Genomic DNA, 229,609 nt, shown 5'->3' on the forward strand with positions numbered 1-229,609 from the left:
CGGAGCGCAAGGTCTGCTCGAGCTGCGGACCCGGCACCACGACGAGGTTGGCGGCATTCTGCGGCAGGTTGGCCTGGTGCAGCGCCTCGCGCACGGTGTAGTCGAGATGAGCGCCTAGCGTGTTGACGGCGATCGACTTGCCGGCGATGTCGGCGACCGATTTGATCGGGCTTTCCTCGAGCACATAAAAGACGCTCTGAACCTTGTCGTTGATGCCGTTGCTGGGGTAGGCGGCGACGAAGTCGTTGCCGCCGGCGATCGAATTGACGACCGCCGAGGTCGCGGCCGAGCCGAGGTCGACGCTGCCGGCTGCCAGCGCAAACAGCGAGGCGGGGCCGCCCTGGGCGTAGCCGACATTCTCGAACTCGATGCCAAGCCCGTTGAAATAGCCGAGCTCGTTGGCCAGCTCGTGCGGCGAGATGCTGCCCTGGCTGGAGAGGTAGCGGATCTTCACCGTTTCGGGCGACTGGGCGAAAGCGGTGCCGGCGAGGCCGGCGGCGAAGAGGCTGCCGGCGACCAGCGTGCTGATGCTGAGGGAACGGAATCTGAATGTCATTGTCGGGATCCTTGATTGGGGGCGAAAGGAAATGCTTTAGGCGGCGGCATTGCTCCACCGGCAAATCCGGCGCTGCAGCAGGACAAGCGCGTAGTTGGAGAGAAGGCCGAGGCCGGCGAGCAGGACGATCGCCGCGAACATCAGCGGGATCTGGAAGTTGTACTGGGCGTTCATCACCTGGAAGCCGACGCCCTTGTTGGCGCCGATCATCTCGGAGGCGATGAGCAGCAAGAGTGCCGTCGTGGCCGACAGCCTGAGGCCGACGAAGATCGATGGTACGGCACCCGGCAGTACGACGCGGCGGAATACGGTCAGGCGGCTCGCGCCATAGACGCGCGCCATCTCGATCAGCTTGGGATCGACTTCCTTGACGCCGCCGATGGTGTTGAGCAGCAGCGGAAACAGCGTCGCCCAGAAGATAACGAAGATCTTGGAAGCCTCGCCGAGGCCAAGCAGCAGGATGAACACCGGGTAGAGCGCCAGCGCCGATGTCTGGCGGAAGACCTGCAGGATCGGGTCGAGCGCGCGTTCGACCGCCCGGACCTGGCCCATGAACAGGCCCAGTGGGATCGCGACAAACACGGCGGCGACGAAGGCCGTGCCCGAGCGCTGCAGCGAAATGGCGATGTCATCGAGAAGCGCGCCGCCTGTGATGCCGTTCCAGAGGGCGGCGATGATGGCGTCGGGCGGCGGGATAACCGCCGGATTGACCCAGCCGTTGGTGCTGGACAGCTGCCACAAGGCAACGAAGCCGGCGAGCACGCCGTAACGTGACAGGAAGCGTACTGCCGCCTGGCTGGTGCGCTGGACAAGCTCGTGGCCGTAGCTGTTGTCGCCAATGCCGGCGCCCAAAACGCTGGGCTGTTCTATGTGCTGCAAACTCATCGTCGTGTCCTTCGCGCTTGAGGATTATTCGGCGGCCTGCAGCGATGTGCGGCTTGAGGTCCAGGGGTTCACTGGGCGAGGCAGGCCAAGGTTTTCGCGCAGCGTGCGGCCCTCATAAGCGGTGCGGAACAGGCCGCGGCGCTGCAACTCGGGCACCACGAGATCGACGAAATCGTCGAGTGCGCCGGGCAGCCATGGCGGCAGGATGTTGAAGCCGTCGGCGGCCTCGTTGTGGAACCACTCTTCCAGCTGGTCGGCGACCTGGGCGGCGCTGCCGACGACGGTGTAGTGGCCGCGGGCGGTCGCCACCCACTGGTAGAGCTCGCGGATGGTGAAGTTGTGCTCGTCGGCGATCTGGCGGATCAGCGCCTGGCGGCTTTTCATGCCTTCGGTCTCGGCACTTCTGGGCAGCGGTCCGTCGAGCGGGTAGCCCCTGAGGTCGAGTGTGCCGCCGGCGAGCCCGTTGAGCAGGGCAACGCCGTCCTCGGGCAGGATCAGCTCGTTGAGCCTGTCATATTTGGCGCGCGCTTCGGCCTCCGTGCGGCCGACGAAGGGCGCGACACCGGGCATGATCAGCACATGGTCGGGCACCCGGCCCTCGGCCAGCACGCGCGCCTTGATGTCGCGATAGAACTCCTGCGCCGAAGCGAGGTTCTGGTGCGCGGTGAAGATGACCTCGGCGGACAGCGCCGCAAGCCTGCGCCCGTCCTCGGACTGGCCGGCCTGGACGACGACAGGATGACCCTGGACGGGGCGGGGCACGTTGAGCGGACCCTTGACGGCGAAATGCGCGCCCTTGTGGTCGATGTCATGGACCTTGGCGGGATCGTAGAAACGCCCCGTCTGCTTGTCGCGGATGAAGGCATCGTCTTCCCAGCTGTCCCACAGCGCCTTGACGGTGTCGACATGCTCCCTGGCGCGGGCGTAGCGGTCGGCATGGTCGGGCTGTTTGTCGCGATTGAAATTGCGCGCGGTGTCGTCGCCGGCCGACGTCACGACATTCCAGCCGGCGCGGCCGTTGGACAGATGATCGAGCGAGGCGAATTTGCGCGCCAGCGTGTAGGGCTCCTCGTAGGTGGTCGAGGCGGTGGCGATGAAGCCGAGATGCGTGGTCAGCGGAGCGAGCGCCGCAAACAGCGTGACCGGCTCGAAGCCGGCGATCTTGGCGTTGCCGCCTTCACGACCGCCGAGGCCGACCGACAGATTGTCGGCGAGGAAGTAGGCATCGAACAGGCCGCGTTCGGCTGTCTTGGCGAGCTCGGTGTGGAAGGCGAAATTTGTGGCGCCGTCGGCGGGCGAGCCGGGGTGGCGCCAGGCGGCGATGTGTTGTCCGCCGCCGGGTAGGAAGGCGCCAAGTTTGATCTGTCGGGTCATGATGATCTCCTTGAGAAGACGATAAAGTTCTATCCGGCGGCGCGAGCCGCAGGCCCGGCATGTCGGGGAATGGAAGGTAAGGCTTGAGGTCAGGCGGCCAGGTCGACGCTGTCGCGCGTCTGGGCAACACGACACGCTTCGGCGACCGCCTGCTGCGCGCGGGCGCGAATGGCCTCGGACACCAGCGCGCCGTCGGCGAAATCCCTGTCGGAGGCGTAGATCGCGGTCGGGATTGTCAGCGCCTCGAAGAAGCCGAACAGCGGCCGAAGCTGGTGCTCGACAACAAGCGAATGGCGCTCGCCGCCGCCGGTGGCAGCGAGGATCACCGGCTTGCCTTTCAGCGAATTGGGGTCGAGCAGATCGAAGAAATGCTTGAACAGCCCGGTGTAGCTGCCCTTGAAGGTGGGCGAGCCGACGACAAGTATGGCCGCATTCGACAACTGCTCGACGATGGTCCGGGCAGGCGGGGCGAGATCGCTGACGCGCCGAGCCTGGGCGAAAGACGGGCCGAGGTCCTCGATGTCGTAGGTGGCCGAGGCGGCACCCGTGCTTCTCGCGACCTCGCCTGCGATGTGCTCGATGAACAGCCTGGTCTTCGACGGACGGGTCAGGTTGCCCGAAATTCCCACCACGAGTTGTCTTGGCATGTGCGGATCCTCATCAGCGGTCGATACCCATTAACTCTACGGAATTTGTAGATATTGAAGAGCGAGAGGATTTCAAAAGCAACGCGGCGAGGGGATTGAGTTTGCGGCAGATCGCCCCCGGCTGGTTCATTTGACGCGGCGGCAACAGTTGGGCGGTTTGGCATGACGTCGGGCAAGAGCCGGTATTTTGGCGCTCGACGGGCCTCGACAAGGGGCGGCGATGGCATCCCGGGGTTGCCTGGGACTTATGCTTGCCGAGGTGCGGTCAGGCGGCTGCGCGCCGAAAACAGCCCGGTCAATGTCAACAGCGTGAATGCGGCGCCGGCAAGGAACGTGCCTTGCGGCCCGGCAGTGTCCCACAGTGCACCGGCGATGACGCTGGCCAGAAGCAGTGCCGCGCCTGTCACCAGGTTGAACATGCCGAATGCGGTGCCGCGCAGTTCCGCCGGCGCGGTTTCGGCGATCAGGGTCGCCAGCAGCCCCTGGGTGAAGCCCATGTGCAGGCCCCAAAGTGCGACGCCGATGCCGAGGCCAGCCAGACCGCTCGCAAAGGCGAGGACGAGATCGGCAACGAGCAACAGGGCAAGGCCGATGACGAGCAGCATCACCTTGTTGACCCGGTCGGACAGCACGCCGACCGGGTAGGCCGACAGCGAATAGGCAAGGCTCATGATGACCAGGACGAGCGGGACGAGCATCAGCGGCAGGCCTATCGACTGGGCGCGCAGGATCAGGAAGGCTTCGCTGAAACGCGCAAGGGTGAAGACGGCGGCAATCGCCACCACCCACCAGTAGCGCGCGCCGAGCCTGGCGAGTTCGCTGCGGCGCAGCGGCATGCGGACGCGGCGCAACTCGCCGGGACGTTTGGGTTCCTTGACCGCAACGACGATCAGCCCGAGCGACAGGAAGGCTGGAATGACGGCGATCCAGAACACGGTCTGGAAGTTGTCTGCCGTCAGCCACATCAAGACGATGGCGAGCAGCGGGCCGAGAAACGCGCCGATGGTGTCGAGCGACTGGCGCAGGCCAAAGCTCGCGCCGCGCAGATGCGCTGGGGCGATGTCGGCGACAAGGGCGTCGCGCGGCGCACCCCTGATGCCCTTGCCGATGCGATCGACGAAACGTGCAGCGACCAGCCAGCCAACCGTTGGCGCGAGCGGAAAGATCGGCTTGGTGAATGCGGCCAGGCCGTAGCCGAGTGCGGCCAGGAACTTGCGCTTGCCGAGCCAGTCGCTCAAGGCCCCTGAGAAGACCTTGGTGATCGAGGCCGTCGCTTCGGCGATGCCCTCGATGATGCCGACGGTGAGCGCCGAGGTGCCGAGGATCGTCACCATGTAGACCGGAAGCAAGGCGTGGATCATCTCAGACGAGATGTCCATCAGCATGGAGACGAACCCCAGGACCCAGATGCCGGCGGGAATGGCGCTTCGCGTCGCTGTCGGGGCAGTCATGTCGGTGGGCGTCCTGATCTTCGCGTCTCACTCACAGACTGCTTGGCTGTGCGCTGTCAAAATTCGTGACTGTGCATTTGCCATGCCGGACAGCCATTCGCATCAGCCAAAAGAAAAGAGGCCCCGTTTGGCGGGGCCTCTTTGCATTGTCGACTGCCGATTGGCTCAGCGCTCGGCCAGCGCCGGCTCACCCTGGCGCTCGCGGATCAGGTTGACGAAGCGGCGGAACAGGTAGTGCGAATCCTGCGGGCCGGGCGAGGCCTCGGGATGGTGCTGGACCGAAAACACGGGTCGGCCGGTGAGTGCGATGCCGCAGTTGGAACCGTCGAACAGCGAGACGTGCGTTTCTTCGACGCCTTCGGGCAGCGATTCGGAATCGACAGCGAAGCCGTGGTTCATCGACACGATCTCGACCTTGCCGGTGGTGTGGTCCTTGACCGGGTGGTTGGCGCCGTGATGGCCCTGATGCATCTTCGCCGTTTTGCCGCCGAGGGCGAGTGCCAGCATCTGGTGGCCGAGGCAGATGCCGAACACCGGCAACTCGGTCTTGAGCAGGTCCTTGATGACCGGCACTGAATATTCGCCGGTTGCCGCCGGATCGCCGGGGCCGTTGGACAGGAAGATGCCGTCCGGCTTCATCGCCAAAATGTCTTCGGCCGAGGTCTTGGCCGGAACGACAGTCACCTTGGCGCCGAGGCCAGCGAGCAGGCGCAGGATGTTGCGCTTGACGCCGTAGTCGACGGCAACGACGTGCATCGTCGCTTGGTTGCGCTCGCCATAGCCCTCGTTCCAGACCCAGGGTGTCTCGGTCCACGACGACGACTGGCCCGACGTGACCTCCTTGGCGAGATCGAGGCCGACAAGGCCTGACCAGGCGCGAGCCTTGGCCTTGAGGTCGTCGAGGTCGAACTTGCCGTCAGGTGCGTGCGCGATGACGGCGTTGGGCATGCCCTTTTCGCGGATCAGGGCTGTCAGTGCGCGGGTGTCGACGCCGGACATGGCGACGATGCCGCGACGCTTCAGCCACTGGTCGAGATGGCCGGCGGCACGATAGCTCGACGGGTTGGTGACGTCGGCCTTGAACACCGCGCCGACCGCGCCGAAGCGGGCCGCTGGGTTCAGGTCCTCGATGTCTTCATCGTTGGTGCCGATGTTGCCGATGTGCGGGAAGGTGAAGGTGACGATCTGGCTGGCATAGGAAGGATCTGTGAGGACCTCCTGGTAGCCGGTCAGTGCCGTGTTGAAGCAGACTTCGGCGACGGCACTGCCGCTGGCGCCGAGGCCTCGGCCGGTGATGACCGTGCCGTCGGCCAGAACCAGAACGGCGGTCGGCACTTCGGTTGCCCAGGGGGCGGTCTCTGAGGCCATGGCGATGCTCCTGCGTAACGGGCGCCGCGACTTGAAAAATGGCTCGCAAGGGGCCATATCGCGCAGCGAAAAGCACGGACGACCGCCGTCAGGCGAGCCCCGTGCACAAAACAAACAAGTCCTTGCAAGGCGCGGACAATAGGCGAAGGCCGGCAGATGGTCAATGACCGTGCCGGAATTCGAGGCTAATTATTTTTCCTAACAAAAACAGGAAGTTGGCCATTGTCATTCGGTTTGCCACTGTGGCAGGTCGGCGCTATTGTTTGCGACACGTTCAGGAGTAATGGCCATGCGCGAGACACTCGCCGAGGCACTGAAGACTGCATTGAAGGCTGGCGACAAGCGCCGCACATCGACGCTCCGGCTGATCCAGGCGGCGATCCAGGACCGCGACATTGCGCATCGCGGTGCCGGCAAGGACCCTGTCACCGACGAGGAAATCCTGCAGATCCTGACCAAGATGGTCAAGCAGCGCCAGGAATCGGCCAAGGCCTTCGAGGAAGGCTCGCGGCTGGAACTCGCCGCCCAGGAGCGCGACGAGATCGCCATCATCTCCGACTTCCTGCCCAGGCAGATGGAGGAGGGCGCAGTGCGCAGCGCGGCCCAGCAGGTGATTTCGGAAGTCGGTGCCGACGGCTTGCGCGACATGGGCCGCTGCATGAACGCGCTCAAGGAGCGCTATCCCGGCCAGATGGACTTCGGCAAGGCCAGCGGCATCGTCAAGGAACTGCTGCAGTAGATTCCGTCTGCTCGGGCCATGTGAACAAGAACGCCCCGACTGCGATGCGGCCGGGGCGTTTTCTTTTGGGGCGATGACGCCGCCGCGCTTCTCCCTTGTGAGAAGGTGGATCGGCGCGCGCACCCAGAGAAGGGAGGTCGTCTCAGGCGGCGCGGCGGAGTTTGGTCGACGCCTTGTCGCGCAGGCCCCAGATGTGGCCGAACGGGTCGAACACCGTGGCACCACGGCGGCCGTCGGTCGCTACACCAAGCTCTCCCCTAAGCGTTGCTCCGGCACCGATCGCCCGCTGCAGGGCGGTCTCGGCGTTGGCGACATCGAGGATGAAGACGGTGCTGACGGCGCCACAGGCCTTGGGAAAGAATGGCCCGCCGCGCTGCGGCTCCAGTTCGCGGCGCGGATTGGCGCCGCCCACCTGCAAGGCAACATTGCCGATCCGCAGGTCGATCGAGATCGGAGCGCCCTCGAACAGATAGACCCCGCCGCGGATGGCGCCGAAGGCGCGCTGGTAGAAGCTGGCCGCTTCTTCCTCGCGGCCGTGTTCGACGATGATCGAGATGGCAAGCTCGGCCTTGGCGTCGGAGGTGGCCTTGAGGGTGTTCCAGTTGTCATGGCCGAGTTGGCGGGCGACGATCTCTAGACAGGCGCTGTGGGCGAGGTGGATGTCTTGTACGGCCAGGCTGGCGCGCAGTTCCTTGGCCATGGATTTCACGCGATCAAGCGATGGCATGGGATGATCCCTTGAAGAGGGTGACCTACAGCGTCAGTGCTCGCATTGCCGACGGTCACCCAAGGGTCAAACCACATTTTCCGGTGCATTCGCCAATCCCTAGGGAGCGAGCGGCAGGCTGCACAGCCTGGGTCGAGTGTCGCCAATGAATGCGATTCGGGCAAGGTCACCTGGGGCAGCGATGGCGGCGGCGTTTCCTTAGGAAAGGTCACGATGCCGGCAAGCGCCGGCGGGCGATCGCGGCGTGGAAGCGGGCGCCATGGATCAGCGCCTCGTCATTGAAATCGAAGGACGCATTGTGCAGCGGCGCCGAGGCCTCGCCATTGCCGATATAGGCGAAGCAGCCGGGCACGTGATCGAGGAAGCGGGCGAAATCTTCCGATGCGGTGACGATCTCGCCATTGCCGTTGACCGCGCCGGCGGCAAACACCGAGGCTGCCGCCTCAAGCGCAGAAGCAGTGGCGCCGGCGTCGTTGACCAGCGGTACGAACTCCCTGCTGTAGGTCACCTCCGCGGTGCAGTTGTAGGTCAGCGCCGTGCCCTCGGCGATGACGCGCATCTGCCGTTCGATCTCGGCGCTGACATCGGGCCGAAAGCTGCGCGCGTCGCCAAGGATGCGGGCGAAGCCGGGCAGGGCGTTGCGGGTGCCGTCGGTCAAAAGTTCTGTCACCGAAACGACCGATATGTCTGCCGGGCTCAGCCGGCGCGAAACAATCGTCTGCAGGTTCGTCACGACGGCGCAGGCGGCAACCAACACTTCGCGGCCAAGATGCGGCCGGGCGGCGTGGCCGCCAAGGCCACGCAGCACGATCTCGAAATTGTCCTCTGCCGACATGATAGGTCCGGGGCGGGTCTCGAAATAGCCGACCGGGAGGCCCGGCATGTTGTGCAGGCCATAGATCTCGTCGAAGGGAAAGCGCGTCATCAGGCCGTCGTCGAGCATGGCGAGCGCGCCCTTGCCCCATTCCTCCGCCGGCTGGAAGATGAAGCGAACGGTGCCGTCGAAGCCGCCCTCGCTGGCGAGCAGGTTTGCCGCTCCCAGCAGCATCGTTGTGTGACCGTCATGGCCGCAGGCATGCATGATGCCGGGATTTTGCGAGGGGTAGTCGTGGCTCGCCTGCTCGGCGATGCGCAAGGCGTCCATATCGGCCCTGAGCGCAATGGCGCGATTGCCAGAACCACGGCGCAGCGTGCCGACGACGCCGGTCCCGCCGACACCTTCGACAACCTCGTCGAGGCCGAAGGCCCTGAGTTGTGCCGCCACGAACGCGCTGGTGCGCTTTTCCTCGAAGCCGAATTCGGGATGGGCGTGCAGGTCGCGCCGCCAGGCGGTCATCTCGGCGATGAGAGCTTCGTGGTCGAGCGCGGCCATGTGCTGATCCCCAAGGGTTGGAGATGCAGCCTCGCCCGGATTGACGGGGGCAGGCAAGGCTTGTCGGTGGGGCCAGGGAAGAGGCTTGCCTTCTCCCCGTCGGGGAGAAGGGGAAGGGCAGCTCAGCTCGCCTTGAGGCGCGAGCCGCGCAGCAGGCCCTGTTCCTCAAGCACCGGATAGGCCATCGAGGCAAGCATCGAGTTGATCTGCTTGAGGTCGCGGATGGTATCGAGGTGGATCGAGGAGGTCTCGACGCTCTTGATGGTGCCGTCGCGCAAGCGCAGAAAATGGCTCTGGCTGGTCTGCTTTTCGACGTCGCGCAGCCGGTCCTTCTCCAGTACGAGCTGGCGGGCGGTGTTGGCGTCGCGCGACACCAGCACATTGAAGGCAAGGCGCGCATTGGCCATGACCGATGCGTGGAAGCTCGCCAGTTCGCGCCAGCCCTCGGGCGTGAATTCGAGGCCGCGGTCGAGCTTCTTCTGCACATGGGCGAGCATGTTGCGCACGATGATGTCGCCGACCTGCTCGAGCTTGACGCAGGCGCCGAGCAGTTCCTGGCAACGCAGCGCCTCGTCCTCGGTCATCGGCCGGATGGTGGCCTTGGCGAGGTAGAGCTTGATCGCCGCATGCTTGCGGTCGACCCGGTCGTCGAGCGAAGCGAGAGCCGCGATCTTGTCGGCGTCGGGTTTTTCGTAAAGCTCGATGATGCGCTGGAGCATGATCTCGACGGTCTCGCAGACGCGCACCGTTTCGCGTGTCGCATTGGCCAGTGCCTGGGAAGGGGTGTCGAGGGCGGCTTCGTTGAGGGCGCTCAGTTCGGCAACCGCCATCTCCTTGGCCGGATCGCTCTTGGTGCCAAGGGCGACGATCTTTTCCGAGGCGCTGTAGACGAGCTTGGCGAGCGGAATGCCGGCGACCAGGATGATGCAGTTGAACAGGATGTGGGCGTTGATGATCTGGTCGGGCACCGTCGAACCGAGGAAGGCGACAGACGGCTTGGTCCACAAGAAGGCGACCAGCATGACCAGCGAGCCGGCACCGCGCATCAGAAGGTTGCCGATGGGTACGACACGCACGCCCGGCTCGGCGTTGCGGGTGAGCAAGGGCGCGATGATCGAGCTGCCGAGATTGACGCCGAGCACCAAAACGATGCCAAGCTCGGGCGGAACGAAGCCGCGGCCGGCGAGCGTGACGATCAAAAGCACGGCGGCGATCGAGGAATGGAACAGCCAGGTGACGACGGCGGCAAGCAAATAGGCGGTGATGGGATCGCCGGCGAAATAGTCGACGATGACAGGCAGAAGCTTGCTTTCGCGCAGCGGCTCGGAGGCCTGGCCGACCATTTCAAGCGACAGCACCAGAAGCCCGATGCCAACGAGGATGCGGCCGGTCTGCTGCCAGCTGCGACGGTCGGTGGCCAGAAACATGGTGGTGCCGGCGGCAAGGCAAATCGGCACCAGAAGCGACAGGTCGAAGGTCAGGATCTTGATGACAAGTGCCGATCCGATTTCAGCACCACGCACGGCGAGCTGGCCTGCGATGCCGCTGACGATGCCAGCCCCGGCAAAGGAGCCGACAAGCAATGTGACGGCGGTGGAACTCTGGAAGGCGATGGCAAGGGCGGTGCCCGCCAACACGGCGAGGATCGGGTTGCGCATGGTGTTGCGCAGCTTGTGGCGCAAAACGTCGCCATAGGCGCGTTCGACGCCGGTGCGCACCATGCGCGTGGCGAACAGCAAAAGCGCGACTGCGCCGGCGAGATGAAGCAGGACGACCGAGCCGCTCATCGGGCGCACCTATGGGGGCTGCACCTAGGGGCGTTGGAGGGGGCAACCGCGACGGTTTGGGCGCTTATGCGAATCACTGTCATGAACATGCCGATTAGATTAGCCGGATAATATTTTTCGTCCATATTGCACACGTGTGCACCGCATCGCAAGATGCGCGATCGATGATATATAGGGATACATCCGGGCGAGCTTCCGGTTCCACAACGACCGCCGGACGGCGCAATCGGGATGTTTGCCAAGCGGCTGGCCTGTGAACAGCGGGCATGGCGCCGAATAGGAGTCGTGTCGGAGCAGGCGAGCGCCTATATCAGGTTGAAACAAGCAGGACCCGATGCGCTTTTCCGACGGATTTTTGAGCGAAATACGCGACCGCGTGCCGATTTCGGCCGTGGTCGGCCTGCGCGTGACCTGGGACCGCAAGAAGACCAACGCGCCGCGCGGCGATTTCTGGGCGTGCTGCCCGTTCCATGGCGAAAAATCGCCGTCGTTCCACTGCGAGGACCGCAAGGGCCGCTATCACTGCTTCGGCTGCGGTGTTTCGGGCGACCATTTCCGCTTCTTCACCGAACTCGACGGCATGACCTTCCCCGAGGCGGTGGAGCGTGTCGCCGAGATGGCCGGCGTGCCGATGCCGGCGCGTGATGCGCAAGAAGAGCGCCGCGAGCGCGAACGCGCCTCGCTGCACGACGTGATGGAACTGGCGACCAGGTTCTTCGAGGACCGGCTGCAATCGTCCGATGGGGCAAGGGGACGTGCCTATCTGCGCGACCGCGGGCTTGCGCCGGCGACGCAGCAGCAGTTCCGGCTCGGCTTCGCACCCGACAGCCGCAATGCGCTGAAAGAGTTCCTGGCGTCCAAGGGCATCGAGAAGGCGCAGATGGAGGCCTGCGGGCTGACCGTCTTTGAGGACGTGCCTGTTTCCTACGACCGCTTCCGCGACCGCATCATGTTTCCGATCCCCGACTCACGTGGGCGCATCATCGCCTTTGGCGGACGTGCCATGTCGGCGGAGGTTTCGGCCAAGTACCTCAACTCGCCGGAGACCGAGCTCTTCCACAAGGGCAACGTGCTCTACAATTTCGCCCGCGCCCGCAAGGCGCTGCAGAAGGGCGGGGCGGTGATCGCCGTCGAAGGCTACATGGACGTGATCGCACTGGCCCAAGCCGGTTTCGACAACGTCGTGGCGCCGCTCGGCACCGCACTTACCGAAAACCAGCTCGAGCTGTTGTGGCGCATGTCGGGCGAGCCGGTTCTATGCTTCGACGGCGACAAGGCCGGCCTCAAGGCGGCTTATCGCGCCGCCGACATGGTGCTGCCGCTGGTCGCACCCGGACATACCGCGCGCTTTGCGCTTTTGCCCGAGGGCAAGGACCCCGACGATCTGGTCAGGGCCGAGGGGCCGGAAGCGTTTCGCACGGTGCTTACCGCCGCGCGGCCATTGTCCGAACTGGTCTGGATGCGTGAGACCTCGAATGGCATTTTTGAAACGCCTGAACGGCGGGCGGAACTCGAAAAAACGCTGCGCGAACTGACCGGCAGGATCAAGGACGAGAGCGTTCGCTACCACTACCAGCAGGAAATGCGCGAACGGGTGCTGAACTTCTTCGGCAACCAGCGTGGCCGGCAGCAGGGTCAGGGCGATCGCGGCAAGGGTTCGTTCAGTAAAGGCAGCAAGGGCGGTGAGCGCGGCCAGTGGAACAAGGGTGGCGCAGGCGTTCAGTCCGGCCGCTTTGCCGTGTCGGAAAGCCTGGCGCGATCGGCGATGGTCAAGCGCGCCGGCGGCATCATGCCGCTGCGCGAGGCGGCCCTTGTGGTGGCACTGGTCAACCACCCTTCGCTGATCGACGAGAATTTCGAGCATGTCGAGCGTCTCGATCTGAGCCACGGCGAACTCAAGCAACTGCATTCGGTGCTGATCGACGCGATGGCGCATGGCGAAGCCAACACGCGCGAGGCGGTGGTGGCGGCGATCGAACGCGCTGCCTGCGCCGAGATGTGGGAGCGTGCCGTGGCGCTGGCGCGGCGTGCCCGGCAATGGACGGCGTTCGAGGATGCGGCGATCGAGGATGCCCGCGACGCCTTCGCGCAGACGTTGCACTTGCACCGCAGCGCCCGCACCTTACATAAGGAGCTGAAACAGGCCGAAGTTGCGCTGGCTACCGATCCTACCGACGAAAACTACCGACATCTGGTGGAAGTTCAGGCGCAGTTTCACGACGTGCAGGCCACCGAAGCGCTCATCGAAGGCTTCGGGGTGTCTTCGGGTCGCAGTGGTCGTAACTGACGCAGCGGACCGATTATCCCGCAATTGATTCGCTTTTTTGACGCGAATCATGCGAGAGGCGCTTGACCTTCCGCCGGAATGACGGAATCAGGTCGATTCGAAAAAGTTAACCGGCGGCCAGGTCGCCAGTCGTGTCGATGGCCTGAAAATGCGGATTGGGGCACTTGTCACTGGACAGGAAGATATTCCGCCACAGATATCACGGTTAATCTGGACTTAACACAGGTGCAGCTACTGGCAGTCAGGCGCAGGTTCGATGAGCGCATCTGATTTGCACTGTCCAAGAGTTTAAGCGGCTGACGGGCCGCCTGGAGAAAGCGAAGAATGGCGACAAAAGAAAAGGAAGAGGTCGAGACCGAACGCGAAGGCGCCCCAGACGGACCTTTGCTCGACCTTTCCGATGACGCTGTCAAGAAGATGATCAAAGTCGCGAAGAAGCGCGGCTATGTCACCATGGACGAGCTCAACGCGGTGCTGCCGTCGGAGGAAGTGACCTCCGAACAGATCGAAGACACCATGGCGATGCTCTCCGATATGGGCATCAACGTGGTCGAGGACGACGAGCAGGGTGAGGAAGCCGAGGCCGCCGAAGGCGATGCCGAGGAAGATGCCAACGAGCTTGCCGAGCAGACCGGCACGGCCGTTGCCGCCACCACGACCAAGAAAGAGCCGACCGACCGTACCGACGACCCCGTGCGCATGTATCTGCGCGAAATGGGTTCGGTGGAGCTTCTGTCGCGTGAAGGCGAAATCGCCATCGCCAAGCGCATCGAGGCCGGCCGCGAGACGATGATCGCCGGCCTGTGCGAGAGCCCGCTGACCTTCCAGGCCATCATCATCTGGCGTGACGAGCTCAACGAAGCCAAGATCCTGCTGCGCGAGATCATCGATCTCGAAGCGACCTATGCCGGCCCCGAGGCCAAGCAGGCGCCGATCGTCGAGCGTGTCGATGAAGACGCCAAGGCCAAGACCGACGAAAAGCCGCGCCGCGGCGGCCGCGATGAAGAAGACGACATCACCAATGTGGGTGGCGACACCCGCGGCGAGGACGACGAGGAAGAAGACGACGAGGCGAGCCTGTCGCTGGCTGCCATGGAAGCGGAACTGCGTCCGCAGGTCATGGAAACCCTCGATGTCATCGCCGACACCTACAAGAAGCTGCGCAAGCTGCAGGACCAGCAGGTCGAGAACCGTCTCGCTGCTGCCGGCACGCTGTCGCCGAGCCAGGACCGTCGCCTCAAGGAGCTGAAGGACCAGCTCGTCAAGGCGGTGAAGTCGCTGTCGCTCAACAACGCCCGCATCGAGGCACTTGTTGAGCAGCTCTACGACATCAACAAGCGGCTGGTGCAGAACGAAGGCAAGCTGCTGCGCCTCGCCGAAAGCTACGGTGTGCGCCGCGAGGAATTCCTGCGCGAATACCAGGGCTCGGAACTTGATCCGAACTGGACGCGCTCGATCGCCAACCTGTCCAGCCGTGGCTGGAAGGAGTTCACCAAGAACGAGAAGGATACGATCCGCGACCTGCGCGCCGAGATCCAGAACCTCGCCACCGAAACGGCGATCTCGATCCTGGAATTCCGCAAGATCGTCAATCAGGTGCAGAAGGGCGAACGCGAGGCAGCGATCGCCAAGAAGGAGATGGTGGAAGCCAACCTTCGTCTCGTCATCTCGATCGCCAAGAAGTACACCAACCGCGGCCTGCAGTTCCTCGATCTGATCCAGGAAGGCAACATCGGACTGATGAAGGCGGTCGACAAGTTCGAGTACCGCCGCGGCTACAAGTTCTCGACCTATGCGACATGGTGGATCAGGCAGGCGATCACGCGTTCGATCGCCGACCAAGCCCGTACCATCCGCATTCCGGTGCACATGATCGAAACGATCAACAAGATCGTCCGTACCTCGCGCCAGATGCTGCACGAGATCGGCCGCGAGCCGACGCCGGAAGAACTGGCCGAAAAGCTCGCCATGCCGCTCGAAAAAGTGCGCAAGGTGCTGAAGATCGCCAAGGAACCGATCTCGCTTGAAACGCCTGTCGGTGACGAGGAGGATTCGCACCTCGGCGATTTCATCGAAGACAAGATGGCGATCCTGCCGATCGACGCGGCGATCCAGGCGAACCTGCGTGAGACCACCACGCGCGTGCTCGCCTCGCTCACCCCGCGCGAGGAACGCGTGCTGCGCATGCGCTTCGGCATCGGCATGAACACCGACCACACCCTCGAAGAGGTCGGCCAGCAGTTCTCGGTCACCCGTGAACGTATCCGCCAGATCGAAGCCAAGGCGCTGCGCAAGCTCAAGCATCCGAGCCGCTCCAGGAAGCTGAGAAGCTTCCTGGACAGCTAAGCAAACCGCAAGCTGCGTTCGTTCCTCGACAGCTGAGGCAACGACAAGATCACAAAGCCCCGCACCGAAAGGTCGCGGGGCTTTTTTGCGCGCGGCGCGGAATTGGACCGTGGTGGCGAAGGCCAGAACCGTCGCGGCCTAGGCGCTTTTCGTCGGGTCGCCGACCTCGGCATTCAAGCGCACCGCTTCCCGGACGAGCTTTTCCGCAAGCGCTGTATCCACCGTGTCGCCCTCATGGAACGTCATGGTGGCCAGTTCATATTTGCCACCTGTTTTCAGCTTCGGCTCGATGTCGCGCAGCCGCTTGCCGCGCCAGAAGCCGAAGAGAACGCGGGCTTCTTCCGCACGGATGAGCAGGACCGGGCCGTTGGAAAAGCAGACGATGTGGCCCCATTTGATGCGCGCCTCGGGATCGCCGGCGGCGCGGGTGGCAGCACGCAAGGCCTCGACGATGTCACGGCGCCAGCCGCTCAAGGCCGCGACATAGGCCTCGGGGCTCTCCGCCGGAACTTCCTTGCGCATCATCTGGCTGTTCTCCCCCTGCCCGCGAGGCTATCCCGATCGCGCCGGCTGCGCCATACGGTGTGCAACGTTCAGTGCCTAGCTGCCGCCTCGCCCCAGTGCTGGTCCGACATAGCGGGCGCGCGGGCGGATCAACACGCCTGAGGTCAGTTGCTCGATGGCATGGGCGACCCAGCCGACGGAGCGGGCGATGGCGAAGAACGCCGTCTCATGGCCGATCGGCAGCCCGAACATGCGCACCATCACCGCCAGCGCATAATCGATGTTGGGATGCAGGCCGGTGGCTTCGGTGATCAGTGTCGGCGCCTCGACGGCGAGGCGCCTGTCGGCACCAGCTTCGGCCAGGGCGGCCAGCAGGCTGTCGGCGCGCGGATCGCCGTCGCGGTAGACGGTGTGGCCGAAGCCGGGGATGCGGTCGCCGATGGCGACGCGCTCGCGGATGTTAGCGGCGACGTCGGTGGCGGCGAAATCGGCCACCATATGCGCAGCCAGTGGTCCGGCCCCGCCATGCTTGGGGCCTTTCAGCGCGACCAGGCCTGATATCAGCGCGTCGTAGAGGTTGATCCCGGTGGAGGCGGCGCAACGCACCGTCCAGGTCGAAGGGTTGAGCTCGTGGTCGGCAAGCAGCACCAGCGCGCGGCGGAAAATCGCCTGGGCATGCGGATTGCCCGGCGCCCAGGCGTTCGCCACCTGCAGATGGATCGGTGCGGGCGATGGCGTGGTGCCGAGGATGCCTGAGGTGAGCAGACGAACGGCACGGGCGCCGACCTCGACGCGGCCCTGGCGCGAGCGGTTGAAGGCACGTGAATCGTTGCCGCCGGCCAGCGCCAGCATGGCGATGGCGCGGGGAATAGGGGCTTCGCCCGTGGTGACCGAGGCCACCGCGCGCATGGTGTCGCTGACGACAGGCATGTTGGTGGCGGCGAAGGGGTCGGCGTCGTTCATGTCCCACAAGAGCGTTGCCGCCTGTTCCAGCGTCGCGTGTTCGGCGAGCGCCACCGCCTGGACGCCGCGATAGACCGAGCCTTCGCTGGTGATGGTGGAGATCGCCGAATCCAGAACCGGCGCCTCGGTTTCGCCGGCGCTTGCCAGGCCAGCCGGGGCACGCCGCGCCAGAAGCGCGCGCACGTCGTCGGCGCGGTAGCGCCGGGCGCGGGCATCGTCCGACGGTTCAGAACGGATCATGCCGCGGCTGACATAGGCGTATAGCGTCGCCGGCGAGACGGCGAGCTCGCCTGCGGCCTCGCGGGCGGAGAGATAGAGCGGTTCGGACGCTTTTTCATATTGATCAAGCTAATCAAGATTGATCAATATGAAAAGAGCCGCATCTTTCTGCAGTGCAGCAAGGAGCAAGCCCCATGACACTTCATCAGACCACCGCCGGACTGGACGGCGTGACCGCAGCCATGACCGCACTTTCCCATGTCGACGGCGAGGGTGGCGAACTGATCATCGCCGGCAGCCGCGTGGCGCAGCTGGCCGCCGAGACCGATTTCGAAGGTGCCGCCGCCCGTCTGCTTTCGGCAGCCGGCAAGGAAACGGCCGCTGATGAATTGAGGGCGAAGCTTGGCGAAGCACGTGCCTGCGCCTTTGCGCGGCTCGACAAGATTCTGCCCGCAACCGAAGGCCTGGCGCTCGGCGCCGGCTTCCGCGCCGCGATCGCTGCGATCGACAAGGAAGAGGGGCTCGACGACGAGGTGGCGCTTCTCGGCGCGATGCCAGTTCTGGCGGCCGCTCTTGCGCGCAGCGCTGAAGGCCTCGTGCCCGTGGCGCCCGACGCCAGCCTCGGCCAGGCCGCCGACATGCTGCGGATGATGCGCGGCAAGGCGGCGAGCGATGCGGAGGCGGCGGCGCTCGACGCTTATCTCGTCACTGTCAGTGACCACGGCATGAACGCTTCCACCTTTGCCGCGCGTGTCGTCGCCTCGACCCAGGCCGATCTCTTCATGGCGGTCACTGCAGGCTATTGTGCGCTTTCGGGCCCGCTGCATGGCGGCGCGCCGGCGCCGGTGCTCGACATGCTGGAAGCGATCGGCAAAGCCGACAACATCGCCCCCTGGATCGACGCGGCACTGGCGCGCGGCGAGCGCCTGATGGGGTTTGGCCATCGCATCTACAAGGTGCGCGACCCGCGCGCCGACGTGCTGAAGCGGTCGGTGGGCACGCTGGGTTCCGAGGGCATGGATCTCGGTCTTGCCGCCGAGGTCGAAGGTTATGCACGCGAGGCATTGGCCCGCGCCAAGCCGGGTCGGCGTCTCGACACCAATGTCGAGTTTTACACCGCCATCCTGCTCGGTGCGCTCGACATTCCGCGCGAGGCCTTTACGCCGGTCTTCGCGGTCGGCCGCACGGCTGGCTGGGTTGCACATGCGCTGGAACAGCAGCGCACCGGGCGCCTGCTGCGCCCGGCCTCGGTCTATACCGGGACGATGCCCGCCTGAGGCTACAGTCGCGCCACAACTTACGCAAAGCCCGGGCAGGATCCCGGGCTTTTTCATTTGGCAATTGCCTTTGGCTGGCGCAACTCTAGTTGCTGCGATTGGACAGGAAGCTTGAAGGGAGGGTGCGATGCGGCGGCTTGTGGCGAGCTCGGTGGGACTGGCGGCCTTTTCGCTTGTTATGATGGGGGCGGCGGCGGCACCGGCGCAAAAGCCCATCGGCATGGCAAATCCAGCGTCGGTGCATTGCGGCAACATCGGCGGCAAGCTCGAGATCCGCAAGGATTCAGCCGGCAACGAGACCGGCTACTGCCGCATGCCCGACGGCAGCATCTGCGAGGAGTGGGCGCTGTTCCGCGACCAGAAATGCGTCGCGCCGAAGGAATAGGTCTCAATACAGGCCCGGCACGAGCCGCCAGGTGCGGCTGGCGTAGTCGTCGTATTCCGCGCCGAAGTGGCCGCGCAGGAGCCGCTCCTCGGACAGGATGCGGGCGACCAGCGGCACCAGAGTGAGGCCGACCAGGACGACACCCACGCCCGAGCGGAAGACAAGCGCCCAGCCGAGCGCATTGACCATCAGGCCGAGATAGCTGGGATGGCGGATGAGCGCGTAGATGCCCGAGGTAACCAGCCTGTGCCCGGGCTGGATGGCGACCAGCCCGCTGAAACGGCTGCCGAGCACGAAAAACGGCCATAGCCTGAGCACGCCGCCGGCAGCAAACAAGAGCACGCCGATCCAGCGGACCGTTTCGCCGCCGATGGTCCAGAAGCCGATACGGTCGGTGTAGGCTGGCAGGAAGGCATTGAGCAGGCCGATGATGCCCAGGGCCGGCAGCACCCAGCGATTGGCGCGGTGCTCCTGCTCGCCTGAGCTGAGATTGGCGCCGCTGATCAGCGCGGCCGCCATCAGGACGACGGTGAGGACAGCAGCAGCGGTGCGGGCCGGGTTGGAGAAGAATGCCGCGAACCCGCCCGCGCCGAGGATCGCGAGCCCAAGGCTGACAAGCGTGCCGGCCACGCCAAGGATGAGCATTTTGAGAGAGGGCATTGTTTTCCGTGTCCCCGCTGCAGGTATCTCCACCTTAGCGGGAAAGTACGTGCCAAAGGCAAGGGCGGCAGTGTACTATGCCGCTTCTTGCTTGCTGAACAATACTGAGAGAAGCTGTCATCATCTCTACAGGAGAACGCATTTGTTCGTTCAGGCTTTGGGCGTCATAACGTCGTGTTTGACGTTCTGGCGACGGCTATCTGCGACCACGATCCTGGCGGCAATTGTCATCCTGGCGGGATGCGACGACGATAGGGAGGCATCCACAAGGGTTGGGATTGCTGTTGGGAATCCGTCCGTCAGCTATCCGATTGTGGCGACAATCGTGAAAGGTCCGTCGTCGATCTCGGAACTGTTCCTGCTAAATCTGGAAGACGGTTCTGTGCGTCGACGAAGGCCGGCCCAGCTTAATCCCAACTCGATAACGGACTTGGTGGAGAAAAAGGGCGCGTTCCTGCTGACCGCAGTCCGCGTCTCTGGTTCAAGTTACGCGACTATCAAATACGACTTCTTCGCGGATCGAGAGCAAGTCCTTTGGGAAAGTGGTCAGCCGATCAGGCTGCCGTTTCAGTTGGGCGGCCGTGTCTGTGCGTGGCAACCATCGAAATACACGCCCAAGGGGCAGGCGATGGCATTGAGCCCAATCTGCGGAAGCAAACTGTATCCCTCAGCGGTGGTTCCAAGCGCAGATCAGCTCATCATGGCGAAGGAAAAGGCAATCGTCTTGCAGGACTTCGGCGACAGCTCTTCGGTCTTCGAAGTGACGTCTGACGGGAATGATTTTCAGATACGAGAAACGAGAATTCCCATCGAGACGTTCCCATATGGATTTCTTCACGGGGCCAGTTTCTACGTTTCCGGCAGCAATTCCGACAAGCGAGTATTTGAGCTTATTAATGGCGGCGTGTCTGAAAATACGTCGAAAATATCGGATCGATTGGCTCGCTCGTATCAGGGTAAAGTGGACCAAGTGCTGTTCATGGATGACAAGGTGACTGCACTGATATCGGCCGACTACTCGAATTATTCGGTTACCTTCTCCCTCGTTGACGTGGCCGGAAACAAGATCAGGCGGCATGTGCTTGACTTGCGCACTGGGCATTAAGCGAGACCCGCGCGACTGATGCCGCGCGGTCGAATGGCTCACCTGCAGGCGGTCTTCAGCCTGCTCGCTTCGAGAGCCGTGCCGTTGAGCTTCAGCACCGAGCCATCCGCCTGGGTCAGCGAGGTGCCTGACCACGCGCCCTGGTCGGCCAGGCAGTTGAGCGGCGTGCCGACGACGGTGACGTCGCCGCGGATGTTCTCGGCCGGCCCGGAGACATAGAGCCCGGCCTTGGTGGCACGCTCGACACGCATATTGCCGAAGTCGATGTTCTTCACCGGGCCACCGAGGAAATCCCACTCGCTGCCGTAGATGTAGGCGCCATAGCTGCCGGCATTGCTGATGGTGACATCCTTGAAGCTGATGCCGGAGACCGGGTTCAGGAAGATGCCGGCATTGCGGGTGCCGTCGATGGTGAGCCCACGAACATTGACGTTGGTCGTCAGCGCATTCTCAGGCAGGGTCGAGGCGGTAACGAGCATCAGGCCGTTGATGCCGCCCTTCAAGGTCATGTCGGTGATGGAGACATCAGACGTGCCCTGAAGCACCACCAGGTCCATGTCCAGGCCCTGTTCGGAATTGTCGATGGTGACCTTGTTCATCGTCACGTCGTTGGCGGCGACGAGCAGGATGCCTTCGCGGCGTGACTTGCTGATCTTGACGTTGTCGATGACGATGTCGGTCGCAGCATGGGTGATCACCTCGGGCCAGTCGCTCTGGTCGATACGGCTGCCGGCGAAGATGCCATAGGTGACACTGTCGATCACCGTATCGCGGACCGTCAGCCCACTGGTGCCGAGCGCGGCGATGGCGGCGTGCGGTGCGCGGTTCGGTCTGCCAACGGCGAACTCGCAATTGGTGTTGTTGCTGCAGATGTAGAGGTCGTGGATGTTGGCGCCTGATATCGTGGCGCCGGTCACGTTGTCGAGGCGGATGCCGTCGCCCGCGGTACCGGAGATGTCGACGCCGCTGATTACGATGTTCGAAGCGCCGGAGGAAGCTATGCCGGCGAGGCCGCCGGTGATCGCAACGCCTGCGACTTCGCTGCCGGTGCCCATGGTGACGACGTTGGCGGCGGCGTCAGTGCCTGTCAGCCTGGCTGCCTCGCCGTCGGCGCGGAACGCCGCCTGGATGCGGCTGTTGGCGCCGCGCACGGTGATCGATCCGCCGCCGCCGAGCAAATGCTGGCCTGCGCCGAGCTGCAGCGTCTGGCCAAGCGAGATGCCGCCATTGGCCAGCACCAGCGCGTTGGTGCCGGCGGTGGTGAGTGCCGCGTTGATGGCAGCCGCATTGCCCGTTGCCGATGAAATCGAGACAACCTTGCCAACGGTCTGGCCGCCATGGACGAACTCGGCTGCCTCGATCACGCCGTCGCTATCGGCATAAGTGCGGACGAAGTTCGAGCGTTCGACGCGCTGGAACATCGGATCGAAGGCGGCCTTGCCGGTGCGGCTCGATCCGCCGAGCGGCACGCGCAGCCGCGCGGTGAGGCCGAATTCGGTGCGGTCCTCATTGTCGTAGGAAACTGACGCGCCGAGCGCCAGCGTCGAGCCGGCGACACCGGGCAGGCCAGAGAAGCTGACCTCGGTGCGTGCCTTGACGCCAAGGGTGCCGTCGAGGCCGCGTGCGCCGTCATACCAGTAGGCGCCGCCAAAAACCTTCATCTCGGCGTTCATGCCTTCGGGGAAGACGGGCAGGCGCATGCCGACTTCCGTATCGGCGCCGGTGCGGGCGAATTCGCGGCCGGCCTGGAACTTGAGCTCGCTGCCGGAAACGAAGGCGTGGCTCAGGCCTGCTGCGAACTTGTCGTCGCCGAGCGGCAGATAGACGTTGGCGCGTCCCTCATAGATCGGGCCGAGTGCTTCGACGCCGAAAGACAGCTGGTTGAAGGTGTTGCCGTGTTCGCTGTTGAAGACGTCGAGATAGCCATAACCACCAAGCAGCCAACCGCTTTCGATGCGGTGGCGGTAGCCCATGCCGAACGAGGCCTGCCGCGCCGAGCCTTCGACGAAGTGGCCGCTGGCATCGAAGAAGACGCCGTTGCCGCTGTCGAGCAGGAACGGCATGAAGATGCCGAGCCCGCCGGTTCCCTGGCCGTAGGCGAGATTGCCTTCGAATTCGAGAATGGGCTGCTGCGCTTGCGCAAAGGCGCAGGAAGAGAGGGCGGTGCCGGAGGCCAGCGCCGCAACAAACAGGCTTGGGAATTTCATGGCAGGTACTTCAAATTTCCGATTGAACGTCGGTGAGCTATAATACTTGAATAAAATAGTCCAGATTAATCCGTGGATTGCGCGGCGCTGCCTGTGGACGACATTTCGCCTTTTGTTTCAGTGCGTTGAGTCTAAATTAGACCTTCCAGGTTGGAGCATTTGTTTGAAACGGCTGCGGACGCTGGGGCAGTTGTCGACCGTGGCAAAGGACCGAGCCAGTCGCCGCCGCCTGCTGCGGCAAGTTGGCTTTCCATTGGTCCAGACAGGCGCACCCGGCAGCAGGTCATGCTGCCGGGTGCGGTTCACGGCTAGCGGGCCGGCGGTATCGCAACGACAAGCGCCACGATGCGCCTGACCAGCGGTAGGACCAGCAGCAGCGTCGGGAACGCCACCAGCCAGGACAGCGCCCAGGCGGCGGACCAGGTCGACAGGAAGGCAGGCGTCGGCCCGGGGCTTTTCAGCGTCGAGATGGCCGAGACGACCGACGACATCAGCACCGACAGGACCAGCGGCATGATGATGGCAGCGTATCGCGCGGGCAGTTTGCCGCGCGCGCGGGGGTGCGAACGTAAGCTCATAAGATCACTCTTTGGAAGCGGTCGGTCACGAGAGTGCAAGTCACGGCATTCCTCCCGGTCGCGACCGGTTGAATGCGTTGCTTGACGTGAGACGCTTACGGCGTGCACGAAGGCAGCGCGGCCTGGATAGCTTCGACTGCATCAGAATGCAACGGTGTCAGCTATAGCTTTTCGGGTGGCTTTTGCCTGATGTCGTCTTGCACTATGGTCGCCTCACCTTGAGGGAGGACGCCAGTGTCGATCGAATTCCTGCTGACCACGTTGATCATCGTCGCATCGCCCGGCACGGGCGTCGTGTACACGCTGGCGGCGGGGCTGTCGCGCGGCGGCAAGGCGAGCGTGCTTGCGGCCTTCGCCTGCACGCTCGGCATCGTGCCGCACCTGATCGCGGCACTGACCGGCCTTGCTGCGCTGCTGCACACCAGCGCGCTGCTTTTCGAGATCGTCAAATATGCCGGTGTCGCCTATCTGCTCTACATGGCTTGGCAGAGCCTGCGCGAGCACGGCGCGCTCAAGGTCGAAGCCAATGCCGATCCGCGCAGCGCCTGGCAGGTACTTGTCGACGGCATCCTGATCAACGTGCTCAACCCGAAGCTGTCGATCTTCTTCGTCGCCTTCCTGCCGCAGTTCATCGCGCCGAACGAGGCGAACGTGCTCGGGCGCATGCTGGAACTGTCTGGTGTGTTCATGCTGGCGACCTTCGTCATCTTTGCCATCTATGGGCTGTGCGCCGCCGCCGTACGCGACAAAGTGACGGGCAGCCCACGCGTTATGACCTGGATGCGGCGCACCTTTGCCGCGGCCTTTGTCATGCTCGGCGCCAAGCTGGCCCTGACGGAACGCTGACATTGGCCCTGTCGGCCGGGTTGCCCGGCCGCTGCGGCTGCGCTTTAGTCGGGCTCGATGAGATTTTGCACCGAGCCCGACGATATGCAGTTCCACCTTGCCCTGGAAGATCCCGCCACGCCTGATGTGATTGCGCTTTTGGAAGCGGGCGATGCCTATGGTGCGTCGCTATACCCGGCGGAAAGCAACCACTTCCTGCCGCTCGATGCATTACGCGCACCCAATGTCCGCTTCGTCGTCGCCCGCGACGGCCAGGGCACGGCAGTGGCCACCGGAGCCATCGCGCTGGCGGACGGCTTTGCCGAGCTGAAGCGCATGTGGGTGGTGCCCGAAGCCAGGGGCAAAGGGATTTCAAAGGCCGTTCTCGCCGACCTCGAGGCAAGGGCCTTCGATGCCGGCCATGCGCTGCTGCGTCTGGAAACCGGCATCGACAACCACGAGGCCCTGGCACTCTACGAACGCAAGGGCTTCATCCGCCGCGGGCCCTTCGGCTGTTATCGCGAGGACCCGCTCAGCGTGTTCATGGAAAAGCAGCTTGGCGCGGCCGCCGAGACTGCCTGACGGGGGCTCCGGAAGCGAAGCTCCCGGCGTTCCTGCCTAGTTCGCGCTGGCCGGGAAGGCCGGCAACTTGGCGATGTCCTTGGCATCATGCTGGACAACGAGTGTCGCGTTCAGCGCCTTCGCCATGTCCTGAAGGCGGCTCATCGACGCCAGCGATTGCGCCCGGTCGGCGTTGAACGGCGGCACGCCGCTGTTGGCGAACTGCTCTTCGAAATGCACGGTGTCGCCGCTCAATAGCACAGGCCCGTTGCCGGCGAGCCGGACCAGCAGCGAATGGCTGCCATGGGTGTGGCCGGGCGTCGACAGCATGACTACGGAGCCATCGCCGAACACGTCCTTATCGCCTTCGACGGCTTCGACCACAGCCTTGCCGTCGAGCCATGGCGTGACCAGGGAAGGGTCGACGGCGAAGGCCGGCGGCTCGGCCCGGAAGCCATCCAGGTCGGCCTTGCCGATCAGCAGCCTGGCTTGCGGGAAATCGGCGGCCTGGCCGATATGGTCGAAATGGTTGTGGCTGATGCCGACGGTTTCGATCTTCTCCGGAGCCACGCCGATCTCGGACAGCTGGTCCTTGATCGTCGTGGCCAGGCTCGGCTTCATGCCGCCGCCGTCCTGCGATGCGCCGAGGAGCGCTGCCGGCAGACCGGTGTCCCACAGCATGTAGGATGTGTCGTGGCGGATCAGGTAGCAGCTGTCGGTCAGGGTCCGCTCTTCGCCCTGATACCGCAGCGTGTCGGAGAAGGCGGACAGATCGCTGATCTTGATCGATCCGCAATCAAGGCGCCAGAGTTCGACGTCGGCGGCCTGTGCGGCACCAAATGCCGGCAGCGCCAGCATGGCGGCGAGCAGATATTGTCTTGGGTTCATTTCGGATCTCCTTGAAAGCGGCGACGGCGTCGTTTGCCGGCGCGGCGTCAAAATGGTCCGCTGATGTCAGGGAGGCGTGCCTGAAATTGGCGCCATATGTGCCCGAAACGCTCAAAGTGAAGTCGACAGTGTTCTGGCAGGCGCTACAGTGCCGGCATGCTCAAACCTGTCGAACACGCCCAAAGCACATTGTCGCGACGCCTGCTGCAACTGCTGCGGCCGCTGGCGATGTCGAGCCGCACGGCGCGCGGCCCCGGCCTGCACACATTTGCCCGCCAGCTGTTCAGCTATTGCTGCATCGAGCGCGAGCGGCTGGCCAGCGTCGTTTCAGAAATGCCGAGGATCGGCATCGTGCTCAGCGGCGAAAAGGAGTTCTGGCTCGGCGATGCCGGCCAGCGTTTCGTCGCCGGCGATGTGTTTGTGCTGCCGGCCGGCACGGCGTTTGACGCGGTGAACATTCCCTCGGAGACGAGCGGCCTCTACGAGTCGCTGCTGGTCGAGGTCACCCAGGTGCCGAAATGGGTGCAGGAGATGCCGGGTGCCCGTCCGGTCGCCGGCTTTGACCTGCGCGTGCCGCTGACATCAGAGCTCGTTGATGCGCTGGGCCATGCCGCAATCTCGCTTGGCGGATCCGATCACGCGGCGGCACTGGCCGAACATCGCCTCGCCGAGGTGCTGATCCTGCTCCGGAAGATACCGGTGGCGCAGCCGCTGTTCGCGCAGTCGCTGGCCGAGCGCGCGGCATGGCTGGTGGCGCGGGCGCCTGCGAAGCGCTGGACGGCCGAGGAGATCGGGCGCGAACTCGGTGTCGGCGCCTCGACGTTGCGTCGCAAGCTTGTCGAGGCGGGCACGTCGCTGCGTGGCGTTCAGGCGTCGGCGCGGATGCAGCTGGCGCATGAGATGCTGGTCCGCGGCGCAGGCAACATCACCGATGCCGCCGATGCTGCCGGTTATGCTTCCAGATCGCATTTCGCCCGCCGCTTCCAGGCGGTCTATGGCGCTTCTCCCGCAGAAGTTCGGCTGCGCCAGCCATCGTAGCCGAGCTGATTGCGGTCAGCCTTGCCGGAAGGCCGGTGGGGAGGATAATTCTCTGCGTGGATGCATTTGAGGGCGATGACCCGGATGCCCGCCCCCGGCTGATTGCCGTGCTCCGTGGCGCCGGAGGGAGGTGTGCCGTGACGACATACATCATGCTGATCAACTGGACCGACCAGGGCGTACGCGACGTGCGTTCATCGCCCAAACGGCTCGATGCGGCCAAGAAGCTGCTCGGCGACATGGGTGGCTCATTCAAGCAGTTCTACCTGACCATGGGCGAATACGACATGGTGGCGGTGGCCGAGGCGCCCGACGACGCGGTGGTGGCACGCTTCGCCCTGATCCTGGGACAGGCCGGCAATATCAGGACACGCACGCTGAAAGCCTTCCCCGAACTTGCCTATCGCGAAATCATCGCATCGATGGGTTAAGCGCATGCCACGACGCGGGCACGCCGCTTGCGCCGTGGCTACGCCCCGATCGAAACGCCTCGACTGAATCAAGATGACCGTCTAAGCTTCGGAAAAACAACGGGAAGAACCAACATGTCGTTTCTGAAGAGGCTGTTTGGCGGTGGCGGCGGCGCAGCTGAGACCTCAGCGCCAGCGGTCGCCAAGGAGATCGAATACAAGGGCTTTGCCATCAAGGCGATGCCCTACAAGGAAGGCGGCCAGTTCCAGACCTGCGGCGTGGTTTCCAAGGACGTCGGCGGCGTGGTCAAGGAACACAAGTTCATCCGCGCCGACCGTTTTGCTGCGCTCGATGACGCGGTCGAGGTGTCGCTGACCAAGGGGCGCCAACTCGTCGACGAGCAGGGCGAGCGTATGTTCGGCTGAGGCTGGTGGTCTCGACCAGGCGTCGTTCGTCGCGATGCCATTCCATCATGTTGCCCTAATGCAACTTGCTGTCGCAATGCACGCCAAGTTATTGCGATCCTGCCTTGCGCGTCATTTTCATGACACCCTAGGGTGTTCGCATCCGATTCTGGGGACGCTCATGAAATCCGTTCTTCTCGCATCGACCATTCTCCTCGCCGCAACCAGCGCTGGTATGGCGGCTGACGCTGTGGCCTCCGACCCGGTGGTTGCGCCCTACAGCTGGACAGGCTTTTACGCCGGCGTTCATGGCGGCTATTCTTGGGGCAGTGGTGATGGTGCTTATCCGGAACCTGGTGTCGGGCAGTATGAGACGGCCTATCCCGAGGCCCAGGGCGGACTCCTGGGGGCGCAGGTCGGCTACAACCATCAGTGGGGGTCGTTGGTCCTCGGTATCGAGGGCGATCTGTCTTATTCCTGGGCTGACGGAAGCTCCAGAATTAATACGTTCCCCGGTGGGGTGGACGCCGATGGCCGGACCGACAGTGAGTACACCTACCTGGCAAGCATCACCGGTCGGGCCGGTTATGCGTTCGACCGTACCTTGCTCTATGCCAAGGGCGGCATAGGTTTCACCCGCCTCGAAATCACCGATTATGACGACCCGGAGACTTTCAACGCACGCGGATCCGAAACGCTGACGGGCTGGACGGTCGGTGGCGGCGTCGAGCATGCCCTGAACGACAAATGGTCTGTGAAGGGTGAGTATCAGTTCTATCGCTTCTCGGGCGACGTTGCCGTGAACGATCCCGTGGCCTTCCGCACTTACGAGGGCGATTTCGACGTGCACGCCATCAAGATCGGCCTGAACTACAAGTTCTGAGGTGTCATTGCTTCGCCATCAACCCCGGCCGCGCGCCGGGGTTTCTTGTTTTTGGGCTGCCGCCAAGCCTATCCAAGCGACCTGACATAGCCGATGTAGCCGCGCACGTCGTTGGCGGGTTCGGCGTAAGCATCGCCCAGCGATTTCTCCATGGCCGCGACATAGTCCTTTGCCCAGCTCGGCAGCGGATATTCGATGACGGCGAGGAACTCCAAGGTCGCGGCAAGCCTGATGTCGGCGATGGACGGCCTATCGCCGCCAATGAAGGGCTTGTCCTTGATGTAGAAGGAGCGGAACACGTCGAGCGGCTCGGCGAGTGCCTCGACAGCCGCCTGGCGCGCCTTTTCCTTGGTCGCGGCATCGGCGTCGCTGTGGCCGACTTCACCAGGATATTGCGGGAAGTTGAGTGCCGGGTAGGTGGCGCGCGCCAGATACGGATAGAAGGTGCCGATGAGATAGAACATGGCGCTGTCGATCATCGCGCGCCGCTCGGGATCGCTGGGGTAGAGGTTTTCCAGCCCGTGCTTGTTGGAGAGATACTGCATGATGGCGCAACTCTCCCACAAAACGCCGTTGGGCAATTCGGAGGTTTCGATCATCGGCGTGAGGTGGGCCGGGCATGCCGCGAGATATTCGGGCGACCTTGTCTGGCCGTAGACGTCCTTTTCGGTGAAGTCGAGACCCGAGGCGCGCAGGAACACGCGCGCGCTCATGTTGTTGACGCTTGGCTTGATGACGTTGAGCTTGATGTCGGCCATATCAGCTTCTCCAGCCTCAGTTGCGATAAGGGTCCTTGGGCTCGCGCCCGGCCGACAAAGTTGCCCGGCTGCGCTCGGTGAGCGCCTCGATGGCGTCCGCCAGATGGACTTCGGCAATGTTGTAGTCGCCGCGGGCGACCCTGACCTTGTGAGCTTCCATCAGCACGTCGGCATGGGTGTGGCCCGCGGGCGGCTCGAACCGGTAAGAGGCGAGCTCGATCAGCAGGCCGAGCGGGTCTTCGAAATAGATCGAATCCATGAAGCCGCGATCCTTGACGCCGCTGTGCTTGATGGCGCGCTCGTCCAGGCGCGCCACGGCCTGCAGGAATGTCACCCGCGAGACGGCGAAGGCGATGTGGTGGACGCAGCCGATGTCGGTCGGTGTCCGCTTCGGATCGGCCTTACGGTTCTCGTCGGTGAAGATGGTGATGAGGCGGCCGTCGCCGGGATCGAAATAGAGATGGCTTTCGCTGGCCTTGTCGAGATTGGGCTGCTCGAAGATGAACGGCATGCCGAGCAGGCCTTCCCAGAAGTCGATCGACGTAGTCCGGTCAGCGCCGACAAGGGTGATATGATGTACGCCTTGGGCCTGGAGCTTTCGCATGGCCATCCTCCGTTGGCATCAGTGCCGGACGAACTTCGTTACAAGCAAGGGATCAAGGACATGGCGCTGGCCTGGCATCGACGCCGGTCAGCAGTTAGTAGAAACTTCAGGTGGAGAGCGAGCCGGCCGCAACCGCAGTCTCCGCGGCCCATGGCTGTGCCGCGCGGCCCGGCGATGCAGGTCGCGGTGAAAGCCGCACCTTGATTGGCGCTGTGCATTCGTCACCTTTGGCCGTGCCCGTCGTTGCCGGACGTTGATCGTCGGCGACGCGGCAGCACTGGCCTCGCAAACATTAGTTCAATTTCGAGGCGCGTGCCAGAAAACAGCTGAGCCTCTGCTGCAGGCGCTGCACGGCGGCAAATACGGACAATCGGGTGCCTTGACGTTCGAGCTGCGTCAGCTGCGGAGGCCGGGCGCTTCCTGGCCGGTGCGCTCGACATATTCGGTGTAGCCGCCGCCATAGGTGTGGATGCCGTCGGGGGTCAGTTCGAGCACGCGGTTGGAAAGGGCCGCGAGGAAATGGCGGTCGTGTGAAACGAACAGCATCGTGCCCTCATATTGCGACAGCGCCGTGATGAGCATTTCCTTGGTGGTGATATCCAGATGGTTGGTCGGCTCGTCGAGAACCAAAAGGTTGGGCGGATCAAACAGCATGATCGCCATGACGAGGCGAGCCTTTTCGCCGCCTGACAGGACGCGGCACTTCTTCTCGATCTCGTCGCCGGAGAAGCCGAAGCAGCCGGCGAGCGCGCGCAGCGGCGCCTGGCCGGCTTGCGGGAAGGTGTCTTCCAACTGCTGGAACACGGTGCGGTCGCCGTCGAGCAGGTCCATGGCATGCTGGGCAAAGTAGCCCATCTTGACGCTTGGGCCGCGGGCGACGGTGCCATTGTCGGGATTGGAGGCGCCGGCAACCAGCTTCAGCAGCGTCGACTTGCCGGCGCCGTTGATGCCCATGATGCACCAGCGTTCCTTACGGCGGACCTGGAAGTCGAGGCCTTCATAGATGGTCTTGCTGCCATAGCTTTTGTGCACGTTCTTGAGCGTGACCACGTCTTCGCCCGAGCGCGGGGCCGGCTGGAATTCGAACGATACTGTCTGGCGGCGCTTGGGCGGCTCGACCTTGTCGATCTTGTCGAGCTTCTTGACCCGGCTCTGCACCTGGGCGGCATGCGAGGCGCGCGCCTTGAAGCGTTCGATGAAGGCGATTTCCTTGGCCAGCATTGCCTGCTGGCGTTCGAACTGGGCTTGCTGCTGCTTGTCGGCGAGCGCGCGCTGCTGCTGGTAGAATTCGTAGTCACCAGAGTAGGCGGTCAGCGAACCACCATCGATTTCGACGACCTTGTTGACGATTCGGTTCATGAACTCGCGATCGTGCGAGGTCATCAAAAGCGCGCCGTCATAGTTCTTGAGGAAGGCCTCGAGCCAGATCAGGCTTTCGAGATCGAGATGGTTGCTCGGCTCATCGAGCAAGAGCGCATCGGGGCGCATGAGCAAGATCTTGGCGAGCGCCACGCGCATCTTCCAGCCGCCGGACAGTGCACCGACGTCGCCGTCCATCATCTCTTGTGAGAAGCCGAGGCCGTCGAGGACTTCGCGGGCGCGGCCGTCGAGTGAATAGCCGTCGAGTTCCTCGAAGCGGCCCTGCACCTCGCCGTAGCGCTCGATGACCTGGTCCATCTCGTCGGCGCGCTCGGGGTCGACCATCGCCGCTTCCAGCTCGCGCATCTCGACGATCATCTCGCTGATCGGGCCGGCACCGTCCATCACCTCGGTGACAGGGCTGCGTCCCGACATGTCGCCGACATCCTGGCTGAAATAGCCGATGGTGACGCCGCGATCGACCGAGACCTGACCCTCGTCGGGCTCTTCCTGGCCGGTGATCATGCGGAACAAGGTCGTCTTGCCAGCACCATTGGGGCCGACGAGGCCGACCTTCTCGCCCTTCTGGAGCGCTGCCGAGGCCTCGATAAACACGAGCTGCTTGCCGTTCTGCTTGCCGATGTTTTCGAGACGAATCATGTTTGTAGGACCCAGAGGATGTGTCGGGTCACCACGCCATCGGTTGCGCCCGTAAAAGAGATCGCCCGTAAAGCATCCCGCACCTTGGCGCGCAAGGGCCGCCGATGTCACAGGCACCGGCGGCGCAAAGATAGAAGTGTCGTCCTAGCCGATGAGATGGCGCAGCACGCCCGCCGACGCGATGGCGATGATGACCGTCGGCAGCATCGACAGCCGCGTTGCTGCAAGGACGGTGATCGCGAGCGCCAGAAGGTCGGCCGGATTGTCGGAGACGAAATCAGGTGCGATGACCGAGATCAGCACGCAGCCGGGGGCGGCCTCCATGACGGCGGTGGCGCGCGGGCTCAGCGCGCGGTTGCGCAATATGACGTAGCCACCGATGCGCGTGAGGTAGGTGACGGAAGCCATCAGGACGATGGCGACAAGGTTGATGGGGTCGATCATGCATCACCTGCCAGCAGATAGGCCGAGACAAGGCCGGACAGAGCACCGGCAGCGACATACCAGGCGCCGGGGACCAGGAGATGGACGAGTGCGGCAACGACCAGACTGACCAGCCATGGCCTTGCCGCGGCGACGCCTTTCCACATGCCGGCGAGCAGCACCAGGAACACGGCCGGGAACGCCATGTCGAAGCCATAGGCCTCGACGTCGCCGAGGACGGGGCCGAGTGCGCCGCCAAGACCGGTGAAAATGACCCAGGCGAGATAGAAGGGGATCGAGGCGCCCGCATAGTATGGCAGGCTGAAGGCCGGGCCGATGCCTGCCGCGGCCCGCTTCCTGGCGTCGGCGAGGCCGAGCGCCCAGCTCTCGTCGCACATCAGGAACAGTGCCGGAAACGCTTTGCGCTTGGGCAGATGGCGCAGGAACGGCGCCAGGGCCGCGCCCATCAAAAGGTGGCGGCTGTTGACCAACAAGGTGATGGCGGCAATGAGCAGCACATGCGGCGGCGAGGTCCAAAGCTGGATCGCAGCGAATTCCGAGCCGCCGGCGAAGTTCAGCCCGGTCATCAACGGCACCTCGATCGGGCTCAGCCCCTTCTGCGCCGCCTGGGCGCCGAGCACCAGCGCGTAGGGCACGATGCCGAGCAGCACCGGTGTGCATGAGCGCATGCCGCGCCAGAACTCGGAACCGATGCCGCCTTCTGTCCGGTCGGACAATGTGGCTTGCGAAATGCTCATGAAATCATCCTCGCGTGCCCTGCGGCTCGCGCTTTCCAAGTGGCTTGAACTGATGTTGTCGAAGCGCAACTTAGTCCAACATCGACGCAATTTGCTTGCGAAGATCGTTGAATTTGACGCCGTTCTGGCATCTGATGCGACAGGTGAGTGAAAAATTGGATTCCTCAGCCAATGAAGCTTGATGACATCGACAAGCGCATTCTGCGCGCGTTGCAGCGTGACGGCCGGATGGCGAACAACGATCTGGCGCGCGAGGTCGGGCTGTCGCCGTCGCCCTGCCTGCGGCGTGTCAAGCTCCTGGAGGAGGCCGGCGTCATCGACCGCTACGTCGCCATGCTAAATCCGGCCAAGATCGGCCGAGGACAGACATTTTTCACGCGCATCTGGCTGAAGGCGCAGGATGAGGACACGATCGAGCATTTCGCGGCCGAGGTGTCGAAGCTGCCGGAGGTGCTGGAGTGCTACCTGATGCTCGGCGACTGCGACGCGATGGTGCGGGTCGTTGCGGCCAACATCGATGCCTATCGGCGCTTCCAGTCCGAACATCTCAGCCGGATCAAGGGCGTGCAGAACGTCAAGACCGACGTGCCGAGCCAGACGATCAAGCAGACATCGGAAATGCCGCTCTAGCCGAAATGCCGGCTGTGGAGAAAAGGCCCCGGTTGTCGCCGGGGCCTTTTGCTTGGGTCAGGCCGGCTGGACCAGATTGGCGAGCAGGCGGAAGGCGCCCGGCACCAGCTTGTCGAGCTGGTGGTGCAGCACCAGCGAGGTGTGGGTGTGGCGGCCCTTGCCGATCTCGGCCGACAAAAGCGAGCCTTGCAGCTTGTCTTCGCCCTTGTCGCTCATTGCCAGCAGCGGCTTGTAGGCCTTGTCCCAATCGGAGGCGAAGTAGAGGCCGCGCTCCTTGTCCCAGTTGGCCCAGTCGTCCGGCCCGATCTTGTTGGGCTTGTTGAGCAGCGGGTGTTGCGGCTCGAGGATATCGACCTCCGAAGCGGCGTCGGTGACGCGGTAGCGGATCGAGGGCGAGCCGATCTTGAGGAACAGCGGCGGCACCTTCTCGGCATCCCAGCCGTCGCTCGGGCGGTGGTAGAGCGTGACCAGATGGCCGCCATCCTGCACCCATTTGTGCAATTCGGGCACGGCCTTGGCGAGATCCTTGCGCTTGCCGAAGGCGAAGATGCCGACAACGATGGTCTTGAGGTCGCGATAGCTACCCTGTTCGACATCGGCGGGGCTGAGCTCGACGACGTCGATGCCGAGCCGCTTCATCCACAGCCCGACCTTGTCGTTGCCGCCGCTGATGTAGCCGACCTTCAGACCGGTCAGCTCGGCGCCGACCGTCTGCACCGGAACCGAGATCCTGGTCGGCACGACGGAACGGCCGATATGCGGGTAGGTGAAGGTGTTGATGGCATAGGCGTCCTTGCCGAGCAGCTGCGGCTCGATGGCAAAGCGTGTTTCGCCGGGCTTTGCCGGTGGCTGCAGGTCGAACGTGCCTGACATATCCGACGCTTCGCCCGACGGGTTCAGCGCCCAGCCCTCGGGCAGGTCGATCTTGAGGTCGCCGACCTTGGCGTTGGTGACGGTCGCGGTCATGGCGACAGGTGCGAGGTCAGCCGCGGTGTTAAACACCACCGCGTCCGGCTTCAGCTCGAGCGACGCCGCAGGCACGACCCTAAGCGCGTCTTCGAGATCGACGTCGAGCACCGCCGAATGGCCGCCGATCGTCGCGGTCAGGCGCACGAAGGCATCGCCATTGCCGCCGAGCGGGTCGAACTGCTCGGTCAGCGGGTTGGTGAGCTCTGCGTCGGCTGCCACCGAGAGCTGGTCGTTGCTCGCCGTCAGGCCCTTGCGGGCGATGATCTCGGCCGATTCAACGACAACGTTTTCAGGCGCTTCGACCAAGGTCTTGATGGTGATGCTATCGCCTGGCTTGAGATCTTCGCCTGAGGTGAAGGCCCTGACATGCATGCCGGCGGCGGTTGCCAGAACGAGGTCGATTTCGCGCGCCTTGCGTTCGAGGCGGTGGGCGACCTGGGTACGCAGCTCCTGCGGCAGCTGCTTGCGGGCCTCGGCGATGGCCTTGGCGATTTCGACGGCCTTGGAGACCACTACGACCGGATCGCCATAGTCGGCGATGGCCTCATCGATCAAACCCTGCGCGTTGCGCAGCGCATCGGCCGAAGACGCCGGCATGCCATCGAGCTTGGCGATGTCGCCGACGGTGGCGATCAGGCCCTCGCGGATGTCGCTTTCGCTCTTGGCCGGCTCGCCCTGGGCGACACGCGCCAGATGCAGCTGCCACTCGGTCTGTGGCTCTTCGCGCCACTTGCCCATGCCCTGGGTCAGGTGGCAGGAGCGCGACCACTCGCCCATCTGCGGGAAGGTGGCGCCAGAAATCTTGTCGCGCTCGGGCGCGGTGACGGTCAGCGTCGTCGGGGGTGGGGGTGTTTCGTCATCATAGACGCCGCCACCGCCGCCATAGGCCGGCGAATAGATCTTGGGCACGTTCCACGGGTCGAGGCCTGAGGCGATCTGGTCCGGATATTCCTTGGCGTCGCCCGAGATGTCCGCGGTCACGAAGGTGGCAACCACGGCGGCGCGGTGCTGGCCGTGCTGGCCCGGCACGTCGAGGAAGCAGTTCATGACGATGTCGGGCTTGTACTGGCGGAAGGCCCAGGTCATGCGCTCGACGACACGGTCGCGGCCCCAGCGATCGATGGTGGCGTTGGGGTCCTTGGAGAAGCCGAAATCATGCACCGAATCGGAATGGCCGCGGCCACCGAAGGCGAGCGAGGCGTCGAGCGAGCGCGAAGCTTCCTGCATTTCGCGGGTGCGCAGCACGCCGAGCACCGAGCCGCGCTCGGCGCCGATGCTGTTCTGGCCGCCTTCGCCGCGGGTGATGCAATAGAGCACCGGGCGGATGCCGTAGACGTGGCGCAGGGCGGCAAGCAGGCCGCTCGGCTCGTCGTCGGGGTGCGCCCCGGTGGTCATGAAGGTGAGCGTCGAGGTCAGCCGCTCCAGGCGGCGATGCAAGGTCACGATTGCCGGCTCCAGCTTCTGCCGGGCGATCATCTCGAGGTCGGTGGCGGGGGCGGCCTGCGCGGCAGTGCGCATGGCCAGAAGGGCAGGCGGCAACGAGGCGATGAACAATCGCCGGGTCATCGTGGACATGGAAATCTCCTCTCGTAATCAGGCGGCGCCTCGAGGTGGCAGCTCCCCTCCCGTGGGCGCCTCCGCTGACCAATGGGGCCAGCCATGCAGACTATGGCCAGCAAGATAAAATAACTCAAGTAAGTTTATGTAAGTGAGGAGGTGCTTACCTAAGGTGAGAAGCTGTCGGGTAGAGCGAGGGCATGTCATGTCATCTGGGCCTGCAGCGGCGATGTTTTCGCCTGCTGCGGCTTGCTTCGTGCAGTGTCCTCGACATTGAAGACGGATGCTGGTCCGGCATCGAAAGACAACTGGATCAAAGGGAGCAAGTGGATATGGCGCCGTCATCCATCCGAGAATCAATCGGGGGACGTCTGGCGACGTCCCCCCGATGGCGATCGTGGCGGCGCTATGCGGCAATGGCCGTCTGAATGGAAGCTGCAACCAGCGCGTCGACCTTGGCCGTTGCCTTGGTGAGTGCCGCTGTGACCGCGTCCGGGCCCATGCCGACGCCCTCGATGCGGATAACCTCGACATCGGTCATGCCGATGAAGCCGAGCACGCTGCGCAGATAGGGGATGGCATGGTCCATCTGGACTGCTGCACCTTCCGAATAGATGCCGCCCGAGGCGAGCACGATGTAAACCTTCTTGCCCGTGACAAGGCCCTTGGGGCCATTTTCGCCATAGGCGAAGGTCTTGCCAGAGCGGGCGACGTGATCGACCCAGGACTTCAGCGTCGACGAGATGTTGAAGTTGATGAAGCCGGTGGCGAGGATGACGGTGTCGGCGGCGAAAAGCTCGTCGAGCGCGGCGTCGGAAACCCCGACCACCTCGGCCTGGCGCTGGGTCCGGTCTTCGGCAGGCGTGTAGATGCCGGTGGCATAGTCGCTATCAATATGAGGCAGCGGGTTGGCGACGAGGTCGCGGACGACCAGATTGGCTCTGGGATCGGCGGCCACCAACTTCTGGGCGAATTCGGTGGCGATGCGGGTCGAATGCGAGGCGGCAACGCGGGGGCTGGACGTGACAAGCAGGACGGACATGGCGGTTTCTCTTGGGTTGGGTTGTTCGGTGCAATGAATATGGTCCGACCAACCCAATTGAAAAACTGGCATATTATCTATATGATCCATCTAAAATCTGGATGGATCGATGCAGCCCAATCCCACTCTCGACCAACTCCAGGTCTTTGTTGCCGTGGCTGAAACCGGAAGTTTTTCCGCCGCCGGCCGCAAGCTCAACCGTGCGCAGTCGGTCATCAGCTATGCCATCGCCAATCTCGAGGCGCAGTTGGGCCTCAAGCTGTTCGAGCGCGAAGGCACCCGCGAGCCGCAGCTGACCGACGTCGGCAAGACGATGCTGGAAGATGCCCGGCGCATGATCGGCGTGCTGCAGCGGATACGCTCGCGGGCCAGCGGCCACCAGCAGGGGCTTGAGGCGGAAGTCGCGATGTCGGTTGAAGTTGCCTTGCCGTCGCCGGTGCTGGTCCCGGTGCTGAAGGCATTCGAGGAGCGGTTTCCGACCGTAGCGCTGCGCCTGCATGTCGGTTCGCTCGGGCTGATCGTCGATCAGGTCATGACCGGGCAGGCCGATCTCGGGGTGGGCGGCATAACGGGCGAGGCCGAGGTGCAGCTTGTTCGCCTTGGCTTCATGTCCATGGTGCCGGCAGCGGCTCCCGATCATCCGCTGGCACGGTTTTCCGGTCCGGTGCCGCTGGAGGAGATGCGCGAGCACATCCAGCTCGTTGTGTCAGACCAGTCGGAGCGGACGCGCGGACGCGATTTCGGCGTTTTCGCCTATCGCACCTGGCGGCTGACCGACATGCGCACCAAACACGCCCTGATGCGTGAGGGGCTCGGCTGGGGCGGTCTGCCCCGCTGGCTGATCGCCGACGATCTGGCAAAGGGCCGCCTGGTGGAGCTCAACCTCGAGCCCTACAGCGAGCAGCGCTCGCCGCTGTTTGCCATGCACCGCGCCGACCGCACGCCAAAGCCGGCCGCGGCCTGGCTGATCGAGCAGTTCAAGCGCGAGCTTGGCTGTTTCAACGAGTTCGAGCCGCATCGCCAGACAACGACCGGCATGGCGTGAGCGTCAGGCTGATAGGTCAGGCGTCATCAGCCCGTCGATCAGTGCCGAGATGACGGCGACCTGGTCGGCAAACGGCGCACCAGCATCGATTGCCAGTGCGGCGCGGTCGAAGGTGGCGGCGAGCAGGCTGGTGAGGGCTGCGAGCGGCAGCTTGCGCATGGCGCCGGCGCGCATCGTCGCTGCGAGGCCTTCGCGCAGCGTGCGGTTGCCGTGGCGGTCGTCGATGGCGTCCATGCCGGGGCGGCCGAGCACCGCCGGGCCGTCGAGCAGCAAAAGTCGTGTCCGTCCCGGCACCTGCATCGCCCGGAGATAGGCTTCGGTGCCGACAAGAAGTGCTTCGCGGGCGCCAAGGGTGGTGGGTGCCGCGCGTTCGACCTCTTCGGCAACCGCGTTGGCCTCCTGCTCGGCCACCGCGGCGAACAGCGCCTGCTTGTCGCTGAAGTGGTGATAGAGCGCGCCGCGCGTGACGCCGGCCGCAGCCACGATCTCCGGCGTGCCTGTCTCGGCATAGGATTTTTCGGTGAACAGCCTGCGCGCGGCGGCGATCAGGTCGCCACGGGTTGCCTCGGTGCGGTCGCGGTTGGAGCGGCGTTCGCTTTTCACTTGCATACATGCAGCCTGTATGTTAATTCACATTTACATGCAGACTGTATGTTGATTGAGGAGAGAAGGAAAGCCATGAAAACGACCAGCTACTACCCCGTTCTGATGACCGGCGACGTCGCCGGCACCGCCGCTTTCTACGTCAAGCATTTCCGCTTCGCGTCGCAGTTCGACGCCGGCTGGTATGTCCACCTGCGGTCGGCGGAAGACAGGGACGTCAATCTCGCCATCGTCCAGGGCGACCACGAGACGATTCCCGAGGAGGGGCGTGGGCGGGCCGCCGGCCTGCTGATCAATTTCGAGGTCAAGGATGTCGATGCCGTGCACGCGCGGCTCGTCGCGGAAGGGCTGCCGATCCTGCGCTCGCTGCGCGACGAAGACTTCGGGCAGCGCCACTTCATTACCAGGGATCCCAATGGCGTGCTGATCGACGTCATCACGCCGATCCCGCCGAGCCCCGAGTTCCTGGCGCTGTATGTGCCGGATACGGTTGACGCCTGAGGCAAACGAAAACGGAGGCGCCGCGAGGCGCCTCCGTCATTTTACCGATACCGGCTTCAAACCTGGCCGGCCTAGTCCTGGATGTAGCAGCGCTTGCGGACGCCGGGCGCCGGATCGCCGAAGGTCTCGTTGTCGCAGTCGACGCCGTCGCGGAAGACACCTTCCTCGAATTGGCTCATCGTGCCGTAGCGCACCCGCTTGCGGCCGTAGAAGTCGCAATACTCGTTCTCGTTGGCGCAGGCGACCCAGCGCTTGCGGCGCGGTTCGCCGTAGCCGCCGTCGCCATAGTCGCCGCCGCGGCGGCCACGCTCGACGATGTAGCATTCCTTGCGCATGCCGGGCGCCGGGTCGCCGAAGCTGCGGTTCGAGCAGCGGACAGCGGGGCCATCGATGAAGCGCGAGGTGGTCCTGCCTTGCGCGCCATAGACGACCTCGGCCGGATAAGGCAGGCGGCAGGTGCCGCCTTCCGATGCGCAGCGGATCAGCCGTTGAGCCTCTGCGGGGGTGGGGGTGAAGGCAGACACGGCTGCCGCCAGTCCGGCGACGCAGATCGATGCGAAGGCCGTCCGCATCGTAAGGGTTTGGGCGATTGACACGATAGATGTCCTCGAATCGTTGGAGGCCTAGACCTTAGCGGGCATGGCTTGAACGCAAGATGAATGCGGCGTTTTGAAGAAAGGTTTTGCGCCTGACCAGGCACGGTGCCCACATGGTAGGCAAATGGTGTCGAGGGCGGGCGCCGGCGATTGTCCGGTGCCCACCAGCGAACTGTCGCCGAACTGCGCGTCGGCCTGCCGTGGTCGATCGGGCCTAAGCGTTGGCTGGGCGCTCCTGTACCGGATAGATGCGGTCGTAGGCCAAGTTGAAGACGAATGCGTAGGCCATGTAGAACAGCGCAAACGACGCATCCATCAGCAGCGCCTGGACAAGGCTTATGCCGAGATACCAGGCGATGAACGGCATCAGAACGGCGAGAAGCCCGACCTCGAAAAGGACGGCGTGAGCGACACGCACCTTAAGCGATTTCTTGACGCTGCCTGTTATCGCCAGAAGCAGGTGGTCGAAGCCGAGATTGAACAGGTAGTTCCAGATTGTGGCGATCGTCGCGCTGACGATGGCGACCGCGCCGATGTCGCCCATGGGCATATGAAGGCCCAGGCGCCGAGCGGCGTTACGAGCGCCAGCCCGATCAGCTCGAAGCTTATGGCGTGGCGAACACGATCAAGAGTGGTGCGCATCCAACCCCCGTGGGATTTCGGCCCGTTCCGAAAAAGCGTCCCAGATGGGGGAGATGGTCCTCGCTTCGCAGTCAAGATTATTGAAGCCGGGCTAGCTGTTCAATACTGCCATGACCAGCCGTTCGACGGTGCCAGGAGCCACGGACAACGCTGCGTGTTGGCCCGGCTATTTGCTGCGATTGAAAAAGATCGTGCCGGCGCCGGCGAGTGCCAATATGGTGCCGGCAACGAAAGGCGGGATGAATACGGCCAGCGCCTCTGTGTCTTCCCAGCGCAGACGGAAATCGTTGCAGCCGGTGCCGCAGCCATAAGCGTTCAACCAGACCCAGCCGCCAAAGGTCGTCGCGCAGACTGCGATACCCAGCGCGAGCAGTGCACATCCGATCCAACGCAAGGCAGCCTCCGCACAAATGGAAACGGAGGTGCTGTGCAGCACCTCCGTCCGTTCTGTCAATCGGCGGTTCGCCCGCCGAAGCTCAGTCAATCCAGTAAGTTGGCCGGCGCGGCTGAGAAAATGAATCCGGTCAATGATCCGTTCAGATGCTCGGGCCGTCCTCGACGCCGGCCTTCTTGTCGCTTTTGCTCAGGCCGGTAAGGCGGTCGATGTAGGCCAGCAGCAGCGCTGACAGCACAAAGGTCAAGTGGATGAGTGTCAGCCACATCAACTGTTCGGAGGTGTATTGCTGGTGGTTGAGGAAGACCTGCAGCAGATGGATCGACGAGATCGCGACGATGGTCGAGGCGACCTTGATCTTGAGCGAGCTGATGTCGATGGTGCCGAGCCAGTGGACTTCGCCATCATGGTTGTCGAAGCGGCTGACAAAATTCTCGTAGCCGGAAATGATGACCATCACCACAAGGGAAGCGACAAGTGCCGCATCGATCAGCCCCAGCACCTTCAGGATGGTGTCGGTGTCATCGAGAATCATCACCTTCATGACGAATTCGTAGAGCTTCTTGACGAAGGACAGCGCGTAGATGCCGAGCGCTACGGCGAGGCCGAGGTAAAACACCACGAGCAGCCAGCGCGAGGCAAGAATGATGGATTCGACAGCGTGTTCGAGGCGTTTCATGAGACGTCCGAAATTTTACGATTGCAGATTGAGGCGGTGCCGACGAATGCAACAGCTTTGGGGATAAAACAAGGCCCGGCCGCTGGAGGGGGAATTCGGCCGGGCCTGATCTCCTGAAACGCCGGAGATGGACGGGGCAGGGAACCACGTCACCCACAAAGTGGCATCAAAATCCAGCGATTCAATGACCAAAGCCGGGTGATCGCGTGATTGTTACCGGTCGATACTGTGTCCGAGCAGGATCCTGAAATGGTTCCGGCGATGACCCCCGACGCGCAAAACCCGACCCGCCCACAGGGCGGATCGGGTCTGTTTGCTGCCGCCTGGCGCTAGTTGGCGCTGGCGATCGGCGCCACCAGCGGCGTGATGCGGCGGATGGCGACGCGGCGGTTTTCGCGCTCTGGTTTCTGCGACTTCACCTTGAGGTAACGCTCGCCGTACCCTTGGGTCGATAGGTTCTCCGGCGCGATGCCGAAGACGTTGGTCAGCGCATCGGCCACGGCCTCGGCGCGGCGATCCGACAGCGCCAGATTGGCGACATCGGAACCGACGGCGTCGGTGTGGCCCTCGATGAGGAAGGTTTCGGCCGGGTTCTTCTTGAGCAGCTTCTCCATCGCATTGGCGACGCCTTCAAGCTTGGCGATCTCGGCCTCGGGGATCGAGGCTGAACCGAATTCGAAGCTCAGCGTATCGAGATCGACGCGTCGTGCGATGTCACGCACGCGGGCCGAACGCTTGACCTCGTCGACCGAATAGAGCCGCTTGACGCGCTCCACCGGCGGACGCTCGAGGAAGTCGTAATAGGCATCGTCATCTTCGACATATTGCGCGTCGAGAATGTACTCGTTGCGCGGGATATGCAGCTGCAGCGGCGGCAGGTCGAGACCCGGATCGCGCCACTCGTCCATGCCCTCGTAATACTGGTCGTCGACATAGCTCAGCACATATTCGCGCCCGTCCGGCGTGATGCGCGAACGCTGCACGACGTCGCCATAGCGGTTGCGGATGGTGATGATCTGGTTGCCGTTGTCGCGCACGATCACCTCGCGGGTGCGACCGCGCGGCAGCTCCTCATAATAGACCTCTTGCGCGTCGCGGGTCAGGCGCGGGCGGTCGTTGCTCTCGACGATGATCTGATTGTTGATCTGGATGATGATGCGGTCGCCGATCTCGCGCACGACCTCAGTGCCCTCGGGGCGCGGCCTGCGGCGCAAGTCGACCTCGGGCATCTGCTCGATGCGGGTGCCCTTCTCGGCGGTGACGGCCTGGATCTCGACAGGCTGGGCTGCCTCGGTGGCCGTCTTGTCGTCGACCGGCGGCGGGCCGGGATCGACCGGCACCGGCACAGGCTGAGCCGTCTGTTCGCCGGCCTGCCCTTCGGGCGCTGGCTGAACGGGCTGGCCTTCGGCAGCCGGCTGCTGGCCACCTTCCTGGGCGGGCGGCGTTTCCTTCTGGCTGTCGAGGAGCGGTGCCTCGTTGGGGTTCACCGGCGGCTGGTTCGCTGGCGCTTCGCCTTGCTGTGCAGGCTGTTGCGGCTGTTCACCCGTTGCTGGCTGTTCGCCGGTCGCCGGCTGTTCACCGGTAGCTGGTTGCTCGCCCGTTGCGGGCTGCTGAGGCTGCTCTGCCGCAGGTTGTTCGCCCTGGGCCGGAGCTTCGCCCTGAGGTGCGGGCGTTTCCGGCGTGGGAGTCGGCGCAGGGGGCTGCTCCGGTGTCGGCTCGGCAGGCTTCTTCGCCGGCTGTTCGGCCTGTGGTTGCTGCTCGGGCTGTGCTTCCGGCTGGGGAGCGACCTCAGGTGTCTGGGCTGGTTCCTCTGCGGCCGGGGCCTGTTCCTTCGGCTTGGGCGCGGGCTCCTCGGCCTGCGGTTCGGGCTGCGGCGCTGCCTCCGGCTCGGCGGCGGGCTGTTCCTGCGGCTGCTGTTCGGCGGCAGGCTCGCGCTTCTTGCGCTTGGGGGCGGGTTCTTCTGCCTGCGGCTGCGGCTCGGGCTCTGCCTGCGGTGTGACCTCCTGCTGAGGTGCGGGTTCCTCCGCCGGTGCCTCGCGCTTCTTGCGGCGGGGCTCTGGTGCCGGCTCTTCGGCCTGCGGTGCTGGCTGTTCTGCCTGCGGCTGCGGCGCGGGTTCGGCCTGCGGCTGAGGTTCGGGTTGGGGCTCAGGCTGCGGCGCCGGCTCCGGCTGGGGGGCTGGTTCAGGCTGCGGCTCGGGGGCAGGGGCCTGCTGGCCGCCGCCCTGGCGCGCGGCGCAGGCTTCCGCCGATTCGCCTTCCTGGCAGTCCGACTGGACGCGGATCAGCGGCAGCGATGTCCCTGTGTCGGCCAGCGGGCCGTTCGGCAGCGACATGGCGCCCAACGGCGCGGATGCCATGAACAGGCCGATTGCCGTGCCTGCGAGAATCCGTGGTTGGCGTTTCATCGTTGGAAATCTCCTCGAAGTGAACTTTGGTCCCGTCCCGGCCCAAACAGATGGAACCGTTAATGGTTCCGCTTGGTGTGGCAGTCGCATCGCATCGGGGCGATTGCCCGACATCAACATGGCAATATCGTGGTTTCGCTGAACTGGCGATGAATGCGAGCTGCCGGCTTGACGTATCTTTGCATCGGGGCCAAATGCCTGACATGGACGATGCCTATTGGAAAACGACGCCGCTGGAGGCGATGAGCCCGACCCAGTGGGAGCAGCTTTGCGACGGCTGCGGCAAATGCTGCCTGTCCAAGCTCGAGGACGAAGACACCGGCGAGATCTACTGGACCAGCGTCGGCTGCCGGCTGTTCGACGGATCGACCTGCCGCTGCGCCGACTACACCAATCGCCTCGCGCGGGTGCCGGACTGTGTCGGGTTGACGCCTGCAAACGTGCGCACGATTTCCTGGCTGCCCAGCACCTGTGCTTATCGCCTGGTCGGCGAAGGCCACGACCTCTACTGGTGGCACCACCTCGTTTCCGGCAGCCCTGACACCGTGCATGAGGCCGGCATCTCGGTGCGCGGCAAGCTGACGGCGTCCGAGGACGACCTGGCCGAGCCGGAAGACTATTTCGACCACATGCTCGACGAAGAGCCGTAAGCGCTGCAAATCCCGCGAAGTGCCAAATTGCTGACGTATTCGGCTGGCCATTGTCGCTGCCGCGCGGCTGGGAACGATTGCGCTAGATCAAATATTACAAAGCAGAATCAATATGTTACCAGATGAACCGAAAATGAATGGCCGGTTCGAAAACGGTTCAGCTTGGGCAGTGCATTGTCAGCCCATCGCTCAGGCACAGACGGCCTGACGCCACGGAGTTCAAGGAGAAGACCATGTTCGACAAGATCAAGACCGCCGCCCTTTCGGCCCTTATCGGCTTCAGCACGCTGGCCGCCATTCCTGCCACGGCACAGGCGGAAGGCCTCTATCTCAACCTCGGCCAGGGTCAGCCCAATGTCGGCGTCTACATCCAGGACCGTGACAACAACCGCTGGGATAACCGCAATGACGGTTGGGACAATCGCAACGATGGTCGTTGGGACAACCGCAATGACGGCCGCTGGGGCGGCCGCCCGGGTGGCCGCTGGGACCGCGCCTGCTCGCCTGACAGGGCGGTCAACAAGGCAGAACGCATGGGCCTGCGCCGCGCCCGCATCGTCGACGTCAACCGCCGCTCGATCACGGTGAGCGGGCGCAAGTACGGCGAGCGCGTCGCGATCACCTTCGCCCGGGCCCCGAATTGCCCCGTCGTGCGTTGGTAACAAGTAGATCGGGCGTTGTCCGATCACAGTAGCGGGAGCCCCTTTCCCCTCGGGGAAGGGTGTGTGGCTCCAAACAAAACCCCGGAGGCCTGGCCTCCGGGGTTTTTCATGTTCGCGAGCACTTGCAAAAATCCTGCCGCGCGGTTGAACGCGCGGCAGGGCCGATACGCTAGCCAGTTCTCAGGTTTGCCTGTCAGTTCTTCAATTCGAAAGTGACGTTGACCTGGACGCGGTAGGCGTTCTCGCCTGCCTCGACAGGCGCGGCACCTGCGGCGCGGTCGAACGACTTGGCCTGCATCGGCATCGGCGGCGGCGCGTAGGACTGGTCGGCGATCTCAAGCACCTTGCCGAGATTGACCCCGGCGGCCTCGGCCAGCACCTTGGCCTTGGCGATGGCGTCGGCGACCGCAAGCTTGCGCGCCTCGGTGATGACGCCTTCGGGCTTCTCGTTGGTGAAGGTGATGCCGCCGCCCTGGTTGACGCCGAGCGACACGGCCTTGTCGAGGATCTCGCCGGTCTTGGCGATATCGCGCACGCGCACCGACAAGGTGTTGATGACCTGATAGGCGACGAGCTCGGCGTCCTGCGAGCCATCGGGCTTGTTGGTGTAGTTGTAGCGCGGCTGGATCTGGATGCCGGCGGTCTGCAGGTCGCGCTCGGCGACGCCCGCGGTCTTCATCGCGGCGATCACGGCGGCCATGGCGTCGTTGTTGGCGTCGAGCGCCTCGCGGGCGGTCTTGGCCTCACGCATCACCGACAGCGACAGCAGCGCCAGATCGGGCGCGACCGAGGCTTCGCCTTCGCCGGTGACAATGATGCGCGGCGATGGCTGGTTGTCGGCGCGGGCGGCAGCCGCGGGAACTGCGAGTACCGCTGCAAGTGCAAGCGCCATGTATTTGCGATTCATAATATAATCTCCGTTGTCCTGAGCCCTTCAACAGTGTCGAATAGGGGCGGATTATGGGTGGAATGCGGCAGCGCGCAATAGTTGCACAAAGATGGCTTGTGCCAGCGGGCAAAACTTACTATCCAGCCGGCGTGGGGCCTGTAGCTCAATGGTTAGAGCCGGCGGCTCATAACCGCTTGGTTGGGGGTTCGAGTCCCTCCGGGCCCACCAAATATATAATAAAATCAAATGCTTATATGGCGGATAGCCAATGTGCTTGGCCAGGCGGTTAGCCAAAGCCTATTTCTTGCGCACCATGCGGGCGACTCTATCCATGCCCTGAACTGCCAGCCGAACCTGCGAAGCTTCGCGCGAATGGAGTTCGGCGTGCTCGTCGTGCGTCGTACTCCGCTATCCAGCTAAGCAATCGACAGAATCTCGAGTTCGCGTTGCCCTAGCAGGACAACGTCGCCCACGGTTTTGCCAATCAGTGCGAGCGCAACCGGCGAGCCATGCGATATGGAAGCTTGAGACGGGTTGGCCTCATCCTCACCGACGATGCGGAAGGTCTGAGTGCGGCCATCATCGCGCTCGAAAGTGACGGTATGGCCGAAGGCGACCATTTTGTTAGAGGTGGGCACCGGCATAGGCCGGGCCGTACGGACGCGCTCGGCATAATAGTGCACGTCTCGAACCGGAACTGCCGACTGCCGTCGCCGCTCGTTGACATCTTCCAACATGTTGGCGGCCGCGAGAGCCTGCTGGGCGCGGGCCAATTCATCGTGCAGCATCTTAAAACCAGCCTCCGTGACCAGGTTTATCCGGTCGGAGATGGGACGAGCCGGCAGGATGGTTTCCGATGCGGCCTCCGCGCTTTCCTCTTTGGCAAATGCTACGCTCAATTGGTCGGAACTCCCTGTCGAACACCCTTAGCAATCGGATAACCTAAGCCGCCAACAAATCTAGCGCAATTCAACGGCTGGCCTCGGCCCACAGTGGAGCAGCCAAGAGAGGTGATGCCTGGTGGATATCGAACTGCAGCGGCTGGTTTTCTGGATCGGAATGCGACCAGCGACCGCTCGGATCTGATGCTGATGTGGCTGACCAAATCGGCCAATGCCGGCCTAATTCGGCAGGGCGCCAAGGGGTGGAAATGATGACAAAGCACCGAATGTATACGACCGCCTTCGCAAACGTTTATCCTCTTTACGTCGCGAAAGCAGAGAAAAAGGGACGTACAAAAGCAGAGGTTGATCAGGTCATCTCATGGCTGACAGGCTATGATCCGAAAGCTCTGGAAGCTCAGCTGCAAAAACAAACTGACTTTGAAACATTCTTTGCAAAGGCCCCAAAGATCAATCCGTCGCGCGCCTTGATCAAGGGCATGGTTTGCGGTGTCCGCGTTGAGGACATCGAGGAACCAACCATGCGAGAAATTCGCTACCTGGATAAACTCATTGATGAACTGGCGCGGGGAAAAACGATGGATAAAATTCTGCGAGAGACTTGATCCGGAGCCTCAATCTCCATCCACTTGCGATTGGCTCTGGTGTTTTGGCCATCGCACAGCGGATGCGATTGGCCTGCCAATGCAGCACGCAGCAGTTCGAGATCGGAATGAACCGCGCTGTAGAATGTCCGCAACGCGGTCGTCAACCGAACGGCTGCTTTCTGTTGAGTTCGCTCCGAAAACGGATCGTCTAATTCCGGCCCGAAGCCGGGTGTCCGTCGACGAAACGCGCGACGACCAAGATTGGTGGACTCCCGAGCTTCAAGCCGACACGCAGGAGCTATGCGTCAAACAGAAGATCGTACGCTGTCAGTCATCAGCTTAACGCCCAGCGCTCCAACCACCATTCCCGCAGCACGATCGATCCAGATTTTGGATCGCAAATAGGCAGCCTTCGGTCCGCGCGACGAGAAACCCAGTGCCACGATGGCGTACCATGCGAATTCATTGAGGAAGAGCATCGGTGGCAGAGCAAACAACATCCAGGATGGCGTCGGCGAGGGCAACAGCGCGGCGAACATCGAAGCATAGAAGATCGCTGTCTTTGGGTTGGATAGTTGCACAAAGAGACCACGCAGCAGGGACTTCCAAAGCGTGCTTGGTCGTCCGGTCGTCGTCTCGGCAACCTCAATCGGTTCGGGCGCGGCGCGCCAGATGTTAATTCCGAGCCACACAAGATAGGCGCCGCCGGCCAGCCGTAGCACAAGGTTAAGCCATTCAACCTGCAACAGGATCGCCGTCAGTCCCGCGACCGCGATGCAGGCGAAAACGAAGCCGCCGATGCCCATGCCAAGCGCCGCCATTACGCCGTCTGCGCGCGACCCGGAAATAGCGATGCGCGAAACCACGACAAAGCTCGGGCCTGGGCTGATAGCGCCGAGAAGGAAGACCCCGAGAATGGAGAACAGGATCGCGACTTCATGCACGGTGCTTCCTCCTCAAATCCAATGCCCTGCGCACTTGACCAGTTCACCGGGGGACCGACCGAGCTGCCTCAATTAGTGGATCAACTCGCAATTGTCTGCAATGGGGTCGCGACCGGACGGCAGCTATTCCGCCTCCTTATCCCAAGGGCGCCAGGATCAGGGTGAATGAATGCGGCTGGCGCGTGCTGCCGGAGAATTCGTGCACGGCGGAGAAACTGCGGGCGCATGCCGACACGCGAGAAGGCAGACGTGGTCCCGCCATTCGCGTCTGGCAGCGAACTTTGCGACTGAATGTCAGGCAGCCTTCTCGAACCAGCCGGCAAGGTGCTCGAAAAGTCGCGCCACGGCTTCGGCGCCAGGGTCGACGTGTCCGGCAAGCTGCTTGGCATTGAGGTAGGCCGCGCGTCCGGCATTGGCTTTGGTCATGCTGGCGGTGCGATCGGCGCCCTCCCTCGCGGCCCTGGCCGCAGCGGCAGGCCCATCGTTCAAAGCGTCAAGCGCCGGCGCCAGCGCATCGACCATCGTGCGATCGCCCAGGCGAGCGCCGCCGATTTCCTGCATGCGCCGCAAGCCGGCCTTGAGTGCCTCATGCATTGGTAATCCGCTTGAAGCAGCATCTCCCGTGGCGGCAAAAAAGATCGCCAGCAACACGCCCGACGAGCCGCCCATGGTCTGGCTGAGCTCGAGGCCGATGGCACGATAAAGCTGGGTATGATCCGCCAGGGGAAGCCGGTTCATGGCGCCAATCAGCGCGCGGGCCGCCCCGGCCAAGGTGCTGCCGGTATCGCCATCGCCGGATTTGGCGTCCAGCGCATTGAGGTCATTTTCCGCGGCGATCAGGATTTCGCAACATCTGGTCAAGAATTCCTGGGTTTGCTTGTGCACCGAGGGCATGGGCGTAACGGGCGTCAGGCCATCGGGCAGCGCCTGCACCGCAACTTGCCCCAGCCATGAGATTCTGGGCCACGCCGCCAGTGGCGTATGCTGCTTGAGCAGCGCGATCTCTGCTTCGTCCGCAGGGTAGATGGAGATCGAAAAGCCCTGCATGTCCAGCGACGTCATCATGGCTGCCGGTCCGACAACATGATTGATCCGTTCGCCAATCGCCGACAGGCGAATCTCGTTCAGAATGATCGACATTTCGAGAACTGACGTGCCGCCGAGATTGTTGATGAGGGCAACATGCGGCCTGGCTTCCATGTCAACTGCGAGACGCCCGATCATGGCGGCAACGGCAGCCTGGGCGCCGTTGAATTCGACCTGTTCGACACCGGCTTCGCCGTGGATGCCCAATCCCAGCTCGGCCATGCCCGCGGGGATGCGATCTTCCTTGGGGGACCCTGGAATGGTGCAGGTGCTGAGTGACATGCCGATGCTCTTGGTCCTGGAGACCACCTGACGCGCCGCGGCCGCCACGGTCTTGAGGTCGGCGCCGTTCTCGGCAAGAGCGCCAGCTATCTTGTGAACGAAAAGCGTGCCGGCCACGCCGCGGGCTTGCGGCAATTCGGGCAAGGCGACATCGTCATCGACGATGACCATCTCCACATTCAAACCAAACTGGCGTGCACGCTCCGCGGCCAGGCCGAAGTTCAGCCGGTCGCCGGTATAGTTCTTGACGATGAGCAGGCAGCCAGACGGGCCAGTCACGGCAAGGATGCCGGCCAAAACCGCATCAACGGTCGGAGAGGCGAATATGTCTCCGCACACAGCGGCAGTCAGCATGCCTTCCCCGACAAATCCCGCATGCGCCGGTTCATGACCTGAGCCACCGCCCGAAAGCAGGGCGACCTTGGACTTGTCCCAGTCGTTGCGAACCACGACGCGGATATGCGGATATCCATCCAGTCTGGCCAGTTTTCCGCCCGAGGCGGCGACGAGACCATCAACGGCTTCAGTGACGATGTTTTCTTTGGTGTTGATGAATTGGGCCACGATGTTCTCCCTTACTTTAGCCTTTGGCCGTCTGCGTCGAAGAAGAACGGCTTCAGAGGCTCGATCTTGATGGTGTTGCCGCTTTTGAGCTCGGTGTGGGTGTTCGTGACGGTGACGATGTTGTGGTTCCTGAACGACAAATGCAGGCGTGTCTGGTCGCCCAGATGCTCCACGCGGGTCACCAGGCAGTCGGCGCCGGCGCCTTGCCTGATCTGTTCGGGCCTCAGGCCGATCGACATGGCGTTCGCCGGTGCCGTGCCAAACAGGTCCGCCGGCAGAATGTTGATCCTCGGCTGCCCAAGCCGGCTGGCGGCATAGATGCTTATCGGGTCTTCGTAGATCTCGCGGGGCGATCCGAACTGCACCAGCCTGCCATGATCAAGCACACCCACATGCGTTGCCATGGTCATGGCCTCGATCTGGTCGTGCGTCACATAAAGCAGGGTGGCGCCGGAATCGGCTTGAATGCTCTTGAGCTCGATGCGCAAATCGGCGCGCAATTTGGCATCGAGCGAGCTGAGTGGCTCATCCATCAAATAGATGGCCGGGTTGCGAACCAGTGCACGTCCAATCGACACGCGCTGCATTTCACCGCCGGAAAGTGCCGTCGCCTTGTTGTCCAGCTTGTGGGCGATCTGGAGCACCTCGGCAACGGACCGGACCTTCTTGTCGATTTCCGACCGTGGGGTCTGCAGCAGCGGCGACTTAAGCGGAAATTCCAGGTTCTGCCGCACCGTCAAATGCGGATAGAGCGAATATTGCTGGAAGACCATCGCCACATCGCGCTCGGCGGGTGTCAGGCCGCGCATGGACCGGCCGCCAATCAACACCTCGCCGGAGCCGGGTTTTTCCAGGCCCGAAACCATGCGCAGGATCGTCGTTTTTCCTGCACCCGTCGGGCCGAGCAAAACCACGAACGAACCATCGGCGATGGTCATGGAAACGTTGTCGAGTGCGACCGTGTCGCCAAACGCCTTGGTAATGCGATCGATAACCACCTCAGCCATGAGCCAGCACCCTCTGGTTTGCCTCTGAGAACAGGGCGCGACCTTTCGCAGGCTCGAATACGGTCAAATTGCGCGCGTCGAATTCGAGGCCGACGGTCTCGCCGGGCCTGACGGCATCCGCAGACGAGATACGCGCCTTGGCCTCGCCGTTCGCCGTGGCCAAGGTGATGATCTGTGTCGTTCCAAGATATTCGGCCGCAATGACTTCAGCCCGATAGGCCGAGCTGTCGGAGAGCCGGATGTGTTCGGGCCTTACGCCGAGGGTCAGCTTGCCGGTCGCGCCCTGCAGGCTTTTGGGGATGGCCACGTCGTGACCCGCGAGCACGACATTGCTGCTTCCGATGGCGATCATGCCTTCGAAGTCGAGGAAATTCATCGGTGGGGAGCCGATAAACTTGGCAACGAACTTGGTTGCCGGCCAATCGTAAATATCTTGCGGCACGCCGAACTGCTCGACCACGCCGTGATTCATGACGACAATCTTGTCGCCCATCTGCATGGCTTCGAGCTGGTCATGGGTGACGTACACGGTGGTCGCGCCCATGCGATCGTGCAGCGCCCGAAGTTCCTCGGCCATGTGTTCGCGGAATTCGGCGTCAAGCGCACCGAGAGGCTCGTCCATGAAGAACGCCTTGGGCTGCCGCACGATGGCGCGGCCCAGCGCCACGCGCTGGCGATCGCCGCCCGACAATCCGCTGACCGGCCGGTCCAGGATGCTCTCGATGCCCAAAACCCCGGCAACCTCAGAGACGCGACGGCGGGTCTCTTGCTTGCCCATCCCTTGGCTGATCAGGGGATAGGAGATGTTCTTGCGCACGTTCATGTGCGGATAGAGAGCGAACATCTGGAAGACAAAGGCGATGTCGCGTTGCGAGGCCGGCTTCATGCCGACCTCTTCGCCATCGATGTAGACATGTCCGCTCGTCGGCAGTTCCAGGCCCGCCATCATGCGCAACGTCGTCGTTTTGCCACAGCCGGATGGGCCGAGAAGCATGAAGAATTCGCCATCCTCGATGGTGAAGGAAGACGACTGGACGGCCGTGAAGGCTCCAAATTCCTTGCGCAGATTTTCAATGCGTATCTGGGCCATCGCGTTACTCCGGGAAGTGGCTCGTCACGATGAACATCACCGTGCCGATCAGGGTTACAATGAAGGAGTAGGTGTACAGCCACAGCGCGAATGGCTGCATGAGCATGGCCACGCCCAGTGCGATCAGCACCGATGCCAACAACTCCCAGGCGCCACGTCGAAAGTGCAGAAGCCCCCTGACAAACTGGGTCATTTGCGCACCGCACCGAAGGTAATGCCGCGAAGAAGGTGTTTGCGCAGCAGAATGGTGAACACCATTACGGGCAACAGGAACAAGGTTGCGCCAGCGGCAACGGCAGGCCAGTCCTGACCGCCGACACCGATGATTGTTGGGATGAAGGGCGGTGCCGTCTGCGCCGTGCCGGACGTCAGCAGCACGGCGAAAGCATATTCGTTCCAGGCAAAAATCAGGCAGAAGATTGCGGTGGATGCAATGCCCGTCGCGGCCTGCGGCAGCACGACTTTATAGAAAGCCTGAAACCGCGAATAGCCGTCGATCAGAGCTGCCTCTTCGTACTCGATCGGGATTTCGTCGATGAAGCCCTTCAGCAGCCAGACCGAAAGGGACAGGTTGACGGCCGTATAGAGCAGGATCATTCCCAGATGCGTGTCGCTCAGTCCGAGCTGCCGGTACATAAGAAAAACCGGAATGGCGACCGCGATCGGCGGCATCATGCGGGTGGACAGGATGAAGAACATAAGATCGTCCTTCAGCGGCACCTTGAAGCGCGAGAAGGCGTAGGCGGCTGCCGTCCCCAGGACCATGCACAACAGGGTCGAGCCGAAGCCGATGATGATGGAATTGAGGAACCGCTCGCCATAGCGGGAGGGGCCGGCGATCAGCATGCCGTTGTCGCGCACGATCTGCTCATACCAGCTAGCCGGTGGGGGAGCCTTTGCCAGCGTTTCGGCATTGGCGCGCGTCTGGGTCGTGAACAGGTTTACGTAGCCCTCAAGGCTAGGCTGGAACACGACTTTGGGCGGGTAGGCGATCGCATCCGACGGTGTCTTGAAGCCCGTGGCGATAATCCACAGCAGCGGGCACAACGTCACGAGTGTGTAGAGTACCACCAGCGTGCCGGCGAACCACTTCTGCCTTGCCGATGGTTCGGTGACTGAGTAGCTCATCGTTCTTTGACCTTGTTCAAGGCTTTGACGTAGATGGAGGCGAGCCCGAAAACCGTAACGAACAAGATCACGGCATAGGCGGAGGCGTAGCCTGTCCGCCATCTCTCAAAGGCTTCGCGTTTCAGGTTGATCGATGTCAGCTCGGTGGTGGAGCCGGGGCCGCCGCCGGTAAGCTGCACGACAAGGTCGAACATCTTGAAATTTTCGATGCCGCGAAACAGCACGGCGAGCATCAGGAACGGCAGGATCATCGGAATGGTAATGGTCCAGAATTGCCGCCACTTGCTTGCCCGGTCGCATTCGGCAGCCTCATATATGCTGTCGGGGATCGACCGCAGACCGGCAAGGCAGATCAGCATGACGAACGGCGTCCACATCCAGGTGTCGACGATCACGATGGCCCAGGGCGCCAGGCGCACGTCGGCGATCATGGAAAAACCTGCCGGATCCTGGCCCGTGAGGAAGCCGACGACATAGTTGAAGAGGCCGATTTGCGGCTGATACAGAAACGTCCAGAAATTGCCGACCACGGCGGGCGACAACATCATCGGCAGCACGATCAGCGTCGTCCACAAATCGTTGCCGCGGAATTTCTTGTTGATCAGATATGCCAGCGAAAAGCCGATCAGGACCTGCAATACGATGGTCCAGAACAAGAAGTGAGCTGTCGCCTGCATCGTGTTCCAGATGTCGTCGTCAGTCAGAATGCGCCGATAATTGTCGAGCCCGATGAAGTCGACGGGACTGTTTGGCCGGTTCACGCGGAAATTTGTAAAGCTCAGCCTGATCGTCCAGATCAGCGGAAATATGTTGATGGCCAGCAGGAGAACGATCGTCGGGCCGATGAATATCCAGGCAATGGCTCTATCGGAGAGGCTTTTGATGTTCCGGCGAATATTCGGCGGCGTCGCCTGCGCAACGCCCTGAAGGGTTGGTTCAGACATGCGGTTCACTTCTCGCTAGGCGGAGGTTGTGCGGAGCCGGACAATGCCGGCTCCGCACGCGTCCTTGGGAGGACGGTCAGGGAGAAACCCGAGGCTAATTTTTGCCTTCTTCTTCGAAGACCTCGTCCCAATCCTTGACGAGGCCGTCGAGCGCTTCCTTGGCGGTGCCATTGCCGGCGACGACATAGTTGTGGACGCGGCTCTGCATGGCCAGCAGCAGGGATGCATAGGAGGGCTCGGCCCAGAAATCCTTCACGATCGCCATCGAATCCAGGAAGGTCTGCGCATAGGGCTGGCTGGACGCAAAGCCTGGATCCTCGACCACCGAGCGCATGGCGGAATAGCCGCCCACGGACCACCACTTCTTCTGGACCTCGGGTTGTGCAAACCACTTGATGTAGTCGAGAGCGGCGTCCTTGTGCTCGGTGTTGGCCACGACCGAGATGCCCTGGCCGCCCAGTTGTGCAAAATGACCGTTAGGGCCGGCCGGGTTCGGGAAGTAGCCGGATTTGCCGCCGCCCACATTGGGATCAGCCTCCACGCCCGGCCAGATGAACGCGAAGTTCATCTGCAGCGCGACCTGGCCCGATTTGTAGGCATCGATATCTTCGGACATGTACCAGTTGGATGCGCCGGGCGGCGTGCAGCAATTGTAAAGCTCCTTGTAGAACTCGAGCCCCTTGACCGCGCTGTCTGAGTTGACGAAGCCTTCGAGATTGTAGGGCTTTTGAGGATCCTGGTACTCAAAGCCGTAGTTGTAGAGGACGTTGGTCACGCCCATGGTGATGCCTTCGGATCCGCGCTCGGTATAGATCGCCGCACCGTAGACGGTTTTGCCGTCGATCTGCCTGCCCTGGAAGAATGTGGCGATGTCCTTGAGTTCGTCGAGCGATTTGGGGGCGGCGAGGTCGCGGCCATGTTTCTGCTTGAACTCGGCCTGCAGGTCGGGCCGCTCAAACCAGTCCTTGCGGTAGGTCCAGCCGACAACGTCGCCAAAGGCGGGCAGTGCCCAGTAGTTCGGCGTGTTCTTCGGCCATTGCGCGTAACCGGTCACGGTCGCCGGGATGAAATCGTCCATCTTGATGCCATTGGCATCGAAAAAGTCGTTGAGCTTCAGATACTGGCCGTTCTCGGCGGCGCCGCCAATCCACTGGCTGTCGCCGATCAGCAGGTCGCACAACTTGCCGCCTGAATTGAGTTCGTTGAGCATGCGGTCGGCGAAATTTGGCCACGGCACGAACTCGAATTTCATCTTGTTGCCGGACTGCGCCTCGAAGTCCTTCGAGAGTTCGACCAGGGCATTGGCGGGGTCCCAGGCGGCCCAACAAAGCGTCAAGTCATCGGCCTTGGCGGATGATGTTGTGGCGGCGCTGATGGCTGTCACCATGCCGGCCATGGCGACGGAATTCAAAAGCAGAGATTTCACGGTTGTAACCTCCCAAAAGAAGCTCGCGCAGGAGACGGAGCTATTTCGAATTCAATTTCGGAAGAGGTTGCCAGAATTGAGGCTCGCACCTCAGTGCGTTCCGGCACGGCTCCTCCCTGCGACGCAAACCCTGCAAAAGTTTCCTCCCAATGCAGGGTGCATCTGAAAATTTATATAAATGAGGTGCGCACGTCAGTGCAAGCGGTTTTTGAGGTGCGCACCCCAAAATCGTCTTGCCGTCGACGCCGATGAAACTTAGATATGGTCGGGAACTGGGTAGGCGGAAGCGATGAGACCGACAGCAAGGGATTTGGCTATAGCGGCGGGCGTGAGCCTTGCCACGGTCGACCGCGTCCTGAACGATCGTCCCAATGTCAGCAAGAAGGCCGAGCGACAGGTCAATGAAGCGATCGAGCGCATCGGCTTTGTGCGCAACCTGGCGGCCGTCAATCTCGCCCGTAACACCACCTACAGGTTTCGCTTCCTGCTGCCGCAGGCCGGCGACCAGTACCTGAAGGAGATCATGCGCGAGATCGCGGCCGTCAATGACGCCCTGAGGTCGGAGATGGTCACCGCCGAGATCGTTCAGATCCCGATCGAGGACCCCCATCTGGTCGCCAACAGCCTCGCTTCACTCGACAGGGCCAAGGTCCAGGGCGTTGCGATCATGGCGCCCGAGTCCCCGCAGGTGCGCGACGCCTTGCACCGCCTGAGCGAGCGCGACATACATGTCGTGCGGCTGCTGTGGGGCAAGGAACAGACCGCAGAAACGGATTTTGTCGGCATCAACAACTATGCGGCGGGAGCGACGGCCGCGCGCATTGTCGGGCGTTTCTCTCACAACAAGAATGGGAGCGTCATGGTCATTGCCGAAACCATGCGCGCACAGGACAGTATCGAACGTCGCCTGGGATTTGACACCATCATCAACGAGGCGTTTCCCAATCTGAAAGTCTTGCCGTCACTCGAAACACATGCTGACAATGAGCGTACGCGTCGCATCGTGTCCCTGACCCTGGAGCACAACAGCGATGTCGTTGCGATCTATGTGATGAGCGCCGAGGCGCGGGGGCCAATCACCTGCATCTCCGAACTGGTGAACCTCGATGAAATGGTGGTTGTCGCTCATGAGCGTACGCCATTCAGCGTCGCGGCGTTGAAGGCGGGCCAGATCGACGCGGTGATTGCCCAAAATCCCGGACATGCAGTGCGCAGCGCAGTTCGCCTGTTACGCGCACGCGCTGATAACAGGGAACCGGTGAGATCCCAGGATCAACTGCGCATCGAGATCTTACTCAAGGACAACCTTTGACGGCCTGTGTCTGCGATCCCCGAAGCCTTCGCGAACGTCGAGTGTGTCAGGTTGAGCCGGGAGCTATGAGGCCTTGGCAGCGACGCCGCCTCGGAAGGCGGATAGTCGGTGTCTTTGTTGCTGCTTTTTTGCAGCAGCATTGCCGCGCAGCCGAGTTGCGTGGCGTAACATTGGCCGTTCGCGCAGAAGCTCCGGCCGCGTAGCCGGCTCGGCCGGAGATGCTCAATCCGGGCCAGCATTCTTGGCCCGACTGCGCCGTCACGGCATCGCGCCAAACCCAGGCATTGTTCAGTGGCTGCCGACCAAACCTCGGGCTCAAACTCCGTCCTCGATCAGGCCGCTCGTGCGTTCTCCGGCGTTCGATGGCCCATAACCTTCCTGGGCGCGCAGCTGCGTCGGCGACATGCCGAAATGCTGCCTGATCTGACGTGAGAAATGGTAAGGGTTCTTGTAGCCGCACCGCTCGGCGATTTCCATGATCGGCAGATCGCTATGCAGGAGCAGTTGGCGCCCGCGGGACGCCCGCAACTGCCAGAGATAACGAACCGGTGTAATTCCGATATGCTTGCGGAACGACGAGATCAGATGCTGGGGTGTCAGCGCGACCAGATCCGCCAGCCGGGCGATGGTCAGTTCCTTTTCGAAGTTCTCCTCGAGATAGCGCCGTGCCCGATGAATTGAGCGGGGAATGTGCCGTTCCCGCTCCGATATCTGCGCCTCATGGAAATAGGCAGTGAACAGCGACAGCCCTAATGCGTCGCGAAGAACGCTGGTGTCTGCGCCGTTGCCCAGTCCCAGGCCGAGCCTCTGGATCGTCGCCAGCCGTTCGGAAATCGGCAGCCGACCCGGCACGTTGCGCAAGCTCAACGCGACTGCCTCCGGCAGATTGTCGGGATATGCGTCGCACCAGCTGACCTTGTCGCGCTTGCCCTTCTCATACTCGAACAAGGACAACTGCTCGCCCAGGAACAGGCCGCATTCACCGGCTTCAATGATGGTGATTTCGCCGTCGCATATCGCCTTGGCGGTGCCCTCGTGCACCATCAGCAAGGCCGCATAGCGGCCTGTGAGCGGTCCGTAGACTCCCCCGACGGAATAGACAGCCTCGCCAAAAGAGAAGCCGTCTTCCGGATCGACGACGATATGCATCCGCTCGTCCCAATGGTCGCTGGACTGTCCGTGATCGCGTTGCATTCCACAACAGTAGCCCGTCGGAATCTTAGTTCAAGACATGCTTCGGAGCGTCGGCGATATTTCGTTTGATGTCTTGATGCAGGACACTTCAGCCATTGCGACGAGACGACCAGACGCAGCCGGCGATAAGGGCCAACGACTGTTGTTGACCGGCTGGAAGGATGGCCCGGCCAACCGTCCCATGTCCGCGCAATGCAAATTTGGAAAATTGGTTGGCAGGGAGAAGATCGGTGAATCTACGAGAGTTCATAAGGAAAGTTCCAAAGACGGAACTTCATCTCCATCTGGAGGGAAGCATTCACCCGCAGACCGCGCTGGACCTGGCCAGGAAGAATGGCGTGCATTTGCCACCAGTCGACGATGCCAAGGATCTGTATCGCTTCAAGAGCCTTGAGGATTTCCTCGTCATCTATTCCGCGGTGTCGGCAAGCGTGGTCGACGTCGACGACTTCAGGCGCATCACATATGAGATGCTCGAGCGCTGTGCCCGCAGCGGCGCGCGCTATGTCGAGTTCTTCTTCAGCCCGCATGCGCATCTGGATTGCGGTGTCAGCTACGAAACGCAACTGAAGGGCATCCTGACCGCCATGCAGGACGCCGAAAAGGACCTTCGCATTGTCAGCCGCATCGTCCCTGGCATCAATCGCGAGCGTGGGCCGGTGGCTGGACAAGAGATGGTCGAGCTGATCCTCGCCCATCGAACCGACGAAGTCATTGGTATCGGCCTGGACTTCAACGAAGCGCCATTTCCGCCCGAGCCTTTTGCCGATGTCTTTGCTTATGCGCGCAAGTCGGGGCTGCATGTGACCGCGCATGCCGGCGAAACGGGGCCGGCCGCCTACATCAAGGGCTCGCTCGATGCATTGAAGGTCGAGCGCATCGACCATGGCTACAATGTCGTCAATGACCTGCAACTGATGCAGCGCTGCAAGGACGAAGGGGTGCTCTTCACCGTATGTCCTTCAACCGCTGCGGTGACATCGGCGTGGCACGATCTGTCGGCGCCTGATCACGCCATCCGCCAGATGCTCGACTCCGGCCTGACGCTTTCGATCCACAGCGACGATCCGCCGATGTTTTTCACCGACCTCGAAAACGAATACGTCAAGGCCGTGGAACAGCTGAAGTTCACGCCACGCGACATCCGGGACGCCATCCTGGCGGGCATCGAAGGCTCCTGGCTCGATGCATCCACCAAGAGGCAGTGGCTGCAGGATTGGTCGGAAGAGATCGACGGCCTGATGGCAGAGTTGTCGCCCAACTAAGTCCGGCTTTCCGCGCCGCCAGCAAAGGGCGACCGCAGGTGACCGGGCAGCCCTATCACCAGACATCAGCTGGGCTTGCCCCGTCGCGGGCCCAGCTGGCAATGCCAGGGAAAATTCGACGCGGCTCAGTATGCGATGTCGATCGTGTCCTCTGCAACTTCGCTTGGCTTGTGGTAGCCCATGTTCGTGCGCACTTCTGTTGGCGACATGCCAAAGTGCTGCTTGATCTGGCGCGAGAAATGATACGGGTTCTTGTAGCCGCACTGATAGGCGATTTCCGCTACGGTGAGACCGCTGTGCAAGAGCAGGTGATGCCCGCGTTTTGCACGCACCTGCCAGAGATAGCGGGCCGGCGTCATGCCGATATGTTTGCGAAACGATGAAATGAGATGCTGTGGCGTGCGCGCCACCAGCTCCGCCACGGCGTCGATGGTGACGTCTTTTTCCGAATTTTCCTCGATATAATTTCTGGCGCGGTGGACGGGGCGGGGGATATGCCGATCGCGCTCCGATATCTGCGCTTCGTGAAAATAGGCCGCGTAGAGCGACTGTCCCAGCGCGTTGCGCAACATGTTGAGATTGGCCGCGGATCCTGAGCCCAATTCGACGCCGAGGCGCTGGAGCGCCTCAAGCCGATCGGAGATCGGAATCTTGGCAGGTACGTCGCGCAAACGCAGCGCAATCGTATCCGTCAGAATTCCTGGATAACCTTCGCACCAGCTCACCCTGCCGCGCTTGCTGTCGCCATACTCGAACAAAACATAACGTTCGTTGCGAAAGACGCCGCATTCGCCACTCTCCACCAAGGTCACTTCGTCGTCGCAGGTCACCTTGGCTGTTCCTTCGTGGACCAGCAGCAGCGTGACGTAGCGATTGCGAAGCGGGCCATAGACCCCTCCCGCGCTGTACATCGCCTCACCGAAAGTGAAGCCATGTTCGGGGTCGACGATTGTCTGCATTGGTTGGCTCCCGGCCATGGTGGCGCCGGCTGGTTACCCCGGCGCCCTCCAGGCGTCAAACATTAGCCTGCTGCGATCTTCATTGAAGATATCCATTATATCGGCCAGGACATTCCGCAAGGACCTCTCTTCGTCGACTATCCAACTAAGAAAAATCAGCCCGACCCGACAAGGCCAGAGATGGCAAAAATAGGGTTGCGCTCCAGGGAGCAGAAGCATGTTCTTGCCCGTCGACAACTCGAAAACCAAGAGCGAGCTGCCGCCCGGATGCACATTCGCGGAGAGCGACTGGCATATCCTCTCATCGTTCTGGCATCCCGTGGAATATGCTCACGAAGTTGGCGAAAAGCCGGTGCGGGCCCGCCTCCTGGATGTCGACCTTGTCCTCTATAGAACCTCCCAAGGGATAGCCGTCGCCCGCGATATCTGCCCCCACCGCGGCACCCGCATCAGCTCCGGCTGGATGGCCGACGACCAGATCGTCTGCCCGATGCATGGCCTGCATTTCGACCATGGCGGGCAGTGCACCAAGATCCCGTCGATGACCGATCCAACCGCAAAGATTCCGCCGAAACTCAGGTTGCTGACTGTGCTGTCGGAGGAGCGCTACGGCATAATCTGGGTATGCCTCAAGGGTGAGCCGATCTGGCCGATCCCTGAATGGCCTGGTCTTTCCAACGCGGCCTGGAAGACGGTCTATCTGCCCAAGGACACCTGGAATGCGGCAGCCAGCCGCCATGTCGAGAACTTCAACGATGTCGCCCATTTCCCGTGGGTCCATGCCGAAAGCTTTGGCTCGGCGACAGCGGTTCCGATTCCGCAATATACTGTCGATCACGCGGAATTCGGGCTGCGCTTCTCTTATCCATACCCGAACGGCGCAAACTACTATCCCGATGGCGTCGAGGGCACCGAGCGCAACGTCGTCTACAGCTATGAGCTGACCTATCCGTTCTCGACAATCATCATCATCGATCCGGAAGGGTCGGACTACGTGCAATATCTGGCGGACACGGTGTGTCCGGTTTCCGCCCGCGAAACCCGCATTTTCCAGTTGCTCACCGATACGACCGGCAATCCGGACGGCGAGTACTGGAAGAAATTCCAGATGCTGATCAACGATGAAGACAAGTCGATGGTCGAGGAACAGCGACCGGAAGATCTGCCGCTCGATCTGACCGAAGAAATCCACGTTCCGTGCGATCGCCTGTCGCTTGAGTACCGGCGTGCGCTTGCCAAGAAATTCGGACTCGGCGCGCCGATCGCGAGTTGAACGAGCTTAAGCCAGTCCAGTGGAAATCGGAACTGCCGCGATGTTCGAACCGAGGTGCCTGGTTCCGACCACAAGGTTCCGCGATTTGCCTGCAGCAAGGAGCCGAGCATGAACATCGCGCTGTCTGCCCATGGAAATGCTATGATCCACCAGGTCAACCGTTCCGCGCGCCTGCAGGTGCTGATCGCCGCCAAGACCGGCGAGGCCCAGGATATTGCCGGCTTCGAACTGGTCGATCGCAGTGGCGAGGAGCTGCCGGCGTTCACCGCGGGGTCGCATGTCGATGTCTTCATGCCCAACGGGCTTGTTCGCCAGTATTCACTTCGCAACGATCCGCAGGAGCGTCACCGCTATTGTCTGGGCGTGCTGCGTGATCAGCAGGGCGCTGGCGGTTCGATCTTCATGCACGATATGCTGAGCTCAGGCGACGTGATCGAGATCAGCCACCCACGCAACGCCTTTCCGCTCAACGAACAAGCGCCGTCATCATTGCTGCTGGCCGGGGGCATCGGGATCACGCCGATCCTCGCCATGGCCCACAGGCTGTCGGCTTTGGGACAGGATTTCGCGCTGCACTATTGTGCCCGAAGCGCTGCCCGGATGGCTTTTCGCGCCGAGATTGACGCGGCTCCATTTGAGAAGCAGGTTCTTTTTCATCTCGACGATGGGCCGCCCGAGCACAAATTGAACATCGCGGCATTGCTACAGTCGAAGCCAAAGGGCACGCACCTCTATGTTTGCGGCCCCCGCGGTTTCATGGATGCCGTCATCGGCGAAGCCGAACGGTCGTGGCCGAAGGAAACCATCCACCGCGAATATTTCGGCAAGATCGCTGATGTCGCGGCATCCGATGAAAGACCGTTTGCCGTCAAGATTGCCAGCACCGGTCAGGTCTTTGCCGTTCCGGCAGGCGAAAGCGTGGTCTCGGTCCTCGGCGCCAACGGCATCGAGATTCCGGTATCCTGCGAGCAGGGCATCTGTGGAACCTGCGTCACCCGCGTGCTTGCCGGGCTGCCCGATCACCGCGACCTCTACCTGACCGATGCCGAACATGCCGCCAATGACCAGATGACGCCATGCTGTTCGCGGGCGCTGTCGGAAATCGTCGTGCTCGATCTGTGAACGAGGGAAATATGCACCGGTGGACATACACCGGGCAAAGCAGGGCCGGAACGAACCAGGCCAGACAACCAATGGGAGTTGGAAATCATGATTGGACGATTGACCGGCAGGCTGGTTGCCTCCTTGGCAATGGCTGTGCTCGCGCTGTTTGCGCTGTCGTCGGTGTCGCGCGCTGAAAATCCGGACAAGCTCCGTATCGCCGTCATCCTGGCTTCCGGTGTGGAAAGTGGCTGGGACGGAACGCTGATTGAATCGCTGGAGCGAGTGAAGGCGGCGAAGCCGCACGGGCTTGAACTGAGCTGGAAATACACCGACCCGCTATGGGGCGACGATGCCGGTGACGCCATGCGGCTGTTCGCCGAAAGTGGCCAGTATGACGTCATCTGGGCGCACAGCACCTATTCCGACCAGGTCAAGAAGCTGAAGGACGAGTTCCCCGACATACTCTTCGTCGTCACCGGTTCGGGGAATGAAGGTTTGGGCGGCAACCAGTATATGCTCTACAAGCGTGTCCACGAACCTGCCTACCTGCTCGGCGTCATCGCCGGCCGGATGACCAAGTCCAACGTGCTTGGCACTGTGGGGACATTTCCGGCCGACGACGTCAACGACTCGATCAACGCCTTCTTTGCTGGCGCCAGATCGGTAAATCCGTCGATCAAGGAAAAGGTCGTTTTCATCGAGTCCTGGTATGACCCGGCCAAATCAGCCGAATACACCCATGCGCAGATCGCCACTGGCGCCGACGTCATCTTCCAGCAGACCGACAACTTCAAGGAATGCGAGGCTGCGAAGATCATCTGCTTCGGCAGCAATCAGGATCAGTCCAGCTTCTCGCCCACCACCATCGTCAGCAGCACGGTGATCCGTTGGGATCCGGACATCATGCACGTCGTCGAGGCCTGGTGGCAGCACAAGGTCGAGGGCAAGCCGCTTGCCGGCAGCACCGAGCGGATATGGCGCGGCATGAAGGATGGCGGCGCCGAGATGGCTCCCTATCACGGCTTCGAGGCGACGCTGCCGCAAGAGGTTAAGGCCGAGGTCGAGGCGCTGAAGGCAAAGATCATCTCAGGCGAATTCAAGGTGCCGCTCGATGTATCAGCCCCCAAGCCCAATTGAGACAACGCTCCTGCCGGCCCGGGAGGTCGGTTCCGGCAGGAGGCGGTGCCCAGTCGCCAGTCAAAAGACCATGTTCACTGCGTTTTCGGCAACACGACTTGGTTTGCGGTAGTCCATATTGGCCCGCAGTTCCGTAGGCGACATGCCGAAATGCAGCTTGATCTGGCGCGAGAAATGAAAGGGGTTCTTGTAGCCGCATTGATACGCGATTTCTGCGATCGTCAGGCCGGTATGCAAGAGGCGCTGCTTGCCACGGTTCGCCCGTACCTGCCAGAGATAGCGGACAGGCGTTACTCCGATGTGTTTTCGGAACGATGAGATCAGATGCTGGGGTGTGACGGCCACCACATCCGCCACGTGGCCGACAGTCATCTCCTTTTCGAAATTGTCCTCCAAATAACGCCGGGCCTGATGAATCGAACGGGGGATGTGCCTCTCCAGCTCCGAGACCTGTGCTTCATGGAAATAGGCGGTAAACAGCGACTGCCCCAAGTTGTTCCGGAGCATGTTGACGTAGGCGCCGGTCCCTGAGCCCAGTTCCAGACCCAGGCGCACAAGTGTTGCCAGCCGGTCGGTGACAGGAATTTGAGACGGCACGTCGCGCAGGCGCAAGGCAACGGACTCCGGCAGGCTGGCCGGAAATCCCTCGCACCAACTCACCCTGTCGCGCTGGCCTTTCTCATATTCGAATAGCGAAACGCCTTCGCACAGGATGAAGCCACATTGCCCGGGTTCGACGATGGTGACTTCCCCATCGCATGTCACCTTGGCGCTGCCTTCGTGCATCATCAGCAACGTAGCATAGCGTCTGGTCAGTGGTCCGTAGACCCCTCCGATTGAGTAGTCGGCTTCGCCAAACGAGAAGCCATGTTCGGGATCTACCACGCTGTCCACTGGCTCGCTCCACCCAGCTATTCGCCCATGGGCAGCTCGCGCCACTCTCCGGGCATTCCAAACATTAGCCCAGCGTAATCTTAATTCAAGACATGCTTCGGATCGGCGGCGATATTCCGCTTGGCGCCGCGATGCACGACAATCCGGTCATAGCGAAGAGACAGCTCGGCCCGATCGATGATGGAAATCCATCCGTGATTGTCGACAAAAATGACTATCGCACGGCATCCGTACTCACTCGTGCGACGTTGACGCGATAGAGGTCTTGAGCTGCCATTAGGATGGAGAAGATCAATGGGTCTGGAAGAATTCATAAGAAATATCCCGAAAACAGAAATCCACCTACACTTGGAAGGTGCGATAAATCCAGAGACATTTCTTAAATTATCCAAAAAAAATAAACTGGAAGTTCCGGATCATAGAGCTTTATCTGATATTTATAAATACGATAATCTTCTGGATTTCCTAAAGGTTTACAGTATGGCCTCCAGGTCGGTGATAGATGCCGACGATTTCCATCTCATCACCTACGAGATGTTACAAAGCTGCGCTAACAGCGGCGCTCGCTACGTCGAGTTCTTCTTCAGTCCGCATGTGCATCTGGAATGCGGCGTGGCCTATCAGACCATGCTTGCCGGCATATTCCGCGCGATGGACGATATCGAGACGGATTTCGGGCTGATTTCGAAGCTGATACCCGCCCACAATCGCGAACATGGGCTTGAGCGTGGTTTCGAATTTCTGGACATGGTGCTTGCCCACCGAACCGACAAGGTGATCGGTATCGGTCTCGATTTTGACGAAACACCTTTCCCGCCAGCACAATTCAAGCCGCTTTTCGATCGGGCGCGTCAGGCGGGACTTCATCGCACTGCTCATGCCGGAGAGGGCGGTCCGGCGTCCAACGTGCGGGACTCGCTGGATTTGCTGAAGGTCGAGCGTATCGACCACGGTTATCGTGTGATGGAGGATCTCGATCTGGTTGCCCGCTGTCGTGCAGACCGGACCGTCTTCACCATCTGCCCGAGTTCAACCGTTGGGGTGACGATCTGGCGCGATCTCGCCGCGAAGGACCACCCCATTCGACAAATGATCGAAGCCGGGCTGATGATCGTTGTCGCGGCGGATGATCCGCCAATGTTCGAGACCGATCTGGCCAACGAATATCAGCTGCTTGCCACGCACATGAATCTCGATGCCGCCGCATTGAAGGCGTTTGCGCTCAATTCGCTCGAGGCGTCGTGGCTCGACGAGTCCGTCAAGCGGGATTGGCGCGCATCATGGTCGCGCGAGATCGATGAGCAAATTGCTCTTCTGGATGCGGAAAACAGTGATGCAGTCACGTCTGCATAAGGCCGCGACGGCGTAATAAAAAACAGAGGCGCCGTCTGAAAATCAATGGGAGCAATGGAATGTTAGGTCAATTATCAAGACGATTACTAGCCATCTGGGCGCTGACTTTGTTCGCCGTTTTCGGACATACGAACGGCACGTACGCGGCGTCACCCGACAAACTCCGCATCGCCGTCATCTTGTCGGCTGGTCTGGACCATGGCTTCGATGCGACGCTGATCAAGTCGCTCGAGCGCGTCAGACAAGCAAAGCCACATGGCCTCGACATCGAGTGGAAGTCGACTGAACCGCTGTGGGGCGACGACGCCGGCGATGCGATGCGCCTGTTCGCCGAAAGCGGTGACTACGACATCATCTGGGCACACAGCAGCTATTCCGACCAGGTCAAGAAGCTGAAGGACGAGTTCCCGGAAATCCTCTTCGTCGTCGTCGGTGCCGGCAATGAGGGCCTCGGTGGCAATCAATACTGGGTCTACAAGCGCCTCCACGAACCTGCCTATCTGCTTGGCGTTTTGGCCGGACGGATGACCAAATCCGATGTGCTTGGCGTCGTCGCGCCCTTTTCCATCGAGGACATCAATGACTCGATCAACGCATTTTTTTCCGGTGCGCGGGCAGTCAATCCGGCGATCGCCCGGAAAGTAGCGTTCGTCGGATCCTGGTATGATCCCGCCAAGGCGGCTGAATATGCCGGCGCCCAGATAGCTGCCGGTGCCGATGTGATTTTCCAGCTGTCGGGAAATTTCAAGCCATGCGAGGCCGCGAAAATCCTGTGCTTCGGCAGTTTCCAGGATGAAAGCCACTTTTCGCCGGCCACGATCGTCAGCAGCACCGTAGCCGTCTGGGACCCTGATTTGATGTGGATCATCGAAAACTGGTGGAGCCACAAGGCGGAAGGCAAGCCTTACGGCGGCAATGTGAAGGAGAATTGGTTCGGCATGAAGGATGGCGGAGCCGCGTTTGCTCCCTACCATGATCTGGAAGCGAGCCTGCCAGTGGACGTGCGGACGGAAGTTGAGACGTTAAAGGCAAAGATCGCCGCAGGTGAACTCAAAATTCCAGTCGACCTATCGGAACCGAAGTCAGATTAGCCGCTGCGCCACCTCCACGGCTGCTTGTGCAGTTTTTTCGAGTGAACTTGATCAAGGAACCACCATGTCGCTCTTACCGAGCATCAAAGATCCGACGCCGGCGAATGCCAGAAAGGCGGGCACTGGGGAAGCGCTTCTGGCGCTGCACGTTGAAGGTCTGACCAAGCGCTTTGCCGGCGTGACGGCCAATGACGGCGTCGACTTCGACCTGGAGGTCGGCGAGATCCATTGCCTGTTCGGCGAAAATGGCGCAGGCAAGTCGACCTTGTCGGCCTGTATCTTCGGTTTCTGCACGCCGGATGCCGGGCAGATCGTCGTGCGCGGCCAGCCTGTCGAGATGCACTCGCCACGGGACGCAATCAAGCTCGGCATTGGCATGGTGCATCAGCATTTCGTGCTGGTGCCCGAGTTCACCGTGCTGGAGAACATCATTGTCGGCACCCAGAAATCCGGCTGGCGGCTGGACGACAGGGCGGCCAGGCAAAAGCTGAACAGCCTGTGCGACGCCTATGGCATCGAAATCGATCTCGACGCCTATGTCTGGCAACTGGCGGTCGGGCGTCAGCAATGGGTCGAGATCCTCAAGGCGCTTTACCTCGACGTCCAGATCCTCATCCTCGATGAACCGACGGCGGTGCTGACACCTGATGAGTCCGCGCGCCTGTTCGCGATCATGCGCAAGATGTGCGCCAATGGGATGTCGATCATCCTGATCACCCACAAGGTCGCCGAAGTGATGCAGTCGAACCGCGTCACCGTTCTGCGCAAGGGCAAGACAGTCGCCACCGTCCAGACTAGGGACACGTCGCCTGAGGAACTGGCGAGGCTGATGGTTGGCCGCGAGGTGTCGTTTTCGGTCAACAAATCGACAATTGCGCCCGGCGATACGGTGCTCGAAGTCAGCGGTCTCGGCGCCAGGGGCTACTGGAACGAGGCGGTGCTGAACCAGGTGTCGCTGTCGATCGCGCGGCACGAAATCCTCGGCATTGCCGGCGTTGCAGGCAATGGCCAAAAGGAGCTTTTCGAGGTGCTTTCGGGCGTGCGCTGGGCGCGCGAAGGCACGATCAGGCTGAACGGCGAAGACGTCAGCCGGCTTACACCGCGCGCGATGATGGACAGGGGCGTGGGACACATTCCCGACGACCGTTTTCGCGAGGGCCTGGTCGGACCGTTCAGCATTGCCGAAAATCTCATCCTCGGCTGGCAGCGGACCGCCAAGTACCGCAACGGCCTGTTTCTGGACCGCGGCAAGATCGCAGCGCTGTCGAAGACAATGATGGCCCAGTACCAGATCGCCGCGCGCGACGACGAAGTGCCGGTCGAAAACCTCTCCGGCGGCAACGCCCAAAAGGTCATCCTGGCACGCGAGTTCCTGCATGCGTCGGGGCTGCTGCTCGCCAACCAGCCGACACGCGGCCTCGACATCGGCGTCATCGAATATGTCTACGCCCAATTGCTGCAGAAGCGCGAAGAGGGCTTTGCGATCCTGCTCGCCTCCGAAGAGCTCAGCGATCTGTTCAATCTCGCCGACCGCATCGCGGTGATGTTCAAGGGCGAGATCGTCGGCGTCGTCGATCCCAAGACAACGACAGTGGAAGAGGTCGGCATGCTGATGGCCGGACGCAGGATGGAGGCTGGACGATGATCCGGATCGAACGGCGCATTGAAGCCAATCCATGGTGGACCGCCGGCACGCTGGTGGCCGCACTCGCCGCGGGAATGCTGGCCTCCGCACTCATTGTGGCGACGGCCGGGGCCGATCCGCTCGAGGCGTTCAGGACTTTGTTTTTCGGTGCCTTTGGTTCGCAAAAGGCGGTGATGACGACCCTCATCAAGTCGACGCCGCTGATCCTGACGGGCCTGGCGACCGTCATCGCTTTCCGGGGCCAGATATGGAGTATCGGCCAGGAAGGCCAGGTCTTCGCCGGCGCGATGGCCGGTTATCTCGGCAGCCAGGTCCTGGCTGGCCTGCCGCCACTGCTGTTCTTTCCCGGGGTCATCCTGTTTGGCGTCGCCGGCGGGCTTCTGCTGGGCGGGGCATGCGCGATCCTCAAGACGCGCTTTGGCGTCAACGAGATCGTTTCGACCGTGATGACCAACTACCTTGCCATCTACCTGTTGTCCTACCTGCTGGCGGGCGGCCCCTGGGCCGAAATCGGCGACGGCGCGTCCTATCAGCAGTCGGTGCCGCTTCCAGTGGCGGAACATCTGCCGCTGCTGTTTGGAACGAAGCTGCATTTCGGCGTGCTGTTGCCGTTCATTGCAGCAATCTGCTGTGCCGTCATGCTCGACCGCACGGCACTGGGCTACGAGATCAAGGCGCTGGGGACCAATCCCGTCGCGCTCGGCCACAAGGGCACCAATATCGCCAAGACCATCATCGCGGTGATGTGCATCAGCGGCGGTCTCGCAGCCCTTGCCGGCGTCATCGAACTCTACGGCGTCGGCCACCGGCTGAAGGCCGACAACCTGATCGGACTTGGCTATGCGGGCATCATCGTCGGCATGATCGGCGGCTTGCGACCGCTGGGTACTGTGCTTGCGGGGCTGCTGTTTGGCGGGCTGGCAAGCGGCGCCGTGTCGATGCGGGTGGTCAGCGACATACCAGCGTCTCTCGTGCCTGCCATGCAGGGCATCATCCTGCTTTTCGTCCTCTGTGCCAGCGTGATGGCGCGTTACAAGATCGTCAGGGGTACCGCGTCATGAGCGGATTGTTTCAGGAAGCCATCCTCATCAGCATCTTCGCCGCAACCCTGCGAACGATGACGCCACTGCTGTTTTCGGCGATGGGCGAACTCGTGACCCAGCGCGCCGGGATCTGGAACATGGGCGTCGAAGGCACCATGCTGATGGGGTCGTTCGTTGCCTATTTCGTGGCGACGTCGACCGGCTCATTGTGGCTGGCGGTGCTGGCGGCGATCCTGGCTGGAGCTGTCATGGGCCTTATCATCGCCTTCATGACGGCGACGATGCGCGTCGATCATTTCGTCACCGGCCTCGGGCTCAACCTGTTTGCCGGGGGCATCACGCTGTACTGGTTTCAAAGCTACGTTCGCGGTGGCCCGCAACCGTCCTTCGCCGGTTTCGAAGACGTGCCGCTGCCCTTCCTGTCGGATATCCCCTTCATCGGTCCCGTGCTGTTTTCGCAGCGTCTCTTGACCTATGCCGCGTTCTTCATCGTACCAGCGATCTGGTTCCTGCTTTACCGCACGCGCTATGGCCTGGAGCTGAGGTGTCTCGGCGAGAACCCGAAGGCGCTCGACGTCAAGGGGCTGAGCGTGCCTGTTCGCCAATATGGTGCGGTGATGTTCGGCAGCGCCATGACCGGGCTCGGTGGCGGCTTCCTGATGCTTGCCTTTTCTGATCGCTTCATCGCCGATTTTTCTGCCGGACGCGGCTGGATCGTGGTCGTCGCGCTGATCGCTGGAAACTGGAAGCCCAAGGGCGTGCTGATGGCGGTGGCGGCATTTGCTTTCCTGGAGGCTGTCGCCACCCACGCCCAGGTTGTCGGCGTCGGTGTGCCGCGCCAGCTGTTGCTCGCTTTGCCCTATATCGCCTCGATCATCCTTTTGATGGGGGTTCGCTTCCGAACCGGCCAGCCGGCAATGCTCGGGTTCCCGTATTCGCGCGAGTGACACGCAAGCCGAGCCAGGGGCTTCTCAGAAGCCTGTTCCAGCAACCCTGCGCGGAAGGTCAACGAAGGTGGAAGAAACACATCCTGCCTTTTTGGGACACGCTTGCGATCGTCAGATCGAGCTTGCCGAACAGGCCGCAAGCTATTCCCTTTGCCAGAACCCGCATTCGACACGCGACGGCGGCGAGAGCCGGCTGCAGATCGCGATCGGCCGCGAGGTGCGTGCTTGTCGCAAGCGTCATGGCATGACCCTTGCGGAATTGGCGGACGCCGCAAGTGTGTGGCTCGGCATGATGTCCAAGATCGAAAATGGCCACATATCGCCATCATTGGCCACGTTGCAGGCGCTTGCCCGGGCTTTGGCGGTGCCACTATCGTCGTTGCTCAGGCAGTTCGAGCAAGAGCGCAGCGCCGTCTTCGTGAAGGCCGGGACGGGTGTCGAGGTCGGACGGCGCGGCACACGCGCTGGTCACCAGTACAGGCTGTTGGGCTATGTCGGCTCCAACGCCGGCGGAATCTCGGTTGAGCCCTACCTCATCACGCTGACCAAAGACACGGACACGTTTCCGCTGTTTCAGCATGCCGGAATGGAGCTGCTGTATATGCTAGAGGGCGAGGTCGGCTACCGCCACGGCGCGTCAAGCTACCGACTGACACCGGGTGACAGCCTGTTTTTCGACGCCGACGCCCCGCATGGCCCCGATGAACTGATCAAGCTGCCTATCAGCTTCCTCTCGATCATTTCATACGGCGTCGGCGGTGGAGAGGACTGATCTCCTTTGCGGCGACTTCCCGGCTTGGCATGGTCGACTACAGTTGATGATTAGCCGCCACTCGAAATTAAAGGGAACTATCTCTTCGCTGGCAGGCGAGAAAGCAGCTTGCACGGGCAGCACGAACGACGGTGGCGCGCAACGTGCTGGACACACTGTTCGGCAACAGCAACTCCGACCCTGAAAGCCGCCGCCTCGAGGCAGCGCTTCGGCGCCTCAGGATGAAGGCACGCGCCGCAGGCACGGGTTGCCCTTGCTGTCGTGCATGCGGTGGGCGTGCGCATCGTTGGCGCGCTGCACGTGTCTGATACAGCTTCGTGGCGATCGGCGTTGAGCGGCGGCTTGCTCGATGATGTCATCTGGTGGCGGCTTGGACACGGTTCGGACGTAGCGAACCATGTCTGCCGTCAGACGAGATGCGCGAGTTGGGCGCCCGCCTCGTACCAGGTTTCGCGGATCCGGCGAAACGACGCGGCCGAGATGTCCGATACAGGGAGCGGCAGGTCGGCATAGCTCTTCTCGCCCGTAATCAGCAGCGCGAGCTCGCGGCCGAACACCGTGCCGGGCGCGATGCCACGCCCGTTGTAGCCGGAGAAGCCGATGGCGTTCGGGCCGAAGCGATGGAATCTCGGTATTGCATCGCCGGTCATGCCGATCTGCCCATACCACTCGTGCTCGAAAGCGATGTCGCCGAGCTGCGGGTACAGCTTGGACAGGGCACGACGGGCCCAGGCCTTGTGGATGACGGTGCCGGAATTGCGCAGTGCGCCGACGCTTCCGAACACCAGCCGGCCGGCCTGGTCCAGCCTGAACGAGGAGAGGATGGTTTTCGTGTCCCACACGCCCTCACGCCCGGGCAGGATCTGTCGCAACAGGTCGGGCCCGAGCGGTTGCGTCGCCAGATTGAAGTAGGGTAGGTGAACCTGTTCGGTACGCACCATTTGCCAGGGGCCGGTGCTGTAGGCGTCGGTCGCGACGACGACCCAATCGGCGTGGACGGTGCCGCCAGGGGTACGCAGGTGCCAGCGGTCGCCCTTCCGCTCGGCGGCGATGACGGGGCTCGAGGTATGGAGCGTTGCGCCCGCATTGATCGCAGCCCTGGCGAGGCCACGCGCATAAGCCAGCGGCTGCAGCGTTCCGGCTCGTTGGTCGAGCAATGATCCCTGATAGGCCGACGTACCGAGCCTGCTTGCCGTTTCGCTGGCATCAAGGACCCGGACCGGTGCGCCGCGTTTCTGCCACTGCGCTTCGCGCTCCCTGATTTCGGCCAGGCCCGCCTTGCCGACCGCGCAATGAAGCGTGCCGTTGCGTTGCAGTTGGCAATCGATGCCGTGCCTGTCGATGAGCGCCATCACCTCGGCCGGCCCTTGGCCGAGCACCTTAAGCAGCCGCTCGCCATGATCGGGCCCGAGTGCCGCCGTCACATCATCCGGTGCCAGCCAGAGGCCGGCATTGATCAGGCCGACATTGCGGCCGGCTCCGCCAAAACCGATCTCCTTGCCTTCGAGGAGAACGACCTGCCGGCCCGCCTCGGCAAGATGCAGTGCGCAGGACATGCCGGTGTAGCCGCCGCCGACAATGACGATCTCGGCCGAAACATGCCCGTCGAGATCAGTCGTTGCCGGTGCCGCCGGTGCCGTGGCTTCCCAGAGGCCATGTGAACGCGAATCGTTGAGCATAGGCAGGCTTTCGTGGCTTCTGGTTGCGAAGAAATTCGGCGTGACTGGAATTCGGGGCGGGCACCTGCTCCAATCCGATGGCGCCGCCCGCTTTCGCGGACGGCGCTTGAGATGTGTCAGGCTGCTTTGCAGCCGCCTCACTCGATGTCGAAGGACACGCCTTGGGCGAGGGGTAGTGCCCTGGAGTAGTTCACCGTGTTGGTGGCGCGGCGCATGTAGGCGCGCCAGGCGTCGGAACCCGATTCACGGCCGCCGCCGGTTTCCTTCTCGCCGCCAAAGGCACCGCCGATCTCGGCGCCCGAGGTGCCGATGTTGACATTGGCGATGCCGCAGTCCGAGCCTTCGACCGACAGGAAACGCTCGGCCTCCTGCAGGTCGAGGGTGAAGATCGACGACGACAGGCCAGCGCCGACAGCATTGTGTTGTTCCAGCACCTGGTCGAAGTCGGAATACTTCATGACATAGAGGATCGGCGCAAAGGTCTCTTCGAGCACCGGGCCTGTCTGGCCCGGCATCTCGACAAGTGCCGGCTTGACGTAATAGGCGCCGTCATGGCCCTGGTCGACGCGGGCGCCGCCGGTGATGGTGCCGCCGCTTTCGGCCGCATGCTTCAGCGCTGTCTGCATGCCGTCGAAGGCCGCCTTGTCGATCAGCGGGCCGACGAGCGACGCCGTTTCCAAGGGGCTGCCGACCGACACGCTGTCATAGGCCTTCTTCAGCCGGGGCACGAGCTGGTCATAGACGCTGTCATGGACGAACAGGCGGCGCATGGTGGTGCAGCGCTGGCCGGCGGTGCCCATCGCGCCGAAGGCAATCGCCCTGAGCGCCATGTCGAGATTGGCCGAGGGGCAGACGATGCCGGCATTGTTGCCGCCGAGCTCGAGAATGGCACGGGCAAAACGCTTGGCTAGGCGCGGGCCGACATCGCGGCCCATGCGGGTCGAGCCGGTGGCCGAGACCAGCGGCACCTTGGGATGGTCGACAAGCACCTCGCCGATGGCGCGGTCGCCGATCAGCAGCTGCGACAGGCCTTCGGGCGCATCCGCACCGAAGCGCTTGGCCGCGCGCTCGAAGATCGCCTGACAGGCAAGGGCGGTCAGCGGGGTCTTTTCCGACGGCTTCCACACCACCGAGTTGCCGCAGACAAAGGCAAGTGCGGCATTCCACGACCACACCGCGACGGGGAAGTTGAAGGCCGAGATGACACCGACGACGCCGAGCGGATGCCAGGTTTCCATCATGCGGTGGCCGGGACGCTCGGTGGCGATGGTCAAACCGTAGAGCTGGCGCGACAGGCCGACGGCGAAATCGCAGATGTCGATCATCTCCTGGACCTCACCGAGACCCTCGGACGGGATCTTGCCGACCTCGATCGACACCAGGCGGCCGAGATCGGCCTTGGCGGCACGCAACTCCTCGCCAAGCAGGCGCACCAGCTCGCCGCGCTTTGGCGCCGGCACGTTGCGCCAGGCCTTGAACGCCGCATCGGCGCGCCCAATGACAGCACCGGCTTCATCGGTTGAGATCGACCTCAGCGCACCGATCTGCTCGCCCGTCACCGGGCTGCGCACGATCAGCTCGCCGCCGCTGAAAGCCGCCGCCGTAACACCGAGCTTGCCGAGCAGTTCTGCTGTTTCCTTCGCTATCGTCACCGTCTTTTTCCTTTCGGTTATCGTGTTCGTTCAGGCGCGCCTTGCGCCGTTGATCAGCCCAGCCGTGTCGACCCGAGTGGCCCTGGGGCTGTCGCCTGCTTGAGCTGGGCGGCCATCGATTTCAGCTTCGGCGCCGTGTAACGGTCGTAGAAATGCTGGTTGCGGCGGCCAAGGCCGTGTTCGGCGCTGAAGCTTGCGCCATGCTGCGCGACTGACATCGAGATCACCCGATCGCGCAACGCATCGACCCGTGCGGCATCCACCGAGCCGTCCGCTTCGCGCGCAACGACGAGATTGAAGTGCACGCCACCGTCGCCGATATGGCCAAAATCGCAGATCGTGACGGTGGGGAATTCGCTGGCCAGGATTTTAATTATGCCGGCGCGGAACGGCATCACGCCGCCACGCCGGAAGGAGAGGTCGAGGCCGACGACATAGCCTGCCGATTTCACGCCTTCCGACAAGGCATGCCGCAGCGCCCACATCTCCTGCGGCGGGCCCATGAACGCATCCTGCAGGGGCTCGCCCGTCATGTTCCAGGCCTCGGCAAGAACCTCCTCGAGCAGGGTCTCCAAAGGCTGCTCGCTCTCGCGGCGCGGCCAGGAGCGCGATACTTCGGCGAGGATGACATAGTCGGGAACGGCGCCACCCGGGAACGGATTGCGCAGTGCCTCGACATGGGCGAGCGTGCGGGTGATTGCAGCCCCCGACATGCCTTCAAAGGCGCTGAGATAGGTGCCGAGCTGCTCTTCCATCGCGTTGAGCAGGACAGTCACGTGCTCAGGCGAGCGCGGCACCAGATAGGCGGTCGCGCTCTGCTGCGGCAACCTTTCGAGGTTGAAGGTGCATTCGGTGACGATGCCGAAAGCACCTGATGTGCCGATGAAGAGCTGCTTCCAGTCGACGCCGGCGTTGTCCTTGCGCAATCCGGCGCCGCATTCGACGACGGTGCCCGTCTCGTCGCCGAGCACCACCTTGAGCCCGAGCGTGTTGCGCCGCACGTCGCCGAAGCGCAGGAAGCGCGCCCCGCCAGTGTTGGTCGCGACCATGCCGCCGGCCATCGGGTCGGCGCCGAGGTCGATCGGAAAGAACAGGCCGTGCGGCTCGAGCCGCGTGTTGATCTCGGACAGGCGGAAGCCGGCGTCGAGGCGCAAGGTACGGTTGTCGAGGTCGAGCTCGAAGGTGGAACGCAGCCGCTCGAGGCTCAGCACGCCTTGCGTGCCGCTCTCGTCAGGGGTCGAGCCGGCGACAAGTCCGGTGTTGCCGGATTGTGGCACCAGGGCGATCGAATGGCGCGTGCAATAGGCGACAACAGTCGAGACGGCCTCTGTGGACGCCGGCCGTGCGACGAAGGCGGCCCGCCCGGCATCGTAGCGGGCGCCGTTTTCGTAGCGGGACATTTCCGCCCGGCCGGTCAACAGCCCACCCTCTCCGAGAAGGTCAGCGAGATTGGCGATGTGTTCGGCAGCCACCATCTCGGTTCAGGCCGCGTCCGAAAACGCCTTGAGCGTGGCCAGGCAACGCTCGATCGATGCCCGCTCGATGCCGGCATAGTGCTCGAACTCGTTGAGAACGGCAGCACCCAGCGCCTTTTCGAACAGGCGCTGGTTGGGGCTGGCGGCGAATGCCTGCACGGCGTCGTCGCCGAGGTTGGACTGGAAGATACCGGCCGCCGAGATAGGCAGGAAGTCCTCGTAGACGATGGGGTCGAAACGTACGGCACCGGCTGCGATCAGGGCCTCGATGTCATCGCCACGTGCGCCGGAGGCTGCCGCGTCCTGATCGACCGTATACAGGAAATAGCCGAGCCCGGCTTTGCGCATGGCATTCCAGTCGTCGGGGAACGCGGCGAAGCTCTGGGCGAGCGCAGCGCGGTAGGCGTCCGCATTCGAACCGTCCGGGGCAGGGCGCACCGTGGCGCGAGCCTGGTTCAGCAGCTTGTCGTAGAGCGCGCGCCCCTTCGGCGTCAGGGCGATGCCGCGCTGCTCGATCTCGCCGAACCGCGCCGTATGCGAGCCGGTCTGGAGGTTGCCGTTTTCGTCAGGAAACGAAACGCGCTCCTCGACCGCCTTGAACGATGTCTGGCGCAGCAGGATCGGGCAGTCGCGGCTGGGCGGGCCTTCGACGACCGCCTTCGGCACGATGCCGCGCGCCGGCATCTGTGCCTGCACGGCGTCGATGTCGAGCGTGCGCGGCGTCAGGTGGTTGATGTGCGGCCCCTTGAACGAGACGACGTCGGCGATGAGGCGGTGAGCCTCATGCAGCCTGGCATAAACCGTCTGGTCGACGCTTGCCTGGCTGTGCCAGCGGAACGTGTCGAGCACCTCGGTGACGAACAGACCGGCATCCTCGTGCGACAGTCCGCCGTCGTGTTCGGCCTTGCCGACGAGTGCTACTGCCGCGTCAGAAAAGATCTGCCGGCGACCCAAGGTCTTCTCGGCAGTTGCGCGCAGACCGGCGTCGGCGATCAGGTCGAGCCGCAACAAAGAAGTGAACACCCGGAACGGGTTGAAGTTGAGCGCGGCTTCGCCGACCGGTCGGAAGGCAGTCGAATGCACCGGCACGCCAGCCTCGCTGAGATCGTAATAGCCGACCGGGAGCATGCCCATCACGGCGAATACGCGCCGCATCATCGCCAGCTCGGCTTCGGTGCCGAGGCGGATGGCGCCGTGCCGCTCCTCGCCGATGCGGTCGAGAGTTCTCGGTCGCCTCCAGGCTGGCGCGCAGCGCCGGCTGATCATCGAGGGTCGCTTCGTTGACGTCGGCGACCAGGGCCATCAGCGTGCCGTAGGCGGGTACTTCATCGCGATACATGGCCGACATGGCCGCGGAGAACGCAGCGCGGATGGCATCGGGCGACATGAAAGGAGACGGAGACATTCGAACCCTCTGTTTTCGCAATCGGCATGGGCGACTTCATGCTTCGACAGTGCTATATCCGGTTCCATCGGCGCTGAATTGCGCTGAATTCATCTAAGTTGATGCGAAAACCGAATGACCGCTGCGCGCACGCTCCTTCCCGATCTGGGCAAGCTGCAGGCCTTCGAGGCCGCCGCCCGCCATGGCAACATCACGCTGGCCGGCCGCGAGCTCAATCTCTCGCAAAGTGCTGTCAGCCGACAGATCCGCGACCTCGAGGCGCAACTCGGCCTGCTGTTGTTCGAGCGCGTGCGCCAGCGCGTGGTGCTGTCGGCCGCCGGCCAGAAATTCCTGCCCGACGCGCGCAAGCTGCTCGAACAGGGCGAGGCGGCGATGCTGCGGGCGATGGCAAGTTCAGGTGTGTCGCTGCTCAGCCTCGCCACCTTGCCGACGTTCGGCAGCCGTTGGCTGGTGCCGCGACTGCCGGGCTTCCTTGAGACCCATCCCGGCATCGCACTCAACGTCGTGTCGCGCTCGGAACAGTTCGATCTCGAGGAACAAGGCTTCGACGCCGCCATCCACTATGGCCAGCCGGTATGGGCAAATGCGGTGTGCCGCTACATCTGTCGTGAGGTCATCGTACCCGCTGCCAGCCCGGCTTTTCTTGCAGCCCACAAGGTCGACACGCCCGAGGCGCTGGCGCAGGCGCCGCTGCTGAACATGGCGACGCGCCCCAAGGCGTGGGCGAACTGGTTCCAGGCTGCCGGTGTCGATGCGCAAGGTGCGTATCAGGGACACCGCTTCGACCAATTCACCATGCTGATCGAGGCCGCCGTGGCCGGCATGGGCGTGGCGCTGCTGCCGCGCTACCTGGTCGAAAGCGAATTGCGCGACGACAAACTCCAGGTCGTGCTTGATATGCCGCTCCAGACCGAAAAGAGCTACTACTTCGTCATCCCGGAGCGAAAGGCGGCGGGGCTTTTGACCAACCAGCTGTTCGACTGGATCGTCGGGCAGGTGACGCCGCAGGCCTGAAACCGCGTCGCGCAGGGTCGTCCCGGGCAGTGCCGTCCGTTCACGGATTTTCGGCCCAGTCGGAGATGAGCCCTTTCAGCTAGTCGCCGACGTAGCCGGTGATCTTGCCGTGGAGTTCCGAGACCTTGTTCATGCGGCCTTCGATCGTGACGCCGAGCTCGTTGAAGATGCCGTTGATGAGCAGATTGCCGAGGCTGGCCATCTGCGCCGTCGATTCCCAGAACATGCCGAATTCGGTCGGGACGACGAACATCTCGTCGGCCAGGTCGCGGCCCCAGTCGCAGAAGGCGTCGGTGACCAGCGTGATTGGAATCTTCGCCCTCTTGGCCTCTTGCGCCAGAAGCAGGTTCAGGCGCGAGTAGCGGCGGGCCTCGAAAATCACCAGGCAGGTGGATTTGGGCGGGTTCAGCAGGATCTCGCTGAAGTTGCCGCCGGCGATGTCGGCCAGCTGAACGCCCGCGCGAAGGTACTGGAGCTGGTTGGCGAAGTACTGGGCGATGCCGCGCTCCGTCTGGAAGCCGGCGACGAACAGCTGAGGCGTGTTCGCCAGGCGCTTGACGGCGCGCTGCCACTCCTTGGTGTTGGCGATCTCGTAGATCCTGAGCAGTGCCGCGATCTCCAGTTCCAGGCTGCGCGCCAGCGCATCGCCGTTCTGGCTGCGGTCGCGAAACTCCTTCAGGCGATCGCCGGCCAGCCAGGGCTGTGTGCCGATATTGTCCCTGAGATCCTCCTTGAGATCCTTGAAGCGCGCATAACCCAGCGTCCGGCAGAATCGCCCGACCGTCGGTTCGCTGACGCCGACCTTGGCAGCCAAGGTTGCCGACGTCTCGAACGGCACGCCGTTCAGATTTGCCAACATGTAGTTGGCCAGCGCCTTTTCGGCGTTGGTGGCGGTGGCGAGGCTTTCAACAAGCCGCCGGCGAACCGATTCCGTCATTTTGCTCTCCGTGGCTGGGGCGGGATCTCTTGTAAGAATTCTATCACATAATCGATTGACGTTTGTTTTTTTTCAAAATAGTTTGACCACACCTCGTTGAGGAGCGAGGAAGCAAAACATTGCTGAGTTGCTGGCTGGAGCCAGTACCACACAGCAACCGGGAGAAAACGACGCAAAGCTGCGATGGGTCTTCTGACCGCGTCAGCTCGCGAATTCTTGTCTGTTGTCGAAAAAATGCTGCTTCCGCGGCACAGCGGGCTGTTGCCAATTTTTCAAGGGGAGGTTGAACATGAATCGACGTGAGTTTTTTGCTTCGGTATCGGTGGTCACGCTGGCCGCAGGCCTCGGCCTGGCCGCAGCGCATTCAGCGCGAGCATCAGAACCTGAGGCGGTCTTTGTTCTCGCCAGTTCGGAAATCGGCGCGCCCCATCAGGATCCAATTCGGGCCACCTTGCTGAGCACCGTCGCGGTCCTGATCTACGACCGGCTGATCGAGCAGGACGTCGACCAGTCCTATCATCCCCATCTCGCCGAATCCTGGGAGAACAGCGCGGACGGTATGAACTGGACCTTCAAGTTGCGGCAAGGCGTTCGCTTTCATGATGGTGAACCGTTCAATTCCGCGACCATAGCGTGGTGGATCCCCAAGTTCAAAGGCAGCGTCAACGAGTACCTTGTCGATGCCGTCGATCGTGTCGAGGCTGTCGACGAACATACGGTTCGCTTTGTCATGAAACGGGCGGATCCGAACCTGATCTACAATCTGGCATCCGCCTTCATGGGAAATCCCGTCACCGAAGGCCTACGAAGCGGCCGGTGACAATTTCGGCGTGACCGAGGCCGTCGGAACCGGGCCCTACAAGTTCGAAAGCTTTGCCGTCGGCCAGGAGGCCGTGCTGGTCGCCAATGAAGATTACAGCTGGGGCAGCGACCTCTCGGAGAATAAGGCGGCACCTCACATCAAGCGGCTGACCATTCGCGAGATCCCTGACGCATCGACTGCCTTCCTTGAACTGAAAACAGGCGGCGTCGGTTTGCTGCTCGGGGTACCAGACCAATTCCTGCCACAACTTCAAGCAGATGAGAGTGCTGGCTTCCGGAGCTTGCCTGGCTTTGGGGTCACCTATCTCGCGTTCAACACGCTGGCAGAGCCTTTCGGCGACGTTGCCGTACGTCAGGCAACCGCATTGGCGGTCGACCAGAGCGCCATCCACAAGAGTGTCTTCAATGGCGTCGGCCTCGAAGCGCACCAGTTCCTGATCAGCTCGCTGGCGGAATCGAAGATCGATCCGAAGTTGGAAATCCGCCACGACCTCGGCAAGGCCAATGAACTGCTCGATGCCGCGGGGTGGGTGCGCGGCGACGATGGTTTCCGAAGCAAGGATGGCAAGCCGCTGAAGGTCAAATTGACGGCCCAGTCGGAGACGGCGTTCAAACGTACGGCTGAAATCGTCCAGGTGCAGCTCAAGGCTATCGGCATGGATGTCGAGATCGTCATCTTCGACAGCACCACGATCACCGATCAGCTCAAGAAGGGCCAGCACCAGCTGGCAGTGCGGCACTACGGCTGGAACAATGCCGACATTCTCGACTGGTTCTTCAGCGCCAAGAACATCCCATATCCAAATTCGTCGGGATGGAAGGACGAAAAATCACAGGAACTTCACGACATAGCCATGCAGCAATCGAAGACGCTCGACGAGCGCGTGGCCAATTTCAGGAAGTATCAGGAGAACCTGATCAGCAATTTCCTGTTCGTTCCGATCCATGAGCCGGTTCTGAACTACGCGTTCAACAAGACCTTGCTCGAAGTGCCGGAAAAGCTGCGCGGTACACAGCTGGGGCAGGCAACGATCGTCGACATCAAGGTCGTTGGCTAAGCGGTCGGCGGGACGATAATGATCGGCTTCACGTTGAGGCGGCTTGTTTTGCTGCTGCCCGTTTTCTTTGTCGTCTCCCTGGTGGTGTTCTTCATCATCCACCTGGTGCCGGGCGACCCCATCGACAATCTCTTGCGCGCCGGCTCGTCTCCGGAGCAGCGACTGCAGATCGCGGCGAAGTATGGTCTCGACCGTAGTCTCGTCGAGCAATATTTCACCTGGATGGGGCGGCTTTTGAGCGGCGATCTTGGTACCTCCATCATACAGGGGCGCCCGGTAAGCGCATTGATCGCCCGGAACCTGCCCTACAGCCTTGAGCTGGGTATTGCCGCTCTGCTGTTTTCGACGCTGACCGGCATTGCCGCCGGCGTCATCGCGGCGAGCTACCAGGGCACCCGTATCGACGACGCGATCACCGGCTTCATCCTGCTCGGCTCCACGGTGCCAAGCTTCTGGCTCGGCTTGCTGCTGATCCTGGTTTTTGCGGTCTGGCTCGGCTGGGTGCCGGTGTCAGGAGCGCGTGGCTGGAGTTCGCTCATCCTGCCAACGATTGCTGCCGGCCTTGGCGGCATCGCGCTGGTGGCGCGGGTGACACGGATCGCGATGATCGAGACGGCTCGACAGGATTTCGTGACGCTGCTGCACGCCAAGGGGCTGCCGCCCTTCATCATCCAGCTGCGTCACGTGCTGCGCCATGCCATGGTTCCGGTTGTCACCATCCTCAGCCTGCGCATCGGCTGGGTGCTCGGTGGCGCGGTGACGATCGAATATGTCTTCGCTCGTCCCGGTCTGGGCTCGCTGCTGATCCGGGCGCTCAACCAGCGCGACTATCCCCTGGTGCAAGGCTGCCTGCTCATGCTGGCCATGGCCGTCATCATCGGCGCCCTGATCGGGGACATCGTCCAGGCGGCCATGGATCCACGCCAGCGCGAGGCGCGGTCATGATCGGACATCGTGCATTGGCTTTGCTCAAGGCGGTCTCGACCTTCAAGGGCGGTATCTCGGGGGCGTTTCTGCTGCTGCTGGTCATCGGCGCGCTGTTTGCGCCGTGGCTGTCGCCATACCCCTACGACCAGCAGGATCTGGGCATCATGAACCAGGCGCCGTCGCTGACGCATCTGTTCGGGACCGACGAGTTCGGACGCGATGTGCTGTCGCGAATGATCACGGGCGCCCGCACATCGCTCTCGGTCAGCGTCACGGCGATCGGTATTTCCGTTCTGCTCGGCCTGGTCCTGGGCGCCACCTGCGGCTACTTCGGCGGAATGTTCGACCGCGTCGTCATGACGGTCATTGATCTGACCTGGTCGTTCCCCGAGATCCTGATCGCGCTGATGCTGGTCGCCATCATCGGGCCGGGGCTCGAAGGCGTCGTGATCGCCATCGCCATCGCCTATCTGGCGCAGTTCACCCGGCTCACGCGCACCCAGATCATGTCGCTCAAGAGCGAAACCTATGTCGAGGCGACTGTCAGTCTCGGCGCCGGCCACACGCACATCCTGTTTTCGCATCTGCTGCCGAATGCGCTCGCGCCGGTGCTGGTGGCGGCGATGCTGGCGACAGGCGACGCCATCATTCTTGAGGCGACGCTCGGCTTCTTCGGGCTGGGTGCGCAGCCGCCGACGCCGAGCTGGGGCGCGATGATGAGTTCCGGCACGGCCCAGCTCTTCATCGCACCGTGGGTGATCCTGCTCCCGGGTCTCGCGGTGGCACTGACAGTGGTCTTCCTCAATCTGTTCGGCGACGCGGTGATCGCAGCGCTCGATGTCCGCGCCAAGTTCAGGGAGGCGTAAAGATGCTGCTGGATTTGGAAATGCTGCGGATCAGGTTCGGCGCGTTCTCGCCGGTCGACGAGGTCACGCTGAGCGTCGATCGTGGTGAAATTCTCGGCATCGTCGGCGAATCCGGTTCGGGCAAGTCATTGACCGCAACGGCGATCATGGGATTGCTGCCGCGCATCGGTGGTCAAATCGCGGCAGGAAGCATCCGCTTCGATGGTACCGACCTGGTTGGAATGCCGGAGCGGCAGCTGCGCCGGTTGCGCGGCGGGCGCATCGCGCTGATCACGCAAAACCCGATGACCTCGCTCGATTCCATGATGCGGATCGGGCCGCAGATCGATCAGGCCGCGCGCCTGCATCTCGGTCTTGGTCGAAGTGCGGCGCGCGCAAGAAGCCTGGAACTGATGGCCGACTTGCGTATCCCCGATCCTGCTTCGGTCTACGACCTGTTCCCGCACCAACTCTCAGGCGGCATGAAGCAGCGCATCGTCATTGCCATGGCGCTTGCCGGTGACCCCGAACTGCTGATTGCCGACGAGCCGACCACCGCGCTCGACGTCACGGTCCAGGCACAGATCGTGCAGATCCTTGTCGACCTTGTGCGGCAGCGCGGGCTGGGTTTGATCCTGATCACCCACGACATGGGCGTCGTTGCCCAGGCCTGCGACCGCGTCGCGGTGATGTATTGCGGCCGGGTGGTCGAGCTGGCGCAGGTCGATGCGCTCTTCGAGCAGCCTCGCCACCCTTATACGCAGGCGCTGATCCGCTGCATTCCGCGCCATGACATGACGCGCGGGACGATGAGCGCCATTCCCGGTGTCGTTCCGAGCGCCATGGCGCAGCCGCCAGGCTGCAGGTTCAACCCGCGCTGCGCCCGTGTCGCAGAGCGCTGCCGCCTGGAAATACCCGAACTTCGCGTCGGCGCCGGCGGAAACGGCGTTGCTTGCCACCTGGCGGAGGCAGCATGAGCGACCTTCTCACCGTCAATGGTCTCAGCCGCCGTTTCAGCGATGGCGGGCTTTTTCGCAAGCGCAAGGTGTTCCACGCTGTCAGCGATGTCTCCTTCACCTTGAAGCGTGGCCAGATTCTCGGCGTCGTTGGCGAATCCGGATGCGGCAAGTCCACCCTGGCGCGGCTGGTGCTGCGCCTTATCAACCCGAGCGAGGGGCAGGTGACGTTCGACGGGGTGGACATGGCTGCACTGTCGCGCGGAGACATGCGCCGTCTGCGCCAGCGCATGCAGCTGGTCTTCCAGGATCCGTATTCGGCGATCGATCCACGCTACGCGGTCAGGGATGCGCTGCTCGAGCCATTCCGTGTGCAAGGAGTAAAGCCGAAGGCCCCCGACGAGACGGTCGCATCGCTGCTCGACATGGTTGGCTTGAACACCTCGCTCGCGCGAAGCTATCCGCACCAGTTGTCGGGCGGCCAGAAACAGCGTGTCGGCATCGCCCGTGCCCTGGCGCTCAATCCGTCGCTGGTGGTGCTCGACGAGCCGACGGCCTCGCTCGACGTTTCGGTGCAGGCTCAGATCGTTTCGCTGCTGGAACGGCTGCGGCAGGACCTTGGGCTGACATATCTGTTCATCTCGCACGACCTCGGACTGGTACGCTATTTCTGCGACCAGATCGTTGTCATGTATCTCGGCCGTATCGTCGAGGTGATGCCGAGCAACGCAGCGCCCGCGCACCCCTATACCCGCGCACTGCTCGACAGCACCTTCGAGCCCGATCCGAAACGACGCCGTTCGATCACGCGGCTCGCCGGCGAAATCCCGAGCGGCTACGACCTGCCGCCCGGCTGCGCCTTCGCCAACCGGTGCCCGCGCGTGTCCGATCTCTGCCGCCGGGTCCTGCCGACGCTCACGTCGCAAGGCAACGGGCATCAGGCGGCCTGTCATCATCCGCTCGCCGCTATGCCCGAAGTGGCCGACGATCAGAGGTCGGTCGCATGAGTGCATCCACAGACACTAGCGCACGTGCCTTGCGGCCTCGTCACGGCTTTGAAGACCAGGAAATCAGCATGAACTTCACCGAAAAACTCGACCGCTATCTGCAGGCGGAAGTAGACAACAGCCAGGTTCCCGGCCTTGGCGTCGCCATTGTCCATGATGGCGAGATCGTTCACCTCAGGGGCTATGGCCTTGCCAACGTCGAAAACCTGACACCGGTTACGCCGGATACGGTTTTCCACTCCGGTTCGACCGGCAAGATGTTCACGTCGGCATGCGTGATGTTCCTGCTGCAGGACGGCCGCATCAAGCTCGATGACCCGTTGAGCCGCTACATTTCCGAGGGGCCCGAGAGCTGGGCTGGCATCACCATACGCAACCTGCTGTCGATGATGGCCGGGTTCGGCAATTTCGACATCGTCTTCGCACCGACGGATAGCGGGGAGGGCGCGATACCGCTCAACCTTTGGCAGGACCACAGCGATGACCAATTGATCGACCTCGCGCGCCGCTCGCCATTCATGTACCAGCCAGGCGAAGGTTATCAGTACAGCAACACCGGCTATATCCTGGCCGGGCTCGTTGTCGCCCGCATCTCGGGCAAGCCTTACTACGAGCTGTTGCGCGAACGGCTGTTCGAGCCGGTCGGCATGGCGACGGCGCGCGAGGCTTCCTGGTACGACATCGTGCCGAACCGTGCGGCCGGCCATTGCATCCGCGAAGGGCGTCTCGAAAACCGCTACTGGGCGGCGCCCACCTTGCAGCGCACCGGTGACGGTGGGCTCTACTACTCGCCCCGCGACATTGCCCATTGGTTGCTCGAGCTGGACAACCCGACGGTGCTGCGCCCCGAAACCATCGCGCTGATGTCCGAACCGGTGCTGATGCAAAACGGCCAGCCTTCGTTCAACAGCTATGCCCTGGGCTGGCAGAATTCCGAACTCCGCGGCCATCGCAAGATCAGGCATGGCGGCACCTGGGATGGTTTTCGCGCCGAGATCGCGCGCTTTCCCGCACGCAAGCTGTCGGTCTGCGTCCTGGCCAACATGGATGAAGCCCAGGTTGCCCGGATCGGCCAGAAGATCGCTGGGATCGTTGATCCGGCACTGGCGCCGTACGAGCCGATTGCCGAGGTCGATGCCGATCTGACGCAACGTGACAACGAGCTTCTGCAAGCCATCGTCGATCGCCGCGCGCCGCGCGGTTCTTTCACCGATGAAGCCTGGCGACAGTGGAACAATGGCTGGTTCGAGCAGGTCGCGTCCAGCGGAGTAACCATTGCCGGTGCGCCACTCGAGCTTACCCATCATGAAGGCGACGGCGGCGCCTACCTGCGGCGCTACCGGCTGGAGATGGGCGGTTACTTCTTGCACTGGACGATCAGGCGCGACGCTGGGGGCCGGGTGAGCGAAATGCGCTTCCACATGGAGTAGCCGAAGCTGGAACTTGGACGCCGCTACCTGGCAAGCGCGGCCACCGGTCCAAACAAGCAAAACCAACTGCCTTCCCCCGATCAGGCACGCGTGTCGCTCTGCCGGGACGCTCGGCTACGTGCGCCCGATCGATCCGAAACACCCAAGAGACCATCTGGAGACCATGACCATGAGCTTTCGTGTTCTAACCGCAGAATTCTCGCATGAGACCAATACGTTCAGCGTGCGCAAGACCGGCTATGATGCGTTCACTGTGGAGGGCGTGCTGTTTGGCGACGACGCCATTCGCGCCCGAGGCGAGGCCAACACCGAGATCGCCGGGTTTCTCGACATCGGGCGCAAATACGACTGGACCATCCAGCACGTGTTGAGCACCGGGGCCGAACCGGCGGGACCGGTGACGCGCGATGCGTTCGACCGGATCGGCGGCGCCATCGTCCAGGCTGCGGCGGAACGCAAGGGCGAACTCGATGGTATCCTGCTTGGCCTGCACGGGGCGATGGTCACCGACTTCTCGCCCGATGGCGAAGGCGAGTTGCTGGAGCGGCTGCGCGCCGTCGTCGGGCCGGACCTGCCGATCGCGGTTACGCTCGATCCGCACGCCAACGTCACGGCCAGGATGTGCGAGCACGCCGACATCCTGATCTCGTTCAAGACCTATCCGCATATCGACATGCGCGACATCGCCCGCCACGCCGGTGAGCTGCTGCACAAGACGATGGCCGGCGAGATCCGACCCAAGACGCTTCTGGCGCGCCGGCCGATGCTGGAGGAGGCCAATGCCGGGCGCACCGACATCGGACCGATGGTCGAGTGGATCGCCAGGGCGCGCGCCTATGAAGAGACGCCTGGCGCGCTCGCGGTCAGCATCAACGGCGCTTTCCCCAATGCCGACATTCCCGAGGTCGGCCCGACGGTGCTCGTCACCTATGACGGCGATCCGGCGCGGCATCAGGCCTTCGCCGAAAGCATCGCCGACGAGATCTGGGACAACCGCTTCAACGTACTGAACACCTTCTACACGGTGATGCAGGCCGCCGAGATCGCGCACGACTACCGCGGCGATCGCCCGTTGATCATCGCCGACTATGCCGACAATCCCGGTGCCGGCGGTTATGGCGACGCGACCGCCTTGCTTGGCGCCATGCTCGAACTGGGTATCAGCGATGCCTGCTTCGGCCCGATCGTCGATCCGGAGACGGCCAAACAGCTTCACAGCGCCACCGTCGGTGACACCGTCCGGCTCAGGCTGGGCGGCAAGACCGATCCGCGCTTCGGCGGCGATCCGCTCAAGGTGACCGGCAAGCTGCTCGTCATCAGCGATGGCAAGCTCATCGGCGATGGCGAGCAGCTCGGCGGGCTGGAGTTCAGCTTTGGTCCGACAGCCGTCGTGCAGGTTGACGGCATCGCGGTGCTCGTCGTCACCGAGCCGTCGCAGATGCGCGACCTCCAGCAGTTCCGGGCCTTCGGCATCGATCCGGCGCGGCATCGCGTGGTCGGGCTCAAGTCGATGCAGCATTTCCGCGCCGCCTTCGAACCCATCGCCGGCAAGGTGATCGTCTGCGACAGCGGCGCGCTGTGCACCATGGACTATTCCAGGATGCCGTATCGCAACGTCTCTCGCCCGATCTTCCCGCTCGACCGCGACATGACACTCTAAGCGCATGGTTATGACATCAAGCAAGCCGGTGACGAAGCCACATATCCAACGAACCGACGTTATCGTGCTCGGTGCAGGAATCATCGGCGTTTCGGTCGCGCTGCAGCTGCAGCGGCGCGGCCGGTCGGTCATCCTTGTCGACCGCCGGGGTGCAGGTGAGGAAACGAGCTACGGCAATGCCGGACTGATCGAACGCTCGAGCGTGGTTCCTTATGGGGCGCCGCGCGAGTTTGCCAAGCTGTTGCGCTATGCGCTGAACCGGTCGGCGGACGTGCATTTCGACTGGCTCCACATGCCGCGGATCGCGCCGTGGCTGTGGCGCTTCTGGCGCGAAGTCGGCGCCCAAGCCGCTGGCGCGCGCGGCGGCCGACATGCAGCCGCTGATCGAGCGTTCGGTAAGCGAGCATGAGGCGCTGATGTCTGAGGCCGGCGTGCTGCCGCAGCTGCGCCGGGCAGGCTGGCTCGAGGCCTATCGAAGCGAAAAGACGTTCGGGCACGCGAGCGATGCCGCCACAGCCCTTCACCAATTCGGGCTGAACTACGAAGTGCTCGACCGAAAGGCGCTGCAACAGCGCGAACCCCATCTCTCCGACGCTCTCGTCGGCGCGGTGCATTGGCTCGACCCGGCCACTGTCGCCGATCCGGGTGCGCTGGTGAAAGCCTATGCCAAGCATTTTGTCGATCGCGGCGGGCTGTTCCTGCAAGGCGATGCCCAGCAGCTGCGGCAGGGGGAAGCGGGCTGGAGCATCGTCACCGACAGCGGACGCGTCGAGGCGGCGGAAGCAGTCGTCGCGCTAGGGCCCTGGACGGACACGATCTCCCGTTCGCTTGGCTACAACATCCCCTTGGCGATGAAGCGCGGCTACCACGTTCATTTCGAAGCCGATGCCAACACCTCGCTCGACCATCCCGTTGTCGACGTCGACGGCGGCTTCGTGCTCGCGCCGATGGCCCAGGGGGTAAGGCTGACCACGGGTGTTGAGTTCGCGTCACGCGACAGCAGGCCAAATCCGGTTCAACTCGACAGGACCGAACCGCTGGCGCGCCAGATCTTCCCGCTCAGGCAGCGCATCGAGGCTACGCCCTGGATGGGGTCGCGGCCGTGCCTGCCCGACATGCGCCCGGCGATCGGCCGTGGCTACAGGCACAAGGGGCTGTGGTTCGCCTTTGGCCACAATCACCATGGCCTGACGCTCGGTCCGGTCACTGGACGCTTGCTGGCCGAGATGATGACGGGCTCGCCGACGTTCACCGATCCGGCGCCCTATGCCTTGGAGCGCTTTGGCCGGTAGCCGCTGCACCGGCGGTTGGGACCAAAATGGCGCTCGAATGCTCGAAGCCAATCGCAGCCGCAACGGATAATTAACAAAGCCGGTCAGCCTGGTCTTTACCAATTGCTGCTATTGCCGAGCTGCAACTTGGGAGAGCAGCCACGATGATTGGAGCAATCGCTGCGCGGTTCAACAGCCTGTCGGTGTTGGGACAGGCCTGTGCGATCGTGGCGGCTGCGACGATCGGCGCCGACCTGCTGACGCTGGTCTTCTACGCGATCTTCTTTTCCGACCGGCTGCTGCTCGACCTGTTGCTGACGAGCCTGATCGTCGTCGCGGTCGCATTTCCGCTGTCCTACTTCTTCATGGGACGCAGCGCGAGACTGGTCGATCTTGCCGCCGAACTGGATCGGGCCAACCGTCTCGACGATCTGACTGGTCTGACGAACAGGCGCACCTTCCTTGTCGAAGCCAGGAAGCTGATCGCGGCAGCGCACGAGAGCGCGGGGATGCTGCTGTTCATCGATGCCGATCATTTCAAGGTCATCAACGACCGCCATGGCCATGCCATGGGCGATGCGGTGTTGCGCGAAGTCGGCGCGGCGCTGAAGTCGTGCATTGCCGAGGCGGATCTTGCCGGGCGCCTGGGCGGCGAGGAGTTCGTCGTCTTGTTGCGCGGCGCCTGCCATGAAAAGGCGGCGCTTGTGTGCGAGCGTTTGAGGCGGAAGGTGAGGGCGATTTCAGGCATTGTCGGGCTGAGCGGTCGAGACGTCACCATCAGCATCGGTGTCTCGAAGCATCAGCCTGGCCAGGATCTCGACGCGCTTCTGCTCGCCGCCGACAGGAATCTCTATGTCGCCAAGACCAGTGGTCGCGATCGCATCGTCCACGCCGACGGCAAGTTGGCCGCTGCCTGAGCGCCTACCGTGTTCTGTCTGCCTGCCGCAGCCTAGCCACCGGTATGGGCGAGGTGCTGGAAGCGGCGGACCATGCGCCAGCCCGAGGCGACAAGCCTGTCGGCGGGTGGCGCCACTGGCAGCACCGGCTGGGTCAGCATGCGGCGCAGTTCGGCCGGCCCGACCTCGCTGGTCATGACGATGCGCGACAGTGTGAACGGGTCTTCGGTCGTTGCGGTCAGGGCATGCCTGACACGGCAAGCCGACGTGAAGCCAGCGCCGCGAACCAGCGCGCGCGTGGTGCGGCTGGAGTAGCCATGCGGATAGGCGAAGCTATGCACCGGCCGCTTCACGCCATGTTCGAGTGCGAGCTTGCTGTCATGGATCTCGCGCGCCGCATCGCTCGCCGACAAGATATCCAGCTGCGGATGGCTGACCGTGTGGGCGCCGATTTCGATGCCTTCGCAAGCCAGGGCGCGCAGATCGGCCCAACCGAGCATCGGGCGGTCGCCTTCTCCCGATGAAGCGAGCCACTGGCTCGTCTTGCCGACGAGACCCGAGACGACATAGAGCGTCGCGGCGAAACCGTAGCGCTCCAGCACCGGCATGGCGCCGGTGAGGAAGTCCTGCAACCCGTCGTCGAAGGTGATGCAGACAGTGCGCGGGGGCAGGGGCCGTTTTTCGCGAAAGATCGTTGCCAGAGCCGAAATCGTCACTGGGCGGAATCCGCCTTCGACCAGCACCTGCATGTGGCGGTCGAACTCGTCGGGCAGCATCATCCAGCGCCGGTAGGGCGCGGCGCAGTCATTGTCGATGCTGTGGTAAAGAAGGATAGGCACGGATGGGCGCATGGCTGTCGATCCCCCCTTGAAGCTGATCTCGTGCCCGTTTGCCGATGGTGGAATAGCTGAAGACGGGCTGCGCGCCGCGGCGTAGCGGCTGCGCAGATAGCCCGGCACGCCAGCAGCGATGCCCAGTCGCTCGCGCCAGATCAGATTGCTGGGATAGTCGCCCGGCAGGCGCTGGGTCTTGGGCGAGGTCGGCCCGGCCATATGGGCGATACCGGCCGGCATGGCGCGTGCCAGGCGCAAGGCTGCCGCCGGTTCGTCGACAACGACCTTGGTGAGATAGGCGCCGAGGCCCATGCCGTAGCCAAAGGCCTGGCGGCGCATACCATCTTCGCCACGACGATGATGGTGCCAGATAAGTGCGCGAGGCTCGTAGACAAGCTGGAAGCCGGCCTGGACCACGGCATAGAAGGAGGCGAGGTCGTCGCCGCCGCGCGCCAGGGTCCCGGCGCCGAGCGCTGCGTCGAAGCCACCGATCTGGCGCAGTGCCTCGGTCCTGAACGCCATGTTGGCGCCCGAGCCGAACTGGCCGGCGGTGAAGGGAAACAGTGACCCGGACGGACGGTTGCCGGCGAGATCGAAGATCTTGCGGGCAAAGCCCTTGCCGAAGCCGCCATGGCGTTCGGTCCAGAACTGGGCACGGGTGTCGAGCTCAGCCGGCAGGATCAGGCCGGTGACGCAGCCGACCCGCCCGTCGCGGTCGAAGTTGGCGGCCATTGCCGCGACCCAGTTGGGATCGACGACGACGTCGTCATCGGTGAACAACACAAGCTCGGAAGACAGGTTGGCGAGGCCGGCATTGTGGGCGCGGCCGAGGCCCGGCACGTTTTCCCTGACATAACGCACTGCGCGCGTCCCGGCATAACGCTGGGCGATGAGGTCCGCTGTCTGCGACGAGGATGGTGCGTTGTCGACGACGACGATGTCGAACGGCTCGTAGGTTTGGATCAGTAGTGAATCCAGGCATCGAGCCAGGCTGCCGGCGCGGTCGCGCGTGGCGATGACGACGCTGGCGAACGGTCCGTTCTTCCTCGGCAGCGGCGCGTCATGCTGGAAGGTGCTGTCCTGGACGGCCTGGTTCTCGGAGATGCGGTGTCGCAGCTCGAAAGGCGTAAGTACGTCAGCGTCGAAATCGAACTCCATGATCGTGACCGGACGGCCCTGGCGGCGGACCAGGCAAAAGACGCCGCCGTAGCGCTCGCCGCTTGCCGGGTCGACCATCGGCACGTCGTTCATCGGCCGGCAGACGTCGATGTCGAGGATCTTGATCGGGCGAAACGGCTCGGTCATGCGGGCCTCCGTGCGCGGCTTAGCCGGGCGCCGACATACCCGATCGTGGTGTAGCCGAGCCCGAAGAAGATACCGGCGGCGCGGGCTAGTCCCCACATGTCCAGCTTCAGCACGGCATCGCCAAGTCCACGCAGGACACCCGCCGGCAGGACGCGCATGACGTAGCGCTGTTCGCTGGACAGTCCGTCCAGTGCGCCGACCGCATTGACGACTTGAGTCTTGGAGCGGCCTTCGGCGAGGCAGCGCTTGCGGAAATAGCGCCAGCCCGCACGCTCGGCCGTCACCTGGTGATGCACGCTCATGTCAGGATCGTAGAGGATGAGCGAACCGGCAATGGCCTGCAGGGCGCGGATGCACAGCTCCGTCTCCTCGCAGCCGGCGGCATCGGCCGCCGTGCGGCCGATGCCTTCGCGGAACCCCCCGGTCAAATCGAAGATGAAGCGGCGGAACGACATGTTGCAGCCGATCGGGTTGCGCACCGGCTCGACCTTTTCGGGCTGGCCGCGATAGCTGCAGCCGACCACCCACTGGAATTCCTCGGGAAACCAGCGCGGGCGATCGACCTGCCACATCGGCATCACGCGGCCGCCAAGGCCGATGACCGACGGATTGCGGTAGTGCGGCAGCATCTTTTCCAGCCAGTCGGGGGCGGCGACCGCGTCGTCGTCGAGGAAGGCGAGGATGTCGCTGCTGGCCCGCCTGACGCCGGTGTTTCGGGCACCCGAAAGGCCGCGTGCGCCTTCATTGACGACGACGAGCAGGTCTGGATAGGTGGCGAAGAAATAAGCCCACAGCGGCATGTTGTGGTCGATGACGACGATGAGCTCAGTCGCCTTGCTGCGCTGGGCGAGCACCGAGGCGATGGCACGGTGAAGCTGCTCGCGACGATTGTCGGCGTAGGCGCAGATGATGACAGATACCGAAGTCGCCGACGCCGTCATGATCGCTCGCCTAGGCGCTGGGTTGGTGTTGTCCGGTTGGATGGCGGGCAGGTACCGCCGGTTTTGCCGGGCGGGAGACGCCGAGGCGGACGATCGTCTTCAACACCCGCCAGCCATCGGGGATGGTGCGCAAGTTGCTCACGCCATGGATGCGCGGGAACTCCTTGCTTGCGACCTCGAACACGTTGAGATTGGCGCGCAGCGCCTGGACGTTCATTTCGGTCTCGATTTCGAAACCTGTCGCTTCCTCGATGTTGAGATAAGGCAGCACGTCGCGCCAGAAGGCATTGTAGCCATAGCAAAGGTCGGTGAACTTGCCGCCGAAGCGAATGCGCACAAGCGTGAGCAGTCCCCAGTTGCCGAGCCTGCGGTACCATTCCATGTCGGTGGTGTTGCCGCCCTGCATGAAGCGCGAGCCCTTGACGAAATCGGCGCCGGCCAACAGCGCGCCGACAAATGCCGGAATCTCGCCGGGATCGGCCGAACCGTCGGCATCGAGCGTGATGATGATGTCGCCCTTGGCGGCATTGAAGCCGGTGCGTAGTGCCGCACCCTTGCCGCGCCTGTCCTGTTGCAGCACGACGATGTCAGGCATCAGCGACTTGGCGACCGCGATGGTGTCATCAGTCGAATTGCCATCGACGAGGATGACCTCGTCAACCCATGCCGGAATGTGGGGAAGAACATGAGGAAGGTTCTTGGCCTCGTTCTTTGCGGGAACCACGACGCTGATGCGAGGTGTGCCGCCGACGGGCATTCCTGCCAGTTTGAAAATTTCCATAGCAGGCCGATGCGGAAATGCTGCCGCGGTCATACCGATTACTCCAACCCAAAGGTGGCGGCATACCCAACGACTACGCGAACCAAACACACCGGACGCAAAACAGCAGCCTGACGAGCACAACTTCGCAGGAAGGTTGTTTCCGATTAAAATCTGGACGCAAGTGTCTTGTTAGCCCCACTCGCCGATCAGAACTGTACCATGAATTTACTTATTGTAAACCATATGTAGTATTGATATGTAATAGAGTTGCTATTGGCGTTGATTGATAGATGTGGATTTGTATGAACTCGCCAGGTCAATGCTTTTTACTAGATAAATAAACGTTTATCTAAATTTAACTACGACTCCTGCCGTGACGGGCGCCCGGTCGTCGGCGTATGTCAATTCATCTGGCCCATATTAGGCTGTGCTGTAATATTAATTCTTACCACGCGAAACCTCCGCGAACCCTGGCTGGATTGCCGCGAAACCTGATCGAAACCCGTGGTGGTTGCAGCCTGCAGCGCCTCGCACTGGTCAGTCGCAATATTGTGATCAGGTTGAAAAGGCGGGGTTTTGCCCCTGCGGAGGCCGGTTCGGTGCTGGTGCGGCGCAAGGGCAACATCCATGCAGATGTTTGTTAGCAAGTGTGCAGATAAGCGCTCTGCTTGAATGACGGCTAGGGGTGTTCGTGTTAGGTTGGCACCAAATCAGGAGGCGGGGGCCACCAGCACGATCAGCGGCGTTAGGACACAGCGCCTGTGAGATGTTCCGTGCGCCCGATTGTTTGAGGATCCAACTTGCCCAGCTCACAGCGACCTGAAGCTCCTCCTGTCCCCGATGTGGTCGACGAATGGGTTGTCCTGATGAACCGGTGGGATGCGGCCTACAGGGATTACCTGGCGGCGCGGGACGCGCGCGCCGCTGGCGAAGCCGCGTCCGGCGCGCCGGTTCCGGAGCTGAAGCTCAGCGAGGACGAGGCGCTGGCCGCATTGGCCGAGATCAAGGCCGAGATGGACAAGATCGTGGCGGAGACGCGGCAGCGGCGCCGGCCGATTGGTGGCTCGATGGTCGTCGGCACGATCGGTCGTGGCGAAGGTGAAACCTCCTCCAAGGCCGAGGACGATCCAAACAAAAAATAACCGCGCCGGCATGTCGCCGCCGGCGAGCCTATCCGCCATGGTCGTCGGGCCGCCCCGGCCTTCGACATGGATCTGGCCAGGGCTATTTCCACGCCCGGAGGTTGCGGTGTATGAAAAACAGGTGAGAACGCGAGACGCCCAGCGAAACGCATGTTTCTTGCCGGCCATTGTCGTGACATTGGCTTGCACGGTGATGCTGTCGCTGTTCGTCGGGGCCGGCGCTGCCGCCGACTTTCCCGCGATCGAGCTAGAGCCGACTTCAAACGCCGCACTCGACGGTGTGTTGCGTTCGGCACTGAACATACCGGAGCTTAAGCGAGCCGCCGAGACAGACGGTTCCACGCAGGCGCAAGGATGGCGGCCAGCTGCCGAGGCCGAACGGCATCGGCTGGAAGAGTTGATGCGCGGCCAAGGCTATCTTGAGGCGCGGATCGACATGTCGGACGTCGCCGCAGGCACAGCCTCCCCAGGCAAGGTCGTGTTCAAACCAAAGGCGGGGGTGCTCTACCGTGTCGGCATGGTCGAAGTCGACGGGCTCGACGGCATTGCCGCCGATGCAGTTCGGGACGACATTTCACGGCAGATGATGGGTACCGCCGGCGAGCCGGCAAGGGGCGACCTGCTGGCAACGCTCGAAGACGAGGTCCTGTGGCGGCTCCGCAGCGCATCCTATCCGTTTGTCCGTGTCACCGATCGCGTCATGATGCCGATCCCGGGACAGGCACTGGCGATTGTGCGCATCGTTGTCGATCCGGGAGTGTCGGCCAAATTCGGCTCCGTCACCTATGCCGGGTTGACCGGCGTCAAGGCGCAGGATCTGAGCCGTCTGCAGCCGTTCAAGCAGGGCGACCCTTATGACCCCGAAGTGCTCGACCGTTTCCGCGAGGCTTTGCTTGCTCATCCTTCGGTCAATGCCGTCAGGTTAAGGCTGCCGGATGCCGTGGACGGCAACGGGCAGCTGCAATTGCGCGCTGAGTTCGAAGAACAACAGCCCAATTCCGATGAAACGACCGGCAAATATCGAACCGGGCTCGTTGCCGCGGTGTCGGCGATCGCGGTGCTGGCCATAAGGCAGGTTTCGGTCGCCAGTCTGCGACCGGGCCGCTCGCCCTGGCCGCTTTGGCTCGAAGTGGTACCGGTGTTGCTGCTCGCCGCCGCATTCTTCCTGATCGCGCAAAGACTGATGCTTCTAGCGTTCCCCGGCTGACGCCTGCGCCTAGGTATCCCTGAAGCCAATGGTCCATTTCGCCGCGTGCCTGACGCGGGCGTCGACTGCGGTGATCGGCAGTCGCTCCAGGAAATATTCCGCATGCGCGTGCGGGGTCGCGCCAAATCGCTGCTTGTAGTGCGCGAGCGAGGCCGAAGCGCCGGTTTCACCAAAGTGATAGTAGCGGCAGCCACTGTGGCAGGCCTCTTCTATGGCGAGTTTCTGGATCAGGTCGTTGGCGCCCGAACTGCCAAGTGCCTGGCGGTCGATTGCCCCGCGAGCGTCGTTGACATTGCCATATTGCAGCACGAAGGCGGCCGCCGCCGGCTTGCCGTCGACCCAGGCGACCCAGATGCGGCAGGCGTCGCCGAAATGCCTGGCGATCGAGCTGAACTTGGCGATCGGATCGCGCCGCCTGCCACGCAGATGCGCGAGCATTCGCGGTTCGTGCTGCTTGTCGGCCCAGCGGTCGAAGGATGAGCGCAGCAGCTGGTAGAAGACCGGCACCAGCTTGCCCGTGGTGTCGCGCTCGACAACGATGTCGCTGCGTTCGGCCTTGCGCACCCTTGTCCGCGTAGTCTTCTTGAAACGCTTCGACCATACCTCGTTGAAGCCGCCGTCGAGGTCGAGGATGTGAGCCAATCCGGGCACCGCGGTGACATGGGAGGGCGCGGCTGCGGCCCACAGATGGGCATGTCGCGGGTTCGGCCTGATCGCGACCCGCAAATGGGGCAGGCTGGCCAGGTCTTCGAAGATGGCACGCAGGTGTTCGATCCTCGGCGAGGCCGACGAGATCACCCCGCCGCGGCCCCAGGCAAAAGGCATCGACTCGGCGACCGACAGTCTAGCCGGCAGATGCCTGTTGCGCACCATCGGCAGGACGTAGTGGTGTCCACCGGCGAAGCGGTAGGCGCGGCTTGCATCCTGGTATTTGCCGAGGGCGCAAAGGCTGTCGAGCCATGCCGGCGACTGATAGGGAAGGGCATCGGGATCGGCGAGCATGAGGCGCTGCCAGAGGTCGCGTGGAGCCGGGCTTTGCACGACAAAAGTTGCCGGCGCGTTCGCTGTGGCGTGCGCGTCCTGTGCGGCCCCAAAATCTGTCGGATCAGTGTCCGTCCGCAACCTCCCACTTTCCACCCAATGTCGCAGATTTTATGAGAATTCACTACCCGGGGTGCCGCCACGTTGCTTTTTGGAATTGCGTTTGTTCAGAAATGGTTACGTCGACGACGTAAAGATATTGTGTATCACAATTTTGTTATTGGTGCGTGATGGAAAATTGTCTCTCGAAGGCCGATCAAAATTTGCACCACTTAAACAAAGTATTTCGGACACATAGCCGCTATTTTCATATCGAAGTCGACGCTCACGAAATCCGCACAGGTGATCTTGGATTTCGCCTGAAGTCGCCAATGTCATTTACCGCAACGGGCAAAACAGCTTGACGAACCGTCGGCCAACCGTCCTAGTTAACAGATCGTAAGCGACAGATTGCCGGATAGCTGGCATGCGCGCCAACCGCGAGTAGCGGAACCACGCAGGTTACAGCCAGCCATCATCTGCCGCCACTCGGGCCTATCGGGTTGTTGCATGGGTAAGGGGTTGTTGGGTGCGGCGCTGGCGGGCGTCTGGTGGTTCGGGCATGCAGGCGCCTTGGCTCAAGGTATCGAGCCGCCACTGATCAAGGGGCAATGGGAACGGATATTCACCGAAGAGTTCGACCAGCCCAGGCTCGACCGCAACAAGTGGACCCGCTGCTACTGGTGGGACAAGGACGGCTGCACCAATCTCGCCAACAAGGAACTGCAATGGTACATGCCCGACAACGTCAGCGTTGCCGATGGCGTCTTGCGGCTGACGGCGCGACCGGAGCCGGTGACCGGCCATGAAGGGCGAACCTTCGATTACACGTCAGGCATGGTAACGACAGGCCGCGACTATCTTGAGCGCGCCAAGCCCGACCGCTTTGCCACGAAATACGGCTATTTCGAAATCCGGGCCAGGATTCCCAAGGGCAAGGGGCTTTGGCCGGCGATCTGGCTGTTGCCGTCGACGCAGGAGCCGCGTCCGGAAATCGACATCCTCGAAGTTCTGGGCCATGCGCCCGACGTGTTCGAGATGCATCTGCACTATCTCGACAAGCAGAAGAACTGGAAGAGCGAAGGCAAGAACGCCAAGACCGTCGACCTTTCCGATGACTGGCATGCCTATGGCCTCGAATGGAGCAAGGATGCCGTCGTCTGGTATCTCGATGGAAAGGAGATGTGGCGCTACACCAAGCCCGAGGGCATTTCGCAGGAGCCGATGTACCTGCTCATCAACCTCGCGGTCGGCGGCAACTGGCCCGGTTCGCCAGACGCCAAGACCAAATTTCCAGCCGACTTCCTGATCGACTATGTTCGCGTCTGGCGGCGTGCCGGGCCATGACGGCGCACCCGCCAACCCTGCGGCATCAGGACCCCGTGGCGGCGCGGGTGAGCGGAAGACGCGGCGGCTGGAAATCTCTTTTTCCATCGGGGCTGATGGGGTCGTCGCTGTTGCGCAACGGCTACGCGCTGATCGCCAATAGCGGGCTGAGTGCCGTGCTGGGGCTGGCGTTCTGGTTCCTGGCGGCGCGTTATTGTTCGCAGGAGGCGATCGGGCTTGGCGGTGCGATCACGGCTACCATCGTCAATCTCTCCAATGCGGCCCAGCTCAATTTCGGCAATCTGCTGGTCCGCTTCGTGCCGACGGTCGGCGGTCGCGCCGGGCGTTTGATCCTGTTTGCCTACGGCATATCCATAATCGCCTCGGTGGTCGTCGCCGTCGTCTTTCTGCTGGTTGTCGGCGCATTCATGCCCAAGCTCGACGTTTTGACTGAGAGCGCGGGCGTCATATTGTGGTTCGTGGCGACCGTCGCCGTCTGGTCGGTGTTTGCGCTGCAAGACAGTGCGCTTTCGGGCTTGCGGCAGTCGATATGGGTCCCGGTTTCGAAGACCATCTACCAGATCGTCAAGATCATGATGCTGATCCCGCTCGCCCTTGCCGGCCTCGGATGGGAGGCCATTGCGCTATCCTGGACCGCGCCGGTGCTGGTCTTCGTTCTTGCCGTCAACCTGTTGATATTCAAGCGTCTTGTTCCGAGCGCGCAGGCCGGAACCGGGCATGGGCATTTGATTGATCGGCGCGCCATGGCGCGCTTCTTCGGCTGGGACTACATCGGCTCGGTGTCGATGATGGTGGCCTGGACGGCGACACCGCTGGTCGTGCTCAACCTTGTCGGTGCTGCCGAGAGCGCCAGCTTCTTCGTCGCCTGGACGATCTTCACCTCGCTCTATTACGTCGGCAGTTCGATGGGCCTGTCGCTGCTGGCCGAGGGCGCGAGCGACGCTGGCCGGCTGCGCTCGCTGGCTGCGGACGCGGCTGTCATGTCCGTCCTGCCGCTGCTCGGTCTTGTCGCGCTGATGCTGGTGTTTGCCCATCCGATCATGTCGGTGTTCGGTGCCGCCTATGCCACCGAAGGTGCCTCGATCCTGCGCGTGTTCACACTTGCCAGCGTCGTTTCCGCCGTCCTGTCCATCTATCTGTCGATCGCCCGCACCAAGGGCTGGATGCGTTCGGTGGCGGCTGCCGAGTTCGCCACGCTCGTCATCGCGCTCGGCGCTGGTGCCCTGCTGGTGCGCAGCGAAGGGCCGATCGGCATGGCGCATGCCTGGCTGCTGGCGATGCTTGCGGTCACCTGCGGTGTCGGTACGCTCGCCCTTGTCACCAGTCGGCGTCACAGCATGCATGACTGGGGTCTGGCGGTTGCGGCCTCGCTGAAGGCGCTGTCGACCCAGTTCCTGCCTTTCGGCCGCAAGGAGGGGGTCGCCGTTCCGGATGATGCCGAGCTTCGACCGCTTCTGGCGATGACGGGAAGTTCTGCCGCCTCGGGCTGGCATGCGCTGAAGTCTGAACACGGACCGGAGGGGACCGCGATCGTCTATCTCGGCGATCCGGCGACTGACGAAACGGCGGCGCACGATGTCGTTCGACCGCAAGGCACTCATGCCGTCCTCCTTGGTGCGCGCGACCCGATTGCAGCCGCCTATGTCGAACGGCTCATCGACAATCTCGACCTGCTGCGTGCCGATCGACGCCTTGAGGCGCTGTCGCCGGTGCTGCCGGCGCGGCTTGCCGTCAGCCGCGCCGATGGTGCCATCGACTGCATCGAGGCCGTCGTGCCCGGCGATGACGGACGGGTGCTGTTGCACGACGCTTTGCAGCGGCAATCGGGTCTTGAAGCCGCCGCCAGCGCCATCGCCACATTGCATGGCCGGACAGCGGCTGCGCGCAGCATTGATGAGGTCTGGTTCCGGGAATGGGTCGAGCGCCCGGCCGCGAAGCTGCGGCTTCTCAGGGGCTCGATGATGTCGGGCAAAGGGCGACGGCAGGCGATCGACAGGTTTGTCGCCCAGCAACGTCGTTACTGGCTTGGTCGGCACGGGCACCTCGGCTGGTGCCACGGCGATCTGCTGCCGCAAAACGTCAACTTCGCCAGGCCCGCCACGAAAGAAGATGGCGGCACGGTCAGGCTTGCCTGCTTGCTGGAATGGGGCAATGCGCGGTCCAACGCGCCGCGTGGTTTCGATGGCTGTACCCTGGCGATTGCCATGCGCATGATGGTGGGTGCCGAACCGCTCGGCGCTGTCGTTGCCGATCTGTTGTGGACGCCGCAATGGCGCGACGACGAAAAGCAGTGGCTGCGCGTTGGATCGGATGGGGAAGGTGACTGGAGCGGCGATGGTGCGGCGATCCGTGCCATGGTCGGCCTTGTCTGGCTGCATCAGGTCAGCGAGCGGGTGCGGCGCCCGGCGCATACAGGTGTCGGCCTGCTGTGGATCGCTTCGAACGTCGATCGCGTGCTCAGGATCGTCTCCACCGATGGAGGCGCGATATGAATGTGATGGCGAGAGAAGCCAGTCTTGCCTTGTCGCCGGCGCTGCGGTCGCCGCCCTTGACCACAGCTGGCCGCGTTTCCACCTGGGCGTTCGGCCTCTCGCTGGTCTGTCTTGGCCTGGCTTTTGCCTTGTGGCTGGTCGTCCTTGTCATCACCGATCCCGCCGGTGTCGACGACTACGGCCTGATCTCTGTCCTGCCGGCAATCATCTGGGTGGCCTATACGGCCGTCGGCCTGGGTTTCGGCTTCAGCTTGAAGCGTGGCGTGTGCGAGACCCGGATGCCGCTGCTGATGATCGTCATGCTGGTGCTGCTGCTCCACGGCACGCCGGCGATCGTCTATGACGCCTTGCGTTACGCCTGGGCCTGGAAGCATGTCGGTGTCGTCGATTACGTTCAGCGCCACGGCCAAATCGACCCGACAGCGCCGTTCCTTGCCGCCTACAGCAATTGGCCCGGCCTGTTCGTCGTCAGTGCCGCGATCGCCAATGTTTTCGACATCAAGCCGGTCCAGCTTGCCGACATTGCACGTTTTTCACCGCCGGCACTCAATCTCCTCTACGTACTGATGCTGCCGCACATCTATCGTCGGTTCACCGCCGACCCGCGGCTCGTCTGGGGGGGGGTATGGCTGTTTGTTGTCGGCAACTGGATCGGCCAGGATTACTTCTCGCCGCAGGGTGTCGCTTTCCTGTTCTACCTGATGCTGGTTGCGCTTTGCGTTGGGCCGTTGCGCATCGTCCACGCCTGGGCCGACCCGGACGGGCGCGGCCTGTCCAGGCTTTGCGGCCGCTACTTCGCCTTTGTCTCGCGGGGCCAGCCGCCAGTCACACTCGCTGTCTCGCCATATGTGCGCGTCGCCGCGTCGCTGGCGGCAATGGCGCTGATCGCAATGATCACGGCGACGCACCCGCTGACGCCGATCGTGGTGCTCATGGCGCTCGGCGGCCTGTGGATCGTGGGCCAATTGAGCCTCGGCTATCTCGTCTTTGCCGGCCTCGTCGAGATCGCGTGGCTGCTGTTCTACGCCGACGGCTACATGGCGTCGGTCCTGCCTGAACTGGTCCAACGTTTCGGCGACACGTCGAATGAAATCAGCGAGCGTCTGGTCGACACCTCGATTGTAAGCGAAGGACAGGTGGTGGTGTCATGGGCGTCGCGGGCGCTGACCGGGGCGATTGCGCTGGCGGCCGTTCTCGGTGGACTGCGCAGGCTTGTGGCGGGATATCGCGACGGACCGGCCGTCGTGCTGACGCTTGCCCCGGCATTTATGATCGTTGCCACCTCCTATGGCGGCGAGATCGTGTTCCGCGTCTATCTGTTTGCATTGCCGTTCCTCGCCTTCTTTGCTGCAGCACTTTTCTTCCCGTGGTCCGGCACGCAGCGCGACGCCATCGCGCGACTTGCGATCGGCCTGTTCGGTGCTGCGCTCTCGGTCGCCTTCGTTCTCGCCAACAATGGTAAGGACCGCCAGTACACATTCACGCAAGCGGAAGTGCGGGCCTCCGAGTGGCTCTACCGGAACGCGCCGGCCGGTTCGATCCTGGTCGAGGGAGCCCCCAACTATCCCGAGCAGTTCATGAACTACGAGAATTTCACCTATGTGCCGATCTCCAACGAGAGCAAGCAATCCGTTGCAGCCGTTCTCTCCGATCCGGCGGCTGAGCTGGGCAACTGGCTGAGGGGTGTTCCGTCCGGCTCTGCCTTCATCATCATCACGCGAAGCCAGAAGGCCTACATCGACGATCTTGGTGTGATGCCGAAGGGTTCGCTCGACGCGATAGAAAAGGCCCTGCGTGCCTCGGCGCGGTTCCGGCTGGTGCGCGCTACCGCCGATGCCAGTGTCTTTGTGCCGAATGACCAAGGGATCGGGATGGGCGAATGGATCAAGTAATGCAGTTGCCTGTTCCGAGCCTCAGTCCAAATGCCGAGATGGAAGCGAGTGCCGGAGGGCGCGGCTACAGTTTCGTGAACGGCACTGTTCAAGATTGCTCTTGCCGAGAAAATGCAATGACTGTTTCATATTAGCTGTGGCGCATCTTGTTGATGCCGCCCGCGCTGTTGGGAGCTTGGGCCCATGCGTATCGGCTGGTTGTTGTGTGCCAGCGTTGTGATGTCGGGAGTAGAGGCTGAAGCCGGTATCGCCGGACAGGCTCCATTCCAACCTCTCCGTGCCCTGTCGCCAGTTGCCGTGGTCCAGCCTGTTCAGGCCACGAAAACCGCGCCGGACAGGCTGGACGGTTTCGTCAGGGCGCTTGCCGCGTCGTACATCGCCTTGGGCGATCTTTACCGGGACGGCAAGACGACGGCTGCGGCAGCCGAAACGGCACTGGCCTACTATCGCGGCCTGAGCAATCCGGGCCGGCCTGCCGCGATCTACGCGGTCATCTCGCCGTCGGACCTGATCGGCGTCGTCAAGGACGCGCCAGCCGATCCGTTCGCTGCGTCGGAGCTTTACCTGCAGGCGGCAGCCATGGGCAGCTCCGAAGCCTTGATGCGGCTCGGCGACCTGTACCGCGAGGGCAGGGTCGTCGCCGCCGACCCGAAGCGCGCCTACCTGTTCTACGATCAGGCCGCCAAGGCTGGCAACGCGGATGGCAACCTGCGTGTCGGCGAAATGCTGGCGCGGGGACAAGGCGTTGCGCGCGATACCGGCAAGGGCTTGGCGATGATCGGTGCGCTCGCCGATGCCGGCAATCCCGAGGCGCTGGTGCTGCTTGGCGACCTGTACCGGCCTGGCGGTCAGGGCATGGTGGCGATGGAGCCGGCGAAGGCGCTCGGCTATTACCGCAAGGCCGCCGCCCTTGGCTATGACGCCGGTAAGCTGCGCGTCGGCGAGATGATCGCTATCGGGCAAGGGGCGACGCAGGACGTCGAGGCCGGGCTGGCGATGATCGAGGAAGTGGTGGCGCGCACCCGCAATCCCGCCGGGCTGGTGCTGCTTGGTTCGCTCTACAGCCGCGCCGATGGCGGTGTCATCGCGATCGATCTCGGCAAGGCTTTCGGTTATTTCCGCCGCGCCGCCGACAGCGGCGACGAGACCGGCATCCTGCGCACCGGCGAGATGCTGGCGCGGGGTCGCGGCACCAGCCAATCCTATCAGGCCGGGCGGGCGATGCTGACCGGCCTTGCCGATCACGGCGATACCTTCGCGCTGATCGCGCTCGGCGACCTGCTCAGCGATGCGGCAGTTGCACCCGTCGACCTTGCCGCTGCGGTCACATCCTATGAAAAGGCGGCATCGCTCGGTCACAGCGATGCCCTGGTCAGGTTGGGCGACCTCTACAGCCGCAACGGCGCAGTCGCGTCCGATTCATCCACGGCCTTTTCCTACTATCTCAGGGCGTCGCAGGCCGGCAATTTGGCCGGCAAGCTGCGTGTCGGCGAAATGACGGTTCTCGGGCAGGGGACCGATCGCAATGTCGCGGTCGGGCTTGCGCAGATGAATGCGCTCGCCGACGATGGCGATGCCGACGCGATGAACATGCTCGGCGCGCTCTACCAGCGCGGCATTGGCGGGCTCCTGCCAGCCAACGCGGCAACGGCGTTCGGCTATTTCAGCAAGGCCGCCGACGCTGGCAGTGTTATCGGCACGGTGCACGCTGGCGAGATGATGGTGCGCGGCCAGGGCACGGCGAAGGACGTCGCCGGCGGCCTGACGCTGGTCAAGGCGGCAGCGGATGCCGGCAACAGCGACGCGTTGATGTCGCTCGGCGCGCTGATGGGCGATGGCTCGACAGGCAGGGTCGACGCGACGGAGGCAGTGCTGGCCTACGAGAAGGCAGCAGCGCTGGGACGCCCGGACGCGCTTGTGCGCATCGGCGACATCTATCGGCTCGGCGGCACAATACCGACCGACCCGGTCAAGGCGTTCGACTACTATCGCAGGGCCGCGCTGGCCGGCGATGAGACCGGCAGGCTGCGCCAGGGCGAGCTGACCGCACGTGGCGAAGGCACGCGCCAGGACATTGTTGCCGGGCTTGAACTGGTCAGGCAGGTCGGGGCTGGCGGCGACCCCTATGCCTATGTCGTGCTCGGCGACCTTCATCTGTCCGGTGCGGCGGGGCCGGTCGATGGCGATGCCGCAGTCGCAGCCTACGAGAATGCGGCGCGGCAGGGGCGCGCCGATGCCTTGCTCAGGCTCGGCGATCTTTATCGTGACGGCAAGGGTGTTCCGGCGGACGGCGGCAAGGCGGCCGAATATTATCTGAAGGCGGTCGACGCGGAGAACCCGGCAGCCACAGCAGGAGAAAATGTTCAGAACTGAACGGCGTCGCTTGCCCGACGCCCGGTCCGGGAGTGGGAATTGTCGCGTATCTACCATGTGGCGCTGATGACGGTGTTCGTCGCACTCTCGGCGGGCACAGCCTTGTCGGCGGAAACCGCGCCCGAGGCAGGTGCACCGGCAACCTCGGAGCGCGCCGTCAACGCTGATGCGTTGCTGCGGCTCGGCGACCTCTACAGCAACGCCGGCAACGCCAACCGCGATCCGGCGAAGGCGTTCGACTACTACCGTCAGGCGGCAGACGCCGGCAATGCTGCTGCAAGGCTCCGCGTCGGCGAAATGCGCGTGCTGGGCGAAGGCACCGAACGGGATATCAGCGCCGGTCTTGCGACCATCGAAGAGGTGGCCTCGGCCGGCGATGGTGCAGCACTTGCCTCGCTGGGCGGTCTCTACAGCCACGCTGACAGCCGGGCGATCCCGCTCGACCTGCCGCGCGCCTACGACTATTACCGCCGCGCTGCTGCTGCGGGCAACGAAACAGGCATCCTGCGCAGCGGCGAAATGCTGGCGCGTGGACAAGGTATCGCCAGGGACAGCGCGGCCGGGCTTACCCTGGTACGGTCGCTTGCCGATCGCGGCAACATCTACGCTCTCGTTTCGCTGGGTGATCTGATGAGCGATGCCGATGCCGGCGTGCCCGACATCGATGGAGCGGAGGCGGCTTATGCCAAGGCGGCCGCACTCGGACATCCCGACGCATTGCTGCGTCTCGGCGATCTCTTCGGCAGCGGCCGCGCCGGCAAGCCCGATTACGCCAAGGCATTCGGCTTCTACGAAAAGGCTGCGGAGGCCGGACAACAGCTCGGCAAGCTGCGTGTGGCTGAGCTGACATTCCGTGGCCAAGGCACGCGCCAGGACGTCGAGGGCGGTCTGTCGTCGATCAAGGCTCTGGCTGACGCCGGTGACGTCGAAGCACTGACATTTCTTGGCGATGTCTACAGCGGAACCAGCCCGACCACTGTCGCAAGAGACCTCGTCACGGCATTTGCCTATTACCAGCGCGCTGCCGACACCGGCGACACGCCTGCGGCCCTAAGGGTCGGCGAATTGATGGCGCATGGGCTGGGCACGTCGCGCGACGTTTCGGGCGGGCGCGACATGGTTCGCCGGATCGCCGACGCCGGCAATACGCTCGCGCTGATCAGCCTCGGCGACCTGCTGCGCGAACCGGAGTCGGGTGCCGTCGACGCGGACGGCGCAGTTGCAGCCTATGAACGTGCCGCCGGCCTGAACGAACCCGAGGCGCTGGTGCGCCTGGGCGACTTCTACAGCGACGGCATGACTGTTGCCGTGGATCTGCCCAAGGCGCTCGACTACTACCGCCAGGCTGCCGGGCTCGGTGATGTCATCGGGTCCGTCCGAGCCGGCGCCATGGTGGCGCGTGGACAAGGTACAGCGCAGGACATCGCGGTCGGCCGGGCCATGGTGAGGGCTGCGACAGAGAGCGGCGAAGCCGAGGCGCATGTCGTGATGGGCGACCTGCTGACCAGGGGGGACGGCGGTCCGCCCGACGTCCAGGCCGCAATGCGCGAATATGCCGAAGCGGCGTCGCTCGGGCGGACGCAAGGGCTGATCAGGCTCGGCGACCTCTATCGTGAAGGCAAGCTGTTGCAGAGCAACGGCAAGAAGGCCGCCGGCTACTATCGTCAGGCGGCGGAGGCCGGCGATGGCTATGGGCTGCTCATCCTCGGCTCGGCGCTGTCGGAGAGCCTGTTGCGCAATGCCGGAAAGCCGGCCGATGGGGTCGCTGCCTTGCGCCAGGCCGAAGCGACGGGGTTGGACGATGCCGTCATCCCGCTGGCCGATGCCATGCTCTACGGCATGGGCACCAAGCGCGACGCCAAGGCTGCGGTAGCACTGCTCGAGCAGGCCGCAGCCAGCGGCAACGTCGCGGCAGCCCGGCACCTGATCAGCTACTATCGCGACGGCCGCCGCTATGGCCGAACGACCTTCATCAAGGCCGATCCGAAACGTGCCGAGCAACTGATCGCCGGGGTGTCGCCATGGCTGTCGCGTGGTGACCGCGTCGTGGAGGAGATGCTGTTTGCGGCCGCCGCGAAAGACACAGGAAGCTACCAGTCGATTGCCGCCCGCATGCATGAACTCTCCGCCGAGCAGCGCCAGTCGCTGGTCCGCATGATGCGAACCACCCATCCGAACGGCTACATCTACCTGGTGCAGCAGCAGCTCAAGCAGACCGGTTTCTACAGCGGACCGGTCACCGGCGTGCTGAACGGAACGACCACGCGCGCCGTTACCCGCTATTGCGCGGCGAAATCGATGCCGAACGCCTGCCGCTTCGGACCGATGAGCAGCCAGGCAGGCGACGTCCTGTCCTACGCATTCTAGTCCAAGCCCGGTTCCGGCGTCAGTCGAACCTGTCGCCGAAGATCCGGCTCCAGTGCTCGCCAACCAGCCCATTGAAGAAGCCGTCGCCGGCCTGGAACTGCCTGACAAGTTCCGGATCGCGCGAATGCACGACCGTCGAGTTGACGTTGATGAAGATGATCCGCCGGCCGAGCATCGCTTCCAGTAAGGCAGGTTGGGTCCTGCCCCTGATGCCGGCGAGACCTGCTGTGGCGGCATGGTTGATCAGGCAGTCGATCACAGCACCTGCCTGGCCGGGGAGTGCCAGAACCTGCAAGACGTGGCCGATGTCGCCGCGCCGGCCAAAATAGATGAAGGCGCCGATGATCGCACCGGTGCGTGCAGCCACGGTGCAGCGGAAGACGTCGCCAAAATCCTTCTTGGCCGAGGCATCCGACATGACGCGCGCCAGCACCGTCGCGTCCCATTCCGGATGAACCGCGAACCTCGACGTGAACGTTTCGAGCAACCTTGAAAATCCGTCCGCATCGACCTCCGAAACCGCATAACGGCCTTGCGACGTGGCCGCGTCACCGGCGCCGAACCAGCGCGAAAACTCGCCGCTGCTGCGGCGAAGGCCGAGGCAGGCATCGACCGCACGGGCCAGGGGGGTGGCGAAGCGCGCCGCGGGCAGCCGCTGCTTTGCGCCGGCGATGGCAAAGGCAGCCGGTCTGAACACCTTTATCCAGTCGAGGCTGTATTGCGGCAGGATCGAACCGCGCAAAGTCGTCCACATGCTGGCGGTGACGTCGCTTGCTGTCTCGCTGAACGAGATGTCCTGGGGGCCAGCAAGGAACGCCTTGAGCAATCTTGCGCCGGAAAGGTCGTTGCGCTGGTCCTCGTCGACCATCAGCGAACCGCAGATCGACGCATTGAGTTTTTTGTCGTTGAAACGCATGGGCAGCGACGTGACGCCGATGAAACCCGATATCCGGCCGTCGTCGGCGACATGGACAAGCGATGGCGAGCCAACCGCACCGTGCGTGGAGTCGAGATAGAGGCGCTGGAGGTAGCCGGGCAGGGACGCAGGTACTGGCTTGCGCCGCCTGCGTAGCACGCGCTGGAACATGTCTGCGACGACCGGGAGATCGGCGGCCTGCAACGGACGAATTTCAGGCATCGGGCGAAGCCTCGGTCATTTCACGGCAACAATGGCTTACGGTGGAATTATCTAGGAAGGGTTTCGAAGTTCGAACTCCCGGTCACGCGGGGTCGAGTTTGCGCGCGATAGCCACGCGGGGTGCGTTGGATATGTCGGTTGCGAACGACACCGGCGCGTAGGCGCGTGCCCTGGCTAGAAGTGCCGCGACCTGGCGGTCCTGGCCCTCGCCGAATTCGAAGGCCAACCATCCACCGGGCTTGAGAAAGGCCTGTGCCTCGCGGATCAGCCGCTGGTGGATCGACAGGCCGTAAGGACCGCCGTCGAACGCCTCCCTCGGTTCTGATTCAAGCAGTTCGCTGCGATCACCTTCCAGGCGGGCCGACGAAATATAGGGCGGATTGCAGACCACGAGGTCGATGGATCCGGCAAGATCCAGCCCGTCAAACGCGCCGAACAGATCGCCTTGGGCGATGGTCACCCGGTCGGCCACTCCGAGACGGTCGGCGTTGCGGCGGGCGACGGCCACGGTGCTGTCGGTCAGGTCAGCGCTCCAGACCCGCGCGCTCGGCACTTTGCTGGCGATCGCCAAGCCGAGATTGCCGGAGCCGCAACACATGTCGATCACGTGCGCGCCAGGGGCTCGATCTTTGAGGATAGCGATCGCGGCATTGCCCAGAATGGCTGTTTCCTCGCGCGGGACAAGGACGGCGGGCCCCAGTTCGAGTTCGATATCCATGAACCTGTGCAGCCGGCTTCCTGATTTGCCGCCGTTGTTCTCAACGATATGCATTGTTGCCCTCGCCAAGTCCTGAGCCCTGCCCATGACAACCCTAGTGCATTGGATCGTCAACCGAACAATGCTTCTGTCAGGCATGATTGTCATCAATATGACTTGTTCATACAAGTCATTACACAAAGAACCTCTCATCAATATCTACTATCGTATGTCTGTCGGCGAAACCGAAGACTATCGGCTTTGTGATGTGTTTTGATATCGGAATTGTGCTTTCCTACCATCGATTAACCTGCGCTAAACACGTGCGCGCGTCGCACTAGCGGAACGAGAGTCCAGCGTATGTGTGGATTTGTCGGGTATCTGGGAGGTGTCGAGCCAGCGGTGGCTGAAAAGCTGCTGCGCAGGATGACCGACAGCATCGCCCATCGTGGACCCGACGAGCAGGGATTGTTTGTTTGTCCATCGGCCGGACTTGGTCATGCGCGTCTGTCGGTCGTCGGGCTCGGCGATGGACAGCAGCCGATGGCGAGCGCGTCGGGCAATCTCCACATCGCCTTCAACGGCGAGATATTCAACTATGTCGAGCTGCGCGATGAGCTGAAGGCGCGGGGCCGCCGGTTCCGCACTGGCAGCGATACCGAGGTGATCCTGCATCTCTATGAGGAGATGGGCCCAGACTGCGTCGACGTGATGAATGGTGACTTTGCCTTCGCCATCTGGGATGAGCCACGCCAGCGCATGTTCCTGGCGCGCGACCGCATGGGAGTGCGGCCGTTGTTCTACACCGAAGTGCGCGGTGCCTTGTATTTTGCCTCCGAGGTCAAGGCGCTGCTGCAGGTTCCGGGCTTCACAGCCGAGCTCGACGAAGTGGCGCTCGACCAGATCTTCACGCTGTGGGCGCCGATCGCGCCGCGCACCGCGTTCAAGAACGTCCGCGAACTCGAGCCCGGGTTCGTCATGATCGCCGACAGAGGCGGGCTCACCACGCGTCCCTACTGGCAGCTCGATTTCCCCGACGCCGAAACGAGCCGCGCGCCAAACGACGAAAAGGCGTCGGCGGAAGAACTCAGGGCACTGCTCACCGACGCGACGCGCATCCGCATGCGCGCCGACGTGACCGTCGGCTCCTATCTCTCAGGCGGCCTCGATTCCTCGATTGTCTCGGCGCTGGCAGCGCCGATGGCCGCTGGCGGGCTGCGCACCTTCTCGGTGACCTTCGACAGTGCCGAGCACGACGAAAGCGAGTTCCAGGAAGAGATGGCGCTCGCCATCGGGTCGCATCACAGCGCGGTGAATGTCGGTCCCGGCGACATCGCCTCGATCTTCCCTGAGGTGATCAACGCCACCGAGCGGCCGGTCATCCGCACGGCGCCGGCGCCGCTCTACCAGCTCTCCGGGCTTGTTCGCGCCAAAGGCATCAAGGTCGTGCTGACGGGCGAGGGCGCCGACGAGGTCTTCGCCGGCTACGACATCTTCAAGGAAACGCTGGTGCGGCGCTTCTGCGACCGCCAGCCCGGTTCGGCGAGCCGGCCGCATCTGTTCCGCAAGCTCTATCCCTACCTTCCGGGGCTGCAGAAACAGTCGGCTGCCTATCTCGCCGCCTTCTTCGGTGCCGGCAAGGACAGCCTTGACGACCCGCTCTATTCGCATCGCCCGCGCATGCGCAACACTGCTGCCGCCAAGCTGTTCTTTTCCGGGGACCTGCGCGCCAAGCTTGCATCCTACGATGCCGCCGCCGAGCTTGCGTCGCTGCTGCCCGAACGTTTCGCCCGCTGGCACCCGCTGCACCAGGCGCAATATCTCGAAAGCCGCTTCTTGCTGCCGGGCTATATCCTGTCGAGCCAGGGCGACCGCATGGCCATGGCGCATGGCATCGAAGGCCGCTTCCCGTTCCTCGATCACCGACTTGTCGAGTTCGCCAGCCGGCTGCCGCCTGGCATGAAGCTCAAGGGGCTGGTCGAAAAACACATATTGCGCGAGGCGACCAAGGACCTGTTGCCGCCGTCGATCGGCCAGCGCGTCAAACAACCCTACCGTGCGCCGGATTCGCAATCCTTCGTCGGGGCTAGCGAACAGGCGTGGATGCGCGAGGCGATGAGCGGCGAAGCGATCGCCGATTCAGGATTCTTCGACGTTTCAACGGTACAGAAGCTGACCGAAAAGTGCCGGCAGCAAGCGGTATCGGGCTTCCGGGACAACGCTGCCTTCATCGGCATCCTGTCGACGCAGCTGTGGAACCGGTCATTCGCCGGATCCAGGTCCGATGTTACCGAGGCTGCCTGACGATGGTGCAAAAGGAGAGAGCATGACGCAGCAGGTCAAAGACACAGTCAAAGCCTTCATCATCGACAACTTCCTGTTCGGCGACACGTCCTACGCGCTCGCCGATGACGTTTCGCTGATCGAAAGCGGGGTGATCGATTCCACGGGGGTGCTCGAACTGGTGACCTATATCGAGGACCAGTTCGGGCTTGAGATGGCGGATTCCGACATCGTTCCGGCCAATCTCGACTCGCTGGTGCGGATCGCCGCCTTCATCGAGACCAAGCAGGCTGCGGCGCAGCCGTTGAAGCAGGCAGCTGGCGCCGCCTGAGGGCGCCCGGAGGGGCAATGCGACTGGAGCAATTCTTACGCGACAGCGCGCGGTTGCGGGGCGATAAGACCGCGCTGATTGCCCGCGACGTGCGCCTTTCCTATGCCGAGCTCGACCGCATGTCGGACCGGCTGGCCGCAGCGCTCGCCGATCTCGGCGTCGGACGAGGCGATCGCGTGCTGGTGTTCATGGACAATTGCTGGGAAGCCGCGGTTTCGGTGTTCGCCATTGCCAAGGCCGGTGCCGTCTTCAGTCCGATCAACCCGTCGACCAAGGCCGACAAGCTCGATTTCATCATCGGCAACTGCCGCGCGCGCGCCGTGCTGACTCAGGCCCGGCTGCTGCCCGTTGTCACCGAGGCCCACGAAGGCGGCGACCTGCTGGTCGTGTCGACGGCCGCCGGAGGCAAGGCTTCCGAAGGTGATGTTTCGTTCGAGGAATGCCTGCAGGGCAGCGCCGAGCCGCCGCGTCATGGTGGCATCGACGTCGATCTTGCCATGCTGATCTACACCTCGGGCTCGACCGGCCGGCCCAAGGGCGTGATGATGACCCACCGCAACATCGAGGCGGCGGCCAGTTCGATCACCACCTATCTCGAGAACACATCAGACGACATCATCCTCAACGTTCTGCCCCTGGCCTTCGACTACGGCCTCTACCAACTGATCATGTCGGTCAAGATGGGCGCGACGCTGGTGCTCGAAAAGTCATTTTCGTTCCCGCAGGCGATCTTCGACGTCATCCGCGCCGAGAATGTCACCGGATTCCCGCTGGTCCCGACCATGGCGGCGCTGATCCTGCAGATGCGCGACATCAAGCCGGGGTTCCTGCCCAGCCTGCGCTATGTCACAAATACCGCCGCAGCGCTGCCGCCGGCGCATATCGCCAGGCTGCGCGAACTGTTCACCGGTGTCCGGCTCTACTCCATGTATGGCCTGACCGAGTGCAAGCGCTGCACCTATTTGCCGCCGGCGGAGCTCGACCGGCGCCCGGGCTCGGTCGGCATCGCCATCCCCAACACCGAAGCCTTCGTGCTGGACGACTATGGCCAGCCGGTGCCGCCGGATGTTCCCGGCGAGCTGGTCATTCGCGGCCCGCACGTCATGCAGGGTTATTGGGAGAACGAGGAAGCCACCAACCGCATGCTGCGTCCGGGGGCCAACCCTTGGGAGACGCTGCTCTACACTGGCGACCTGTTCCGCCGTGACGCCGAAGGTTTCCTCTATTTCGTCGGGCGCAAGGACGACATCATCAAGACACGTGGCGAGAAGGTCGCCCCGAAGGAGGTCGAGGCCGTGCTCCACGCCTGTCCCGGCATTGCCGAGGCGGTGGTGATCGGCGTGCCCGATCCTATCCTCGGCCACGCCATTGGCGCGCTGGTCGTGTTGTCCGATCCCAACCTCAGCCAGCGCGAGATCCTGCGCCACTGCCAGGGCCATCTCGAAGATTTCATGGTGCCCAAGATCATCGAATTCCGATCCGAATTGCCCAGGACCGACACCGGCAAGGTCAGCCGGCGTCTGGCCGCCGAATCCATGGAGCCGACGCAATGAACATGCCTATGGCCCAGACCGGCAGCTTCGGGGCGGCGACACTGACCATCGATCCCGAAGCCGAAGCGACGAGGATCGCGGCGGCGCTGCGCAGCCAGCTGACCGGCACGCTGCGCCGGCGCGGCCTTGTGCTCGGCCTGTCGGGCGGCGTCGATTCAAGCGTGAGCGCGGCACTGGCCGTGCGCGCGGTCGGCGCCAAGAACGTCTTTGCCTTGTTCATGCCGGAGGACGATTCCGATCCGGAGAGCCTGCGGCTCGGGCGGCTCGTTGCCGAAACCTTCGGCATTGCGGCGGTCGTCGAGAATATCGGCCCGACCCTGAAGGCAATGGGCTGCTACGAGCGTCGCGACGCCTTCATCCGCGAGCTCGTGCCTGAATACGGCGCCGGCTGGGCCTGCAAGATCGTGATTGCCAATGCGCTGACCAACGAGGGCTACAACATCTCGTCCTTGGTGGTGCAGGACCCCGAGGGCAAGCAGACCAAGCTGCGCATGCCGCCACAGGTCTATCTCGGCATCGTGGCCTCGACCAACATGAAGCAGCGCACCCGCAAGCAGGTCGAGTATTTCCATGCCGACCGGCTCAACTATGCCGTCATCGGCACGCCGAACCGGCTCGAATACGACCAAGGCTTTTTCGTCAAGAACGGCGACGGCGCCGCCGACGTCAAGCCGATTGCCCATCTCTACAAGTCGCAGGTCTACCAGCTCGCCGCCCATCTCGGCGTGCCCGAGGAGATCCGCCGGCGCCCACCGACGACCGACACCTACTCGCTGCAGCAGACGCAGGAGGAGTTTTACTTCTCACTGCCCTACGACCGCATGGATTTGTGCCTTTACGGGCTCAACAACGGCATCCCGGCGGAAGAAGTCGGCGGCGCAGCAGGGCTGACCGCCGAGCAGGTCGGACGCGTCTGGACCGACATCGCCTCCAAGCGCAAGACGACGCGCTACCTGCACAGCGGACCGCTGCTCGTCGATCCGGTGCCGGAAATCTGAGACGATTTTGGCTGCGACCGCCGGCGCAACACGATAGCCCGGCGGCTCCGGACGCCTATTCCGGACGGAGGAAGCGGCCGTTGACCCAGCCTTCCTGGCCGCGGTAGCGCACCTTGCACCAGTTGCGGTCGTCTTGGCAGCCGAGGTTTCTCAGGCCGATGGCGTCGAAGGGGATTTCGTCGAGGACAAAGCCGCGCGGCGAGGGGCTTTCCCTAAGGTTCAGCACATCATCGGCGGCAACGCCGACGACGCGCCATGAGCGTGGCCCAGGCGCCGGATCGGGACCCGGCGCAGGACCAGGGCCGTCGCCGCGTCCGGCAATGCGGACGTCGAGCGAAAATGGTGCTGGCCGATTGCGGCGCGCTTCGGCGCGAACAAGGTAGATCTGGATGGTGTAGACGCCGGAGACGGGCAGGCGACCGTCCCATTGCGTCTGCTCGCGCGCGATGGCGCGGCCGCGCGGGTCGAGCACGTTGAAATAGAGGAAGGTGTTGCGCGAATTGAGGTCGAGGCTCATGCGCTGGCCGCCGCGGGCTTCGAGCCGGTACGACGCGCTGATGCGGCCGAAGACGATGCCGCGCACCGTCGTCTGCGTCGCGCCTGGACGCATGCGCAGCGTCTCCGCACGCTCCTGCTGCGCCAATGCAGAGTGTGGAGCCGCCGGCACCAGCGCAAGCATCAGTGCCAGAAGAAGACCTTTTCGTCGCATCGCCGCGGCTCCCCGAAAAGAGAATCTGGCCGCGATACTATCGCAACAGTTGCGGGAGGAAAGGCCGTGATTGCAACTCGCAGGCCCGATACTGGCGCTACCCGCCGCTGATCGCGGTCAGAACAAAAACCTCGACGCCGGGCTTGAGCCGCGTCTTCAGCGTGACGCGCTCGCCTTCGACAAAGACGTTCATGTGCTTGCGGATGGCCGGCCGTGAATCGCAGATGCGGTCACGCATGCCGGGCCAGCGCCTGTCGAGTTCGTCGACCATGTCGCGGACGGTTGTGGCCGGAACCTCGACCCTGCGCGGCGCGCCGGGAAACAGGTCGACCAAAACACCTGGCAGCCGCACGATCACCGTTGCGGCCTGTGCGTCCGGCTTGCCTGCACGAGAAGGGGTGTTGTCCAAGGTCTTGCCTCGTCAGTCGTCGACAACAAGCGTTTCCACCGACAGGATCGACGGCAGGTGCTGGGTGACGCTCACCCAACTTTCGCCCTCGTCGGCGCTGGCGAAAAGCGCGCCCGAACTGGTGCCGAAATAGACACCTGCGGGCTCCAGCCGGTCGGTCGCCATTGCCTGGCGCAGCACGCCGATATAGGCGTTGTCCTGCGGCAAGCCATTGCGCATCGCCTGCCACTCGCGGCCGGCATTGCGCGTCCGCCAAACGGCGGCCTTGGCGTCGGGCACATAACGGCCGGCGCTGTCGCCGTTGAGCGGCACCAGATAGAGCGTTTCGGGATCGCGCGGATGGGTGGCGGCAGGGAAGCCGAATGTCGAGGGCAGGCCCTTTTCGATGCTGACCCAGCGCTTGCCGCCGTCGTCGGAGCGGTACATGCCGCAATGGTTCTGCTGGTAGAGCCGGTCGGACATGCCGGGCGCCATGACCAGGTTGTGCACGCACTGGCCGAATTCGGGATAATTCTCGCCTTCGGGCATGAAGTCGGCGCGCGTGCCGAGATTGCGTGGCTCCCAGGTCCTGCCGCCATCACCGGTGTAGAAAACGCCGGCCGCCGAAATGCCGATCCAGATGCGGTCGTGGTCGTTGGGATCGATGACAAGCGAATGCAGGATCAGGCCGGCACCGCCCGGGTTCCAGTGCGGCCGGGACGGGTGCTTCTGCAGCCCCTCGACGTGCTGCCATGACTGGCCGGCATCGTCGCTGCGGAACAAGCCGGCCGGCTGCACGCCGGCATAGAGGCTGCCATTGCCCTTGGCGAGGCTCCACACCGCCTTGATCGGCTCTTCGCCCTCGGCATAAGCGAGCCCCTCGCTGGAATGCGTCCAGGTCTCGCCGAGATCGGTCGATTTCCACACCGCCGGACCGAACCATTCATTGCCGCCGGCGCCCCAGATCGTGCCTGTCGCCTGGTCGGCGACGACATGGTTCATCGGCCATGTTTCGCAGAACGGCCCGCGCAGCTTCCAGCTTCGCCGCGCCGCGTCAGTCTCGGCGATGAAGGCACCTTTCTTGGTGCCCAGCAGGACAAGGACTTTCTCAGCCATTGTTCTCCTCCCACGCTGCCGATCTTCAGAGATCGAATCCGGATCGGCGGCTATCGCATTTCAAATGCTGGCTTTTCTTGCTGGTCTGGATGCCCGGCTTCCTCCCGAAGACCATCCATATGTCGGCGCGCTTGAACAATAACGGCAAAGCGACAACCCGGCCAGCTTCGCAGGTCAAGCTCCTGACAAATGGCGGGCGCAGGCAGTGCTGCCGACATTCGAGTTGACAGGACGCCATAATTCAATACCGGTCGCGCTTTAGGCTAGACATGTTCGCGTGCTCGGGAGAAACCATCGGATGACCATCAACGTCGCACCTGTCGGCTTGGCGCGAGACCTGATCGAGCGTGGCAAGTCGGGCAAGCCGATCCGCATCGGGCTGATCGGCTCGGGCGAGATGGGCACTGACATCGTGGCGCGGGTGGCGCACATGTCCGGCATCGAGGTCGGGGCGATCTCCGAACTCAACCTGCCCAATGCGCATCGCGCCGTCGACATCGCCTACCAGGAGAAGGGCCATGCCCGGGAAGTGGCGAGCGGTTCCGCACTCAACGAAGCGATCGAAGCCGGCAAGATCGCCGTCACCAACGATGCCGAGCTGATCCTCAACAGCGGCCTGATCGACGTCGTCATCGATGCGACCGGCGTGCCGGCGGTCGGGGCCGAGATCGGCCTGCGCGCCATGGAGCATGGCAAGCATCTGGTGATGATGAATGTCGAGGCCGACGTCACCATCGGCGCCTATTTGAAGAGCGAGGCCGACCGGCTCGGCGTCACCTATTCGCTCGGCGCCGGCGACGAGCCGTCGTCATGCATGGAGCTGATCGAGTTCGTCTCGGCGATGGGCCACACCATCGTTGCCGCCGGCAAGGGCAAGAACAACCCGCTCAACATCGATGCGGTGCCGCACGACTATGCCGAGGAGGCGGCCCGCCGCAACATGAACGTGCGCATGCTTGTCGAGTTCGTCGACGGCTCCAAGACCATGGTCGAGATGGCGGCGATCGCCAATGCGACGGGGCTGGTGCCCGACAAGGCCGGCATGCACGGCCCGGCAGCAACCTTGCCCGAGCTCAACAAGGTTCTCGTTCCGGAGAAAGACGGCGGCGTGCTGAGCAAGGTCGGCGTCGTCGACTATTCGATCGGCAAGGGTGTGGCACCCGGCGTCTTCGTCATCGCCGACATGTCGCATCCGCGCATCCGCGAGCGCATGGAAGACCTGAAGATGGGCCATGGCCCGTATTTCACCTTCCACCGGCCCTATCATTTGACCTCGCTCGAGGTGCCTTTGACCTGCGCCCGTGTCGTGCTTTACGGCAAGGCCGACATGGTGCCGCTGGCCAAGCCGGTGGCCGATGTCTGCGCGGTGGCCAAGAAGGACATGGCCCCGGGCGACAGGCTCGATGCGATCGGCGAATATTGCTACCGCGCCTGGATCATGACGGCACCCGAAGCGCGTGCGGCGAAAGCCATTCCCTGCGGCCTGCTGCAGGGCGGCACCGTCACCGCGCCGATCAGGAAGGGCGAACTCATCACCTCAGCCAACGCCGCCGTCGCACCGGGTTCGAAGATCGCCGAGCTCAGGGCACGACAGGACCGGCTGGTCTATGGCGAATAGGGCCACGGGCTCGCCGACAGGCGCGTGAAGCTTGCGGGCGTGGCGTTGGCGGACGCCGGGCTTGCCTAAACGATCATGGAAATGAGGAGATGACCATGGACAGCAAGAGCGGCTCAGGCGCAGGCGCGACGCCATCGCAACTGATCGATGCAAAGATCAAGGAACTGGGCGACTGGCGCGGCGAGACTCTCGCTCGGGTCCGCAGCCTGATCAAGCAGGCCGTCCCCGAGGTGATCGAGGAGTGGAAGTGGCGCGGCGTCCCCGTCTGGGAACACGCCGGCATCATCTGCACAGGCGAAACCTACAAGAGCGTGGTCAAGCTGACCTTCGCCAAGGGGGCGTCGCTCGAGGATCCGTCAGGCCTGTTCAACTCCAGCCTTGAGGGCAACACCAGGCGCGCCATCGATTTCCGCGAGGGTGACAAGATCGACGAAGACGCGTTGAAAACGCTTATCGGTGCCGCCGTGGCGTTCAATATGTCGGTGCTCGCGGCGCGTGCGCAGAAGCGGCCGAAGCGCGCCTGAGCGCTCATAGCCGCAATGATCGCAGGGCTGCCTACGCCTCCAGCGCACCGGAGCGCGCGTCGCTGCTGGGGGCCGTGCCCACCAGCTTGACCAGGTCGTCGCCGGCGCGCGTGGCGCGGTGCGAGCGGCGGGTGAGGATGTAGCCGTCCTGCGGCGCCAGCACCTCGACCCTGCCGCCGTCTTCGCCAGGCGCGCGCAGGATTGTGGCAATGTGGGCGCCGGCCGTGACCCGGTCGCCCGGCTTGACGTGATAGAGAATGGCGCCGGCGCAAGGGGCAGGCACCATCTCGACATGGTCGATCGGCGCCACCACGCCGTCAAAGGTCTTTTGCGTTTCGACCGAAGCGTCCTCGATCACCCCGCGCGCCACCAGCAGCCGGTAGAGCCCTTGGGCGTCGGCTTCGGCGACGGGCGCATAGACGTCGGAGACGCCGCGATACTCGACTGTCGTGACGACGCGGCTTTCGAGCCGTGCCTCCTTGCGCGGCATCTTGAGATAGGGGTGAAGCGAGGCCTCGTCGAAGGACGAGCCCGACTGGCCGCTCCACAGGATGACGGCATCGACGCCCATGTTCGCCGCGCAGTCGGCCATTGCCGGCCACAGCTCGTCGGGCACGTAGAGATAGGCGACACCCTCGTCGTCGCAATGCAGGTCGAGCACGATGTCGTGGCCGAGCGAGAGCTTGAGCAGGCGTGCTTTCAGCCGCCGGTCAGACGACATCGGCACCTCTTCGCCCGGCAACAGCGCGGCGTCGGGCCTGTCGAGCAGCGGAAAATCGCGGTTGTAATTGACGCGCGTACCGAGGTCGAAGCGGCCTTGCGATGCGCCGAACAGGAGCTGGTTGGCGCCGATCGGGTTGGCGCGCGGAACGATTGTGAGGTTACCGCGCACGCGGCCTTGGCTTTCGGCCTTGCGCAGCTTCGGCATCAGCGCGTCGATGGCAACGACGCCGGGCAGTTCGTCGCCATGCAGTGCTGCCTGGATGTAGGCCGAAGGCGCGTTGGGCGAGGTCCCCGAGATGCGGTAGAGCGGCAATTCATAGGCGAGGCCTTCGCTGTCGCCCCTGATCGTCTCGACCGATTTTTTCATCTCTTTTCCCTTGATGTTTCATCGCCAGCCCTAGTGCATGAGCCCGAAAATCGGAAACGATTTTCGCTGGGGATTTTGCCCCCGGGTTCAAAGTGCTACGGCTCCTTCGCGCCTCCAGCTGGACGCACGGCGCTGTTGCTGCTTGGATTGGCATAAACCAGAGGGACGGTGCCATTGTCCTGATCCAGCGCGGTCAAGCCACGGCTCCAGAAACCTGGGCTGTCGAACCCCACTGCTTCATCAGTGCCGCCGAACGGGCAAGCTGGGGTGCCGTGTGGAAGTCGTGGCCGAGCCTGGCGGCGGCCCGCCACGGCCAGCGTGGATCGGCAAGCAATGCGCGGCCGAGCGCCACCATGTCGGCGCGGCCCTCACGGATGATGGCGTCGGCCTGAACAGGCTGGTCGATCATGCCGACCGCGCGGACAGGAATGCCGGTCGCCTGTTTCACCGCCTCGGCAAGATGGACCTGGTAGCCCGGGCCGGTGCGCAAGCTCTGATGTGGCGAGTTGCCGCCGCTCGAACAGCAGATGTAGGCGACGCCCGCCTTGCTGTAGGCCTTGGCGACCTCGATCGCCTCTTCGAGGCTGAAGCCGCCGTCGACCCAGTCGGTCAGCGACATGCGGACGCCGAGCATGAGCCCCGGAACGGCTTGCGCGACACGGCGCGCGACCTCGATGGGAAAACGCATGCGGTTTTCCTGCGAGCCACCCCACTTGTCGGTGCGATGGTTGGACAGGGGTGAGAGAAACTGGTGCAGCAGGTAGCCATGCGCCGAATGCAGCTCGATGAAGTCGAAGCCGGCGCGCTCGGCGCGCTTTGCTGCCGCAACGAAATGGCCGATCGTCTCGTCGATGCCTGCTTCGCTCAGCGCCTGCGGCACCTGCCAGCCATCGGCATAGGCCAGCGCCGACGCTGAGACCACCGGCCAGGCATCTTCGTCAGGGGCGAGCGGCCCCGAGCCTTCCCACGGGCGACGGTTCGAGGCCTTGCGGCCGGCATGGGCAAGTTGGGTGCCGAACTTGGTGCTCGGCGCTGCCACCCGCTTGGCCGCGTCGAGTGCCCGTTTCGCCGCGGCCTCGTTGGCGTCGGAATAAAGCCCGAGGCAGCCATGGCTGATCCTGCCGCGCCGCTCGACGTCGGTCATCTCGACGGTGACCATGCCGGCGCCGGACATTGCGAGGTTCATCCAGTGCTGCAGGTGCCAGTCGGTGGCCGAGCCGTCGTCGGCCGAATACTGGCACATCGGGGCAACGGCGATGCGGTTGGGAAGCTCGAGTTGGCCAAGCGTGATAGGCGAAAACAGATGGACGGTCATTGGCGGCTCCTGGGGCTTGGAAAGGCAACTGTAAGATGTTTGCAGCGGTCGGCAACCGTGTTGCATCGGGTCACGCCGTGTTAACAGTCGGCGCGATGAGCGCCAGCAGCGACACGGCGCGGCGGATTCCTGGAGGGCGCATGACCGCGACACGAGACAGGCTTGAGGTGATCCTGGCGCGGCTCAAGGCGCGCGCCGGCGACGAGCGGGTGTTCGCCAAACTCTATGGTGAAGCCGCGCGCGCAGCTGCCGATGCCACCGATGCGCGGGTTAGGGCAGGGCTCACGCTCGGGCCGCTCGACGGTGTCATCGTCTCGATCAAGGACCTGTTCGACGTTGCTGGCGAACCGACGCTGGCTGGCTCGGTGATGCGCCGCGCCACTGCGCCGGCGCAGGTGGACGCACTGGTGGTAAAGCGGCTGCGCCGCGCCGGTGCCGTCATCATCGGCAAGACCCACATGACCGAATTCGCCTTCACAGCACTCGGCCTCAACCCGCATTACGGCACGCCACCCAACGCCGCCGACCCCACGCTGATCCCCGGCGGCTCGTCGTCGGGCGCCGGCGTGTCGGCGGCCGAAGGCAGCTCAGACATATCTGTCGGCTCGGATACCGGCGGGTCGGTGCGGGTGCCTGCCGCCCTCAATGGCGTCGTCGGCTTCAAGCCGACGGCGCGGCGTATCCCGCTCGACGGCGCATTTCCGCTGTCACCATCGCTCGATTCGATCGGCCCGCTCGCCAGGTCGGTTGCGCAGTGCATCGCTGCTGACGCTGTCATGGCCGGCAAGGAGCATTTTGTCCTGCCGCCGTTGTCGATGTCTGGCCTGCGCATCGCCGTGCCGCGCGGTCGGCTGCTTGACAGTGTCGAAGCAGGTGTCGCGGCAAGTTTCGACCGCGCGCTGCAGCAACTGGCGGCGGCAGGGGCGACAATCACCGAATGCCGCGTCGACGATCTGCTGGCCGACCTGCGCGTGGCGACCCGGACAGGGACGATCGCGGCGATCGAAGGCGCCGCGATCCACGCCGACTGGCTCGCCAATGGCGCGTCGACCCCGGTCGATGCCAATGTCAGCGGCGCGCTGGGTCGTGCGATGCAAGTGCCGGCGGTCAGCTACATCAGGACGATGAACCGGCGCGCCGAGCTCGTCGCTGCCATGGATGCGCGGCTTTCTGCCTTTGATTTTGTCGTCTTGCCGACGACGCCGGTCACAGCCCAGCCGATCGCCGAACTGCTGGCCGACGGGGCGCATGCCGACCGCATCGAAGGGCTGTTGTTGCGCAACACCCAGGTCGCCAACCAGTTCGACCTTACTGCATTGTCGCTGCCGATGCCTGGATCCGCCCGCCCAGCCGGTCTGATGTTGATGGCGCGCAACGGTCACGACCGGCGCTTGCTATCAGCGGGACTCGCCGTCGAGACGCTACTGGCGGACGCATAGGAGCCTATATGACTGCGCTCATCACCGACGACGGTATCGTCACCCGCTGGCCGGCCAAGGCCGCCGACCGCGTCCTGGTGCTCGATTTCCTTGCCGCCAGGTTCGAGCCAGGGCGCGACTATGCCGAAAAGGAGGTGAACGACATCCTCAAGCGGCACCACAGTTTCGGCGACTGGGCGTTGCTCAGGCGCGAACTGATCGAAAGTGGCCGCTTTCGGCGCGACCCCGGTGTCGGGCGTTACTGGCTGCCGCAGGCGTCCTAGGCACTTGCGGAGCTGGCTGAAATAATGGTCATCTTGGCGTCGACCCGTGGCGGGCCCGGAATCGTATGAGGAGAAAACTGATGCCGTCGACAATGAAGGGCCCCGCGATCTTCCTCGCCCAGTTCACCGGCGACGCCGCGCCGTTCAATTCGCTGAAATCGATTTCAGAGTGGGCCGGTGGCCTTGGCTACAAGGGCATTCAGGTGCCCTCGATCGATGCCAGGCTGTTTGATCTCGAAAAGGCGGCGACGTCGAAAACCTATTGCGATGAGATCAAGGGGATCTGCGCTGCATCAGGCGTCGAGATCACCGAACTGTCGACCCATCTGCTGGGCCAACTCGTCGCCGTGCACCCCGCTTATGACGCGCAGTTCGACGGGTTTGCCCCGGCAGCGCTGCACGGCAAGCCGAAGGAGCGGCAGCAATGGGCGGTCGAGCAAATGAAGCTCGGCGCAAAGGCTTCGCAGAATCTCGGCCTTAGGGCATGCGTGTCGTTCACCGGTGCGCTGGCGTTTCCTTATCTCTATCCGTGGCCGCAGCGCCCGGCCGGCCTGATCGAGGAGGCGTTCGCCGAGCTCGGCAAACGCTGGACGCCGATCCTCGACGCCTATGACGAGGCAGGCGTCGACCTCTGCTTCGAGCTGCATCCGGGCGAGGACACCTTTGACGGCGCCACCTTCGAGATGTTCCTCGACGCGGTCGGCGGCCACAAGCGCTGCAACATCAACTACGACCCGTCGCATTTTCTGCTGCAGCAACTCGACTACCTCGCCTTCATCGACATCTACCACGAGCGCATCAAGGCGTTTCACGTCAAGGACGCCGAGTTCAACCCTGATGGACGGCAGGGTGTCTATTCCGGCTATCAGGGTTGGCTCGGCCGTGCCGGTCGCTTCCGTTCGCTCGGCGACGGCCAGGTCGATTTCACCGGCATCTTCTCCAAGCTCGCGCAATATGGCTACGACAGCTGGGCGGTGCTGGAATGGGAATGCTGCCTCAAGCATCCGGAGGACGGTGCGGCCGAAGGCGCGCCCTTCATCGAAAGCCACATCATCCGGGTTACCGACAAAGCTTTCGACGATTTTGCCGGCGGAGCGAGCGACCGGGCGATGCTGCGGACGATGATGGGGATTTGAACTCGGTGCTGCCCCTCATCCCCCTGCCGGGACCTTCTCCCCGCAGGCGGGGAGAAGGGGGAAGCGGAGCCGTTGCGACCAGCCTCCTTCGGGGAGAAGGTCCCGGCAACGGGATGAGGGGCAGGATCGACATATCAAGGGAGGACACAACATGGTCGTTGCATCGAAATCCGGGAACGGCAGCGGCCCGATCCGCTATGGCATGGTCGGCGGCGGGCAGGGCGCCTTCATCGGTGGCGTGCATCGGATCGCGGCGCGCATGGACGGCGATTTCCAGCTCGTCGCCGGCGCGCTGTCGTCCAACCCGGAGCGCGCGAAAGCCTCCGCCGCCGAGATCGGCCTCGACCCGGAGCGCAGCTACACCTCGTTTGCCGAGATGGCCAAGGCCGAGGCCAGGCGCCCCGATGGCATCGAAGCGGTGGCCATAGTTACGCCGAACAACGTCCATTTCCCCGCCGCCAAAGCCTTCCTCGAGGCCGGCATCCACGTCATCTGCGACAAGCCGCTGACCGCGACGCTGGCCGAGGCCAAGAAGCTAGCGGCGCTCGTCGAGAAGACCGGCAAAGTCTTCGTTTTGACCCACAACTACACCGGCTATCCGATGATCCGGCAGGCGCGCGAGATGGTCGCCAAAGGCCAGCTCGGCGACATCAGGGTCGTCCAGGCCGAATACCCGCAGGACTGGCTGACCGAGGACCTCGCCGCCACCGGCCAGAAGCAGGCGTCGTGGCGCGCCGATCCGAAGCAGTCGGGCGTTGGTGGTGCCACCGGCGACATCGGCACGCATGCCTACAATCTCGCCCGCTTCGTTACCGGGCTGGAGCTCGACTCGCTGTCCGCCGATCTCGACGCTTTCGTGCCCGGGCGCCTGCTCGACGACAACGTCAACGTCATGCTGCGCTTCAAGGGCGGGGCCAAGGGCATGATCTGGGCGAGCCAGGTGGCGCCCGGCCACGAGAATGGCCTCAAGCTGCGCGTCTACGGCTCCAAGGGCGGCATCGAATGGGTGCAGGCCGACCCGAACTATCTCTGGTACACGCCCTTCGGCCAGCCCAGGCAGCTGATCACGCGCGGCGGCGTCGGGGCATGGGCTGCAGCGGCGCGCGTCACCCGGGTGCCCTCGGGCCACCCCGAAGGCTATCTCGAAGGTTTCGCCAACATTTACCAGGAGGCGGCGCGGGCCATCCGCGCGGCGCGCAGGAAGGGTGGCAAGCCGGCCAAGGACGTCATCTACCCGACCGTTCAGGACGGCGTCGAAGGCGTAGCCTTCGTCGAAGCCTGCGTGCGCTCGTCGAAGAAGAACGCGGGGTGGACGAAGCTCTGAGCTCATCCACCGCTTCGGGAACACGACACGTCGCCGCGCCGGCGCGGCGTCTCTTGCATGCGCCGTCGGTCCCGCCAGGTGCTACTGCGCCCGTGCGCCAAGGTTTATTCACACCCTCGCATAATTGTATACATATCGCATAATATTCGTCTTCCAAATCGTACACAATCTATGCATACATAGCCCCGCGACAGATCGAGGCTCGTGCCGGGGGAGAATTGGCACGGCGGCCTGCGGTCACATCAAGGGAGGGAAACATGAAACGTAAATTCCTGGCGCTCTGCGCCGCCACCGCCGCACTCATGGTCGGTGCGACCGCGGCACAATCCGCCACGCTCGACACCGTCAAGGCGCGCGGCAAGCTGATCTGCGGCGTCTCGCTCAGCACGCCCGGCTTTGCCGCCGCCGACGACAAGGGCCGCATGCAGGGCTTCGACGCCGACATCTGCCGCTCCATTGCCGCCGCTGTCTTCGGCGACCCCGACAAGGTCGACTTCGTCCTGACCAACATCAACACCCGCTTCCAGGCACTGCAGTCGGGCGAGATCGACGTTTTGTCGCGTCAGACGACGGCGACCTTCTCGCGCGAAACCTCGCTCGGCATCGATTTCGGCCCGACCGTGTTCTATGACGGCCAGGGCCTGATGGTGCCCAAGTCGCTCGGCGTTGCCAGCGCCAAGGAACTGACGGACGCCGCGATCTGCACCTTGCCTGGTACCACCACCTCGCAGAACCTGACCGACTTCTTCCGCACCGTCGGCGGCAAGTTCGAACTGGTGGTCTTTGAAAGCCCCGACGAGAACCGCGCCGCCTTCTATTCCGGCCGTTGCGAGGCGATCTCCTCCGACCGTTCCGACCTCGCCTCGATCCGCGCTGTCGCCAACAACCCCGACGACTACGTGCTGTTGCCCGAAACCATCTCCAAGGAGCCGCTGGCGCCCGCCGTGCGCCAGAACGATTCCAACTGGCGCGACATCGTGTCGTGGTCGGTCTACATGCTGATGGCGGCCGAGGAGAAGGGCATCACCCAGGCCAATGTCGACGAGATGGTCAAGAGTGAGGACCCCGAAATCCAGCGCATGCTGGGCGGTGCCGACGAGCTCGGCAAGATGCTCGGCCTCGACAACAAGTGGGGCTACAACATCGTCAAGAGCGTCGGCAACTACGCCGAGGTGTTCGACCGCAATCTCGGCGAAAAGACCAAGCTCGGCATGACGCGTGGCCCCAACACGCAGTGGAATGCCGGGGGCCTGCTCTACGCGCCGCCGGTCCGCTAAGAAGATGCGAGGTCCGCGCCGCAACCCGGCACGGACCTTTTTCTTGTCCCCTGATTCCGGCTATCTGACATCGGTTTTCTGACATCGGCGCGCCCATGCTGTTTTTGAACGACACGCGGTTTCGCGCGGTCTTCTACCAATTCGTCGCCATTTCGCTGGTGCTGCTCGCCGCCTGGGCGATGTACGCGACCGCGAGCGCCAACCTTGCCAAGCAGGACATCGCCACCGGCTTCGACTTCCTGTCCAGGCAGGCCGGCATTGCCATCAGCGAAACGTCGATCGCCTACGGGCCGACCGACACGGTCGCGCGCGCCATCCTCGTTGGCCTGATCAACACCATAAAGGTGTCGTTCCTCGCCGCGCTGTTCGGCACCCTCATCGGCGTGTTCGTTGGCATTGGCCGCATGTCGACCAATCCGCTGCTCAGCCGGCTGATGCTTGCTTATGTCGAGCTGCTGCGCAACGTGCCGCTGCTGCTCTATCTGTTCCTCTGGTATTTCCTGATCATCCTGGTGTTCCCACCGGTTCGCCAGGCGATCCAGCTGTTTCCCGGCTTTTTCCTATCCAACAGCGGCCTGGCCATGCCATCGCTCGAATGGCGGAGCGGCTTCGAGCTGGTACTTGCCGCGCTTGGGCTCGGTGTCGCCGCAGCCCTCGTCGTGCGCAACATTGCCCAGCGTCGGCGTATTTCAAGCGGCAAGGCCAATGCCGGCTGGATCGTTGCCTTCGTCGTACTCGTCCTGCCCGTGCTCGCAGTCTGGGCCAGTGGTGCGGTTTCGCTGTCGTGGAGCGCGCCGGAGGCCGGGCGCTTCCGCCTCACCGGCGGGCTCCAGATCCGCCCCGAGTTCGTGGCGTTGCTTGTCGGGCTGATGCTCAATTTGTCGGCCAGTGTCGCCGAAATCGTCCGCGCCGGTATCCAGGCCGTCAGCAAGGGCCAGTGGGAGGCAGCACAGGCGCTCGGCCTGCCACGCTCACGCACGCTCAGGCTCGTCGTTCTGCCGCAGGCGCTCCGGGTCATCATCCCGCCTTTGACCAACACCTATCTCACCGTGTTCAAGAACAGCTCGCTGGCCATCGCCATCGGCTATCCCGACCTGGTGATGGTCTCCAACACCATCATGAACCAGACCGGCCAGGCGATGGAGACCATCGCCATCTTCATGGGCATCTATCTCGGCCTGTCGGTGGCGATCTCGCTGTTCATGAACTGGTACAATGCGCGTGTCGCGCTGAAGGCGCGCTGACATGAGCAACACCCAGGTTCTTCCCGCCGCCATCAACTCCGTTGCCCGCCCAGCGCGGCGCTCGCAGTGGCGCACCGCCTATTTCGGCACGCCAGGCAATGCGCTGATTACGCTCATCTGCGGCGCGCTCATCCTGCTGCTGGCCAAGCTCGCGCTGGGCTGGCTGTTGCTCAATGCCGTCTTCGACGGCGGTGCCGATGCCTGCAAGCAAAGTTCCGGCGCCTGCTGGCCGTTTCTCGCCGACAAGCTGCGCTACATGCTGTTCGGCTTCTACCCGTTCGAGGAGCAGTGGCGCCCGCTCGCAGCTCTTTGCCTGTTCCTCGGCAGCTGCTGTGTGTCGATGATCCCGCGCGTCTGGGGCAGGGGTCTGCTGCTCGCCTGGGCGATCGGCATCCTGCCCGTGCTCTATCTGCTGATGGCGGGCGGCATTTTTGGCCTGACTGCGGTGCCGACGTCGAAATGGGGCGGCCTGCCGCTGTCGTTCATGTTGTCCTTTGTCGGGCTGGCCTTCGCCTTGCCGCTCGGCATTGGTCTCGCGCTCGCACGCGCCTCGCATCTGCCGGCGATCCGCGTCCTTGGTGTCGGCTTCATCGAGCTGGTGCGCGGCGTGCCGCTGATCAGCATCCTGTTCATGGCCGCCGTCATGCTGCCGCTGTTCATGCCGGATGGAGTCACCATCGACAAGCTGTTGCGGGCGCAGGTGGCGATCATCCTGTTTGCCGCAGCCTATATCGCCGAGATCGTGCGCGGCGGCCTGCAGGATGTCCCGTCAGGCCAGTTCGAAGCCGGCCGGGCGCTTGGACTGCACTACTGGCAAGTGATGTTCAAGATCGTGCTGCCGCAGGCGCTGAAGAAGGTCATCCCGGCGCTCGTCGGGCTGTTCATCGCCTTTTTCCAGGACACCACGCTGGTGACCATCATCGGCCTGCTCGACTTCCTCGACACCGTCCGCACCGCGCTGCGCGACCCGGACTGGCAAGGCATCGCCGTGCTCGAAGGCTACGTCTTCGCTGCAGCCGTCTACTTCCTGTTCAGCGCGCTCATGGGGGCCTACAGCCGGTTCCTCGAGAGGCATTTCAATACGTCGTATCGGTAGGTGGCTGGTAATTGGGCAGGAACGGAATGACGTCGCCGCGACCGTAGAGCAAGCACCGCCCGTAGTACCTGGCTACACCCCCCAAGACTAGCGCCTGTGGGAAGACCTTCGAGCGCTTGGGCCTGAACGCCACCTCTGGACAGCAGGTGGCCGACCGACAGCATCGATCTCGATGCGCTCGCGTCCACCACTGATCTCCGGCTCGACACGACTGGTGCCGGATGATGCCAGCCATGCTCGAAGGCCTAATCACGGTTGCGACCCGCAGGGCAGCGCCAGCAGGCGTGCCAATCGCCGCACCAAGCACGGAACCGTTTCGCTCCTCACCGGTTGTTAGACCATCAACTGAGGGGTTTGGTGAGACGACTTTCCGAAGCACACTTGCTGTAACTATCGTGCTCTCGAGCACCGCATTTGCGGCTGCACAGACTGTGGTTGTAACTCCCGAAGAACAAGTGGTCGTTCGGGAGTATGTAAAGGCCAATCCGGTGGCCGTTGAACGTCCGTCCAATTTTGAGTTGGTCCTGGGCGCTATCATTCCAGATATCCTGAAGCCAGGCGCACTTGCCGACAACAAGTATCAGTACGTCGTTATGGACGGCCGTACCGTTCTTATCGACCCGCAGACCCGCAAGGTCGTTTACATCATGGACTGACGGATGGGCCCTGATGGGGCTCTCCACACCGCCCAAACGCAGAAGTTCAGCGAGGTGCCGGCGACGCCTCGAACTTCTTTCCAACGGGCGGTCCGAAACCGCGCAAGTCGGCAGCCCACTCAGCCCTCGACAGGTTTCGGAAACACCTTCCACCGCTTCGGCCTGAACGCCACCCGGCTTTTCTGGGTGGCGGGGTGGCCGACGGGGAGCTCGATCTCGATGCGCTCGCGGCCACCGCCGATCTCGAGTTCGACACGGCGGGTGCCGGCAACGCGCCGGCTTGCCGCCACCGTGCCGGCAATGCAGCCATTGCACTCTTCAAGCAGGTCGATGTCGTGCGGACGGAAATACAGCGTCGCCTCGCCGTCGGGAAGTTCGGGTGCGGTGAGCCCGATCGGCCGGTCGGATATCCAGACCTGGCCGTCCTCGACCTTGACCGGCAGCGAGCTCGACTCGCCGATGAAGCCATAGACGAAGGGCGAGTTGGGTGTGTCATAGACCTCGTCGGCGGTGCCGATCTGCTCGATGCGGCCCTGGCTCATCACCACCACGCGGTCGGCGAGTTCGAGCGCCTCTTCCTGGTCGTGGGTGACGAAGATCGTGGTGTGGCCGGTGGCGTCGTGGATCTCGCGCAGCCAACGCCGGAGTTCGCGCCGGACCTGGGCGTCGAGCGCGCCGAACGGCTCGTCGAGCAGCAGCACCTTGGGCTCGATCGCCATGGCGCGGGCCAGCGCAACGCGCTGGCGCTGGCCGCCGGAAAGCTGGGCCGGATAACGCTTTTCCAAGCCGGAAAGCTGGACGAGGTCGAGCAGTTCGGAGGCGCGGCGGCGGATCTCCGCCTTGGTCGGCCGCTTGGCAGTGGGCCGCACCTTGAGGCCGAAGCCGATATTGTCGGCCACCGTCATGTGGCGGAACAGCGCGTAATGCTGGAACACGAAGCCGACATTGCGCTCCTGGATCGTCCTGTTGGACGCGTCCTCGTCGCCGAAGAAGATGGTGCCCCGGGTCGGCCGCTCGAGCCCGGCGATCAGCCGCAAAAGCGTGGTTTTGCCCGAGCCCGAGGGCCCGAGCAGCGCGATCAGTTCGCCCGACCTGATGTCGAGTGAGACGTCGCGCAGCGCCGGAAACCGGTCGAATTCCTTGCGCACATTGGAAACGCGAACTTCCATCAGTCGACCTCTGTCAGTGTCCGCGCGTGGCGGCGATCTCGGCGCCGTAGCGGAGCTCGAGAAGGGTTTTCAGCACAAGCGTCACCAGTGCGAGACCGGCGAGCACGGACGCCACGGCAAAGGCGCCGACGGCATTGTATTCGTTGTAGAGGATTTCGACATGCAGCGGCATGGTGTTGGTCAGGCCCCTGATGTGGCCCGAGACCACCGACACCGCGCCGAACTCGCCCATGGCGCGGGCGTTGCAGAGCAGAACGCCGTAGAGCAGGCCCCATTTGATATTGGGCAACGTCACATGCCAAAAGGTCTGCCAGCCATTGGCGCCGAGCGACAATGCTGCCTCCTCATCGCCGGTGCCTTGCTCCTGCATCAGCGGGATCAGTTCGCGGGCAACGAAGGGGAAGGTGACGAAGACGGTGGCGAGCACGATGCCCGGAACCGCAAACAGGATGACGATGCCGTGCAGCTTGAGCCAGGGCCCAAGCAGGCTCGAAGCGCCAAACAGCAGCACATAGACCAGGCCTGAAATGACCGGCGACACCGAGAACGGCAGGTCGATCAGCGTGATCAGGAAGGCCTTGCCCTTGAACTCGAACTTGGCGATGGCCCAGGCGGCGGCGACGCCGAACACCAGGTTGAGCGGCACCGAGATGACCGCGACCAGCAGCGTCAGCCTGATTGCCGCCAGCGTGTCGTGTTCGTTGATGGCTCCGAGGAAAGCGCCGATGCCGCGCGAAAACGCCTGTTCGAACACCACCACCAGCGGCAGAAGCAGGAAGATGCCCAGGAAGGCGAAAGCGACGGCCATCAGTGCCGCGCGCGCCAGCGGCCGTTCGGTCACCGCAAGCGAGGCGTGCTCGTGATGGATGTCGGCGGGGTAAAGCTCGGGATCAGCCATAACGTTTGCGGGTCCGCGACTGGATGAGGTTGATGACGAGCAGCATCAGGAACGACAGCGCCAGCATGATCGTGGCGATCGCGGTGGCCGCGGCATAGTCGTATTCCTCGAGCCGGATGACGATCAGCAGCGGCGCGATTTCCGAGACGTAAGGCAGGTTGCCGGCGATGAAGATGACCGAACCGTATTCGCCGACGCCGCGCGCGAAGGCGAGCGCGAAGCCTGTTACAACGGCGGGTGCCAGGCCGGGAAACAGCACGAGGAAGATGGTCTGGAAGCGGTTGGCGCCGAGTGTGGCCGCGGCTTCCTCGACCTCCTTGTCGATCTCCTCGATGATCGGCTGCACCGTGCGCACGACAAAGGGCAGGCCGATGAAGACGAGCGCGATGACGATGCCGAGCGGGGTGTAGGCGACCTTGATGCCGAGCGGCGCCAAAAGCGCGCCCATCCAGCCCTTCGGCGAATAGAGCGTCGTCAGCGCAATGCCGGCCACCGCCGTCGGCAGTGCGAAGGGCAGGTCGACCATCGCGTCGATGACGCGGCGACCAGGGAAGCGGTAGCGCACCAGCACCCAGGCGACGATGGTGCCGAAGACGACGTTGATGGCTGCGGCGATAAAGGCCGTGCCGAAGCTGATTTCCAGCGCCTTGACCGTGCGGCGGTCGGTGGCGATGGCGAAGAAATCGCTCCAGCCCAGCGACGCCGAACGCCAGACGAGCCCGGAAAGCGGGATGAGGATGATGAGCGTGAGGTAGGCAAGCGAGAAGCCGAGCGTCAATCCGAATCCCGGAATGACGCTCGGCTGTCTGAACCGCCACCCCGCCTTGGCGGGTGCTGTGGTCATATCGTCCTGGTCTTACCTTGGCTTACTGGGCCGGCTTGTAGATCTGGTCGAATATACCACCATCTCCGAAATGATAGGGCTGTGCTTTCTTCCATCCGCCGAAAATCGGATCGTCGATAGAAACCAGTTTCAGTTCGTGCTGCTTCTGCAGATCGGCGGCCGGCACCAGCTCGGGCTTGGAAGGACGGTAGTGGTGCTTGGCGGCAATGGTCTGGCCTTCCGCCGAATAGAGGTAGTTCAGGTAGGCTTCGGCGACCTTGCGGCTGCCCTTGGCATCAACATTGGCGTCGACCACCGCGACCGGTGGCTCGGCCAGGATCGACTGCGGTGGGAAGACGATGTCGAATTTGTCGGCGCCGAACTCGTCGAGCGCGAGATAGGCCTCGTTTTCCCAGGCGAGCAAAACGTCGCCCTGTTCACGTTCGGCGAAGGTCACCGTCGAGCCGCGCGCGCCGGTGTCGAGGATCGGCACATGGGCATAGAGGTTGCCGACGAATTCCTTGATCTTGGCTTCGTCGCCGGCGAACTGGCCGTTGGCCCAGGCCCAGGCGGCGAGGTAGTTCCAGCGCGCGCCGCCCGAGGTCTTCGGGTTCGGCGTGATCACCTGGACGCCGTCCTTGATCAGGTCGCCCCAGTCGTTGATGCCCTTGGGATTGCCCTTGCGCACCAGGAAGATGATCGTCGAGGTGTAGGGCGAAGCATTGTTGGGCAGCTTCGAGCGCCAGTCGGGATTGATCTTCTTCGATTTCTCGACGATCGCGTTGATGTCGCTTTCGAGCGCCAGCGTGACGACGTCGGCGTCGAGGCCATCGATCACCGCCCGGGCCTGCTTGCCCGAGCCGCCATGCGACTGCTGGATCGTCACCGTCTCGCCGCTCTCGGCCTTCCAGTGCTTGGCGAAGGCCTCGTTGTAGTCCTTGTAGAGCTCGCGCGTCGGGTCATAGGAGACGTTGAGCAGCGTGGTGTCGGCATGGGCAAAGCCCAGGCCACCGAATTGAACCGCGCCGGCCAGCAGCGCCGAGAGCAGGATGGTTCTGCGTGAAGTGGTCATTTCCGCCTCCGTTCGAATATGGTTCTACTCTATCGAACTGGTAGAAATTAGATGCGGCGAATGTTCCGAATTTCGCGCCGCATGGGCAAATTTCGTGCGAACTGCCGGGCCGCCGGAAATTTTTTTGCTCGCTTAAAAAGTCCCGCGCCGCGTGATCGATCGAAACGTTCGACACGAATGATGAGAGGTAGCGGAGGTGAAGCGGGTGGCAAGGGGCCATCAGGCCTTGGCGATCTGCCCGACCAGAACCGTTCGACCTCTGTCCATTGTATTGCGCTGAGCGGGCCCAGCCACTGTTTCAGCTGATCCGGCGATGTGGTTTTGTGCAGGTTCGGGTTCTGGAGGTCCTCCAGCAGCCCGATCGTCGCCGCTTCCCGCACCAGTTCGTCACCGTCGGCGAGCCAACTCTCGACGACTGCGAAGATTTGCTGAAGTTCACTTGTCTGGCCGCTCTTGAGCTTGCCGAGCACATGTCGAGCGAGATCTCCCAAGGCCAGGTAAAGCGGCAGTTCGATCTGGTCGCGCCATTTGTCCATAAACGCGTCCCAGACCGGCTGGAATGTCGGATCGACTTCCAGAAGTGCGTCGAACATGTCCTGCCGCGAGATCAAATCACATACTCCACGAATGCCCTGACGTTTGCCGCGCGGGACGCAGCGTCGATCACGGTCGTCAGCAGCGGCGCGCCATCAGGCTGCCGCGTTGCTACTCCACGATCTTCGCATAAGCGAGGCTGAATCCGGCGAGCGATGCGGGGATTTCGCGCTTCTTTCCGTCCGAAAACGTTGCCGAGACGAAAAGCTTGGAGCCGCGCTTCATCGCGGCGATCAGGTCACTGCCGAGCGGCTGCGTCGTGTAGACGCCGTCGGCGTCGCTGACCTGGAACGGTACGCGGAAGCTTTGGCCATCGTCGACGCGGATTTCGGCGCCCGGCTGTAACAAGGTTCCATGCGGCAAGCTGAGCTTGATCAGCGCATTGTCGTTGCCGATTGTCTTCGGCGGCACGATCTCGACACGCAGCAGGCGCCGGCTGGTGTCGGCGAGGGTCTGGGCCTGCGACATGACGCAGGCCATCCTGATGCCTGCGGCGTCCGGCTTGCACGAGACGTCCCAAGCCGCCTTGGGTTCGGTCACGATCTCGGCCTTTGCCTTGATGTCCCCGGCCGGCTTGTCGGGAGCCGCAGCCGAGGGCGCGGGCGTTTCGGCGACAGGAGCCGCCTTTTCCTGTGCTGCTGCCGGCAGCAGCATGGCGCACAAGCCGAGCGAAGCCAGGGTGAGTGTGCGCCAGTGCATGCGAGACAAGACTACCAGCCGACGCGCACGCCGAGGCGTCCACCGACGGACTGATTGCCGAAGCCGTAGCCGATGCCGCCGTTCAGCGACCAGCGGTCGTCGAGGCGGGCGCTGCCGAACATGGCGGCGGCGCTGGCGCCGTCGAAATTGCCGTAGTTGAAGTTCAGCGCATAGTTCTCGTCGGAAGCCAGCCCGCCGCCGCCCATCGCAAGCGCCATGGCGACGCCTTCCTTGTTGGTCTGGTTCTCTTCCTGGAGGTTGCCGACGGTCTGCTCGAGCGAGCCGATGCGGGCCGTGTTGGTGGCGATGTCGGCTGTGTTGAGCGCGGTCTGCGGATCGAGTCCCGCGCCGGGCAGGATCGGCGTGCAGTTGGTGTCGGCCACCGCGCAGAGGCGAAGCAGGGTCTGGCCCGCGGTGCGGTCGACGATCGAAAAATGCGACCTCCCGCCGGACTGCGAATCGTTGATCTCGATCGCCCAGTCATTCGCCGGAAAGCCCGCCGAGGTGCTGGTATCGTTGAAGAAGATGCGGGTGTTGTTTTCCTTCAGGATGATAGTGTCGAAGCCGAAGTTCTCGTTGTTGACGCAATCGAGCCCGACGCAGGTGCTGCCCTGGACGATGAGATCGTCCGCGATCACCTGATCCGCACTTGCGTGGATCTGCGACGCCATCAACGCCGCGGCCGCGCCGAACGCCGTCTTCAGTACTTTTACCCTGCCCATGGTTCCCCAACCCTGAAACTTAACAATTGTTTATGTTGGGAAGCTAACGGACAAGTCAACAAGCGGAGGAGTGATCAACTGGCTCGGTTGCAGGTTGTGACAATTTGCACACAAACAAAAGTCAGCGCCTACTCCACGAACACCCTGACACTCGCCGCGCGTCCTGCCGCATCGATGACGGTCAGTGTCGAGAAGCCTGCGCCGTCGGGCTGCCAGGTCGCCTCGCGGCGGCGCGCGATGGTTGCCAGCGGCTTGCCGTTGGCGAGCCAGCGGAACGGCGCCCGCCCGCCTTGGAGCTTGAGCACCAGCGGCGATGCGTCGGCTGACGATGCGCCCAATTCGACGCGGGCGCCGTCGGGTGGGAAGACGATCTGCGGCGCCGGTTCGGTGATGGCGGCCGCCACCGCCGGCAGCTCGCTTGCGGTCGAAAAGCGTCCTAGCGTCACCGGCAGGTCGGCGCGAGCCGTGCGCAACGTTCCTGCCGGCGGGCGCGGCAACGGCATCGACGGCAGGCCGGAACGGGCAAAGGCCTCGAACAGGATCGGCGCCGCCGAGACATAACCCGACAGCCCGGGCACCGCACCGGCATCCGGCCGCCCGGCCCAGACACCGAGCACGTAGCGGCCGTCATAGCCGATCGACCAGGCGTCGCGGTAGCCGTAGGAGGTACCGGTCTTGTAGGCGATGGCGCGCTTGGCCGCCCCTTCCGGCGGCTTGACGCCCGCAAGGATGTCGGCGATCTGCCAGGCGGCCTGTTCTTCCAGGATGGTGCCATTGGCCAGCGGGGCGGGCGTGCCTGGCTCCGATCCATCGCGGAGCGCCTTGGCGCGGCCGCCATTGGCAAGCCCGGTGTAGAGCTGGACGAGGTCGCGCAGGCTCACGCCGACGCCGCCCAGGCCGATGGCGAGGCCAGGCACTTCATTCGCAGGCAGTTGGGGAGTCACGCCGGCCTGGCGGAAGCGCGCTGTCAGCCGCTGCGGCCCGACCGCGTCGAGCAGGCGGATCGCCGGCACGTTGAGCGACAGCTGCAGCGCCTGGCGCACCGACACGTCGCCCTGGTAACTCATGTCGAAATTCTTGGGTCGGTAGCCGCCGAAATCGGCCGGCCGGTCCTCGATCATCGTTTCTTGCGCCACCAGTCCCTGTTCGAAGGCGAGGCCGTAGATGAACGGTTTCAGCGTCGAGCCGGGCGAGCGTATCGTCCTTGTCATGTCGATCCAGCCCGAGCGCGAGGCGTCGAGGTAACTGGCCGAACCGACTTCGCCGAGGATTTCGCCAGTCATCGCGTCGGCCAGCACCATGGCGACCGAGATTTTCGGCCCCAGCCGGCTGGCGGCCTCGCGCGCCACCGCTTCAAGCCCGTCCTGAACGCTTTTGCGCAAGGTGAGCTGGTGGCTGACGACACCGGGCTGATTGCGTAGCGCTGTGTCGGAGGCGTGCGGCGCCAATGACGGCAAGGCAAGGCGCATCGCAGCGACGTCTTCGAGTGCCGCGCGCGCCGCCTCCGTTTCGCTCAGCAAGCCCGCCGTCACCATGCGACCGAGCACGCGATCGCGTGCGGCTCGCGCGTTGGCGGGATTGCGGTCGGGCCGGCGCCGCTCCGGCAATTGCGGCAGGGCGACCAGAAGGGCGGCTTCCGAAACCGTCAGCCGCTTCGGCTCCTTGCCGAAATAGGCAAGCGAGGCCGCGCGCGCGCCTTCGAGGTTGCCGCCGTAAGGGGCGAGCGTCAGGTAGCGTTCGAGGACCTGCTCTTTCGACAGCCGCCGCTCGATCTGGATGGCGCGAGCAAGCTGCTTGAGCTTGGAGCCGAGGCTGCGGCTTTCGCGCGGCTCGATCAGCCGTGCCAGCTGCATCGACAATGTCGAGCCGCCGGAGACAATGCGGCCATTGGTGACGAATTGCTGAGCCGCACGCCCCAGCGCCAGCAGATCGACGCCCTCATGGTCCCAGAAGCGCTTGTCTTCATAAGCGACCAGCATCTTCACCAGTTGCGGGTCGACCTGGTCGAGGCCGACGCCAAGCCGCCAGTGGCCCGAAGGCGTCGCATAGGCGCGCAGCAGCTGTCCGTCGCGGTCGAGCACCTCGGCAGAGATGGTCAGTTTTTCGGGCAGGGGAGGCGGAAAGGCGCGGTCGAGCGCGTAAAGGCTGCCGAAGGCGAGGGCTGCCAGACTGGTAGCGCCAGTTGCCCAAAGGGCGATCCTGCGTGTGGTTTTTGCGGAGAGCATAGCTCTGCCCCTCACCCTTACCCTCTCCCCGCAAGCGGGGCGAGGGAGGCGTCAGCGTTGCCGCTCGTCCCTTCTCCCCGTTCACGGGGAGAAGGTGCCGGCAGGCGGATGAGAGGCAGCGCGAAGCCTGCCGCCGAAGTCGTTGCTGGACTGAAAGCAGACATCCTATTCCGCCTTCACCTCCATCATGCCGGTCGCCGTCCGCGCCGAATATTGCGGCCGGTACATGTCCTCGACATTCGCCGCCGGGTGCGCGTAGGTGCCGGGCGTCACCGCGCGCACGACATAGGCCAGCGTGAAGTCCTGGTCAGCACCTTCGCCGCTGTTCATGGCGGCGATGAAGCGGTCGTTACGGAACTCGAGATGCGCGGCTTCCGTCTGTTCCAGCCAGGAGAAGTTCGACAGATTGGCGCTGTTGACCAGCCCCGGATTGTCGATCTCGAAGCCGGCCGGCAGCATGTCGGCCACCACCACGCGCGAGGGCCAGTCGTTGAGCTCGCTGATCTTGAGCACCACAACGAAACGCTCGTTCTGCTTGACCTCCGTCACATTGGCTTCGCTGCCGTCGAGCCGGTAGTAGGTGCGCTCGATGGTGAAGCCGTCGCCGCCGGCGGGCAGCGGCTGCACCGGGGCGGCGACTGTCGTCACCACCGCCTGCAGGTCATCCTTGCCGGTGTTGGCGATGACGATCGGGTTGGTCAAAAGATCAGTGCCGTCGACGCGTTCGGAATAGGCGCCGATGTGAGCCGCACCGTTGATATCGAGCGCAATCGCCTCGTTGCCGGCTTTCAGCGCGCGTGCTGCAAGCAACATCCAGGCGTCGTCCTGGGTGCTGGTCCAGCGTGCCCTGGCGCGATCCGCCGCCACCATCTTGACCAGCTCCGGCACCACCGAAGGCAATGGCTTGCTTTCGGCGGCAAGCGCCAGCATGGCCGCGCCGTCGCGCAGGCGCGAGCCATAATCGGAGCGGTACCAGTCGTGCTCGGTCGTCGTCCTGGCGACCTGCAGGGCGGCGCTGAACAGGCTTTCCGAGCGCTGGGCATCGCCGTAAAGCGCCAGGCTTGCGCCGAGCTGGGCCACGGCCATCGCGCTGGAGAAGGCTTCCAGCTTGGTGTCGGCGAAATAGCGCAGGTCGCCGACCGAGGCCTTCTTGTTGCGCGCCAGCACATAGAGCGCATAGGCGATCTCCGAGCCGCGGTCCTCGACATCGACGTCGTAGCTGATGGCGTTCTGCAGGTTGTTGAGCGCCTGCATCATCGCTTGCTGCGGCACGTCGAAGCTCTTTTCGCGCGCCCTCGTCAGGAAGTCGGTGACATAGGCGTCGAGCCACAAATCGCCCGAGCCCCGGACCCCACAGGCCGAAGCTGCCCGAGGAGGCCTGGTAATTGAGAACGCGGTAGATCGCACCCTGGATGCGCTCGCGCAGCTCAGGGTCGTCGGCCATGCCGTTTTCGGCGCTGAGCTCGCTGACATAGAGCAGCGGCAGCGCCCGGCTGGTCGTCTGCTCGGCGCAGCCATAGGGGTAGCGGTCGAGCGTCATCAGCAGCGAGGGCACGTCGAAGGCAGAGGCGAGCGACACACCGACGCTGACATGGGCGTCGTCGAGCAGGCTTGCGGCCAGCAGTTCCTTGTCGATGCGCAGCGAGGCATTGGGCTTGAGGTCCACCACCATGCGCGTGGTCACAGGCAACTGCCCGGGCCGTACCGGCATCGACAGTTCCTGCTCGATCTCGAGGCCGTCGGCATTGGCAAGCCGGATCTTCAGCCCGACGGTCCCTGCGGTCAGCGGCATCAGCGGGATCGAAAGTGTCTGGCGCTTGCCCGGCTCCAGCGTCACCTTTTCGGGCAGGGCGGCACTGCCGGTCGACAGGTCGCCCGTCGTCTCCACGGCAAAGCTGTAGTCGCCGGCCGGGGCGTCGGTGTTGGTGATGTCGAGCGTCATCTCGGCAAAATCGCCCGGTGCCATGAAGCGCGGCATGCCTGCCGTCAGCACGATCGGATCACGCACGATCACGTCGCCGGTGGCATGGCCGACGGCGTTCTTCGTCCACGCCACGCTCATCACGCGCAACGTGCCGTTGAACTGCGGAATGTCGAAATCGACGGTCGCCTTGCCGTCGGCATCGAGTTCGACGATGCCGGAGAAGAAGGCGACCAGCTTTTCCTTGGGCGGGCTGCCCTGCGAGGTCAGCGCTGCGCCGTCGCCGCCGGTGCGCAGCTTGCCCATGGCACCCAGCGAGCCGTCGATCAAGCGGCCATAGAGGTCGCGCAGTTCAAGCCCCAGCATGCGCTGGCCGAAATACCAGCCTTCGGGGTCCGGTGCCTTGTAGTTGGTCAGGTTGAGGATGCCGACATCGACGGCGGCGACTGTGACATAGGCCTTTTCGCCTGCCGCGGCCCCTGTCACTGAAACCGGGATCGACAGCGTCTTTCGCGGCTCGGTCTTCTCGGGCAGCGTCAGCGCGACATTCAGTTTCTTGTCCGCCGGATCGACCGACAGCCATTTCAGGCCGATGGCGCGCGCCGGCATGCGCGATTCCTGTGCTTCGCCGGGGCGATAGAGCGTCGCCGTCACATAGGCGCCGGCGCCCCAGTCTTCGCCGACCGGGATGTCGACCGTCGCACCGCCATCGGGAATGCTGGCAGAGATCGTCTTCAACAGCTTTTCAGCGCCGACGGTGACCAGAAGCTCACCGGCAAAGCGCGGCGAAACCTGGAGTTTGGCCACTTCGCCCGATTTGTAGCTTTCCTTGTCGAGTGCGACTTCGAGGCCGTCGGGCGTCTCGGTCGAGGTTTGCGAGACATACCAGCCGGCGTCGAATTCGTAGCTCGTTGCCGGGCCGGCCGGATCCGATGTCTCGACCTCAAGGCGGTAGCGGCCCCAGTCGACGGGCAGCGAAACTGTCGCGTCGGCATCGGCGGTGAGGTCGACCTGGCCGGTTGCCACCGATTTGGTGAAGGTCACCGGCTCGTAGTTCCAGCTGTTACCGGAGCGGTACCACTGGTAATTGCGCTCGACCTTGACCAGCGACCATTGTGCGCCGGCGAGTGCCGCGCGTTGGCCCCCGGGTTCGGCGGCGATCAGGCTGAACTTGGCGGTGCCGCCTTGCGGCACCTCCTCGCCCGAGAAGTCGGGGCGGATGCCGATCATCGTCGCCTGCGGACGGATGCCGATGTCAAGCTTTTCCTCGACGGCACGGCCGCCGGTCTCGCGCATGCGCACGGTCAGCGCAGCGTTCACCAGCCTCGTCGTCGAGGGCAACTGGTCGACCGACACCGGGAAGGTTGCCTTGCCATCATCGCCGACGACCGGCATGTCGGTCAGCGGAATGCGCGTGGCTTCGCCTTCCTGTTCGTCGGCGAGGCCGAAATAATAGCCCTTGAAGCTGTCCCACTGGCGCTTGGTCGACAGCGTCAGCTCGCCTTCGAGCGCCAGGCCCGCGGCCGGTGCGCCATACAGGAAACGGCCGTCGACGGTGGCCTCGGCGGTTTCGCCCGCCGCGATCTCGCTGCGGTCGGAGGTCAGCGTGAATTCGATGCGGTCGGGCACGAAGTCCTCGACCAAAAACATCTGGCTCGACACCGCCGGCTGCTTGGGGTCGGTGTGGATGGCCATCGTCCAGGTGCCGCGCATGGCAGCCGTGGATAGCGGCAGGTCGACGGCGTGGCCGCCTGACTTGCCGCCCTGGCTGACGACGCGCCTGTCCTCGACACCGTCGGGACGGGTGAAGATGAAGGTCAGCGGCAGGTTGTCGACGCCCTTGGCGGTGTCGTCGCGTGCGAGCGCCGCCGCGTGAACTGTCTCGCCGACGCGGTAGATGCCGCGTTCGGTCCAGGCATAGACGTCGAGTGCGCCGGGTGCGGCGCGGCCGGTGACGCCGCGGTCGGACAGGTCGAAGCCGGCGCGGGTCATGTCGAGGAAGACGAAGTCGGCGTCGCCTTGCCTGGCCATCAGCACCGCTGGTGCCAGTCCGCCATTGCCGCGGGTGAGACCCGGATTGAAGGTGGCGCGGCCCTCGGCATCCGTCTTGGCGGTGCCGAGGATCTCGTTGTTGCGGGCAAGCAATGTCAGTTCGGCGTCGGCGATCGGCTTGGCCGAGCCGAGCGAGCGGGCGAACACGTTGAGCCCGTCCTGGCCGGTGTAGGTCGACAGTCCGATGTCGGAGACGACGAACCATTGCGTTGCCTTGGTCGTCCAGGTGTCGCTCTTGTCGTCGACCGGCTGGGCGGTCAGCACATAGACGCCGGGCTTGCGGTTGGGCAGCGCCTCGTCGACCGGGAAGGAGGTGGTGACTTCCTTGTTGAGCTCATTGGTGATCGCCATCTGGCCTTCCCAGACCGGCTCGCCCATCTGGTCGGAGATGCTGGACAGGTCATAACCGTCGAGCTGGCGCAGGAACTGGTAGCCGGAAAGAAGCTGCGCCAGCGACCGGTCGCCGATGCGGTAGAGCTTCATGTCGGCGGCTTCCATGTTGACGGTGACAACAGGGATGCCGCGGCGGGCGGTCGAGGGCAGGACGAAGCTGTCGCCGGTGAAGCGCGCCGACTGGCCGCGATCCTGGACATAGACCGAGAGCACGACAGGGGCTTCCAGCACCTCGCCGATCGCCGCCGGCAGGCCGGAACGGAAGGTCACGCGATAATGCTGCCCATGCTGCAGGCCTTCGACGCAGATCTGCTGGTCCTTGGCCTCGACGCTCTTGGGAGCCGCGTCGTCGATGGTGACGAAGGGCGCATAGTCGACACCCGTCTTGACCAGGGCTTCGGAGAACTGGGCGCAGACGCGCGGCGAGGTGGTGTCGGCGTCGATGGTATGCTCGACGACGCGGAAGCCTTTCCGCGCTTTCAGGTCTTCATATTCGGCGCGGGTCGCTGCCGAATTGTCGAGCGCCAGGCTCGCCTCATAGGCCTGCAGCGAGGCGCGGAACATGTCGCGCTTGTCGAGACCGCGCGCCAGCAGAGCCAGCGTTTCGGCGCGGCCGCTGGCCGAGCGCGACAACAGATAGGCGTTGTAGGCGCTCGACGTCGTATCGCGCTGCAGCGAAGCGGTTTCTTCGCCGTTGATCGGCGACACGGTCGGCGTGGCGCGGGCGAGGCGGGTCCAGATCGCGGCGTCGTCGGGCAGGATGATCGCTGCGGCGCGGAATTTCTGCATCGCCGTGCGGCCGTCGCCGCCCAAGAGCGCCTGCTCGCCGGTATCGATCAGCGCGGCGAGACCGAGGGCCGGGTCGACGACCGTGTTGGTCGTCAGCGCGCTGCGGTACTGGCGCGCCTCGTCGACCATCGAGGCCGGGAAGAATGACAGCTCGGCCGGTGCGCCGATATCTGCTTCACCGCTGACCGGCACGACCTTGCCGGCAATCGCACCTGTGAACGGTTTGATCAGAGCGAAATCGGATTTCAGGAAGCACCATTTCGCCTTGGTGTTGTAGGTGAAGGCGCGGCAGGACTGGTCGCCCAGACACGATGTCTGGCACTGGTCGAGGCTGACATTCTGCTCCGAGCGTAGGTCGAACCCGAAATAATCGCTGTTTTCGGTCGTCACGACACGCCGGGCTTCGACCGCCGCGGCCCCTGACGTCGTGGCCAGCCCGAATGCCGTGGCCAGAAAGAGAAGAACGAATACCGGAAAAGCTCGCGCCGCACGCATCGTCATAGTCCCTCCAACCCCCTGATCGTCGCTCAAGGCGACATGTTCAAGCTTGCCACAGTACAGTCAATACCGCAGCCAGGCAGGCTTGGCCTACCACCTTAATACTTGTCTTGGACGCTGTGCATGGTATTGCCCGGCCATGCGGATCGCCCCGATGAAAACACCCGAATCCCTATCCCGGCTGTCATTCATTCGCCCAATGAATTCTGACATATCGAATGTGGCTGCTTTACGAAAAGCCAGAAACTTCATTCCAATTTTAGGATTGGGAGTTACCTTGGATTGATGTTTGTGCGGCGTTTGCGTGGATTTCGACAGACCTACGATCGCCCGTGCGCTTCCGCGCGCGGCGTTCGCGTTTGCGTTGTCTTCCACCATCCTTGCTGTTGAAACGCACAAGGCAGCGGCCTTCGAGATCTTCGGAATCAGGCTGTGGGGATCGTCGAAGGAAGATGACGCCGACGTCGTCGACCCGCTCGACTATGCCGTCACCTTCGAGGTTGACACCACTGACGACGACCTGAAGGAGGCGATCGAAAACGCCTCGCTGCTGAAGGGCGAGGACGAGCGGCCAGTATCGGGTTCGCTCGGCCTGCTCGCCAAGGCGCGCAACGATCGCGAGCGCCTCGTCGCCGCGCTGTTTTCCAAGGCGCATTACGATGGCGTCGTCAACATTTCCATTGCCGGCAAGAATCTCGACGATCTGGCGCCCGACGCCGTGTTCGACGGGCCGCAGCCGATCCCCGTCAGCGTCACCGTCCAGCCGGGCTCGATGTTTACCCTCGGCGATATCGTGCTCAAGGGCGACGCCGCCAACGTCAGGGGCGCCGATTTCGGCCTTATCGCGGGCGGCAATGCCAACTCTGACGCCATCTTGAAGGCGGAAGCCGGCATTGTGCGCGCGCTCAAGGAAGAGGGCAGGCCGCTGGCCAAGGTGACGAGCCGCACCATCGTCGCCGATCATGCCACCACCACGCTCGACGTCACCCTCGACGTCGCCGCTGGCCCGATCGCCGGTTATGGCGAGACGTCTGTCGAGGGCACCGAGGCCGTCGACCGCGATTTCACCGTCTACATGACCGGGCTCGAACGCGGCCGGCAATACTCGCCCAAAGAGATCGATGAGGCACGCAACCGCCTTTTGGCGCTCGACGTGTTCAGCTCGGTGTCGATCAACGAGGCGCTTGCCCTCAACCCGGCCGGCGAGATCCCCATCGATGTCCGTGTCAGCGAGCGCAAGATGCGCTATTTTGGCGCCGGCGCCACCTTCTCCAATACCGAGGGCGCAGGCGTCGAAGGTTATTGGGGCCACCGCAACCTGTTCGGACGCGCCGAGAAGCTGCGCATTGGCGGCTCGATCGGCCGCATCAGCGACACCACCGAACTTGGCAAGCTCAACTACAATGCCGGCATCATGTTCGAGAAGCCTGGCGTCATCGGGCCGGCCTCGAAGTTCTTCGCCAACGCCAAGGTGTCGTTCGAGCATCCCGACGCCTATGACATCTTCTCGGTCAAGGGCAACGCCGGCATATCCTACGAACTGACGAAGCAGCAGACCGTCTCGGCCTCGCTCGCCGTCGACTATTCCGACATCGAAGACGCGCTCAATCCTCTGGGAAAGCGCTACCTGTTGGTCTCGACGCCGCTGCAATATGCCTATGACAACCGTGACGACAAGCTCAACCCAACGCGCGGCTTCCGCGCGTTGGCCTATGTCGAGCCGACCTATGACGCGCTGAACGGCAAGACCTTCGTCAAGCTCAAGGGTGAGGGCTCGACCTATTACGGGCTCGGCGCCGACAACCGCTTTGTGCTCGCCGGCCGCGTCGCCATCGGCTCGATCCTCGGTGCCGGCCTCGACGACGTGCCGGCCGACCGGCGCTTCTATGCCGGCGGCGGCGGCTCGGTGCGGGGTTATGCCTACCAGGGCATCGGTCCGGAGATCGGCGGCAAGCCGACGGGTGGCCTGTCCTATGCCGAAACCTCGGTCGAGATTCGCTACGCCTTGAACGACAAGTTCGGCATCGTGCCATTCATCGACGCCGGCACCGTCTCCGCCAAGCAATTCCCCGACTTCGCCACGGTCCGCGTCGGTGCCGGCATTGGCGTCCGCTACCTCACGCCGTTCGGCCCGCTGCGCGTCGATGTCGCCGTGCCGCTCAATCCCGGCCCGGGCGATCCGAGCTACGGCTTCTACGCCGGCGTCGGCCAGGCGTTCTGACCGCGATGGTTATGCTGAAGAAAATCCTGCGCATCCTCCGCATCGCGGTAGCGGTCGTTCTGGCCTTCGTCATCGGCGCCACGGCCGTCTTCACGCTGACCGCCAAGGGCCGCGAAAACCTGGCTGGCCTGATTTCCAGTGTCGCTTCGACACCCGACCAGAAGATCCGACTGAGCGGGCTCAGCGGCATCTGGTCGGGCAATCTCCGGCTCGACAATGTGGTGATCGAAGACAGCCAGGGCGCCTGGCTGGCCCTGCGCGGCGTTGCTGTCGACTGGTCGCCGCTGGCGCTATTGTCGCGCACTTTCCGCGCCGACAGGATCGCTGCCGACCGCATCGAGGTCGCCCGCCTGCCGCAGGGCGGCACCAGGAAAGAGAGCAGCGGCGGCCTGTCGCTGCCGGTCTCGGTCGACATCAAGCAGATCGACCTGCCCGAGATCGCGCTTGGCGAAGCACTGGCCGGCACCGGCACCGGCATTGCCGAGCTTGCCGCCACGGGCATGGTCCGCGCCGACCGTTCGCCGCTCGGCATCGAGACCAAGCTCAACGTCTCGCGCAGCGACGGAAAGCAAGGCGTCGTCGATGCCGACATCGCTTTCGCGCCAGCAGACAACCGCATCGCGCTCAACATCCGCGCCGCCGAACCCGCTGGCGGCATCATCGCCAACCTGCTCAAGCTGCCCAACCAGCCGGCGGTCGAGCTCGTCGTGTCGGGCGAGGGCCCCGCCGCCAACTGGAGCGGCAACGGCACCTTTGCCGTCGACGGCAAGGTCGTCACGCGCATTTCCGGCACCCACCAGCTGACCGACAACGGCAACGTCATTTCGGCCAAGGGCGACGGCGCGTTCGAGGATTTCCTGCCCGCAGCGCTGAAGCCGCTGCTCGCCGGCAACACCACTTTCGACGTCGCCGGCACACGCACGACATCAGGCGGTCTCGACATCGAGCGCGCAACCGTCGCCAGCAGCGCCCTGACCGCCAATGCCGCCGGTTCGCTCAATCCGGAAGGTGCCGCCGACCTGTCGCTTGACGTCAAGGCCAATGAAGGGCCGATCGTGCTGAGCCTCGGCAGCGATGCCCAACCGGTCACCGTTGCCATCAACGCCGCCAGCCTGCGCGCCTTTGGCGACGGCAAGGTACCGGCTGTCGATTTCAGCGCCTCGCTGCTGTCGGTCATCGCCGGCAACACCGAGTTGCGCGACATCGCCGCCTCGGCGCATTCCGACGGCTTCGATATCGCCAGCCGCAGCGGCCCGCTGTCGATCAAGCTGGGTGTCGCCGAACTCAAGACCGATGTCGCGACGCTGGCGCCGCTGGTCGCCGGCCGCGTCGCGGTCGACATGGCAGGCTCCATCGGCAAGGAGCAGGTCGTCGTCGACGAGGGCACGATCCGCAGCGATACGCTCAACGGTTCGCTGAACGCCAAGCTCAACCTGGTCGACCTGTCGCTCGAACTCGGCGTCAAGGCCGATGTCGCCTCCAGCGCGCTGCCATCAGGCGTCCGCATCGCGCTCGCCGAGCGCACCCAGTTTTCCGCCACCGCCAGCCGCGATGCCGAAGGCAGCTTCGCCGCCAATGCCATCGAGTTCACCTCTGGCGCGCTGACCGCCAGCGGCACGGCACGAATCAAGGGCACGGATGTCGACGCCGATCTCAAGGGATCCTTCGCCGACATCTCGTTGCTGTCCAAGGATGCCAAGGGATCTGTCGATTTCGCGCTGACCGCCAAGGGCGCGCGTACCGCGCCCGACATCTCGCTGACCGTCACCAGCGACCGCATCGAGGCGGCGGCACGCGAGATCACCGGGCTCAGCCTGATCGCCACCGGCAAGATCGACCCAGCCAACCCGGCCGCCAATGTCAAGCTTTCTGGCAACGTCGCCGGTCAGCCGCTTCAGGGCAGTGCCGTGCTTGCCACCGCCGATGGCAGGCGCGAGATCAAGGGCCTGTCGCTGTCGCTCGGTGACAACAAACTGTCCGGCGACCTGGTTCTCGATCAGGACTTCGCGCCGCTCGGCACCGTCACCATCGACATGCCCGACATCGGCCCGCTCGCAGCGCTCGCGCTTGAGAAGGCCGAGGGCGACCTGCGCGGCAAGATCAACTTCACCCGCAGCGGCGATGTTCCGCAGGCAACCGTCGAGGTCGGCACGGCTTCGCTCAAGCGCGGCGATCTCGCCGCCAGCGACGTCTCGGTCAAGGCCGACATCCTCAACTACATGAAGGCGCCGGCGATCTCGGGCACGATCAAGGCCAAGTCGGTGACCTCGGGCAAGACGGTCATCTCCGGCATATCAGTCGACCTCAAGCGCGACGGCGAATGAACCGGATTCTCGGGCGGCGCCACCGTCGCCGACATTCCTGCCAAGGCTGCCGGCCGCGTCAAACTGGCAGGCGGCACAACGACAATCGAACTGGTCTCCGGTGAGGCGACCATGCGCGGCATCAAGGCAGCCATTGCGCGTCCGACGACCGTTTCGATATCAGGCGGCACAACGACGCTCGACAAGCTTGCGCTCAATCTCGGCGGTGGCACGGCGACTGTATCGGGCACCGCCGGCTCGGCGCTCAATCTCAACGCCACGCTGGCTAATGTGCCGGCTTCGCTCGCCAATTCGTTCTCGCCCGGCCTTGGCGCGGCCGGCTCGATCTCGGGCACCGTCAAGGTCTCGGGCGCTGCCGCCAATCCGACTGTCGGCTACGACCTCAAGGTGGCGGGCGCGGCGACGTCGCAGACCACGGGCGCCGGCTTTGGTGCCATGAATATCGGCTCGACCGGCACATTTGCCGCCGGCAAGCTCACCTTCCAGTCGACGATCGGCGACGGCTCGGGCCTGGCGCTGAAAGGCGGCGGCACGGTCGTCACCAACGCACCGGTGGCGCTCGACCTCAATTTCGCAGGGCCGGTGCCATTTTCCTTCCTGACCCGCACGCTGGCCGCCCAGGGCATGGCGCTGACAGGTTCGGCCGACGTCAATGTCCAGCTGCGCGGTCCCGCTACGTCACCGGTCATCGGCGGCAGCGTGCGCGCATCCGGCGCACGGCTTTTGATCGCCCAGTCGGGTATTGCCATCAACGATATCAATCTCGACGTTGGCATCGCCGCTGGCGTGGCCCGCATCAACCGGCTGACAGGTGCACTGTCGACCGGCGGTTCGCTGACGGCCTCCGGCACGGTCGGCACCAACGCCGCCCAGGGTTTCCCTGCCGACATCGCCATCAAGCTGAGCGACGGCCGCTACACTGACGGCCGCGTCGTCACCGCCAATCTCGGTGGTGACATCGCCATCAAGGGCCCGCTGGTCTCGGCACCGGTGCTTTCAGGAACGATCAATCTTGCCCGCACCGTGATCAGCATTCCCGAAAAATTCCCGGGTGCTTTGACCGCCGTCGATGTCAAGCACAAGAATGCGCCCAAGGCGGTTGTCGCCCAGCAGGACGCGATGCGCCCGCCGGCAAAGGCGAGCGGCGGCAGCGGCGCGCTGATGCTCGATGTCACCGTCAATGCGCCCAACCAGATCTTCGTCCAGGGTCGTGGTCTCGACGCAGAGCTTGGCGGTTCGCTGCGCCTGTCGGGATCGTCGGCATCGCCGCAAGCGGTTGGTGAATTCACGCTGCGCCGCGGTCGGTTGTCCATCCTGGGCAAGCGGCTCAACTTCACCCGCGGCTCGGTCGGTTTTTCCGGCTCGCTGGTACCGACGATCAATTTCGCTGCCGAGACGACGGCGGGCGACGCCACCGTCACCATTGCCATATCAGGCGAGGCCAACAACCCGAAATTCGCCTTCTCGTCGGTGCCGGCGCTGCCGGAAGACGAAGTGCTGGCGCGGCTGATCTTCGGCCGTTCGATGTCGAACCTGTCGCCGTTGCAGATCGCCCAGCTCGCCGATGCGGCTGCCCAGATGGCCGGCATCGGCGGTTCAACGTCACTGCTGTCGAGCCTGCGCGCGACGCTTGGCGTCGATGACATCGACATCAAGACCAACGAGCAGGGCGACACTTCGGTTGCCGTTGGCAAGTACTTGAACGACCGCACCTATCTGTCGATCGAAGCCGGTGATCAGCCGGGTTCGGGCAAGGCGACGATCGATCTTAATGTCGGCCGTGGTGTCAAGCTGCGCGGCGAGGCCACCAATGCCGGCGAGGCCAAGGGCGGCATCTTCTACGAGAAGGAATACTGAGCGAGCTGCCGCTGCGGCAACCCCGGCACTGACATATCAGGCGTTGTGTCGTGGCACTGTCGTCGGTTGTCGGAACTTGGGCATATTAGCTCGGGGCGAAGATTCCGACGAATCCGCTGCGCACTACCATTTTTGCGCCAACTCTGTCGCTATCACGCGAACTGCTCCCCTCCCAAAATTGCAAACTTGATCCCGGGAACGACGACATCCAACCGTTTTGACAACGGCAAACGGATGCGAAATGGTAACGTTACAGGCCACTTCAATGGGAGACGGAAATGACATTCTACAAGAGCAACTCTGATCTTGTTCCCGGCCACATCCGCGAGCTGGCGAAGAGCGCCGGGTCCGGCGAGATGGACCGTCGCGAGTTTCTGGCCCTGGCGAGTGCCTTCGGCGCCACGACGGCAATGGCCTACGGCATGCTGGGACTGGTCGCGCCGACCGAGGCGTTGGCGCAGGAGCCCAAGAAGGGCGGTGTCATCCGCGTTTCGATGTTCGTGAAGGATCAGAAGGATCCGCGCAGCTATGACTGGCCGGAAATGGCCAACGTGACGCGCCAGTTCCTCGAGCCGCTGGTCAAATACACCCGCACCTTCACCTTCGAGCCGGCCCTGCTCGAGAGCTGGGAAATCAACGACGACGCCACCGAATACAAGCTGAATGTGCGCAAGGGCGCGACCTGGAACAACGGCGACGAATTCAACGCCGACGACGTGATGTTCAACCTGCTGCGCTGGTGCGACAGTGCGGCCGAAGGCAACTCGATGGCCGCCCGCATGGGGGCGCTTGTCGACCCGGCGACCAAGAAGGCCAAGGAAGGCGCGATCACCAAGGTCGACGACTACACCATCGCCATCAAGTTCCCGGCGCCCGACATCACCTTCATCCCCGGCGTGTCGGACTATCCTGGTATCATCGTCCACCGCGACTTCGAAAAGAACGGCTCGAACCTGGTCAGCCATCCGATCGGCACCGGGCCTTTCGAGCTGGTTTCCTACGATGTCGGCTCTAAGGCTGTGCTCAAGCGGCGCGAAAATGGCAAGTGGTGGGGCGGCGAAGCCTATCTCGATGGCATCGAGTTCATCGACTACGGTCCCGATCCGTCCGCTGCGGTCAACGCCTTCGAAGCTGGCGAAGTCGACACCAACTACGAAACCGTCGCCGACTATGTCGATATTCTTGACGGTCTCGGCCTGGTGAAGTCGGAAGTCGTCACCGCGGCGACCATCGTTGCGCGCTTCAACGTCAACAACAAACCTTACGAGAACCAGAAGGTTCGCAACGCCATGCAGATGGCGGTCGACAACGCGACCGTGCTGCAGCTCGGTTACGGCGGCCGCGGTTCGGTGGCGGAAAACCACCACGTCGCGCCGATTCATCCGGAGTATGTCGAGCTGCCAAAGAAGGTGCGCGATGCCGCCGGCGCCAAGAAGCTGATGGAGGAATCGGGTCACGCCGACTTCGAGCATGACCTGATCACCACAGACGAGGACTGGCACAAGAACACCGGCGACGCCATTGCCGCGCAGATCCGCGAGGCCGGCATCAAGGTCAAGCGCACGGTGCTTCCGGGTTCGACCTTCTGGAACGACTGGACCAAGTATCCGTTCTCCATGACCACTTGGAACATGCGTCCGCTCGGCGTGCAGATCCTGGTGCTCGGCTACAAATCCGGCGAAGCCTGGAACGAAAGCGCGTTCTCCAATCCGGAGTTCGACAAGAAGCTGACCGAAGCCACGGCGCAGCCCGATGTCGAGAAGCGCAAGTTGCTGATGAAGGATCTCGAGCAGATCCTTCAGGACTCCGGCATCCTGATCCAGTCCTATTGGCGGTCGCTGTTCAACCACTCCGCCAAATATGTGATGAACCACGGCATGCACCCGACCAACGAGCACGACTTCTACAAGGTCTGGCTCGACAAGGAGGCTTAAGCCGTCCACTGTTGAGGGGAGGGACGTTGCCGTCCCTCCCACTGTTCGCCAGGCAGTCCCGGTTGCGCCCGGGGCCGCCTGATACAGAGCCCAACCCAATAGGCAGGGGGCGACAGTGCTTTCATTCATCCTCAAACGCCTCGGGGTCATCGGGCTGACGATGCTCTGCCTGACGCTCGTCGTCTTTTTCCTGATCAACCTCGATCCGAACCTGAAGAAGCTGGCGATCAGCCAGACCGAGATGCGCTCAACCACAGAGCAGCTGGAAAGCTGGCTGCAGCGCAACGGCTATCGGCAGAACTTCTTCGTCCGCTACGGCCAATGGCTCGGCGTGATGCCGAAGCAGCCGAACATCGACCCGGCCACCGGCCAGGCCGTGCCGCGCTTCTCGTTCTGCAACGAGCCTTCGGTTCCGAAATTCTCCGGCGTTCTGCAGGGCGATTTCGGCTGCTCGACCAAATTCAAGACCACAGTTGCGTCAAAGCTGTTTCCGGCACTCGGCGCCACCGGCATCCTGATGTTCTGGGTGATGGTGACGATGGTGCCGATCGCGCTGTTGATCGGCATCTTCGCCGGCATGCGCGAGGGATCGCGCACCGACCGCACGCTGTCGGTGGCCTCGATCGCCACGACGGCGACGCCCGAATATGTCTCCGGCGTCATCTTCACCGTCATCTTCGCGTCATGGCTAGGCTGGTTCAACGGCTCGGCGGCGAGCGCCACCTCGCAGGGGATTACCTTCTACAATTTCACCTTGCCGGTCATGACCATGGCGATCTACGGCATCGGCTATATTGCCCGCATGACCCGAGCCTCGATGGTTGAGGTGATGACCCAGCAATATATCCGCACCGCCCGGCTCAAGGGGCTTTCGTTTGGCAACGTCGTGGTCAAGCACGCGCTGCGCAACGCGCTGATCGCGCCGTTCACCGTGATCATGCTGCAGTTTCCCTGGCTGCTCACCGGCGTTGTCATCGTCGAGACGATGTTCCGCTACCAGGGTTTCGGCTTCACGCTGGTCGAAGCGGCCGGCAACAACGACATCGACCTTCTGCTTGGCTGCTCGCTGGTCTCGGTCTTCGTCGTTCTGGTCACCCAGCTGATCTCCGATGTCGGCTATGCCTATCTCAATCCTCGCATCCGCGTTCAGTAGGGAGACGGCCGCATGCAGATCGAATATATCGGCGGTTTCCAGGTCTTCCTTGGCGTGCTCGCCCGGTTCTGGCCGGTGTGGCTGGGCATGGCCATCGTGCTGGTCGCGAGCTTCAACTTCCGCAAGCATCTCGGTCTCTATGGCCAGCTCTATGACTCGGGCGTCGGCATTTCGGGCGTGGCGATCTGCTTCTTCTGGCTGTTCACGGCGATCTTCGCGGCCAAGGTCGCACCTTTCGACCCGCTGGCGCAGATTCCGGTGATGAAGGACGCGCTGCCCGGCGCTATCGAACCGGCATCCGGGCTGACTTATCTTTTCGGCGGCGACAAGCTGGCGCGCGACGTCTTCTCGCGCATGGTCTATGGCAGCCAGATCGTGCTGATCATCGCCCCTGCAGCCACGATGTTCGCGCTGATGGTCGGCATCACGCTCGGCCTGCCCGCCGGCTATTATGGCGGCCGCATCGACTCCGTGCTGTCATTCCTTGCCAATCTCGTTCTGGCGTTCCCGGTGATCCTGCTGTTTTACCTGCTGGTTACGCCTGGCATCATGGACACGCCCATTCCTTATGCATTGGCCGGGTTGTTTTTCCTGTTCCCGATCATCTTCTTCTCGGTGCTGTTTTACACCCGCTTCAAGGACCGGCCCGACCGCATCTATCTTTTGCTCGGCATCACGCTCGTGTTTGGCGGCTGGATCTATGCCGGCCTCGTTTTCAACGCCGATCCGTTCGGCATTGTCTCGATCGAGCCCAACCAGCTCAACATCTTCGTGGCTGTCGTCTTCGCTTCCAGCCCCGGCGTGTTCCGCATCGTCCGCGGCCTGACCATGGACATCAAGACACGCGACTATGTCGCCGCTGCCCAGACCCGAGGCGAGACACCCTGGTACATCATGCTGTGGGAGATCCTGCCCAACGCACGCGGACCACTGATCGTCGATGCCTGCCTGCGCATCGGCTACACCACCATCCTGCTCGGCACGCTCGGCTATTTCGGCCTCGGCCTGGCGCCTGAAAGCCCCGACTGGGGCACCGCGATCAAGGACGCCAGCCGCCTGCTGCGCTCCTTCATCCACCCGGCACTGCCGCCGACATTTGCGCTGATGTCCTTCGTGCTCGGCCTCAACCTCCTTGCCGATGCGCTGCGCGAACAATCGATGAAGGACTGAGGGAGATCGTCATGAACGAGACCGTCAGAAACGCCTCCGCAGAGCCCATCCTCGAGATCGAGAATCTGTCGATCTCGTTCTTCACCCGGCGCGGCGAAATCCCCGCCGTGATGGATTTTTCCTGTACCGTCATGCCTGGCGAGGCGATGGGCATCGTCGGCGAAAGCGGTTGCGGCAAGTCCACGGTGTCGCTCGGCATCATGCGCGATCTCTCCAACATCGGAAAGATCGTCGGCGGCCGCATCAGGTTCCAGGGCAAGGACATGGGCGACATGTCCGACGAGGAGCTGCGCTCCATCCGCGGCAACAAGATCGCGATGATCTACCAAGAGCCGATGGCCAGCCTCAATCCGGCGATGAAAGTCGGCCAGCAGCTGATGGAAGTGCCGATGATCCACGACAAGGTGTCGAAGGACGAGGCCTACAAGCGCGCGCTTGAAACGGTCCGCGCCGTCAAGCTGCCCGACCCCGAGCGGATGATGCGCTCGTTCCCGCACCAGCTTTCCGGCGGCCAGCAGCAGCGTATCGTCATCGCCATGGCGCTGTTGTCCAAGCCGGCGCTGCTCCTGCTCGACGAGCCGACGACCGCGCTCGACGTCACCGTCGAGGCCGGCATCGTGCAACTGGTCAAGGGGCTCGGCAAGCAGTACGGGACCTCGATGATCTTCGTGTCGCACAATCTCGGCCTGATCCTCGAGACCTGCGACCGCATCACGGTGATGTATTCGGGCGAGGCGGTCGAAACCGGCTCGATCAAGGACGTCTTCGATCGCATGCGCCACCCCTATACCCAGGGGCTGTTCCGCTCGATCCCGCTGCCTGGCGCCGACAAGAATTCGCGCCCGCTGGTCGCCATTCCGGGCCAGCTGCCGCTGCCGCACCAGCGCCCCAAGGGCTGCAATTTCGGTCCGCGCTGCCACCACTTCGTCGAGGGCCTGTGCAACGCCGACGAGATTCCGATGATCCCGGTTGCCGGACACGACGGCCATTTCAGCCGCTGTGTACGTTTCAACGAGATCGACTGGGCGGCCATGCCGCCTGGCGCTGAAAAGAAGCACGAGCCGGTCAAGCCGGGCGCGCCGGTGCTCAAGATCACCGACTTGAAGAAATATTACCGCGTCGGTGGCAACGAGGTCTTCGGCGCGGGTGGCGAGGGCAGGGTCGTCAAGGCCAACGAGACGATCAGCTTCGAGGCGCGCGAATCCGAGACCGTTGCCATCGTTGGCGAGTCCGGCTGCGGAAAGTCGACCCTGGCCAAGGTTCTGCTCGGCCTCGAGACGGCAAGCTCGGGCACGGTCATGCTCGGCAACAAGGAAATCCAGTCGACCAGCATCGAGATGCGCGACGTGCAGACGGTGTCGTCGATCCAGATGGTGTTTCAGAACCCGTTCGATACGCTGAACCCGAGCCACTCGGTGGGGTCGCAGATCGTCCGCACTTTGGAAAAATTCAAGGTCGGCAAGACCGCCGCCGACCGCAAGCAGCGCATGCTGGAACTGCTCGATCTCGTCAAGCTTCCGCGCGCTTTCGCCGAGCGCATGCCGCGCCAGCTCTCGGGTGGCCAGAAGCAGCGCATCGGCGTTGCCCGCGCCTTTGCCGGCCAGGCCAGGGTGGTGGTGGCCGACGAGCCGGTGTCGGCGCTCGACGTTTCCGTCCAGGCGGCGGTCACCGAACTATTGATGGACATCCAGCGCAAGTCGAAGACGACGATGCTGTTCATCAGCCACGATTTGTCAGTGGTGCGCTACATCGCCGACCGGGTTGTCGTCATGTATCTCGGCCACATCGTCGAGCAGGGCACGACCGACCAGATCTTTTCGCCGCCCTACCACCCCTATACCGAGGCACTTCTGTCGGCGATCCCGATTGCGGATACGAGCGTCGTCAAGAAACACATCGTGCTCGATGGCGACATTCCCTCGGCGATGAACCCGCCGCCGGGCTGTCCTTTCCAGACGCGTTGTCGCTACAAATCCCAGGTGCCGGGCAATCTGTGCGAAACCCAGGTGCCGCCGGTGCGCGAGATGGGAGGTGGCCACCAGATCAAGTGCCACCTGCCGCCGAGCGCCTTCGACGCCATGGAACCGGTCATCAGCATGGGCAAGGGCGCAATACCAGGCGCACACGATATCACGCCGGAGGCCTGAGGGGCGGGGCGTGGAGTTTCTCCACGGCTCTCGTGTTCTTGGCGGAGCGAACTTGGCCTTCTGAAGCCTCTCATTCCTTCGCCCCCCCTCTGGCCTGCCGGCGTTCGATGCTCGAAAAGCCAAGCAGTTGGCTTTTCGTCCGCTTCGCGGACCGCATCTCACCCCATCCACAAGGAGGGAGATTAGTCGCGTCGCTGGCGGCGCACATCCTGCGACGTCAGATAGGATAAGCCTTGCTACGTTGGCGATTGGCCGAGGCGGCGATGTAGGCCGAATCTCCCTCCTTGTGGGGGAGATGGCCGGCAGGCCAGAGGGGGGGCGACGGATCACGGCGCCAAAAGTTGGCTTCGTAGGGCACGCTACCCACGACGCTTACTTGTCAGCAACTCTGGCGCGCGCAACCTGCCTTCTCCCGCATCGGAAGAAGGTCTCGCCAACGCATCGCCTCTCCCAGCGTCAGCCTAACCTCAGAATTACCAAATCATGACCAAAATAATCATCTTATTTTAAAGCAAAATCAATGACTTGCGTAGAAAATTGACCAATTGATAAAAAAATAGAACGTGCTACGCTTCCTCAAAACGAGAATAAACTGGGGAACTGGAATGGCAGAAGGTCTTTTCAAGGAAGGCATCGTCGGCGGCCGCCTTGCGCCAGCAAAATACGCCGAGAATTTCTCCGACCTGCACCCGGCTCTCGACCATCACGAAGCGCTGGTTGAATCGGATCGTTGCTATTTCTGCTACGACGCGCCGTGCATGCAGGCATGCCCGACATCGATCGACATCCCGATGTTCATCCGCCAGATCTCGACCGGCAATCCGATCGGCTCGGCCAAGACCATTTTCGACCAGAACATCCTCGGCGGCATGTGCGCCCGCGTCTGCCCGACCGAGACCTTGTGCGAGGAGGTCTGCGTCCGCGAGGTCGCCGAAGGCAAGCCGGTGCAGATCGGTCGCCTGCAACGCTACGCCACCGACGTGGCGATGGCGCAAGGCAAGCAGTTTTACAGCCGCGCCGAGCCGACCGGCAAGAAGATCGCCGTCGTTGGTGCCGGCCCCGCTGGCCTCGCCGCCGCGCACCGTCTCGCGCGCTACGGCCATGAGGTGACAATCCTCGAGGCACGGCCCAAGGCTGGCGGCCTCAACGAATACGGCATCGCCGCCTACAAGAGCACCGACGATTTCGCACAAGCCGAAGTCGACTACGTCACCGCGATCGGCGGAATCACCACTGAAAACGGCAAGGCGCTCGGCCGCGACTACCATCTCGCCGATCTCACAGCCTCCTATGACGCCGTATTTCTCGGCCTTGGCCTTGCCGGCGTCAATGCGCTGCGCGCCGAAGGCGAAGACGCCAATGGCGTCTCCAACGCTGTCGACTTCATCTCGACCTTGCGCCAGTCGAGCGACCTCGCCGGCCTGCCGGTCGGTCGTCGTGTCGTCGTCATCGGCGGCGGCATGACAGCGGTCGACGCCGCCGTGCAGTCGAAGCTGCTCGGCGCCGAGGAGGTGACGATCTGCTACCGCCGCGGCCAGGAGCACATGAACGCCTCGGAATTCGAGCAGGATCTGGCGGCTGCCAATGGTGTGGTCATCCGCCACTGGCTGCAGCCCAAGAAGGTCATTTCCGAAGGTGGCAAGGTGGTTGCCATCGAGCTCGAATACACCGCCATGAAGGGCGACAAGCTCGCCGTCACCGGTGAGATCGTCAGGCTCGCCGCCGACCAGGTGTTCAAGGCGATCGGCCAGAGTTTTGAGCCTTCGGCGCTTAACGGCAGCGGCCCATCGGTTGCCATGGAAGGCGGCCGCATCAAGGTCGATGGTGAGGGGCGCACTTCGCTCGCCAAGGTCTGGGCCGGTGGCGACTGCATCGCAGGCGGCGACGACCTGACCGTCTCGGCTGTGGCGCAAGGGCGCGACGCGGCTGAATCGATCAACCGCGCTTTGATCGGCTGAGGGAGGACAAGATGGCAGATATCAGAAACAACTTCGTCGGCATCAAGTCGCCCAACCCGTTCTGGCTGGCCTCCGCGCCGCCGACCGACAAGGCCTACAACGTCGTCCGCGCCTTCAAGGCGGGCTGGGGCGGCGTCGTCTGGAAGACGCTCGGTGAGGAAGGCCCGCCGGTCGTCAACGTCAACGGCCCGCGTTATGGCGCGATCTGGGGCGCCGACCGCCGCCTGCTCGGCCTCAACAACATCGAGCTGATCACCGACCGCGACCTGCAGACCAATTTGCGCGAGATCAAGCAGGTCAAGATGGACTGGCCCGACCGGGCGATCGTCGTGTCGCTGATGGTGCCGTGCATCGAAGATGCCTGGAAGGCGATCCTGCCGGTGGTCGAAGAGACCGGCGCCGACGGCATCGAGCTTAATTTCGGCTGCCCGCACGGCATGTCGGAACGCGGCATGGGTGCGGCCGTCGGCCAGGTGCCCGAATACATCGAAATGGTCGTACGCTGGTGCAAGCAAAACACCCGCATGCCTGTCATCACCAAGCTGACGCCCAACATCACCGACGTGCGCAAGCCGGCGCGGGCGGCCCATGCCGGCGGCACCGACGCGGTGTCGCTGATCAACACCATCAACTCGATCACCGGCGTCGACCTCGACAGCTTCGCGCCGCAGCCGACAATCGACGGCAAGGGATCGCATGGCGGCTATTGCGGCCCGGCGGTCAAGCCGATCGCCATGAACATGGTGGCCGAGATCGCGCGCGACCCGGAAACGGCAGGCCTGCCGATTTCGGGCATCGGTGGCATCACTACCTGGCGCGATGCGGCCGAGTTCATGGCGCTCGGTGCTGGCAACGTGCAGGTCTGCACGGCGGCGATGACCTACGGCTTCAAGATCGTGCAGGAGATGATCGCCGGTCTCGAAAACTGGATGGACGAGAAGGGCCACCGCTCGCTCGACGACATCGTCGGCCGCGCCACGCCCAATGTCACCGACTGGCAGTATCTCAACCTCAACTACGTCGCTAAGGCGCGTATCGACCAGGACGCCTGCATCAAGTGCGGCCGCTGCCACATCGCCTGCGAGGACACCTCGCATCAGGCGATCACCAGCATGCTCGACGGTATCAGGCACTTCGAGGTGATCGAGGAAGAGTGCGTCGGCTGCAATTTGTGCGTCAACGTCTGCCCGGTCGACGGCTGCATCACCATGGAGCCATTGGCTGTCGGCGCCATGGACAAGCGCACCGGCAAGCCGGTTTCGCCGCACTATGCCAACTGGACGACGCACCCCAATAACCCGATGGCCAAGGTGGCGGCGGAGTAGGGGCAGGCCATGGACGACAAGAGCGAGATCGTTGAACTCGCTCTTGCCTGGGCGGCGGCAATCGTTGCCAACGATGCCGCCGCCATTGGCGCCTTCATGACCGATGATTGGGTGATCGTCGGCCCTGATGGCGCGACATCCAAGGCGGATTTTCTTGGCCTGATCGCGTCGGGCGATCTGACCCACGACATGATGCGCACCGTTGGCGATATCAGGGTCGCGTTCTATGGCGCGACCGCGGTCTATACCGCCCGGGTGATCAACAGCGGCCATTTCCGCGGCCAGCGTTTCACAGCCGACGAATGGACCAGTGATGTGTTCGTCCGCAGCGGAATACAGTGGAAATGTGTGCTTAGTCACGTGACGCCGGCGAGCAATCAAGACAACGAGTACCCGCAAACCCAATCCACTTGATCTCGGCCTGTTGCGGGCGGATGATGCGGCGATGGAAAAAGTACTCGGCATCGGCGGCTTTTTCTTTTGCGCAAGCGATCCGCAAGCACTTGCGCAATGGTATGCCGAACATCTTGGCGTCGATCTTGTTCCCGACAGCTATGACAAGAACCCCTGGCAGCAGCTAGCAGGGGCGACCGTCGTCGCGCCTTTTGCCGCCGATACCGATTACTTCGGCGAGCCCGAGCAGCGGTGGATGATCAATTTCCGCGTCGGCGATCTCGACGCGATGGCAGCCCAGCTCCGCGCTACAGGCGTCGAGGTGAATATCGATCCGGAGGCTTATCCCAACGGACGCTTCGCCCGCATCTACGATCCCGAAGGCAATCCGGTCGAGCTGTGGCAGCCGGCAGGCTGAGCGTACATTTCTCAACCGATAGGCATCGTCACCACCGAATTTTGTACTCGCGCTATTGCGGATAATTATTATCCACGATATAAGATATCCACGATTAAGGAGATGGCGATGAAGCTCGGTGATGGCGTGGAGGCGGCGATCCATTGCGTGGCGATGCTGGCCGGCGTCGACGGCGACGGCACGCTGCCGGGCAATGTCATGGCCGAGGCTTTCGGCCTGTCGCCGAGCTACCTGCTCAAGCATCTCAAGGCACTGACGGCGGCAAAGATACTGGAATCGGTGCCGGGGCCGAGTGGCGGCTACCGTCTGGCGCGGGTCGCGGAAAAAATCACGTTGCTCGACATCGTGCTGGCGGTCGAGGGCAGGGAACCGGCGTTCCGCTGCGGCGAGATCAGGCAGAAGGGCAGCTATGCCCTCGATCCGTCGGCCTATGTCAAGCCCTGCGGCATCAATGTCGCGATGCTCAAGGCCGAGCGGGCCTATCGCGCGGCACTCGCTGAAACCAGGCTCTCCGACATCGTCGCCGATTTCAACGCCACCGCAGACCAACGCATCGTCGCCGCCAGCTGCGCCTTCGTGGCGCTCAACCAGCGGCCGCAGAAGACAAGACCCATCAACGAAAGGAAGATGCCATGAAACCCAGATTGAATTTCTACACTGCCGCACCCGAGCTGACGAAGCTTCTGGTCACGCTCAACACCGCGATCAACGAATGCGGGCTCGAGCACAGCCTGTTGCATCTGATCAAGCTGCGCGCGTCGCAGATCAATGGCTGTTCCTATTGCGTCGACATGCACAGCCGCGAAGCCAAGCATGACGGCGAGACCGAGCAGCGCCTGTGGCTGGTCGCCGCCTGGAAGGAATCGCCGCTCTTCACCGAGCGTGAGCGCATGGCCTTTGCCTGGACGGAAGCCGTCACCAACATTGCCGACGCCGGCGTCCCGGCTGACCTCTATGCCGAAGCGCAAAAGCACTTCTCCGGCGAAGAGCTGGTCAAGCTGACCATGGCGGTCGGCATGATCAACACCTGGAACCGGCTTTGCGTGACGTTCCACGCCGTCCATCCGGTCGCTGAAGCCAAGGCCGCCTGATCCACAACCAAAAAGACATCTTGCAGCGATCGCCACGGGGGATTTATGTTCGACATTTCGTCATTGGCCTTTGTTGGCCGGCTGCTGCTTGGCGGCGCCTTCGTTTTTGCCGGCCTGCGCAACATCGCCAATGCCAAGCTGCTGTCAGGCATGATGATCGCTCGCGGCGTGCCGCAGGCAGGCCCGGCCTTGTGGGCGGGGATCGTGCTGCAGATCGTTGCCGGCTTGATGCTGATGGTCGGCTTCCACGCAGCCTATGCGGCTGCAGCGCTCATCGTGTTCCTGATCGCGGGGACGCTGATGTTTCACAATTTCTGGGACCACCAGGGGCCGGATCGCGCCTCCCGGATCAATGGGGTGGTCAGCAACGTGGCTCTTGCCGGTAGTTTCTTGCTTGTGATCGCGGCTGGCCGGTAGAGCCGGCCGCTGCCGAGAAAATGATTCAGCTTTTTGATCTAAGCCATTCACAGAAAAGCAGTTCGAGGATGCGCGATGCATCTTGGAATTGACCGCTTTCATCGCTGCAAGTGATGCCTTTTGCTGTGTCCGGACACGAAAACGCCTGCATCGGGACGCCTCTCATGTTTCAATGATCGCTGCGGCCTGCCCTGATCGGCGAGCCGCCAAGCCGACGGCGAAGATGAGAAGCGCCATGACCCGAGCTCCCAAGAAAAGCGAAACCCTGGAAATCAGGATTCCGCACGAGACCAAGCAGGCCCTGATGGCCCGCAGTCGCGCAGAGGGGAAACCGGCGAGCGAAGTGGTGCGCAGTTTCATCGACGCCTATCTGGCTGAGGCGGCATGTTCTCCACCCCAGACAGCATGGGAAAGAAGCATGGCCAAGTTTCGCACCTACTCTCGTCCAGCAATGGCATTGATTGCGGCCTTCGTCGCAGTCGGCGGCGTCAGTCTGGCGGTATCGCCAGCAACTGCGTTGCCCGACCTGCAAGCCGCCTTCAAGCAGCTCGATGCTGACGGCAACGGCGTGATCAGTTCGAGCGAGTTCGGCAGCGGCAAGCTGATCCGCAAGTTCAGGACCGGAGCCGCCGACGCACCCGAACCAGAGGTCCGATTGCCCCCGGACACGCCTCCTCCGGGGATGATGTTCGTCATGCGCGCGGCGCCCGGCGTGGCAGGCAGCAAACCGGTCGTCCTTGCCGTGCGCGTGCCGGGCGGCGAGGGTGGTTCAAGCCTCGGCAGCCCGACCGAAATTCGTGCCAGCGAGTTTGCGCAAATGGATCTCGATCATGACGGCCGGCTGAGCTTTTCGGAATTCGAGGCGCATCATCGCTCGCTTGTCGACAGGGCATTTGCAGCCGTGGACGCCGACACGGACGGCTTCCTGTCGCCAACTGAGCTTGCCCAGGCAAATGCCGGTGATGGCGATGGGCCGGCAGTGATCGCCGCGTTCGACCGAGACGCCGACAACCGGCTGTCGCGCCAGGAGTTCATGGCTCCAAAAGAGTAGGCCGCAGCAGCCTAGTGCCGGTCAACTGGCCTTGGGCTTCAGCCCTTCGAGGAAGAGCTGTTCGAGGAAGCGCGCTGCGTCCTCGAAGCGGCCGTCGCCACCGCGGTCCGGGCCGAGCACGGCACGGACCTGGACGTCGAAATCGGCATAATGCTGGGTCGTCGCCCAGATCGCGAAGATCAGGTGCCAGGGGTCGGTCCTGGCGACCTTGCCGTCCCGCATCCACCCCCTGATGACTTCGACCTTCTCGTCGACGAGTTCCTTCAACTCGCCCTCCAGCATCGGCATGATGCGCGGCGCGCCTTGCAGGATCTCGTTGGCGAAAAGCCGGCTCTCGCGCGGGAAATCCCGCGCCATCTCGAGCTTGCGCCTGATGTAGCTGCGGAGCTCGGTCATCGGGTCGCCGATGTTGTCGAGCTCCTTCAGCGGCGCCAGCCAGGTGTCGAGCAGCCGGTGCATCAGCGTCTCGTGGATGTCTTCCTTGCGGCGGAAATAATAGAGCAAATTGGGCTTCGACATGCCCGCTGCTTCGGCGATCTGGTCGATGGTCGAGCCGCGGAAGCCATTGGTCGAAAACACCTCCAGGGCGGCTTCGAGGATGACCTCGCGCTTCTCCTTCTGGATGCGGGTGCGACCGCGCGGTGTCGAGCCTTCCATGGTCATCACGTCCTGCATTCGAGGGTGGGTGCCGCCGACATCTGGACCAATCCGCTGGACCAGTTCTTGCCGACCTGTGGAGCGCGCCTCAGAAGCCGCATTTCCGGTAGTAATCCCTTGACCGCCAATGCGGCGGTGCTAACGTTTGTCCAATCGGTCAAAAAATTGCGTAGCATGAAAACGCACCGAAGACCAAGCGTTGGCCGTACCGAAACCGGGGAAGAAAGGAAAGCTTGGTCATGTCGGACAGGCTAAAAGTTACGCCCAACGATCTCAGTGCATTCTGGATGCCGTTCACCTCGAACCGGCAGTTCAAGCAGGCGCCGCGCATGATGGTTGCGGCCAAGGACATGCACTACACGTCCAGCGACGGCCGCAAGATTCTCGACGGCACCGCAGGCCTGTGGTGCGTCAATGCCGGCCACTGCCGGCCCAAGATCACCGAGGCGATCCAGAAGCAGGCCGCAGAGCTCGACTATGCGCCGGCATTCCAGATGGGCCACCCGATCGTCTTCGAACTGGCGAATCGCCTCGTCGACATCGCGCCCGAGGGCATGGACCACGTCTTCTTCACCAATTCCGGTTCGGAATCGGTCGAGACCGCGCTCAAGATGGCGCTGGCCTATCACCGCGTGAAGGGCGACGGCGCGCGCACCCGCCTCATCGGCCGCGAGCGCGGCTATCACGGCGTCAATTTCGGTGGCATCTCGGTCGGTGGCATCGTCACCAACCGCAAGATGTTCGGCACGCTTCTGGGCGGTGTCGACCACATGCCGCATACCCACTTGCCGGCCAAGAACGCCTTCACCAAGGGCGAGCCGGAATATGGTGCAGAGCTTGCCGACGAACTCGAACGCATCGTCACGCTGCATGACGCTTCGACCATCGCCGCCGTCATCGTCGAGCCGGTCGCCGGTTCCACCGGCGTGCTGATCCCACCGAAGGGTTATCTGCAGAAGCTGCGTGACATCTGCACCAAGCACGGCATCCTGTTGATCTTCGACGAGGTCATCACCGGCTTCGGCCGTCTCGGCACGCCGTTCGCGGCTGACTATTTCGGCGTCATCCCCGACATCATCACCACTGCCAAGGGCGTCTCCAACGGCGTCATCCCGATGGGCGCGGTGTTCGTCAAGAAGGAGATCCACGACGCCTTCATGACCGGCCCCGAGCACATGATCGAGTTCTTCCACGGCTATACCTATTCGGGCAACCCGATCGCGTCGGCCGCGGCACTTGCCACCCTCGATACCTACAAGGAAGAGGGCCTGCTGACCCGCGGTGCCGAACTGGCCTCCTACTGGGAAGATGCGCTGCATTCGCTGAAGGGCGAACCGCATGTCATCGACATCCGCAACATCGGCCTGATCGGAGCGATCGAGCTCTCGCCGATTGCCGGCGCCCCGACCAAGCGTGCCTTCTCGGCCTTCGTGAAGGCGTTCGAGCGCGGCGCGCTGATCCGCACAACAGGCGACATCATCGCGCTGTCGCCGCCGCTGATCATCACCAAGGGCCAGATCGACGAGCTGATCGACCATGTCCGGGAAGTGCTGAGGATGGTCGATTGACCTACCAGGCGCGGCAACAGGCGACGAGCGAAGTGCTCGTCGACGACGACAAGGTCCGCGTCACGCGCTGGGATTTCGATCCCGGCGCGGAAACGCGCTGGCACCGCCATGGCATGGACTATGTCGTGACGACGATCACGCCCTGCGCTTTCCTGCTGGAAGAGCCCGGCGGCGGCACGCGACGCGTCGACATGGCTGCCGGCGTCGCCTATAGGCGGGACGAAGGCGTCGAGCACAATGTGGTCAATGCCGGCGACAAGCCAATGTCGTTCGTTGAAGTCGAACTGAAAGCATAAGGGTCCGAACCATGGCCGCACCTGGCGAGAATCTCCGAATCAATTCAGAGCGTTTGTGGGATTCGCTGATGGAAATGGCGAAGATCGGCCCCGGCATTGCCGGTGGCAACAACCGCCAGACCCTGACCGACGAGGACGGCGAGGGCCGAAAGCTCTTCAAGACCTGGTGCGACGCCGCCGGGCTCGAAATGGGCATTGATGAGATGGGCACGATGTTTGCCCGTCGCGAAGGCACCGACCCCGAAGCGCTGCCGGTCTATGTCGGCAGCCATCTCGACACCCAGCCAACGGGCGGCAAGTTCGACGGTGTGCTCGGCGTGCTGGGCGGGCTCGAGGTCATCCGCTCGCTCAACGATCTCGGCATCAAGACGAAGCACCCCATCGTCGTCACCAACTGGACCAACGAGGAAGGCACGCGCTTTGCGCCGGCCATGCTGGCGTCGGGCGTGTTTGCCGGCGTGCTAGACCAGGATTTCGCCTATGCCCGCACGGATGCCCATGGCGCGCGTTTTGGCGATGAGCTGGAGCGCATCGGCTGGAAGGGCACCGAAAAGGTCGGCGCCCGCAAGATGAAGGCCTTCTTCGAGCTGCATATCGAGCAGGGGCCGATCCTCGAGGACGAGGACATCGACATCGGCGTCGTCACCCACGGCCAGGGCCTGAAGTGGCTGCAGGTGACGCTGACCGGGCGGGAAGCCCATACCGGCTCGACGCCGATGTTCAAGCGCCGCAACGCCGGCCTTGGCATGGCGCGCGTCACCGAGCTGGTGCATGAGATCGCCATGGACTACCAGCCCGACGCTGTCGGTGCGGTCGGCCACATGGAGGTCTATCCGAACTCGCGCAACATCATCGCCGGCCGCACGGTCTTCACCATCGACATCCGCTCGCCGGAAAAAGAAGTGCTCGACGCCATGGACGGGCGCATCCGCGAGGGCGTGGCGACGATCTGCGAGGCGCTCGACATCTCCTTCGAGATCGAGCAGGTCGGCCATTTCGATCCTGTTACCTTCGACACGGATTGCGTCAAGGCCGTGCGCGACGCCGCCGACCGGCTCGGCTACAGCCACCGCGACATCGTCTCCGGCGCCGGCCACGACGCCTGCTGGATCAACCGCGTCGCACCGACGGCGATGGTGTTCTGCCCATGTGTCGACGGGCTGAGCCACAACGAAGACGAAGAGATCTATCCGGAATGGGCCGCCGCGGGCTGCGACGTGCTGTTCCACGCCGTGGTCGAGACCGCGGAGATCGTTGAGTGAGTTTTTGGGCCGACATTGCCGCGCGGGCAGTCCTTTCCCATCACGGGGAAGGGCGGCTTGCGCTTGGCTTGCGTGGAGTGTCTGCCCTTAGATGATGTGAAACTTTGCCGAGGCGCTCGCAAAGAAGCGCGGCAACAATAGGGGAACTGAAGAATGACCAAAGTCATCCGAAACGGCACCGTCGTCACGGCCGACCGGACGTGGAAGGCCGATGTGCTGATCCAGCATGGCAAGATCGTCGCCATCGGCGAGAACCTGCATGCCGACCACGAGTTCGACGCCACCGGCTGCTACATCATGCCCGGCGGCATCGACCCGCACACCCATCTCGAAATGCCGTTCATGGGCACCTATTCGGCCGATGACTTCGAGAGCGGCACACGCGCCGCACTTTCGGGCGGCACGACGATGGTTGTCGATTTCTGCCTGCCGTCTCCAGGCCAGTCGCTGCTCGAAGCGCTGCAGATGTGGGACAACAAGACCTCGAAGGCCTGTTCCGACTACTCGTTCCACATGGCCATCACCTGGTGGGGCGAGCAGGTGTTCAACGAGATGGCTGAGGTGGTCGACAAGGGCATCACCTCGTTCAAGCACTTCATGGCCTACAAGGGCGCGCTGATGGTCGACGACGACGAGATGTATTCGTCGTTCAAGCGCTGCGCCGAACTGGGCGCGTTGCCGCTGGTGCATGCCGAAAACGGCGACGTCGTCGCCCAGCTGTCGGCCAAGCTGCTCGCCGAAGGCAACAATGGCCCCGAGGCGCACGCCTATTCGCGCCCGCCGGAGGTGGAGGGCGAGGCGACCAACCGCGCCATCATGATCGCCGACATGGTGGGTTCGCCGCTTTATGTCGTGCACACCTCCTGCGAGCAGGCGCATGAAGCGATCCGCCGGGCCAGGCAAAAAGGCATGCGCGTCTATGGCGAACCTTTGATCCAGCACCTGGTGCTCGACGAGACCGAATATTTCAACAAGGACTGGGACCACGCGGCGCGCCGTGTCATGAGCCCGCCGTTCCGCAACAAGCTGCACCAGGATTCTTTGTGGGCCGGTCTGCAGGCGGGTTCGCTGCAGGTGGTGGCGACCGACCATTGCTCGTTCACCACAGAACAGAAGCGCAACGGAGTCGGCAATTTCACCAAGATCCCCAACGGCACCGGCGGCCTCGAGGATCGCATGCCTGTCTTGTGGACCAAGGGGGTGAATACCGGCCGGCTGACAATGAACGAGTTCGTCGCGGTGACCTCGACCAACATCGCCAAGATCCTCAACATGTACCCCAAGAAGGGCGCCATCGTCGAAGGTGCCGACGCCGACATCATCGTCTGGGACCCCAAGCGCAAGAAGACCATCGCCGCCAAGAGCCAGCAGTCGGTGATCGACTACAACGTCTTCGAGGGCATCGAGGTGACCGGCCTGCCGCGCTTCGTCTTCACCCGTGGCGAGCTGGCGATCCAGGAGCACGAGGTCAAGGTGCAGCCCGGCCATGGCGAATTCGTCGCCCGCGAGCCGCATGCCGCAGTCAACCGGGCGCTGTCGCAGTGGAAGGAAATCACTGCGCCGCGCAAGGTCGAGCGCACGGGCATCCCCGCGACGGGAGTGTGAGCGATCGGACTGGGTGGGGTCGATGATGACGGGGACATTTTGATGGAACCGGAAAGTGCCCCCGCCAAGCGGCGCGCCAATAGGCACTTTTCCCACGTTGCCCTTCTTGGAAGTGTGTTTGCTGGGCTCTGGACTGGGGCAACTGTGCTGATCCTTCCCAATGCCGAATCCATATCGGAACTGCCGTCGCATGCAGCTGCTATAGTTCTTTCGAGCATGTTTATCGCCATCTTCTGGATCATCCCTGTCAGTGCGGTCGTTGGCGCCGTCGTCTATGTGCTGGCCAGGGTAGGGCGCGATCACCGGTTACCGGGCTTTGTAGGCGTCATGGGATTGGGTGCCGCTGTCGGCTTGATGATTGGACTGCTGCCCGTTGTGCTCGATATCTTTGACGGCGGAGCTGTTTCTTTTGTCAGCTTCGCGATCGTCCCTGCCGGAATTGTTGGTGGGGTGGTTGGCGGAGCCGCGTATCGGGTACTTCTTGTCTACCGTTATCCTAACGAAGGACATGATCGGCAAGGAGGTCTCGTTTGACCAATCAGAGCTCCACGGCAAAGGACCGGCTGGTTCCTGCGTTTAGAAAGAGTGTTGATCAAGTGGACGCCTCCCTCAACTTCGGAGAGGATGGCATGATGTGGGGTAAAGTCGGGCAATGCTCATGACAGTCAATCAAGCCACGGCGACAAGCGTCAGTAGCGCCGTCGTCGAAGCCAGAAAGCTGGGGCTGACCTTCCAGACCAATGACGGCCCGGTGCGGGCGCTGTCAGATGTCAATCTGACCATCAACAAGGGCGAGTTCGTCTCCTTCATCGGGCCTTCGGGCTGCGGCAAGACGACGTTCCTGCGCGTGATCGCCGATCTCGAGCAGCCGACCGAAGGCACCATTTCGATCAACGGCATGACACCGGAGCAGGCGCGGCAGGCGCGGGCATATGGCTATGTCTTCCAGGCGGCCGCACTGTTTCCGTGGCGGACCATCGAGAGCAATGTCGGGTTGCCGCTCGAGATCATCGGCCTGCCCAAGGCCGAGCAGCAGGAGCGCATCAAGCGCACCATGGATCTGGTCAATCTCACCGGTTTCGAGAAGAAATATCCCTGGCAGCTCTCAGGCGGCATGCAGCAGCGCGCTTCGATCGCACGCGCGCTCGCCTTCGACGCCGACCTACTGCTGATGGACGAGCCGTTCGGCGCGCTGGATGAGATCGTGCGCGACCATCTCAACGAGCAGTTGCTCAGGCTGTGGCGGCAGACCAACAAGACGATCTGCTTCGTCACCCATTCGATTCCCGAAGCCGTCTATCTGTCGACCCGCATCGTCGTCATGTCGCCGCGGCCCGGCCGCGTCACCGACGTCATCGAATCGACGTTGCCCGCGGAGCGGCCGCTCGACATCCGCGAGAGCCCGGAATTCCTGGCGATCGCAGCGCGTGTCCGCGACGGGCTGCGCGCCGGCCATTCCTACGAGGATTGAGCCGCGATGGATCGCCTTAGAGACCGGGTCGTGCCCGTCATCACCATCCTCGCGGTCATCGTCGTCGCCTGGTATGCATTTGCCGTCTTCATGAACGCGCCATTCCAGCGCGATCTCGACCGTCGGGCGGGGCTGACGCCCACGACCATGGAATTCATCGGCAAGACGCTGTCGCAGCCGAAGCCGACCATGCCTGCGCCACACCAGGTGGCGCAGAATTTCTTTGAAAACACCTTCATGCGGAAGGTCACCAGCGCGCGCAGCCTCGTCTACCATTCGTGGGTGACGCTGTCGTCGACGCTGCTCGGCTTCACCTTCGGCACGGCACTCGGCATCCTGATCGCCGTCGGCATCGTTCATGTCATAGCGCTCGACCGCTCCCTGATGCCGTGGATCATCGCCTCGCAGACGATCCCGATCCTTGCCGTGGCGCCGATGATCATCGTCGTTCTGGCGGCCATCGGCATTACCGGGCTGATCCCCAAGGCGCTGATCTCGACCTACCTGTCGTTCTTCCCGGTCGCCGTCGGCATGGTGAAGGGCCTGCGCTCGCCAGATCTCATGCATCTCGACCTGATGCACACCTACAATGCGAGCGCATCACAGACCTTTTGGAAGCTGCGCGTGCCGGCCTCGGTGCCATTCCTGTTCGCCTCGATGAAGGTGGCGGTGGCGGCGAGCCTTGTCGGCGCCATCGTCGGCGAGTTGCCGACGGGTGCTGTCGCCGGCATCGGCGCCAAGCTGCTCGCCGGTTCCTATTACAGCCAGACCATCGACATGTGGGCGGCACTCGTCGCCGGCTCGGTGGTGGCGGCAATGCTGGTCGTGCTCGTTGGGTTCGTCGGCAGACTTGTCGAACGTTCGATGGGAGGGCGGCCGGCATGATGCATTCCAAACCGTCCTGGCAAGCCGGGCTGGCGCTGGTTCTGTGCGCCGTCGCCATGGCCACCATGCCGATGCTGGCGAGCGAAGCCGCAGCGTCGATGTCGAGCGTCACGACATCGCTGGTCATCGCGCTCATCGCCTTGCCTGCCGTGGCCTCCTTTGCCATGTTTTCCGGCCTTGCCAGTGCTGCCGTGCTTTTCATTGGAGCGCATGGGGCGGCGTGGCTGCTGATTGCCAACATCTCCGGCAATGAAGGCACCGCGCGGATGCCGTATTTCCTGTTGCTTGTCGCCGCCTGGCTGCTGGCCTGGCGCTGCGTCGCCGTGCTGTCGGCGATCCGGCCGCCGTCGCAGCAGGTCAGGACGTTCTTGCGCCTGCTGATCCCGGCGATCTTCGGCGCGTGGATCCTGATCCTATGGGAAGCGGTGACGCGAGGGGCCGGCGTTCCCTTCATCCTGTTGCCGCCGCCAAGCGCCATTGCCGCGCGCATCGGTGCTTCGCTGCCGATCCTTGCCGCCGACGTGCGCCAGACGATCTTCAAGGCAGTGCTGTTCGGCTACATCGTCGGCTGCGCCTCGGGCTTCGTCGTCGCCATCCTGGCGGATCGCGTGCCGTTCCTGCGCAAGGGGCTTTTGCCCATCGGCAACATGGTGTCGGCGCTGCCGATCATCGGCGTCGCCCCGATCATGGTGATCTGGTTCGGCTTCGAATGGCAGTCGAAAGCGGCCGTCGTCATCATCATGACCTTCTTCCCGATGCTGGTGAACACCGTCGCCGGATTGACCGCCTCGGGCCACATGGAACGCGACCTGATGCGCACCTATGCGTCCAACTACTGGCAGACACTGTTCAAGCTGCGCCTGCCGGCGGCCGCCCCCTTCATCTTCAACGCGTTGAAGATCAACTCCACGCTGGCGCTGATCGGCGCCATCGTCGCCGAATTCTTCGGCACGCCGATCGTCGGCATGGGCTTCCGCATCTCGACTGAGATCGGGCGCATGAATGTCGACATGGTCTGGGCGGAGATCGCTGTTGCGGCTCTGGCCGGTTCCGTCTTCTATGGCGTGGTCGCCCTGATCGAGAGGGCCACCACTTTCTGGCATCCGTCTGTCCGTGGTGGGCGGGCGTGACCTGAGCTCCTTGGGCGGGGCCGCGGTCCAACTTCAGAGGGAAAAAAGAAGATGAAAAGACTGATGGTATCGTTGATGGCGGGAGCGATGTCGCTGGCCGCCGCGCAGGCGGCACTTGCCGCCGACAAGGTGACGCTGCAGCTCAAATGGGTGACGCAGTCGCAGTTTGCCGGTTATTACGTCGCCAAGGAGAAGGGCTTTTACGGCGAGGAGAACCTCGACGTCGACATCAAGCCGGGTGGCCCCGACATCGCACCGGAGCAGGTGATTGCCGGCGGCGGCGCCGACGTCATCGTCGACTGGATGGGCGGCGCGCTTGCTGCCCGCGAAAAGGGCGTCGGCCTGGTCAATATCGCCCAGCCCTACAAGAAGGCCGGCATGGAACTGGTCTGCCCCAAGGACGGCCCGGTCAAGACCGAAGCCGACTTCAAGGGCAAGACGCTGGGCGTCTGGTTCTTCGGCAACGAGTATCCGTTCTTCGCCTGGATGAACAAGCTGGGTCTCAAGACCGAAGGCGGTGCCGATGGCGTCACTGTGCTGAAGCAGAGCTTCGACGTACAGCCGCTGATCCAGAAGCAGGCCGACTGCATCTCGGTCATGACCTATAACGAGTATTGGCAGCTGATCGACGCCGGCTTCAAGCCGGAGGAGCTGACCGTCTTCAACTACACCGCCATGGGCAACGACCTGCTCGAGGACGGTCTTTATGCCATGGAAGACAAGCTCAAGGACCCGGCCTTCGAAGACAAGATGGTGCGTTTCGTGCGCGCCTCGATGAAGGGCTGGAAATATGCCGTCGACAATCCTGACGAGGCCGCCGGCATCGTCGTCGACAATGGCGGCCAGGACGAAAACCACCAGAAGCGCATGATGGGCGAGGTCGCCAAGCTGATCGACAATGCTGATGGCAAGCTGGTCGAAGCGGCTTACAAGCGCACGGCCGAAGCGCTGCTGGCGCAGAAGATCATTACCAAGGAGCCTTCAGGCGCCTGGACCTCTGTCATCACCGACAAGGCGATCAAGTAAGCTCGGAATGATCGTAAATTAGGAAAGGGGCGGGCAACCGCCCCTTTTCTTTGCCGCTATGCTACCGCGCCAGGGTGTAGAAGGTGAGCGAGCGCGGCTCGCCCTTGGAGTAGTTCATGCCTTCGATGCGCCCGCGCACCTTGAGCGCTTCAGCGCCGCCCGGAATGGCACTGAGGAAGGCCTTGCTCTCGGCTTCGGCGACGACCGCGATGGCGCAGGCCGGATCGGCGACGAGCGCTTCGGCGGCGCCCTTGCCGTCGGTCAGCTGGGTCTTCGTACCGGCAAGGAAGACAAGGCTCGGTTCGCCATAGCCGGCCGAGGCCAGCACGGAGGTCGGGCAGGGCTTCAACTTCTCGAAACGCTCCGATATCTGTGGGCTGAGCCAGAGCGGCTTGAGTGGCGGCAGGATCTTCAAGGTGAGCACGCCGAAGGCCGCTGCAGCGGCCGCCGCGGCAAAGGCTGTGCGCTTCAGTGGCGGCATCGCGTCTGAGGCCGTCGAGCCAAGCGTGGCCGCGTAAAGAACCAGCATCGCTGCGAGCAGCCCCCACCATGAGAAGCCACCGAGGAAATAGGGCGTGATGCCAAGCGCAATTGCGGCGAGGCCGATGCTGATACCGAGGGTGCCGAAGGCGCAGGCGCGACGCAGCCAGAATTGCCAGCGCGACAGCTCGATGCTGGTGGCGGACTTGTCGGTCAACACCCAGGCCATCAGCAGGATCATCGCCGGATAGGCCGGCAAGGCATAATGCGGCAGCTTGGTCGGAATCAGCTCGATCGCCACCCAGTAGGGAAGGTACCAGGCGAGGCAGAACAGCAGGCGCGGATCCTGGCGGAAACGCTTGAGTGCCTTGAGCCCGCCTTCGAGCGCCACCAGCGCGAAAGGCCACATGAACAACGAATAGGTGATGAAGTAGTAGCCGGGCGGGAAGCCGTGCGAACTCCTGGCCGGAGCCGACCTTGCTCAACAGGTCCTTGCCGACTGATTCCTGCCAGAACGCACTGCCGGTCTTGAGCGTAATCAGGATCAGCCAGGGTGCTGCGACCAGCAATGTCAGCAGGATGCCTCTGATTGGCTTCAGCTTGCGCAGCCAGGAGCGGTCGCGGTCGAAGATGGCGATTGCCGCGATGGTCAGCACGCTCATGAACGGGATGACCGGACCCTTGATCAGGATTGACAGGCCTTGGGCCGCCCAGAACCACCAATGGGCGCGGCCCTGTGGCTTGCCATCGCGATGGCCGAGATAGATCGCCGCAAGCGCGCCCTGGGCGAGCAGGGCGGTGGCGAGCAGCGTCGCATCGGTCTTGGCGATGCGCGCCTCGACGCCCAGCATCAGGATGCCCATCATGCCGAGACCTGAGATGACACCGGCGGTTCGGCCGAACATGCGGTCACCGATGAAGGCGAGTGCCAGTACCGAGAAGGTGCCTGCGAGTACCGAGATCAACCGGTAGACCCAGATCGGCGCGTCGCTGCCCTGGCCGCTCAACAGGACGGCTGCCGACTGCAGCCAGTAGATGCCTGCGGGCTTCTTGTAACGCGGCACGTCTTGGAAGCGGATGTCGACATAGTCGCCACTCTCGACCATCTGCTTGGTCGCCTGGACGAAGCGCGACTCGTCGCGGTCGGTCGGCGGCAGTGTCGAAATGCCCGGCGCGAAAGCGAACAGGGCGAGCAGGGCCAAAAGCAGATAGGTCAGCGGCGACAACGCCTTGCCGGGCGTTTCGGAGGTTTTGAGTCCGGAAGTCGACATGCCTCGGTCAGTCCGTTTTGGACATGGCCAGGCGCCGCTCGTTGGCGATCAGCCAGAGATTACGGATGTAGATGAACAGGCCGAGGCCCTGGCCGGCGATGAAGACCGGATCCTGGCGCTTGATGGCGTAGATCAAAAGCAGGGCGCCGCCGCCGAGGGAAAAAAACCAGAAGGCAATCGGCACGACCGAGCGCTTGGCGCGCTCGGAGGCGAGCCACTGGACGACGAAGCGCATGGTGAACAGGCCCTGGGCGAGAAAGCCGAGCAGGATCCAGCCGTCGAATTGCGCGACGAAGACGTTATGCAGCCAGGTGCCTAGTTCCGAGATCAGGTTCATTGGCCAAGCTCCGTGACCGTTGGCACGACCTTGCGGCGGCGGCGCAGCCACCACACGCCCGATAGATCGAGGATACCGCGCAGGCCGCGATCGAGGATGCCATAGTTGGACTTGCCGTGGCGGCGCGAGCGGTCGACGACGTCGACATGGACGACGCCGCGGCCTTCGCGCAGCGACAGCGCGGGCAGGTAGCGATGCCAGCCGTCGAAGAACGGCAGTTGCCGGAATAGGTCAGTGTGCAGCGCCTTGAGGCCGCAGCCCGAGTCGCGGGTGCCGTCGCGCAGGATCATCTCGCGCAGGCCATTGGCAAAACGCGACGACAGCTGCTTGAGTTTTTGTGTCGGTGCGCTTGAGGCGCTGTCCGGCGGCGATGCCGATCGAGGGGCCGGCGGCGATCAGCGCGTCGGCGAGCTTGGGCAGATAGGCCGGATCGTTCTGGCCGTCGCCATCCATGGTCACCACGATCTCGCCCCTGGCGGCGAAGACGCCGGAGCGGACGGCGGCACTTTGGCCAGCCGAGCGATCGTGCCTGACGTGGCGCAGGCGACCCGCGCTGCGGGCAAGTTCGGCGAGCACGTCAGCGGTGCGGTCGGTCGAACCGTCGTCGACGACGATCACTTCGTAGTCGCGCCCTGCCATCGCCGCATGAACCTCTCCGACCAGGATCGGCAAATTCTCGGCTTCGTTCTTGCACGGAATGACGATTGAAATCATCAGTTTGCCTGGGGAAGGTTACATCAAGATGGCGAAATGCGCGGCCTCAATAGCACCAAAGCCACGCATTTGCCACGATGGTTGCACCTTTCCCAGGGGCAAGTTCCACTTGTCCCCCAGGGGCAAGGGTCAGCGCTTGTCCCTGATGTCGCTCAACGTGCGCGTCGGCGTTATCGCTTCGGGATCGAGCTTGATCTCGATGATGGTCGGCTTGCCGCTGGCGCGCGCACGTTCGAAGGCAGGCGCAAATTCGTCGGTTTCGCGTACTGTCTCGCCATGGCCGCCATAGGCACGGGCAAGAGCTGCGAAATCCGGGTTCTTGAGGTCGGTTGCCTCGACGCGGCCAGGATATTCGCGCTCCTGGTGCATGCGGATGGTGCCGTAGATGCCGTTGTTGACGACGATCACGATGATCGGCAGGCCGTATTGCACGGCGGTGGCGAATTCCTGGCCGTTCATCATGAAGCAGCCGTCGCCGGCAAAGGCGACGACCTCGCGGTCGGGGAACAAACCCTTGGCAGCGACGGCAGCCGGCGTGCCATAGCCCATCGAGCCCGATGTCGGGGCGCCCTGGGTGGCGAAGCGGCGGAAGCGGTGGAAGCGATGCACCCAGGTGGCATAGTTGCCTGCACCATTGGTGAGAATCGCGTCTTCCGGCAGGACCTTTTCGAGCCAGTTCATGATCGGGCCCATCTGCACAGCACCGGGGCCGGTGAGCGGCGGCGTCGACCATTCGAGATAGGCGGCGTGCAGCGCCTTGGTCGCCTCGGCCCAGGCCGGCCTGGCGGCTGGCTTGCGTTTGGCGAAGGCCTCGACGAAAGCGGCGGGCGAGGCATTGATGGCGATGGTCGGGCGATAGACGCGGCCGAGCTCATTGGCGTCGACATGGACGTGGACAAGCGTCTGGTCGGGGTAGGGGCTCTTGATCAGCGTGTAGTCGGAAGAGGGCATTTCGCCGAAGCGGCCGCCGATCAGCAGCACGACATCGGCTTCCTTGATCGCCTTGGCGATCTTGGGATTGACGCCGATACCGACGTCGCCGGCATAGTTTTCGTGCAGATGATCAAACAGCATCTGGCGGCGGAACGAGACACCGACGGGCAGCGCCCAGGCTTCCGCAATTTTCTTGATGCGTTCGACAGCCTCGGCATTCCAGCGCGTGCCGCCGAGGATGACGAACGGGTTCCTGGCGCCGTTGAGCAGGGCTTCGAGCTTCGACAGCTCTTCGTCGCCAGGGCGGGTTTCGACGGCCACGGCTGCAAGGGCTGCGGGCGCTTCGACCTCGCTGGCCAGCATGTCCTCGGGCAGCGAGATAACCACCGGGCCGGGACGGCCTGACGTTGCAACGGCGAAGGCCCGGGTGACCAACTCGGGAATGCGGGCGGCATCGTCGATCTCGACGACCCATTTGGCGATGTCGCCGAAGAAGCGGCGGTAGTCGACTTCCTGGAAGGCCTCGCGCTCCTTGGCGTGGCTCGCCACCTGGCCGATGAACAGGATCATCGGGATCGAATCCTGCATGGCGATATGGACACCGGCTGACGCATTGGTGGCGCCGGGACCACGGGTAACGAAGCAGATGCCCGGCTTGCCGGTGAGGCGGCCGTGGCAATCGGCCATCATCGCGGCACCGCCTTCCTGGCGGCAGACGATGCTACGGATCTTTGAATCATGCAGCGCGTCGAGTACCGCGAGATAGGATTCGCCCGGCACGCAATACATGCGGTCGACGCCATTGGCTTCAAGCGCGTCGACGATCAGTTGTCCGCCGGTCTTCATTTCGCATTCTTCTCCAGTTCGGCAAGGATTTCAGCGGTGTGTTGCCCGAGGCGCGGCGAGGGGCGCTCATAGGCGAGCGGGGTTTCCGACATGACCATCGGCGCCCGCACCGACGGCAGCTTGTTGCCGAGGCCGTCGTCGAGGTCCATGCGCATGCCGCGTGCGATCGCCTGTGGGTCGGCGAAGGCCTGGCCGATGGTGTTGATCGGACTTGCCGGCACGCCCGACGCCTCGAGCTTTGCCAGCAACTCCTCGCGGCCAAAGCCGGCCAAGGCTGCAACGATCTTCTCGCGCAGCGCGACACGATTGGCGACACGGGCCGAGTTGGTGGCGAAGAGCGGGTCGGTGGCGATGGCTTCGAGCCCGACGATGGCACAAAATTTCTGGAATTGGCCGTCATTGCCGACCGCCAGGATGAAGTGGCCGTCCCGTACCGGCAGCACTTCGTAGGGCGAAATGTTGGGGTGGGCGTTGCCCATCTGCACCGGCGAGTTGCCGGAGACCAGGTAGTTCAGGTTCTGGTTGGCGAGCACCGACATCTGGGCGTCGAACAGGGCCATGTCGACATGCTGGCCCTGGCCGGTGGCTTCGGCATGACGCAGTGCTGCCTGGATGGCGATGACCGAATAGAGCCCGGTGAAGATGTCGGTGACGGCAACGCCGACCTTCTGCGGCTCGCCGCCGGCAGGGCCGGTGATCGACATCAGGCCGGACATGCCCTGGACGATGAAGTCGTAGCCGGCGCGGGGGGCGTAGGGTCCGTCCTGGCCGAAACCGGTGATCGAGCAATAGACCAGCTTCGGATTGATCTTCTTCAGGCTGTCGTAGTCGAGGCCGTATTTCTTCAGGCCGCCGAGCTTGAAGTTCTCGATCAGCACGTCGGCATCAGCGACCAGCTTGCGCACGATCTCGGCGCCTTCCGGCGTCGAGAAGTCGAGTGCGATCGAGCGCTTGCCGCGGTTGCACGAATGATAATAAGCGGCCGACAGGTTTTCGCCGTCATGGGAGGTGACGAAGGGCGGGCCCCATTTGCGGGTGTCGTCGCCACCATCAGGATTTTCCACTTTGATGACATCGGCGCCGAGATCGGCGAGCAGTTGGCCGGCCCAGGGCCCGGCGAGGATGCGGGCGAGTTCGATGACGCGGATACCGTGAAGGGGCGGATTGCTCATGAGGCACCAGAATTCATTTCAGCAGATCGTACACAATTTGGCTCTAACAGGAGTCCCTGATTTGCCGCCACCGCGTTGCACTGGGCCAGACTGCCCGGTTCAACGCGGCAATATGCGATGGAGCCAGCCGGCGAAATCGGCCATCACAGCTTCGCGGTTGATCTCGTTCAGGCTTTCGTGGCGGGTCTCGGCGTAAACCTTTGAAACGAGATTCGAAAAACCCATCCGGCGCATGCGCGACGCAAGCGCTTCGACAGCCTTGCCGCCATCGGTTGCCGGGTCACGCTCGCCACCAACAAGACTGAACGGCAGGTCCTTGCGCACCTTGGCGAAGTTGCGGTCGTCGGCGCCGGCAAAGACGAGATCGAAGACATCGATCCACATCGACACCGATGCATCCCAGCCGCAAAGCGGATCGGCGACATAGGCGTCGACTTCCGCCTGGTCACGCGACAGCCAGTCGAATTCGGTGCGGCGGTTGGGGATCTTCTTCGCCCAGTCGCCGAAGGTCAGCTTCGGCAGAATGCGGGAGGGAACGTCGGAGCCGAGCCGGAAGCGCTCGAAAGCGAGGATCGCCTGCGCCAGGCGTCCAAGGATGCCGGCGGAGAAGTTGGCATTCCAGATGGCGGCGGCGGCAACGCGTTCGGAGTGGCGCAGGACGAAGTTGAGCGCGATCAGCCCGCCCATCGAATGGCCGAAGATGACGACCGGCAGGCCGGGATGTTCGGCGGCGATGCGATCGTGGACCGCCAGAACGTCGCCTACGACCCGGTCGACACCATCCTTCTGGGCGAACCGCCCCTTTGGTGCGTCGGGAGCCTGTGTCGCGCCATGGCCGCGATGGTCGTGGGCATAGACATGGCAGCCGTGCCCGGCGAGAAAGTCGGCGAAGCGGGCGTAGCGCGCGGCGTGCTCGGCGAGGCCATGATTGATCTGGACGACGGCGCGGGCCGGGGCCTCGGTGCGCCTGACGTAGAGATTGAGCTTTGCCCCGGTCGGAGAGGCAAGCGTGGTGCTGGTGTCGAACGGCATTGTTGTCTCCCCCTGAGCGGACTGTTGGGGAAGTGCGGCGCCCCCGTCAAGGCCGGCGACAGGCGGTACACAGCGACAATGTCAGGAGCTGTCACAGCGGCCCTTGTTCCCAGGGGGACAGCCCATATATTCCGCTAACCTCCTGAGCCGACACGCCTCGACCGGCGTTATCTGCGCCATTCCTTTTCATTCGCACCTGAAGTGATGATCGTCATGCAGCCGATTATTTCCGTTTCCAATCTTTCCAAGACCTACGCGTCGGGATTTTCGGCGCTGAAGAACATCAATCTCGACATCCGCCGCGGCGAGATCTTCGCACTGCTCGGCCCCAACGGAGCCGGCAAGACGACGTTGATCAGCATCATCTGTGGCATCGTCAATCCATCCGAAGGCAAGGTGCTGGCCGACGGCCATGACATCATCACCGACTTTCGCGCGGCGCGCTCGCGCATCGGGCTGGTGCCGCAGGAACTGACGACCGACGCCTTCGAAACCGTCTGGGCGACTGTCAGCTTCAGCCGCGGCCTGTTCGGCAAGCCGGCGAACCCGGCCCATATCGAAAAGATCCTGAGGGATCTGTCCCTGTGGGACAAGAAGGACAGCAAGATCATGACGCTGTCGGGCGGCATGAAGCGCCGCGTGATGATCGCCAAGGCCTTGTCGCACGAGCCGCAGATCCTGTTCCTCGACGAACCGACAGCGGGCGTCGACGTCGAGCTCAGGCGCGACATGTGGGAAGTGGTGCGCGCGCTCAGCGAAACCGGCGTCACCATCATCCTGACCACGCACTACATCGAGGAGGCCGAGCAGATGGCCGATCGCGTCGGCGTCATAAGCCATGGCGAAATCATCCTGGTCGAGGAAAAGGCCGAGCTGATGCGCAAGCTTGGCCGCAAGCAGCTGACCCTGCATTTGCAGAACCCGCTGGAGCAGGTACCGCCGGTACTGGCGAGCCATGGGCTCGAACTGGCCGACGACGGCAACGAGCTCGTCTACACCTACGACACCCAAGGCGAGCGGACCGGCATCACGGCCCTGCTCAAGGATCTCAACGACGCCGGAATCCGCTTCCGCGACCTGCAGACCAAGCAGAGCTCGCTCGAAGAGATCTTCGTCAATCTGGTGAGTGAACGGCGATGAATTATTACGCGATCCGCGCAATCTATCTGTTCGAAATGGCGCGCACCTGGCGCACGCTGCTGCAGAGCATCGTCTCGCCGGTCATCTCGACCTCGCTCTATTTCGTCGTTTTCGGGGCGGCCATCGGTTCGCGCATCAGCGAGATCAACGGCATCAGCTACGGCGCCTTCATCGTGCCGGGCCTGATCATGCTGTCGCTGCTGACCCAGAGCATCTCCAACGCGTCCTTCGGCATCTATTTCCCGAAATTCGTCGGTACGATCTACGAGTTGCTGTCGGCGCCGGTCTCCTATCTGGAGATCGTCATCGCCTATGTCGGGGCGGCGGCATCGAAGTCGATCATTCTCGGCCTGATCATCCTGGCGACGGCAGCGCTGTTCGTGCCGCTGCAGATCCAGCATCCGGCGTGGATGCTGGTGTTCCTGGTGCTGACGGCGGTCACTTTCAGTCTGTTCGGCTTCATCATCGGCATCTGGGCGCGCAGTTTCGAACAGCTGCAGCTGGTGCCGCTTTTGATCGTCACGCCGCTGACCTTTTTGGGTGGCAGCTTCTATTCCATCGACATGCTGCCGCCGTTCTGGCGCACCGTGTCGCTGTTCAACCCGGTGGTCTATCTGGTCAGCGGCTTCCGCTGGAGCTTCTTCGGTGTCTCCGACGTCAATGTCGGTATCAGCCTCGGCATGACGCTGGCGTTCCTCGCAGCCTGCCTTGTCGCGGTGTGGTGGATCTTCAAGACCGGCTGGCGCGTCAAGGCGTAGCGTGCCGGGGATTTATTCCGCCCATTCCTTGTCGGCGGTGAAGGCAATCGTCAGCCAGCGGTCGGGACCTTCATCGCCAAGCGCCTCGCCGATCTCGTCGCGCAGGCCATCCCATTGCTCGATGGATTTCGCGGGCAGGCCGGGCGGTACGATGAAGTACAGCTCGACTTGCATCAGGCGGCCGACCTTGGCGACATAAGCGCGATACGAAACGAAACCGTGCTTCTTCACGGTCGCCCGCGCAACCTCGTCGACATGCGCCTTCAGCCCCTCCGGCGTGATCAGCAAGATATCTGAAAACGCCTGCCGAACAGTGCGGATAGGCATCGGGATGATGACAAGGCACACAAGCGCCAGCACGGCGGGGTCGACATAAGGTGCGATCCAGGCAAGGCCGGTGCCCTCAACCAGACTGCCGCCGATGAAGGCAACCAGCAGCGCCGCCGTGATGCCACCCGACATCATCCATGCAGTGACGTCGAGGGTGATGAAATCGGACTGGATCGTCCGGTTCGCGCGGCTGCCGATGAAGGCCATGATCAGGCAGGCGGCGAGCGTCACCGCCGCATAGACGATGGCGAAGTCGAATTCGAGCTGATGGCCGCCGGCCAGCAGATTGGCGACGGCGTTGATCAGCGCATAGATCGACACGCTCATCAGAACGATGCCGTTCAGGCCAAGCACGATCGGCTCAAGATGCCAGAAGCCGAAGGAAAAACGCTTGTCGAGCCGACGGTTGTGGGTGGCATTGCTGGTGATCAGGCGCGCGACGATCAGCGCCAGGATGGTCATTGTCGCATCGGCAAGCGAGTAGGCGCCGTCAAAGGCGATCGAGAACGAACCGCTCAGGACGCCGAAGACGATGCCAAAAAGCGCGACGACGAACGTCACGGCGATGGAAATTCTCAGGAGCTTCGTTTCGGTGAGCATGGCCCTAGCTATGAAATAGCTGGGTTCCGATGTCCACCGTCTCAGCCGCCAACGCGCGGCTCGTCAGATGCTCTTGCCGTTGGAAGCCAGGCGGAAGCTTTCGCGTCCGCCGCTTGATACGACGACAAGTTGCTTGACCTTGCCTTGCTTGAAAGCGGTGAGGAAACGCTTGTAGTCGGCGAAGGCGACGCAGCCATGCGACTCCTCACGACCGCCTCGCAGCAGGTAGCTGTGGGTCAAAAAGCCGTCGCGGCCATATTTGTTCTTGCCGTCGACCGGCAGCATGCGGATCGCCTCGACGCCGTGGAAGCGGCTTTCGCGCATCTTGAGGTTGTAGGTATGTGGCGGGGTCGGCCCGTTCATCTTGACGTGAACGTAGCGCGGATTGTCGGCCATGTTGCCGATACCCGAATGCGCCTCGAGCACGCTGCCATCGGGCATGTAGACCTTGGCGGCACTGATGTCATAGACGGCGACGCCATTGCCGGCCCGGGTCTTGCCGCCGAACAGGCTGCGCAGCGACTGGCCGAGCGTGCTGCCTGGCTTGTCCTCAGGAACTTCCGGGCGTGCATAGGCGAGCTTCTCAGGCTTTTGCGTTTCGCGCTTGTCGGCAGTCCTTGGCGCGTCCGCTTCCGGTGTAGCAGCGTCCGCCTTGCCGGCGTCGGCAGGCCTGGGGGCCGCCGCTTCGGGGCGAAGTTCCGGACGGGGACCGGCGGTTGGCGTTTCGGCATAATCAGGCAGGGCAACTGCTTCCGCTTCGGCCTGTGCCGCGGCGAGTTCTTCCTCGGAAGGGCCGGTCAGCAAGGTCGACAGCGCGCTGTCGGCGGTGCCGCCAGGTGACGGATCTGCATAAGCGAGGATGGTCGGGCGCTCTGCGACCGAAGCGGGCAATACCGGTTGGTCGGCGTCCGTTGTGGCAGCGGCAAGCTGCTGCAGTTCGACCGAGCTGGCCGAAAAAAGGCTGGCGAGCTTCTTGGAGCTGAGATCGGCCTGCCTTACGACCGTGTCGAAGCGGGTGGCGTGGCCGTTTGCGGGCGCAGCAACCGCGACGGCGGCATGGCGGGCGGACTTGCCCAGGCTGCCGGTCAGGCTCGCCGTGACTGCGGGTGTGGCATTGTTGACGGAAATCAGGGGCTTGGCCGAGGCGACCAGCCGCGATGCCTTGTCGGTGCTGACATATGCCGTGAGCCGTGTCTGCTTGACGGGCGCCGGCTGCGCATGTGGCTTGGGCGCGAAGTGGGCCGGATCGAAAGCGTTGACATTGCCCATGGCGGCCATGCCAGCCATCGACCATGCGGCCATGCCGGCGAAAGCCGTGCCGGCACAGGCGATGACAAACGGGCGCAACAGACGGCGCAAGGATCGTGGACGAACGATTTTACTCAAACACGTAGCAGACCAGTTGTCCCGCAACGTCGTGCGGCCGGCGAAGCGACCGCAGTGCGTGATTTCCGGAATGTCCCCAACTCGACAGAACGATGGAGAAAGGATGGACAAATGTGGTTAATTTTTGCTTTGCGTCCGAGCCAAACATCGCGGGCCCGGCATTTGGGCCCTGAGGACCCTGCGTCAGCGGCATCCACCGGTATGGCGCCGCATGGTCAACGCCAGTATTGGCGTCAGTCCAGATGAGAACTGCGCAAGAGAATTTCGAGGTCAGCCAAGAGTGTTCTTGTGGATGATGCCGTCCTTCATGATCACGACCATGTTCTTGCCTGGCTCGCTGATCAGGTCGATATTTTCGAGCGGATTGCCGTCCAGAAGGAGCATGTCGGCGAGGGCGCCTTGTTCGATCACGCCGAGCTTGCCGGGATAGGGATTGCGCAGATTCGACAGCGCCAGCAGCTGCGCATTCCCCGAAGTTGCCATGCGGAGTGCCTCGGCATTGGTGTAGAAATTGCTGAGATGGGTGAACATGACGCTCTGGCGCACGGTCATTGCAGGTGAAAACAGCACATCAGAACCCCACGCGGTTCTGATGCCGTGCTTGCGAACAAACTCGTAGACTTTGGGAGTGCCGGCGAACAGTTGCTGGATGCGTTCGGCGCTTGGACCGGTCTGGGGCTCCGCATCCTCGACGGTGAGGAACGGCTGCATGCTGAGCCATACGTCTTTTTCGGCAAAGAGCTTTGCCGTCTCCTCATCCATCAGGTGCGCATGCTCGACGCAGGCCGCTCCGGCGTTGATCGCCCGCTGAACGGTGTTCGGGGCATAAGCGTGGACAGTGACGTATGTATTCCAGTCTTTTGCCACCGAGACGGCAGCGCGTATCTCGTCTTCGGCAAAGGTCGACATGTCGAGCGGGCTGCGCGGCGACGAAACTCCACCACCGCCGACTAGCTTGATCTGCGATGCCCCCTGGATCAACTGCTCGCGGATGCGCATCTTCAAGTCGGGGATGCCGTCGACGATCGCGTTGGCTCCCATCAGTTCGCCGATGCTGAGCTGGTTGCCATTTCGCGGGATCTCCGTCGGCATGCGCAAATCGCCGTGGCCCCCGGTCGTCGTGATCATCGCTCCGCAGGGAAAGATGCGCGGGCCCGGAACGATGCCGCTGTCGACAGCCTGTTTGAACGAGAAAACCGGCCCACCCAAATCTCTCACCGTGGTGAAGCCGCGTAGCAAGGTACGCTCCGCCTCGGCCGTGGTGGCAGCGAAGATGATACCCGGATCGCCCGCCAACAGTACGTTCAACGGCACCGCCGCAAAGACCGTATGCCAGTGGGCGTCGATCAGGCCCGGCATGAGCACGCGATCGCCGCAGTCGATGACAGTTGTGTCGGAAGGAGCTGCGCTGTTTGTCGTGTCTACGGCTGCGACACGGTTGCCTTCGACCAACACCTGAACGCCGGCCTTGAGTGTATCGGAAGTGCCGTCGAACAGCCTGACCTGGCGGAAGAGGGTTTTTGGTGACGGGATGGGTGTCTGGGCCAGAGACGGCGAGGCAAGAGCGGCAAAGGTTACTCCCATGCTCGCCATGAAGCCGCGTCGCGTAAGGGCCTCAAGGCGTCGCGATGCTTGCTGGATCTCGGGGCTGAAGCAGCCGCAGCCGGTTCCATGAACAAGGTGCTGGTAAGTATTACCCAAGCGGAGCATTGCATCCCCCCATAAGCACTTTTTAGCCACGGCAATTTAGACCCATGGGAGCCATTGGCAACCAGCGATGTTGGGTCGGCCAGATTGTCGTCAAGGCTTTCTGCCGCCCGCCATCGGACAGGGGCGGGGTGGGGCGGTGAGCTGCCCGCCTTTGCAGCGCATCGCAGCCATATGTGCCCCAAAAGCATTTGCCGTTTGGGGTGGGATGGCCTACATAGCGCCCAACTCCTATCACTTGAGAAGCAGGATACGCGCGCGTGGCACGCCAGTTCATCTATCACATGTCGGGACTGACCAAGTCCTACGGCACCAAGAAGGTGCTGGATAACCTCCACCTGTCGTTCTACCCCGACGCCAAGATCGGCATCTTGGGCCCGAACGGCGCCGGCAAGTCGACCGTGCTCAAGATCATGGCCGGCCTCGACAAGGAATGGTCGGGCGAAGCCTGGCTGGCTGACGGTGCGACCGTCGGTTACCTGGCGCAGGAACCGCAGCTCGATCCGAACAAGACCGTGTTCGAAAACGTCATGGACGGCGTTGCCAAGAAGACCGCCATCATCGAGCGCTACAACGAACTGATGATGAACTACTCCGACGAGACCGCCGACGAAGGTGCGCGTCTGCAGGACGAGATGGATCGTCTCAACCTGTGGGACCTGGAACAGCAGGTCGAGATGGCGATGGACGCGCTGCAGTGCCCGCCCGCCGACTCCGAAGTGACCCAGCTGTCGGGTGGCGAACGTCGCCGCATCGCGCTGTGCCGCCTGCTGCTCGAACAGCCTGACCTTCTGCTGCTTGACGAACCGACCAACCATCTGGACGCCGAGACCACGGCGTGGCTGGAAAAGCACCTGCGCGACTATCCCGGCTCGGTGCTGATCATCACCCACGATCGCTACTTCCTCGACAACGTGACTGGCTGGATCCTCGAACTCGATCGCGGCCGCGGCATCCCTTATGAGGGCAACTACACCAAGTATCTCGACGCCAAGGCCAAGCGCCTGATCCAGGAAGGCCGCGAGGACGATTCGCGCCAGAAGGCGATCTGGCGTGAGCGCGAGTGGATCGCGTCCTCGCCCAAGGCACGCCAGACCAAGTCCAAGGCGCGTATCAAGGCCTATGAGGAACTGGTGGAGAAGGCGGATCAGCGTCGCCCGACCGACACGCAGATCGTCATCCCGGCCGGTGAACGCCTAGGCAATGTGGTGATCGAGGTCGATAGCGTGAACAAGGGCTACGGCGACGAACTGCTGATCGAGAACCTGAACTTCAAGCTGCCGCCCGGCGGCATTGTTGGCGTCATCGGCCCCAACGGCGCTGGCAAGACCACGCTGTTCAGGATGATCACCGGCCAGGAAACGCCCGATAGCGGCACGATCCGCGTCGGCGAGACCGTCAAGCTCGGTTATGTCGACCAGAGCCGCGATGCCCTCGACCCGACCAAGACGGTCTGGGAAGAGATTTCCGGCGGTGCCGAAGTCATCAAGCTCGGCAAGCATGAAGTGAACAGCCGTGCCTATTGCTCGTCGTTCAACTTCCGTGGCGGCGACCAGCAGCAGCGCGTCGGCAATTTGTCGGGTGGTCAGCGCAACCGCGTCCACCTTGCCAAGATGCTGAAGAACGGCGGCAACGTTCTGCTGCTCGACGAACCGACCAACGATCTCGACACCGAAACGCTGGGCGCGCTCGAAGACGCACTCGAAGCCTATGCCGGCTGCGCCGTCATCATCTCCCACGATCGTATGTTCCTCGATCGCATGGCGACCCACATGCTGGCCTATGAAGGCGACGCCCATGTCGAGTGGTTCGAAGGCAACTTCGAAGAGTATGAGAAGGACAAGGTCCGCCGCCTCGGCGCCGATGCGGCCAACCCGCACCGGATCAGCCACAAGCGCCTGACGCGCTGATTTCCGACTTCAAAAACGCCCCGCCCAAAGCGGGGCGTTTTTGTTTCAATGACGCCCCTGGAGTTCATGACATGAAGGACTGGTCTGCTTCGCAGTATCTCAAGTTCGAGGACGAGCGAACGCGGCCGGCGCGGGACCTGCTGGCGCAAATTCCGCTTGAGAGCCCAAGGCATGTCGTCGACATCGGCTGCGGACCCGGCAATTCGACCGAGCTGCTTGTCGAGCGCTGGGCCCTCGGCCAGGGTTTCGGGCTTCGACAGCTCGCCTGCCATGATCGAAGAAGCCCGCCAGCGCCTGCCTGGCGTCGACTTCCAGCTCGCCAATGCGCGCGACTGGACGCCTGACGCGCCGGTCGACGTGATCTTTGCCAACGCCGTGTTCCAGTGGTTGCCGGACCATCAGGCGGTGCTGGCTCGACTGATGGGGCTGCTTGCGCCGGGCGGGTTCCTGGCAGTGCAGATGCCCGACAATATCGGCGAGCCGTCGCATGTGGGGATGCGCCAGACGGCGGCTACAATGCCGTTTGCCGCGAAGATCGCCAATGCGGCGCGTGCACAGCTGCCGTCGGTCGCATCCTACTACGACCTGCTTGTGCCGCTGTCGGTGCGGGTCGACATCTGGCACACGGTCTACAACCACCCGCTGGCGGACGCTGCTGCGGTCGTCGAATGGGTGAAGGGCACGGGCCTCAAGCCGTTCGTCGATCCGCTCGACGCCGATGAGCGCCAAGCCTATCTCGCGGCCTACACGGCGCGCATCGCCGCTGCCTATCCGCCCGCTGCAAACGGCAGGGTTCTCTTGCGCTTCCCTCGGCTGTTCATGGTCGTGCAGAGAGGATAGGGCGGGATATCGGGGCACGTGTCGCATGGGGGCGTATTCGAACGCCTCCATGTGACGTAAACTGCCAGGTGGCGAGTCCGGTGAAACGGGGACAGGATGCGCCAGGGCCTGATGGCTCCATTTTTGTCGCTGGAGCATGGATTTTTCCGAAAGCGGTAACTGCTGTCGGGCATGCTTCGGAAATTCATGCATCGGACGGGTAGTATGCATCGCGTTATCATCAGTGGCATCGGCGTTGAAATCCCCGAGGCCTCGATCAGCAACGACGAGCTGGTCGAAAGCTTCAATGCCTGGGCCGACATCGAAAATGTCAGGCGCGAGGCGGCAGGGCAGGAGCCGATCAAGAAATCGGACAGCGAATTCATCGTTTACGCCTCCGGCGTGAAAAACCGGCACGTCCACACGCTCGACGGCATCCTTGATCCCAAAAGGATGACCCCGCGCATCGCGCCGCGTGCCGACGACGACTTGTCGGTCGAGGCCGAGTTCGGTGTCGCCTCGGCGCGCCGGGCGCTTGACCATGCCGGGCTGACGGGCGCCGACATCGACATGGTGATATGTGCCGCCTCGCACCAGCAGCGGCCTTATCCGGCGATCTCGATCGAGATCCAGAAAGAACTCGGCATCGAAGGTGCCGCCTTCGACATGAGCCTCGGCTGCTCGTCGGCGGCGGCGGCCCTGCACGTCGCCTTCAATCTTGTGCGTTCTGGCGGCCAGAAGCGCGTGCTGATCGTCACACCCGAAATCATCACCGGCCACCTCAATTTCCGCGACCGGCAGACGCATTTCATCTTCGGCGATGCCTCGGTGGCGATGGTCGTCGAGGCGATTGCGCCGAAGGAGACGCGGCCGGGGCGCTTCGAAATCCTCGACACGCGCAACTGGACGCAGTTCTCCAACAACATCCGCACCAACTTCGGCTTCCTGCTGCGTGCCGGCCAGGAAAACACCTCCGTCGTCGAGATGGAGGGCAACATGATCAAGCAGGTCGGCAACAAGGTGTTCAAGGAGGTGACGCATGCCGCGCACCGCTTCATCACCGCCTTCCTTGCCGACCACGGCATGACGCCGTCCGACATCAGGCGCTACTGGCTGCACCAGGCCAATGCGCGGATGAACGCGATGATCCTGAAGCTGGCGCTCGGCCACGATGCAGACCACGACAAGGCGCCGATGGTGCTTGAACGACTGGGCAATACGGCGGCTGCAGGCGCCATCATCGCGCTTAGGGAAAACCACGAGGACCTGAAATCAGGCGATCACGGGCTGATCTGTGCCTTCGGTGCCGGCTACTCCATCGGCGGCGCGCTGGTGCGCATGATGTGAGCGGTCGCCGCGGGACCGATCACTTCGGATGATCATAGGGATCAGGCCTTTTGTCTGGATTTTCCGTTGCATGCCGTTCAAAGCAGCAGTCCGAAACCGAGAGGGCTCAAGATGCTCGATACGACCATGCACCGCGAGGGCGAACCTGAAATCCTGCCTGGCAGGAAGCTCGCGGCGCGCATCGCCGGCGTCTACATCGCGCCGGCAGACCATTTCGTCACCCGGGCCGTTGCAACGCTGCCATTGAGTTTCGAAGGCATCGACGGCGATGTCCATGCCGGCCACACGAGGCGCTCGGGTGGGCGCGAGCCGTGGTATCCGCGCGGCACCGAGATGCGCAACGAGCGCCAGCTTTCGATCGTCGCACCCGACGAACTCGCTATCGTCGCAGAGCGGATGGGGCTGGCCGAGATCAAGCCGGAATGGATCGGCGCCAACCTTCTGCTCGACGGCGTGCCGATGCTGTCGATGCTGCCGGCGGGCACGATGCTGTTCTTCAAGGGCGGCGTGACGATCAAGATCGACGGCCAGAACGCGCCCTGCCGCATCGCCGGGCGCTCGATCGCCGAGCATGCCGGCATGGCCGACCACGATGCCGGCTCGCTGCTGTTCCCGAAGGTGTCGCGACGGTTGCGCGGGCTGGTCGCATGGGTGGAAAAGCCCGGCGTGATCGCAGCTGGCGATGAGGTTTCGGTGCGCATACCCGAGCAGTGGATTTACAGGGCCTGAGGGGGCGGATTGCCCGAGTCGTGGTCGCTGCCCTAGGGATAAGTCACCGGCGTTGACCAGTCCGGGTCGTCGTGCTTCGCCCAATAGGCATCTTTCAGCCGTGTGGTAATCGGGCCGACCTTGGCGTTGCCGACATCGATCCCGTCGATCTTCGTCACCGGCATGATACCGCCAGCGGTCGAGGTGATGAACACTTCGTCGGAGCCCATTAGTGCTTCGACGCTGACATCTAGGGCTTCCGCGACAAGCCCCACTTCGGCACAGAGGTCGAAGACGCTGCGCCGGGTAATGCCCGGCAGGACGCCGGTGGCTGGCGTCGAAAGCCGCCCGTCCTTCACGGCAAAGACGTTGAAGCCCGGTCCTTCCGCGACATTGCCGTTGAAGTCGAGCAACAGCGCGGTTTCAGCGTTGTTGTCATAGGCATCGTAGAGGCCGCGCACGAGATCGAGCCAGTGGTAGTTCTTAACAGCGGGATCGATCGATGCCGGCGGGATGCGCATGCGCTGGCTGATGCAGACGTGCAGGCCGCGCGCGAGCTGTTCGGGGTTTGCAACCGAGCCGAACGGCACGGCGAATGCCATGAAGCGGTTGATGGCGTCACGCGGGTCGCGGCTGAAGGTCGGGGAGGCGCCGCGGGTGCACAGCATTTCGACATAGGCCGCGCGATGGCCCGAAAGGGCCACGCAATTGTGCAGGATTTCGGTGACGCGATCGCGGTCGAACGGGATCGACATGCGCAGCCGCTCAAGCCCGCCAAAGAAACGCTCGATGTGCAGGTCGAGGCGGAAGAAGGCGCCGTTCCAGACATGGACGGTGTCGTAGGTCGCGTCGGAGTGCAGGAAGCCCCAATCCAGCACTGAAATCTTCGCTTCCGACATCGGCACATATTGGCCGTCGAGGAAGGCGACGCCGGCGGGGTAGGCGTGCGGATCGACGTGGCGGCTTTCCAGTGGAGGCAATTGCTTTGGTGCGAAATCCATGGGTTCCTCTCCGCTTGCGGACTTTCGGGGAGAACCTGCCCGCTGGCGATGCGCCATTTCTGTCAAAATGCCGGGCCAGATGAGGCGAGCCGATCAAAATTCGGGCTTCGGTGAAGCAAAGCCTTCTCGCCGGCTGCAACAGCCGAGTGACAGGCTCGGAGCTAGACGCCGACGCGCGGTTCGAACTTGACGCGGTCGAGCATGATCATCGAGCGGAACTTGCGCAGGTTCGGATTGGCGTAGAGCCATTTCTGCGTGAAGGCCTCGAAAGCCGTGATGTCTTCGACCGTCACGACGACGACGAAATCGGCGTCGCCCGTGACCATGTAGCATTGGCTCACCTCGGGCGCGTCACGCATCTGTCGCTTGAACGCGTCGACGAGGTCGCGCCGCTCGGCTTCCAGCTCGATATTGATCACTGCCGTCAGCGACTTGCCGACGGCCTTGGGGTCGACGATCGCGATGTCGGCAAGGATGACGCCGGCTTCGCGCAGCCGCTTGACCCGGCGCACGCAAGAGGCCGCCGACGACGCCACCCGCTCGGCCAATTCGGCAAACGACAGCCGGTTGTCCTGCTGCAGCACAGCCAAAATGCGGCGGTCGAGATCGTCGAGCGGCTGGGCGGTGCTACGATGCGGCTTGTCCATCATCCCTCCTCGTCGTCGGGATCGAGCAGCCGGGTGGCGCGCCAGCGGGTCAAGGTGGCGTTGGTCTGGTCGATGACGAAGAAGCGGGCGGAGTCGCGGTCGTAGCCCTCGGACAGGAGCTTGTCGTAGTCGGTATGGGCGTGCCGCACATGGGCGACGGTTGCCAGCCAAACCGCGATCGACGGCGGCAGCGTCTTCATGTGCATGGCCAGTGCTTCCGTCCTGATCGCCTCGATGTCGGCGTAGGGCGCCAGCGGCAGCAGTGCGGTCAGCGATTTGGCGACGGCGCGGCGGCGACCGGTGGGGGGCAGCCATGCTCAGCTGTCCTTGCCCGGACGGGTGGCATCCGGAAAGGCGTCGACCGAGGCGAAGTAGGGCTTGAGGTCGATGACCGGCGTGCCGTCGAGCGCGTCGATGGCATCCAGTTCGATGCGCCCGGTTTCGATGTCGAGCGAGACGAGGCGCGCGACATGCAGGCCGACAGGGTTAGGCCGCGCTGGGGAACGCAACGCGAAAACGCCTTTGGCGTCAGACGCATGGCGCGGTTTCTGGACAATCAGATTCCGCGGCGCCTGTTCGAACCAGGAGAGCACGACGACATGGCTGAAGCCCGCCAGCCCGGCAAGGCCCGGCCGGTAGGGCCCGTCGATCACGACCGTGCCGTGGCCACCTTTCTCACGCGCGGCATTCATGTTCTTGGGGCAGTCCTCGCGTAGCTTCCAGGGCGAGGTGATGCGGCCGATATAGGCGAGGCTGGCATCGGACGACTGCGTCGCGGGATCGCCATTCAGCGCTATCTCGCCTTCGCGCTGCTCGAACATCTGCATCGGCACCTCCTACGGTCGCGCCATTTTCTTGCCCGCATGCGACATTGGGCGTTGCAATCGCTCGCTTCGTCACATAAAGATATGTTTATGTCTTTTGGCGAGAACCAAAGCCGATGCATGTAACGCTCGACACCATGGTAGATACCTTGAAGGCGGCAGCCGAATCCAGCCGCCTTCGCATCCTGACGCTGCTTTCGCGCGGTGACCTGACCGTATCGGATCTGACCGAGATCCTCGGGCAGTCGCAGCCACGCGTGTCACGCCATCTCAAGCTGTTGCTCGAGGCGGGGCTCATCGACCGCTACCAGGAAGGTTCCTGGGCCTTTTTCAGGCTGTCGGATGCCGACCAGGCGCGCGGCTTCGTGCAGGGGCTGGTTTCGGGCATCGACACGGCCGACAGCCAGGTGGTGCGCGATTTCGAGCGCCTCGACGACGTCAAGCACAAGCGCCAGGAGCGCGCCGCGCGCTATTTCAGCGCCAATGCGGCGAGCTGGGACGAATTGCGCTCGCTGCATGTCGCCGATCGCGCTGTCGAGACGGCGCTGCTGAAACTCGTCGGCAAGCGGCCGTTCCAGTCGATGCTCGATCTCGGCACTGGCACCGGCCGGCTGCTTGAGATCTTCGCCCCGCTCTATCGCCGCGGCGTCGGTATCGATCAGTCGCGCGAAATGCTCGCGGTGGCGCGCGCCAATCTCGACAAGGCCGGTGTCGCCAACGCCCAGGTGCGCCAGGGTGATATCTTCTCGCCGCCGGTCGAGCGCGATGCCTTTGACCTCGTCACCATTCATCAGGTGCTGCACTATCTCGACGACCCGGCTCGCGCCATCCAGGAGGCGGCGCGCCTGCTGCGCCCCTCAGGACGGTTGGTGATCGTCGATTTCGCGCCGCACGGGCTCGATTTCCTGCGCTCCGAGCATGCCCATGCGCGCCTCGGCTTCTCCGACCGGCAGATAGAGGACTGGCTGTCCGAAGCCGGGCTGGAGCTTGACGAGACGCAGGAGTTCGAGCCGCGCGCCACGATCAAGGCGAGCCTGACCGTCAAGCTGTGGCTGGCGCGCGACCGTCGCGTGCTGATCGCCGAACCAACTTCAGAAATTCAAGTCGCAAGGGAAACCGCCTGATGAACCAATACCAACTGTCCAGGCGCTCCGATATCGGCAACAAGATCCGGGTATCGTTCGAGTTCTTCCCGCCGAAGAACGACGATATGGAAGCGCGGCTGTGGGACACGGTGACCCGGCTCGAGCCGCTTCGCCCGCAGTTCGTCTCGGTGACTTATGGCGCCGGTGGCACGACGCGCGAGCGCACCGCGCGTACGGTCAAGCGCATCCTGCAGGAATCGACGCTGACGCCGGCAGCTCACATGACATGCGTCGACGCCACCCGCGAGGAGGTCGACCAGGTCATCGCCGAGTTCGCCGCCATGGGCGTGAAGCGCTTCGTGGCGCTGCGCGGCGACCCCAAGGAGGGCGTGGGCGCGGCCTACCAGCCGCATCCGGGCGGCTATGCCAATGGCGCCGAGCTCGTCGGTGCGCTCAAGGCGCAAGGTGATTTCGACATCTCGGTCTCGGCCTACCCGGAAAAGCACCCGGAAAGCCCCGACTTCGCCACCGATTTCGACATGCTGAAGCGCAAGGTCGACCAGGGCGCGACACGCGCCGTCACCCAGTTCTTCTTCGACAACGATCTGTACGAGCGCTACGTCGAGCGCGCCCGCAAGGCCGGCATCTACATTCCGATCGTGCCGGGCGTGCTGCCGATCCACAGCTTTGGCCAGGTTGCCAATTTCGCCTCGCGCTGCGGCGCGCATGTGCCGGGCTGGCTGGCCGAGCGCTTCGAGGGGCTCGACAAGGACCCGCAGACGCATGCGCTTGTGGCTTCGGCGGTGGCGGTCGAGCAGGTGCTCGACCTCGTCGAACGTGGCGTCAGCGACTTCCACTTCTACACCATGAACCGCGCCGACCTGGTGGTGGCGGTCTGCCATATGATCGGCATCCGGCCGCAGCCGGTGGTGCAGGGCTCGGCGGCAGCCTGAGCGGTTCCGAAGGCTGGAGCGTCAATCAAAAAGGCCGGGATTCGCATCCCGGCCTTTTTTAAGCTGTCCACCTTAGAGGTGCTATCGTCTTCCACCGTCTTAGCGGCCTATGGAAGAACTCCAACGATGAGCGCGCCGATAAAAGCGAACGCGGCGCAAATCATGAGTGCATTGATTGACCTAGTCAGTCCCATGCATAGCCTCCTCTGCGCAAGCCACAGGCCGGAATCTAGGGTCATTTCGGTCACACACAAGCGAAAAATGTGCTGCATTGCGACAAGATTGTGAGAAATACGACGCATTCTCTCGTCTTAGTCTTTGGATTTATTCGCCAAATGCGCCGTCAGGACTTGTGGAGAAATTGTGGCAAACTTCTAGCCGGCTGCCGTGGCCCGGCGCCGGAACAGGCGTCCGTCGATTGTCACCAGCCCAAGCGCGATGAGCGCCATGCCGCCAAGCTCGAACGGCTCCAGGCGCTCGCCGAGGAAGGTGACGGAGAGCAGCATGGCGCTTGCCGGCACGATCAGGGTGACCAGCGAGGTGTTGGTGGCGCCGGCCGATGCCACCAGCTTGAAGAACAGGATGTAGGCGAAGGCGGTAGCAACCAGCGCCAGCGCAAACGTGGCGAGCCAGGCATTGGCGCTGGCCGCAAACAGGCCTGAAGTGCCGTAGAGCGCCAGCACGATCGGAACCATGATGATGCTCGAGGCGGTCATCTGGCCGGTGGCGATGATGGCCGGCGGCACGCCCTTGAGCCGCCGTGCCACCATCAAGGCAAAGGCATATGACAGCGAGGCGCCGACCAGCGCGAATTTCGCCCAGACCGGGCCGCCCAAGCCGGCGACGATGCCAGGCCCGACCATGATGGCGGTGCCGGCGATGCCGAGTGCGGTGCCGGCAAGCTTGTTCCAGTTCAGCTTTTCGTCGCTGGTCAGGACGTTGGCGACAATCAGCGTCCAGAACGGCGTGGTGGCGTTGAGTACCGAGGCAAGGCCGGCGCCGATCTCGGTCTGGCCAAGGCAGATCAGTGTAAACGGGATGACGTTGTTCAGCACCGCCAGGCCAAACAGAATGCCGGCATGGGGCAGAGCGAGGCGGAAGGAAGGGCCGCGCAACAGCAGGAACAGGTGCAGGGCCACACCGGCGATCACCACCCTAAACAGGACGAGCTTGAGCGGTGCGATCTCGGCGACCGCGATATGCACGCAAAAGAACGATCCGCCCCAGATGGCACCCAGAAGCAGTAGCCTTGCCCAATCGCGCGCATTCATTCCGGCTTCCTTCTTCGCTTCGTCACATTCGACAGCTACGCGCGATTCTCGGGTAGGGCCACCCGATTCCAATAGGTGACGCAACGCTCCTGCCAAAACGCGCTCGGGTTGCATCGCTGTCCGCTTGGTTTAGATTTCGGCCGGCAAACGAGGAGCTTCCATGCAGCGATTCGAAAATGCACGCGAGGCTGCCCTCGCTCTCCGGCCCGACGCTCCGGTCTATTGCTTCAGGCCGGAGGTGCTGAAGACCGACGCCCGGAATTTCATGGAGATGTTCCCCGGCAGGACCGCCTATGCGGTCAAGACCAATGGCGAACTGATCGTGCTCAAGGCGCTCGTCGAGGCCGGCGTGACGATGTTCGACGTGGCCTCGCCTGGCGAGTTCGCAGCAGTGAGGGAAGTCTCCGCCGAAGCCGAGATGATCTACATGCATCCGGTCAAGGCGCAGTCCGACATCAGGCTGGCGCTGGAGACCTATGGCATCAGGGTGATCGCCGTCGACCACGAGGACGAGATCAACAAGCTGACCCGCGTCGTTCGGGCGCTCGACATCGATCCAGGTGCGATCACCGTGTTCGTGCGCGTGCAGACCAAGGGCTCGGCGGCTTACGAGCTTTCCAAGAAGTTCGGGGCAGGACCGGCCAATGCGGTCGAGCTTTGCGAGCGGCTCAACCGCTACGGCTACAAGGTCGGGCTGTGTTTTCATGTCGGCTCCCAGATCGAGGACCCCGACACCTATGAGCGGGCGCTGGCCTCGGTCGACTGGGTGCGCAACCGCATCAGCTTCGACCTCGCCGGGCTCGACGTCGGCGGAGGCTTTCCCGCGGAATATGGCCATGATCCCAACAGCAAGAAGCCGACGATGCCGTCGATCGGCCAGATCATGTCGCGTTTTCGCGGCGACCTGAAGGAATACAATTTCGACGAGATGCCGCTGGTCGCCGAGCCGGGGCGGGTGATCGTGGCGCGTTGCCTGTCGCTGATCGTGCGGGTGCTGCTGCGCAAGGGCAGGCGGCTCTACATCAATGACGGCATCTGGGCATCGCTGTCGGATTCCTGGACCGGCAAGATCACGCTGCCGGCGCGCTTCATTCCCGATCCGGCGATCCGCACCCGCAACGGCGACGCCGACAAGATCGTGCCGTTCAAGGTGTGCGGGGCGACCTGCGATTCCGTCGACATCCTGTCCCGGCCGTTCTGGCTGCCGGAGACGATCGACACCGGCGACTGGATCGAGATCGGCCATATCGGCGCCTATTCACTGTCGCTGCGCACCCGCTTCAACGGCTTTTATCCCGACACTTTCGTCGAGGTGACGACGCCGTTCGACGAGGGCGACGCGCCGCAAGGCTTTGCCAGCCTCGAGACGATGGCGGATTAGTGAGGGGAGAGCGAATAGGGAGCAGCTAATAGTGAGTAGGGGCGCGCGGCTTGAATTGCCGCGCGACTGCTCCGATCTACGCAACTCGCTACTTACTTCTCATCATTCGCTAAGTGACCATTCCCATGCATGTTTTCCTTCTCGGCGGTACCGGTTTCATCGGTCGCCATGTTCTGCAGCGCCTGGTCGAAGGCGGACATGAGGTGATCGGCCTTGCTCGCTCCGAGGCATCGGCCGAACGCCTCAAGGCGGCAGGTGCTGCGCCTTTGCTCGGCGACCTGCGTGCGCCAGGCGAATGGGCAGGCAAGGTTCCGCCCGTGGACGCCGTGATCCACGCCGCCGCCGACTTTGGCGACGACATGGGCGAGGTCGAGACGGCGCTGCTCGATGTGCTGTTGCCGGTGCTCGGCGCGATGCCCAAGCGGCCGCGCTTCGTCTACACCGGCGGCTGCTGGCTGTTTGGGGATACTGGAGCGCAAGTGGCCACGGAAGAGAGTCTGTTCGATCCGCTGCCGGCCTTCGGCTGGATGATCGACAACATGCAGCGTGTTCTGGAGTCGCCGGAAGTGGAGGGCGTGGTGATCCACCCTGCGATGGTCTATTCCGACGAGGGTGGGGTGTTTTCGTCGTTCATGGGCGCTCTGCGCGGAGGCCGTACGGTTGACGTCATCGGCTCGCCCGAGATTGTCTGGCCGCTGGTCCATGCGGATGACCTTGCGGACCTCTATCTCAGGACAATGGAACGGGCGCGGCCCCGATCCGTGTACAACGGCTCGGCCATTTCAGGCATGACCGTCGGTGCGATCGTTTCAGGTTTGGCGGCTCATCTTGGCATGGAGCATCCCGAACTGCGTGCCGTCAGCGTCGATGAGGCTGCGGAACGGCTCGGCGAGTGGGCGCGCGGCTATGCCGTCAGCCAACGGCTGAGCGGAGACAAGGCGCGTGTCGAGCTTGGCTGGAAGCCGCGGCATGAGAGCGCCGCGGCGTTGTTTTGAGGTGGCGAGTAGCGAATAGTGAGTGGTGAATAGCCCTGTGTAACAGGGAAGGGGAGTTCTCAACGGCAACGCGTTGTAATGTTTCCCTATTCCCTATTCCCTATTCCCTATTCCCTATTCCCTCAGAGGTTTGCCAGCAGTTCGTCCGTCGGCCAGCCGTCGACAGGCAGCTTGAGCCGCATCTGTTCCTGACGAATGGCTTCGCGGGTGTTGGTGCCCAAAATGCCGTCGATGCCGCCGACGTCGTAGCCCTTGTCGGCGAGCTTCTGCTGCAGCTGCTTCATCGCGTCGCCGGTCAGGCCGGCATCTGGGTTGCCGCGGTCGAAGGCCGGCTGGCCGGCGAGACGCGCAGCTAGGTGAGCTGCGGTCAGCGTGTAAGTCGCCGACTGGTTCCATTCGAGATAGACGTCGTAATTGTCGTAGGTCAGGAAGGCCGGGCCCTTGCGGCCCATCGGCAAAACGATGCCGGCCTTGAGGCCATTGTCCTTGAGCGGGCTGCCATCGCGCATGGTGACGCCCATTGCCGCCCATCTGGCGAGCGGCTGCTTGTTGGTGCGGCCGGTTTCTTCCCAGGCCATTTCGGCCGGCACGCGGACTTCCTCGATCCAGGGTTCGCCGCGCTTCCAGCCGCGCGACTGGATCTTCTTGCCGGTGGTCAAGATGACGTCGGCCGGGGTGTTGCGCAAGTCGACGATGCCGTCGCCGTCACCGTCGACACCGCGTGCCAGATAGTCGGAGGGCAGGATCTGGGTCTGGCCGAGTTCGCCGGCCCAGGCACCCTGGACATCGGCGGGCAGCACGTTGCGGTCGATCAGGGTCAGCAGCGGCAACACCTGCGGCCGGAACAGGTCGGGGCGGCGGCAGTCATGCGCCAGGGTGACGAGCGCATTGAGCGAGTTGAAATTGCCCTGCACCGCGCCGAAGTCGGTTTCCAGCGCCCAGAAGGCGGCAATCACCGGACCGGGCACGCCAAATTCCTGCTCGGACATGGCGAAGTACTGGCCATATTTCTGCAGGTTGGCAGCACCGTGCTTGAGCCGGTAGTCGCTGATCATGCGCTCGGAGAATTGGGTGAAGGTCTGGGCGAACACGCCCTGGGCCCGGTCGCGCTCGAGCACCTTGGGATCGAGCGCCGCATTGGCGAGCGCCGACAGCCCCTTCTCGCCGACGCCGGCGGTGCGGGCCTCGTTGGCGAGGTTCTGCTTCCAGGTGGCGAAATCGTCGCCGCATTCCGAGGTGACCGCAGGTGCGCCCTGGGGGACAGCAGCGGTATCCTGCGCGATCGCGGGCAGGGCGGCGGTGGCGAATAGGGCGGCGACCAGCGCCTTGCTCAGCAGTTTCATGGGCAGCTCTCCTGCTTGGCCTGTCAGGCTTTCGCGGAACGGCGAAAGCAGGCAGACGGCCAGCTCAATGTCTTGCCGCGCCTTCTACAGAACCGGGGCGAGGGCCGCACCCCCTCTTCTTGTCGCATCTGCCATGCGAATATGCAGCCCGGCGGTGCAGTCCGGGCTATCTCGTATTGGCGGCGAGCCACTTCTTCCAATGGGCTTCGCTGCCGTTGAAGACGTTGATGTCGGCGTCGCCCCTTATGCCGGGCACGACACCGGTGCCGGTGTACTGCCAGAAGGTGAAGGGGTGGCTGCCGTATCTCGACGTCGGGTGGCCGGCGACCGAACGCAGCCAGTAGGGATAACCGCGGAAGGTCGACAGGTTGTTGTCGTCGAAGAAGTCGATCGAAGTGTAGATGATCGGCTTCTTGCCGTAGTGCTTCTCGACCATTTCGAGGAAGATCTTCATCTCGCTGCGCACGGTGGCAGCAGGCGGACGAAGCTTGCAACTCGGCGACTGCGGGTTCCATTCCATGTCGAGGATCGGCGGCAGGGACGAGCCTTCCCTCGGTACATTGTCGATGTACCAGCGCGCCTGCTCGGCGGCAGGGCGGCAGAAATAGTAGAAATGATAGGCGCCGCGCGGCACGCCTGCGGACTTGGTCTCACGCCAGTGCTCGGCGAAATAGTCGTCGACACGGTCGCCACCCTCGGTTGCCTTGATGAAGGCAAAGGAAATGCCGCTGCCCTTGGCCTGCTGCCAGTCGATGGAGGTCTGGTACTTCGAAACGTCGGTGCCATGGACAGCATAGGTCCAGGGCGCGCCGCTCTCCCATTGATGCGGATCGCTGTCGCTGAAGCGCGGGTTCTTGACCGAAACCGAAGCCATGCTGCCGGGGTTGCCGACAGGGCCAAGCGACAGGGTATCAGAGGTCGAGCAGGCGCCGAGGAAGGCGAGCAGCACAAGAGCCGAAGCGCGGCGCATTACTTCTCCTTGCGGCCGGCAGGAACCGGCCAGAGCACATCGTTATGGGGTTGGCCCTGCGGCCGGATACTATTCCGATGGATCAGCGGTTTCCCCGAGACACCGCATATCCCCCTCTGTGATCGCCGATCATGGTTGATAAACCGTTGATCGCGCTCGACAGCCTGAAAGATTTGGCGGAGGAATGACGGCAATTCCATGGCGGAAGCATGATGTCGGGGCGGGGGACAGCAATGCGTATCATCGGCAAGATCGTGAAATGGCTCGTCGCCCTGGTTGTGCTTGTTGTCGCCAGCTTGTCGGCCTGGCTCTATTTCGCCCCGCCCGCGCTGATCAGGGTCGGCTCGGGTTATGCCGCCAAGATCGTCTGTTCCAACGTCTTCATTGCCGGCCGCGATGCCAATCAAGTGCTGGCCGACGATGTCCAGGCGCCCGGTCATCCGCTGCTCAGGCTGATGTCAGTCAGCGTCGACCAGAGTGCCGGCACGGTCCGCGCCGGGTTGTTCGGCGTTTTCGGCAGGGGGCTTGCCGTTGTTCATGATGGCGCTGGCTGCAGCAACGTGCCGGACGGGGACATCACTGCCGCAGCACTTGGAGCTGTCCCGGTCGCGACCGCGGCCAATGCCGAGGCCCTGTGGCCGAAGGGCGAGAAGGTCGATGGCTCGCAGAACCCGGCGATCGCCGCTGTGCTCGACGATGCGGCCCTGGCTGGTCCGGGCATGCGGGCCATCGTCGTCGTGCAGAATGGCCGGATCGTCGGCGAACGCTACGGCGAAGGTTTCAGTGCCGCAACGCCGCTGCTTGGCTGGTCGATGACCAAGACGGTGACGGCGGCGATCATCGGCACACTTGTCGGCGAGGGCAAGATGGCGGTCGACAAGACCGCGCTGTTCGAACCGTGGAAGGCGGACGGCCGCGCCGCGATCAGCCTTGCCGACTTGATGGCCATGTCGAGCGGTCTCGAATTCAACGAGGACTACGGCGACGTCACCGATGTCACGCGCATGCTCTATCTCGAGCCCGACATGGCAAGCTTCGCCGCTGCCAAGCCATTGGCATCAGACGTCGGCAAGAAATTCTCCTATTCCAGCGGCACGACGCTGCTTCTGTCGCGCCTTTGGCAGGATGCCGTCGGCGGCCCGGCCAAGGCATTGGCCTGGCCGCGCGAAAAGCTGTTCGCGCCGCTCGGCATGACAAGTGCGGTGCTCGAAGCCGATGCACGCGGCACTTTCGCCGGCTCGTCTTATCTCTACGCCACGGCGCATGACTGGGCCCGTTTCGGCCAGTTCCTGCTGCAGGACGGCGTCTGGAACGGCGCGCGCATCCTGCCCGAGGGTTATGTCACCTGGATGCGCGAGAAGGCGCCGGCTGCCGCGCATGGCGAGTACGGCCGTGGCCAGCTATGGCTGCGCGGACCCGAGGGCGGCACGCCGGAGGGCGAAAACCCTGACGTTGGCTTCGACCTGCCCGACGACACATTCTGGATGCAGGGGCATGACGGGCAGACGGTGGCGATGGTGCCTTCGGCCAATCTGGTGGTTGTCAGGCTCGGCCTGACGCCGTCCAAGCTGCACTACAAGCCGCAGGCGATGCTGGCGGCGCTGGTCGCAGCGCTCAGATAGGCTTTGACCCGCCAATGACGATCAGCCAGGCGTAGCCGCGATAAAGCGAGGCGAAGTGATAGCTTTTGCGGGCCGAGGAGGCTTGGCTGGCGATCTCGATGGCAAGCGTTTGGCGTGGGCTGACGTGGAAACGCGCAAGCCAGCCCCTGAGCAGGCTGCGGAACCAGCCAGGCAAGCCTTCCTGCTGGCCGAAGTCGACGATGTGGACGGAGCCATCGCTGGCAATGAGCGCGGCTGCAACGCAGCGCTCCCAGCCTGGGATCATCGACAAGGCATAGGAGATGAACACGCGGTCGAAACCGGATCTGCCAAACAGTGCCTGGGCATCGAACGCGGTGCCGTCGGCCTGGGCGACGGTGATCCTGTCCGACAGGCCGGCCTTGGCGATCGATGCCCTGGCCGTCGCCAGCATCTCGGCGGAGATGTCGAGACCGTAGAAATGGGCATTTGGAAAACACCTGGCGGCGAGGATCAGGTTGCGGCCGGTGCCGCAGCCAAGTTCGAGCACCGTGCCGCTCGCCGGCGGATCGAGTTCCGAGATCATGCGGTCGCGGCCGAGCAGGTAGTATTTGCGCGTCAGGTCGTAGATGTGGCGCTGATGCCGGTAGACGCGGTCCATCAGCCCGGAATGGCTGGCCGAAAGCTCCGGCGCGCTCATCAGGGCTTTTTCACATAGAGGTGGAAGCCGCCATAGATCGCCGAGCGGTCGCGGGCGGTGTAGTCGCGCGACAATTGCTCCTCGTAGGTCCACTGGTCGAGCAAGGCGGGCGACAGCCGGCCCGGCAGCAGGCTCGGTTCGGCGGCGGTGCGGAAGATGACGCGGGCACATGATGCGGCGGTGCGGGTGATTTCGGTCCACAGCGCATTCAACTGGTCGTCGCTCATCCAGTCCTGGGCATCGAGCAGCACGTAGCGGTCGGTCGCGGCTGCGTCCTTGCCGGCAAGGAACTCGGTGAAATTGGCGTGGTGGATGCCGACGCGATCGACGTTGTCGCGGATCGTCGCGTAGTTGCCCTGCTCGAGATAGGCGGGCAGGGCCGCTTCGCCCGGCTTCGGGTAGCGCCGGGCGAAAGCCTGCCAGGCGAAGTAGTTGTTTTCTAGCGGGAAGTCGCAGGCGAGTTTTTCGAGCCTGGCCTTGAGCACGCCCGCCATCGAGCCGTCGCCCGAGGTGAGCAGCGAGTCGTATTGCGCCGGCGGGATGCCGAGGCCGAACAAAGACGATTTGCGTGCGGTGATGAAACGCAGGGCGCGGCGCTCGAATACCGGCGCGATCTTCTCGTCGAAGAAGCGGCGTTGCTCGGCCACGCTGCCGGTTGCCATGATGGCAGCCGGGTCGACGCCGTAGAGCTTGGCGACACGGTGGCCGGCGGCGATGAACAGGCCGAGCAGGCCGGTCTTGTAGAAATTGCCGTCGAAGGTGGCGATGCGGCGCTTGCCGCGCCAGCTGCGACGCTCCCAATAGGCACGGCTCGCAGCGTCCAGATGCGGGGCGATGAAGCGGTCATAGGCGTGCGAATTGTGCTCGACATTGGCTTCGCCGAAGAAGCGGAAGAGATCGCCTTGCGTCGGCAGATGGCGGACCGCCGCGAGCTTCATCCTGTTCAGCGCAATGTGGGCGCCGTTGAGGTCGACGGCGTCGACACGGGCCGGCGAGCGGGTGAGATAGGCGAGGATGTTGCAACCGCCCGAGGCGATGGTGACCACCTTATGGCCTTCGCCGAGTTGCATCGCTTCCATGTCGACATCGGGGTCCTCCCAGATCTGGGGGTAGACGAGGCCGGAAAACAGCAGGGCAAAGAGCCGTTCGGAAAGCCCTTCCTTGGAAAGGGCGCGGTTCTGGTAGACCGCCTTTCCAACTTTCTTGCCGCGACGAAAGACAAGTTCTCCAGAAACGTCGGTCATGGAAATGCGATTCCCCGCTTCGTTGTTGGGCGCAGCGGGTAAAGCACCGGCGTGACAGCGCGGTGACGGTGCGATGACGGCGGCACGACAGCGATGACGTGGAGCGCTTATGTGACAGGGCGACTCCGAACGTCACGAAACCGCCCGGCGTCCTGCGCATTTCCTTTCCGACGCCCGTTCGACGGGCCGTCCTGAAAAGGAGATTGTCATGAAAAAGCTCATTCTCGCGTCGGTTTCCGCCCTTGCCCTGTTTGGCGTTGCCGCCTGCAGCGACAGCAACACCGACAGCACGACCACCGAAAGCGTGAAGCCGCCGGCAACCGAGCAGCCCGCGCCGATCAACCCGGCACCTGCGACGCCTGAGGCTTCGCCGCCGGCCACCGACGACACCACGACCAAGAGCATCACGCCGACGCCCGAGACCGGCACTGGCGGCGAAATGCAGAACAACGACGCCATGCAGCCCAAGCCTGTCGAGCCGGCTGCGCCGGCCCAGTAAGCGTGCGGGAGGAGGAAAGGCCGGAGCCACATGCTCCGGCCTTTTTCTTTGGTTTCGAGGCTAGCGCGTGACCCGGGCGCGGCGGCCGAGGGCCACGATGGCGATGACGCAAAGCGCGAACGTCACTGTTTTCACGCCGACATGTTCGCCAAGCAGGAAGGCGGAGATGGCAAGGGTGACGAAGGACTGCAGCAGCTGAACCTGACTGACCCGGGCGATTCCGCCCATGCCAAGGCCGACATTCCAGGCGAAGAAGCCAAGGAACATCGAGCCGAAGCTGAGGTAGAAAAACGAAAATGTCTGTGCCGGCGAGGCACTGGCGAATTCCGGATGCCAGCTCCACACTGCCCCAGGGATCGAGATCGGCGCGGTCAGGATCAGCGACCAGCAGATGACCTCCCAGCCCGGCATATGGCGCGACAGCTTGCCCGACACGACGTAGCCCAGGCTCGCTGACAGTGCGGCGAGGAACAGGAACAGGTCGCCTGATGAAAGCTGCATGCCGCTGTCGCTGATGGCAAAGGTGATGACAAGGGTGGCTCCGGCGACGCCGCAGATCCAGAAAAACACCGATGGCCGTTCGCCGCCGATGATCGCGGCAAAGATGCTGGTGGTCAGCGGCAGGACGCCGAGCACGACGCCGCCATGCGACGCCGGCACTGTCTGCATGGCAATGGATGAGAAGATCGGAAAGCCGAAGACCAGAAGCAGGCCGGCGAGGAACAAGGCCGGCGCATCGCCTTTCGGCAAGCGCTTGCGCAGGATCAGCAGCAGCAGGGCCGCGGCAAGCGAGGCCATCGCGGCGCGGCCATGGGTGACGAACCATGGCGAAAAGGTCGTCAGCGCAACGCGGGTCGCCGGCAAGGTGCCGCCGAAGATGACGACGCCAAGCGTACCAAGGGCGAGCCCGATCGTCTCGCGGGAAAAGGTGTGTGCCGGCTGGGTGGTGTTGCGCGCGTCCATGGCGCAAATCGATAACGAGGCTTGGCTTTTTCGTCGTGTAAATTCCTTTGGTCCAGATTTTTGGTCCAGGGCCCGGTTGCCGACAAAGTTATCCTTCCGGCGCAAAGGCATCTCGCATTTGCGAATGTTTCATCCTAAGAAGCGGCCATGTCGATTTGGGACCGTCTCGGCGACTTCATTGCACGTATTTCGGCGTCGGCGGCCAACAGCGTTGCCGATGTTGTGGAAGCTGTGCGCACCGTCTTCTCAGGAGATGCGGAAACCCGGCGTCGCGTGGCGTTTTCGGTGGCGATGATCGCGCTCTCGGCCAAGATGGCCAAGGCCGACGGTGTCGTGTCGCAGGCCGAGGTCAGGGCCTTCTACGAGATTTTCGCGGTTCCGCCCGAGCATGCGCGCGATGTGGCGCGGCTCTATGACATCGCCCAGCAGGACGTCGCCGGCTTCGAGTACTACGCTGAACGCATGGCCAAGCTGTGCGGCTCTGGCCATGCCAATTGCGGCATGCTGGAAGATATCCTCGATGGGCTGTTCCATATCGCCAAGGCGGACGGGATGATGCACCAGTGCGAGGGCAGCTTCCTGCATCGCGTCTCCGAGATCTTCCGCATCGAGGAGGCGCACTACCAGACCATTGTCGCGCGGCATCTCGACCTCGGCGAGGCCGATCCCTATCGTGTGCTTGGCATCGAACGCGGCAAATCGTTCGAGGATGTGCGCAAGCACTATCGCAAGCTTGTCGCCAACAACCATCCCGATAAGCTGATCGCCCGCGGTCTGCCCGAGGAGTTCATCAGGATCGCCACCACGCGCATCGCCGCGATCAACGCGGCCTACGAGATCATCGAAAGGGGATTGCGGCACGCATGAGCGGTTTTCAGCCCGACCACCCGCATGCCGAGGTACGGCTTTCGCCCAATTTCGGGCAGCGGCGTGACGAGATGAAACCGGATATGATCGTGCTGCACTACACCGGCATGGAAACCGGCGATGGCGCCGAGGCCTGGCTGTGCGACCCGGTGAGTGAGGTGTCGTCGCATTATCTGGTGCACGAGGACGGCCGTATCGTTCAGATGGTGCGCGAAAGCGACCGCGCCTGGCATGCCGGCAAGAGCTCGTGGCGCGGCGAGACCGACATCAACTCCTGCTCGGTCGGCATCGAGATCGTCAATCCCGGCCATGCGCTGGGCTATCGCTCCTTTCCCAAGCGCCAGATGCGGGCGGTGACAGAGCTGTGCCTGGGCATCGTGGAGCGCCACAATGTGGCGCCCGAACGTGTTTTGGCGCACTCCGATGTCGCTCTTGGGCGCAAAGTTGACCCGGGCGAGAAGTTTTCCTGGAGGATGTTGGCGCAAGCCGGCGTAGGTCATTGGGTCGCACCTTCGCCGCGCAACGGGCACGCAATATTGCAACCGGGCGACGCCGGCGCGGCTGTAGAGGAACTGCAATCGATGCTGGCGCTCTATGGCTACGGCGTCGAGATCACCGGGCGCTTCGATGCGCAGACGGCGGTAACTGTTCAAGCATTTCAACGACATTTCCGCACAAGGTGCGTCGATGGCGTTGTCGATTCCTCGTCTCTTTCGACGCTGCGGCGGTTGCTTGCCTCGCTTCCCGGTGGGCTTGACTAGCCTAGGGTGGCTGATTCGCCAGATTACAACTTGTCACGCATTGTGACTTGTCCGGCCATTTTTCCCGCCAGTTCCCCCGTCACATGCATTCCCGTGCAAGGCGCCGGCTAAGTCAGTCATGCCCCGTAAGAGGGCCCTCCGGCGTTTAGGAAGGGATGCTGCGCGATCGCTTTTGGCTGTCGTGCGGCCTGTTCGAGAACAAGGATAATATGAAGAATTTGACCGTTGTAGCGGTGGCATTTGCCGCCGGCCTGACTTCTTTTGCCGCTCACGCCCAGGACGGTGCCGTCCGAGCCTCGAAAGTGATCATTGAAAACAGCAAGAACGCCAAGGGAAACAAGGCCAACAAGGCAGGCGACGACTGCCCCTATCTGTTCGGTTGCAGCGCCAAGAAAGAAGCTGCCATCGACAATTTCAAGACCGCGTCGATCGGCGCCAAGGGCGCCAAGACCGTGAAGGAACAGGCAGGCAAGACGGCCAAGGTTGCCAAGGCGAATGCGCCCTATGGCGAAATCGTCGCCCGCTATGCCTCATCCTACGGTGTGCCGGTGTCGCTTGCCCATGCGGTGATCAGCGTCGAGAGCAACTATCGCGCTAATGCCCGTGGCAGCGCCGGCGAAATCGGCCTGATGCAGATCAAGCCGGCAACGGCACGCATGATGGGTTACTCGGGTTCGGCCAAGGGCCTGTTCAACCCGGAAACCAACATCAAGTTTGGTCTCAAGTATCTCGCCAAGGCGCATGAGCTTTCGGGCGGCACCACCTGCGGCACGATCCTCAAATACAATGCCGGCCATGGCGCCAAGCGTATGAACCCGATTTCCGCCGCCTATTGCAAGAAAGTCCAGGCCCGCATCGGCGGCTGACCGCCCATGGAAGGGATGGTTCCCGGCCGCATCGGCCCGAAAATCGGACTCGATTTTCGGAAAGCACGATGCGCAGATTCAATGAATTAGAGCGTCCTTTGTGCGTCCATTCGGGCGCACGGCGCTCTAGAGGCGAATGTTTTCATTTGCCTTTTGCCGTGCGAACCATTCTATACGCCTTGCCAGCTGGCCGGGCGGCCGCACCCGCAATTGCCGAAAGGTCGTGGGTGAGGAAAGTCCGGGCTCCATGGATACACGGTGCCGGTTAATGGCCGGCGGGGGTGACCCCAGGGAAAGTGCCACAGAAAGCAAACCGCCGCGGTTTCCGCGGTAAGGGTGAAAGGGTGGGGTAAGAGCCCACCGCGCGACTGGCAACAGAAGCGGCAAGGTAAACCCCACCGGGAGCAAAACCGAATAGGGGTGGTGCGAGGGGCAACCCTCAGGGCTGTTTCCGGCTCACCGCCCGGGTAGGTTGCGTGAGGCGCATGGCAACATGCGCCCAAGATGAATGGTCGCCACGTTCCCGTGCCGCAAGGCGCGGGAGCCATACAGAACCCGGCTTACAGGCCAGCTGGCGCTGCCTCTTTGCCCCTGCGACTTCAATGTCTTGCGGCGATTTTCGCGCGTCTTGAGTCAAGCGCCCGGATGCGGCTACCTGGCGTGCAGCGCAGCAGCCTGCCGCTGACGTTTGAGCGCTCAGCCGGCAAGCCGGTCCAGCGACGCCTTCATCGCATGCCACAATTCCTCGACCGGTTCGCAGCCGACCGATAGCCTGACGAAGCCCGGCGGCACCGCGTCGCCGCGGCGGAGCCTGCGTTCGGCGACAGTATGCACGCCACCGAAGGAGGTGGCGGCATGCATCAATTCGCAGCCGTTGATGAAGTTTTCCGCCCGTTCCTCGGAGCCGAGGTCGAAGCTGATCAGGAAGCCGAAGCGGTCCATCTGGACCCGGGCGAGGTTGTGCGAAGGGTCGCCTTCCAGGCCTGGATAGCGCAAGGCACTGACGGCCGGGTGCGCCTTGAGTCGCGGGGCCAGGATCTCGGCCGACGAACACATGCGGTCGAAGCGCAGTTCGAGCGTTTCCAGGCCGCGATGCACCAGCCAGGCCTCGAACGGGCCGGGGATGCCGCCGGCGTTCTGCCGCCATTCGGTGACGGCGGCGATGATCTCTGGGCTGCGGCTTGCGACATGGCCGAACAGCACGTCGGAGTGGCCGTTGGGTGCCTTGGTGTCGGCGGCCACGACGATGTCGGCGCCGAGGTCGAGCGGACGCTGGCCGAATGGCGTCATCGTGGTGTTGTCGACGATGAGCAGCCCGCCGGCCGCATGCACCGCCTTGGCGACGGCCGTGATGTCGCAGATGTCGAGTGTCGGGTTGGACGGGCTTTCGATGAAGACGAGGCGGTAGCCGTCGAAGCCGCCATCGAGGAAGCTTGCCGTCGGCCGCACGTCCGTCTTGACGCCAAAGGCGCCGAGGAAGCGGTCGGCCAGGATGCGCGTGGTGTGATAGCCGTCCGAGGCGACAAGCATGCGATCGCCGGTCTTGAGCAGGGCAAAGAAGGCCGCCGAGATCGCGCCCATGCCTGACGGGAAAGCAACGCAAGGCGCGCCTTCAAGATGCCCGAGCATTTCTTCGGTGGCCGACCAGTTGGCGTTGCTGAAGCGGCCATACTGGTTGAAGCCCGTCGCGTCGCCAGGTGCGTGGTAGATCGAGGCCATGGTCAGCGGCACCGGGATCGGGTCGCCGACCGACAGTTTCGAACGGCGCAGATGGGCGAGGGTGGCGGCGCGGCCCTTCATGGTCTCGGACATGATCTGCGTTCACTCCCTGGCATGTAGTCGATGCTTCAACGCTAGGGGCTAGGTCCTTGCACGGCAAGACGGAAAGCCGCCGCAGCGTTGGGCCACGTAAGACTTCGTTAGCCTTAAGGGATCATAAAAATCGGCAAGCTGCGAAAGGGTCCGAAAGGCCCCTTGTGGTGGCCAAGTGTACCTAGTTCCCGTTGACGCCCATATCACCCCATGTTATCCCAAATCGGTAACCATGATTTCGTTCCAGTAAAGGGTGAGGCGTTCGCCGATCCGGCAGCCGCGGCGGCTGCGGGCCGCGATGCACTTGCACTGCCATGGAGGCGTTTTGGGGTTGAGCCGGGCCATCGGGGCGCGGCCGGCATGACGAAGAGGGGCGCGGCCGCACAAGCGGCCGGATCAGGCGATGGATCGGTTTCTGTCAAATGCGGTGAACAGGATCGATGCGAAGGGACGGGTCTCCGTTCCGGCGCATTTCCGTGCCGTATTGCAGAAGCGCGGCTACGCCGAGCTCTATGCGCTGAGGGCGCTCGACGTTCCGGCGCTGGATGTCGGCGGGCTCGACCTGCTCGATCGCTACGAACAGCGCATCGCCCAAGAAGATCCGTTCCTGCAGGCGGCGGACGATATGTCCTTTTTCATCCATGGCGACAGCACCTTCCTGAAGCTCGATCAGGACGGACGTATTTCTGTTTTCGGATTTCCTGCGCGAGCATACCGGCATCACCACGGACGTGGCCTTTGTCGGGCGCGGGCAGTTTTTTCAGATGTGGGAGCCGGAACGGCTGCGCAGCCATGGCGCGGACGTGCGTGCCCGGCTGTTGAGGCTTCGGCAGGGGACGAAGCCTGGGGAGCGACCGGAATGACGGTGGGCCACGGCGATGACCATCTTGCTGTCGGCGGACCGGCCCGCCACATTCCGGTCCTCCTCGCCGAAGTTTTGCGCGCCCTGCATCCGCAGCCAGGCGAGGTGGTCGTCGACGGCACGTTCGGCGCTGGCGGCTACACCAAGGCAATCCTGGCGACCGGCGCGTCGGTCGTGGCGATCGACCGCGATCCCGATGCCATTGCTGCGGGGCGTGATCTCGAAGCGCAATCTGGTGGCAGGTTGCGGCTGGTGCAGGCGCCGTTCTCCAGCCTTGACGATCATGTCGAGCTTGTCGACGGCGTCGTGCTCGACATCGGCGTCTCCTCCATGCAGCTCGACCAGGCGCAGCGTGGCTTTTCCTTCCGTGCAGACGGTCCGCTCGACATGCGCATGGCGCAGGCTGGCGCAAGTGCCGCCGATGTCGTCAACCGCTTCAAGGCCGGCGACCTCGCGCGCATCTTCGGTTTCCTCGGCGAAGAACGGCATGCCGGACGCATCGCCCGCATGATCGAAAGCCGCCGCGAGAGGAAGCCGTTCGAGCGCACGCTCGATCTGGCTGACGCCATCGAAACGCATATCGGCCGTGCGCCGAAGGACAAGATCCATCCGGCGACACGTGTGTTCCAGGCGCTGCGCATCTATGTCAACGACGAGCTTGGCGAGTTGGCGCGGGCACTTTTTGCTGCCGAACGCGCGCTCAAGCCTGGCGGGCGGCTGGTCGTGGTCACCTTCCATTCGCTCGAAGACCGCATCGTCAAGCGCTTCATCACCGATCGCTCGTCGAGCCCGTCGCGCTCGCGCTACATGCCGGAACTCGAAACCATCGTCACGACCTTCGACAAGGCGGGCGGCGCGGTCGGACCCAGCGATGCCGAGACGGCAATCAATCCACGTTCGCGTTCGGCCAAGCTGCGGGCAGCCGTACGCACCACGGCTGCGCCGCGCGCCGAGGACTTTTCCATTTTCGGACTTCCGAAGCTTCCCGACGTCAGCCAGTCGGGAGAAAGGTGAGCCAATGTTCCGCACCAGTGACATCGTGCTGATCGCCGTCATGGTTGGCGCCGCGGCTTTCACCTACAAGACCAAGGACGAGGCCGAGAACCAGCTCAAGGCCGTCAACAAGATCGAAGCGCAGATCCGCTTCGAGGAAGACACGATCGACCTCCTGAAGGCCGACTGGAGCCTGCTCACGCAGCCGTCGCGACTGCAGAAGCTGTCGCAGGTCTATGAGGCTGAGCTCCAGCTCAAGCCGGTGGATGCCCGCCAGATCGTTGGCCTCAATGAACTGCCCGTCCGACCCCTGACCATCGAAGACATCACCGCGGAGCGTTTCGGCGGCGTCGCCGAAGCCGCCCCGGATCAGACCGTGACCGGAGGGATTGCCCGATGATCGGCTTGCTTGGCAGGAAACGCCGCAACGGTGAAGGCAAGAGTGCTTCGATCGTCGTCGACAGCGCGCGTAAGGCGACGGGCGGACGCACGCGCAACCGCGTCGTCATGACCATGGCGGTGTTCTTCGGCATCTATGCGACGATTGCCGGACGGCTTGTCTATCTTGGCATGCAGGATCCCGAGACGTCGGCCGGGCCGGAATCACGTGTCACCGCTTCGCGCCCCGACATCGTCGACCGTAACGGCGAGGTTCTGGCCACCGACATCAAGACGGCGTCGCTGTTTGCCGAGCCGCGCCGCATCGTCGATGCCGACGAGGCGATCGAGAAGCTGTCGACGGTGCTGCCCGACCTCGAGGTCGAGCAGACCTACCTCAAGCTGAAGAGCGGTTCCGGCTTTGTCTGGCTCAAGCGCCAGCTGACGCCCAAGCAGCAGGCCGAGATTCTGGCGCTGGGCATCCCCGGCGTCGGTTTCCGGACCGAAAAGCGCCGTTTTTATCCGGGCGGCGAGACGGCGTCGCATATCGTTGGCCTGACCAACATCGACAACAAGGGTATATCAGGCCTCGAAAAATACATCGACGACCAGGGTCTTGCCGATCTGCAGGCTTCGGGCTTGGCGATCGCCAAGGACCTCAAGCCGGTCAAGCTGTCGATCGACCTGCGCGTCCAGCACATCGTGCGTGACGAACTCGTCACCGCGCTGGAGAAATACAAGGCGGTTGCCGCCGGCGCCGTCGTGCTCAACGTCAAGACCGGCGAAGTGCTGGCCATGGGCTCGGTGCCGGATTTCGACCCCAACAACCCGTTCAATGCCCAGGACAAGGATCGGCTGAACCGCATGTCGGCCGGCCTGTTCGAAATGGGCTCGACGATCAAGAGCTTCACCACCGCCATGGCGCTCGACTCCGGCAAGGTGACGCTCAACTCGACTTTCGACGCGAGCCGGCCGATCACCATCGGACGCCAGACCATCCGCGACTTCCACGGCAAGGGCAGGGTGCTGACCGTGCCGGAAGTGTTCATCTTCTCGTCCAACATCGGTTCGGCACGCGAAGCTGACGTTGTCGGCATCGAAGGCCACCGCGAATTCTTGATGCGCATGGGCCTGCTCACTCGCATGAAGACGGAACTGCCGGAGGTTGCACGCCCGACCGAGCCGAAGGTCTGGAAGAAGGTGCACTCGATCACGATCTCCTTCGGCCATGGCATGTCGACGACGCCGTTGCAGACGGCCGTGGGCGCCGCAGCGCTGATGAATGGCGGCAAGCTGATCGAGCCGACCTTCCTGGTGCGTAGCGAAGCCGAGGCTAATGCGGTTGCCACGCAGGTCATCAAGCCCTCGACCAGTGAGGACATGAAGTATCTCTACAAGCTCAATGCGACGAAAGGCACCGGCGGATCAGGCACGCGGGCGCAGGTTGAAGGCTATCGCGTCGGCGGCAAGACCGGTACCGCCGAGAAAGTCATCAACGGCCGCTATTCGTCGGATGTCCGCTTCAACGCCTTCGTCGCGGCCTTCCCGATGGACGATCCGCAATACATCGTGCTGACCATCGTCGACGAACCCAAGGCTGAACATCCTGGTGTGGGCGCGACAGCCGGCTTCAATGCGGCGCCGATGGTCGCCAATATTATCCGGCGTTCGGCACCCCTGCTTGGCGTCAAGCCAGAATTCAGCCATGAAAGTGGTGCAACTCTGGCTTCTTACCCCTGATTCTGCAGGCGCGCCGGCGGCGCGCCGCTTTGTATGTAGCGAACGGATCTCGATGAAACTATTTGACCTTGCCGGTATCCTGCCCGTCGATGGGGTTCTGCCCAAAGATGTCGAGGTGAGCGGGGTTTCGTCGGATTCCCGCCAGGTGATGCCCGGAACGCTGTTCTTCGCCGTCTCTGGAAGCAAGGCCGATGGCGCGGCATATGCCGGCGACGCGGCCAAACGCGGTGCGGTGGCTGTCGTCGCAGCCAAGGGCACCGAACTTGCATCAGTCGGCGTGCCGGTCATTGCGGTCGACGATCCGCGCCAGGCATTGGCGCTCGCTGCTGCCAAACTTTACGCTCGCCAGCCCGAGACCATGGTTGCCGTTACTGGCACCAGCGGCAAGACCTCGGTCGCAGCCTTCACCCGCCAGATATGGAAACACGCCGGTTATGCCGCGGCCAGCATCGGCACGACGGGCGTTGTGGCGCCCGGACGCAACGAATACGGCCAGCTGACGACGCCGGATCCGGTCGCGCTGCACAAGCTGCTCGCCGAACTCGCAGATAGCGGCGTGACGCATGCTTCGATGGAAGCGTCCAGCCATGGCCTCGACCAGCGTCGCCTCGACGGCGTGCGCCTGGCTGCCGGCGGCTTCACCAATCTCGGCCGCGACCATATGGACTACCATCCGACGGTCGAGGACTACCACCGTGCCAAGCTGCGCCTGTTCGACACGCTGCTGCCCAAGGGCGCACCCGCAGTCGTCTTCGCCGACGATCCGTGGTCCGAGCCGACAATCGCCGCGGCGCGCGCCGCCGGCCTCGATGTGCTGACGGTTGGCCGCAACGGCCAGTTCCTGGCGCTCAAGCGGGTGGAGCACGAACGCCACCGGCAGCGCGCCGAAATCGAGTGCGGCGGCACCATCTACGAGATCGACCTGCCACTCGCTGGCGATTTCCAGGTCGCCAACTCGCTCGTTGCCGCCGGCCTTGCCATCGCCACCGGCACCGACGTCGCCAAGGCGCTGGCGGCACTCGAACATCTCGAAGGCGCGCCGGGCCGCCTCGACCTCGTCGGCACCACAACGAATGGTGCGCCGGTCTATGTCGACTACGCCCACAAGCCCGACGCGCTGGAAAACGTGCTGGCGGCAGTGCGGCCGTTCACCACCGGCCGTGTCATCGTCGTGTTCGGCTGCGGCGGCGACCGCGATCGCGGCAAGCGCCCGATCATGGGCGAAATCGCCACGCGGCTTGCCGATGTCACCATCGTCACCGACGACAATCCGCGCTCGGAAGTGCCCGCAAGCATTCGTGCGGCGATCATGGATGCGGCGCCGGGTGCCATCGAGATCGGCGACCGCCGCCAGGCGATCCACGAAGCCGTCGGCATGCTGCATGCCGGCGATACGCTGATCGTCGCCGGCAAGGGGCACGAGGAAGGTCAGACCATCGGCGCCGAGACGCTGCATTTCTCCGACCATGAGGAAGTCCGCAAAGCGCTGGCCGGAGCGACGGCATGAGCCTTTTGTGGACCTCCGACGCGCTCGTTGAGGCAACAGACGGCCGCCCGCTCGGCCAGATGCCCGAAGGCATCACGGGAATTTCCATCGACAGCCGCAGCCTGAAGCCGGGCGAAGCCTTCTTCGCCATCAAGGGCGATGCGATGGACGGCCACGACTTCGCCACCGCTGCGATCAAGGCAGGCGCTGGCCTGCTGGTCGTCGCCGAGGGCAAGCTACCCGCCTTGGGCCGGCTGACAGCGCCGATGATCGTGGTGCCAGACGTTCTGGCAGCCCTTGAAAAGGTCGGCATCGCCGCCCGTGCCCGGTCGCGGGCGCGGATCATTGCCGTCACCGGTTCGGTCGGCAAGACTTCGACCAAGGAAGCACTGCGCCACGCGCTGTCGTCGGTCGGCAAGGTCCATGCATCGGCCGCCTCATTCAACAACCATTGGGGTGTACCGCTGACGCTGGCGCGTATGCCCGAGGATTGCGACTACGCCGTCTTCGAGATCGGCATGAACCATCCCGGCGAGATCAGCCCGCTGGTGCGCATGGTTCGCCCGCATATCGCCGTCGTCACCTTGATCGCTGCGGCTCATCTCGGCTTTTTCCGCAATCTTGACGAGATCGCCAAGGCCAAGGCCGAGATCTTCGAAGGCGTCGAGCCGGGCGGGGCGGTGCTGCTCAACCGCGACGACGGCCGCTTCAAGCTGCTGGAAAAGTTCGCCCGCGCCGCTGGCATCGACAACGTCATGAGTTATGGTGAAAACGCCCGCGCCAATTTCCGGCTGCTGAAATGCACGCTCGAAGCCGATCATTCGATGATCGTGGCGCGCGTCGGCGGCCGCGACGTGCCGGCCCGCATCGGCGCGCCGGGACGTCATATCGTCCAGAATGCGCTCGCCGTGCTGGGGGCTGCCCATCTCTGCGGCGCCGATGTGCCGACGGTTGCCACAGCACTCGCCTCGATGACGGCGGAGAGCGGACGTGGCCAGCGCCACATCCTGCAACTGCCGGACGGGCCGATCACGCTGATTGACGAGAGCTACAACGCCAATCCGGCGTCGATGAAGGCGGCGATCGAACTGCTCGACGCCACGCCGATCCAGGGCGCTGGCCGGCGCATCGCCGTGCTTGGCGACATGCTCGAGCTCGGCAGCCATTCGGCCAAGCTGCATCAGGCGCTTGCCGAACTGATCGGCTCGACACGGACCGACATGGTGCTGATGGCGGGTCCGGAAATGAAGGCACTTGCCGACACACTGCCCGAGGGGTTCAGGGCGGAGTATCGCAGCGGTGTCGAAGAGCTGAAATCCGTCCTGTTCAAGACGCTTCAGCCCGGCGACGCCGTCATGATCAAGTCGTCGAAGGGCATTGGCTTCAATCGGCTGGTCGAAGCACTCATCAAGACATTCCCGGCACAGGCCGGCAACATCACACCGACCTGACGAGGTCTCGGGGGACCGATACGCATGCTAACTTTGCTTGTCGACTTTGCGGACAAGGTGTCGTTCTTCAACGTCTTCCGCTACATCACCTTCCGCACCGGCGGCGCGCTGATCACCTCGGCGCTGATCGTCTTCATTTTTGGCCCGGCGATCATCAATGCCCTGCGCCTCAGGCAAGGCAAGGGCCAACCGATCCGCGCCGACGGGCCGCAGACCCACTTCAAGAAGGCTGGCACGCCGACAATGGGTGGGCTGATGATCCTGTGCGGCATCGTCGGTTCGACGCTTTTGTGGGCGAACATCACCTCCGTCTATGTCTGGGTGGTGCTGTTCGTCACGCTCGGTTTCGGCGCCATCGGCTTTTATGACGACTATCTCAAGGTCACCAAGCAGTCACATCTCGGCCTGTCCGGCAAGGCGCGTCTCGGCATCGAGTTCGTGATCGCCGGCATTGCCGCCTGGATCATCATGCACAACGGCCAGGCGCCGTTTTCGTCGTCGCTGACCTTCCCCTTCATCAAGGATTTCCTTCTCAATCTCGGCTGGTTCTTTATTCCCTTTGCCTGCTTCGTCATCGTCGGCGCCGGCAATGCGGTGAACCTGACCGACGGGCTCGACGGACTGGCGATCGTACCGATCATGATCGCCGCGGCATCCTTCGGCGTCATCGCCTACCTCTCGGGCAACGCGGTCTTCGCCGAATACCTGCAGATCCACTTCGTGCCCGGCACCGGCGAACTCGCGGTGATCCTGGGAGCTGTCATCGGCGCTGGTCTCGGCTTCCTCTGGTTCAACGCGCCGCCCGCCGCCATCTTCATGGGCGACACGGGTTCGCTGGCACTCGGCGGCCTGATCGGCACTGTTGCTGTCGCCACCAAGCACGAGATCGTCATGGCGATCGTCGGCGGCCTGTTCGTGATGGAAGCGCTGTCGGTCATCATACAGGTCGGCTTCTTCAAGATGACCGGCAAGCGGGTGTTCCTGATGGCGCCAATCCACCACCATTTCGAAAAACTCGGCTGGACCGAGAGCCAGGTCGTCATCCGCTTCTGGATCATTGCTGTTATTCTGGCGCTGATCGGTCTTTCCACCCTCAAGCTGCGCTGAGGCCTGCATGATTCCCGCGACGTCATTTCAGGGAAAGCGAGTGGCGCTCTTTGGCCTTGGTGGCTCGGGGGTCGCGACTGCGCGCGCGCTCGCGGAAGGCGGGGCCGATGTGCTTGCCTGGGACGACAATCCCGAAAGCGTGGCCAAGGCTGCGGCCGAAGGCATTGCGACGGGCGATCTGCGTGGTGCCGACTGGGCCGCCATTTCGTCCTTCGTGCTGTCGCCCGGCGTGCCGCTGACCCATCCCAAGCCGCATTGGACGGTGGAGCTGGCGCGCGGCGCGGGCGTCGAGATCATCGGCGACATCGAGCTGTTCGCGCGCGAGCGTATCGCAACCGCGCCGACCGCGCCGTTCATTGCCATCACTGGCACCAACGGCAAGTCGACGACGACGGCGCTGACGGCCCATATCCTGAATTCGGCGGGCCGTGACACGCAGATGGGCGGCAACATCGGCCGCGCCGTGATGACGCTCGATCTGCCACAGCCAGACCGCCACTACGTTGTCGAGTGCTCGTCCTACCAGATTGATCTGGCGCCCTCGATCAACCCGACGGCCGGCATCCTGCTCAACCTGACGCCCGATCATCTCGACCGTCACGGTACAATGCAGCACTACGCCACGATCAAGGAGCGCCTGGTCGCCGGCAGCGAGACCGCCATCATCGGCGTCGACGACATCTATTGCGCCCAGATCGCCGACAGGCTTGAGCGGGTCGGCAAGGAAGTCGTGCGCATATCCAAGCGCCTGCCTTTGACCGATGGCTACTTCGCCGACGGCACCGATCTGATGGAAGCGATCGATGGCCGCTACAGCCGCATCGCCTTCCTCGAAGGTATCGGCTCGCTGCGCGGCCAGCACAATGCGCAGAACGCACTCGCGGCGGTCGCTGCCTGCCTCAAGGTCGGGCTCGACCTCGGCGAGATCCAGGCCGGGCTTGAGAGTTTCCCCGGCCTTGCCCATCGTATGGAGCAGGTCGGCCGCAAGGGCCATGTGCTGTTCATCAACGATTCCAAGGCGACCAATGCCGATGCTGCGGCGCCGGCTTTGTCGAGCTTCCCGCGCATCTACTGGATTGCCGGGGGCCTGCCCAAGGAAGGTGGCATCGAGCCGCTGCGCAGCCTATTTCCACGCATCGCCCGGGCGTACCTGATCGGCGAGGCGGCTCCGGGCTTTTCCGCAACGCTCGGCGAGGCTGTACCCTATGAGATATCGGGCACGCTGGCGGCTGCGGTCGAGCATGCGGCCGAAGATGCGGCCAAGGACGACTCGAGCGAGGCGGTGGTGTTGTTGTCGCCGGCCTGCGCCAGCTTCGACCAGTTCAAGAATTTCGAAATTCGCGGCGAAGCCTTCAGGCAAGCTGTGAATGCTATTGATGGCGTCAGCGCTATCGGAGGGGCAAGATAATGGCCAGCCGTCTCGACAGAAGTCCCGTCGCCCTGTGGTGGTGGACGGTCGATCGCTGGTTCCTCGCGGCATTCCTGTCGCTGATGGGACTGGGCATCGTGCTTTCCTTTGCCGCAAGTCCGGCGGTCGCCGAACGTATCGGCCTCGGCAGCTTCCACTTCGCCACCCGCCAGATCATCTTCACCATCCCTGCGCTCATGGTGATGATCGCCGTGTCGTTCCTGGAAGTCCGCCAGATCCGGCGTATGGCGCTGGTGATGCTGTGCATCATGCTGGTGATGATGGTTGCGGTGCTGTTCATCGGCGTCGAGGTCAAGGGCGCGCGGCGCTGGTTGTCGCTGGCCGGGGTGTCGATCCAGCCATCCGAATTTCTCAAGCCGGCCTTCGTCGTCATCTGCGCCTGGCTGTTTGCCGAGCATGACCGCCAGCCCGATATCCCCGGCAACCTGTTTGCCATGATCCTGCTCGGCTTGGTCGTTGCATTGCTTGTGGCGCAGCCCGACCTTGGCCAGACCATGCTGGTGCTCGGCACCTGGGGCGTGATGTTTTTCATGGCCGGCATGTCGTGGTTCTGGATCATTGCGCTCGGTGCTGTCGGCATCGGCGGCGGCTTTGCCGCCTACACGGTGTTTCCGCACGTCGCCGGCCGTATCGACCGCTTCCTGACCGGCGAGGGCGACACCTTCCAGGTCGACATGGGCCGCGATGCGATCATCAATGGCGGCTGGTTCGGGGTCGGACCGGGCGAGGGCACGGTCAAGCGCGTTATCCCTGACAGCCATGCCGACTTCGTCTTCTCGGTCGCCGGCGAAGAGTTCGGCATCATCCTGTGCCTGATCATCATGGCGATCTTCGCCTTCATCGTGCTGCGCGGCCTGCGCACTGCGCTTAAGGAACATGATGATTTCACCCGCTATGCGGTAGCTGGCCTCGTTGTCGTGTTCGGCTTCCAGTCGGTGATCAACATGGGCGTGAACCTGCAACTGATGCCGGCCAAGGGCATGACGCTGCCGTTCATCTCCTATGGCGGTTCGTCGCTGATCGCGATTGCCATTTCCATGGGCATGGTGCTGGCGCTGACGCGCAAGAAGCCCGAGAAGCTCAGGCCCGGCGGTTTTTCCGCGATGCCGCGGCACGCAGTGCCGGCCGAATAACATGGCCAAGGGAACTGTCATGCTTGCCGCCGGCGGGACCGGCGGCCATCTCTTTCCGGCCGAGGCGCTGGCGCATGAACTGACGGCGCGCGGCTGGCAAGTGCATCTCGCCACCGACGACCGCGCCGAGCGTTTCGCCGGCAAGTTTCCAGCCGCCGCCATCCATCCGATTTCGTCATCGACCTTCGGCTCGAAAAATCCCATCGCGCTGGCGCGCGCTTTCTGGACCATCTGGCGCGGCGTGCGCCAGGCCTCGCAGGTGATCGCCAAGATCAAGCCTTCTGTGGTGATCGGCTTCGGTGGCTACCCGACATTGCCACCGCTCTACGCCGCGACGCGACGCGGCGTGCCATCCATGGTGCATGAGCAGAACGCGGTGATGGGCCGCGCCAACAAGGCGCTGGGTTCAAGGGTCGATGCGATCGCCGGCGGCTTCCTGCCCGAGAATTCCGGCGCCAACAGCGCCAAGGTGGTTGTCACCGGCAATCCAGTGCGGCCAGCCGTCATCGAAGCGGCGAAGATGCCTTATGAGGCGTCGGACGGCGCTGATGCCTTCAACCTTCTGGTCTTTGGTGGCAGCCAGGGCGCGCAGTTCTTTTCCGATGCGGTTCCCGGCGCCATAGCGCTGTTGAGCGATGCACAGCGCAAGCGCCTGCGCATCACCCAGCAGGCGCGTGTCGAAGACGCCGGCAAGGTCAAGGACGCTTATGCCAGGTTGGGTATCGCGGCCGACGTTTCGCCGTTCTTCAACGACATGGCGCAGCGCATGGCCGCCGCCCATCTGGTGATGTCGCGCTCCGGCGCTTCGACGGTTTCGGAGATCGCGGTCATCGGCCGTCCGGCACTGCTGGTGCCATATCCCTATGCGCTCGACCACGACCAGGCTGCGAACGCTGCACGTCTTGCGGCGGCGGGCGGCGGCGAAGTGCACCCGCAGGCAACGCTTTCGCCGGAGCGCATTGCGGCGCTCGTCGGTGGCGCCATGGACGATCCGGCGCGCATGGCGGCGATGGCGGCTGCCGCTAAGTCAGTCGGCAAAGCAGATGCCACACGGTTGCTCGCCGACCTCGCAGAGGCTATTGCGTCCAAAATACCCGTTGCGGAATTCAGGAAGGGAGTGCGGCCATGAAGATGCCGCAGACGATCGGCCTCGTGCATTTCATCGGCATTGGCGGCATCGGCATGAGCGGCATCGCCGAGGTGCTGCACAATCTCGGCTACAAGGTGCAGGGCTCTGACCAGTCCGAGAGCGCCAACGTGCAGCGCCTGCGCGAAAAAGGCATCGAGTGCTTCGTCGGACATCGCGCCGAGAACCTTGGCGACGCCGAAGTCATCGTCGTTTCGACCGCGATCAAGAAGACCAATCCGGAGCTCAAGGCTGCGCGCGAGAAATTGCTGCCGGTCGTACGCCGTGCCGAAATGCTGGCCGAGCTGATGCGCTTCCGCAATGCGGTCGCGATCGGCGGCACGCACGGCAAGACGACAACCACCTCGATGGTGGCGACGCTGCTCGACGCCGGCGGGCTCGACCCGACCGTCATCAATGGCGGCATCATCAATGCTTATGGCACCAACGCCCGCATGGGTGAGGGCGAGTGGATGGTTGTCGAGGCCGACGAGAGCGACGGCACCTTCCTCAAGCTGCCGGCCGACATTGCCGTGGTCACCAACATCGACCCCGAGCACCTCGACCACTACGGCACCTTCGACAAGGTCCGCGAGGCGTTTCGCCAGTTCGTCGAGAATGTGCCGTTCTACGGCTTTGGCGTGATGTGCACCGACCATCCCGAAGTCCAGGCGCTGGTCAGCCACATCGAGGACCGCCGCGTCATCACCTATGGCGAGAACGCCCAGGCCGACGTCCGCTTCACCAATCACCGCATGGATGGTGCCGTCTCGGTCTTCGACGTCATCATCCGCAACCGCAAGTCGGTTTCCTCGACCACCATCGAGGGCCTGCGCCTGCCGATGCCCGGCCGCCACAACGTTTCCAATGCCACGGGGGCCATCGCTGTCGCGACTGAACTCGGTATTTCACCCGAGGCGGTCAAGCGCGGGCTGTCGTCCTTCGGCGGCGTCAAGCGTCGCTTCACCCACACCGGCACCTGGAACGGCGTCGAAGTGTTCGACGACTACGGTCACCATCCGGTCGAGATCAAGGCTGTGCTCAGTGCGGCGCGCGAGGCGACCAAGGGCCGTGTCATCGCTATTGCCCAGCCACACCGCTTCACCCGCCTGCGTGACCTGTTCGACGATTTTGCGGCCTGCTTCAACGATGCCGACACAGTCATGATCGCCCCGGTCTATAATGCCGGAGAGGATCCAATCGATGGCATCAACTCAGAGACATTGACCGCACGCATCCGCGCCGGCGGCCATCGCGACGCCCGCCATATCGAGGGACCGGCGGCGATCGCGCCGATTGTGCGCGAACTGGCCAAGCCGGGCGACTTCGTCGTCTATCTCGGCGCCGGCAACATCACGCAATGGGCCTATGCACTGCCGGGCGAACTCGCCGGAGGCGGATCGTGATCGGCGGCGAGGCGCTTATCGCAAAGCTCGGCGATCGCCTTTCCGGATTGCGCGGGCGCATCACGGCCAGCGCCGAGATGGAGAAGATCACCTGGTTCCGCGCCGGCGGCCTGGCCCAGGCGCTGTTCCAGCCTGCCGACGAGGAAGATCTCGCGGCCTTCCTGAAGGCGGTGCCGGAAGAGATCCCGGTGATGGTCGTCGGCATCGGCTCCAACCTTCTGGTGCGCGAGGGCGGCATTCCAGGCTTTGTCGTGCGGTTGTCGGCAAAGGGTTTCGGCGAGGCCGAGGCCATTTCACCAACCGGAATCAAGGCCGGTGCGGCGACGCCCGACAAGCGCGTGGCGGCCCTGGCGCATGACAACGGCATTGGCGGCTTTCATTTCTACCATGGCATCCCCGGTGCCATCGGCGGGGCGCTGCGCATGAATGCGGGCGCCAACGGCGTCGAGACGCGCGAACGCGTCGTCGAGGTCCGTGCGCTCGACCGTTCAGGCAATCTGCATGTGCTGTCAAATGCCGACATGGGCTATGCCTACCGGCATTCCTCGGCGCCGGCCGACCTGATCTTCACCTCGGCGACCTTCGAGGGCTATGCCGAGGACAAGGATGCGATCAAGGCGGCGATGGATGCGGTCCAGCATCACCGCGAAACGGTGCAGCCGATCCGCGAAAAAACCGGTGGCTCGACCTTCAAGAATTCCGAGGGAACCTCGGCCTGGAAGGAAATCGACAATGCCGGCTGCCGCGGGCTGATGATCGGCGGTGCGCAGATGTCGCCGCTGCATTGCAATTTCATGATCAACACCGGCAATGCTACCGGCTACGATCTCGAGTATCTCGGCGAGACCGTGCGCAGCCGCGTGCTGGAGAATTCCGGCATCCGCCTGCACTGGGAAATCAAGCGCATCGGACACTTCAAGCCAGGCCATGAAGTGCAGGAGTTCCTTGGGCAATTGCTCTAGGTTTCGCGCGCCTGGCGAGATCGTTTGGTCTCGAATATCCCACTACGACGGCGATACTTACAGGCCTCGGTGCATTCGCGCCGGGGCCTTTTTGCGACCCGAATTCCGCCTTTTCCCGCTGTCATTCCAATGGTTATCGGAAGCGGCAATGGTCATGAAATCGCAACGAATTCCAATCGGCTCTTGCCACGGAATCAAGTCTCTGATTCTCTGACCTAAAGCGTTTCCTGATTTGAGTCGCGTGACGCGTAAACCGCGTTTCCATCCGGAAGTCCATCTTCCGGAGAGCTCTGTTTTAGTCTGTGGAAACAAGGCGTTGTGTGCGAGTCTAGAGGGGATCACCGGGGATGAATTCAAAGCACGTCGCTGTCTTAATGGGCGGGTTTTCGTCCGAGCGGCCTGTATCCCTGTCGTCTGGCGATGCCTGTGCAGAAGCGCTTGAGCGGGTCGGCTACCAGGTCACCCGAGTCGATGTCGATCGCGATGTCGGAGCGGTGCTCTCGGCGCTGAGGCCGGATGTCGCATTCAACGCGCTTCATGGCCCCTTCGGCGAAGACGGCACGATCCAGGGCATCCTCGAATATCTCGGCATTCCCTACACCCATTCTGGCGTGCTCGCTTCGGCGCTCGCGATGAACAAGGAGCAGTCGAAGAAGGTGGCGAAGGCTGCCGGCATTCCGATCGCTGAATCCAGGGTCCTCGATCGTTTCGCGATCGGCAACCAGCACCCGATGAAGCCGCCTTACGTGGTCAAGCCGGTGTCGGAAGGGTCGAGCTTCGGCGTGGTCATCGTCAAGGAAGATCAGTCGCATCCGCCCCAGGTGATCTCGTCGTCGGAGTGGCGTTATGGTGACACGGTGATGGTCGAGCGCTACGTCCATGGACGCGAGTTGACCTGTGCTGTCATGGGCGATGTCGCGCTCGGCGTCTGCGAGATCGTCCCCACGGGTCATGCCTTCTACGATTATGATTCAAAATATGTCGCTGGGGGATCAAAGCACGAATGCCCCGCGAAAGTTTCACCGAATATTTACCAAAAAATACAAACACTGGCGCTCAAGGCTCACCAAGCGATCGGGTGCCGGGGCGTCTCCCGGTCTGACTTCCGGTACGACGACCGCCATTCCGAAAATGGAGAGGTCGTCTGGCTGGAGGTCAACACGCAACCCGGCATGACGCCGACGTCGCTGGTGCCTGAGATTGCTGCCCAAGCCGGGCATTCGTTTGGTGAGTTGTTGAGTTGGATGGTGGAGGACGCTTCGTGTTTGCGTTGAGATCGGGACAGAACAGGAGGATGAACGGTGCCGCGCCGCGCGTCTTCGGGCTGTCCTTGTCCGCGGCGCATTTCGTGCTGCCGCGGCTGCTGCGCAAGCCGGTCCGCATGCTGTCGCGCTTCGGGCGTGGGGAGTTCACTCCTCCGCCCTACGCCGCGTCGATGCTGACAGCGTCGTTCCTCGCCGCAAGCTCGCTCTACGGCGCCTATCTCGGCGGCCACTTCCCGGCACTTGTCCAGGGTGTGACGGCCCGCAGCGGTTTTGCCGTCGACCAGATCAAGGTTTCGGGAAACCGCGAGACCTCCGAGATCGATATTCTCGACAAGCTCGAACTCGATGGCTGGACCTCCTTGGTCGGCTTCAACCCGGAAGAAGCGCGCGAGCGCATCGTCAGCCTGCCTTGGGTTCGCGATGCCGCCGTGCGCAAGGTCTATCCCGATACGATCGAAGTTCGCGTCGATGAGCGCGACGCTTTCGCTATCTGGCAGCACGGCAGCCAGCTCAGCATCGTCGAGAAGGACGGCAAGGTCATCGCCCCGTTCACCGGCGGACGCCAGGTCGCTCTGCCGCTGGTCATCGGCTTTGGTGCTGCCGAGCGTGCCGCCGACTTCGTTGCCCGGGTCCAGGCCTTTCCGGAGCTGGCATCGCGCGTGAAGGGCTACATCCGCGTCGGCGAGCGGCGCTGGGATCTGCGCCTCGACAATGGAATCACCGTCAAGCTGCCCGAGAGCCAGGTCGATGCGGCGCTTGCCGATCTGGTCGATCTCGACCGCGAGAACGCGCTTCTGACGCGTGACATCTCGGCCGTCGACATGCGCTTCGGCGACCGGCTCGTGGTGCAGCTCACGCCGGAAGCGGTCGAGCGTCGTGCCGACTTGCTGAAAACCAAGCCGAAAGCCTTCAAGGCGAAGGCGGAGAAAAGAACATGAGCTGGCTTGGCGGTCAAAAAGATCCGGTTTCGCGCCGTTCGGGCATCCTGACGGTGCTCGATGTCGGTTCGAACAAGGTCTGCTGCGTGGTCGCCAAGCTGAAGCCGGCCGAAGGCAGCCAGTTGCTCAAGGGTCGTACCCATCAGGCCCAGGTCATCGGCATCGGCCATCAGAAATCGCAAGGCGTGAAGTCGGGCGTTGTCGTCGATCTCGATCGCGCCGAGCACGCCATCCGTCTCGCCGTCGATGCGGCCGAACGCATGGCCGGGCTGACCGCGGACTCGCTGATCGTCAATCTGTCGGCAGGGCGCATCAAGAGCGAGTCGTTCTCTGCAACGATCAATCTCGGCGGCCATGAAGTCGAGGAAGCCGATGTCCAGCGCGTTCTCGCCGCCGGTGCCAAGCAGGCGCTCAGGGCCGAGCGCGACGTCATCCACTCGTTGCCTGTCGCCTTTTCGCTCGACGCCGAGCGCGGCGTGCGCGATCCGCGCCGCATGGTCGGTGACACGCTTGGCGTCGACATGCACGTGCTCACAGGCGATTCGGCGCCGATGCGCAATCTCGAGCTTTGCATCAATCGCTCGCATTTGTCGGTCGAGCACATGGTTGCCACGCCTTATGCCAGCGGCCTTGCCGCACTTGTCGACGACGAGCTTGAAATGGGCGCCGCCTGCATCGACATGGGTGGCGGCACCACGACGCTTTCGGTGTTCTCCGAGGGCCGCTTCGTTCACGCCGACGCCATTCCGGTCGGCGGCAACCACGTCACCATGGACATGGCCAAGGGCCTGTCGACGCGTCTCGACGATGCCGAGCGGCTCAAGGTCATGCACGGTTCGGCCTTGCCCGGCAGCGCCGACGACCGCGACCTGATCAGCATCCAGCCGATCGGTGTCGACGACAATGAAGTTCCCCTGCAGATTCCGCGCTCGGTGATGACCCGCATCATCCGCGCTCGCATCGACGAGACGCTGGAACTGCTGCGCGACCGGCTCAACAAGTCGGGCTATGGCAATGCGGTTGGCAAGCGCGTCGTTCTGACGGGCGGAGCCAGCCAACTCGTCGGGCTGCCAGAGGCAGCGCGTCGTATTCTCGGCCGCAATGTGCGCATCGGCCGCCCGCTTGGCGTGGCAGGTTTGCCGGAGGCGGCCAAGGGGCCGGCTTTCGCGACCGCCGTCGGGCTTCTCATCTACCCGCAGATGGCCGGCATCGAAAGCCAGTCTGCGAAAGGGATTTCCCGTTACAGGGCAACGGGAACTGGCGGAAAACTTGCATCGCATGAGTCAGTGGTTGAGAGACAGTTTTTAGGAATTGACGGGGGCAGCCCCATAAACGGCCGCACGGCGAAGCGGTTCGAAAGGCAAAAAGGACGAGGACTATGACGATCAATCTGCAGAAGCCGGACATCACCGAGCTCAAGCCCCGCATCACCGTGTTCGGTGTCGGCGGCGGCGGCGGCAATGCTGTCAACAACATGATCACTGCTGGCCTGCGCGGCGTCGAGTTCGTCGTGGCCAACACCGATGCCCAGGCACTCACCATGTCGAAGGCCGAGCGTCTCATCCAGCTCGGCGCGCATGTCACCGAGGGCCTTGGTGCTGGTTCGCAGCCGGAAGTCGGCCGCGCCGCCGCCGAGGAGTGCATCGATGAGATCATCGATCACCTGTCGAACAC

195 protein-coding genes, 1 tRNA gene, 1 other RNA gene and 9 pseudogenes (2 of these 206 only partly in view) are annotated in these 229,609 nt (G+C 63.3%); 118 read left to right on the forward strand and 88 right to left on the reverse strand.

Translation table 11 applies throughout. The features are described from left to right. From ACHMW7_RS13095 to carA, 6 genes are all read right to left on the reverse strand, one after another. Nucleotides 1-556, reverse strand: the 5' portion of a protein-coding gene (locus ACHMW7_RS13095; protein WP_395450649.1) for an ABC transporter substrate-binding protein. 449 nt of this gene lie to the left of the window's left edge; the window shows 556 of its 1,005 coding nt (coding positions 1-556); it begins with the start codon at nt 554-556; the stop codon falls past the left edge of the window. A gap of 36 nt (nt 557-592) precedes the next feature. Beyond that, complete coding sequence (locus ACHMW7_RS13100; protein ID WP_395450650.1) at nt 593-1,441, reverse strand: ABC transporter permease; 849 nt, start codon at nt 1,439-1,441, stop codon at nt 593-595. 24 nt (nt 1,442-1,465) lie between these two features. Then, the gene (locus tag ACHMW7_RS13105) at nt 1,466-2,815 is read right to left on the reverse strand and encodes an LLM class flavin-dependent oxidoreductase (RefSeq protein ID WP_395450651.1); all 1,350 of its coding nucleotides are present in this window, start codon (nt 2,813-2,815) and stop codon (nt 1,466-1,468) included. An 89-nt stretch (nt 2,816-2,904) separates the two neighbouring features. After that, nucleotides 2,905-3,462 carry an FMN reductase gene (gene msuE, locus ACHMW7_RS13110; protein WP_395450652.1) on the reverse strand — a complete coding sequence of 186 codons (558 nt, stop codon included), beginning with the start codon at nt 3,460-3,462 and terminating at the stop codon, nt 2,905-2,907. 245 nt (nt 3,463-3,707) lie between these two features. After that, on the reverse strand, nt 3,708-4,913 hold the full coding sequence (locus tag ACHMW7_RS13115; RefSeq protein ID WP_395450653.1) for an MFS transporter: 1,206 nt from the start codon (nt 4,911-4,913) through the stop codon (nt 3,708-3,710). A gap of 165 nt (nt 4,914-5,078) precedes the next feature. Then, nucleotides 5,079-6,281 carry a glutamine-hydrolyzing carbamoyl-phosphate synthase small subunit gene (gene carA, locus ACHMW7_RS13120; protein ID WP_395450654.1) on the reverse strand — a complete coding sequence of 401 codons (1,203 nt, stop codon included), beginning with the start codon at nt 6,279-6,281 and terminating at the stop codon, nt 5,079-5,081. Between the two features lie 289 nt (nt 6,282-6,570). On the opposite strand from carA, the gene ACHMW7_RS13125 reads away from it, so the two are divergent. Then, complete coding sequence (locus tag ACHMW7_RS13125; protein WP_395450655.1) at nt 6,571-7,020, forward strand: GatB/YqeY domain-containing protein; 450 nt, start codon at nt 6,571-6,573, stop codon at nt 7,018-7,020. A 142-nt stretch (nt 7,021-7,162) separates the two neighbouring features. On the opposite strand, the gene ACHMW7_RS13130 is transcribed toward ACHMW7_RS13125, so the two are convergent. The 3 genes from ACHMW7_RS13130 to ACHMW7_RS13140 form a co-directional block, all read right to left on the reverse strand. Beyond that, nucleotides 7,163-7,747, reverse strand: a complete 585-nt coding sequence (locus tag ACHMW7_RS13130; protein ID WP_395450656.1) for a glyoxalase superfamily protein — start codon at nt 7,745-7,747, stop codon at nt 7,163-7,165. A 208-nt stretch (nt 7,748-7,955) separates the two neighbouring features. Continuing rightward, complete coding sequence (locus tag ACHMW7_RS13135; RefSeq protein WP_395450657.1) at nt 7,956-9,119, reverse strand: amidohydrolase; 1,164 nt, start codon at nt 9,117-9,119, stop codon at nt 7,956-7,958. Between the two features lie 122 nt (nt 9,120-9,241). Beyond that, complete coding sequence (locus ACHMW7_RS13140; RefSeq protein WP_395450658.1) at nt 9,242-10,906, reverse strand: Na/Pi cotransporter family protein; 1,665 nt, start codon at nt 10,904-10,906, stop codon at nt 9,242-9,244. Nucleotides 10,907-11,240: 334 nt separating this feature from the next. Here ACHMW7_RS13140 and dnaG point away from each other — a divergent pair, with 334 nt between their 5' ends. Together dnaG and rpoD are read left to right on the forward strand one after the other, a co-directional pair. Then, the gene (gene dnaG, locus ACHMW7_RS13145; protein ID WP_395450659.1) at nt 11,241-13,193 is read left to right on the forward strand and encodes a DNA primase; all 1,953 of its coding nucleotides are present in this window, start codon (nt 11,241-11,243) and stop codon (nt 13,191-13,193) included. Between the two features lie 324 nt (nt 13,194-13,517). Then, nucleotides 13,518-15,539 carry an RNA polymerase sigma factor RpoD gene (gene rpoD / locus ACHMW7_RS13150; RefSeq protein ID WP_395450660.1) on the forward strand — a complete coding sequence of 674 codons (2,022 nt, stop codon included), beginning with the start codon at nt 13,518-13,520 and terminating at the stop codon, nt 15,537-15,539. Between the two features lie 138 nt (nt 15,540-15,677). Here rpoD and ACHMW7_RS13155 read toward each other — a convergent pair whose 3' ends face one another. Together ACHMW7_RS13155 and ACHMW7_RS13160 are read right to left on the reverse strand one after the other, a co-directional pair. Beyond that, nucleotides 15,678-16,064 (reverse strand): DUF1801 domain-containing protein, encoded by a 387-nt coding sequence (locus ACHMW7_RS13155; RefSeq protein WP_395450661.1) that lies wholly within the window; start codon nt 16,062-16,064, stop codon nt 15,678-15,680. A 75-nt stretch (nt 16,065-16,139) separates the two neighbouring features. Then, nucleotides 16,140-17,246, reverse strand: a complete 1,107-nt coding sequence (locus tag ACHMW7_RS13160; protein WP_395450662.1) for a citrate synthase — start codon at nt 17,244-17,246, stop codon at nt 16,140-16,142. Nucleotides 17,247-17,419: 173 nt separating this feature from the next. Here ACHMW7_RS13160 and ACHMW7_RS13165 point away from each other — a divergent pair, with 173 nt between their 5' ends. Next, nucleotides 17,420-18,502 carry a citrate synthase gene (locus ACHMW7_RS13165; RefSeq protein ID WP_395450663.1) on the forward strand — a complete coding sequence of 361 codons (1,083 nt, stop codon included), beginning with the start codon at nt 17,420-17,422 and terminating at the stop codon, nt 18,500-18,502. Nucleotides 18,503-18,629: 127 nt separating this feature from the next. After that, nucleotides 18,630-18,887, forward strand: a complete 258-nt coding sequence (locus ACHMW7_RS13170; protein ID WP_395450664.1) for a DUF333 domain-containing protein — start codon at nt 18,630-18,632, stop codon at nt 18,885-18,887. Nucleotides 18,888-18,890: 3 nt separating this feature from the next. Here the strand turns inward: ACHMW7_RS13170 and ACHMW7_RS13175 are convergent, their stop codons facing one another. Further along, nucleotides 18,891-19,547 carry a methyltransferase family protein gene (locus ACHMW7_RS13175; protein ID WP_395450665.1) on the reverse strand — a complete coding sequence of 219 codons (657 nt, stop codon included), beginning with the start codon at nt 19,545-19,547 and terminating at the stop codon, nt 18,891-18,893. 142 nt (nt 19,548-19,689) lie between these two features. Between ACHMW7_RS13175 and ACHMW7_RS13180 the strand changes: the two genes are divergently transcribed. Beyond that, on the forward strand, nt 19,690-20,652 hold the full coding sequence (locus tag ACHMW7_RS13180) for a hypothetical protein (RefSeq protein ID WP_395450666.1): 963 nt from the start codon (nt 19,690-19,692) through the stop codon (nt 20,650-20,652). Between the two features lie 38 nt (nt 20,653-20,690). Here ACHMW7_RS13180 and ACHMW7_RS13185 read toward each other — a convergent pair whose 3' ends face one another. Both ACHMW7_RS13185 and ACHMW7_RS13190 read right to left on the reverse strand, forming a co-directional pair. Next, entirely contained in the window at nt 20,691-22,859 is a 2,169-nt protein-coding gene (locus tag ACHMW7_RS13185; protein WP_395450667.1) for a right-handed parallel beta-helix repeat-containing protein, read from the reverse strand. Nucleotides 22,860-23,167: 308 nt separating this feature from the next. Then, nucleotides 23,168-23,437 carry a DUF2798 domain-containing protein gene (locus ACHMW7_RS13190; RefSeq protein ID WP_395450668.1) on the reverse strand — a complete coding sequence of 90 codons (270 nt, stop codon included), beginning with the start codon at nt 23,435-23,437 and terminating at the stop codon, nt 23,168-23,170. A 234-nt stretch (nt 23,438-23,671) separates the two neighbouring features. Here ACHMW7_RS13190 and ACHMW7_RS13195 point away from each other — a divergent pair, with 234 nt between their 5' ends. Continuing rightward, entirely contained in the window at nt 23,672-24,283 is a 612-nt protein-coding gene (locus tag ACHMW7_RS13195) for a LysE family translocator (protein WP_115731279.1), read from the forward strand. 57 nt (nt 24,284-24,340) lie between these two features. Then, nucleotides 24,341-24,844: a GNAT family N-acetyltransferase gene (locus ACHMW7_RS13200; protein WP_395450669.1), complete on the forward strand. Its 504-nt coding sequence runs from the start codon at nt 24,341-24,343 to the stop codon at nt 24,842-24,844. A gap of 36 nt (nt 24,845-24,880) precedes the next feature. Here ACHMW7_RS13200 and ACHMW7_RS13205 read toward each other — a convergent pair whose 3' ends face one another. Next, nucleotides 24,881-25,711, reverse strand: coding sequence for an N-acyl homoserine lactonase family protein (locus ACHMW7_RS13205; RefSeq protein WP_395450670.1), 831 nt, complete (start codon nt 25,709-25,711; stop codon nt 24,881-24,883). A 156-nt stretch (nt 25,712-25,867) separates the two neighbouring features. On the opposite strand from ACHMW7_RS13205, the gene ACHMW7_RS13210 reads away from it, so the two are divergent. The 4 genes from ACHMW7_RS13210 to ACHMW7_RS13225 all read left to right on the forward strand — a co-directional run bounded on the left by ACHMW7_RS13210 (nt 25,868) and on the right by ACHMW7_RS13225 (nt 28,447). Further along, a complete protein-coding gene (locus tag ACHMW7_RS13210) occupies nt 25,868-26,749 on the forward strand; it encodes a helix-turn-helix domain-containing protein (RefSeq protein ID WP_395450671.1) in 882 nt (293 codons plus the stop codon). Between the two features lie 137 nt (nt 26,750-26,886). After that, nucleotides 26,887-27,180 (forward strand): GYD domain-containing protein, encoded by a 294-nt coding sequence (locus tag ACHMW7_RS13215; protein WP_310316651.1) that lies wholly within the window; start codon nt 26,887-26,889, stop codon nt 27,178-27,180. 114 nt (nt 27,181-27,294) lie between these two features. After that, entirely contained in the window at nt 27,295-27,585 is a 291-nt protein-coding gene (locus ACHMW7_RS13220) for an HlyU family transcriptional regulator (protein ID WP_395450672.1), read from the forward strand. Nucleotides 27,586-27,745: 160 nt separating this feature from the next. Then, entirely contained in the window at nt 27,746-28,447 is a 702-nt protein-coding gene (locus ACHMW7_RS13225) for an outer membrane protein (RefSeq protein ID WP_395450673.1), read from the forward strand. 68 nt (nt 28,448-28,515) lie between these two features. Here ACHMW7_RS13225 and ACHMW7_RS13230 read toward each other — a convergent pair whose 3' ends face one another. The 5 genes from ACHMW7_RS13230 to ACHMW7_RS13250 all read right to left on the reverse strand — a co-directional run bounded on the left by ACHMW7_RS13230 (nt 28,516) and on the right by ACHMW7_RS13250 (nt 33,009). Continuing rightward, on the reverse strand, nt 28,516-29,205 hold the full coding sequence (locus ACHMW7_RS13230) for a glutathione S-transferase family protein (RefSeq protein WP_395450674.1): 690 nt from the start codon (nt 29,203-29,205) through the stop codon (nt 28,516-28,518). 16 nt (nt 29,206-29,221) lie between these two features. After that, nucleotides 29,222-29,809 carry a VOC family protein gene (locus tag ACHMW7_RS13235; protein ID WP_395450675.1) on the reverse strand — a complete coding sequence of 196 codons (588 nt, stop codon included), beginning with the start codon at nt 29,807-29,809 and terminating at the stop codon, nt 29,222-29,224. Nucleotides 29,810-30,205: 396 nt separating this feature from the next. Further along, nucleotides 30,206-31,828 carry an ABC-F family ATP-binding cassette domain-containing protein gene (locus ACHMW7_RS13240; protein WP_395450676.1) on the reverse strand — a complete coding sequence of 541 codons (1,623 nt, stop codon included), beginning with the start codon at nt 31,826-31,828 and terminating at the stop codon, nt 30,206-30,208. A gap of 144 nt (nt 31,829-31,972) precedes the next feature. Further along, nucleotides 31,973-32,272: an AzlD family protein gene (locus ACHMW7_RS13245; protein ID WP_395450677.1), complete on the reverse strand. Its 300-nt coding sequence runs from the start codon at nt 32,270-32,272 to the stop codon at nt 31,973-31,975. After that, the gene (locus tag ACHMW7_RS13250; protein WP_395450678.1) at nt 32,269-33,009 is read right to left on the reverse strand and encodes an AzlC family ABC transporter permease; all 741 of its coding nucleotides are present in this window, start codon (nt 33,007-33,009) and stop codon (nt 32,269-32,271) included. The genes ACHMW7_RS13245 and ACHMW7_RS13250 overlap by 4 nt, the downstream gene beginning before the upstream one ends. Before the next feature lie 171 nt (nt 33,010-33,180). Here ACHMW7_RS13250 and ACHMW7_RS13255 point away from each other — a divergent pair, with 171 nt between their 5' ends. Continuing rightward, a complete protein-coding gene (locus tag ACHMW7_RS13255; protein ID WP_395450679.1) occupies nt 33,181-33,639 on the forward strand; it encodes an Lrp/AsnC family transcriptional regulator in 459 nt (152 codons plus the stop codon). Between the two features lie 57 nt (nt 33,640-33,696). Here the strand turns inward: ACHMW7_RS13255 and ACHMW7_RS13260 are convergent, their stop codons facing one another. Beyond that, a complete protein-coding gene (locus tag ACHMW7_RS13260) occupies nt 33,697-36,183 on the reverse strand; it encodes a PIG-L family deacetylase (RefSeq protein ID WP_395450680.1) in 2,487 nt (828 codons plus the stop codon). A gap of 388 nt (nt 36,184-36,571) precedes the next feature. Then, complete coding sequence (locus ACHMW7_RS13265; RefSeq protein ID WP_395450681.1) at nt 36,572-37,207, reverse strand: FMN-dependent NADH-azoreductase; 636 nt, start codon at nt 37,205-37,207, stop codon at nt 36,572-36,574. 109 nt (nt 37,208-37,316) lie between these two features. Here ACHMW7_RS13265 and ACHMW7_RS13270 point away from each other — a divergent pair, with 109 nt between their 5' ends. Further along, nucleotides 37,317-38,252, forward strand: coding sequence for a LysR family transcriptional regulator (locus tag ACHMW7_RS13270; RefSeq protein ID WP_395450682.1), 936 nt, complete (start codon nt 37,317-37,319; stop codon nt 38,250-38,252). A 3-nt stretch (nt 38,253-38,255) separates the two neighbouring features. Here the strand turns inward: ACHMW7_RS13270 and ACHMW7_RS13275 are convergent, their stop codons facing one another. Further along, nucleotides 38,256-38,861, reverse strand: coding sequence for a TetR/AcrR family transcriptional regulator (locus ACHMW7_RS13275; protein ID WP_395450683.1), 606 nt, complete (start codon nt 38,859-38,861; stop codon nt 38,256-38,258). A gap of 69 nt (nt 38,862-38,930) precedes the next feature. Between ACHMW7_RS13275 and ACHMW7_RS13280 the strand changes: the two genes are divergently transcribed. Continuing rightward, the gene (locus tag ACHMW7_RS13280) at nt 38,931-39,356 is read left to right on the forward strand and encodes a VOC family protein (RefSeq protein ID WP_395450684.1); all 426 of its coding nucleotides are present in this window, start codon (nt 38,931-38,933) and stop codon (nt 39,354-39,356) included. Nucleotides 39,357-39,427: 71 nt separating this feature from the next. Here ACHMW7_RS13280 and ACHMW7_RS13285 read toward each other — a convergent pair whose 3' ends face one another. From ACHMW7_RS13285 to ACHMW7_RS13305, 5 genes and pseudogenes are all read right to left on the reverse strand, one after another. Then, nucleotides 39,428-39,952: a hypothetical protein gene (locus ACHMW7_RS13285; protein ID WP_395450685.1), complete on the reverse strand. Its 525-nt coding sequence runs from the start codon at nt 39,950-39,952 to the stop codon at nt 39,428-39,430. A 214-nt stretch (nt 39,953-40,166) separates the two neighbouring features. Next, a pseudogene (locus tag ACHMW7_RS13290) lies at nt 40,167-40,594 on the reverse strand (PACE efflux transporter). Nucleotides 40,595-40,760: 166 nt separating this feature from the next. Next, nucleotides 40,761-41,048, reverse strand: coding sequence for a hypothetical protein (locus tag ACHMW7_RS13295; protein ID WP_395450686.1), 288 nt, complete (start codon nt 41,046-41,048; stop codon nt 40,761-40,763). A gap of 82 nt (nt 41,049-41,130) precedes the next feature. Then, nucleotides 41,131-41,667, reverse strand: a complete 537-nt coding sequence (locus tag ACHMW7_RS13300) for a TIGR00645 family protein (RefSeq protein ID WP_395450687.1) — start codon at nt 41,665-41,667, stop codon at nt 41,131-41,133. A gap of 329 nt (nt 41,668-41,996) precedes the next feature. Beyond that, nucleotides 41,997-44,072 carry an OmpA family protein gene (locus tag ACHMW7_RS13305; protein WP_395450688.1) on the reverse strand — a complete coding sequence of 692 codons (2,076 nt, stop codon included), beginning with the start codon at nt 44,070-44,072 and terminating at the stop codon, nt 41,997-41,999. A gap of 203 nt (nt 44,073-44,275) precedes the next feature. Here ACHMW7_RS13305 and ACHMW7_RS13310 point away from each other — a divergent pair, with 203 nt between their 5' ends. Then, complete coding sequence (locus ACHMW7_RS13310) at nt 44,276-44,722, forward strand: YcgN family cysteine cluster protein (protein WP_395451319.1); 447 nt, start codon at nt 44,276-44,278, stop codon at nt 44,720-44,722. Between the two features lie 233 nt (nt 44,723-44,955). Continuing rightward, a complete protein-coding gene (locus ACHMW7_RS13315; RefSeq protein ID WP_395450689.1) occupies nt 44,956-45,384 on the forward strand; it encodes a hypothetical protein in 429 nt (142 codons plus the stop codon). Between the two features lie 193 nt (nt 45,385-45,577). Here the strand turns inward: ACHMW7_RS13315 and ACHMW7_RS13320 are convergent, their stop codons facing one another. Further along, nucleotides 45,578-46,291, reverse strand: a complete 714-nt coding sequence (locus tag ACHMW7_RS13320; protein WP_395450690.1) for an SIMPL domain-containing protein — start codon at nt 46,289-46,291, stop codon at nt 45,578-45,580. A gap of 134 nt (nt 46,292-46,425) precedes the next feature. Between ACHMW7_RS13320 and ACHMW7_RS13325 the strand changes: the two genes are divergently transcribed. After that, nucleotides 46,426-46,501: transfer RNA gene (locus ACHMW7_RS13325), tRNA-Ile, on the forward strand. Between the two features lie 188 nt (nt 46,502-46,689). Here the strand turns inward: ACHMW7_RS13325 and greA are convergent. Beyond that, a complete protein-coding gene (gene greA, locus ACHMW7_RS13330) occupies nt 46,690-47,172 on the reverse strand; it encodes a transcription elongation factor GreA (RefSeq protein ID WP_395450691.1) in 483 nt (160 codons plus the stop codon). Between the two features lie 254 nt (nt 47,173-47,426). Here greA and ACHMW7_RS13335 point away from each other — a divergent pair, with 254 nt between their 5' ends. Then, on the forward strand, nt 47,427-47,780 hold the full coding sequence (locus tag ACHMW7_RS13335) for a DUF2200 domain-containing protein (RefSeq protein WP_395451320.1): 354 nt from the start codon (nt 47,427-47,429) through the stop codon (nt 47,778-47,780). A gap of 287 nt (nt 47,781-48,067) precedes the next feature. Here the strand turns inward: ACHMW7_RS13335 and ACHMW7_RS13340 are convergent, their stop codons facing one another. The 8 genes from ACHMW7_RS13340 to ACHMW7_RS13375 all read right to left on the reverse strand — a co-directional run bounded on the left by ACHMW7_RS13340 (nt 48,068) and on the right by ACHMW7_RS13375 (nt 56,224). Beyond that, nucleotides 48,068-48,706, reverse strand: a complete 639-nt coding sequence (locus ACHMW7_RS13340; protein ID WP_395450692.1) for a LysE family translocator — start codon at nt 48,704-48,706, stop codon at nt 48,068-48,070. Nucleotides 48,707-49,000: 294 nt separating this feature from the next. Beyond that, complete coding sequence (locus ACHMW7_RS13345; protein WP_395450693.1) at nt 49,001-50,638, reverse strand: dihydroxyacetone kinase subunit DhaK; 1,638 nt, start codon at nt 50,636-50,638, stop codon at nt 49,001-49,003. Nucleotides 50,639-50,649: 11 nt separating this feature from the next. Further along, nucleotides 50,650-51,645: an ABC transporter ATP-binding protein gene (locus tag ACHMW7_RS13350; RefSeq protein WP_395450694.1), complete on the reverse strand. Its 996-nt coding sequence runs from the start codon at nt 51,643-51,645 to the stop codon at nt 50,650-50,652. Further along, nucleotides 51,638-52,735, reverse strand: coding sequence for an ABC transporter ATP-binding protein (locus ACHMW7_RS13355; protein ID WP_395450695.1), 1,098 nt, complete (start codon nt 52,733-52,735; stop codon nt 51,638-51,640). The genes ACHMW7_RS13350 and ACHMW7_RS13355 overlap by 8 nt, the downstream gene beginning before the upstream one ends. Before the next feature lie 4 nt (nt 52,736-52,739). After that, complete coding sequence (locus tag ACHMW7_RS13360; RefSeq protein ID WP_395450696.1) at nt 52,740-52,928, reverse strand: hypothetical protein; 189 nt, start codon at nt 52,926-52,928, stop codon at nt 52,740-52,742. Next, nucleotides 52,925-53,863, reverse strand: a complete 939-nt coding sequence (locus tag ACHMW7_RS13365; RefSeq protein WP_395450697.1) for a carbohydrate ABC transporter permease — start codon at nt 53,861-53,863, stop codon at nt 52,925-52,927. The genes ACHMW7_RS13360 and ACHMW7_RS13365 overlap by 4 nt, the downstream gene beginning before the upstream one ends. Beyond that, the gene (locus tag ACHMW7_RS13370; RefSeq protein ID WP_395450698.1) at nt 53,860-54,807 is read right to left on the reverse strand and encodes a carbohydrate ABC transporter permease; all 948 of its coding nucleotides are present in this window, start codon (nt 54,805-54,807) and stop codon (nt 53,860-53,862) included. The genes ACHMW7_RS13365 and ACHMW7_RS13370 overlap by 4 nt, the downstream gene beginning before the upstream one ends. Nucleotides 54,808-54,901: 94 nt before the next feature. Further along, nucleotides 54,902-56,224, reverse strand: a complete 1,323-nt coding sequence (locus ACHMW7_RS13375; RefSeq protein WP_395451321.1) for an ABC transporter substrate-binding protein — start codon at nt 56,222-56,224, stop codon at nt 54,902-54,904. 298 nt (nt 56,225-56,522) lie between these two features. Between ACHMW7_RS13375 and ACHMW7_RS13380 the strand changes: the two genes are divergently transcribed. Next, nucleotides 56,523-57,545, forward strand: coding sequence for a LacI family DNA-binding transcriptional regulator (locus tag ACHMW7_RS13380; protein ID WP_395450699.1), 1,023 nt, complete (start codon nt 56,523-56,525; stop codon nt 57,543-57,545). 315 nt (nt 57,546-57,860) lie between these two features. Here ACHMW7_RS13380 and ACHMW7_RS13385 read toward each other — a convergent pair whose 3' ends face one another. Continuing rightward, the gene (locus tag ACHMW7_RS13385) at nt 57,861-58,694 is read right to left on the reverse strand and encodes a helix-turn-helix domain-containing protein (RefSeq protein WP_395450700.1); all 834 of its coding nucleotides are present in this window, start codon (nt 58,692-58,694) and stop codon (nt 57,861-57,863) included. Nucleotides 58,695-58,900: 206 nt separating this feature from the next. On the opposite strand from ACHMW7_RS13385, the gene add (ACHMW7_RS13390) reads away from it, so the two are divergent. Beyond that, nucleotides 58,901-60,004, forward strand: a complete 1,104-nt coding sequence (gene add, locus ACHMW7_RS13390) for an adenosine deaminase (RefSeq protein WP_395450701.1) — start codon at nt 58,901-58,903, stop codon at nt 60,002-60,004. 125 nt (nt 60,005-60,129) lie between these two features. Here add (ACHMW7_RS13390) and ACHMW7_RS13395 read toward each other — a convergent pair whose 3' ends face one another. Next, nucleotides 60,130-60,963 carry a helix-turn-helix domain-containing protein gene (locus ACHMW7_RS13395; RefSeq protein ID WP_395450702.1) on the reverse strand — a complete coding sequence of 278 codons (834 nt, stop codon included), beginning with the start codon at nt 60,961-60,963 and terminating at the stop codon, nt 60,130-60,132. A gap of 217 nt (nt 60,964-61,180) precedes the next feature. On the opposite strand from ACHMW7_RS13395, the gene ACHMW7_RS13400 reads away from it, so the two are divergent. The 3 genes from ACHMW7_RS13400 (at nt 61,181) to ACHMW7_RS13410 (ending at nt 64,477) form a co-directional block, all read left to right on the forward strand. Continuing rightward, a complete protein-coding gene (locus ACHMW7_RS13400) occupies nt 61,181-62,236 on the forward strand; it encodes a Rieske 2Fe-2S domain-containing protein (RefSeq protein WP_395450703.1) in 1,056 nt (351 codons plus the stop codon). 108 nt (nt 62,237-62,344) lie between these two features. Then, entirely contained in the window at nt 62,345-63,358 is a 1,014-nt protein-coding gene (locus tag ACHMW7_RS13405; protein ID WP_395450704.1) for a PDR/VanB family oxidoreductase, read from the forward strand. An 87-nt stretch (nt 63,359-63,445) separates the two neighbouring features. After that, nucleotides 63,446-64,477, forward strand: coding sequence for a BMP family protein (locus tag ACHMW7_RS13410; protein ID WP_395450705.1), 1,032 nt, complete (start codon nt 63,446-63,448; stop codon nt 64,475-64,477). Between the two features lie 60 nt (nt 64,478-64,537). Here the strand turns inward: ACHMW7_RS13410 and ACHMW7_RS13415 are convergent, their stop codons facing one another. After that, on the reverse strand, nt 64,538-65,371 hold the full coding sequence (locus ACHMW7_RS13415) for a helix-turn-helix domain-containing protein (protein ID WP_395450706.1): 834 nt from the start codon (nt 65,369-65,371) through the stop codon (nt 64,538-64,540). Nucleotides 65,372-65,665: 294 nt separating this feature from the next. Between ACHMW7_RS13415 and add (ACHMW7_RS13420) the strand changes: the two genes are divergently transcribed. From add (ACHMW7_RS13420) to ACHMW7_RS13445, 6 genes are all read left to right on the forward strand, one after another. Next, a complete protein-coding gene (add, locus tag ACHMW7_RS13420) occupies nt 65,666-66,724 on the forward strand; it encodes an adenosine deaminase (protein WP_395450707.1) in 1,059 nt (352 codons plus the stop codon). A gap of 59 nt (nt 66,725-66,783) precedes the next feature. Continuing rightward, nucleotides 66,784-67,815, forward strand: coding sequence for a BMP family protein (locus tag ACHMW7_RS13425; RefSeq protein WP_395450708.1), 1,032 nt, complete (start codon nt 66,784-66,786; stop codon nt 67,813-67,815). A 64-nt stretch (nt 67,816-67,879) separates the two neighbouring features. After that, on the forward strand, nt 67,880-69,460 hold the full coding sequence (locus ACHMW7_RS13430) for an ABC transporter ATP-binding protein (protein WP_395450709.1): 1,581 nt from the start codon (nt 67,880-67,882) through the stop codon (nt 69,458-69,460). Further along, entirely contained in the window at nt 69,457-70,521 is a 1,065-nt protein-coding gene (locus ACHMW7_RS13435) for an ABC transporter permease (RefSeq protein ID WP_395450710.1), read from the forward strand. The genes ACHMW7_RS13430 and ACHMW7_RS13435 overlap by 4 nt, the downstream gene beginning before the upstream one ends. After that, a complete protein-coding gene (locus ACHMW7_RS13440; RefSeq protein WP_395450711.1) occupies nt 70,518-71,450 on the forward strand; it encodes an ABC transporter permease in 933 nt (310 codons plus the stop codon). Before ACHMW7_RS13435 ends, ACHMW7_RS13440 begins: the two co-directional genes overlap by 4 nt. Nucleotides 71,451-71,541: 91 nt before the next feature. Continuing rightward, a complete protein-coding gene (locus ACHMW7_RS13445; protein WP_395451322.1) occupies nt 71,542-72,222 on the forward strand; it encodes a helix-turn-helix domain-containing protein in 681 nt (226 codons plus the stop codon). Nucleotides 72,223-72,629: 407 nt separating this feature from the next. Here the strand turns inward: ACHMW7_RS13445 and ACHMW7_RS13450 are convergent, their stop codons facing one another. The 4 genes and pseudogenes from ACHMW7_RS13450 to ACHMW7_RS13465 all read right to left on the reverse strand — a co-directional run bounded on the left by ACHMW7_RS13450 (nt 72,630) and on the right by ACHMW7_RS13465 (nt 78,433). Beyond that, nucleotides 72,630-73,901, reverse strand: coding sequence for an NAD(P)/FAD-dependent oxidoreductase (locus ACHMW7_RS13450; protein ID WP_395450712.1), 1,272 nt, complete (start codon nt 73,899-73,901; stop codon nt 72,630-72,632). A gap of 137 nt (nt 73,902-74,038) precedes the next feature. Further along, nucleotides 74,039-75,553: an aldehyde dehydrogenase family protein gene (locus tag ACHMW7_RS13455; protein ID WP_395450713.1), complete on the reverse strand. Its 1,515-nt coding sequence runs from the start codon at nt 75,551-75,553 to the stop codon at nt 74,039-74,041. Between the two features lie 53 nt (nt 75,554-75,606). Continuing rightward, a complete protein-coding gene (locus tag ACHMW7_RS13460) occupies nt 75,607-77,028 on the reverse strand; it encodes an FAD-binding oxidoreductase (protein ID WP_395450714.1) in 1,422 nt (473 codons plus the stop codon). 6 nt (nt 77,029-77,034) lie between these two features. Beyond that, nucleotides 77,035-78,433, reverse strand: a pseudogene (locus tag ACHMW7_RS13465) (VOC family protein). Nucleotides 78,434-78,547: 114 nt separating this feature from the next. On the opposite strand from ACHMW7_RS13465, the gene ACHMW7_RS13470 reads away from it, so the two are divergent. Next, nucleotides 78,548-79,447: a LysR family transcriptional regulator gene (locus ACHMW7_RS13470; RefSeq protein ID WP_395450715.1), complete on the forward strand. Its 900-nt coding sequence runs from the start codon at nt 78,548-78,550 to the stop codon at nt 79,445-79,447. Between the two features lie 79 nt (nt 79,448-79,526). Here ACHMW7_RS13470 and ACHMW7_RS13475 read toward each other — a convergent pair whose 3' ends face one another. Continuing rightward, nucleotides 79,527-80,384 carry a MurR/RpiR family transcriptional regulator gene (locus ACHMW7_RS13475; protein WP_395450716.1) on the reverse strand — a complete coding sequence of 286 codons (858 nt, stop codon included), beginning with the start codon at nt 80,382-80,384 and terminating at the stop codon, nt 79,527-79,529. Nucleotides 80,385-80,607: 223 nt separating this feature from the next. On the opposite strand from ACHMW7_RS13475, the gene ACHMW7_RS13480 reads away from it, so the two are divergent. The 10 genes and pseudogenes from ACHMW7_RS13480 to ACHMW7_RS13525 all read left to right on the forward strand — a co-directional run bounded on the left by ACHMW7_RS13480 (nt 80,608) and on the right by ACHMW7_RS13525 (nt 91,277). Then, the gene (locus tag ACHMW7_RS13480; protein WP_395450717.1) at nt 80,608-81,204 is read left to right on the forward strand and encodes an ABC transporter substrate-binding protein; all 597 of its coding nucleotides are present in this window, start codon (nt 80,608-80,610) and stop codon (nt 81,202-81,204) included. A 10-nt stretch (nt 81,205-81,214) separates the two neighbouring features. Beyond that, nucleotides 81,215-82,264, forward strand: coding sequence for an ABC transporter substrate-binding protein (locus ACHMW7_RS13485; RefSeq protein WP_395450718.1), 1,050 nt, complete (start codon nt 81,215-81,217; stop codon nt 82,262-82,264). Nucleotides 82,265-82,312: 48 nt separating this feature from the next. Next, nucleotides 82,313-83,209 (forward strand): ABC transporter permease, encoded by an 897-nt coding sequence (locus ACHMW7_RS13490; protein WP_395450719.1) that lies wholly within the window; start codon nt 82,313-82,315, stop codon nt 83,207-83,209. Next, a complete protein-coding gene (locus ACHMW7_RS13495; RefSeq protein ID WP_395450720.1) occupies nt 83,206-84,057 on the forward strand; it encodes an ABC transporter permease in 852 nt (283 codons plus the stop codon). Before ACHMW7_RS13490 ends, ACHMW7_RS13495 begins: the two co-directional genes overlap by 4 nt. 2 nt (nt 84,058-84,059) lie before the next feature. Continuing rightward, entirely contained in the window at nt 84,060-85,013 is a 954-nt protein-coding gene (locus ACHMW7_RS13500; protein WP_395450721.1) for an ABC transporter ATP-binding protein, read from the forward strand. Continuing rightward, a complete protein-coding gene (locus ACHMW7_RS13505; protein WP_395450722.1) occupies nt 85,010-85,999 on the forward strand; it encodes an ABC transporter ATP-binding protein in 990 nt (329 codons plus the stop codon). The genes ACHMW7_RS13500 and ACHMW7_RS13505 overlap by 4 nt, the downstream gene beginning before the upstream one ends. A 68-nt stretch (nt 86,000-86,067) precedes the next feature. Next, on the forward strand, nt 86,068-87,429 hold the full coding sequence (locus tag ACHMW7_RS13510) for a serine hydrolase domain-containing protein (protein ID WP_395450723.1): 1,362 nt from the start codon (nt 86,068-86,070) through the stop codon (nt 87,427-87,429). Nucleotides 87,430-87,598: 169 nt separating this feature from the next. Further along, entirely contained in the window at nt 87,599-89,089 is a 1,491-nt protein-coding gene (locus tag ACHMW7_RS13515) for a M81 family metallopeptidase (protein WP_395450724.1), read from the forward strand. 10 nt (nt 89,090-89,099) lie between these two features. After that, nucleotides 89,100-90,381 (forward strand): annotated as a pseudogene (locus ACHMW7_RS13520) (NAD(P)/FAD-dependent oxidoreductase). A gap of 143 nt (nt 90,382-90,524) precedes the next feature. Next, nucleotides 90,525-91,277: a GGDEF domain-containing protein gene (locus ACHMW7_RS13525; RefSeq protein ID WP_395450725.1), complete on the forward strand. Its 753-nt coding sequence runs from the start codon at nt 90,525-90,527 to the stop codon at nt 91,275-91,277. Nucleotides 91,278-91,309: 32 nt separating this feature from the next. Here ACHMW7_RS13525 and ACHMW7_RS13530 read toward each other — a convergent pair whose 3' ends face one another. From ACHMW7_RS13530 to ACHMW7_RS13540, 3 genes are read right to left on the reverse strand one after another with little or no spacing between them, the layout of a single operon-like run. Beyond that, nucleotides 91,310-93,394, reverse strand: a complete 2,085-nt coding sequence (locus ACHMW7_RS13530; protein ID WP_395450726.1) for a polysaccharide deacetylase family protein — start codon at nt 93,392-93,394, stop codon at nt 91,310-91,312. Then, entirely contained in the window at nt 93,391-94,335 is a 945-nt protein-coding gene (locus ACHMW7_RS13535) for a glycosyltransferase family 2 protein (protein ID WP_395450727.1), read from the reverse strand. Before ACHMW7_RS13535 ends, ACHMW7_RS13530 begins: the two co-directional genes overlap by 4 nt. A 10-nt stretch (nt 94,336-94,345) precedes the next feature. Next, nucleotides 94,346-95,116 carry a glycosyltransferase family 2 protein gene (locus ACHMW7_RS13540; protein WP_395450728.1) on the reverse strand — a complete coding sequence of 257 codons (771 nt, stop codon included), beginning with the start codon at nt 95,114-95,116 and terminating at the stop codon, nt 94,346-94,348. A gap of 782 nt (nt 95,117-95,898) precedes the next feature. Here ACHMW7_RS13540 and ACHMW7_RS13545 point away from each other — a divergent pair. Beyond that, nucleotides 95,899-96,240 (forward strand): hypothetical protein, encoded by a 342-nt coding sequence (locus tag ACHMW7_RS13545; protein WP_395450729.1) that lies wholly within the window; start codon nt 95,899-95,901, stop codon nt 96,238-96,240. A gap of 172 nt (nt 96,241-96,412) precedes the next feature. Then, complete coding sequence (locus ACHMW7_RS13550; RefSeq protein ID WP_395450730.1) at nt 96,413-97,447, forward strand: hypothetical protein; 1,035 nt, start codon at nt 96,413-96,415, stop codon at nt 97,445-97,447. A 9-nt stretch (nt 97,448-97,456) separates the two neighbouring features. On the opposite strand, the gene ACHMW7_RS13555 is transcribed toward ACHMW7_RS13550, so the two are convergent. Next, nucleotides 97,457-98,449 (reverse strand): GNAT family N-acetyltransferase, encoded by a 993-nt coding sequence (locus tag ACHMW7_RS13555; protein WP_395450731.1) that lies wholly within the window; start codon nt 98,447-98,449, stop codon nt 97,457-97,459. Nucleotides 98,450-99,037: 588 nt separating this feature from the next. On the opposite strand from ACHMW7_RS13555, the gene ACHMW7_RS13560 reads away from it, so the two are divergent. The 5 genes from ACHMW7_RS13560 to ACHMW7_RS13580 all read left to right on the forward strand — a co-directional run bounded on the left by ACHMW7_RS13560 (nt 99,038) and on the right by ACHMW7_RS13580 (nt 108,998). Continuing rightward, complete coding sequence (locus ACHMW7_RS13560) at nt 99,038-99,874, forward strand: family 16 glycosylhydrolase (protein WP_395450732.1); 837 nt, start codon at nt 99,038-99,040, stop codon at nt 99,872-99,874. Nucleotides 99,875-99,921: 47 nt separating this feature from the next. Then, entirely contained in the window at nt 99,922-102,366 is a 2,445-nt protein-coding gene (locus ACHMW7_RS13565; RefSeq protein ID WP_395450733.1) for a phosphotransferase, read from the forward strand. Continuing rightward, complete coding sequence (locus tag ACHMW7_RS13570; protein WP_395450734.1) at nt 102,363-104,258, forward strand: hypothetical protein; 1,896 nt, start codon at nt 102,363-102,365, stop codon at nt 104,256-104,258. The genes ACHMW7_RS13565 and ACHMW7_RS13570 overlap by 4 nt, the downstream gene beginning before the upstream one ends. 183 nt (nt 104,259-104,441) lie before the next feature. Further along, the gene (locus tag ACHMW7_RS13575; protein WP_395450735.1) at nt 104,442-106,631 is read left to right on the forward strand and encodes a tetratricopeptide repeat protein; all 2,190 of its coding nucleotides are present in this window, start codon (nt 104,442-104,444) and stop codon (nt 106,629-106,631) included. Nucleotides 106,632-106,670: 39 nt separating this feature from the next. Further along, on the forward strand, nt 106,671-108,998 hold the full coding sequence (locus tag ACHMW7_RS13580; RefSeq protein ID WP_395450736.1) for a tetratricopeptide repeat protein: 2,328 nt from the start codon (nt 106,671-106,673) through the stop codon (nt 108,996-108,998). 19 nt (nt 108,999-109,017) lie between these two features. On the opposite strand, the gene ACHMW7_RS13585 is transcribed toward ACHMW7_RS13580, so the two are convergent. Next, complete coding sequence (locus tag ACHMW7_RS13585) at nt 109,018-110,136, reverse strand: hypothetical protein (RefSeq protein ID WP_395450737.1); 1,119 nt, start codon at nt 110,134-110,136, stop codon at nt 109,018-109,020. Between the two features lie 82 nt (nt 110,137-110,218). Then, entirely contained in the window at nt 110,219-110,908 is a 690-nt protein-coding gene (locus ACHMW7_RS13590; RefSeq protein ID WP_395450738.1) for a N5-glutamine methyltransferase family protein, read from the reverse strand. A 285-nt stretch (nt 110,909-111,193) separates the two neighbouring features. Between ACHMW7_RS13590 and asnB the strand changes: the two genes are divergently transcribed. From asnB to nadE, 4 genes are read left to right on the forward strand one after another with little or no spacing between them, the layout of a single operon-like run. Then, entirely contained in the window at nt 111,194-113,137 is a 1,944-nt protein-coding gene (asnB, locus tag ACHMW7_RS13595; protein WP_395450739.1) for an asparagine synthase (glutamine-hydrolyzing), read from the forward strand. Nucleotides 113,138-113,159: 22 nt separating this feature from the next. Next, nucleotides 113,160-113,447, forward strand: a complete 288-nt coding sequence (locus ACHMW7_RS13600) for an acyl carrier protein (RefSeq protein ID WP_395450740.1) — start codon at nt 113,160-113,162, stop codon at nt 113,445-113,447. A gap of 17 nt (nt 113,448-113,464) precedes the next feature. Continuing rightward, entirely contained in the window at nt 113,465-115,000 is a 1,536-nt protein-coding gene (locus tag ACHMW7_RS13605) for a class I adenylate-forming enzyme family protein (RefSeq protein WP_395450741.1), read from the forward strand. Next, nucleotides 114,997-115,998, forward strand: a complete 1,002-nt coding sequence (gene nadE / locus ACHMW7_RS13610) for an NAD(+) synthase (RefSeq protein WP_395450742.1) — start codon at nt 114,997-114,999, stop codon at nt 115,996-115,998. Before ACHMW7_RS13605 ends, nadE begins: the two co-directional genes overlap by 4 nt. 55 nt (nt 115,999-116,053) lie before the next feature. Here nadE and ACHMW7_RS13615 read toward each other — a convergent pair whose 3' ends face one another. The 3 genes from ACHMW7_RS13615 to ACHMW7_RS13625 all read right to left on the reverse strand — a co-directional run bounded on the left by ACHMW7_RS13615 (nt 116,054) and on the right by ACHMW7_RS13625 (nt 118,211). Then, nucleotides 116,054-116,707, reverse strand: coding sequence for an SH3 domain-containing protein (locus ACHMW7_RS13615; protein ID WP_395450743.1), 654 nt, complete (start codon nt 116,705-116,707; stop codon nt 116,054-116,056). A 97-nt stretch (nt 116,708-116,804) separates the two neighbouring features. Beyond that, nucleotides 116,805-117,116, reverse strand: a complete 312-nt coding sequence (locus tag ACHMW7_RS13620) for a MoaD/ThiS family protein (RefSeq protein ID WP_395450744.1) — start codon at nt 117,114-117,116, stop codon at nt 116,805-116,807. 12 nt (nt 117,117-117,128) lie between these two features. Next, nucleotides 117,129-118,211, reverse strand: a complete 1,083-nt coding sequence (locus ACHMW7_RS13625; protein ID WP_395450745.1) for a WD40/YVTN/BNR-like repeat-containing protein — start codon at nt 118,209-118,211, stop codon at nt 117,129-117,131. 298 nt (nt 118,212-118,509) lie between these two features. Here ACHMW7_RS13625 and ACHMW7_RS13630 point away from each other — a divergent pair, with 298 nt between their 5' ends. Both ACHMW7_RS13630 and ACHMW7_RS13635 read left to right on the forward strand, forming a co-directional pair. Further along, nucleotides 118,510-119,829 (forward strand): NAD(P)H-dependent oxidoreductase, encoded by a 1,320-nt coding sequence (locus ACHMW7_RS13630; protein ID WP_395450746.1) that lies wholly within the window; start codon nt 118,510-118,512, stop codon nt 119,827-119,829. Between the two features lie 95 nt (nt 119,830-119,924). Then, nucleotides 119,925-120,353, forward strand: coding sequence for a DUF1801 domain-containing protein (locus tag ACHMW7_RS13635; RefSeq protein WP_395450747.1), 429 nt, complete (start codon nt 119,925-119,927; stop codon nt 120,351-120,353). A 31-nt stretch (nt 120,354-120,384) separates the two neighbouring features. On the opposite strand, the gene ACHMW7_RS13640 is transcribed toward ACHMW7_RS13635, so the two are convergent. Together ACHMW7_RS13640 and ACHMW7_RS13645 are read right to left on the reverse strand one after the other, a co-directional pair. Beyond that, nucleotides 120,385-121,443: a succinylglutamate desuccinylase/aspartoacylase family protein gene (locus ACHMW7_RS13640; protein ID WP_395450748.1), complete on the reverse strand. Its 1,059-nt coding sequence runs from the start codon at nt 121,441-121,443 to the stop codon at nt 120,385-120,387. A 193-nt stretch (nt 121,444-121,636) separates the two neighbouring features. Further along, entirely contained in the window at nt 121,637-122,758 is a 1,122-nt protein-coding gene (locus ACHMW7_RS13645; RefSeq protein ID WP_395450749.1) for an NADH:flavin oxidoreductase/NADH oxidase, read from the reverse strand. 140 nt (nt 122,759-122,898) lie between these two features. Between ACHMW7_RS13645 and ACHMW7_RS13650 the strand changes: the two genes are divergently transcribed. The 8 genes from ACHMW7_RS13650 (at nt 122,899) to ACHMW7_RS13685 (ending at nt 131,193) form a co-directional block, all read left to right on the forward strand. Then, the gene (locus ACHMW7_RS13650; protein WP_395450750.1) at nt 122,899-124,197 is read left to right on the forward strand and encodes an amidase; all 1,299 of its coding nucleotides are present in this window, start codon (nt 122,899-122,901) and stop codon (nt 124,195-124,197) included. Nucleotides 124,198-124,205: 8 nt separating this feature from the next. Further along, nucleotides 124,206-124,460, forward strand: coding sequence for a DUF2087 domain-containing protein (locus tag ACHMW7_RS13655; RefSeq protein WP_395450751.1), 255 nt, complete (start codon nt 124,206-124,208; stop codon nt 124,458-124,460). Between the two features lie 80 nt (nt 124,461-124,540). Further along, complete coding sequence (locus tag ACHMW7_RS13660; RefSeq protein ID WP_395450752.1) at nt 124,541-125,596, forward strand: sugar phosphate isomerase/epimerase family protein; 1,056 nt, start codon at nt 124,541-124,543, stop codon at nt 125,594-125,596. 151 nt (nt 125,597-125,747) lie between these two features. Further along, entirely contained in the window at nt 125,748-126,920 is a 1,173-nt protein-coding gene (locus tag ACHMW7_RS13665) for a Gfo/Idh/MocA family protein (protein WP_395450753.1), read from the forward strand. Nucleotides 126,921-127,177: 257 nt separating this feature from the next. Beyond that, nucleotides 127,178-128,197, forward strand: a complete 1,020-nt coding sequence (locus ACHMW7_RS13670; RefSeq protein ID WP_395450754.1) for an amino acid ABC transporter substrate-binding protein — start codon at nt 127,178-127,180, stop codon at nt 128,195-128,197. Nucleotides 128,198-128,292: 95 nt separating this feature from the next. Next, a complete protein-coding gene (locus ACHMW7_RS13675; protein WP_395450755.1) occupies nt 128,293-129,441 on the forward strand; it encodes an amino acid ABC transporter permease in 1,149 nt (382 codons plus the stop codon). Nucleotide 129,442: 1 nt separating this feature from the next. Next, the gene (locus ACHMW7_RS13680) at nt 129,443-130,537 is read left to right on the forward strand and encodes an amino acid ABC transporter permease (protein ID WP_395450756.1); all 1,095 of its coding nucleotides are present in this window, start codon (nt 129,443-129,445) and stop codon (nt 130,535-130,537) included. A gap of 233 nt (nt 130,538-130,770) precedes the next feature. Beyond that, entirely contained in the window at nt 130,771-131,193 is a 423-nt protein-coding gene (locus ACHMW7_RS13685) for a DUF1236 domain-containing protein (RefSeq protein WP_395450757.1), read from the forward strand. 119 nt (nt 131,194-131,312) lie between these two features. On the opposite strand, the gene ACHMW7_RS13690 is transcribed toward ACHMW7_RS13685, so the two are convergent. The 9 genes and pseudogenes from ACHMW7_RS13690 to ACHMW7_RS13730 all read right to left on the reverse strand — a co-directional run bounded on the left by ACHMW7_RS13690 (nt 131,313) and on the right by ACHMW7_RS13730 (nt 145,051). Further along, nucleotides 131,313-132,362 (reverse strand): sulfate/molybdate ABC transporter ATP-binding protein, encoded by a 1,050-nt coding sequence (locus ACHMW7_RS13690; protein WP_395450758.1) that lies wholly within the window; start codon nt 132,360-132,362, stop codon nt 131,313-131,315. 13 nt (nt 132,363-132,375) lie between these two features. After that, nucleotides 132,376-133,260: a sulfate ABC transporter permease subunit CysW gene (gene cysW, locus ACHMW7_RS13695; RefSeq protein ID WP_395450759.1), complete on the reverse strand. Its 885-nt coding sequence runs from the start codon at nt 133,258-133,260 to the stop codon at nt 132,376-132,378. Beyond that, nucleotides 133,253-134,104, reverse strand: coding sequence for a sulfate ABC transporter permease subunit CysT (gene cysT / locus ACHMW7_RS13700; RefSeq protein WP_192568424.1), 852 nt, complete (start codon nt 134,102-134,104; stop codon nt 133,253-133,255). The genes cysW and cysT overlap by 8 nt, the downstream gene beginning before the upstream one ends. Before the next feature lie 22 nt (nt 134,105-134,126). After that, entirely contained in the window at nt 134,127-135,155 is a 1,029-nt protein-coding gene (locus ACHMW7_RS13705; protein ID WP_395450760.1) for a sulfate ABC transporter substrate-binding protein, read from the reverse strand. Nucleotides 135,156-135,202: 47 nt separating this feature from the next. Then, nucleotides 135,203-135,748, reverse strand: coding sequence for a hypothetical protein (locus ACHMW7_RS13710; RefSeq protein WP_395450761.1), 546 nt, complete (start codon nt 135,746-135,748; stop codon nt 135,203-135,205). 112 nt (nt 135,749-135,860) lie between these two features. Further along, a complete protein-coding gene (locus ACHMW7_RS13715) occupies nt 135,861-136,448 on the reverse strand; it encodes an invasion associated locus B family protein (protein ID WP_395450762.1) in 588 nt (195 codons plus the stop codon). 11 nt (nt 136,449-136,459) lie between these two features. Beyond that, nucleotides 136,460-137,170 (reverse strand): YadA C-terminal domain-containing protein, encoded by a 711-nt coding sequence (locus tag ACHMW7_RS13720; protein WP_395450763.1) that lies wholly within the window; start codon nt 137,168-137,170, stop codon nt 136,460-136,462. Nucleotides 137,171-137,298: 128 nt separating this feature from the next. Beyond that, complete coding sequence (gene pbpC / locus ACHMW7_RS13725; protein ID WP_395450764.1) at nt 137,299-139,395, reverse strand: penicillin-binding protein 1C; 2,097 nt, start codon at nt 139,393-139,395, stop codon at nt 137,299-137,301. Nucleotides 139,396-139,560: 165 nt separating this feature from the next. Then, a pseudogene (locus tag ACHMW7_RS13730) lies at nt 139,561-145,051 on the reverse strand (alpha-2-macroglobulin family protein). A 361-nt stretch (nt 145,052-145,412) separates the two neighbouring features. Here ACHMW7_RS13730 and ACHMW7_RS13735 point away from each other — a divergent pair. From ACHMW7_RS13735 to ACHMW7_RS13805, 15 genes are all read left to right on the forward strand, one after another. After that, nucleotides 145,413-147,269: an autotransporter assembly complex family protein gene (locus ACHMW7_RS13735; protein WP_395450765.1), complete on the forward strand. Its 1,857-nt coding sequence runs from the start codon at nt 145,413-145,415 to the stop codon at nt 147,267-147,269. A gap of 11 nt (nt 147,270-147,280) precedes the next feature. Next, nucleotides 147,281-149,593 (forward strand): hypothetical protein, encoded by a 2,313-nt coding sequence (locus tag ACHMW7_RS13740; protein WP_395450766.1) that lies wholly within the window; start codon nt 147,281-147,283, stop codon nt 149,591-149,593. 111 nt (nt 149,594-149,704) lie between these two features. Further along, nucleotides 149,705-151,450, forward strand: coding sequence for a translocation/assembly module TamB domain-containing protein (locus ACHMW7_RS13745; RefSeq protein WP_395450767.1), 1,746 nt, complete (start codon nt 149,705-149,707; stop codon nt 151,448-151,450). A gap of 278 nt (nt 151,451-151,728) precedes the next feature. Beyond that, nucleotides 151,729-153,384 carry an ABC transporter substrate-binding protein gene (locus ACHMW7_RS13750; protein ID WP_395450768.1) on the forward strand — a complete coding sequence of 552 codons (1,656 nt, stop codon included), beginning with the start codon at nt 151,729-151,731 and terminating at the stop codon, nt 153,382-153,384. Nucleotides 153,385-153,499: 115 nt separating this feature from the next. After that, nucleotides 153,500-154,537, forward strand: a complete 1,038-nt coding sequence (locus ACHMW7_RS13755) for an ABC transporter permease (RefSeq protein ID WP_395450769.1) — start codon at nt 153,500-153,502, stop codon at nt 154,535-154,537. A gap of 12 nt (nt 154,538-154,549) precedes the next feature. Further along, nucleotides 154,550-155,707 carry an ABC transporter permease gene (locus ACHMW7_RS13760; RefSeq protein WP_395450770.1) on the forward strand — a complete coding sequence of 386 codons (1,158 nt, stop codon included), beginning with the start codon at nt 154,550-154,552 and terminating at the stop codon, nt 155,705-155,707. Between the two features lie 11 nt (nt 155,708-155,718). Then, nucleotides 155,719-157,854, forward strand: a complete 2,136-nt coding sequence (locus ACHMW7_RS13765) for a dipeptide ABC transporter ATP-binding protein (protein ID WP_395450771.1) — start codon at nt 155,719-155,721, stop codon at nt 157,852-157,854. A 605-nt stretch (nt 157,855-158,459) separates the two neighbouring features. Next, nucleotides 158,460-159,812, forward strand: coding sequence for an NAD(P)-dependent oxidoreductase (locus ACHMW7_RS13770; RefSeq protein WP_395450772.1), 1,353 nt, complete (start codon nt 158,460-158,462; stop codon nt 159,810-159,812). 11 nt (nt 159,813-159,823) lie between these two features. Next, nucleotides 159,824-161,137, forward strand: a complete 1,314-nt coding sequence (preA, locus tag ACHMW7_RS13775; protein WP_395450773.1) for an NAD-dependent dihydropyrimidine dehydrogenase subunit PreA — start codon at nt 159,824-159,826, stop codon at nt 161,135-161,137. Nucleotides 161,138-161,146: 9 nt separating this feature from the next. Next, nucleotides 161,147-161,551 carry a nuclear transport factor 2 family protein gene (locus tag ACHMW7_RS13780; protein WP_395450774.1) on the forward strand — a complete coding sequence of 135 codons (405 nt, stop codon included), beginning with the start codon at nt 161,147-161,149 and terminating at the stop codon, nt 161,549-161,551. Nucleotides 161,552-161,582: 31 nt separating this feature from the next. Next, nucleotides 161,583-161,948 carry a VOC family protein gene (locus tag ACHMW7_RS13785; RefSeq protein WP_395450775.1) on the forward strand — a complete coding sequence of 122 codons (366 nt, stop codon included), beginning with the start codon at nt 161,583-161,585 and terminating at the stop codon, nt 161,946-161,948. A gap of 108 nt (nt 161,949-162,056) precedes the next feature. After that, nucleotides 162,057-162,584 (forward strand): RrF2 family transcriptional regulator, encoded by a 528-nt coding sequence (locus ACHMW7_RS13790; protein WP_395450776.1) that lies wholly within the window; start codon nt 162,057-162,059, stop codon nt 162,582-162,584. Next, complete coding sequence (locus ACHMW7_RS13795) at nt 162,581-163,039, forward strand: carboxymuconolactone decarboxylase family protein (RefSeq protein ID WP_395450777.1); 459 nt, start codon at nt 162,581-162,583, stop codon at nt 163,037-163,039. Before ACHMW7_RS13790 ends, ACHMW7_RS13795 begins: the two co-directional genes overlap by 4 nt. A 45-nt stretch (nt 163,040-163,084) precedes the next feature. Beyond that, complete coding sequence (locus ACHMW7_RS13800; RefSeq protein ID WP_395450778.1) at nt 163,085-163,456, forward strand: DoxX family protein; 372 nt, start codon at nt 163,085-163,087, stop codon at nt 163,454-163,456. Between the two features lie 82 nt (nt 163,457-163,538). Continuing rightward, nucleotides 163,539-164,507 (forward strand): EF-hand domain-containing protein, encoded by a 969-nt coding sequence (locus tag ACHMW7_RS13805; protein ID WP_395450779.1) that lies wholly within the window; start codon nt 163,539-163,541, stop codon nt 164,505-164,507. A 21-nt stretch (nt 164,508-164,528) separates the two neighbouring features. Here ACHMW7_RS13805 and ACHMW7_RS13810 read toward each other — a convergent pair whose 3' ends face one another. Then, nucleotides 164,529-165,164: a TetR family transcriptional regulator C-terminal domain-containing protein gene (locus tag ACHMW7_RS13810; RefSeq protein WP_395451323.1), complete on the reverse strand. Its 636-nt coding sequence runs from the start codon at nt 165,162-165,164 to the stop codon at nt 164,529-164,531. Between the two features lie 239 nt (nt 165,165-165,403). Here ACHMW7_RS13810 and ACHMW7_RS13815 point away from each other — a divergent pair, with 239 nt between their 5' ends. From ACHMW7_RS13815 to ACHMW7_RS13855, 9 genes are all read left to right on the forward strand, one after another. After that, entirely contained in the window at nt 165,404-166,732 is a 1,329-nt protein-coding gene (locus ACHMW7_RS13815; RefSeq protein ID WP_395450780.1) for an aspartate aminotransferase family protein, read from the forward strand. Further along, the gene (locus ACHMW7_RS13820) at nt 166,729-167,028 is read left to right on the forward strand and encodes a cupin domain-containing protein (protein WP_310317013.1); all 300 of its coding nucleotides are present in this window, start codon (nt 166,729-166,731) and stop codon (nt 167,026-167,028) included. The genes ACHMW7_RS13815 and ACHMW7_RS13820 overlap by 4 nt, the downstream gene beginning before the upstream one ends. A gap of 11 nt (nt 167,029-167,039) precedes the next feature. Then, nucleotides 167,040-168,290 carry a Zn-dependent hydrolase gene (locus tag ACHMW7_RS13825; RefSeq protein WP_395450781.1) on the forward strand — a complete coding sequence of 417 codons (1,251 nt, stop codon included), beginning with the start codon at nt 167,040-167,042 and terminating at the stop codon, nt 168,288-168,290. A gap of 153 nt (nt 168,291-168,443) precedes the next feature. After that, entirely contained in the window at nt 168,444-169,895 is a 1,452-nt protein-coding gene (hydA, locus tag ACHMW7_RS13830) for a dihydropyrimidinase (RefSeq protein ID WP_395450782.1), read from the forward strand. 42 nt (nt 169,896-169,937) lie between these two features. Further along, on the forward strand, nt 169,938-170,429 hold the full coding sequence (locus ACHMW7_RS13835) for a hypothetical protein (RefSeq protein WP_395450783.1): 492 nt from the start codon (nt 169,938-169,940) through the stop codon (nt 170,427-170,429). A 118-nt stretch (nt 170,430-170,547) separates the two neighbouring features. Then, entirely contained in the window at nt 170,548-171,366 is an 819-nt protein-coding gene (locus ACHMW7_RS13840; protein WP_395450784.1) for an ABC transporter ATP-binding protein, read from the forward strand. 6 nt (nt 171,367-171,372) lie between these two features. Further along, the gene (locus tag ACHMW7_RS13845; protein ID WP_395450785.1) at nt 171,373-172,251 is read left to right on the forward strand and encodes an ABC transporter permease; all 879 of its coding nucleotides are present in this window, start codon (nt 171,373-171,375) and stop codon (nt 172,249-172,251) included. Next, on the forward strand, nt 172,248-173,381 hold the full coding sequence (locus ACHMW7_RS13850) for an ABC transporter permease (protein WP_395450786.1): 1,134 nt from the start codon (nt 172,248-172,250) through the stop codon (nt 173,379-173,381). The genes ACHMW7_RS13845 and ACHMW7_RS13850 overlap by 4 nt, the downstream gene beginning before the upstream one ends. Nucleotides 173,382-173,432: 51 nt before the next feature. Continuing rightward, entirely contained in the window at nt 173,433-174,407 is a 975-nt protein-coding gene (locus ACHMW7_RS13855) for an ABC transporter substrate-binding protein (protein WP_395450787.1), read from the forward strand. 61 nt (nt 174,408-174,468) lie between these two features. On the opposite strand, the gene ACHMW7_RS13860 is transcribed toward ACHMW7_RS13855, so the two are convergent. The 7 genes and pseudogenes from ACHMW7_RS13860 to ACHMW7_RS13890 form a co-directional block, all read right to left on the reverse strand. Then, nucleotides 174,469-175,302, reverse strand: coding sequence for a hypothetical protein (locus ACHMW7_RS13860; RefSeq protein WP_395451495.1), 834 nt, complete (start codon nt 175,300-175,302; stop codon nt 174,469-174,471). Between the two features lie 175 nt (nt 175,303-175,477). Beyond that, nucleotides 175,478-176,158 (reverse strand): annotated as a pseudogene (locus ACHMW7_RS13865) (ArnT family glycosyltransferase); the annotation flags it as partial. Between the two features lie 7 nt (nt 176,159-176,165). Next, nucleotides 176,166-176,495 carry a lipid-A-disaccharide synthase N-terminal domain-containing protein gene (locus ACHMW7_RS13870; protein ID WP_395450788.1) on the reverse strand — a complete coding sequence of 110 codons (330 nt, stop codon included), beginning with the start codon at nt 176,493-176,495 and terminating at the stop codon, nt 176,166-176,168. Next, nucleotides 176,492-177,209, reverse strand: a pseudogene (locus ACHMW7_RS13875) (glycosyltransferase family 2 protein). Before ACHMW7_RS13875 ends, ACHMW7_RS13870 begins: the two are co-directional and overlap by 4 nt. A gap of 129 nt (nt 177,210-177,338) precedes the next feature. Continuing rightward, nucleotides 177,339-178,988: a thiamine pyrophosphate-binding protein gene (locus ACHMW7_RS13880; protein WP_395450789.1), complete on the reverse strand. Its 1,650-nt coding sequence runs from the start codon at nt 178,986-178,988 to the stop codon at nt 177,339-177,341. Next, the gene (locus tag ACHMW7_RS13885; RefSeq protein ID WP_395450790.1) at nt 178,985-180,160 is read right to left on the reverse strand and encodes a CaiB/BaiF CoA transferase family protein; all 1,176 of its coding nucleotides are present in this window, start codon (nt 180,158-180,160) and stop codon (nt 178,985-178,987) included. The genes ACHMW7_RS13880 and ACHMW7_RS13885 overlap by 4 nt, the downstream gene beginning before the upstream one ends. Before the next feature lie 99 nt (nt 180,161-180,259). Further along, nucleotides 180,260-181,192 carry an alpha/beta fold hydrolase gene (locus ACHMW7_RS13890; protein ID WP_395450791.1) on the reverse strand — a complete coding sequence of 311 codons (933 nt, stop codon included), beginning with the start codon at nt 181,190-181,192 and terminating at the stop codon, nt 180,260-180,262. 213 nt (nt 181,193-181,405) lie between these two features. Here ACHMW7_RS13890 and ACHMW7_RS13895 point away from each other — a divergent pair, with 213 nt between their 5' ends. Together ACHMW7_RS13895 and ACHMW7_RS13900 are read left to right on the forward strand one after the other, a co-directional pair. Further along, complete coding sequence (locus ACHMW7_RS13895; RefSeq protein ID WP_395450792.1) at nt 181,406-182,332, forward strand: ABC transporter ATP-binding protein; 927 nt, start codon at nt 181,406-181,408, stop codon at nt 182,330-182,332. After that, nucleotides 182,329-183,090, forward strand: coding sequence for an ABC transporter permease (locus tag ACHMW7_RS13900; protein ID WP_395450793.1), 762 nt, complete (start codon nt 182,329-182,331; stop codon nt 183,088-183,090). Before ACHMW7_RS13895 ends, ACHMW7_RS13900 begins: the two co-directional genes overlap by 4 nt. A gap of 12 nt (nt 183,091-183,102) precedes the next feature. On the opposite strand, the gene ACHMW7_RS13905 is transcribed toward ACHMW7_RS13900, so the two are convergent. The 3 genes from ACHMW7_RS13905 to ACHMW7_RS13915 form a co-directional block, all read right to left on the reverse strand. Next, complete coding sequence (locus ACHMW7_RS13905) at nt 183,103-184,020, reverse strand: cation diffusion facilitator family transporter (RefSeq protein WP_395450794.1); 918 nt, start codon at nt 184,018-184,020, stop codon at nt 183,103-183,105. Between the two features lie 63 nt (nt 184,021-184,083). Beyond that, complete coding sequence (locus ACHMW7_RS13910; protein WP_395450795.1) at nt 184,084-185,367, reverse strand: tlde1 domain-containing protein; 1,284 nt, start codon at nt 185,365-185,367, stop codon at nt 184,084-184,086. 309 nt (nt 185,368-185,676) lie between these two features. Next, on the reverse strand, nt 185,677-187,116 hold the full coding sequence (locus ACHMW7_RS13915) for an amidohydrolase family protein (RefSeq protein ID WP_395450796.1): 1,440 nt from the start codon (nt 187,114-187,116) through the stop codon (nt 185,677-185,679). 257 nt (nt 187,117-187,373) lie between these two features. Between ACHMW7_RS13915 and ettA the strand changes: the two genes are divergently transcribed. The 4 genes and pseudogenes from ettA to ACHMW7_RS13935 all read left to right on the forward strand — a co-directional run bounded on the left by ettA (nt 187,374) and on the right by ACHMW7_RS13935 (nt 191,918). Continuing rightward, nucleotides 187,374-189,023, forward strand: coding sequence for an energy-dependent translational throttle protein EttA (ettA, locus tag ACHMW7_RS13920; protein ID WP_395450797.1), 1,650 nt, complete (start codon nt 187,374-187,376; stop codon nt 189,021-189,023). 71 nt (nt 189,024-189,094) lie between these two features. Next, nucleotides 189,095-189,863: pseudogene (gene tam, locus ACHMW7_RS13925) on the forward strand (trans-aconitate 2-methyltransferase). A gap of 204 nt (nt 189,864-190,067) precedes the next feature. After that, a complete protein-coding gene (locus tag ACHMW7_RS13930) occupies nt 190,068-191,189 on the forward strand; it encodes a beta-ketoacyl-ACP synthase III (protein ID WP_395450798.1) in 1,122 nt (373 codons plus the stop codon). A gap of 111 nt (nt 191,190-191,300) precedes the next feature. After that, on the forward strand, nt 191,301-191,918 hold the full coding sequence (locus ACHMW7_RS13935; RefSeq protein ID WP_395450799.1) for an MOSC domain-containing protein: 618 nt from the start codon (nt 191,301-191,303) through the stop codon (nt 191,916-191,918). 32 nt (nt 191,919-191,950) lie between these two features. Here ACHMW7_RS13935 and ACHMW7_RS13940 read toward each other — a convergent pair whose 3' ends face one another. The 4 genes from ACHMW7_RS13940 to tsaA form a co-directional block, all read right to left on the reverse strand. Continuing rightward, a complete protein-coding gene (locus ACHMW7_RS13940; protein WP_395450800.1) occupies nt 191,951-192,898 on the reverse strand; it encodes an aminotransferase class IV in 948 nt (315 codons plus the stop codon). A gap of 161 nt (nt 192,899-193,059) precedes the next feature. Next, nucleotides 193,060-193,545 (reverse strand): Lrp/AsnC family transcriptional regulator, encoded by a 486-nt coding sequence (locus ACHMW7_RS13945; protein WP_395450801.1) that lies wholly within the window; start codon nt 193,543-193,545, stop codon nt 193,060-193,062. Continuing rightward, nucleotides 193,545-193,856, reverse strand: a complete 312-nt coding sequence (locus ACHMW7_RS13950; protein WP_395451324.1) for a DUF2293 domain-containing protein — start codon at nt 193,854-193,856, stop codon at nt 193,545-193,547. The genes ACHMW7_RS13945 and ACHMW7_RS13950 overlap by 1 nt, the downstream gene beginning before the upstream one ends. 6 nt (nt 193,857-193,862) lie before the next feature. Beyond that, the gene (tsaA, locus tag ACHMW7_RS13955) at nt 193,863-194,366 is read right to left on the reverse strand and encodes a tRNA (N6-threonylcarbamoyladenosine(37)-N6)-methyltransferase TrmO (RefSeq protein ID WP_395451325.1); all 504 of its coding nucleotides are present in this window, start codon (nt 194,364-194,366) and stop codon (nt 193,863-193,865) included. Between the two features lie 119 nt (nt 194,367-194,485). On the opposite strand from tsaA, the gene ACHMW7_RS13960 reads away from it, so the two are divergent. Both ACHMW7_RS13960 and metF read left to right on the forward strand, forming a co-directional pair. After that, nucleotides 194,486-195,493, forward strand: a complete 1,008-nt coding sequence (locus tag ACHMW7_RS13960) for an ArsR/SmtB family transcription factor (RefSeq protein ID WP_395450802.1) — start codon at nt 194,486-194,488, stop codon at nt 195,491-195,493. After that, the gene (gene metF / locus ACHMW7_RS13965) at nt 195,493-196,407 is read left to right on the forward strand and encodes a methylenetetrahydrofolate reductase [NAD(P)H] (protein WP_395450803.1); all 915 of its coding nucleotides are present in this window, start codon (nt 195,493-195,495) and stop codon (nt 196,405-196,407) included. The genes ACHMW7_RS13960 and metF overlap by 1 nt, the downstream gene beginning before the upstream one ends. A gap of 374 nt (nt 196,408-196,781) precedes the next feature. On the opposite strand, the gene ACHMW7_RS13970 is transcribed toward metF, so the two are convergent. Further along, nucleotides 196,782-197,678 (reverse strand): DMT family transporter, encoded by an 897-nt coding sequence (locus ACHMW7_RS13970; protein WP_395450804.1) that lies wholly within the window; start codon nt 197,676-197,678, stop codon nt 196,782-196,784. A gap of 160 nt (nt 197,679-197,838) precedes the next feature. Here ACHMW7_RS13970 and ACHMW7_RS13975 point away from each other — a divergent pair, with 160 nt between their 5' ends. Then, nucleotides 197,839-199,059 carry an alanine racemase gene (locus ACHMW7_RS13975; RefSeq protein WP_395450805.1) on the forward strand — a complete coding sequence of 407 codons (1,221 nt, stop codon included), beginning with the start codon at nt 197,839-197,841 and terminating at the stop codon, nt 199,057-199,059. Nucleotides 199,060-199,184: 125 nt separating this feature from the next. Beyond that, nucleotides 199,185-200,054 (forward strand): NAD-dependent epimerase/dehydratase family protein, encoded by an 870-nt coding sequence (locus ACHMW7_RS13980; protein WP_395450806.1) that lies wholly within the window; start codon nt 199,185-199,187, stop codon nt 200,052-200,054. 122 nt (nt 200,055-200,176) lie between these two features. Here ACHMW7_RS13980 and ACHMW7_RS13985 read toward each other — a convergent pair whose 3' ends face one another. Both ACHMW7_RS13985 and ACHMW7_RS13990 read right to left on the reverse strand, forming a co-directional pair. Beyond that, on the reverse strand, nt 200,177-201,397 hold the full coding sequence (locus ACHMW7_RS13985; RefSeq protein WP_395450807.1) for a lytic murein transglycosylase: 1,221 nt from the start codon (nt 201,395-201,397) through the stop codon (nt 200,177-200,179). A gap of 166 nt (nt 201,398-201,563) precedes the next feature. After that, complete coding sequence (locus tag ACHMW7_RS13990) at nt 201,564-202,367, reverse strand: GH25 family lysozyme (protein ID WP_395450808.1); 804 nt, start codon at nt 202,365-202,367, stop codon at nt 201,564-201,566. A 233-nt stretch (nt 202,368-202,600) separates the two neighbouring features. On the opposite strand from ACHMW7_RS13990, the gene ACHMW7_RS13995 reads away from it, so the two are divergent. Next, nucleotides 202,601-203,989, forward strand: coding sequence for a serine hydrolase domain-containing protein (locus ACHMW7_RS13995; protein WP_395450809.1), 1,389 nt, complete (start codon nt 202,601-202,603; stop codon nt 203,987-203,989). On the opposite strand, the gene ACHMW7_RS14000 is transcribed toward ACHMW7_RS13995, so the two are convergent. Continuing rightward, nucleotides 203,982-204,647 carry a class I SAM-dependent methyltransferase gene (locus tag ACHMW7_RS14000; RefSeq protein WP_395450810.1) on the reverse strand — a complete coding sequence of 222 codons (666 nt, stop codon included), beginning with the start codon at nt 204,645-204,647 and terminating at the stop codon, nt 203,982-203,984. The two genes, ACHMW7_RS13995 and ACHMW7_RS14000, sit on opposite strands and share 8 nt — an antisense overlap. Beyond that, nucleotides 204,647-205,891, reverse strand: coding sequence for a DUF3419 family protein (locus tag ACHMW7_RS14005; protein ID WP_395450811.1), 1,245 nt, complete (start codon nt 205,889-205,891; stop codon nt 204,647-204,649). The genes ACHMW7_RS14000 and ACHMW7_RS14005 overlap by 1 nt, the downstream gene beginning before the upstream one ends. 208 nt (nt 205,892-206,099) lie before the next feature. Between ACHMW7_RS14005 and ACHMW7_RS14010 the strand changes: the two genes are divergently transcribed. Then, the gene (locus ACHMW7_RS14010; RefSeq protein ID WP_395450812.1) at nt 206,100-206,390 is read left to right on the forward strand and encodes a hypothetical protein; all 291 of its coding nucleotides are present in this window, start codon (nt 206,100-206,102) and stop codon (nt 206,388-206,390) included. 60 nt (nt 206,391-206,450) lie between these two features. Here ACHMW7_RS14010 and ACHMW7_RS14015 read toward each other — a convergent pair whose 3' ends face one another. Next, nucleotides 206,451-207,353: a DMT family transporter gene (locus ACHMW7_RS14015; protein ID WP_395450813.1), complete on the reverse strand. Its 903-nt coding sequence runs from the start codon at nt 207,351-207,353 to the stop codon at nt 206,451-206,453. A 147-nt stretch (nt 207,354-207,500) separates the two neighbouring features. Between ACHMW7_RS14015 and ACHMW7_RS14020 the strand changes: the two genes are divergently transcribed. The 4 genes from ACHMW7_RS14020 to rnpB all read left to right on the forward strand — a co-directional run bounded on the left by ACHMW7_RS14020 (nt 207,501) and on the right by rnpB (nt 210,426). Continuing rightward, on the forward strand, nt 207,501-208,220 hold the full coding sequence (locus ACHMW7_RS14020) for a TerB family tellurite resistance protein (protein WP_395450814.1): 720 nt from the start codon (nt 207,501-207,503) through the stop codon (nt 208,218-208,220). Next, complete coding sequence (locus tag ACHMW7_RS14025) at nt 208,217-208,981, forward strand: N-acetylmuramoyl-L-alanine amidase (RefSeq protein ID WP_395450815.1); 765 nt, start codon at nt 208,217-208,219, stop codon at nt 208,979-208,981. Before ACHMW7_RS14020 ends, ACHMW7_RS14025 begins: the two co-directional genes overlap by 4 nt. A 209-nt stretch (nt 208,982-209,190) precedes the next feature. Next, the gene (locus ACHMW7_RS14030) at nt 209,191-209,847 is read left to right on the forward strand and encodes a lytic transglycosylase domain-containing protein (RefSeq protein WP_395450816.1); all 657 of its coding nucleotides are present in this window, start codon (nt 209,191-209,193) and stop codon (nt 209,845-209,847) included. A 182-nt stretch (nt 209,848-210,029) separates the two neighbouring features. After that, nucleotides 210,030-210,426, forward strand: an RNA gene (gene rnpB, locus ACHMW7_RS14035) — RNase P RNA component class A. A gap of 117 nt (nt 210,427-210,543) precedes the next feature. Here rnpB and ACHMW7_RS14040 read toward each other — a convergent pair. Beyond that, nucleotides 210,544-211,659 (reverse strand): cystathionine gamma-lyase, encoded by a 1,116-nt coding sequence (locus ACHMW7_RS14040; RefSeq protein WP_395450817.1) that lies wholly within the window; start codon nt 211,657-211,659, stop codon nt 210,544-210,546. Between the two features lie 403 nt (nt 211,660-212,062). Here ACHMW7_RS14040 and mraZ point away from each other — a divergent pair. The 16 genes and pseudogenes from mraZ to ftsZ form a co-directional block, all read left to right on the forward strand. Then, nucleotides 212,063-212,522 (forward strand): annotated as a pseudogene (gene mraZ, locus ACHMW7_RS14045) (division/cell wall cluster transcriptional repressor MraZ). After that, complete coding sequence (gene rsmH, locus ACHMW7_RS14050) at nt 212,519-213,535, forward strand: 16S rRNA (cytosine(1402)-N(4))-methyltransferase RsmH (protein ID WP_395450818.1); 1,017 nt, start codon at nt 212,519-212,521, stop codon at nt 213,533-213,535. The pseudogene mraZ and the gene rsmH overlap by 4 nt, the downstream one beginning before the upstream one ends. Nucleotides 213,536-213,539: 4 nt before the next feature. After that, nucleotides 213,540-213,914: a hypothetical protein gene (locus tag ACHMW7_RS14055; RefSeq protein ID WP_395450819.1), complete on the forward strand. Its 375-nt coding sequence runs from the start codon at nt 213,540-213,542 to the stop codon at nt 213,912-213,914. Next, the gene (locus tag ACHMW7_RS14060; protein WP_395450820.1) at nt 213,911-215,632 is read left to right on the forward strand and encodes a peptidoglycan D,D-transpeptidase FtsI family protein; all 1,722 of its coding nucleotides are present in this window, start codon (nt 213,911-213,913) and stop codon (nt 215,630-215,632) included. The genes ACHMW7_RS14055 and ACHMW7_RS14060 overlap by 4 nt, the downstream gene beginning before the upstream one ends. A gap of 52 nt (nt 215,633-215,684) precedes the next feature. Further along, the gene (locus ACHMW7_RS14065) at nt 215,685-217,139 is read left to right on the forward strand and encodes a UDP-N-acetylmuramoyl-L-alanyl-D-glutamate--2,6-diaminopimelate ligase (RefSeq protein ID WP_395450821.1); all 1,455 of its coding nucleotides are present in this window, start codon (nt 215,685-215,687) and stop codon (nt 217,137-217,139) included. Then, entirely contained in the window at nt 217,136-218,569 is a 1,434-nt protein-coding gene (locus ACHMW7_RS14070; protein ID WP_395450822.1) for a UDP-N-acetylmuramoylalanyl-D-glutamyl-2,6-diaminopimelate--D-alanyl-D-alanine ligase, read from the forward strand. The genes ACHMW7_RS14065 and ACHMW7_RS14070 overlap by 4 nt, the downstream gene beginning before the upstream one ends. Nucleotides 218,570-218,593: 24 nt before the next feature. Then, complete coding sequence (gene mraY / locus ACHMW7_RS14075; protein ID WP_310317145.1) at nt 218,594-219,676, forward strand: phospho-N-acetylmuramoyl-pentapeptide-transferase; 1,083 nt, start codon at nt 218,594-218,596, stop codon at nt 219,674-219,676. Nucleotides 219,677-219,683: 7 nt separating this feature from the next. After that, a complete protein-coding gene (gene murD / locus ACHMW7_RS14080; RefSeq protein ID WP_395450823.1) occupies nt 219,684-221,084 on the forward strand; it encodes a UDP-N-acetylmuramoyl-L-alanine--D-glutamate ligase in 1,401 nt (466 codons plus the stop codon). After that, nucleotides 221,084-222,238, forward strand: coding sequence for a putative lipid II flippase FtsW (ftsW, locus tag ACHMW7_RS14085; protein ID WP_395450824.1), 1,155 nt, complete (start codon nt 221,084-221,086; stop codon nt 222,236-222,238). Before murD ends, ftsW begins: the two co-directional genes overlap by 1 nt. Before the next feature lies 1 nt (nt 222,239). Further along, entirely contained in the window at nt 222,240-223,367 is a 1,128-nt protein-coding gene (gene murG / locus ACHMW7_RS14090; RefSeq protein ID WP_395450825.1) for an undecaprenyldiphospho-muramoylpentapeptide beta-N-acetylglucosaminyltransferase, read from the forward strand. Next, nucleotides 223,364-224,770: a UDP-N-acetylmuramate--L-alanine ligase gene (gene murC, locus ACHMW7_RS14095; RefSeq protein ID WP_395450826.1), complete on the forward strand. Its 1,407-nt coding sequence runs from the start codon at nt 223,364-223,366 to the stop codon at nt 224,768-224,770. Before murG ends, murC begins: the two co-directional genes overlap by 4 nt. Continuing rightward, nucleotides 224,767-225,732 carry a UDP-N-acetylmuramate dehydrogenase gene (gene murB, locus ACHMW7_RS14100; RefSeq protein ID WP_395450827.1) on the forward strand — a complete coding sequence of 322 codons (966 nt, stop codon included), beginning with the start codon at nt 224,767-224,769 and terminating at the stop codon, nt 225,730-225,732. Before murC ends, murB begins: the two co-directional genes overlap by 4 nt. Before the next feature lie 347 nt (nt 225,733-226,079). After that, nucleotides 226,080-227,006: a D-alanine--D-alanine ligase gene (locus ACHMW7_RS14105; protein WP_395450828.1), complete on the forward strand. Its 927-nt coding sequence runs from the start codon at nt 226,080-226,082 to the stop codon at nt 227,004-227,006. Beyond that, nucleotides 226,994-227,935 carry a cell division protein FtsQ/DivIB gene (locus tag ACHMW7_RS14110; RefSeq protein WP_395450829.1) on the forward strand — a complete coding sequence of 314 codons (942 nt, stop codon included), beginning with the start codon at nt 226,994-226,996 and terminating at the stop codon, nt 227,933-227,935. The genes ACHMW7_RS14105 and ACHMW7_RS14110 overlap by 13 nt, the downstream gene beginning before the upstream one ends. Further along, nucleotides 227,932-229,243: pseudogene (ftsA, locus tag ACHMW7_RS14115) on the forward strand (cell division protein FtsA). Before ACHMW7_RS14110 ends, ftsA begins: the two are co-directional and overlap by 4 nt. Nucleotides 229,244-229,313: 70 nt before the next feature. Next, a protein-coding gene (gene ftsZ, locus ACHMW7_RS14120; RefSeq protein ID WP_395450830.1) for a cell division protein FtsZ crosses the window boundary here: on the forward strand, nt 229,314-229,609 show its 5' end (the start). 1,393 nt of this gene lie beyond the right edge of the window; the window shows 296 of its 1,689 coding nt (coding positions 1-296); the start codon lies at nt 229,314-229,316; its stop codon lies off the right edge, out of view.

This window comes from Aminobacter sp. UC22_36, from assembly GCF_044056035.1.
In the GTDB taxonomy this organism is placed as follows: Bacteria; Pseudomonadota; Alphaproteobacteria; order Rhizobiales; family Rhizobiaceae; genus Aminobacter.

Bases quoted from the DNA above. Each gene is read 5' to 3' on its own strand.
- ACHMW7_RS13155 (WP_395450661.1), bottom strand. From the start codon at position 16,064: ATGATGCGCAAGGAAGTTCCGGCGGAGAGCCCCGAGGCCTATGTCGCG.
- ACHMW7_RS13175 (WP_395450665.1), bottom strand. From the start codon at position 19,547: ATGCCCTCTCTCAAAATGCTCATCCTTGGCGTGGCCGGCACGCTTGTC.
- ACHMW7_RS13870 (WP_395450788.1), bottom strand. From the start codon at position 176,495: ATGAACCTGATCTCGGAACTAGGCACCTGGCTGCATAACGTCTTCGTC.
- ACHMW7_RS13765 (WP_395450771.1), top strand. From the start codon at position 155,719: ATGAACGAGACCGTCAGAAACGCCTCCGCAGAGCCCATCCTCGAGATC.
- ACHMW7_RS13435 (WP_395450710.1), top strand. From the start codon at position 69,457: ATGATCCGGATCGAACGGCGCATTGAAGCCAATCCATGGTGGACCGCC.
- ACHMW7_RS13270 (WP_395450682.1), top strand. From the start codon at position 37,317: ATGCAGCCCAATCCCACTCTCGACCAACTCCAGGTCTTTGTTGCCGTG.
- ACHMW7_RS13300 (WP_395450687.1), bottom strand. From the start codon at position 41,667: ATGAAACGCCTCGAACACGCTGTCGAATCCATCATTCTTGCCTCGCGC.
- ACHMW7_RS13590 (WP_395450738.1), bottom strand. From the start codon at position 110,908: ATGCATATCGTTGAGAACAACGGCGGCAAATCAGGAAGCCGGCTGCAC.
- ACHMW7_RS13750 (WP_395450768.1), top strand. From the start codon at position 151,729: ATGACATTCTACAAGAGCAACTCTGATCTTGTTCCCGGCCACATCCGC.
- ACHMW7_RS13985 (WP_395450807.1), bottom strand. From the start codon at position 201,397: ATGAAACTGCTGAGCAAGGCGCTGGTCGCCGCCCTATTCGCCACCGCC.
- murD (WP_395450823.1), top strand. From the start codon at position 219,684: ATGATTCCCGCGACGTCATTTCAGGGAAAGCGAGTGGCGCTCTTTGGC.
- ACHMW7_RS13605 (WP_395450741.1), top strand. From the start codon at position 113,465: ATGCGACTGGAGCAATTCTTACGCGACAGCGCGCGGTTGCGGGGCGAT.
- ACHMW7_RS13650 (WP_395450750.1), top strand. From the start codon at position 122,899: ATGACCGCGACACGAGACAGGCTTGAGGTGATCCTGGCGCGGCTCAAG.
- tsaA (WP_395451325.1), bottom strand. From the start codon at position 194,366: ATGTTCGAGCAGCGCGAAGGCGAGATAGCGCTGAATGGCGATCCCGCG.
- ACHMW7_RS13585 (WP_395450737.1), bottom strand. From the start codon at position 110,136: ATGCCTGAAATTCGTCCGTTGCAGGCCGCCGATCTCCCGGTCGTCGCA.
- ACHMW7_RS14105 (WP_395450828.1), top strand. From the start codon at position 226,080: ATGAATTCAAAGCACGTCGCTGTCTTAATGGGCGGGTTTTCGTCCGAG.
- ACHMW7_RS13660 (WP_395450752.1), top strand. From the start codon at position 124,541: ATGCCGTCGACAATGAAGGGCCCCGCGATCTTCCTCGCCCAGTTCACC.
- nadE (WP_395450742.1), top strand. From the start codon at position 114,997: ATGAACATGCCTATGGCCCAGACCGGCAGCTTCGGGGCGGCGACACTG.
- ACHMW7_RS13690 (WP_395450758.1), bottom strand. From the start codon at position 132,362: ATGGAAGTTCGCGTTTCCAATGTGCGCAAGGAATTCGACCGGTTTCCG.
- ACHMW7_RS14025 (WP_395450815.1), top strand. From the start codon at position 208,217: ATGAGCGGTTTTCAGCCCGACCACCCGCATGCCGAGGTACGGCTTTCG.
- cysW (WP_395450759.1), bottom strand. From the start codon at position 133,260: ATGGCTGATCCCGAGCTTTACCCCGCCGACATCCATCACGAGCACGCC.
- carA (WP_395450654.1), bottom strand. From the start codon at position 6,281: ATGGCCTCAGAGACCGCCCCCTGGGCAACCGAAGTGCCGACCGCCGTT.
- ACHMW7_RS13385 (WP_395450700.1), bottom strand. From the start codon at position 58,694: ATGCATATCGTCGTCGATCCGGAAGACGGCTTCTCTTTTGGCGAGGCT.
- ACHMW7_RS13305 (WP_395450688.1), bottom strand. From the start codon at position 44,072: ATGAAACGCCAACCACGGATTCTCGCAGGCACGGCAATCGGCCTGTTC.
- msuE (WP_395450652.1), bottom strand. From the start codon at position 3,462: ATGCCAAGACAACTCGTGGTGGGAATTTCGGGCAACCTGACCCGTCCG.
- ACHMW7_RS13280 (WP_395450684.1), top strand. From the start codon at position 38,931: ATGAAAACGACCAGCTACTACCCCGTTCTGATGACCGGCGACGTCGCC.
- ACHMW7_RS13715 (WP_395450762.1), bottom strand. From the start codon at position 136,448: ATGCACTGGCGCACACTCACCCTGGCTTCGCTCGGCTTGTGCGCCATG.
- ACHMW7_RS13840 (WP_395450784.1), top strand. From the start codon at position 170,548: ATGCTCATGACAGTCAATCAAGCCACGGCGACAAGCGTCAGTAGCGCC.
- ACHMW7_RS13670 (WP_395450754.1), top strand. From the start codon at position 127,178: ATGAAACGTAAATTCCTGGCGCTCTGCGCCGCCACCGCCGCACTCATG.
- asnB (WP_395450739.1), top strand. From the start codon at position 111,194: ATGTGTGGATTTGTCGGGTATCTGGGAGGTGTCGAGCCAGCGGTGGCT.
- ACHMW7_RS13190 (WP_395450668.1), bottom strand. From the start codon at position 23,437: ATGAGCTTACGTTCGCACCCCCGCGCGCGCGGCAAACTGCCCGCGCGA.
- ACHMW7_RS13885 (WP_395450790.1), bottom strand. From the start codon at position 180,160: ATGAGCAATCCGCCCCTTCACGGTATCCGCGTCATCGAACTCGCCCGC.
- ACHMW7_RS13570 (WP_395450734.1), top strand. From the start codon at position 102,363: ATGAATGTGATGGCGAGAGAAGCCAGTCTTGCCTTGTCGCCGGCGCTG.
- ACHMW7_RS14020 (WP_395450814.1), top strand. From the start codon at position 207,501: ATGTCGATTTGGGACCGTCTCGGCGACTTCATTGCACGTATTTCGGCG.
- ACHMW7_RS13600 (WP_395450740.1), top strand. From the start codon at position 113,160: ATGACGCAGCAGGTCAAAGACACAGTCAAAGCCTTCATCATCGACAAC.
- ACHMW7_RS14015 (WP_395450813.1), bottom strand. From the start codon at position 207,353: ATGGACGCGCGCAACACCACCCAGCCGGCACACACCTTTTCCCGCGAG.
- ACHMW7_RS13135 (WP_395450657.1), bottom strand. From the start codon at position 9,119: ATGGCCGCGCTCGACCACGAAGCTCTCATCGCCGAGATGACCGCCTGG.
- ACHMW7_RS13410 (WP_395450705.1), top strand. From the start codon at position 63,446: ATGATTGGACGATTGACCGGCAGGCTGGTTGCCTCCTTGGCAATGGCT.
- ACHMW7_RS13380 (WP_395450699.1), top strand. From the start codon at position 56,523: ATGAGACCGACAGCAAGGGATTTGGCTATAGCGGCGGGCGTGAGCCTT.
- ACHMW7_RS13945 (WP_395450801.1), bottom strand. From the start codon at position 193,545: ATGGACAAGCCGCATCGTAGCACCGCCCAGCCGCTCGACGATCTCGAC.
- ACHMW7_RS13890 (WP_395450791.1), bottom strand. From the start codon at position 181,192: ATGCCGTTCGACACCAGCACCACGCTTGCCTCTCCGACCGGGGCAAAG.
- add (WP_395450701.1), top strand. From the start codon at position 58,901: ATGGCCCGGCCAACCGTCCCATGTCCGCGCAATGCAAATTTGGAAAAT.
- mraY (WP_310317145.1), top strand. From the start codon at position 218,594: ATGCTAACTTTGCTTGTCGACTTTGCGGACAAGGTGTCGTTCTTCAAC.
- ACHMW7_RS13795 (WP_395450777.1), top strand. From the start codon at position 162,581: ATGAAACCCAGATTGAATTTCTACACTGCCGCACCCGAGCTGACGAAG.
- ACHMW7_RS13400 (WP_395450703.1), top strand. From the start codon at position 61,181: ATGTTCTTGCCCGTCGACAACTCGAAAACCAAGAGCGAGCTGCCGCCC.
- ACHMW7_RS13170 (WP_395450664.1), top strand. From the start codon at position 18,630: ATGCGGCGGCTTGTGGCGAGCTCGGTGGGACTGGCGGCCTTTTCGCTT.
- ACHMW7_RS13425 (WP_395450708.1), top strand. From the start codon at position 66,784: ATGTTAGGTCAATTATCAAGACGATTACTAGCCATCTGGGCGCTGACT.
- ACHMW7_RS14030 (WP_395450816.1), top strand. From the start codon at position 209,191: ATGAAGAATTTGACCGTTGTAGCGGTGGCATTTGCCGCCGGCCTGACT.
- ACHMW7_RS13975 (WP_395450805.1), top strand. From the start codon at position 197,839: ATGCAGCGATTCGAAAATGCACGCGAGGCTGCCCTCGCTCTCCGGCCC.
- ACHMW7_RS13535 (WP_395450727.1), bottom strand. From the start codon at position 94,335: ATGACGGCGTCGGCGACTTCGGTATCTGTCATCATCTGCGCCTACGCC.
- ACHMW7_RS13815 (WP_395450780.1), top strand. From the start codon at position 165,404: ATGTCGGACAGGCTAAAAGTTACGCCCAACGATCTCAGTGCATTCTGG.
- ACHMW7_RS13265 (WP_395450681.1), bottom strand. From the start codon at position 37,207: ATGTCCGTCCTGCTTGTCACGTCCAGCCCCCGCGTTGCCGCCTCGCAT.
- ACHMW7_RS13680 (WP_395450756.1), top strand. From the start codon at position 129,443: ATGAGCAACACCCAGGTTCTTCCCGCCGCCATCAACTCCGTTGCCCGC.
- ftsW (WP_395450824.1), top strand. From the start codon at position 221,084: ATGGCCAGCCGTCTCGACAGAAGTCCCGTCGCCCTGTGGTGGTGGACG.
- ACHMW7_RS13710 (WP_395450761.1), bottom strand. From the start codon at position 135,748: ATGTTCGACGCACTTCTGGAAGTCGATCCGACATTCCAGCCGGTCTGG.
- ACHMW7_RS13220 (WP_395450672.1), top strand. From the start codon at position 27,295: ATGTCGTTTCTGAAGAGGCTGTTTGGCGGTGGCGGCGGCGCAGCTGAG.
- ACHMW7_RS13160 (WP_395450662.1), bottom strand. From the start codon at position 17,246: ATGATCCGTTCTGAACCGTCGGACGATGCCCGCGCCCGGCGCTACCGC.
- ACHMW7_RS13350 (WP_395450694.1), bottom strand. From the start codon at position 51,645: ATGGCTGAGGTGGTTATCGATCGCATTACCAAGGCGTTTGGCGACACG.
- ACHMW7_RS13720 (WP_395450763.1), bottom strand. From the start codon at position 137,170: ATGGGCAGGGTAAAAGTACTGAAGACGGCGTTCGGCGCGGCCGCGGCG.
- metF (WP_395450803.1), top strand. From the start codon at position 195,493: ATGAACCAATACCAACTGTCCAGGCGCTCCGATATCGGCAACAAGATC.
- ACHMW7_RS13705 (WP_395450760.1), bottom strand. From the start codon at position 135,155: ATGACCACTTCACGCAGAACCATCCTGCTCTCGGCGCTGCTGGCCGGC.
- ACHMW7_RS13250 (WP_395450678.1), bottom strand. From the start codon at position 33,009: ATGAGCATTTCGCAAGCCACATTGTCCGACCGGACAGAAGGCGGCATC.
- ACHMW7_RS13185 (WP_395450667.1), bottom strand. From the start codon at position 22,859: ATGAAATTCCCAAGCCTGTTTGTTGCGGCGCTGGCCTCCGGCACCGCC.
- ACHMW7_RS13140 (WP_395450658.1), bottom strand. From the start codon at position 10,906: ATGAGCGGCTCGGTCGTCCTGCTTCATCTCGCCGGCGCAGTCGCGCTT.
- ACHMW7_RS13880 (WP_395450789.1), bottom strand. From the start codon at position 178,988: ATGAAGACCGGCGGACAACTGATCGTCGACGCGCTTGAAGCCAATGGC.
- ACHMW7_RS13645 (WP_395450749.1), bottom strand. From the start codon at position 122,758: ATGACCGTCCATCTGTTTTCGCCTATCACGCTTGGCCAACTCGAGCTT.
- ACHMW7_RS13105 (WP_395450651.1), bottom strand. From the start codon at position 2,815: ATGACCCGACAGATCAAACTTGGCGCCTTCCTACCCGGCGGCGGACAA.
- ACHMW7_RS13770 (WP_395450772.1), top strand. From the start codon at position 158,460: ATGGCAGAAGGTCTTTTCAAGGAAGGCATCGTCGGCGGCCGCCTTGCG.
- ACHMW7_RS14000 (WP_395450810.1), bottom strand. From the start codon at position 204,647: ATGAGCGCGCCGGAGCTTTCGGCCAGCCATTCCGGGCTGATGGACCGC.
- cysT (WP_192568424.1), bottom strand. From the start codon at position 134,104: ATGACCACAGCACCCGCCAAGGCGGGGTGGCGGTTCAGACAGCCGAGC.
- ACHMW7_RS13240 (WP_395450676.1), bottom strand. From the start codon at position 31,828: ATGATTCGTCTCGAAAACATCGGCAAGCAGAACGGCAAGCAGCTCGTG.
- ACHMW7_RS13365 (WP_395450697.1), bottom strand. From the start codon at position 53,863: ATGAGCTACTCAGTCACCGAACCATCGGCAAGGCAGAAGTGGTTCGCC.
- ACHMW7_RS13560 (WP_395450732.1), top strand. From the start codon at position 99,038: ATGGGTAAGGGGTTGTTGGGTGCGGCGCTGGCGGGCGTCTGGTGGTTC.
- ACHMW7_RS13575 (WP_395450735.1), top strand. From the start codon at position 104,442: ATGCGTATCGGCTGGTTGTTGTGTGCCAGCGTTGTGATGTCGGGAGTA.
- ACHMW7_RS13740 (WP_395450766.1), top strand. From the start codon at position 147,281: ATGCTGAAGAAAATCCTGCGCATCCTCCGCATCGCGGTAGCGGTCGTT.
- ACHMW7_RS14040 (WP_395450817.1), bottom strand. From the start codon at position 211,659: ATGTCCGAGACCATGAAGGGCCGCGCCGCCACCCTCGCCCATCTGCGC.
- ACHMW7_RS13235 (WP_395450675.1), bottom strand. From the start codon at position 29,809: ATGCGAAAGCTCCAGGCCCAAGGCGTACATCATATCACCCTTGTCGGC.
- ACHMW7_RS13900 (WP_395450793.1), top strand. From the start codon at position 182,329: ATGAATTATTACGCGATCCGCGCAATCTATCTGTTCGAAATGGCGCGC.
- ACHMW7_RS13495 (WP_395450720.1), top strand. From the start codon at position 83,206: ATGATCGGACATCGTGCATTGGCTTTGCTCAAGGCGGTCTCGACCTTC.
- ACHMW7_RS13540 (WP_395450728.1), bottom strand. From the start codon at position 95,116: ATGGAAATTTTCAAACTGGCAGGAATGCCCGTCGGCGGCACACCTCGC.
- ACHMW7_RS13990 (WP_395450808.1), bottom strand. From the start codon at position 202,367: ATGCGCCGCGCTTCGGCTCTTGTGCTGCTCGCCTTCCTCGGCGCCTGC.
- ACHMW7_RS13210 (WP_395450671.1), top strand. From the start codon at position 25,868: ATGCTCAAACCTGTCGAACACGCCCAAAGCACATTGTCGCGACGCCTG.
- ACHMW7_RS13760 (WP_395450770.1), top strand. From the start codon at position 154,550: ATGCAGATCGAATATATCGGCGGTTTCCAGGTCTTCCTTGGCGTGCTC.
- ACHMW7_RS13800 (WP_395450778.1), top strand. From the start codon at position 163,085: ATGTTCGACATTTCGTCATTGGCCTTTGTTGGCCGGCTGCTGCTTGGC.
- ACHMW7_RS13915 (WP_395450796.1), bottom strand. From the start codon at position 187,116: ATGCTCCGCTTGGGTAATACTTACCAGCACCTTGTTCATGGAACCGGC.
- ACHMW7_RS13635 (WP_395450747.1), top strand. From the start codon at position 119,925: ATGGACAGCAAGAGCGGCTCAGGCGCAGGCGCGACGCCATCGCAACTG.
- ACHMW7_RS13630 (WP_395450746.1), top strand. From the start codon at position 118,510: ATGACCATCAACGTCGCACCTGTCGGCTTGGCGCGAGACCTGATCGAG.
- ACHMW7_RS13275 (WP_395450683.1), bottom strand. From the start codon at position 38,861: ATGCAAGTGAAAAGCGAACGCCGCTCCAACCGCGACCGCACCGAGGCA.
- ACHMW7_RS13440 (WP_395450711.1), top strand. From the start codon at position 70,518: ATGAGCGGATTGTTTCAGGAAGCCATCCTCATCAGCATCTTCGCCGCA.
- ACHMW7_RS13655 (WP_395450751.1), top strand. From the start codon at position 124,206: ATGACTGCGCTCATCACCGACGACGGTATCGTCACCCGCTGGCCGGCC.
- murG (WP_395450825.1), top strand. From the start codon at position 222,240: ATGGCCAAGGGAACTGTCATGCTTGCCGCCGGCGGGACCGGCGGCCAT.
- ACHMW7_RS13665 (WP_395450753.1), top strand. From the start codon at position 125,748: ATGGTCGTTGCATCGAAATCCGGGAACGGCAGCGGCCCGATCCGCTAT.
- ACHMW7_RS13470 (WP_395450715.1), top strand. From the start codon at position 78,548: ATGACCGCTGCGCGCACGCTCCTTCCCGATCTGGGCAAGCTGCAGGCC.
- ACHMW7_RS13360 (WP_395450696.1), bottom strand. From the start codon at position 52,928: ATGACCCAGTTTGTCAGGGGGCTTCTGCACTTTCGACGTGGCGCCTGG.
- ACHMW7_RS13500 (WP_395450721.1), top strand. From the start codon at position 84,060: ATGCTGCTGGATTTGGAAATGCTGCGGATCAGGTTCGGCGCGTTCTCG.
- ACHMW7_RS13530 (WP_395450726.1), bottom strand. From the start codon at position 93,394: ATGACCGAGCCGTTTCGCCCGATCAAGATCCTCGACATCGACGTCTGC.
- murC (WP_395450826.1), top strand. From the start codon at position 223,364: ATGAAGATGCCGCAGACGATCGGCCTCGTGCATTTCATCGGCATTGGC.
- ACHMW7_RS14060 (WP_395450820.1), top strand. From the start codon at position 213,911: ATGATCGGCTTGCTTGGCAGGAAACGCCGCAACGGTGAAGGCAAGAGT.
- ACHMW7_RS13370 (WP_395450698.1), bottom strand. From the start codon at position 54,807: ATGTCTGAACCAACCCTTCAGGGCGTTGCGCAGGCGACGCCGCCGAAT.
- ACHMW7_RS13780 (WP_395450774.1), top strand. From the start codon at position 161,147: ATGGACGACAAGAGCGAGATCGTTGAACTCGCTCTTGCCTGGGCGGCG.
- ACHMW7_RS13810 (WP_395451323.1), bottom strand. From the start codon at position 165,164: ATGGAAGGCTCGACACCGCGCGGTCGCACCCGCATCCAGAAGGAGAAG.
- ACHMW7_RS13225 (WP_395450673.1), top strand. From the start codon at position 27,746: ATGAAATCCGTTCTTCTCGCATCGACCATTCTCCTCGCCGCAACCAGC.
- ACHMW7_RS13790 (WP_395450776.1), top strand. From the start codon at position 162,057: ATGAAGCTCGGTGATGGCGTGGAGGCGGCGATCCATTGCGTGGCGATG.
- ACHMW7_RS13615 (WP_395450743.1), bottom strand. From the start codon at position 116,707: ATGCGACGAAAAGGTCTTCTTCTGGCACTGATGCTTGCGCTGGTGCCG.
- rpoD (WP_395450660.1), top strand. From the start codon at position 13,518: ATGGCGACAAAAGAAAAGGAAGAGGTCGAGACCGAACGCGAAGGCGCC.
- ACHMW7_RS13115 (WP_395450653.1), bottom strand. From the start codon at position 4,913: ATGACTGCCCCGACAGCGACGCGAAGCGCCATTCCCGCCGGCATCTGG.
- ACHMW7_RS13200 (WP_395450669.1), top strand. From the start codon at position 24,341: ATGAGATTTTGCACCGAGCCCGACGATATGCAGTTCCACCTTGCCCTG.
- ACHMW7_RS14055 (WP_395450819.1), top strand. From the start codon at position 213,540: ATGTTCCGCACCAGTGACATCGTGCTGATCGCCGTCATGGTTGGCGCC.
- ACHMW7_RS13460 (WP_395450714.1), bottom strand. From the start codon at position 77,028: ATGGTGGCTGCCGAACACATCGCCAATCTCGCTGACCTTCTCGGAGAG.
- ACHMW7_RS13245 (WP_395450677.1), bottom strand. From the start codon at position 32,272: ATGATCGACCCCATCAACCTTGTCGCCATCGTCCTGATGGCTTCCGTC.
- dnaG (WP_395450659.1), top strand. From the start codon at position 11,241: ATGCGCTTTTCCGACGGATTTTTGAGCGAAATACGCGACCGCGTGCCG.
- ACHMW7_RS14070 (WP_395450822.1), top strand. From the start codon at position 217,136: ATGAGCCTTTTGTGGACCTCCGACGCGCTCGTTGAGGCAACAGACGGC.
- ACHMW7_RS13905 (WP_395450794.1), bottom strand. From the start codon at position 184,020: ATGCTCACCGAAACGAAGCTCCTGAGAATTTCCATCGCCGTGACGTTC.
- ACHMW7_RS13405 (WP_395450704.1), top strand. From the start codon at position 62,345: ATGAACATCGCGCTGTCTGCCCATGGAAATGCTATGATCCACCAGGTC.
- ACHMW7_RS13335 (WP_395451320.1), top strand. From the start codon at position 47,427: ATGACAAAGCACCGAATGTATACGACCGCCTTCGCAAACGTTTATCCT.
- ACHMW7_RS13935 (WP_395450799.1), top strand. From the start codon at position 191,301: ATGCTCGATACGACCATGCACCGCGAGGGCGAACCTGAAATCCTGCCT.
- ACHMW7_RS13260 (WP_395450680.1), bottom strand. From the start codon at position 36,183: ATGTCCACGATGACCCGGCGATTGTTCATCGCCTCGTTGCCGCCTGCC.
- ACHMW7_RS13960 (WP_395450802.1), top strand. From the start codon at position 194,486: ATGCATGTAACGCTCGACACCATGGTAGATACCTTGAAGGCGGCAGCC.
- rsmH (WP_395450818.1), top strand. From the start codon at position 212,519: ATGACGGTGGGCCACGGCGATGACCATCTTGCTGTCGGCGGACCGGCC.
- add (WP_395450707.1), top strand. From the start codon at position 65,666: ATGGGTCTGGAAGAATTCATAAGAAATATCCCGAAAACAGAAATCCAC.
- ACHMW7_RS13970 (WP_395450804.1), bottom strand. From the start codon at position 197,678: ATGAATGCGCGCGATTGGGCAAGGCTACTGCTTCTGGGTGCCATCTGG.
- ACHMW7_RS13130 (WP_395450656.1), bottom strand. From the start codon at position 7,747: ATGCCATCGCTTGATCGCGTGAAATCCATGGCCAAGGAACTGCGCGCC.
- ACHMW7_RS13355 (WP_395450695.1), bottom strand. From the start codon at position 52,735: ATGGCCCAGATACGCATTGAAAATCTGCGCAAGGAATTTGGAGCCTTC.
- ACHMW7_RS13315 (WP_395450689.1), top strand. From the start codon at position 44,956: ATGTTCGACAAGATCAAGACCGCCGCCCTTTCGGCCCTTATCGGCTTC.
- ACHMW7_RS13125 (WP_395450655.1), top strand. From the start codon at position 6,571: ATGCGCGAGACACTCGCCGAGGCACTGAAGACTGCATTGAAGGCTGGC.
- ACHMW7_RS13505 (WP_395450722.1), top strand. From the start codon at position 85,010: ATGAGCGACCTTCTCACCGTCAATGGTCTCAGCCGCCGTTTCAGCGAT.
- ACHMW7_RS13785 (WP_395450775.1), top strand. From the start codon at position 161,583: ATGGAAAAAGTACTCGGCATCGGCGGCTTTTTCTTTTGCGCAAGCGAT.
- ACHMW7_RS13555 (WP_395450731.1), bottom strand. From the start codon at position 98,449: ATGCTCGCCGATCCCGATGCCCTTCCCTATCAGTCGCCGGCATGGCTC.
- ACHMW7_RS13100 (WP_395450650.1), bottom strand. From the start codon at position 1,441: ATGAGTTTGCAGCACATAGAACAGCCCAGCGTTTTGGGCGCCGGCATT.
- ACHMW7_RS13255 (WP_395450679.1), top strand. From the start codon at position 33,181: ATGAAGCTTGATGACATCGACAAGCGCATTCTGCGCGCGTTGCAGCGT.
- ACHMW7_RS13525 (WP_395450725.1), top strand. From the start codon at position 90,525: ATGATTGGAGCAATCGCTGCGCGGTTCAACAGCCTGTCGGTGTTGGGA.
- ACHMW7_RS13515 (WP_395450724.1), top strand. From the start codon at position 87,599: ATGAGCTTTCGTGTTCTAACCGCAGAATTCTCGCATGAGACCAATACG.
- ACHMW7_RS13855 (WP_395450787.1), top strand. From the start codon at position 173,433: ATGAAAAGACTGATGGTATCGTTGATGGCGGGAGCGATGTCGCTGGCC.
- ACHMW7_RS13165 (WP_395450663.1), top strand. From the start codon at position 17,420: ATGACACTTCATCAGACCACCGCCGGACTGGACGGCGTGACCGCAGCC.
- ACHMW7_RS13395 (WP_395450702.1), bottom strand. From the start codon at position 60,963: ATGCAGACAATCGTCGACCCCGAACATGGCTTCACTTTCGGTGAGGCG.
- ACHMW7_RS13980 (WP_395450806.1), top strand. From the start codon at position 199,185: ATGCATGTTTTCCTTCTCGGCGGTACCGGTTTCATCGGTCGCCATGTT.
- ACHMW7_RS13430 (WP_395450709.1), top strand. From the start codon at position 67,880: ATGTCGCTCTTACCGAGCATCAAAGATCCGACGCCGGCGAATGCCAGA.
- ACHMW7_RS13745 (WP_395450767.1), top strand. From the start codon at position 149,705: ATGCGCGGCATCAAGGCAGCCATTGCGCGTCCGACGACCGTTTCGATA.
- ACHMW7_RS13930 (WP_395450798.1), top strand. From the start codon at position 190,068: ATGCATCGCGTTATCATCAGTGGCATCGGCGTTGAAATCCCCGAGGCC.
- ACHMW7_RS13310 (WP_395451319.1), top strand. From the start codon at position 44,276: ATGGACGATGCCTATTGGAAAACGACGCCGCTGGAGGCGATGAGCCCG.
- ACHMW7_RS13450 (WP_395450712.1), bottom strand. From the start codon at position 73,901: ATGCTCAACGATTCGCGTTCACATGGCCTCTGGGAAGCCACGGCACCG.
- ACHMW7_RS14065 (WP_395450821.1), top strand. From the start codon at position 215,685: ATGAAACTATTTGACCTTGCCGGTATCCTGCCCGTCGATGGGGTTCTG.
- ACHMW7_RS13895 (WP_395450792.1), top strand. From the start codon at position 181,406: ATGCAGCCGATTATTTCCGTTTCCAATCTTTCCAAGACCTACGCGTCG.
- ACHMW7_RS13320 (WP_395450690.1), bottom strand. From the start codon at position 46,291: ATGAATCGCAAATACATGGCGCTTGCACTTGCAGCGGTACTCGCAGTT.
- ACHMW7_RS13940 (WP_395450800.1), bottom strand. From the start codon at position 192,898: ATGGATTTCGCACCAAAGCAATTGCCTCCACTGGAAAGCCGCCACGTC.
- ACHMW7_RS14005 (WP_395450811.1), bottom strand. From the start codon at position 205,891: ATGACCGACGTTTCTGGAGAACTTGTCTTTCGTCGCGGCAAGAAAGTT.
- ACHMW7_RS13685 (WP_395450757.1), top strand. From the start codon at position 130,771: ATGCTCGAAGGCCTAATCACGGTTGCGACCCGCAGGGCAGCGCCAGCA.
- ACHMW7_RS14010 (WP_395450812.1), top strand. From the start codon at position 206,100: ATGAAAAAGCTCATTCTCGCGTCGGTTTCCGCCCTTGCCCTGTTTGGC.
- ACHMW7_RS13205 (WP_395450670.1), bottom strand. From the start codon at position 25,711: ATGAACCCAAGACAATATCTGCTCGCCGCCATGCTGGCGCTGCCGGCA.
- ACHMW7_RS13625 (WP_395450745.1), bottom strand. From the start codon at position 118,211: ATGGCTGAGAAAGTCCTTGTCCTGCTGGGCACCAAGAAAGGTGCCTTC.
- ACHMW7_RS13640 (WP_395450748.1), bottom strand. From the start codon at position 121,443: ATGAAAAAATCGGTCGAGACGATCAGGGGCGACAGCGAAGGCCTCGCC.
- ACHMW7_RS13850 (WP_395450786.1), top strand. From the start codon at position 172,248: ATGATGCATTCCAAACCGTCCTGGCAAGCCGGGCTGGCGCTGGTTCTG.
- ACHMW7_RS13510 (WP_395450723.1), top strand. From the start codon at position 86,068: ATGAACTTCACCGAAAAACTCGACCGCTATCTGCAGGCGGAAGTAGAC.
- ACHMW7_RS13835 (WP_395450783.1), top strand. From the start codon at position 169,938: ATGGAACCGGAAAGTGCCCCCGCCAAGCGGCGCGCCAATAGGCACTTT.
- ACHMW7_RS13995 (WP_395450809.1), top strand. From the start codon at position 202,601: ATGCGTATCATCGGCAAGATCGTGAAATGGCTCGTCGCCCTGGTTGTG.
- hydA (WP_395450782.1), top strand. From the start codon at position 168,444: ATGACCAAAGTCATCCGAAACGGCACCGTCGTCACGGCCGACCGGACG.
- ACHMW7_RS13845 (WP_395450785.1), top strand. From the start codon at position 171,373: ATGGATCGCCTTAGAGACCGGGTCGTGCCCGTCATCACCATCCTCGCG.
- ACHMW7_RS13675 (WP_395450755.1), top strand. From the start codon at position 128,293: ATGCTGTTTTTGAACGACACGCGGTTTCGCGCGGTCTTCTACCAATTC.
- ACHMW7_RS13230 (WP_395450674.1), bottom strand. From the start codon at position 29,205: ATGGCCGACATCAAGCTCAACGTCATCAAGCCAAGCGTCAACAACATG.
- ACHMW7_RS13825 (WP_395450781.1), top strand. From the start codon at position 167,040: ATGGCCGCACCTGGCGAGAATCTCCGAATCAATTCAGAGCGTTTGTGG.
- preA (WP_395450773.1), top strand. From the start codon at position 159,824: ATGGCAGATATCAGAAACAACTTCGTCGGCATCAAGTCGCCCAACCCG.
- pbpC (WP_395450764.1), bottom strand. From the start codon at position 139,395: ATGCTCTCCGCAAAAACCACACGCAGGATCGCCCTTTGGGCAACTGGC.
- ACHMW7_RS13475 (WP_395450716.1), bottom strand. From the start codon at position 80,384: ATGACGGAATCGGTTCGCCGGCGGCTTGTTGAAAGCCTCGCCACCGCC.